The organism is Thermovibrio ammonificans HB-1 (assembly GCF_000185805.1).
Taxonomy (GTDB): domain Bacteria; phylum Aquificota; class Aquificia; order Desulfurobacteriales; family Desulfurobacteriaceae; genus Thermovibrio; species Thermovibrio ammonificans.
In genome coordinates this window covers 1,227,944-1,449,851 of sequence record NC_014926.1, presented here as the reverse complement: position 1 = coordinate 1,449,851, position 221,908 = coordinate 1,227,944, and the positions used below count along the sequence as shown (strand labels likewise).

Below are 221,908 nucleotides of genomic sequence, written 5' to 3'. Positions count from 1 at the left end.
CACCGGGAAGCTCTCTGTAGATGTTGCAGCAGACGTTGTTAAAGGGATTGCAAAGGGGTGTGAGATTGCCGGCTGTGCCCTTATAGGCGGGGAAACGGCCGAAATGCCCGACTTTTACCCCGAAGGGGAGTACGACCTTGCCGGCTTTGTGGTGGGAGTTGTTGAGAGGGAGGATTACGTTACCGGAGAGAGTATATCTCCCGGCGATGTGGTTTTGGGCCTTGCCTCTTCGGGAATCCACAGTAACGGCTACTCTCTGGTGAGGAAGCTCTTTTTTGAGGTTCTCGGTTTGAAGGTTGATGACTACGTTGAGGAGCTTCACTCCAAAGTTTACGAAGCCCTTTTAGAGCCTACCAGGATTTACGTTAAGTCCGTTTTGAAGCTCCTTGAAGAGGTTCCCGTTAAGGGGATGGCCCACATAACCGGAGGGGGTATTCCGGGTAACCTTGTCAGGGTTCTCCCTGAGGGGGTAGATGCCGTAATCGAGAAGGGGAGTTGGCCCTTTCTACCTATCTTTAAGTTTATCCAAGAAAAAGGTAACGTTCCGGAAGAGGAAATGTTTAAAACCTTCAACATGGGGATAGGTTACGTTGTTATCGTCTCTCCCCAGCACGCCGACAGGGCACGGCAGCTACTTTCGGAAATGGGCGAGAAGGTCTTCAGGATAGGAGAGATTGTAGAGGGAAGGGGGCGAGTGGTTTTGAAATGAGGGTTGCCGTTTTAGCCTCCGGAAGGGGCTCAAACTTTGAGGCCATTGCCCGGGCCATTCTTGAAGGGAAGATTAACGCCGAGTTTGCCCTTCTCATTGTGAACAGGCGAACTGCCGAGGCGGTTCAAAGAGCCGAGAAGCTCGGCGTTAACTGGATTTACGTTGACCCCTTCTCCTTCCCCAGCCGGGAAGACTACGACAGACGCCTTGTGGAAATTCTAAAGAGAGTAGGGGCAGACCTTATCTGCCTTGCAGGTTACAACCTACTTGTTTCGGGCCTTTTCGTAGACGCCTTCCCCGACAGAGTTCTCAACATTCACCCTTCCCTCCTCCCCTCCTTCCCGGGGCTGAAGCCCCACTGGCAGGCGGTAACTTACGGGGTGAAAATTTCGGGGGTTACCGTTCACCTTGTCGATAAGGGGGTAGATACCGGCCCCGTAGTGGCTCAGTGTGCCGTTCCCGTGTCGCCCGAGGATACGCCTGAATCGCTGGCGGATAAGGTGTTGCCTTGGGAGCACAGGCTTTACCCTCAGGTTGTTAAGTGGTTTGCCGACGGCAGGGTGAAGAGAGAGGGGAGGAAGGTGGTTGTTGAGGGGGCAGACTACAACTCCCTTCCGGCCGTTCCGGCACTGGAGGATTTCTGATGGAGCTTCTGCAGGCCGGCAGACTCAAGCTTCTCTTCCACGAAGACCCAACGGTAGAGCTACTTGCAGCTGCCCTCTTTACACCTGCCGGAGCTTCTGTTGAGCCGGTAGAGGGAATCACCCTGCTTGCCCTTCGCTCGGCCTTTAAAAGGAGCTCGAAGCGCTCTCTCGTTGAGTTTGCTACCTTACAGGACCCTATGGGGAGTGCCTTCGTTCCCGAAGTCTCCTTAGACTACTCTGCACTTCGGTTTCAGCTGGTTTCAGAGTACACCCTGCCCTACTTCGAGCTCTTCGTTGAGACTGCTTTGAACCCTTGTTTTGAGCAAGAGAGCTTCGCCGTTGAGAAGGAAGCCCTAATCGCCTCAATACGCTCAAAAAGCGAGAGCTCCTTTACGCTTGCGTACGAGGAGCTTATGAGGCTCACCTACAGGGAGACCCCTTACGGCCGTATGCCCTACGGAACGGTAGAGAGTGTATCCTCGGTAACGGCCGACGGAGCCCGCGACTACTACTTCTCTACCTTCTTCCCCGAGGGTAGCGTCCTTGCCCTTTCGGGTAAGGCTAAAGAGCTCGACAGGGTCGCCGCCCTGCTTGAGCAGCTCCCCTCGGCGTCGGTTTCCAGGCCGGTTTTTGAGGCTCCCATAAAAGAGCCCGTTGTAGAAGTTGTTAACCGGGCCGGTTCCGCTCAAACCTTTGTCATGATTGCGTTTGAAGCTCCGCCTGTTAACCATCCCCTCTACCCGGTTTACAAGCTCCTCAACACCGTAATAGGTGAGGGGATAGGCTCCCTGCTCTTTCAGGAACTCAGGGAGAAGAGGGGCTATGCCTACTCTACGGGCTCCCTCTACCCGAGCAGGCTCTCAACTGCCCGGCTTCTCCTCTACGTGGGAACTTCCCCCGAGAAGGAGGGGAAGCTTGAAAGGGACCTGGGTAACCTGCTGAGGAGCCTGCCCGACCTCATAACCGAAGAGCACCTTGAGAGGGCCGTGCGCTACTTTGAGGGAACCTACCTCCTCGACCACGAGAGCCGCTCCCGCAGGGCTTGGTATTTGGGTTTTTGGGAGGCTCTCGGACTCGGCGCCGACTACGATGAAAAGTTCCTTGACCTTGTTAAATCTGTTACCCTTCAACAGCTCCGGGAGGCTGCTTATACCCTTTCAACCTCCCCATACCACCAGGTAACGGTGAGGGAAAGGTGAAGAGGTTGATTGTTAGTGCGTGCCTCGTGGGCTTCGACTGCAAGTACAACGGGGGGAACAACAGGCTCGAAGCTGTTGTTGAGGCCTTTAAAAGGGGCCTTGTTGTCCCGGTGTGCCCGGAACAGCTCGGAGGACTTCCCACTCCCCGCCCTCCTGCAAAGATATGGGGAGGTTGCGGCTCCGACGTTCTGGCCGGCAAGGCCAGAGTCATCACGGTTGACGGCCGTTTCAAAGACGTGACCGACAACTTCCTGAGGGGAGCCTACCAGACCCTTTACGCCGCAGAGCTGCTGGGCTCCGGGGTTGCGGCTTGTATTCTGAAGGAGAAGAGCCCCTCCTGCGGAGTGAGGAAAATTTACAACTTTGATGACGATACTCTCAGAGAGGGAATGGGGGTAACGGCGGCCCTCCTTTCCTCAAAAGGATTTAAAATTCTATCCTCAGAAGAGACCGAAGAGATAGAAAAACTGATAAAGGAGCTTCAATGAGCAGACTGCCGAAACTGAGAATTAAAAACCTTGAGCCCAAGTACCCCATAATTCAGGGAGGTATGGGAGCAAAGGTCTCCCTCCACAAACTCGCCGCTGCCGTTGCCAACGCCGGCGGTATCGGCGTTATCTCTGCCGTTCTGCTCCACGAGAAAGACCGCTCGAAGCCCATGAAAACCACCTGTAAGGGTATAGACGTTGAGAGCGTTGGCCTGAAGCCCTACCACTACGCTCACGAACTTGCCCGCGAAATCAAGAAGGCCAAGGAGCTTGCTCCCAACGGTATAATAGGCGTTAACATCATGTACGCCCTTACCCACTTCTACGAACTGCTGATGACGGCTATAGACGCAGGCGCCGACCTCATCATTCAGGGGGCGGGTTTCGGTAAGGACGTGTTTAAAATCTGTAACACCTTCGACGTTCCCCTTGTAGAAATAGTCGCCACACCGAAGGGGGCCAAGCTCTCTCAGAGGCTCGGTGCTGCTGCCGTTATCGTAGAGAGCGGAGAGGCCGGTGGGCATCTGGGCACCCTCGATAGCCTGTGGGATATCCTCCCCTCGATAGTTGAGGCGGTTGACATTCCCGTTATAGCCGCAGGAGGCATCTTCGACGGTAAGGACATGGCAAGGGCCTTTAAGATGGGGGCCAAAGGGGTTCAGATAGCCACCCGCTTCATAGCCACCTACGAGTGCGATGCCCACCAGAACTTTAAAGACTACATAATACAGGCAAAGCCCGAGGATTCCATATACATAAAGAGCCCGGTGGGTATGCCGGCTCACGCCGTGAGAAACCCGTTTACAGAGCGGCTCGAGAGGGAGGGGAAGATTCCCCACAAGTGTCCCTTTAACTGTCTGAAAACCTGTTCCGGAGAGGATTCTATATACTGTATAGCCGATGTTCTCCTGAAATCGGTCTCCGGGAACGTTGAAGAAGGACTGGTTTTCTCCGGCAGTAACGTAGGTAGGGTAAACAGAATGTACTCGGTTGAGGAGCTCATAGAGGAGCTCGTTACCGAGTGTGAGAGAGAGCTTGAAAGGCGGAACCTAAACTTCGGGGAGGAATAATGAAAAAGGCCGTTTTTGCTGCCCTTTTTACAGCTGCAGTGTTAGCCGGGTGTGCTCCTCAGCAGGGAGCAAAGACCGACTTCAACCAGCTTGAGGCTCAGATACAGGCCCTTAAGGCTCAGGTTGAAGGAAACCAGAGGAGGCTCTCCTCTGTAGAGGAGAGGGTTTCGAAGCTCGAGGATAAAACCGCTTCGAACGAACAGCAGATATTCGACCTCAAGAAGGAGTGTGAGAACGTAAAGCAGACCTTGTCTCAGATATCTGTCTCCTCGGCCCCCTCTGCTCCGGTGGGAGGCTCCTCTTCCAAACAGACTGTTGTTCAGTTCGGCGCCAAAGACCTTTACAGACAGGCCTTCGACGCAATGGAGGCCGGTAACTTCGATAAGGCCCAGCAGCTCTTTGAGCAGCTCGTTCAGCAGTACCCCGACAGCGACCTTGCCGATAACGCTCTCTACTGGATTGGGGAAATCTACTACTCCCACAACGACTACCAGACCGCTGCCAACTACTTCCAGCAGGTTATAGACAAGTACCCCAACGGCAACAAGGTGCCGGCTGCCATGCTGAAGCTCGCCCTCTGTTACAGGGGAATGGGTAATACCCAGAAGGCTAAGGAGATTCTGAAGGAGGTTATAGATAAGTATCCCGGAACTCCCGAGGCGAGCATAGCTAAAGTAAAATTAATGGAACTGGAGCAGTAGATGGAGATAGATGAGAAGGCGATTAAAGGATTGGCCTGCAGGGCTCTTGAGCTCTGGATAAACCTTGAGGCGACCAAGTGCAGGCCCGACAGCAACTACCAAACCGTTATCGAAGTTTTGAAACAGCGGTTCCATACGGAGAATCTGAACCCGCTTCTACTCATTCTCGGGCTTCTTGAGATGGCCATTATAGAGGATGCCCTCCGGAACAAGAGGTACCTCTCCGAAGAGGAGAGGGAGAGGATTATCTCCGATGTAGTAGAATCACTTGCGTCGAAGTTTCCCGAAGTGGTTAAAGAGCTTGAAAAGCTGGTAGACGACCTGGAAAATAAGTTAAAAGAGTTTAAAGCTTATGCGAGCAAGTACGGTAAGACCCCAGATACAGAAGCGGGAGGAGAGTAGATGTCAAGGAAAGTGAAACTTGCAATAGTCGGTGTCGGGAACTGCGCCAGCTCCTTGGTTCAGGGTATCTACTACTACCAGGGTAAGAGCCAGGAGGAGATAGACGGCCTTATGCACTTTGATATAGGCGGCTACAAGCCCTGGGATATAGAGGTGGTTGCCGCTTTCGACATCGACGCAAGGAAGGTGGGAAAGGACGTCAGTAAGGCCATTTTTGAGAAGCCCAACTGTACCACCGTTTTCTGCCCCGACGTTCCCGAGATGGGCGTTGAAGTTCAGATGGGGCCGGTGATGGACGGCTTTGCCGAGCATATGCTCGACTACCCGGAAGACCAGCGTTTCGTTCCCGCCGATAAGGAACCCGTAGACGTTGTTAAGGTTTTAAAGGAGAGCGGAGCGGAGGTTGTCGTTAACTACCTTCCGGTAGGCTCTGAGGAGGCTACCCGCTTTTACGCCCAGTGTGCCCTTGAGGCGGGCTGCGCTTTTGTGAACTGCATCCCCGTGTTTATAGCTTCCGACTCCGAGTGGGCGGAGAAGTTTAAAAGCGCAGGCCTTCCCATAGTAGGAGACGACATAAAGTCTCAGGTGGGGGCAACAATAACCCACAGGGTTCTTGCAACGCTGATGGCCGATAGGGGTGTGCCCATAGACAGGACCTATCAGCTCAACTTCGGGGGTAATACCGACTTCCTCAATATGCTTGAGAGGAAGAGGCTTAAAACCAAGAAGGTTTCCAAAACCGAGGCCGTTCGCTCACTAATTCCCCACCCCATCCCCGACGATAACATCCACATCGGGCCCAGCGACTACGTTCCGTGGCTGAAGGATAACAAGATTGCCTACATAAGGCTTGAGGGTAGGCTTTTCGGCGATGTTCCCATGTACATAGAGCTGAAGCTCTCGGTTGAAGACTCCCCCAACAGTGCGGGTTCGGCCATAGACGCCATAAGGTGTGCCAAACTGGCCATGGACAGGGGTATAGCCGGACCTCTCTACTCCATTTCCGCTTACACCATGAAGCACCCGCCGGTTCAGTACCCCGACTGGAAGGCCAAGGAGCTTGTTGAGAAGTTTATCGCCGGTGAGGTTGAAAGGTAGATAAACGGGGAGACCCTCTCCCCGTTTCACTTAAACTAAGATTCCGCCGGAGCTTCTTGTAACTTTAACCGGCCTGTTCTCTTCGTCTACGAGAACCACGGTGGGTTGGAACTTCCTCGCCTCTTCGTCTGAGAGCTCACAGTAGCTCACTATTATTACTATGTCTCCCTTTTGAACTTTCCTCGCCGCGGCTCCGTTCAGGCACACTTCGCCGCTTCCGGGCTCTCCGGGAATTACGTACGTGGAAAAGCGCTCACCGTTTGTAACGTTGTAGATGTCCACCTTCTCGTAGGGGAGTATGTCTGCCAGCTTGAGGAGTTCGGAGTCTATGGTTATGGAGCCTTCGTAGTTAAGGTCGGCGCCGGTTACGGTTGCCCTGTGGATTTTGGATTTAAACATTATCCTCTTCATCTTCTGACCCCGCTGGATTTTTCCACGGTTAAATATAGTTTTCATTTGAGAGCTAACAAACAGTGAAACGGAGGGAGAGATGGTTAGATACCCGGCAGTTGCAGGACAGTTCTACCCGGGGACGGCTCAGGAATTGAAGCTCTACCTGAGCTCTTTCTGTAGGCGCGACGTTCCCAAAATCAAGGCGAAGGCCGTTATAGTTCCCCACGCAGGCTATATCTACTCCGGTGCCGTTGCGGGAGCAACCTACAGCAGGGTTGTTATCCCCGAGGTTAACGTGATTATGGGTCCGAACCACACAGGTTTGGGAAGGCCTGCTTCCGTTTACCCGGAAGGTGTTTGGGTAACCCCCCTCGGAGAGGTTCCCGTAAACGGAGAAATAGCCTCCGAGCTTACTTCTCGCTACCCTTACGAGGCGGACCCTTCCGCCCATATATACGAACACTCCCTTGAGGTTCAGGTGCCGTTTCTCCAGTTCTGTTCGGGGTTTAACGAGGAACTTTCCATAGTTCCCGTTGTGTTCCAGCACCTCCCCTACAGAGACTGTGTTGCGGCCGGAGAGGCCCTCGCCCAGGTATTGGCAGACAGAGAAGACGCCCTTATGGTTATAAGCACCGACTTCTCCCACTACGTCTCTCAAGAGGAGGCCAAGAGGCTCGACTCCCTTGCCATAGATGCTATCCTCGACCTCAACCCCGAGGAGCTCTACAGGAGGGTTCACGCTTACAACATAACCATGTGCGGCGTTATTCCGGCTACTGTTGGGCTCGTTGCTGCAAAGCTCCTCGGCGCTCAAGGGGCGGAGCTTGTAGACTACAGAACTTCCGGTGACGTTACCGGCGACTACGACCAGGTGGTAGGCTACGCCGGAATAATCATATATTGACTATGATAGAATTAGCTGAAAATTCTCAGCCAGGGGTCTTTAAGTGAGGGAGGAGCGTTTAGCGGAGATTTTTAAGGCCTTGGGCCACCCTACACGGGTGAAGATTGTTGAGTACCTTGCAGACGGAGAGAAGTGCGTTAAGGATATATGGCAGGAGATTGGAGTTCCGCAACCTACGGTGTCTCAGCATATAAACATACTGAAGAATGCCGGGATTATATCCTTCAGGAAGGACGGCGTGAAAACCTGTTACCGGGTAGAGATGCCCGTAGTTATAGAAATACTTAAACTACTGGAGAAGGAGGTAGGTAATGGCGCAGGAGATTAAAACCGTTGAGGAGTTTGAAAGGGAAGTTCTTCAGTCCGATATTCCGGTTCTCGTAGACTTCTGGGCTCCGTGGTGCGGTCCGTGTAGGATGCTTGCTCCTACAATCGATGAACTTGCCCAGGAGTACGCCGGCAAGGTTAAAGTTGTTAAGGTGAACACCGACGAGCTCCCCATGGTTGCAATGCAGTACGGCATTAGGGGTATTCCCACTGTTATCCTCTTTGTAAACGGAGAGGTTGCCGACGTTAAGGTGGGCCTTCAGCCTAAGGCAGTTTTCGAGAACATGATTGAAAGGGTTCTCGGGGAGTAAGTATGGAAATCTACGACGTTCTTATAGCCGGAGCCGGGCCTGCTGGCCTTGCTGCCGGCATTTACGCCGGCCGTTCCCAGCTGAATACCCTCATTCTCGACCAGATGATGCCGGGCGGCCAGCTGCTCATAACGGAACAGATAGAGAACTATCCCGGTTTCTACGAAGGGATTACAGGTTTTGAGCTTTCCGAGAAGATGAGACAGCATGCAGAGAAGTTCGGGGCGAAAATTCAAAGCGGCGCTCCGGTTACTTCTGTCGATTTCGACGGGGAGCTCTTTACCGTTAAGAGCGATGCAGGTGAGTTTAAGGGGAAAACCCTTATCTGGGCAGCTGGCTCTACTCCCCGTAAGCTGGGTGTTCCGGGAGAGGTTGAGTTCCTCGGAAGGGGCGTTTCCTACTGTGCCGTTTGTGACGGAGCTTTTTTTAAAGACAGAACCGTAGCCGTTGTAGGCGGCGGCGACTCTGCCCTTGAGGAGGCCCTTTACCTTACGAAGTTTGCCAACAAGGTTTACCTTATCCACCGTAGGGATAAGTTCAGGGCCGTTAAGATTATCCAGGACAGGGTTGCAAAGAACGATAAGATTGAGCCTATTATGAATAAGGTTGTTGTTTCGATTAACGGGAAGGACTTCGTTGAATCCCTGACCCTGAGGGATACCGTTACTGGTCAGGAGAGCGAGCTTCCCGTCGACGGCGTGTTCATCTTTATCGGCAACGAACCCAACGTTGCTCCCGTTGCCCACCTTGTTGAAACCACCGAGCAGGGTTTTATAATCACCGATGAGGAGATGAAGACTAAAACCCCCGGCCTTTTTGCCGCGGGAGATGTTAGGCACAAACCTTTGAAGCAGGTGGTCACGGCTACAGCAGACGGAGCCGTTGCCGCCATGTCTGCAACAAAATACCTTGAGGAGAAGGAAGGATAATGATGAGAAAGCTTCTAACCGCCGCAGTTCTCACTTCCCTCTTCCTTGCAGGGTGCCAAAAGGAGGCTCCCAGCAGTCACTCTACGGTAAAGGAGGAGACAAAGCCCACCCAAAGCTCTGCTGCCGAGTACCCGAAAGCCTACAACTTCACCTTTACCGACGTGAACGGCCACAAGCATCACCTTTCCGACTTTAAGGGGAAGGTTGTCATAGTTCAGTTCTTCGGGACTTACTGCCCTCCCTGCAGGATGGAGATGCCCGTTCTTAACAAGATTTACAAAGAATACAACGGAAAGGTTGTGGTTATAGGCCTGTCTGTTGACTACTCCGGAAGGCCCCCTCAGGAACTTAAGCCTTTTGTTGAGAAGATGAAGCTCTCTTACCTTGTGGGACCGGCGCCCGAGAAGGCTTGGGTTAATTACGCCGGAAAGATTACGGGCCTTGATTCTATCCCCCAAACCTACTTCATAAACAAGAAGGGAGAGATAGTTTACTACGAAGTCGGCTTCGCTCCCTCTTACGAGGAGCTCTTCCAGAAGGCGGTTGAGAAACTGCTGAAAGAGGACGACGGCAACCAGTCGGGCCATGAAGGTTAAAAAGGTTCAGCTTTACAAAACGGTTTACACCCCAGACGAGCTTCCCCAAACTCCCTACAACGAAGTGGCCTTTGTGGGCCGCTCGAACGTGGGGAAGTCCTCCCTGCTGAACGCGGTGGCCAACAACTTCAAGCTGGCCAAGGTGAGCTCTCAGCCGGGGAAGACCCGTTCCATCAACTTCTACCTTGTTAACGATAGGTTCTTCCTCGTTGACCTGCCCGGCTACGGCTTTGCAAAGGTTCCCCTGAAGGAGCAGCAGCGCTGGAGGGAGCTCATAGAGAGTTACCTTAAAGGGCGCGATAGGCTCAAGGGGGTTTTCCTCCTGGTGGATTCCAAAGTCGGGCCCACCGAGAAGGACCTTCAGATGAAGGAGTGGCTCGACTTTTTCGGCATACCCTATACGGTTGTTGCCACGAAAGTGGACAGGCTCAAGGCCTCCCAGAGGAGGAACCTTGAAGAGCGGATAAAGAAGGCCCTCGGAGGCGGTGATTTCAAGGTCATTCCCTTCTCTGCAAAAACCAGAGAGGGAAGGGAGGTCCTCCTCAGAGAGATTTTCAACTACATAGAGTCTTAAGATGCTTGCAGAGCTTCGCCTCTCAGAGTTCGGCTCTATAACCGGTGAGCTCGACTTTCACCCCGGTTTTAACGTTCTTGTAGGCGAAACGGGAACGGGAAAGTCCCTCCTCCTCAGCTCTATACTCTTCTTGAAGGGCGAGAAGGTAGGGGTTGTTTCGGAGGGGAGCTTCGTAGAAGCCGTGTTTACCGACTCTGAGGAAGAGACCACCCTCCGAAGGGAGGTAAAGAGGGGCCGTTCCCGCTACTTCTTCAACGGAATGCGGGTTCCGGCCTCTAAAGTTAAGGAGTTCCTTGAGCCTAAGGTCGTTTTTCAGTCTCAGCGGCTCGCGGTTGAGCTCTTGAAACCCTCCTACCAGCTTAAAGTCCTCGATACGGTTTCGGATTCCCTCGCCCTCCTCGAGGAGTACCAGAGGCTCTACAGGGATTACCGGGAGAAGCTCTCCCGACTCGAGGCGGCCCAAAAGGAGCTTCAGGCCAGGGAGAGGGAGCTCGACCTCCTCAAGTTCCAAGTTCAGGAGCTCGAAGAGGCCCTGCCCCTCCTTGAGCAGGAGGAGGAGCTCCTTAACCTTAAAATCTCCGTCTCAAAGGCCCAGGAGCTCAAGGAGCTCAGAGAAGAGGCCCTATACCGCCTCTATACGGCCGAGAACTCGGCCTTTGAACAGATAGGCTCCGTTCTCTCAAAGTTCGAATCTATAGGTCTCTTCCCCGAGATTGCAGAGAGGCTCTCTAATATCTACTACGAGCTTGAGTCTGTTATCTCCCAGATAGAGAGGGAGCTTGAACCCCCCGACACAGACTTCACCCTCGATGAAATAGAGGAGCGGCTCTACCAGATAGAGCGGCTGAAGAGGAAGTACGGCAACACCTTGCAGGATATAAAGAGCTTTTTGGAAACTGCCAAAGAGAGACTTGCCCGCCTTGAGAACCTCGACTTCGAAATCGAGGAGCTCCAGAGCAGCCTCGAGGCGGTTAAGGGGGAGCTTAAGGAGGCTGCCTTAAAGCTCTCCGAGGCGAGGAAGAAGGGGGCCCGGGAGCTTGAGAGAAAAGTTCTAAAGGCCTTCAAGGAGCTCGGCCTTGAGGAGGCAACCTTCTCGGTGGAGCTTACTCCGGAGGAAGAGTTCCAACCCTACGGGAGGGAAAAGGTTACCTTCCTCTTCTCCGGTAACCCGAAGCTTCCGCCCGCCCCCCTTTCGGTCTCCATTTCCGGCGGGGAGCTCTCCCGACTCCTGCTTATACTCCTCTCCATCACTTCTCTGCCGGGTGCCACCGTTGTCTTCGACGAGATAGATGCCGGTATGTCGGGTAAAATCCTGAGGAAAGTTGCCGAAAAGTTAAAAGAGATAGCCTCGAAACAGCAGGTTGTTGCCGTCAGTCACTCGCCGCAGGTTGTGGCCGCGGCCGACAGAGTTTTCAAGCTGGAAAAGCTCAAGGGCGGCCGGGTTTCGGTTCGTGAGCTGACGGGTCGGGAAATAGAGGAAGAGCTTGCCGTTATGATATCCGGTAAGCTGACTTCCGGAGCACTTCAGGCGGCAAGAGACCTTATAAAACACTGGGAGGAGAGATGGGACACGGTGGACACTCCGCAGAGTCAACCGTAGGCGGCCTCATAGAGGCGTTTCACCTGCACCTTTCAAAGGCCGAGCTTGCAGAGCTCTCGGTTCTGCTCTTTATCCTCACCTACGCGATGATTCTCCTTGAAAAGTTCTTTCACAGGACCATAGCGGCCCTAATCGGAGCCTCCCTCGTTTTAGTAATCGGCGTTATTACGCCGGAGAAGGCCTGGGAGGCGATAGACCAGAACACCATACTCCTGCTCTTTGGAATGATGAACATAGTTACCGTTATGGGTAAAAGTGGCTTCTTCAACTTGGTTGCCGCAAAGGCAGTTCAGATAACAAAAGGCTCACCTACGAGGGTGCTCTGGGTCTTCTCGCTGCTTACCGCCCTCTTTTCCGCTTTCCTCGATAACGTTACAACGGTTCTCTTCATGGCTCCGGTTATGATTAACATAGCCGAGAAGCTGAAGCTCAACCCTATACCCTACCTGATAGCCATAGTCCTTGCCTCCAACACCGGAGGAACCGCAACCCTTATCGGTGACCCACCCAACATCATCATCGGCAGTATAGCCGGCAAAACCTTCAACGACTTCCTGAAAGAGGTTGCACCTTACGCGATACTCGCCTTTATCCTCGGCCTTATAGTTATGCACCTTATGATGGCGAAGGGAGGGTTCCTCAAGGCTCAGGCAACGGCTGAAGAGCTTGAGGAGATACTCTCGGGTAAGGTGGATGAGTCCCTCCTCGACAGGAAGCTCATGAAAAAGTCCGTAGGGGTCTTCCTCGTTACCATACTCCTCTTCATAGTCGGTCACCAGATAGGGCTTGAGCCCGGAGTTGTTGCCCTTTTCATGGCAACGGTGCTTGCCCTCATCAGCGGCCTCTCTCCGGCCTGGATACTGGAGAAGGTGGAGTGGACAACCCTCATCTTCTTCATGGGACTCTTCATGGTTGTGGGAGCCCTTGAGGTTAACGGCGTTTTCGAAGTTGCCGCCAAGTGGCTCATAGAGGCCATCGGTAACAACATCCACGAGGGTATAATCCTTGTAGGCTTTGTATCTGCAGTTATCTCCGGTTTCGTGGATAACATTCCCTTTACGATGTCTATGGCCTACGTCCTTAAAGGTATGGAGATGCAGATGGGCTCCGTTATGGACCCCCTCTGGTGGGCTCTCTCCTTGGGGGCCTGTTTGGGCGGAAACCTCACCCTTATAGGGGCGTCGGCCAACATAGTTACCGCCGACATAGCCGAGCGTAACGGCTACAAGATTAACTTCTTTACGTTTATGAAGTACGGAACCCCCGTTGCTGCCGTAACGGTTATAACTGCTATACTTCTCTTCTACGTAGAACACGCGGTGTTCGGGGGGCTGTAAGTGAAGTGGCTTGAGAGGGTGTTCGAAGGGTTCCTTTGGCGAACCCGTTGGATGGTGATTCTGGCGGTTATATTCTCGCTCTTTGCCGCCTTCGGGCTTTTTATTGTTGCCTCTTACGAGATTGTTCTTCCGGTTTACCACCTCTTCCACAGCGGGTTCCACCTGGGTGCCCACGAGCACGAGGAGCTTGTGGGCGCCATAGTGGGCGCCATAGACCTCTACCTCATTGCCACTGTTCTCATCATCTTCTCCTTGGGTCTTTACGAGCTCTTCATCAGTAAAATCGACGAGGCCGAGAGCGACGAGCACTCCAAGCTTCTTGCAATTCACAACCTCGACGACCTGAAGGAGAAGCTTGCAAAAGTAGTTTTAATGGTTCTAATCGTAACGTTTTTCAAGTACGCGATTCACATCAAGTACGAAACGCCCCTGCAGACCCTCTACCTTGCTGCGGGAGTGTTGATGCTTGCTCTTGCCCTCTACTTCAGCCATAAAAAACACTAAGGCGGCTTGAATGGCAAAGGAAGAGAAGCACCACAAAACCGAGCGGATAACGGGGGCTCAGAAGGCTGCGATACTCATCCTCACCCTGCCGGAAGACGTTGCGGTTGAGGTTATAAAACGGTTAAAAGAGCACGAGCTCAACAAGATAGCCAAAACGATTCTCACCCTCGGGGCCATAAAGAAGGATATGGTGAAGCTGGTTTTGAAGGAGGCCTACGAGGAGCTGGCCGAGATTGCTCCCTTAAGGACGGCGCCCGAGGAGCTTCGCCGCCTGCTTGAAAAGGCTCTACCCCCCGATAAGCTCCAGGAGCTTCTTGAAGAGACGATGATGAGCGAGGCCGGCAAGGTCGTTTTTGAGGAGCTCCAGAAGATGGACCCCAAGTTCATAGCGAAGCTCATAGAGAAGGAGCACCCCCAGATAATAGCCATAATCCTCTCCCAGCTCCCTCCGATGAAGGCAGCCGAAGTTATCCAGTACCTCCCGAAGCGTTTGGGCGTTACCAACGTTCAGGAAGAGGTTATAAAGAGGCTCGCCCAGCTTGAGAAGATTTCGATGAAGACCCTCAAAATCGTTACCGAGGCTCTGGAAGACGAGCTTGCCAGCATAGGTGCCGGTAAGGAGAAGACCCTAAGCGGTATAGATATAGCTGCCGAAATTGTTAACAACTTGCCGAAAGAGGTTGCAAACGAGCTCCTCGAGGAGATTCGCAAGGAGAACCCCTCCCTTGCGGATGCCATTGAAGAGCGGATGTTCAAGTTTGAAGACATCATCAAGCTCGACAATAGGGCGATTATTGAAATCCTCAAGGCCGTTGACAAGAACGACCTCCTCCTTGCCCTCAAAGGGGCTCCTCAGGAGATACTGGACAAGTTCCTCTCCAACATGTCTAAGAGGGCCGCTCAGATGTTCCTTGAAGACCTTGAGGCCCTTGGTCCCGTTAAGAAATCCGAGGTTGAAAAGGCCCGCAAGAAGGTCATTGCTATAATTAAAAAGCTTGCAGAAGAAGGGAAAATAGAGCTTGGTGGGGCGGAAGAGCTCGTCTAACCGGTAAAAGGGAGGCTTAGTGTCTGAGGAGTTCCTCTCTCAGGAAGAGATAGACGCCCTCCTCGGAGGAGGGGAGGAGAAGGAGGAGAGTAAGCCCGAAGTAGTCCCCTTTGACTTCTCCCAGGTAGAGCACATAAAGAAGGGCGGTGTTCCCGGCCTTGAGCTCCTGATTGAACGGTGGGTCAAGATTTACCGAGAGGACGTGAGGCGGCTCGTTCCGCAGGTCGGGATGGTCTCTAAGGAGTCGGTTTACATAACCCGGTTCAACAACTTCCTTGCGAAGATTCCCATGCCCGCCAGCTACACCATAGTCTCCATGAAGCCCTTTAAGGAGAACTTCCTGTTTGTTTTGGACTCCAGGCTGGTTTTCGTTGTTATAAGCGTTATGTTCGGCGGGCCGGCAAAGCCCTTCAAAATTGAGGGGCGGGAGTTTACGAAGCTCGAGATGAGGATTATTCAGGATATCGTCAAGATAGCCCTTGAGGACTTTGAGCAGGTTTGGAAGGAGGTTTACCCCATAACCGTTGAAATGAAGAGTATCGAGCTGAACCCGGCCCTTGCCCGCATAGTTTCCGGTAACGAGAAGGTTATAGTTGTTGAGTGTTCTATGGATATAGAAGGGTATGAAGCTCCCTTCTTTTTCTGCTTCCCCTACGGCATGTTTATGCCGATAAAGGACCTTATCTTCTCCGAATCCCTCTTTGCCGAGAAGGACCCGGTGTGGATTAGGCACCTGGGTGAGAAGTTGCTGAAGACAAACCTCAGGGTTTGGCTCGAGCTTACGAGGAAGAAGTTCTCGGTAAAGGAGGTTTTAAGCTGGAAGGAGGGGGATAAGCTGCAGCTTGACGTCTCTAAGGGGGACTTACTTAAATTATACGTAGAGGAGAGCCCGAAGTTTTATGCTAAACTTGGAAAAGTTAAGGACAGATACGCCGCTTTAGTTTACGACTTTATCAACGGAGAAGGGGATGGCGGAAGAGGAGAAGAATCAGGAGGAGCTGGCCAAGGAGTGGGAGGAGGCTCTCAAAGCTCAGCAGGAGGAAGCAGCAGAGAGCGCTCCTGAGGACGAAGAGGGAGCTTCCGACTCTTCGGGAGAGTCTCAGGAGGACCTTGCCGCTGCTTGGGCCGCTGCCCTTGAAGCTCAGCAGGGGGGCTCCGAGCCCCAGCCGGAAGGCGAGTCAACCTCCGGTGTGAATAGTGAGTCAGAAGTTGAAAAGTGTGACCAGAAGTTTGAGCTGCTGAAAGATATCCCCTTGGAAATCAGCGTTGAGGTGGGCTCTACGAAGCTCCCCTTAGAGGAGATTATAAAGCTCCACGCAAACAGCGTTGTTGAGCTCGACAGGTTTATAGATGAGCCCGTTGATATAAAGATAAACGGGAAGCTCGTTGCGAAGGGGAAGCTCTACACCGTTAAGGACTCTTACGGAGTAGAGATTATCCAGATAATAACCCCCGAAGAGCGCTTTAAACTCCTTGAGGAGTAGGTTATGGCTGTAGATACCCAAACCATCTACCTGCTCGCTGCGGGAGGTGAGAGGGCCCTCGAACAGCTTGACACAACCACGAACAACCTTGCCAACGTGAACACTCCCGGCTTTAAGCGGATAATAGAAGAGGAGATGTCTCAGCACGTTCCCCCCAACGGCTCAGACGCCTACAACATGCTCATATTCCCCCGGTTTAAGTCTACCCAGGTTGTTCTCTCTGAAGGCCCCCTGAGGAAGACTGATTCACCGTTTGACCTTGCCCTGAAGGGAAGGGGCTTCTTTGCGGTCAAAACTCCCAACGGTGAGCTCTACACGAGAAACGGCCACTTTACCCTTAACGCAAACGGGGTTCTTGTAGATGCGAACGGCAACCCGGTTCTTGATATCTCCGGTAAGGAGATAGCGCTCTCGGGTAACGGTAAAGTCACTGTTACCCCCGACGGTCTGGTTTTCGAAGGTGATAGGCAGGTGGGCGTTTTGAAAATCGTGGATTTTGCGAAAGTGAAGCCCGTAGGTAACTCCTACTACCAAGGAGTGGGCGCCCCCACCGCCACAGATGCCGAGGTCCTTCAGGGGTTTCTTGAAGGCTCAAACGTTAACCCCGTTAAGGAGATGGTGAACCTTATCGAGGCTCAGCGCCGGTTTGAGATTTACGGTAACCTGACCAGGGCTTTGGCCCAGGTGGACCTGAGGACCAACGAGATAGGAAAAGTTTAAAGGAGGTGGCCATGTTAAGGGCCCTTTGGACTTCCGCTTCCGGAATGGAGGCGCAACAGACCAACCTCGATGTGATTTCCAACAACATAGCTAACGTTAACACCGTTGGCTTTAAGCGTTCCCGTGCCAACTTTGAGGACCTGATGTACCAGGATATCAGGGACCCGGGCGTGATGAGTTCCGAGGAGAACAGGGTTCCCACCGGCATCCAGATAGGCTTGGGGGTGAAGCTTTCAGACGTCAGTAAGATATTCACCCAGGGCTCTCTGATAAAGACCGATAAGCCCCTCGACGTGGCCATTCAGGGGCCGGGCTTTTTCAAGATTGAGCTTCCCGGCGGCGGTGAGGCCTACACCAGGGCCGGAGACTTCCAGCTGGATAACGAGGGCTACATCGTTACGCCGGAAGGGTACAGGCTCTCTCCCAACATTCAGATAAGCGCCCCCGAGACCGTTGTTAACATCTCCATCTCTCCAAACGGAAAGGTTTACGTTGTTAGGAACACCGGCGGTCAGCAGGTTACCGAAGAGGCCGGCACCATTAAGCTCTACCGTTTCATTAACCCTGCAGGTTTAAAGGCCATAGGCGGGAACCTCTTCGTTCAGACCGAGGCCTCCGGCGAGCCGATAGAGGGAGACCCGAACACCGACGGCTTTGGAAAGCTGACTCAAGGTTTTCTCGAGGCCTCCAACGTGAACATTGTGGAGGAGATGGTAAACCTCATAGTAGCCCAGAGGGCCTACGAGATTAACTCTAAAGGAATAATAGCCGCCGATGAGATGCTCCGGACTGTGGCAAGCCTTAAAACTTAGCCTGCTCCTGCTGGTTTTTCTTCTGATACCCGCTCTTTCACGGGGAGCCGAAGTTATTCTTAAGGGGGAGGTAACCGCCGGAGGGGCTCCCCTTTACCTTTCTCAGCTTGCAACGGTTGTGGGCTCGCCAGAGGAGGTGAAGCTCCTTAAACAGATACCGATTCTAAACCACCTTCCCCTCTGCTCCGAGAGGACCATCTCAAAGAGAGAGATAGCCTCTAAGATAGCCCTTTACCTTGAGAGGAACGGGCTTACAGTGGGCGATATCGAGGTAAAGGGCCCCAATCGGGTTGTTGTAAAAACTCCCTGCTCTAAGGTGGGGGGAGATAGCCTCTCCGAGCTCATAAGGAGCTACATAAAGGAGAACTACCCCGACTTTACGGTTCTTTACGTTCCCAGAATAACCGTTCAGGTTCCCTACTCCCACTACGACCAAGAGCTTCGCCTCGTTTCCATAGGCAACGGCTACGCCCGCTTTATATACCAAGTTCTCGTTAACGGTAAGGTTGTAAAGAAGGTCTGGATACCGGTCAGGATAGACAGGCTGGAAAAGGTTGTTGTTGCGGCGGTTCTCATACCCAAGGGAACGAAAATAACTCCCACAATGGTGAAGCTCGCCAGCGTTCCGTCGAGGAAGGCTTACAACGCCTTCCACTCGGTTAAGGAGGTTGTGGGCTCCATAGCCAGAACGGATATCCTCAGCGGCAAGATTATAAGGCCAACGATGCTTAAGCCCAACTTCCTCGTTAAGAGGAACATGCCGGTTAAAGTGGTTTACAACAGCGGGCCCATTCACATAGAGCTCCTGGGCGTGGCTTTAGACAACGGCGTTAAGGGGCATATAATAAGAGTTAAAAACATCTCAACTGGAAAGGTTCTAAGATGCAGGGTCGTTGGGGAAGGCTTGGTGGAGTTCTTGTCGGAATAGTGATTCTAAGTTTAGTAGGCTCCTGCGGCTCAGACCGTAACAAGGGGAGTCTTGTTGCCTTTCCCGCCGCTCCGCCTCCGGAGATTCCCCAGCCCAAGCCTTCTCCCGGTTCTCTCTTCACCGGCTATAGTAACCTCTTTTCCGACCCTAAGGCCCACAAGGTCGGAGACGTTGTTACCATCACCGTTTACGAAAACCTTTCGGGGAGCGGCTCGGTTCAAAACGACACTTCCAAGAAGAGCTCTTACAACTTGAGCGTCTCGAAGCCGATTCTCTTCGGAAGGCCCTTCCCGGGAAGGAGTAAAGACCCCCTTGTAGGGTTCTCTACTGCCCCATCCAAGAGTTTTGCAGGTAAGGGCTCAACCTCAAGGAGCGCCAAGCTGATAGCAACAATCAGTGCCCGTGTGGTTAAGGTTTACCCCAACGGCGACCTCTACATAGTGGGCAAGAAGGTGGTTAAGATAAACGACGACGAGGAGGTTTTGAGGATTTCGGGGATAGTCCGTCCGGAGGATATAGGGCCCGATAACACTGTTCCCTCCTCGAAAATCGCCGACATGTACGTTGAGTACAACGGAAAGGGCTACTTCAACCAGGAGAGCAGGCCCGGCTGGCTTGCGAGATTCCTTGCGAAAATCTGGCCGTTTTAAGAGGGTGCTGTGTTGATTAGACTCCTTACGGTTCTCTTTTTTCTGCTCCTTTCTGCGGGCGCTCAAGGCGCCCTTGTGAAGATATCTACACTTGTAAACGTGGAGGGTGTGCGCCCCAACTACCTTACAGGTTACGGTATCGTTGTGGGCTTAAACGGCAGCGGAGACGGAACGACCAGCGTTTTTACCCTTCAGAGCATTGCCAACATGCTCAGGAAGATGGGGATATACGTAGACCCGAAGGCCGTTAAAACCAAGAACGCCGCTGCGGTTATAGTTACGGCCAAGCTCCCTCCCTTTGCCAAGCCGGGTATGACTTTCGACGTTGAGGTGGCCTCCCTCGGTGACGCAAAGAGTATCGCAAACGGCGTGCTCATCAGGACGCCGCTGCTCGGCCCCGACGGCAAAGTTTACGCCTTTGCGCAGGGGCCCGTTTCAACCGGTGGAGGTTTTAGTGAGTCAAATAAAGGCGGTAAGGTTCAGAAGAACTTCCCGACCGCCGGTATTATCCCTAACGGCGGAATAGTGGAAAGGCCGCTTCCCTTTGAGCTCTCCCAGATGAAGCAGCTGGTTCTGACTTTGAACCAGCCCAACTTTACCCTGGCCTCGGAGATTGCCCAGGTGATAAACGAGCATTTCGGGAAACCCCTTGCAAGGGCTGTAGATTCTGCAACCGTTAAGGTTGACTACCCTGCAGGTGTGAACAAGGTGAAGTTTATTTCGGAAGTTTTAAACCTTGAGGTGAACACGGTTCCCGAGCCCACCATAGTCATCTACGAGAAAACCGGCACGGTTATAATGAGCGGCGACATAAAGATAGACCCTCCGGTCTACGTTTCCCACGGCAACATCTACGTTTCCGTTACAAAGACTCCGGTTATCTCTCAGCCACCGCCCCTTTCCGGCGGGAAAACCGTTGTAACGCAACAGGTGAAAACTACGGTTAAAGAGGAAAACGGCAGGATATTCGGTATAAACTCCCCCTCCTTGAGGGACCTTGTAAAGGCGTTGAACCAGTTGGGGGTTTCCCCGAGAGACCTTATTGCGATTCTTCAGGCGATGAAGGCGGCGGGGAAGCTTCACGCAAAGATTGTGATTATGTAGGAGGGACGGTGGTAGGGAAGGCGGAGCTTGCCAAGGTTTACTGGGACCTCTCCCAGCTTGAGGAAGAGAGGAAGCTGAAGAACGTGGTGAAGGAGTTTGAGGTTTACTTTATAAGGGAGTTTTTAAAGGAAGCCCAGCGCTCCATGCCGAAGGGGCTCTTTAACACCTCTTTCACCTACGGCATCTACTCCGACCTTTTCGTTTCGGAGATAGCCGAGGTTTTAAGCCAGCGAGATATAGGGCTTGAGCGCTACTTCTCCGAAGCCGTAAAGGCCTACACAAAACAGGGTGGGGAGTAGATGAGGGAAGGGGTAGCGCTCTACTACGAGAAGGTCTATAAGTACTCCGACGCCGTTTTCGTTGCCCTCATACTGGCGATTCTCGCCAGTATGATACTTCCCATTCCCTCTTTTCTGCTTGACATACTCCTCACCTTCAGCATCGCCTTCTCGCTGGTTATTCTCATGACAACCGTTTACGTGAAGAAACCCCTTGAGCTCTCTTCTTTCCCGTCCCTTCTGCTCCTTGCAACCCTTTTCAGGCTCTCTCTGAACGTTGCAACTACAAGGCGGATTCTCCTCCACGGCAACGAAGGCCCCGACGCCGCAGGTGAGGTTATTAAGGCTTTCGGCCAGTTTGTTGTCGGCGGTAACTACATAGTGGGCATCATAGTTTTTGCCATTCTCGTTGTTATCAACTACATCGTTATAACCAAGGGAACCGAGAGGATTTCGGAAGTTGCGGCCCGCTTCGTTCTGGACGCCATGCCCGGTAAGCAGATGAGTATAGACGCCGACCTTAACGCCGGCCTTATAGATGAGGAGGAGGCCAAGAGGCGTCGTCAGGAGATAGCGAGGGAGGCGGACTTCTACGGGGCTATGGACGGTGCCTCAAAGTTTATAAGGGGCGACGCCGTTGCCGGGATAATAATCACGCTGATTAACATTATCGGCGGCTTCCTGATAGGCGTTTTCCAGCACCACATGAGCTTTTCCGATGCCGCAAAGACTTTTACGATTCTGACCGTTGGCGACGGACTCGTTTCCCAGATACCCTCCCTCATAACCTCTACCGCTGCTGGCCTTATGGTTACTCGTGCGGCCGCCGAAACCGACCTGGGCCACGAGATATTCAAACAGCTCACCAAATACCATAAACCCCTTTTTATGGCTGCACTTGCCCTTGCGGTTATCGGGATAGTGCCCGGAATGCCCACGCTGCCCTTCGGGCTGTTGGCGGCCCTTGTGGCTTCGGTTGCCTACATGGTTTATAAGTACGAGCAGGCCAAGGAGCTTGAGGAAGCTCAGGAGAGGGCCAAGGAGCTCCTCAAGGAGAGCAAGGAGGAGGAGTCTCCCGATGAAATCGTTGTTCAGCCCGAGCCTATAACTCTCGAGATAGGTTACTCCCTCATCCCTTACGTTGACGAGAGTCAGGGAGGGGAGGTTGTTAAGAAGATTAAGAACCTGAGGAAGCAGCTTGCCAAGGAGCTCGGGATTATCATACCGCTGGTTCACCTGCGGGATAACCTTGAGCTTAAGCCGAACGAGTACAGGATTCTCCTGCGGGATGTGGAGGTTGCAAGGGGAGAGGTTGAGCCCGGTAAGTTCCTGGCTATAGACACCGGAGGGGTTAAGGGACCCCTTAAGGGTAAGCCTACCAAGGAGCCGGCTTTCGGCCTTCCTGCCTTCTGGATAGATGAGAGCGAGAAGGATAGGGCAAGACTGCTGGGCTACACGGTTGTTGACGTTCCTACTGTAATTGTGACTCACCTGTCGGAGGTTATTAAGAAGCACGCCCACGAGGTTGTCAGCCGGGCAGACGTTAAGAAGCTCGTTGATAACCTCGCCAAGCTCTACCCGATTGTTAAGGAGATTGTGCCCGACCAGGTCTCCTACGGCCTTCTTACAAAGGTTATTCAGAACCTCCTCAGGGAGGGAATCCCGGTTAAAGACCTGCTTACGATAATAGAGAGCCTTTCTGAGAACGTTGAGAGGACCAAGGACCCCGACGTCCTCACCGAGTTTGTTCGTCAGGCTCTCTCGAGGCTCATAACGAACCTCTACGCCAGGGGCGGGGTGCTGACTGCCATATCCCTCTCGCCGAAGGCGGAGGAGTTTATACTGAGTAAGGTTAAGGAGAACGGCGGGGTTCTGCCGCCCCTTGACCCGGTTTTCGTTCAGAACTTGATTAAGAAAATCGGCTCTCAGCTGGGGCACTTTGTATCTCAGCAGCTTACGCCGGTTCTACTTACTTCCCCTGCCGTAAGGCCCTACGTGAGGAGGTTGGTTGAGCCTTACCTTCCCAGCCTTGCGGTTCTCTCTTACGCCGAGGTGGAGCCGGGCGTTCAAGTTAACCTAATCGGAGTGGTGGACGGAGAATGAGTGTAAAGGTTTACGAAGGTGAAGACCTTGAAAGCCTTATAGAGAAGGCTAAGGAGGAGCTCGGGGAGATAGATATCCTCTACTACGAGGTTGAGAAGAGGGGAGGGCTATTGCCCTTCTTCAGGAAGAGGCGTTACAGGCTCTTTGTTACTCCGAAGGAGGAGGAGTGTCGGCAGCCTTCGGTTCAGCAGGAGCAGGTAACCAAAGAGCTTGAAGAGCTCAGGAGACTGGTTGAGAGTTTGAAGGAGAGTGTTTCTAAGGCAGCTTCCAGTGCTCCTCCTCCACCGCCGCCTCCCCGTGGGGATGGGGGGAGTTCGGTTGTTTTTGAGGAGCTTCTCGTTGAGTTTACGGGCGATGCCCTTGAGCTCGTTAAGAAGCTCCTGGAGAAGGGGGTTGAGCCGGAGGTTGCCAAGGCGATAGTGGAGAAGTCGTGCGGGCTCGATATAGAGACCGAGAAGATGGATTTGAATACGGCCACCTTTCGGGAGGCTGTGTTTTCCGGGGTAAAGGAGCTTATCTCCTTTACCGGAGGGTTCAAAGTTGAGCCCCAGAGCGGTGAGCCGAAGCTCATCGCCTTTTTGGGGCCTACCGGCGTCGGGAAGACCACCAACCTCTTTAAGGTTGCCAGTAAGTTCGTGATAGAGCAGGACCTTAAAGTGGGTGTTATTACAACCGATACTTTTAAAGTAGGGGCGGTTCAACAGGCGAGGGTTTACGCTTCTATTCTCAACGTTCCCTTTTTCGTGGCAACCGACCAGAAGAAGTTTAAGGAGATTCTCGCAAGCGTAGAGAACCTTGACGTGGTTCTTATAGATACTGTGGGGCGGAGCCACTACGACTACTGGCGGCTCGGCGAGATTAAGGCCATTCTCTCGGGGGCCTCTCTGCCGATAGAGTACACGCTCTTAATTTCGTGTAACTACGATACTAAAGAGGCCCTTGAGGTTGTTAAGCGTTACAGGGGGTTTTTCCCGGTTTCGTCCCTATTCTTTACCAAGGTGGACGAGAGTTCAAGGCCGGGAGTGATGGTTAACGTTCCTTACTACACCGAGCTCCCCTTGGCCTACTTGAGTACCGGACAGCGGGTTCCGGAGGATATAAAGCTCCTTACTCCCGAGGTTGTTACAGACTATCTGGTGGGTTCGTAGAATGGAAGGTCAGGCTGAAAGCCTTGTAAAGCTCGTTAAACAGAGGGAGAAAGAGTCGGCCTGCAAGGTTCTGTCCTTTGTGAGCGGTAAGGGGGGAGTGGGTAAGACCGCCGTTGCAACCTCCCTTGCCTATATACTCGCCACCGACTTTAAGAAGCGGGTTCTCCTGCTCGATGCCGATGTGGGCCTGGGTAACGTTCACCTGCTTTTGGGGCTCTCTCTTGAGAAGAACCTTAAAGCGGTTCTTAAGGGGGCACCGATAGAGCAGGTGATTCAGAAGGCTAAGGGTTTCGATGTGGTTTTGGGTTTTTCGGGGATAGACTCTGTTGAGGAACTCGACTCCTACGAGGCGTCGAACCTTCTGATACAGCTTGAGAGGCTGCTTGGCCGTTACGATTACGTTCTTATAGACAACTCTGCCGGGATAAACAGGTATACGGTAGGTTTCTCCAGGTGGGCTTCTGCAACCTACGTTGTGACAACTCCGGAGCCCACGGCCCTTACCGATGCCTACGCTTTCATAAAGAGCGTTTATAAGCTCTACGGCTACGCCAGCTTTAAGGTTGTTGTGAACATGGTTAGGAGTAAGAGGGAAGGCTTTGATACCTTTGAGAGGCTCAACGCTTCGGCCGTTAAGTTTTTGGGCATACCTTTGAAGTTTGCAGGTGTGGTTCCCTACTCTGAGCGGTTTTCAAGGAGCCTTGCCAGGGGGAAGCTCTTGGTTGAGGAGTTCCCTTCGGACCCGTTCTCTCAGGAGCTCCGGAAAGTTGCCCAGCTTGAGGTGGGGGAGTTAATCCCCACTGAAAGGAGAGAGGGACTGCTGCGCAGGCTCCTTAACTTCATATTTGAAGGGGTGTAGATGTACACAAAGACGCGGAAAGAGCTCGTTCTTGAGCACCTTCCCCTCGTTAAGAAGGTTGCGAACCGTATCTACAGGCGCATTCCGGAGGGAGCGGTTGAGTTTGAAGAGCTTGTAAATACCGGCGTTATAGGCCTGATAAAGGCGATAGAGCGTTACGACGAGAACAGGGCCAAGTTCTCAACCTACGCCTACATAAAGATAAGGGGAGAGATACTGGACTACCTGCGGAAGCTCGACTTTCTGCCCCGTAGCGTTAGGGAAAAGGTAAAAAACGGCGACCTCGACGACCTTAAGGAGGGAGTGGCTTCATTTATCTCTATAGAGGAAAAGCTCTTTGCCGACTCCGACAGGTTCACCGTTAAAGACACCCTTGCCTCCCCCGATGATGGTCCCGAGGAGCGTATGCTCCTTGAGGATGCCAAGGAAAAACTTACAGAGGCCATAAAGAAGCTGAGCGAAAAGGAGCAGCTCGTTCTGCAGCTTATCTTCGTAGAGGAGCTCGACCTTAAGTCTATAGGCGAGATACTGGGAATTTCTGTCTCCCGGGTCTCCCAGATAAAGAGCAGTGCCCTTAAGAAGTTGAGGAAATTCCTTGAGGATTCACTATAATAATTGAATAGTGAATCAATCGTGGAGAAGGGATGGACCTGTTGGCCCTCCTCTTTGGGATAGGGGTAAAAGGCGTTCAGCGTAGCTTGCGGCCGAGCGGCGGCTCGGAATCTGCCCCACTCGGCAGCTCTAAGGTGGAGTTTGAACTGCTCCTTAAGGAGTTTGAGAGTGCTCCCTTTCCCCTTTTCCTTAAAGGAGAGCCTGCCGGGTTGTTCGATGGAGAGCTTCCCACCCCTTTAATTTCCTCTAAACCGGAACTTGAGAGAAGGCCCGATGTTGCCAAAGTTCCCGTTAAAAAGGCGCCTGGCCTAAGGCAGCCTGCTATCCCTTTAGGCGCTTTTGTTAGAGAGGAGGGGCTTTTAAAAACTGCGTTTCTATCCTCCTTTAAGGCGACTGAACCTGAAGCCTTAAAACCAAGCAAAGGGCCTGTTGAGAGGCCCCTTTACGGCAACTCAGGTTTACCTTCCGCTTCTGGGGTTATTAGAGGTAACTCTGCCGAACAGCCCTTTATTGCCGCTAAGTCGGGAAGCAAAACCGGTGAGCTTGCCCGCCGAGGTGTTGTAGAGGATGGAGTTAAAAACGCTAAAGAAACAGAGCTCGGTAAGAAGGCCGTTTCTAACCGTTTTGTAAATAAAAGCCTTCTTCCCGCTCCGGCTGCTGCTTTTGCCCCGGAGGTTTTGGCGGCCGGAGTTAACGTTAAGGAGCTTCTAAAAGGAAACGCTTGCGCCCCCCACGGAGAAGGAGAGCTTCCCGCCCCCCGCGGGAACTTCCTTCCCCACAACTCTTACGGGCCTGCAAAGGCTCCCGGCCACGGAGCTGCCCCCTTTCTGCAAGGGGGAGGCGAGGGCCAGGTGGCTCTTAAGCGTAATTCGGGGGAAAGCCTTAAAGAACGAGATTCTGGCCGGGAGCTTCCGATAGAGCCTCCCCAGCTTCAGGTGAGAAAGCCAGAAGAGGTGAGAGCTTCCCATCCTCGCCCTGTCCCCGTCAAGAATAATGATTCAGTAGTAAGAGCGGAGGTTAGGCCGAGGAAGCCCCAAACTACCCGTGAGCTCTCTGGCCGTTATCCTTCTGTGGCAGAGGCCTCTTTAAAAGAGGAGAAGCTGAAACCCTCTGACCGGCAGAACCCTTTTCCCTCTCAGAGATGGGAAAACTTAGAGAGTTTATATAGAATCGGAGTTTTGAAGCGGGAACACCTCCGGCCTCCTTCCGGCCGAGTAGATTCCCCCTCTCTTCCGGCCTTAAAGGCCGGGCAGGAGAGTTTAAAGCTTGAGCACTACAACGCCGGTTACGCTGCACCGGAGCAGCCCTTAGAGCCGCAAACGGAGCGGCCCGTTTGGGCCTTTCACCGGCAGAAGTTTTCTGCCCCTTTTCCTCATGCTGATAGAGCCAACTTGACCGACCATTCGCCCCCTCAGGCCTTTCGGTTTAGCGGGCCTTTACGGCCTACCTCCTTCGGAGAAGGGAGGAAGTCGCTCCCGGCGGTGGTTTCTAAGAAGTCCGGACGGCCCCCCTTCTCCACCTTTTTCCACCGGCCTACCGAGGTTCAGCCCCTTGGCCAGGTTAACTTGGCTCAAGCCGATGTTGCCGACCAAACGGTTCAGCTGCCGGTTAAACCGCTACACGAAAACCACTTAGGCCCTTCGGGGGCCTTTTTCAGTGCGCCCCTTTACTCGGGAACCCTTTTAACCGCCGCTACCTTTTCCGGAGGTGACTCCGGCTCTCAGGCTTTTGGCTCCCCGTCGCACCAGGGGGAGCAGCGGTTCGGAGAGCCTCAGGCCCACGGTGCGCCCTTTCAGCTCTCTTTCAGCTTTGCCGATACGGGCCTTAAAATGGCGGTTTCGGTTGTTAGGAAGGTTTTCAACCTTAACCTGCAGCTCGGAGACCACTTCACAGTTACGCCCGCAATACTTGACGAGGTTCGGGAGGTTATAGAGAGCTCCGGTTTCGTTCCGGGGAGAATAGTTCTGAGGGGTAAGGGGAAGGTTTACGGAACATCGCCTAAGAAAACCCAAAGGGAGACGGTGGAGTTAAAGGTTTGAGGAAGCTCTTTGCCGCTTTGCTGGTTGTTCTCTTTTTAGCAGTAAACTCGTATGCCACCGTAAAAGTTGACGTTGAGGCTAAGCTGTTTCAGAAGGGCCTTCAGCAGTTTAAGATAGGCTCTTACTCTACGGCCCTTGAGTACTTTATAAGGGCTTTAAAGCCCGGGAGCAAGTACTACAAGAAGGCCCTCTTTATGCTTGCGAAAACCTACTACGCCATAGGGAAGAAACTCGGGAACAAGCAGTACCTTTGGCAGGCCCTTAACTACCTTGAGCTCTACTTTATAGCCGTTGGTAACCACAAGCTCCCCTGGGACTACTACTACCTTCGGGCCCAAATCTACGAGTCCCTCTCCTTTTACGAGCAGGCCCTTGCCCTCTATAGGGTGGCCTTCCTTGCGGCGAAAACCGAGCAGCAGAGGATAGAGACCACTATAGGCATAGTGAGAACCGCCGTTTGGGTTCGGAGGCCCGATATCGTAGATGAGTACTACATACTCATAAGCACCGCCAAGCTCACCCCCCAGCAGGAGCGGGAAGTTGAGTTCGTTAGGGGGCTTGTTCTCTTCTCCCAGGGTAAGTACAGAGAGGCGCTTCCCTACTTCTTCAGGCTCTACAAGCTCTACGAGTCCTATCTGATAGACAACCCGGAATACTACTTCCTTGTTGCCGAGGATATCTACAGGCTCGGCAACTTGAACCTTGCAGAGCAGCTCTTTCAGCGGATAGTTAGCCTAACCCGGGACCCGGAAGTCATAAGGAAGGCCTACCTGAGGCTCGGCGATATAGAGCTTCGCCGCAAAAATCTGAAGCTCGCCTTTGTTTACTACTACACCGTTATAAGCGACTACCCTAACTCTCAGGAGGCGATAGTTGCAAGGCTGAAGATAATTCCGCTTTTGAAGAATCCGGTTGTTAAGTACAGGGCCATGCTCTCCAAGGACCCCGCCTTTAAAGACCCTGTTAAGTACGTTGCCCAAGTTCTCGTTAACTACAGGACAACTTACGTGGGGATTTACGCACTTGCAGACCTGGGTTACCTCGTTTTTAACCTCGGCTCACCGGAAACCGTTTTTAAGCGGCTAACCTGGGAGGTGTCGCTCGTTTTCCCCGAGGAGGTGAAGTACGAACAGAGGGAGTTCCTAAGGTATCTCTGGACCCCTTACCTGCTGAAGCTCCCCTACAAGAAGGGGTGTCAGCTCTACCGCTCCAACCCGCGGTTTTTCCAGGAGCTCTTCGGTAAAAGGGTGCTTTTAAAGTTTGCCAGCGACCTTAAAGCCTGTAACATGCGCCGGTTGAGGGTGGAGCTTTTTAAGTACATGGTTTCCCGCTGGCACGACGACGCAAGCCTCCTTATGATGGCCGAGGCCCTCTTTGAGGATAGGGACTTCCGGGGTGCCCTGAAAGTTTTAAAGAAAGTTAAAAATAAAAACTCCTGCGACTACAGGCGCCTCCTTTTAAAGCTGGCCCTGTTTATTCCGGTGAAGGGTATAGAGCCCAGTAAGTTCGTGCAGGAGTGTCCCATAAAGGGTTTAGAATCTACTTCACTTGCCATTTACTACCTCTCTAAAAGTGGTAATATTGAATCAGCGTTTCAGAAGTTCCGGGAAGCTCAGAAAGAGCTCGTAAGAAAATACAAGAAGGAGCTGGTTGTGAGGGCGGCTGTCGATAGACTTATGGAAAGTGCCCTTGAAAGGGAAGATTACGCCGTCCTCTATAAGGTGGCTTCCGCCCTTTTAAAGGCGGGGGTGAACGACTGCGTTGTCGGGAGCTACTACACAATTGCAGCCGTAAGGCTCGGTCTGCTTAACGAGGCTTCTAAAGAGGTGAAGGCCATAAAGGGGTGTGTAGATTCCCTCTCTACCCTTGCAAAGGCGGTTTATGACGACTCTCTGCTTGAGGAGGAGTTGAGAGATGGAGCTGTTCTCTCAGGCGTTAAAAAGCCTTGAGGAGGGAGCGAACTACTTCTACCAGCGGGCCGTTGTTATTCAGGGCAACATAGCCAATGCCGATACGCCGTTTTACAGGCCGCGGGACTTGGTTTTTGAACAGGAGCTTCAAAACCAGCTCCACTTAAAGAGAACCTCTCCCAAGCACATGGACCCTACCGAGCCCTCTCGGCCCTTCAAAGAGGTGGTTCTCAACGACGTTACCGGCTACGACGGCAACAAGGTTAACGTTACCAAGGAGCTTGCCAAGCTTGCCGAAACGGCCCTTATGACGAAGCTCTTAGACGAAGCCATAAAGAAAGAGATAGGTAAGCTGAAGCTCGCCATTACAGGGAGGTAGCCGTGATATTCAAGGGGCTTGAGGTTTCGGTCACCGGAATGCTTGCCCAGCGGGTTCGTATGGACGTTGCCGCAAGCAACCTTGCAAACGCCAACTCGGTAGACGACAACGGCCAACCCTACCGGAGGAGGGTTCCGATATTCGAGGCCGTTTTAGATGAAGTCAACGGCGTGAAAACTTACCGGGTAAAGGTGAAGAAGATAGTGGAGGACCCTTCGCCCTTTAGAAAAATCTACGACCCCTCGAACCCCCTTGCAGGCCCCGACGGCTACGTTACCCTGCCCAACGTGGACCCTCTGAGGGAGATGGTGGATATGATATCGGCCATGAGAAGCTACGAGGCCAACCTTACGGCCTTTAACACAAGGAAGAACATGATAGTGAACACCATAGATATCCTTAAAGCCTAAAAGGGGGTGTCATGAAGGTAGAGTTCAACAGCTCCTTTAACCTCCTTCCCCTTTCAAGGGAGAAAAAACAAGAAAGCTCCGGTTTTGAAGAGCTTCTCACCAACTTCATAGCCTCTGTAAACGCCGACCAACTGAAGGCCAGGGAGGTGGAGAAGGCCCTCTCCCGGGGCGAGGTGAAAAACCTTGAAGAGGCGGTCCTGACAATAGAGAAAGCCGACCTATCCTTAAGGCTCCTTGTGGAGCTCAGGAACAAGGCCCTTGAGAGCTACCAAGAAATAATGAGAATGCAGGTCTAAAGGGGTAGTTAATTGGAGCTTAGGGAGCTTTCGGATAAACTGACGGCCTTTTTAAGGGAGAAGGCAAACCCCCGGAACATTGTCCTCGTTCTCGGGGCCCTCACCCTTGTCGTTTTCCTCTCCTTGGTTCTCGTAAGGAGCTACTCCAACCAGGAGTACGCCGTTCTCTACACCCACTTGAGCCCCGACGACGCAGGCGAAATCCTCACCGTTTTACAGCAGGAGAAGATTCCCTACAAAGTAGAAGGGGACGGCTCCATAATCCTCGTTCCGAAGGATAAAGTTTACGAGGTCAGGCTTCAGCTTGCAGCCAAGGGGCTTCCCCACGGAAAAGTTGTGGGCTTTGAGATTTTCGACAAGCCCAAACTGGGAATCACCCAGTTTCAGCAGAACGTTGAGTACCTGAGGGCCCTTGAAGGGGAGCTGGAGCGGACCATAGAGCAGCTCGACGCGGTGAGGAGCGCAAAGGTAAATATAGCCCTCCCCAAAGACTCCATATTCGTAAGGCCCGAGCAGGAGCCTAAGGCCTCCGTTCTCGTTGACCTCTGGCCCGGTAGAGACCTTACCCCCGAACAGGTTAAGGCGATAATCTTCCTCGTTTCCCACGCAGTTCCGGGTTTAAAGCCCGAAAACGTTACGGTTGTTGATACCCGGGGCAGGGTCCTTTCGGACCTTGTGGAGAGCGACAACTCAACCTATGCCGTAAGCTCCAAGGAGCTGAAGATTAAGCGTCAGCTTGAGCGGGACATAGAGCGGAAAGTGGAGAGTATGCTCTCTCAGGTGCTCGGGGGCGGAAAAGTTGTGGTTAGGGCCTCTGTTGAGGTAGAGACCGGCAAAGTTGAGACCCAGAAAGAGATATACGACCCCGACATGACCGCCGTTGTTAGCCAGAGAAAAGTGCAGGAGAAGGAGGTTGCCACCCAGAAGCAGCCCCAAGGGGCTCCCGGTACCACCACAAACGTTCCGCCCGTTGTTAACTTCGGCCCGAACGCCAAGGTGGTTCAGAAAGAGAAGAAAGACGTTACCACCAACTACGACGTTTCTAAAACGATTGAGCGCTCCGTTACGCCCGTTTTCAGGATAAAGAGGATTACGGTAGGAGTTTTAGTAGACGGCAGGTACGAGAAAGTTAAAGGCCCCAAAGGGACCGTTGAGTACAAGTTCGTTCCCCGCTCCCCTCAGGAGATTAAAACCTACGAGGAGATTGTTAAGAGCGTAATCGGCTACGACCCCAAGAGGGGCGATAGGGTTACCGTTGCGAGCGTGCCTTTTGAGACCCAGCTCCTTGCCGGAAACAAGCCCAAAGAGGAGAAGGGCTTTCCGTGGCAGTATGCTGCCGGCGTAGGGGCGCTGGTTGCCGTTCTACTGGGATTGCTTCTTATGAAGCTGTTGAAGAAGCCCAAGGCCGAGGCTCCTCCCGCCGGCCTTCAGCCCGGAGAGACCCTTGCCCAGTCGCTTGAAGAGGGGCTTGCCGCACGGAAGGAGGAGATTGAGGAGATTAACCTTGAGAGCGACCCCATATATTTAAAAATAGTTGAAGTGGCCAAGGACTACCCCGACTTAATCAGTAACGTTATAACCAAGTGGATGAGAGAAGAGGGGCTGAGATGATAGACCTTGAGGACTTTACACCCCTCGTTGAGTGCATTCAGGCCTCTAAAGAGGAGGAGGATAAGGAGGCCTTTTACCAGAAGCAGCTTCTTGCCCTAAGGGAGCAGTTCCAGAAGGAGCTGGAGAGGGTGCGTCGGGAGGCTTACCGCAAGGGGTTTGAAGAGGGGGTGAAGAAGGCCTCTGCAGAGCTTGAGAAGCGGTTTTCAAAGGAGCTTAACCAGGTAAAACGCTCTTACGAGGAGAGGCTCTCTTCCCTCTCTGTGAATATTGATTCGTTAGTTGAGGAGCTCAACGGCTCCCTCTCTCAGGTTCAGAATAACTTCCTCGAGGCCGTTTCGGAGGCCCTTGTTGAGCTTTTAAGTTTCCTCTACATCGACCCTTCAAACGCTCCCTTCGTTAAAGAGAAACTTCAGGAGCTACTTGAGGAATTTAAAGATGAGCCCCTCCTTACCGTTGAAGTAGGTAAGGGGCTTGCCGAGCACGTTACCGGCGAGTTCGTTAAAGTGAACCCCGAGCTCGGCGATAACGACTTTAGAGTGAAGTTTAAAGAGTTCACCGTTGAGTCCTCCCTCCGGGAAAAGATTAACTTGGTGAGAGATGAGCTTAAAAGAGAGGCTAAGAAGGCTGCCCAGGTATAAGGTTGTGGGGCAGGTTACCGGCGTTAAGGGGGAGGTTATAGAGGCGAAGCTCCCCGGCGTCTGTATAGGGGACTTCTGCACGGTTGACGGAAAGCTTCCTGCGGAAGTTGTTGGGTTTAAAGAGGGTAAGGCCCTGCTTATGGCCTACAGCGATACAGACGGTATAACCACGGGTAACCCCGTTGAGGTGAAGCTCTCGGGGCTGAAACTGGGGGTGTCGGACGAGCTGCTTGGTGCGGTTATAGACCCCTTCGGTAAGGTTTTAAACGGGAAAGAATTCACCCCGACCGACTTCGTTCCCCTGAAACCCGACCCGGTTAACCCTATGGAGCGGGAGAGGATAAGGGAGCCCCTTGATTTGGGCATCAGAGTGATAAACGGCCTGCTCACCGTAGGCAGGGGGCAAAGACTCGGGGTGTTTGCGGGTGCCGGGGTTGGCAAGAGTACCCTGCTGGGAATGGTTGCCCGCTACACCGAGGCAGACGTTACCGTAGTTGCCCTCATCGGTGAGCGGGGAAGGGAGGTAAGGGAGTTCTTGGAGGATGCCCTCGGTGACGGCATAAACCGCTCGGTTGTGGTTGTTGCGACTTCCGATATGCCTCCCCTTGCAAAGGTGAGGGCCGCTTATGCCGCTTTTGCAGTTGCCGAGTACTTCTCCGCCCGGGGTAAGAAAGTTCTGCTTTTGCTCGACTCCCTTACCCGCTTTGCAATGGCCCAGAGGGAAATCGGGCTTTCTGTTGGGGAGCCGCCCACTTCAAAGGGCTACACCCCTTCGGTTTTCTCTGCCATGGCAAGGCTCGTTGAGAGGGCCGGGAACTTCGGCTCGGGCGGCAGTATTACCGGGATATTTACGGTTTTGGTGGAGGGAGACGACATCTCCCTCGACCCCGTTGCAGATGCCGCCGTCGGTCTTTTAGACGGTCATATAGTTCTGTCGAGGGAGATGGCAAACAGGCGCCTCTTCCCTGCGGTAGATGTTTTAAAGAGCATCAGCAGGCTTACCCCCCAGATAGTTCCCGAAGAGATACTTACTGCACAGTCGGTTATTTTTGAACTTGAATCTATTTACAGGGAAAATAGCGACCTCATTCAGCTCGGCCTCTATAAAAAGGGCACCTCTCCCCTGATTGACCTTGCCATCTGGGCCCACTCAAGGCTTGAAGGTTACATAAGGCAGGGTATAAACCAACGGGTTAACCTAAAGGAGAGTTTTGAGCAGCTACTCAGTTTGGTAAACTCAATTCTTGAGGAGGGAAGTCGCCATGGCGTTAGATGGAATAACGGCCAGTTTGAATACTGATTCAAACGTTAAAGTTGTGGGGCCCGACTACGACAACTCAAAAATGAGTAAAGAGGACTTTTTGAAGATCCTCCTTGCCAACCTCCAGTGGCAGGACCCCCTCCAGGCAGAGGATATAAGCCAGTTCATAGACGACAGCGTAAAGCTGAGGGAGATGGAGGCCCTCAACGACTTTGAAAACTCTGTCGATAAGATGGTTTCCACTTTAAACTCCCTGTCGCTCTTTTACGCCTCCGGCTTTATAGGTAAGCTGATTCTCTACAAGGGGAACCAGACTTACGTAGAGAACGGGAAGGGGTATGTTTCGTTTACCCTTCCTTCCGATGCCGCTTCTGTTACCGTTGAGGTTCTTGACCAAAACGGCAACGTTGTTGAAGAGAAGGAGCTAACGAACCTCTCTGCCGGAACTTATCCCTTTGAGATAGACAACCCCGACCTACCCGACGGCTACTACACGGTTTACGTTACGGCGAAGGACGCAAACGGAAACTCTATAGATATGACTGTTGAATCACGAGCTTTAGTTCAGTCCGTTGTTAAGGGAGACGACGGCAAGGTTTACATAAAAACCGCCGTTTCCGAAATACCTCTTGATGAAATCATCGGGATAGGAGGGTAGCCATGTTACAGTCTTTCTACACGGCTTTTACAGGGTTAACGGCAGATAAGCGTTGGCTCTCCATTATATCCGACAACATTGCCAACGTTAACACCGTGGGCTTCAAGGCCGAAAGGGCCGTTTTCGAGGACCTGCTTGCAAGGAGCCTCACCACTTTTAAGAACGGTGCGCCTGTGAACACCGAAATCGGGGGAGGAGTTTTCGTAAGCGCCACCGTTAAGGACTTCAGCCAGGGAACCTTTATGAACACCAACAATCCCCTCGACCTTGCCCTCGACGGCGAAGGTTTCTTCATGGTGAGGGACAACCAAGGGCTGACCTACTACACCAGGAACGGTGAGTTCAGGCTCGACGCCAACGGCGACCTTATAAACATGCTAGGGATGAAGGTTCAGGGCTGGATGCTCGATGATAACGGCAACATGGCGGGAGCCATAAGTAACATTACGGTTCCCATGAGTATGGACCCGAAAGTTACGAAGAATATCTCTTTTGAGGAGCCTTCGAACCTTGATTCGAGGGCCGATGTTATCACCGCCCAGTTCGACCCGGCGAACTCCACAACCTACAACTACGTGAACTCTCAGACTGTTTACGACTCCCTCGGAAATCCCCATACTCTCACCTACTACTTCCAGAAGATAGATACCGGAACCTGGAGGGTTTACACCCTTATAGACGGCACGCTTACTCCGGTAACCGACGGTAACGGTAACTACTACGAGTACGTAACTCTGAAGTTTGACAGCAACGGTAATGTTGTTTCTGCCGGTTCCGACACTCAGGTCTCCCTTGCCCAGAACGAGCAGGATACGGGAACCAACGGCGCCTTTACCCTTGCCAACCCGCCGGTTATAGGCAGCGTTCACATAAAGGCGATAGACGGCGTTACCGTTAACATCCACGACGAGGGAGACGGCGACGGCGACGGCATAGGGAACCTTGTTGATGAGAACGGTAACGTTGTGGGAACCATTAACTACGCAACCGGCGAGATTCAGCTTGAGGGGGATTACGCCAACTCCTCTTCTATAACCGTTGACTACCTTTACAACCCGACTGCGGCCACGGCTACCCTCGACTACAAGGATATCACCATAACCGGTTACGACCCCAATACCGGGGCTCAAACTCCTTTCACTTTTGCCGTTAATTACGAGAAGCTTAGGCAGCTGGCTTCCGACTTTATCTTCTACGCTCAGCAGGATGGAAACAGCAAGGGAGACCTTATGGCTGTTGCCGTAAGTGAGGACGGCGTTATTAAGGCTACCTACTCTAACGGGAAGGTAAAGGATATCGCCCGCCTTGCCATAGCTACGTTTAAGGACAAGGAGATGCTCGTTCGTAAGGGTAGCTGGCTTTACGTTCCCAACGTTCAGACCTTTACGCCGGTGATAATGCCGGGAGGTGTTATCTCTAAGGTGAGAAGCGGTATGCTGGAGATGTCCAACGTTGATATAGCCAACGAGTTTATAAACCTCATAACGGCGCAGCGCTCTTACCAGGCGAACGCAAGGGTGATTACCACCGACGACCAGATTCTTCAAGAGACCATGAATATCAAGAGGTAACGGGGTTGTAGATGGCTGAAGAGGAAAAGGAGAAGCAGGGTCAGGAGGAGAAGAAGGGAGGAGGTAAGAAGAAGCTCATCATTCTCCTTGTTCTTCTCCTCCTTTTGGCCGGTGGCGGCGGTGCCGCCTATAAGTTTCTCGTTTTAGATAAGAAGGCCCAGAGTAAGGAGAAGCAGGCCCAGAAGATAATAGAGGAGATTAAGGCCACCGAGAACGTTGGGGTGATGTTTGACCTGGGGACTTTCGTTGTTAACCTTGCAGACCCCGATATTGAGCGTTACCTGAAGGTCTCTATCGTTCTTGAGCTTAAGGACCAGAAGGTTCAGCAGGAGGCTCAAAAGCGTTTGCCGGAGATTAAAGACGCCATAACTACTCTCCTCCTGACTAAGAAGTCTTCGGAGATAAGGACTCCCGAGGGTATAGAGTTCTTGAAGGAGGAGATTGCAAAGAGGGTGAACGCCATATTGCCTCTGGGCGGCGTTAAGAACGTTTACTTCACCGAGTTTATCATCCAGACAGGGTAGGTGATGGAGGTTGAGAAGGAGTTAACCGAGAAGCTGGAGCGTTTTAGCGATATAGAGCTGAAGATATCGCTCGTTGTTGGCAGGAAGGTTATGCCCTTTTCTAAGGTTTTGAAGTTGAAGGAGGGTGACATTATCACCCTTGATAAGAAGCTCGACGACTACCTTGAGGTGACTCTGAACGACCAGGAGTTTGGGATAGGCGAGCTTATAGTGATTAACGATAAGGTCAGTTTGAGGTTGGTTGACCTTGTATAGTGAGGAGCTTCGTTTCCTTATAACAAGCGGGGCTTTTATTGCCCTGCTTTTTGCCGTTTATCTGCTGGTTCAGCGGTTCGGCAGGGGAGCTCTTCCCTTTTCCGGCAGGCGGTACGTAACGGTTGTGGAGAGGGTTCCTTTAACGAAGGACTCGGGAATCCTCCTTTTGAGGTGCAGGGGACGGCTTTTACTTTTGCACTACGGCCCTTCCGGGGCGACTCTACTTAAAGAGTGGGGCGATGAGGAAGGTGGTGTTCCTTACTGCGACTCTCTTTCCCCTTCAGGCGCAGGGAGCAACCCTCAACGAGCTGACGGCGAAGCTGGGTAACTTAGATATAACTTTAAAGCTCGTTTTCCTCGTTACGCTTCTTGCAGTTGTTCCTTCGCTCCTTATTGCGCTGACCAGCTTCACCCGCATCGTTATCATTCTGTCGCTTTTAAGGCACGCCCTTGGAACGCCGCAGACTCCTCCAAACCAAGTAGTTATAGCCCTTTCGCTCTTTCTCACCTTCTTTACGATGGCCCCCACCTTCGAGAAGATAGACAAAGAGGCCTTAAAGCCTTACCTGAACGGCCAGATAACTGCCGTTGAGGCGGTGGAAAGGGCCTCTCGCCCCTTAAAGGAGTTTATGCTTCACAACACGAGGAAGGAGGATTTGAAGCTCTTCCTTGATATACGGAACGAAAGGCCCAAAGGCCCCGAGGAGGTCTCCTTTGTAACGCTGGTTCCCGCCTTTATGGTGAGCGAGATAAAAACGGCCTTTGAGTTTGTGTTCGTCATATTCCTGCCCTTTATGGTTATAGACCTGCTTGTTGCCAGCATTCTGATGTCTATGGGTATGATGATGATTCCGCCTATGATGCTCTCGTTGCCCTTTAAGCTCATTCTGTTTGTGGTTTCCGGCGGCTGGGAGCTTCTAATAAAGTCGATTATAGTGAGCTACCGATGACGGTTGAGCAGATAATTTTTCTCGGCAGGCAGATGCTCGAGGTGGCGTTGTTGGTTGGGGCACCCGTTCTCCTGATAACTTTTTTTGTAGGTATAGCCATAAGCGTTCTGCAGGCCGCCACCCAGATTCACGAGATGACGTTAACCTTTATTCCCAAAATTCTCGCCGCCTTTGTTGCTATTTTTATCTTCGGCGGTTGGATGTTTATGAAACTGGTTGAGTACACCAAGGAGAACTTCCAGCTTCTGCTTCAGATGGTAAGATGAGTGAGCTTCTCACCTACTTCTCCTCCCACTTTTGGAGCTTTCTGTTTGTTTTCCTGCGGCTCTCCTCCCTTTTCATCGCCTTCCCCTTTATTTCGGGCCTTAACGTCCCCCTTACGGTTAGGGTTGTCCTGGTTCTTGCCTTCTCGTTTTTCGTCTCTTCATTCGTTACGGTTGAGCCCGGGAGCCTGACGCTCTTTGAGTTTGCCCTTGCGGTTTTAAAAGAGTTGCTTTTGGGCCTTTCCCTTGCTCTCGTTGTTTACATCTTCTACGCCGTTTTTCTGTTTGCCGCCGACCAGATTAGTTACCTGATGGGCCTGACCGTTGTTAACATGTTCGACCCCACCTTCGGGATGGTTTCGGTTCTGGGTAGGTTTTTCGTTTACGTTTTCTACGCCCTCTTCTTCGCCACGGGAGCCTACAGGCTCTTTATAGGAGCCTTGGTTGAGAGCTTCAAGCTCATTCCCCCGGGAGGCGCAAGTTTTAAAGGCCCCCTTTTCAAGTTCCTCTTTCAGGAGGCTGGCCTAATCTTCTCCTTCGGCTTCCAGATGGCCTTCCCTTTTCTGCTGGTTCTCTTCATAACCAACCTTGCCCTTGCCCTCGTTAACAGGCTCATTCCCCAGATTAACGTTTTTATTGTGGGACTGCCCCTGCAGCTTTTCGTTGGGCTCGTTGCCCTCTCTGTGGGCTTTTCGGTTGTTGTCCTATTTGGCGAGAACCTCATTCAGCGCCTTGTGGAAGACCTTATAACCCTTTTGAGGTTAACCGGCGGTGGCTAAGGACCCTTCAAAAACCGAAAAGGCGACGCCGCGGCGGCGTCAGAAGGCCCGTGAAGAGGGACAGGTCTTAAGGAGCCAGGACCTCTCTATCGCCTTTTCGCTGGTTCTTGTTGCGGTCACCCTCTTTTTCTACCTGCCCTTTGCCTTTAGGGAGCTTTTGAAGCTCTTTAACTACACTTTTGAAGAGCTACCCTTCCTTGAGCTGAACCAGTTCGTTTTTGTCTCGCTTGAGATTTTGGCCCTTTTAACCTTCCCCGTTTTCTTGGTTCTACTCGTCGGGGGGGTTTTGAGTAACGTTGTCCAGTTCGGCTTTCTCTTTACCCTTAAGCCCCTCGTTCCGAAGCTCGACCCCATAAACCCCGTTAAGGGGTTCCAGCGGCTTTTTTCGCTGAAGACCCTGTTTGAGCTTGTTAAAAGCCTGGTGAAGCTGGGTTTTGCCTCGGCCGTGGGCTACTTTGCGGTAAAGTACCTTACCCGATACTTCACCTCTTACGCCTCCTTCCCACTGGAGGTTCAGCTCTACTACCTTGCCAAGAGTCTGGTTGTTCTCGTTGTGGCCTTTGCCCTTTTAGCCGTTCCCGTAGCCGGCCTCGACTTCCTCTACCGCCGCTGGGAGTACGAGGAGAACCTTAAGATGAGCAAGCAGGAGGTAAAGGAGGAGCGGAAGCAGTACGAGGGCCACCCGCTTATAAAGTCTGAAATCAGGAAGAGACAGCGGCAGCTTGCCATGCGCCGTATGATGGCCGAAGTCCCTAAAGCGGACGTTGTTATAACGAACCCGGAGCACTACGCCGTTGCCCTTAAGTACGAGAGGGGTAAGATGTACGCCCCCAAGGTTGTGGCAAAGGGGGTCGATTCGGTTGCCCTGAAGATTAAGGAGATTGCCCTTGAACACGGCGTTCCCGTAGAGGAGAACCCTCCCCTTGCAAGGGCCCTCTACGAGAGCTGCGAGGTGGGGGACTTCATTCCTGAGGAGTTTTACCGAGCTGTTGCCCGGATTCTTGCAAAGATTTACAGACGGCGGCGGCGCTTTTAAAGGTTGTGAGGTACTTTACAATCTGGCTCACCACTTTCGGGTCTACGTAGTCGAGTATGGCCCCCGCCTTTCTGGCCTTCATGTTGTAGAGAATCAGGGCGGCCTCTTTGGGGTCTTGAAGGGCCGATATCTTCTGGCCGGCAAGCTCCGGGTCCATTTTGGAAAACATCTGGGCCAGCTTTTTGTACCTCTCGCTCTGGGCCTGTTTGAGCTCTTTTTCGAGCTCTCTGCGGGCCTCCTCCAGGGCTTTGCGCTCTGCCTCTATTTTCTGCAGGAGCTTCCGGTTCTCCTGAATGAGCACCTTTACCTGCTTTCTCATCTGTTCGAGCCGCTTCAGCTCTTTCTCTATCTCTACTTTCTGGGCCTTCTGGGCGAGTGCGGCGGTAGAGGTTGCCAGGTTAACCGCCACCGCTGCCGCTAAGAGCTTGGTAAACGAGCCTCTCAAGGAGTATCTCCTCCTTCTTGGTTTCCTGAAGCTCTCTTTTCTTTCTGAAGCTCTTCAGTAGTTTCACCTGGGCGTTCAGCAGGCCCATCTGCTCCTTTAGGGCCTCTATCTCGCTCTCGAGCTTTGCCTCTTTTGCCCTGAGCGCCTCTATCTCTTTAAGGGTTTCATGGCCGAACTGAGCGGTGAGCCATAGTTCCACAGCGGGGGAGGTGCCGGCCTTGAACAGGCCTTCGAGCCTGCTCTCCCTTTCGGAGATGGCCCTCCTGGTTTCGCTAAGCTCCTTAAGAAGCTGCTGGAGTTTCCGCTTGAGCTCTGTTAACTCCCTTTCCTTGAGCTTCTCTACAAGCTTTACCTTTTTCATCCTCTGTTCTTAAGGGCCAGCTGGGCGAGCTTCTGCTGCTCCTTTTTCACAAAGTCGTGAATGCTCTTTTGCTCATCCGGCTTTATCTTCTCGAACTTCACGCCGTAGCAGGTTGTATGGCGGCGCGGGTAAACGTTTACAACCGAGCTCTTCAGGGTGTAGTTCCTGCCGTTGAGGGAGAACTTCAGAATCAGCTCCGTTGTGGGCAGGAGCTCCTCCTGTAAGTCCTCTAAGGAGATGCACACCTTGGCGCCTCCGGCAGAGATGTCAACGATTTCTGCTGGAATCCAGCGAACCTGCTCCTTCTCCTTGTCGTAGAGGCCTACCTGGGCTGGGAGCTCAACTTCAACCCTTGCGTACTCCCTGCGCTGGTAGCGGGTCATTTCGAAGGTGTGGGGCATCTGGATAACCAGCTTCCCGTTCTCTGTGAACACCCGCTCTACGGTGTTTTCAAACTTGTAGATGCCGTCTCCCTTCCGTATGAAGGAGACGGTAACTTTCTGGCCCGGCTCAAGGTGGGGCCTTCCCTCTATAACGGCCCAGTACATGTAGCGCTCGTCTTTGTCGAAGAGGGCTATGTCTATCCGGGTGTTGTCGGGCAGGTAGAGCTTTGCCGGCTGGAAGAGCTCTATGTCTTTCGTGCTCACAAGGGGAACGAAGTAGGGAACGTAGTCGAACCCCAGCTTTGAGCGCATGTCTTGGATGAGCTTCTCGTCGGGATTGGGGTCGGTTTTTAAGTAGAGGTCTACAACTTTCTCGAAGGGAGCCTTAAACTCGAGGGTGAGGAATGGGTCTCTCCCGAGCTTCTGAGAGTAGGTCCAGAGGATTTCCGCCTCCCTCTCCGTTAGGCCCCTCTCAAGGGCCTCCTTGAAGAACGACTCCCTGAGCCTTTTGGTTCGCAGGTACTCCCTTATAAGCCCCGCCAGTATGAAAAAGAGGATTATGCTGACAAGCAGCAGGATGAATATCAGAATCGTCTCTATTTTCGCCGCAGGAAACCGGAGAAAGCTGAGGTCTCTCACTCCCTCGTCCTCATTATGGGTTGTGTTGATTGTAGCATAGCTCCCTTAATGGACATTCTCGGCAGTTCGGCCGCGTTTTACAGTATCTCTTGCAGAGCTCCACTATTAGGGCGTGAAGCTCTTTATACTCCTTTAGGTGCTCCTCTGTAGGCGGAATCTCCCCCTCAACGAGGGTCTTCACCCGGTTGTAGCTAACCGACTCGCCCTCCAGAACCCCAAGCCTGTAAAGGAGCCTCTTTGTGTACTTATCTACAACGAAGGAGGGCTTATCGAGGGCGTAAAGCAGTATGGAATCGGCCGTTTCCGGCCCTATCCCTTTTACGTTTAAGAGCTTCGGCCTTAAAACTTTAAGGGGTTGTGCCTTTAACCCCTCTATTCCCCCTTCCCTTACCACAAACCGGGAGAGCTCCTTTAGATACCGGGCCTTCTGCCTGAAAAAGCCCGCCGGCTTTATGAGGTTTTGAAGCTCTCCTTCATCGGTTGAACTCAGGGCCTCGGGGGTTAACAGGTTCGCCTTCTTAAGGTTTCCTACGGCCCTTGAGGCGTTCTCCCAAGTTGTATTTTGAGTGAGCACTGCCCCTACGCACACCTCAAACGGCGTCTCTGCCGGCCACCAGTTCTGGGGGCCGAAGTGCTCAAGGAGAACTTGAAGCAGTTGGGCTATACTTAAACCTGCCATACCGAAAATTTAAACCCGGAGAGCAGCCCATGATAGACCTTCACACTCACACAATCTTCAGCGACGGAGAGCTTATCCCCAGCGAGCTTGTGAGAAGGGCAGAGGCCAAAGGCTACAGGGCCATAGCTCTGACCGACCATGTAGACCACTCAAACTACGACTTCGTGATAGAGAGGGTTTCAAGGGCCTGCGAGCTCTTGAACAGAGAAACATCCCTGGTTGTTATTCCCGGCGTAGAGATAACCCACGTTCCGCCTGCCGCAATTCCCGAGCTCATACACAGGTGCAGGAACGCCGGGGCCCTTATAGTGGTTGTTCACGGGGAGACCGTTGTTGAACCCGTTGCGCCGGGAACCAACCTTGCCGCCATAGAGGGGGGTGCCGACATCCTTGCCCACCCCGGCCTCTTAACCGAGAGGGAGGCCGAATTTGCCGCAGAAAAGGGCGTTTACCTTGAGATAACCGCCAGGCGGGGCCACAACATCACCAACGGCCACGTTGTGAGGCTTGCGAGGGAAGCGGGGGCAAAGCTGGTTATAAACACCGACGCCCATTCCCCCTCGGACCTCATAACAAGGGCCTTTGCCGTTACCGTAGGAGTGGGGGCCGGGCTTACGGTTAGCGAAGTGGACGCCTGCTTTGTAAACAGTGAAACGCTCGTTAAACGCTTGACTGGCCGTAGCTTAGGGTAGAAATTTTCTCCTGGAGGCGGACGGGGGCTGGTGTCCCCCCCGGACTTCAAATCCGGTGGCCCCGCTTGGAGCGGGGTGGTGGGTTCGATTCCCATCCGCCTCCGCCATATTTTGCTTTAGTTGAGATAAAAAACTAAGGGGAGAGGAATTACCTCTCCCCTTGAGATAATAATTAAGCCGTTTGTAGCTTAGTATTTATTTGAACCTATCATGTAGTCAGTTATGTAACCATTTGAATCTACCCCAACTCCTGTAAAGTATCCGTCCTCGGGGTCAAGGAATATATATCCTTTGTTGCCCTGAGGATCTGTTAGAGTTAAAGTTCCATTAACAGGGGAATTAGGAGTTAAAGTGCCATTTTCTTCGTATCCTATATCTGCTGGGTCGTCGCACCAAATGGTTTTTGCTAAGTATTTATATGTATTAGTTGAATTGTCATACCAAACTTTGACAGTTCCAAAGCAGTCTTCATCGTATTGAACGTCGTAGGAGTAATAACTGTATGTTCCGGTTATCTCGTTTTGAGTAAGTGCTTTTTGCTCTAAACCGATACCAAAGCCATTTGGTAGGTCAACTATAAAACCTGCTCTACTAATGCCTGGTTTAATTATTACATGGTAGGTATTTCCGTAGCTGTCGGTGGCGTTAACATAATTTTCACTTGTCATCTGCCAAGAACCGGAGTCCTCAAGATTTCCAGAGAAATCGTACATTGTCCAAGTGTGGTCGGAGTTTAGTCTGATAGTGTATCCGCCTACCTCACCAGTATTTAAAACTTCTACATAAACAAAATCTTTCCCTGCTATTTCAGAATCTGTCAAGTTACCTATATTGCTAAGTCCTACGAGAAGAGTGTCTGTTCCGTTTATTATGACGTCTGCGAAACCTATGTTTCCGGATAACATCATATATACTTGCGTTCCATTAACTTCACCCTTGTAGAAGGGTTTTTGTTGGTTTACTTGAATAGTCATGTTCCCTTTGACATCTCCAAATACGGGACCTTGGACTTCATAGGTTAAGCTGTTCCCGTTGAGTGAAAATTTAGCTAGATCACCTTGAGATGCGGCGCCTAAGTATGTAACGGAGGTTGCAGTAGTATTTTCACTAGATAGATTAGTGCTTCCTCCACCTCCGCCTCCGCAGCTGCTTAAAGCGACTAACAATGTTAGTAGAGTTAGACTTTTTTTCATCTTTCTCCCTCCTGGTTTTTTCTTTTGCTGCTGTGTTTATAATGAATTTCATTGGTCAAGATAAAATATTTACAGGGTTATGTTAAATAAGTTTTGTTAAATCTTTTAATGTCTTGATGCTTTTAAAGGTTTTGAGGTTATTTTTCTTGGCTTCCTTTTCGCGCACCTCTTCCAGCTTTACCCTTCTTACCTCCCCTGTAAGTCCAATCTCACCAAACAGTGCAACGTCTTCCCTAACCGGCCTCTCAAAGTAACTTGAGACTATTGCCGCCGCAACCGGGAGGTCTACGGCCGGCTCGTCCACCTTTACCCCTCCCACAACGTTTACGAAAACGTCGAAGTTCCTGAGCGGAATTCCCAGCTCCTTCTCCAGGACTGCAACGATTATCGAGAGCCTGTTGGGGCTTATCCCCTTGGCCTTCCTCTGGGGGGTTGTGAATATTGCCCTCGTTACAAGGGCTTGGACCTCTAAGAGTATCGGCCTACTCCCCTCTATTCCCGCAAAGATGACAGAGCCCGCCTTCCCTTTAGGCCTTTCTGCCAGGAAGAACTGTGAAGGATTGGGAACCTCTTTTAGGCCCGACTCTGTCATCTCGAAAACGGCGAGCTCCCCCGAGCTTCCGAACCTGTTTTTTAAGCTCTTTAGAATCCTGAAGTTGTAGCCCCTGTCCCCTTCAAACTGGAAAACGGCATCTACTATGTGTTCCAAAACCTTGGGGCCTGCAATGCTCCCTTCCTTTGTCACGTGGCCTACTATGAAGGAGGTGAGCCTCCTTCTCTTTGAGAGGTTTGTTATGAAGGCCGCCGACTCCCTAACCTGAGATACAGAACCGGCTGCAGACTCTATTTCGGGAAGGTAGAGGGTCTGGATGGAGTCGAAAACCGCGAACAGGGGGTTCAGCTTCTCTACGGCCTGTGCAATTGCCTCCAGGTTGTTCTCGGCGAGTAGGTAGAGGTTCTTGCTCTCTACGCCGAGTCTTCTTGCTCTCAGCGCCACCTGCTCCGGAGATTCCTCAGCTGTTACGTATAGAACCCTGCCCTTTTCGGCCAGTAGCCCCGCCACCTGGAGTAGCAGGGTGGATTTCCCTACGCCCGGCTCTCCGGAGAAAAGTGAGACCGAGCCCTTTACGATTCCCCCTCCGAGAACCCTATCGAGCTCCTCTATGCCGGTTCTGAGCCTCTCCTGCGGTTTCCCCGTTACTTCTCCTATGGGAACGGGCTCGGAGATTTCGCTCTCTACCCAACGCCTTTGTCTCTTTGGCTTGGGGCTCTCTACTTCCTCTACGAAGCTGCCCCAGCTGCCGCACTCGGGGCACCTGCCGGCCCACTTGGGAGTCCTGTAGCCGCACTCCTGACAGACAAAAACGGTTCTCTTTTTGGCCAACCCGCCTCCGAAAGGGGTTCTCGCTTAAAAGATAGCCCGTGCGGCGTTGTATGTGAGGAAGGCGGCGCTCCAAGCAACGGCAAGCTCAACTGCTACAACCCCTGCTGGGAACTTCCAGCTTCCGCTCTCCTGCTTTATTGCGGCAATTGTTGCAACGCAGGGGATGTAAAGGAGGGTGAACACTAAGAAGGCGAATGCGCTTTCGGGGGTGAAGGTGCTCTGGATTACCTTTATCAGGCCGCTTTCTCCGGTTCCGTAAAGGGTTCCCATTGTTCCTACCACAACTTCCTTCGCCAGTGCCCCGAATATCAGCGCCACTATCGGCTTCCAGTCTTGGATGCCTATAGGCTCAAATACCGGCAGCAGGGCCTTCCCCACTCTGCCTACGAGGCTGTTCTCTCCTGCGTACCCGCTTCCCGGTGGAAGGGAGGCAAGGGCCCATATAACGAGGGAGGCTGCGAATATAACGGTTCCCGCTTTGGTTATAAACTCTCTTACCTCAATTAGGGTCTGGTTCACTACAACGCTCCAGGCCGGCAGTTTGTAGGGGGGAAGCTCTATGAAGAAGTCGTCTTCTTCGCTCTTTAAGAACTTGGACATAACGGTGGCCAGCCCGAGCGCAAGGAGAACGCCAAAACCGTATAGGCCGAGCATAACCGATGCCTGGTGCTCTCGGAAGAAGGCCGCTACGAATACTGTGTACACTGTAAGCCGTGCGCTGCAGGACATCCAGGGGATTATTGCCATTGTTATGAGCTTCTGGTAGTGCGACCTCATTGCCCTGGTTGCGTAAACGGCCGGAACGTTGCACCCGAACCCCAGTATCATGGGAATCACCGAGGCTCCGCTGAGGCCGAATTTCCTCATGAAGTTGTCCCAAAGGGCCGCTGCCCTTGCCATGTATCCGGTGTCTTCAAGTACGGCCATCAACAGGTAGAGGATGGCAAGAACCGGAAGGAAGACCATAACGGCGCCGATGCCTGCAAGAATACCGTCGTTTACCAGGGAGAGTAGTGTTGGGTTTTGAATCACCTTTCCCACAACCTCAGGCAGTAGGCCGCTGAAGAGCCAGTCTATCGCCTCGCTCAGCGGCTGCGAAAGGGTAAAGGTGAGCTTGAAAACTGCCCACATTACTGCAAAGAATATGGGAATCCCGGTTAGGGGGTTTGTTACGATTTTGTCCACTTTATCGCTTAATCTTTCTACTTCGGGCTCTTTCTCCCCGCTTTTTACAACTTTTCTCGCTATTTTTGAGGCTAGCAGGAACCGCTCCCTGGCGATGAGGGAGGGGAGGTCGCAGTTGTAGAGGGGGTGAAGCTCTTTCTCGATTCTCTCAATCTCTTTCAGGATTTCGTCTGAGTTCTTAAAGTGGTTCTTTAGGTACTGGGTGACTTCCTCGTCCTTTTCCAGGAGCTTCACCGCAAACCACCTTAAGTTGAAGGGGAAGTTGGGGGGAAGCTCGCCTTTCAGCTTTAGCTTTAAAAGCTCAATAGCGTTTTCCACTTTTTCCGAGTATGTGGGCGTGAATCCTTCAGGTTTAAGGTCCCCGGTTGCCACCATTAGAAACGTTTCTGATAACTCCTCCAGCCCTTTCCTTTTAAGGGCGGAAACCTCTACAACCGGAAGGCGTAAAAGCTTGGCAAGCTCTTTTGAGTTCACCGAAAAGCCGAACTCTTTCAGCTCATCTACCTTGTTGAGTGCTACCACGGGCCTGATGCCCATCTCTAAAAGCTCTAAGGTAAGGTAGAGGTTTCTTCCCAGGAGCGTTGCGTCTATAACGTTTGCAACTACGTTGTAGTCGCCGCTTAAGAGGAAGTTCCTCGTTACCCGCTCCTCGAGGGTAAAAGATGTAAGGCTGTATATACCGGGGAGGTCTATAAGTTCAATCTCAAAGCCTTTAAAGTGGTATTTCCCTACCTTCTTCTGAACAGTTACCCCCGGCCAGTTTCCAACCTTCTCACTTGTGCCGGCAAGGGCGTTCATAATGGCCGTTTTACCTACGTTTGGGTTACCTACAAGAGCCACCTTTACCCTTTTCATTCAACCTCCCTAACCTCTACCTTGGCTGCCATTCCCTTTCCTATTGCCACCCTACTTCCGGCAACCTCTACTATAAACGGGCCGGGAGGGGATTTAATCACCCTTACCCGTGCTCCCGGGTATATCCCTATTGCTGCGAGCCTGTTCCTTACCCCGAGTCCGCCTTCTATATTTAGAATCTCAACCGTGCTTCCTTCCCTTGCTTCAAGTAACTTCATACTTAGCTCCTCCTAAGTTAGATAGTATTAACTTTGTTAAATAGTGTCAACGGCGGTCCAGTTTATATAATCTGACAACCTATAAAACAACCGGAAGGAGGGCTCTATGGACGTAAAGAAAATACCCCCGGGCAAGAACCCGCCAGAGGACATCTACGCTGTTATAGAAATTCCTCAGGGCTCAAACGTTAAGTACGAAGTTGACAAAGAGAGCGGAGCGATTTTCGTTGACCGCTTCCTCTTTACCCCCATGTTCTACCCTGCAAACTACGGCTTCGTTCCAAACACCCTTGCAGACGACGGCGACCCCATAGACGTTCTGGTAATCTCCCGCCAACCCGTAGTTCCCGGAAGCGTAATAAGGTGCAGGCCTATCGGGGTTTTAGTTATGGAAGATGAGAGCGGTCAGGACGAGAAAATCCTTGCCGTTCCCGTTGACAAACTCGACCTTACGTTCAAGAACGTTAAGGAGATTACCGACCTTCCCGAGGCCACCCTCAACGAAATCAAACACTTCTTTGAACACTACAAGGACCTTGAGCCCGGCAAGTGGGTGAAGGTTAAAGAATACAAGGGTAGCGCCGAAGCCAAGGAGATGATTAAGAGGGCAATTGAGAACTGTAAGTAGAATTTTGGGGAGCGGGAGCTCCCCTTTGCTTTTGAAACCAATTTCATAAGGTAGAATAATGAACCAGCTTAATGATTTGACCTTTTTTACGAATGAACCAGGAAGGAAACTCATAGATAGATTTAAAACTCTTTTTAAAGATACAAAAGAGCTTGACGTGATAGTAGGTTATTTTTATCTTTCTGGCCTCTATCAACTTCATGAAGAGCTTAAAAAGGTTGATAGAATAAGAATAATAGTAGGAATCCAAGTTGGAAAGAATGTATGGAATCTGGTTCAGTTAGCTAAGAATATAAAGAAGCAGAAAGAAGAGTATCTTAATATGGTTGTTGAAGAGCTTTCTTCGGCCTCTTTTGAAGAGAGTTTTAAGAAAGAAGAGGCAATTAGAGACTTTATCAACTGGATAGAGGAAGGTAAGCTTCAGATAAAGTATTACCCGTACTCTCCCCTTCATGCGAAACTCTACATCTTTAAGAGCAGGAGCGGGATAGATTTTGGTAGGGTTATCACGGGCTCCTCAAACTTTACCATTTCAGGTTTAAAGGATAACCTTGAGTTTAACGTTGAACTGAAAAATGCAACTGACGTTCAATTTGCAATTGAGCGGTTTGAAGAACTCTGGGAAAAGTGTATAGATATTTCAGCAGATATCGTTGCCACCATAAAAGGGAAAACCTGGCTTAACGATGAAATTACCCCTTATGAACTTTACCTGAAGTTTCTCTATGAGTTTTTTGGAGAGCAGATTGATGTCGAGAATGAAGAGGATATACCATTTCCAGAGGGCTTTAAGAAGCTCCAATATCAGGTTGAAGCTGTTATAGATGCAGAGAAAAAGCTGAGAACTCACGGTGGAGTTTTCCTTTCAGATGTTGTTGGCCTCGGGAAAACCTTCATTGCAGCAATGCTTGCCTCAAAGCTTAGAAAAAGAACTCTTGTCTTTGCACCTCCACACTTAAAAGATTATTGGGAGGAGACTTTAAGGAAATTCCTTGTTCCCGGTTTTCTGGTAGAGTCAGCTGGAAAGCTTCCCTCCCTTGACCCTAAGGATTTTGATGACTATAAACTTGTAATAGTTGATGAAGCTCACCGGTTTAGGAATGAAGATACAAAGAGTTATAAGGTTCTTCACGAAATCTGTCGAAAGAAGAATGTAATTTTGGTTACGGCGACTCCTTATAACAATAGGCCTTCAGATGTAAGGGCTCAGCTTCTTCTCTTTCAGGATAAAAAAAGGCCTACAATTCCAGGGATTTACAGCATAGACGCTTTCTTTAAAAGACTTGAGGATAAAATAAAGAAAGTAGATAGAAAGAAGAACCCGGAGTTCTATAGAAAAGTCTTAAAGGAAGTTGGAGAAGAAATCAGGAAAAAGGTATTTACCTATGTAATGGTAAGGAGGACGAGAAAAGAGGTAATGGAGTTTTATAGGGAAGACCTTGAGAAGCAAGGAGTAACCTTCCCTAAAGTTAATAAACCGGTAAAGGTTTACTATCAGCTTGATGAGGAACTTGATAGCCTTTTTAACGAGACTATAGCCACTATTAAAAGCTTGACCTATGCAAGGTACACTCCTGCTCTTTACCTGAGAAAGAGGTCAACTGAAAACATAGAACGCCTTTCCCAGAGAAACCTTGCAGGCCTTATGAAGGTTCTTCTCCTAAAGCGCCTTGAGAGTAGTTTTCACTCTTTCGTCAGTTCCCTTGAGAGGTTCCTAAAGTCCCATAAGCAGGTTCTTGAGGAGTTTGAGAGGAGCGGTAAAGTCTACATGAGCAAGAAGATAAACGTCTACGAGCGGATAGAGGAGCTCCTTGCTGAAGTGGAAGAGTCAGACAGTTTTGACCTGGAAAAAATTTTAAAAGATGGAGAGGTTACGGTTTACGATAAAAACCAGCTCACGGGAGAGTTCTATGAAAATTTGGAAAGAGACGTTAAAGCGATAGAGGTGCTCTATAGTAAGTGGAGTAAAGTTAAGTCTGACCCTAAAGTAGAGGAGCTCCTTAGACTTCTGGAGAAAGATGAAAGGCTCACTAAGGCGCGGAAAATCTTAATTTTCACTGAATTTGCAGAAACTGCCGAGTATCTCAAGAAAAAGTTAGCAGAGGAGTTTGGAAACAGTGTAATCTCCTATACCTCTACTTCTGGAAGGAGCGAAAGGGATAAAATCCTTGAAAACTTTGACCCAAATCTTCCTAAAGAGAAACAGAAGGACGATATAAGAATTTTGATAACTACAGATGTTCTGGCCGAGGGAATAAACCTTCACCGTGCTAATGTTATAATAAACTACGACATTCCTTGGAACCCGACGAGGGTTCTACAAAGGGTTGGAAGAATTAACAGGGTAGGAACAACCTTTAGCGAAATCCATATATTTAATTTCTTCCCAGTTGAGAAAACAGAAAGCGAGATAGGCCTTGAGGCTGCAGCTGTAGCTAAACTACAGGCTTTTCACGAAGCCCTTGGGGAGGATGCTAAATACTTAACCGAAGAAGAGGAAACTTCTCCCCGCGGTCTGTTTGAGAAGATAAACGCTTCCGTTGAGGAAGAAGACGATAACTCTCTCCTTTATTACTTAAAGAAACTTCAAAAAGTTAAAGAAGAGAATCCGGAACTATACAAGCAAATAAAGGAATTCCCCAAAAAGGCCCGCTCCTGCCGCTTTTGGAATAAGAACTTCCTTATAACCCTTCTAAAGAAGGGTAATGTAAAGAAAATATTCCTCTGCTACGAGGATAAGCCGGCCAGAGAGATTGACTTCCTTGAGGCGGTGGAACTTCTTGAGGCAGACGAAGACGAAAGAAGAGCACCTTTAAATCGTGAGCTTTTCCATAAACTTCTATCTGAAAACGTCAGAGCCTTTGAATCTGAGCTTAATCAGCTTAAACATGAATCAGCCACTGGTGCAAAAAGTTACGAGAAAAGCCTTATTAGGGAACTCAAGGCCTTAAGGGGGAGGGTTTCTAAAGAGGGCAAACAAGTAATTAGGGAAGCTCTGGATATTATAAATAAGAGCGGACTTCCGAAATCTGTGGCTAGAGAAATTTACAAGGTTGTTACGTCTAAGAGTGATATTCCTAAAAAGGTAAAGATTCTCAAGGAGTTTGTTGAGAGATATTCAAGCCCTACTGAAGAGTCTGGATTTTTTGATAACCAAGAACTGGAAGTGATTCTCTCTCAGCTGTTTCTAAAGGAGAGGAACTTGGAGCTATGAATTGTTATCATTTGATAGAAGGCTAAATAAAGATTCCTCAGAAAGTAAAGGAGGATGGTTTGAAAGTGAAGGTTAGTAAAACTTTAAGAAAGTTGATAGAAAACGCGTTTAATAGAGAGAATTTTGTTCAATTCCTCTATACAGTGTTTCCGGATGCAGATATTAGGTTCGAAGGTGAGCTCCTTCCGATAGAAGAGAAGTTTTCAGGAAAAATACTTGAGGCGGAGCACCTTGGCCAGTATGAAGACTCGGAGGGTTACAATATAGATTTCCTAATAGTGAAAGTTCCTTCTCCAGATAAACTTCGGAAATACCACAGAGACTTTGTCGTTCATCATCTTGAAAGAGAGGGCAAAGATGGAGCTCTGGTAGCCTTCTACTCTGACGACTTCCCTATCTGGCGCCTTTCCTACGTTCAGATGGATTATGAAAGGAGCGAAAAGGACGGCAGGATTGATAAAAAACTGACCAACTTCAGGCGTTTCTCATTTATAGTAGGAAAAGGGAAAGTCTCGAAAACGACTTATCTTCAACTGTCAGAGCTATTCAACCTTAAAAATCCTACCACAGGTCAGCTCCTTAAGGTTTTTAGTGTAGATTCTCTAAATAAGAGGTTTTTTAGGGAATATATAAAAAGATTTGTGAACCTCTGGCGAATAATCTATAATCAGGTAAAAGGGAAAGAGCTCCCTGAGAGTGCAAAAACTCCAGAGCGTTTTTCAAAAGAAGCTGCTCATCAGCTTTTAAACAGGTTAATTTTCATCTACTTCATTCAGGAAAAGGAAGGGTGGTTTGAGGAGCTTAATGGCCAAAAGCTAATAGATTTTCTCGTTTCAGAGTACAAAAAGTTTGTAGCTGAAAAAGGGGGAACCTTTTACTCAGAGTGGTTAAAGCCTCTCTGCCTCTCAGCCTTCAGTCAGGACATGGGAAAGAAAAGAGCAGAAATTCCTGCTAAATACTCCTATTTGCCTGAAAAGGTAAAAGAGCTCTTCATTAGGGCTCCTTACTTAAATGGCGGTCTCTTTTCAGAGAACGACTATGACAGAGTTGACTTTCAAATTCCTGATGAATTCTTCTTAAAGAGTGACCAACTTGGTAAAGAAGAGGAAGGAATAATCCCGTTTCTCAACGGCTACAACTTCACGATGGTTGAAGACCTTGAAGATGATAGGGACCTGGCGGTTAACCCCGAATTTATCGGGACAATCTATGAAAAGCTCGTTCACCTTGATTCTAAAGAGGTTTTGAAAAACCCTGAGGCCAAAATTGATATAGAGGGAGTTACAAAGGGAATTGTCTATACTAAAGAGCCAGAAATCAAGTTTATAATAACTCAGAGCTTAATCTACTATCTGCGTAAAAACACCTCTTTATCTGAAGAGACCATTTATGACTTCATATTCGATGATGATTTCCTTCCTGAAAACCGTCAGACCTTTGAAGAACTAAAGAGAGCTCTTGACGAGCTTAAAGTTGTTGATCCTGCCTGCGGTAGTGGTGCATTTCTTGTCGGACTTGTTGATACCCTCTATCACCTCTACTCAAAGCTTCACAGGTTTGACCCAAATGTTGTAGAAAGCGGCTACGCCATAAGGAAAAAGATAATAGAGAATAACGTCTACGGCGTTGATGTAATGGAGTGGGCCGCCAGGATTGCGGAGCTCCGCCTATGGCTTTTCCTTATGGTTGAGGCCGACCTTAGCAGAGAAAAACTCTGGCTCAATCCCCTTCTTCCAAACCTTTCTTTTAAAATCAGAGTAGGAGACAGCCTTATTGAGGAATTTGGAAACTTAGACTTCTCAATTCTAAGGAGTCAAAGACCTGAGTTTAAGTCAGCTCTACCTCTTTCTCCCTCAATAAAGAGGAAAATAACAGAGCTTAAGAGGAAAAAACTTCTATATATTGAAAACAAACCTGGAGCACCCAAGAAGGAAGAGATAGAGCATGAAGAACTTCAACTCTTTATGGAAATAATAGAGGATAAACTTTACCATATAGAACAACAAATGGCAAATTTAAAATCTTCCCCGTCGTATGAAAAAGACCTTTTTGGTAAAGAAAGAAAGATGGAAGAACTGTTTAAGAAAAAACTTAAACGATTTGAAAAAGAAAAAGAATTCTGGGAAAAAGTCAAAAGTACTCTTGAAAAAGGTAAGCGTCCATTCATCTGGGATATAGATTTTGTTGAAGTATTTCAAGGCGAAAAAAAAGGTTTTGACCTGGTAGTAGGCAACCCACCCTATGTAAGACAGGAACTCATAGCCCCACCAAGCGAAAGTGAGGAGGGTTACTCTCAGAGTGAATGGAAGAAACTTAAAAGAGAGTATAAAGAGAAATTGAGGAACATGGTTGAAACCTTATACGGCAGAGAATTCAAACCAGATGGCAAGGCTGATTTATATGTTTACTTCTACTTTAAAGGTTTCAGTCTTCTTAATGAGAGAGGAACTCTTGGTTTCATAACCTCAAACTCCTGGCTTGACGTTGGATTTGGTAAAACCCTTCAGGAATTCCTTCTGAAAAGAACGAAAATCTACTCTATTAACGATAATCAAAGTAAAAGGAGCTTTAAAGAGGCTGATGTTAACACGGTGATAACCTTCATTTCTGCTCCAACTGATAAGAGGAGAGAGAAGGAAAATCTTGAGAATGTAGTCAAGTTCGTAATGTGGAAAATTCCCTTTGAGGAGGTAGTAAAAAGCCCGAAGTTTAAGGAATATCTGAATTTCATAGAGAAAGCCCAGCCCAGGGTAGAGGAGGCGGAGCTCCCGGAGCTTTCAGAGAACGTTATAAAGACCGAGGCTTTCAGACTATTCCCCATTAAGCATAAAGACCTCCTGAAGGACGGAACGAGAGACGGAAAATATGAAGGGAACAAGTGGGGAGGGAAATTCCTGAGAGCTCCCGACATCTTCTTTACAATACTTAGAAAAGGAAAAGGGAAATTTGTAAGGCTTGGAGACATCGCAGAAGTAAAATTTGGAATAAAAACAGGAGCAAACGAATTTTTCTACGTTGAGGATTTAACTGATAAAGTTGAGGATGGCGAACTTGAAAGAGTTGAAAACCTGAGGGATTTCACTTCAGTTGAAGAGATAAGAAAAGCAGGACTCAGAATCATAAAACCGAGCAAGTGGGGAAAGAACGCAAAAAACTACAAACTTTTCCTCGTTGAAAGGGAGTTTCTCAGGCCAGTTATAAAAAGCCCCAGAGAGCTTAAAACAATTATAGTTAGAGAAGAAGACCCTAAATACAGGATTTTCCTATGCAATAAAACTAAAAAGGAATTGAAAAGAACCTTTGCTCTTGACTACATAAAGTGGGGAGAGGAGCAAGGTTTTAATAGGAGACCTACCTGTAGGGGTAGGAACTTTTGGTATCAAATATCAGTGAAAGAAGATATGAAATTTCTTTGGTGGAAAAGTATAGGAGAGCGTTATGCTTTTTTCTGGAATATTAATAACTATCCTACCGACCAAAGGAACTATTATGTTAAACTGAAGGATAAAAATATTTCTGATTTAGATTTTGTAGTATCTTTAAATGCTACTTTAGATAGACTGTTTATTGAGACAATGGCAAGGGAAATGACGGGAGCTATAACAATAATAGAGCTTCCAGTAGATGATGTTAGGAATAAGTTTACGTTTTTTGTACAAGGTGTAAAAGAAATACCTGCGATGTTTAAACGGGAAATTTTTTCCATTTTCAAGGAACTTGGCTTTGACCCAAACAGACCAATAAGAGAACAGGAACCCAATCCACTCCCCGACCGCAAAGCTCTTGACGACATAGTTTTTGACGCCCTTGGCCTAACCGAAGAAGAACGCAAAGAAGTCTACTACGCTGTCGCCGAGCTTGTCCAAAACCGCCTCAAAAAAGCGAGGAGTGTTTAAATGGAGTTTACTGAGTTTGAATATGGAATAGCGAGACTATACAGGAAAGTAAAAATGAGCTTTGTAGCTTGGACCCAGATATCTATAGGGAAGACCTTTTAAATTTTGAACTTTCCTTTTTCTCTAAAATAAAACAAGTAGCAAGTAGCATAGAAAAAGGTGAACTTCTTAAATTTATAGATGAAAATGCTTACTTCTTATACCCTCATTCTTTCAAGCTGGACGATGACTTTAATAAGCAGGCAATAGTGTTAATTACAAATAGTAAGCAACATCTTATGCAGAAAGCTAGCAAAGGAACTTTGATTTTAAGAAAATTTTTTATGCACCTATAGAGATTCACATATTTAGTGCTTTATGGATAGAAAAAATAGGAAGTCTCCTGGACGAAAGTTTTCCAGATTATATTTATGGTGGTAGATTAAAAAGAAATCTTATACTGGATTCTTGTCAAGAAACAAAATCAGGAAGCTATGATGAAGCATATCCTGGGATATTTATTCCTTACTACTATAAGTATTCCCAATGGAGAGAAGATGCTATTGACATGATAAATAAGCTACACAAAGATTATGACATTTTAGTCTTAACTCTGGATATATCCGATTTCTATCCAAGCATTAACCTAAACTATTGTAAAAAGCTAGTTGAGAACATAATAGAAGAAAAAGGTGGAGCAGATAAAGAGAATCTTAAAAATTTAAATGAAAGGTTATTCAAAATAATAGAAACATGGAATGAAAAAGTAAATTCCCGAGGACTCCCTATAGGCTTTTTACCATCACCGATACTGGCTAACCTTTACCTTAGAGAATTTGATGAATTCATTAATGATGAAAGCAGTGCTCTATTTTACGGGAGATACATAGACGATATTATCATAATATTAAAAGGGGATAAAATTGATTTTAATAAAGACCCTTTACAAGCGCTTTTCTCCAGAAAACTTAAAGGCAGCTTAAAGAAATACGAAGATGAATATATTTTTCCTCTTGCTCAACCAAATGAAAGTGAGCAAAGTCCAAAAATAACGATAAAAATTAACTCAAAAAAACAGAAAAATTTTTTCCTATCCAAAGGTGTTACTCCTTCTGTAATCAATGCTATTCAAAGAGAAATCAATGAAATTTCCAGTCTTCGTAAACTTATGCCAGATTTTATAGATGAAAGTTCTGTCCTTCTAGAAAAGGTATTTCAAATATATTCTGAAGGCGAGTTTGGCGATAATCTGAGAAAAGTAGACAAGGTTAGAATTCGTAGGCTAGGAATGTCAATCCTAATCTCTAAATTAAGGGAGCAAAGTAAGTATTTGCCCAGTAATGAGTGGAGAAATGAAAGGCAAGAACTATACAAAGAAATTAAAACACTACTATTAGACCCCGTAAATTTCTTTGAGAATATCAAAAATGTTCTGCAGCTAATACAACTTATGGCATGGAATAGTGATAAAGAAGAAATTCTTTGTTTAAAAGATGAGATATTTCAACTCATTAACGCGGTTAACAAAGTAGAGATAAAGGGACTTATGTGCTTTAAAGATGAAGAAGCAAAACCTATAAAAACCAAACTTAAATCACACTTAAGGCGGATTGTAGAACATAATATATCTATTGCCATTCCAAGCGATAAACTATTAGACTTCATTCAAGCAAAGGATAGATATCTTAAGATAAAAAAGGATTTTATTGAAAATTTAAAAATGCACAACTTGGAGTTAAGAGAGAAAATTTTTGAATTCCTAATTAACTTTGAACATAGATGGGAATTCTTAGAGGAATATTTTAGTGATATCAATATTACCCAACCTATGCCCAAGCAGGAACCTAAAAACGAGCTATTTAAAATAGTATTCAGAGAATTACTTGATAAACTTAAAGTATTAGAGGAAGACATAGCTAAAGAAAATGATAAGATAAAAGATTTAAACAAACTTTTTAGATTCCTTTTGTTTCCTTCAATACGGATACCTTATATATACCTGTTTTCTATAGTAGATTACAAAAACCTATATAATCAAAATGGCAAAAGCGAGAACTCAAGAATCATAACCTCAGAAAATTTGCAAGATTTAATAAAGTTAATTTTACTACTAGGAAAAGGTGTGCTCCTTTATAGTTCTCCTATCAATATCCAAGAAGAAGGAGATGTTTTATTGAAAATAGCTATACGCAAGGAAGATACAAAAGATACTATTAATGTTGGTATGACAAATTTTATTGTAGAAGAGAAAGAAGTAGAGCTTAAGCTAAAGAGAAAAGAAACAAGAACAAAAGAAAAATTTAAACAACTGATACGTATAATAAATGGTGTGATCAACTGCAGACATAATATTGATTATATTTTATTTCCCGAATTTGCCCTACCGAAGGATTGGGTAATCTATGTTTCACAACCTCTTTTTTCCAGAAAGACATCTTTAATAAGTGGGGGTGAATATAGATTTAGGAATAAAAGAGTAATAAATCCAGTCTATAGTTTATTATACTCCGAAACGCCCTATATGCACTTTTATATTTTAATTGAAGAAGAAAAAGTGCACTATTCTCCGAGGGAATCTCTTCTTATTAAAGGTCATAAATATATACACAAAGAGGCAGATGATACTCCAAAAGTCGTCTATGAACACCAAGACTTCTTTTTCTCTAATCTTATCTGCTACGACATTGCAGATATAAACTTAAGAAGCAAGCTTAGAGGAAAGATAGATGCATTGTTTATAGTAGCTCTAAATAAGGATTTGGATTATTTTAATGCAATTATTGAGTCTGCCGCGCGCGACCTTCATTGTTTTGTAGTTTTAGTGAATTCTGGCAAGTATGGAGATTCTAGAATAAGAGCTCCTTACAGAAAAGACTATAAAAGAGATATTATTAGAATAAAAGGTGGCAAAAACGCATTTTTCATAGTAGATACAATCGATGTAAAATCTTTGCGTGAATTCCACTCTCAACTTTATTTTAACGAAAGTTCTGAGTTTAAGCCTATCCCTCCCGGATTTCATACATCTATAAGTCAAGATAGAAAAACTTGGAATTATGGTAGTTAAGGTGTTCAGCTATTTTTTATGCTTAATAAAGAGAAGCCACTGAATATCTACAAAGCGGAGTTCCTATATGAATTGCGCTATACATTAGTTAAGTATAGTAAAACTTTTGAGGAATTTGAGAGAGAGTTGAAATCATCTCCTGAAAATTTTGAAGCCTGGGATGACTATTACAGGACGTTATGGAATGGAAAGCTTGCATGAAAACTCTGAGCACTCTTAGAAAAGAACTTCTTCAAGAGATAAAAGATGGAAATATTAAACTGTCTTAATCAGTTCTCAATAGTAAAAATTTTGAGGTTTTAGACTTTCGAACTTTTAAAATGAATTCCATATAAAAGTTAAGTTATTTTGGGAGATAATTCAGGACTTTATATACAAGGATATGTAGATGAAGAGGAAAGAAATTACTCTTATCATTGGCGAAGTAGAGACGGTAAACTGATTATTAGGTGGGATAACGCTCCTCACCATAAGAATATTAGAACATATCCACATCATAAGCACATAAACGACAAGGTTGAGGAGAGTTTTGAGACGACCTGTGAAAGGATTCTAACTGTAATTTCAGAGTTTTTACAGAAAAGGAATTAAGAAGCATCTTAGATGCAAGAAATAGTTCTTCATCTCTCTGAAGATACTACTCTATCTCGTTTTAGATATAGACGTCCATATAATAGCCTTGAAAAGTTTATTGTTACTATCAACTTGGAGAAAGACAGGAGTTTGAAATATATTCTATCGGCAGAAAACGAATCTCTGATAGAGGAGAGCTCTCCATGAACCAGGAGTTAATCAGGAACTTCTGCATAATTGCCCACATAGACCACGGCAAATCCACGCTGGCAGATAGGCTCCTTGAGTACACCGGGACGGTCTCTAAGAGGGAGCTCAAGGAGCAGATGCTCGACACTTTAGAGCTTGAGAGAGAAAGGGGAATCACGATTAAGCTCAACGCTGTTAGGATGAACTACAAGGCCGAAGACGGTAAGACCTACACTATGCACCTTATAGACACCCCCGGCCACGTTGACTTTACCTACGAGGTTTCAAGGAGTTTGGCCGCCTGTGAGGGAGCTCTACTTGTAATAGACGCAACTCAGGGGATTGAGGCCCAGACCATTGCAAACTTCTTCCTTGCCCTTGACGCAGGCCTTGAGATTATCCCGGTAATAAACAAGATAGACCTGCCAAGCGCAAACCCCGAGTGGGTTAAGGAGCAGATTGCAGAGGTTCTCGGCCTTGACCCTGAAGAGGCTATTCTGGCCTCTGCAAAGGAGGGAATCGGAATTAAGGAGATTTTGGAGGCAATAGTTAAGAGGGTTCCCCCTCCAAGCGGCGACCCGAATAAGCCCTTGAAGGCCCTTATCTTTGACTCCTTCTACGACAACTACAAGGGAGTTATCCCCTTCATAAGGGTCTTCGACGGTGAGATAAAGCCAGGAATGAGAATTAAGCTGATGTCTAACGATAAGGAGTTTGAGGTAGTAGAGGTAGGAACCCAGTCTCCGAATATGGTTAAGGTTGATAAGCTATCTGCCGGGGAGGTCGGCTGGATAGCGGCAAACATCAAGAATATTGAGGATACTCAGGTAGGTGACACCATCACCGATGCTGAGAATCCGACTCCAGAGCCCTGTCCGGGCTTTAGGCCTGCTAAACCTATGGTGTTTGCAGGTTTATACCCGGTTGACTCTGACGATTACGAGAATTTAAAAGAGGCTTTAGAGAAACTAAAGCTAAACGATGCCGCCCTCTTCTTTGAACCCGAAACTTCGGCGGCACTCGGCTTTGGATTTAGGTGTGGCTTCCTCGGGCTTCTCCACATGGAGGTTATTAAAGAGAGGTTAGAGAGGGAGTTCGGCCTTAACCTTATAGCTACCGCTCCCAGCGTTATCTACAAGGTTTACCTCAAAGACGGCACTGTAGTTGACGTTCAGAACCCTGCCGAGATGCCTCCGCCTGAGAAGATTGACAGGATTGAGGAGCCCTACATCTCCGCTTCGATAATTACCCCGGCAGAGTACGTTGGCCCGATTATGCAGCTGTGTCAGGATAGGCGGGGAATTCAGACGGGCTTTACCTACCTTGACCAGTCGAGGGTGGAGCTCCGCTACGACATGCCCCTATCGGAAATCCTCTTTGATTTCTTTGATAAGCTAAAGTCTGTCTCAAGGGGCTACGCCTCATTTGACTACGAGTTTGCAGGCTACAAACCTTCAGACCTTGTGAAACTCGATATCCTCATTAACGGAAAGCCCGTTGATGCCCTCTCGGTAATCGTCCACAGGGATAAAGCCTACCAGCGGGGAAGGCAGCTTGTAGATAAGCTTAAAGAAATTATCCCGAGGCAGCTCTTTGAGGTTGCGATACAGGCAGCAATCGGGAACAAGATTATTGCCCGCTCTACCGTTAAGGCCCTGAGGAAGGACGTTCTTGCAAAGTGCTACGGCGGTGACGTTACGAGGAAGAAGAAGTTATTAGAGAAGCAGAAAGAGGGTAAGAAGAGGATGAAGATGCTCGGTAAAGTTGAGGTCCCTCAGGAAGCCTTTTTGGCAGTCCTGAAGGTGGATTAAGTTAAATAGTGAACCTTTTAAAGAGGTTAGAGTGGAAAGGGCGGAGCTCCCCCGCTACACAGTTGAGGACTATAAACTGTGGGAGGGAGACTGGGAGTTGATAGAGGGAATACCCTACGCAATGGCTCCCTCTCCTTACGGAAAGCACCAGAGAATTTCTGGCTTACTTTTCGGGCAAATTGAGGAGCAGTTAGAGAAGTGCCCGAAGGAGTGTTTTGTCTATCAGGAAGTTGACTGGATTGTTGACGAGCACACGGTAGTAAGACCTGACCTATTTGTAATCTGTAAGAGGGTTGACGAGTACCTTAAAGAGCCTCCGGAAGTTGTTTTTGAGATTGTCTCAAAGAGCACGGCCTTTAAGGATGAGAAAGTGAAGTTTTCGCTTTACGAGAGGGAAGGGGTTAAGTACTATGCCCTCGTTTACCCGGAGCTGGGTAAGGCAAGGGTTTTTAGGCTTGAAGGTAGCCGCTACCGGAAGGTTTTTGACGGTGAAGAGGGGGAAGTAGAGTTTGAAACCGAGTGCCCCTTTAAAATTAACCTCACAAAGGTGTGGAGGAGGGCTTAAAAGGGGGCGGAAAGCCCCCGAAATTACCTGCAGGAAGGCATCTGGATAAGGCCGATGTTTCCGTCTTTTCTCTTGTAGACCACTGCGGCGTTTCCGGTTTCAACGTTACAGAAGACTACAAACTCCCTGTTTGAGCCCAGGAGCTTCATCACCGCATCTTCCACAGAGATGGGCTTGTAAAGCTCGGGCTCAACCTCTATAATTTCAATCGGCTTTTCAACAACCTCTTCTTCTACTAAGGTTATCTGCTTCTTGTGTTTCTGGGCCTCTTTCTTGGAGGCCGACTTTACTTTGTCCTTTAACCTTCTCAGCTGTTTTTCTGCTGCGTCAACAACGTAGTCAACGGCGGTGTAGAGGTCGTCGGTCTCCTTTTTTATCCTCAAGGTGTGGTCGAAAACGTTGTAGATAACCACTTCTACCGAGGAGCGGTACTTCTCCTTTCTTACGATAACGTCTGCGAACACCTCCCTCCTTTCGTCGTCTCCCAGATACTTTTCCAGTTTGGAGAGCTTCTCCTCGAGGGTGTTCTTAATTGCCCCCGTGAGGTCGATGCCGTCGCCGATGAGGTTGAGCTTTAGCTGTGCCATCCCTTCCTCCTTCTCTTTTATCTCTTACCTTTAAATTAAACCTTTAAGCGGAGGCCTGTCTATGGAGAAAAAGGAAGCCTACCTCCTCTTCTCCGGAGGGCTCGACAGCGTAATAGCTGCCAAACTACTTCAGGATATGGGCTTTAAAGTAGTCGGGGTTCACATCTACTCGCCCCTTTTCGGTAAAGACCGGAAGGAGCTTCAAAAACTTGCAGACATTCTCGGCATAGAGCTGAAGCTGGTAGAAGCCGGCGACGACTACCTTCAGATACTCTCCTCTCCCAGGTACGGTTACGGGAAGAATTTGAACCCCTGTATAGACTGTAAAGCCTATATGCTCAGGAAGCTCAAAGAGGTTGCCCCCGAAGGGGCGGTTCTTGCAACCGGGGAAGTTTTGGGGCAGAGGCCCATGTCTCAGCATCTACAGGCCTTTAACGCGATTGAGAAGCTCTCGGGGCTTAAAAAGAGAGTTCTCAGGCCCCTTTCGGGAAGGCTTCTACCCCCCACCGTTTACGAAGAAGAGGGCCTTGTAGAGAGGGAGAAACTCTTAGACCTTAAAGGCCGTTCCCGGAAGCGGTACCCCGATATTTTGAAAAACTTAGGGATACCACAGGAAGAGCTTCCCACCCCCGCAGGAGGCTGCCTTTTAACGGAGCCCTCCTTTGCGAAAAAAGTAAAAGACCTTATGGTTCACAAAGAGCTCAGCTGGGAGAACATAGAGCTTCTGAAGCTCGGCCGCCACTTCCGTGTAGGCTCCTGTAAACTGATAGTAGGGAGGAACAGAGAAGAAAACGCCCGCATTGCCTCCCGGGCGAAGGAAACCGACTACCTGCTAACCGTTCCCAACGTTCCCTCCCCTACGGCCCTTCTCAGGTGTCCCTCAACTCCATCCGACTCCGAACTTCAAACCGCCGCCGCTATAGTTGCCCGCTACTCCGATGCAAAGAACCAACCTCTTGTGACTGTGGCCCTCTACAAAGGTGATAAACTAATAAAAGAGCTGCAAGTTGAGCCCCTACACAACACCCAACCCTACTCTGTTACAGCTTAAAGGAGGGAGAGATGCCGCTCTTTAAAAAGACCCTTTACTCAACCGACTTCTCACCCCTTGCAGAAGTTGCCCTGAACTACGTAAAGAAACTGAAGGAAGCTGGAGAAGAGGAGGTCGTTGTAGTCCACGTTGTAGATGACCTATCTGCCGAGCTCCCCGAGGGAACCGACCTCCTGAAGGAGAAAGAGCTCTACAAACTCCTCCCGGAAGACGACCAGGAGTACCTGCTCGACCTTATACAGAGACTTGAAGCCGTAGAAAAAGAGCTTCAAGAGGCCGGGCTGAAGGTAAAAAAAGTCCTCCGCTACGGTAACGTGGCTAAACAGATCGTCTCCGTTGCCGATGAAGAGAATGTAAACATAGTGGTGATGGGTGCTCACGGAAAGGGGCTTCTTGCCGAGCTTATACTCGGTAGCGTCTCTACCGACGTTATAAGGCTTGCCAAGTGCCCCGTACTAATCGTAAAACAGAGGGAGGAGTGATGCTGTTTCAAAAAGTGCTCTACCCGTTCGATATGAGAAAATCCAGCCTCAGCGTAAAGCCCTACATATTGAAACTGAAAGAGGCCGGCTGCAAAGAAGTCCACATGCTCTACGTTCTGATTCCCTCCGACTGGGGCCTCCTTCCGAGGGACGAGTACGACTGTGAAGAGAAACTGGAGGTCCTCAAAGGTGCCCTCGACGAAGGCTACGGAGACGCCGTAGTGAGAATCTACAGGCGTATGAAAGAGGTGGCAAAGGAGTTTGAAGAGGCGGGAATCTCCGTAAGGGTCGTGCTCGTTCCCGGTGAGCTGGACGAGACAATAGCCGAATACGCCAAAAAACACAACATCAGTTTGGTAACCCTGGGAATTACCTCAGAATCCCTCTCCTTCTTCAGGGTCGGTAGACTCCTCGACATAATAAAAGAGGTTCAGCAGCCCGTTCTCATAGTTAAAGCTCCGGAAGAAGACGGCAAGGAGGAGCTCTAAGCTCCTCCCTACCCTCCCAGAACCTCTACTATAGCCTCCTTGTAGGCCTTAACCATAAAGTCTATCTCTTCCTCGCTGATGGCAAGCGGGGGCATCACCACGAGAACCGGTCCCAGGGGCCTTGTAAACACCCCCTTCTCGATGATTCTCCTTGAAACCCTCCTGCCCACGTCGTCTCTCCAGGAGAACCCCTCCTTCGTCCTCTTATCCTTAACAAGCTCTATGCCTACCATAAAGCCTCTGCCCCTGATATCCCCCACGTGTTTCAAATCGGCAAGCTCCTCCCTCAACCGCCTCCACAGGTACTCGATTTTCGGCCCTAACCTTTCGGGCCACCCCTTCTCCTTGAAAAGCTCTATGTTCCTTAAAGCGACCGCACAGCCCAGCTGGTTCCCGGTGAAGGTGTGACCGTGGAAGAAGGTCTTCCCGCTTCCGTAGTCTCCTCCCCAGAAAGCCCCGTAAACCTCGTCCGTTGCAAGGGTTATAGCCAAGGGCATGTATCCGGCCGTTAACCCCTTAGAGATTGCCATAATGTCGGGAACCACCCCCTCGTGCTGGCAGGCAAACCACTTTCCGGTTTTGCCAAAGCCTGTGGCAACCTCGTCAAGAATCAAAAGGGTTCCGTACTTGTCGCACAGCTCCCTTACGCCCTTTAGGAAGCCTTCGGGGTGGGCTATTATCCCTGCTGCCGCCTGAACCAGCGGCTCCATAACTACGGCGGCAACCTCTTCTCCCCTTTCTTTTAGAATCTCTTCAAGTTTTGAGAGGGAGTAGTCCCTGCACTCTTCGGCCGTTCCGTTGAACCGGTAGGGGTGGGGAGCCGGGATTTTGAAAGTCTCAAACATCAGCTCCTTGAACATTGAGTGGAAGAGCTCTATTCCGCCGATGCTTACAGAGCCGATTGTGTCCCCGTGGTAGGCCTCTTCAAGCTTTATAAACTTGGTTCTCCTCTTCTCCCCCTTCAGCTGCCAGTACTGGTAGGCCATCTTGAGGGCGGCCTCCATTGCCGTTGAGCCGTCGTCGGTGTAGAAAACGTGATTTAGACCCTCAGGGGCAAGCTCTACAACTGCCTTCGCAAGCAGAATGGAGGGGACGTTCGCAAGGCCCAAAAGGGTTGAGTGGGCAATTTTGTTAACCTGCTCGATTAAAGCCTCGTTGAGCTCTTTAACGTTGTGGCCGTGGACGTTACACCAGATTGAGCCTACGGCGTCAAGGTAGCGCTTGCCGTCTGTATCTATCAGCCAACACCCCTCTCCCCGCTCTATCACTATCGGCTCGTGTTTTACGTACTCTGCCATCTGGGTGAATGGGTGCCATACGAAGGTTTTATCCCACTCTTTAAGGAGCCTGCTCTCCATCTTTAGCCTCCGGGGCTTTTCTTGGGGAAACTATATTACCACTCCCCTTTGGCCCCTCTCTGAGGAGGCTACACAGCTCTCTCAGTTCAAATGTGGACCTGTAGATGCCTTTAATTCCCCTTTTACTTTTCCGTATGTTAAACCGGTAGAGTGTAAGTTTTGTAGGCTCTTTAAGGTTCAGCCGAAGCTCCTCTGCTTCTAAGTTGAAGCCGCACACCCTACCCGAAACGGCTTTCAGCTTTAACCTGTTGCCCTCTAACTCTCCCCGTTTTCCTATGCAACTCAGCTCTTCCCCTTCCCCTTCCCACTTTACGGTAACTTCGGTAGGGCTACCGCTTAACCTTGAGGGTAAGGCCCTCTTAGGGTTGAAGAGGACCACCTTTATCAGGGCCTTTTCCGTCTGCTGTACGATAACCTCTCTTTTCTCTTTCGGAGGGAAGTTCTCGGCGGGGGGCGTTGTTTGGCTTTTTCGCTCTTTGAGTGCCAGCGGAAGGGTAATGAGGAAGATAAGGAGGAGCCCAAAGGCCCCTCCCTTTAACCTCTTCGAGGTTCTCATCTTACTGGTTCTGTGTGGGGAATACTATGTAGTAGGTCCCGTAGTCGGTGTCGAAGTAGATGCCGTCTAATGAGTAGAACTCTGTTCCGTTGTAGTTAACGATTGCGAACTGTGCGTTCGGGTCCATAGAGGTTAAGAACTTGTAGAGGTTGGAGTCTTTGTTAAACCAGATGTCTCTCTCGAAGCGGAGACACTGTTCCACTTCGGTTCCGTTGTCGTAGTAGTAGTAGTAATCGGTGCAGACTTTAACCTCGAGCATGTTGCCGTTATCTACGTCTTGGGTAATCTGGTCGCCGGTTATGGGTTGTGTAAACGGTGTTCCCAGGTAGATGGTAGCCTGCTTGAATGTGGCGTTGTCGCTGCAGAGGTTTCCGGAGTACAGGACATCTACCTGCTTGTCTACGGCGTCGGGGAGACCCCCGAGGCTCTCTACTAACGTGTCGATGTTGTCGTAGCTAACTGTGCAGTTGTCGTTTCTTACGTTTACGGTCTGGTTTGCGCTGTCGGGTATCAGGATGTTAAAGGTGAGGTCCTGGGAGGAGTAGTTACCGCTGTGGATGGCGCTTCCGAAATCTTGGCCGGCCTGAGCCGCAAGCTTAAGGGCCTCTTTAAGGTCGTTCTTTGCACTGTCGATAAGTGCGGTGTTTTCGATTTGGAGCTTCTCCATCTCTTTCAGAACCGAGTAGGAGTTGAAGTCAACGTTCTCCCAGTTGTAGGCGAGTGAGTACTCAACGTTAGCCCTTGCAAGGTAGAGGGCGGCCTTGATGGTTGTTAAAGTCTCTTTATCGAGGTGAGTTCCCGGCGTTAGGGAGTAGAAAGAGATGATAGAGTCGGGTAGGGTAATTGTTGCAGGGTTTTGAATGCTCTCAACGTAGCCTATGGCGGTGTTGAGCTTCTCCAGTAAGTCTTTCAGGTGGTCTTTGTACTCTTTGGGGCTTAGCTCAAACTCCGGACCGGTTTTCTCCACCCTGAAGAAGGGGGAGTAGGAAGGTGTTACTATGGAGTATCCCATCGGTGTGAGGAATCCGTCCTTTGCAGACTTACCTATCACCGCCAGGGCAAGGAGCAGCTTCTCTGTATCGTTTAGGTTGCTGAGGGAGTGGAGTGCTGAATAGACGGTATCAAACTCCCCTTGGGCAAGGGCCGTTTCAAGCTCCTCGTCGTTTACGTTGGGAGGTGTAATGGTTGCGCTTCCTGTGAGCCAAAGTTTGCCGTAGAGGCCGTTTCTGTCTGTGTAGGATACGCTGAACTCCTTAAGGTTTACGTCCTCTACCCAGTAGGTGTCCGATGTGCCGGCAACCTCAATCTGAACGCCGTCTTCGGAGAGTTTAACTGTGTTCCAGTTGAGGCTGTTGTACGTAGAGTTTGAACACTGGGTAAGTTTGAACTGATAGGGGTTGTCGGGGTTAACGTTGAGTGTGCACTGAACAACTTCGTTACTTTTGTTAGTTGCCAAGCTTACGCTCTGGCCGTCGACTGCAGTCAGGAAGGTCCCCATTTTCCAATAGAGCTCTTTCAGCTCGTCGGCCACCTCTACTTTTTCGCCGTCGCAGTAAACCTCAACGGTTGTTCCGTTGTCGGACTCTACCGGCTTAATCTCTATGGAGTGCTCTTGGTCATCCTTCTTAACCTTGAGGGATACGGTTTTACCCTGCTTAACGAGCTCCTCTATCGGGTCGGCCGGCGGGTTCTCCACCGTAACGTTTGATAGGTCTATCGTTTGGGCCGTTCCGGTTGTGTCGCCGGCCATTGCGTGGATTGCTGCGGCTATGGCTGCAGCGATTGTTGCGTTACCCTCTGCAACTGTTGTGGGGCTTAAAACTGCGCTGTCGGTACCCACTTTAACTTCACCTAAGGAAACGCCACCTGCTACAACCTCAAGGGTTACGGGTAGGGAGTCAACCGTGAGCTGGGCCTTTCCGGTGCTGTCTGTTTGGGCGCAGATGTCGGTTCCCTTTACGCACACTTGGGCACCTTTAACAATACTTGACGTGACGTAGGTGGTGAGGGTTACCCCGTTTGAGCTTGTGCTGAGCTGTGAAGAGCCTCCTCCCCCGCCTCCGCATCCTGCTGCTATTAGGGCAAGGGAGAGTAGTGGTATTAGTTTTCTCATCCTCCCCTCCGTTTAGGTTTTGGTCTTCTTAAGTGGTCTTAATATTTTATACCAACTTTTAAAGAATGCCCTAATATTAAAGATTCCCTATTTCAATATACAAATGTGGAGCTCATTTAACTCTTTTTGAAGGTTAATCTTCTTGTTTTCTTAAAGAACAATAAAAATTTTTAACCGTACTTAGAAATATACTTATTCCAGCCGCCTGCAACCGACTAAAGAGGGGGGACGTGTTTAGGTTTACACTTTTCTTCCTTCTTTTCCTTTTACTCTTCTCCTGCGCTCCTGCCAAAAAGAGGGTGGAACCCGTTTCCTACTTACCCTTTTTGGGGAGTGTAGATTTACTGGACCCGCTTAACCCGTCTGCCCCCTTGAAGCTTTTCAGCGGGAGTGTAGAAGGGGCGTTTGCCACCTATAGGGCGGGGCAGGGTTCGGCTCCTCACTGGGCGCGGCTTGTCTTTGTTTACAGGGGCGACGTTTACGTTTTAAACCTTTTGAAGGGAACGGCAGAGGGGATGAAGTTCAACTGCCTCAATGCCACAATTGCCGATAAGTTGGTAGACCCTCTGGCAAGTGGAGCCTACATAACAGACCTTAATGGAAGCTACCTCCTTAACGTTGATAGAGGCCAGCTTGCTGTTCTGCCCGCCTCTTTCCGTTTTGTCTCTTTCCTCTATCCGGTAAAGGAAGGGGAGCTGCTCTTTTTGGCCCTTTCCCAGAGGGAGCTGAAGCTCTGTTCCCTAAAGGAAAAACTGGAGTGTTTCGGAATTGCCTCCAACGTGCTTTCTGCTTCACTAACTGCCCGTGCCCGGGGAGCCGGAGGTGCTCAGGCTTACGCCCTTAAGCTAAACGGTGGAACTTTTCTGCTTACTCGAAGTAACGGCAAGTGGAGGCTTTTTAGGAGCTCTGAGCCTATTTCTTCTCTTGCCTTTTCCGGTGGAAGGCTTTACGCTGCTTCCGGTGGGACGGTATTTGAACTATCAGGCAGCCGTTTGGTTCCGGTGTACTCTTTAGAAGAGAGGGGGCAGGTTAAGGAGCTTCTCCCTTTAAGGAGCGGAGTTGTTGTAGCCTTTGAGAGAGAAGGGTTTCTCTTTTTAAAGTTTCTCCACGGTGGAGAGGTTTCCGTTTTCGATAGGCGGCCTGTGGTTCTTTTCTGCAAATCTTTGGGTGGTAAGCTTTTCTACAACGCCTATAACGCAAAGTGTAACCTCTCGGCGTGTCTGTTTGAGCCGGGTTCCGGAGTTAAGTGCTACAGCAGCTCGTACTGGGCCGGCTACTCCGTTACAGAAAAGGGTTACAACCTTTTCCTGGTTGAGAATGAAGACCCGGAAACCTGCGGAGGCGGAGAGCTCTTTACCGTTTCTCAAGGTGGCGAAAAGATTGTAGACCTTGGGGCCCTTCCGGACTACTCCACTTTCTACGTTTTCGGTGTGGGTAGGTGGCTGCTGGGAACGGTTACCGCCTTTAGCGGAGGGAGGTTCGGGAAGAGGGTTGTGTTTCTCGATTCCCAGACTCCAAACTCTCTGACCTTCGTTCCCGGAGGGGAGGGACCTCCTGTTTATTGAAAAGATTTTAATAAACCGGTCGCTCACGCCTATTAGATTCAAAACTGAGGTTAACCGTTTTGAGGGAGGGGGAGATGTTTCGTAAATCCCTTTTAGGCGTTCTTGCTCTCTTTTTGATTTCCGGCTGCGGGGGAGGAGGTTCCTCTTCTGTAACGGGGGGAAGAACAACCGGAAACGTAACAGCCACTTATCTTCCCTACCTTTCGAGTATCGATTTTGTCGACTGCAGTGTTCCCAGTTCTCCCATTAAGGTGGTTTCGGGGGAGGTAGAAGGGGTGAAGCTCTTTGTTAGGAACGCCTCCGTTAACATGGCCGACGAGAGTTATACCGACCGACACTTCAACTACCTTGCCTTTCTACAAAGCGGTAAGGTCTATAGACTTTCTCTCCTGAAGAAAGGGAAACTTCCGGCTCCCGAGCCGGTTAGCGGAGTTTCCGGAGTCTGTTCTTTCGTTGCCACTGCTGCAGATATAGATACAGATAGAGGTTACGTTGTTGCCGAAACTGCAGGTTCAGACGGTAACTGCTCAACGGCGTCGGATAACGAACAGTGGCTTTTGGACATGGCCGATTTAAAAGGAATTAACCTAAACGGTAAAGAGTTTATTGCCTTTTTACCCGATTCCCGCTTTAGAGTGGAGCACGCCCTGTTTTACCGGGCTACCGCTGCTTCTGCTGAAATCTGTTCGTTGCCGGGCGTTGATAACTGCACTTCTATAGTCTCTTCTCTGTCTCGGCCGACGCTTCTTTCGGCTCTTTCCGTTTATAAACATTCGAAGCAGGGGTTTGAACACTACTACTGTATAGATTTCGGCTCGGGAGCCAAACTTTACAGCTGGAACGGCTCCACTTTAGGTGAGCTTCCCAACGGAAACTGCACCGGCTGGTTCACAATGGCCGCCACCGAGGATACCCTTTACGGAACCGACGGAAGCTCCCTTTTCGTTTACAGAAACGGTTCCCAGTTTCAAGTTCCATCGCCCGTTTCGGGTGCAACCATCTCCGGTATTGAAGTCCTCGGCCATTACGTTGTTATTCAGCTTTACGGAGGTGTAACCCCGTCCCTTTACTACTACGACCCTCAAACGAACTCAACTTACCAAATCGCCTCCCAGGTTGAACCGATGCCTCTGCCCCTTCAGTACAAGCTCTACTACGTAAAGCTGCTTACCAACGGCACAGAGGAGGCCTGTATCTGGAACTCAGCTGAGCCAAAGGCTTCCCCCATCTGTGTTCAGGACGCCTATTGGGCCGGCTACTCTGTTAAACCTTCCGGAAAAGGAGACGACTACGTAAATGCCCTTCTGCTTGTTGAAAACGGAAAACTTTACTCAACAGACCTAAACGGTCGCAGGCTGAAAGAGCTGGGGAGTGTGGATTCAACGGCTAGGGTCTTCTTCTACGGAATAGGGAACTGCCTCCTCGGGGAGGAGCTGTACCAGAGCGGCAATGCAGACGTTCTCTTTGTTGACCTCGGCAGGGAAAACTCCCTTCTGAAAGTAACCGATACGCCAAACAGCTCAGAGTTCGTTATTTACTAAAGGGGGCGTATCGCGCCCCCTTTAACTTAAGCCTTTTGAAGGGTGGCTTTACCTATTTTCACGCCCTCCATAAAGGCGTTTTTGTTAAGCTCTATGAACCTTGAAGGAACGCTCTTTTCTATGGCTTTCAGGAAAGACTCCTCAGATATGAGGGGTTTCCCGTCAAACTGCAAAGTTGTAGCCACCTGGAAGACGCCGAGTGCCACTATGTTCATAACCTGCCTTCTGCCGAGCACTTCGGCTGCAGTTCTTGCAATAGGAGCGGAAACCACCCTGTACATATTGCAGTCCAGGTCGCACTGAACGAGGTCCTCATCCACGATAACAAGGGCCCCCGGCTTAACCCCTACGAGGACATCTGCGTCTGCCTCGCTGCACTCGGGGTCGAGCCTTATGGGCTTGCCCTTTATCATATCGTCGTAGGCTTCCTGGGACTGGATTACAACTGCGTCAAGCTCGGTGGTTTTCGGGAAGTCTATCGGCTGGTCGGAGATTACAACGTCTCCGAGGGAAACCCCGCTACGCATTGCGGCACCGTAGGTAGCTGTTTGAGTAGCCCAGAGCCCCTCCTCTGCTGCCGCCGTGGCGAGGACAACTGCGGCCAGAATGGAGCCCTGACCGGCGGAACCTATTACCCTAACCTCGTACCTCATTTCTCACCTCCGGAAAGCTGCTTAACCTTGCTCCAGTAGACCTCTGTGTACTCGGGACGGGAGTCGTCGTGGTAGAGAACTCCCCTGGGTATCTTTCCTGCACGTTTCTCCTCGGGAAGCTTCTCCCAAGCCTTTATGGGGAGGGTGTTTTCCTTGAACCAGAAGTACATCTCCTCAAAGCTCATCCTGTTCTTCCTACCGTAGATGATGGTACACGGAGAGAGAACCTCAATGAGGGAGAACCCTTTATGTTTAATACCGTCCATTATGAGCTTCTTCAGCTCCATTGCGTGGTAAGCGGTTCCCCTTGCCACGTAGGTGGCTCCGGCGGCTATTGCCATCTTTGCGATGTCAAATTGAGGCTCGTAGTTGCCGTAGGGGGTGGTTGTTGCGTAAGCTCCGGTAGGTGTTGTGGGGGAAACCTGACCGCCGGTCATACCGTAAATCCAGTTGTTTATGAGAATTACGGTTATGTCTATGTTCCTACGGGCTGCGTGGATAAAGTGGTTACCGCCGATTGCAAGGGCGTCTCCGTCTCCTGTGAAAACGATGGTCGTAAGCTCGGGTTTAAAGAGCTTCAACCCCGTTGCAAAAGTCGGAGCTCTTCCGTGGGTGGTGTGGAGCGTAAAACCGTCGAAGTATCCGGGGGTTCTGGAAGAGCACCCGATACCGGAAACCATTGCGACCTTATCGTTGGGAATTCCGAGCTCGTCAAGGGCCATACAGGTTGCCCTGAAGGCCTGCCCGATACCGCAGCCCGGACACCAAATCGTGGGCATCTTATCGAGGCGCAGGTACTTAAAGTAGGGCTTCTTCTCTATGATTTTCTCCATAGGTATGTTAGGAGTGCTCATTACTTACCTCCTTTGGCAATTTCCTCGATTTTTGCAAGGATTTCGCCCGGGTAGATAATCTTTCCGTTCGCTCTGTTGAGCCTGTAAACGGGACACTCACCCTTGGCGCACCTCTCAACCTCGAGGACGTACTGTCCCATGTTGAGCTCGGGAACGAGTATAGCCTTAACGCTCTTTGCCAGCTTGTTGAGGGTCTCCTCGGGAGAGGGCCAGATGGTAACAACTCTTAAGAGGCCCACCTTTATGCCCTTGTCCCTGGCCATATCTACAGCAGTTTTTGCGGCCCTTGCGGTTGTTCCGAAGGTAACAATTGCGAACTCCGCGTCGTCCAACTTGTAGAACTCGTTCTTCTCCAGCTCGGGCTGAACCCTTTTAACCTTGTTAATCAGCCTCTCTATAAGCTCCTGACACATCTGCGGGTCGGTTGTGGGGAAGCCGGTGTAGTCGTGGTGGAGACCGGTGGCGTGACCCCTGTAGCCGGGTGTTCCGTAATCGGCTATTGCGGGAACCAGGTCCTCTCCGGGCTTGTAGGGCAGGTACTCCTCCGGAGGAACCGTAGGTTGCTTTCTGTTCCAAATTTCAACCTTGTCGGGGGTGAACTGCTCCATATCTACCGTTTCCCTCATGTGGCCAAGGACTTCGTCCAGGAGCAGGACAACGGGAGTCCTGAGCCTTTCGGCCCAGTTGAACGCCCTTATGGTCTCCTCCATTATCTCCTGAACGTTTCCAGGGTAGAAGACCGGAATGAGCTTGTCTCCGTGGGTTCCCCAGAGGGACTGCATAATCTCCTGCTGACCCGGCTGAGTGGGAAGACCGGTAGACGGGCCACCCCTCTGAACGTTTACCACAACGCACGGAGCTTCAACCATAAACGCGTATCCCAGGTTCTCCTGCTTAAGGGAGAAACCGGGGCCTGAAGTTGCCGTCATCGCCTTGGCACCTGCCATAGAGGCGCCGACAGTTGCACCCATTGCTGCGATTTCATCCTCCATCTGGATGAAGGCTCCCCCTACCTTGGGCAGGAGCTCGGCCATCTTCTCTGCAATCTCGGAAGAGGGTGTAATCGGGTAACCGGCGTAGAACCTACACCCTGCAAGGATTGCAGCTTCGGCACATGCGTGGTTACCGTACTTTAACTCTAATCTTGCCATTCCTTCCTCCCTTAGGCGCTTGCGATTTCTTCGTACTCTTCAGGAGTGAAAACGTAAATGCAGAAGTCCGGGCATATCATTTCGCACTGCTTACACCCGATACACTTCTCGGGCGCAACCACCTTCATAACCGCCTTAACTTTGTCCAGCTCCAGAACCTTGGTGGGACAAACGGCGGCACAGATGTTGCAACCCTTGCACCACTCCTCTTTAACAACAACTATCCCTTTTGCGGCCATGCCTTCCTCCTTATTAGAGTAAACCTCTCTCTTTAAGCGCTTTCTCTACCATCTCGCCGATTTCGGCGGGGGTGTTGCACACGTAGGCGCCGGCTTCCCTGAGGGCCTCCATTTTGCTCTTTGCGTCTCCCTTGCCGCCGGAGATAATCGCTCCCGCGTGGCCCATCCTCCTTCCCGGAGGTGCCGTAACGCCGGCAATGTACGCAACTACCGGCTTTTTAACGTGCTCCTTGATGTACTCGGCGGCCTCCTCTTCCATCGTTCCGCCGATTTCACCGATGAGAACGATTGCGTCTGTTTCGGGGTCGTTGTTGAACATCTCAACCGCTTCCCTGTGGGTTGTTCCGGGAACCGGGTCGCCTCCTATTCCGATAACGGTAGACTGGCCTATTCCGCGGCTTGTGAGCTGGTAGGCCGCTTCGTAGGTGAGGGTTCCGGAGCGGGAGACTATTCCCACCCTTCCCTTCTTGAAGATGTGGCCGGGCATGATGCCCATCTTACACTCTTCGGGGGTAATCACTCCCGGACAGTTGGGGCCTACATAGCGGACACCTGTTCCTTCAAGGGCCCTTTTAACCTTGACCATGTCGTTTACAGGGATTCCCTCGGTTATGCAGACTATCAGCTTGATACCTGCGTCTGCCGCCTCCATTATGGCGTCGGCTGCGAAGGCCGGCGGAACGAAGATGAGGGAGGCGTTTGCCCCCGTTTCTTTAACGGCCTCCTCAACTGTGTTGAAAACGGGAACTTTGTACTTGCCTTCGTCGTCGGTCCAGGTCATTCCGCCTTTACCGGGAGTAACTCCTGCAACTATTTGAGTTCCGTAGTCGAGGCACTGCTTTGCGTGGAAGGAGCCCTCCTTACCGGTAAGACCCTGAACTACAACTTTGGTGTTTTTATCTATGAGAACGCTCATCTTTCCCCTCCTTACAGTTCACCTTTTGCTGCTTTTACCGCCTTCTGGGCGCCGTCGGCCATGTCTTTGGCGGGAATTATGTTGAGGCCGCTCTCCTCGAGCATCTTCCTTCCAAGCTCAACGTTTGTTCCCTCGAGCCTCACAATTAGGGGTCTGTCGAGCTCTACTTGCTTTGCGGCCTCTATGATTCCTCCTGCAATCCTGTCGCACCTGACGATTCCGCCGAAGATGTTTACGAAGATTGCCTTCACTTTGGGGTCGGAGAGCAGGAGCTTGAACGCGGCTGCAACCCTTTCAACTGTGGCCGTTCCGCCAACGTCAAGGAAGTTTGCGGGCTCTCCGCCGAAGAACTTGATTGTGTCCATGGTTGCCATTGCAAGGCCGGCACCGTTAACCATGCAACCGATGTTGCCGTCGAGCCTTACGTAGTTGAGGTCCCACTTTTTGGCCTCGAGCTCCAGCGGGTCAATCTGGGTGGTGTCTTCAAGCTCCTGAATATCGGGGTGGCGGTAGAGGGCGTTGTCGTCGAAGTCTATTTTTGCGTCGAGGCAGATGAAGTTGTCCTCTTTGGTCTTTACAAGGGGGTTGATTTCAATCAGGGAGGCGTCGAGGTCGAAGTACATTTTGGAGAGGGTCATGAGGATTTTTACGAACTGACTTACGAGCTTCCTGTCGGTTAAACCGATTTTAAAGGCGATTTTCCTGGCCTGGTAGGGCAGCAGCCCTATCGCCGGGTCTACGTGCTCCTTGATGATGAGCTCGGGGTTCGTTTTTGCAATCTCTTCAATCTCCATTCCCCCCGCTGCAGACACCATGAAAACCGGCCTTGAGGTCTCCCTGTCGAGGGTCAGGCCTACGTAGAACTCCTTGTCTATGTTTACCCCTTCCTCAATGAGGACACAGTTGATTGACAGTCCCTCGGGGTTTTGATAGGTTTTCAGCCGGCTTCCTATCATTTCCGCTGCAATTTTTGCAGCCTCTTCGGGGGACTTTGCGAGCTTAACGCCGCCGGCTTTACCCCTTCCCCCTGCGTGGACTTGGGCCTTTACAACTACTACCGGCGTTCCCAGTTCCTTTGCGGCCTGTTCAGCTTCGTGGGCGTTGTGGGCAACAATGCCTCTCGGAACGGGAAGGCCGTACTTTTTGAAGATTTCTTTGGCTTGATACTCGTGTATCTTCATATTAATCCTCCCGCCGTTGAGTTGGTAATCATTTTACAAAATTTTTACATCTGGGCTGCGGGGCGGGAGGAGAACTCCAGCTCTGTGAGGATAACTTTCAGCTCTTCAACGTCTTTGAAGTTGTTGAGTTCCTCCAGCTTCAGCTTCACGTTAAGCTCACGCTCGATTTTCTCTACCTGTTTTTTGAGCTTCTCCCTGAAGGAGCCCGGCAGGAATACGACGAAGTTGTCTCCCGAGTAGCGAACGGTTATGGCCTCGGGGAAGCTCCGCTTTATGTGATTTACAATCTCTTTGAGTATTCTGTCTCCCTCTCGCCACCCCTTCTCTATGTTTATCTCCCTCAGCTTTTCAACGTCTAAGACGAAGGCCGAGAACTTCTTGAACCTCTCCTTAGCCTGGTTGAACGCAAGCTCTAAGGCGTTGCGGTTGAATACTCCCGTTAGGTGGTCTCTCAGGTAGTAGTCGAGCCTGCGCTCCTCTATCTCCTTTATGAGGTCGTCGCTGAGGTAGTCGTCGTCCGGGGGCGGGGGAGTTTTGTGAAGGAGTATGTGGACGGCGTTGTCTACAACTTCCGGGTCGTATAGCTTCCCTTTGCCCTTTATCAGCTCTTCTACGGCGGCACGTTTGTTCATTCCCTTTCTGTATATTCTGGCGCTGGTCATGGCGTCGAAGGAGTCTGCCACCGCTATTATCCGTGCCGACAGGGGTATCTGCTCTCTCTGGAGGTTGTCCGGGTAGCCGCTGCCGTCCCACCTTTCGTGGTGGTACTTTATGCCGTCGAGGGACTCCTTTATGAAGTCAAGGTTCTTAACCAGCTCGTAGCTCAGTATCGGGTGGAGCTTGATTATCTCGTACTCTTCGGGTGTGAGCTTCTCGGGCTTCAGCAGTATGCTGTCGGGTATTCCTATCTTTCCTATGTCGTGGAGGAGGCCGGCAATGTATATCGATTCGGCCTCCTCTCTTAGCCCCATCGCCCTTGCTATCTCCCTGGAGTAGAAGGCCACCCTCTCTGAGTGTCCTCTGGTGTAGGAGTCCCTTATCTCGATGCCCCTGACGAAGCTCTTCAGGATTTTCTCTTTGAGCTCCTTCTCCTTTCGCAGCTTCTCCTCGAGCTCCTCTATCAGCCACTTGATTGTGACCGCCGCCGCTATAGACTTTGCGATGCTCTTTATGAAGCGTCTGTTCTCTTCGCTTATGGGCTCCTCTTTCGTTTTATAAACAATCACGTAGCCTGCGGTGTTGTCGGACATTGCTTTTAAGGGCATGCCGAAGATGTACTTCATCCCGAGGGCCTTCTCCCCTTTGGAGAGTATCTTGCTCTTTGTGGTCTCTATCTCCCTCCCTAAGGCCAGTATGTAGGGCTCTATACCGTCCAGCTCGGAGCTGTTTTTCTCAAAAACCCTTTCGCCGTATCGGGTTATAACCCGTATCTCTATGGCGTCGCTGTTTCTCTTCTGAACGCCGATTACTATCCCGTCGGCCTCTGTGAGCTTCAAAACTTTCTGCATAAGCTCAACGAACTCCCCGTTGAATCCCTTACCGACCGTTAGGAGCTGGATGAAGCTGGAGATTATCTCCGCCCGCTCGTCCCTCTCCCTTATGCTGTCTATCATCTTGTTTATGCTCTCCCTTATGCGGCCGAACTCGTCTTCGCCCTCTTCGGGGAGCTTTTTGAGGTCTCCCATCTGAATCTTGCCCACCTCTTTCCTTATCCGGTTCAGCGGAACCAGGTAGAGCCTGTGGATTGCAAAGAGGAAGAGGGCAAGGAGGCCGGAGGTAACAACCGCCATAAACGCTCCGACCTTTACCGCAGTTTTCGAGGCCTTAGACTCTATCTCCCGTCTGTTGAGCTTCACGGTTACCGTAAGGGGGCCGTCGGGAAAGAGGAGCCGTTTCGTCAGGGTAAACTCATCTTTTTCGGCCGGAGGGCCCTCTTTAACCGACTCGATGTAGGGAGCGCGCCTTAAAACGTTGAAGAGCTCTTTTGAGTTCTTCTTTGAGCCTGCGGCCGCGGCGGTCACCTCTATGTAGTTGATGGCGTCTATTACGCTCTCGTGCAGAAGGAGCTCCTTTGTGAAGCGGTAGGCCGTGAAGAAGCTCGCAGCCGTAACAAGCAGCGATACGAGCACGGCTATACCTGTAAGCAGGTGGTACTTATCCAGCTTCACCTTTTACCTTTTAATTGCAGTTTTAGGGCGTGCAGCTGTAGAACCTGTAGCCCCGAACCGCCTCTTCCCCCGTAAGTGCGTAAACCACAGCCGGGTCTTTCAGGGCATCAACCCCCGAGTTCCAGCCCTTTACGAGCACTACCGTCTCTTCGGGTTCCCGAAGGAGCTCCTTCCTGATGAGCAGGAAGAACTGTTTTCCCTTTATCGGCTTTCCCCCTTTCGTTTTTACCGCAACCTTACAGAGCTTCACCCACTCCTTAGAGAACTCCTCTATCTTCCTTGCAGTTGTGCCGTCTACAACGGCCGCCTTGTACTTAGAGAAGTTGAGGAGGCTGATGAGCTCTGTGCCGTTTGCCCAGTCGAGGCTTACCTCGAGCCCGTTCTTCTGGAAGTACCCGAGGAACTTGCTCGCCTCAAACGGGAGGAGAAGGGTGTGCTCTTCGCCTATAACGCCGACTCTTGGTTCACCGAAGCACCCCGTAACAAGGGCAAGTAGCGCCAAAACAACGAGAACAACTCTACCCTTAGCCATGTCGTCTCTAAATTTATTTCCCGTAAAACGGAGGTAAGGGCGGGCCTTTTGCAACTTTGCAGACTACTTAACGGCTTTAGCCAGGAGGTCCGCTATGTGGAGGGCTGAGGCCTTAGAGCCTATTCTCTCGAGGCCTTCGGCTATGTTCATAACGCAGCCCGGGCACTCCGTTAAAACGACCTCTGCCTCTGTTGAGTCTGCGTTCTTTGCCTTTTTAAGCTGAATCTCCCTTGAGATTTCCGGGTGGGAGAGCTTAAATGAGCCTCCCATTCCACAGCAGTTGTCCGCCTCGGGCATCGGGGTGTAGGAGAGGTTCTGTAGGACTTTCAGAACGTCTTCCGGGTAGTGGCGCGGTATCTTCTGCCCCCTGACTATGTGGCACGGGTGGTGCCAGGTTACTCTAACCTTTCTCGGGAGCTTCCAGCTCCCAACGGTTTCTATGTTCTCAAACAGGAGCTCAATGAGCTCTTTCACGGGGAGCCGAAGCTCGCTGTACTCCCCCTTTAAAACGTGGCCGCAGGTGGCGCACGCCGTTACGATAAAGTCGAACCCTTCCCTGTTGAGCGAGCCCAGGTTTTTCTGCTTCATCTGGTTAAAGGTCTTCAGGTCTCCTGCAAAGAAGGCGGGAGCTCCGCAGCAGCTCTGCTCTTTCGGAACGAAAACCGAGTACCCGAGGGCGTTTAAAACCTTTACCACGTTCTGGGCAGTTTCGGTGTAGAAGTTGTTGAACATACACCCTGTAAAGAACAGAGCTCTGCCCTTCTCTTTACCTTTTGGCCTGAACCACCTGTCTGTGCTGTTGAAGGGCTTTGCTTTCGGCTCCGGGAGCAGAACCTTGCCGAGCTTGGGAACGTTAAAGGGTAGAAGCCTGTTCTGGGGGCTTTTAGAGGCTTTTGTGAAGAGCTTTGTTAGCGGAGCGGCCACCTTCCCTGCCAGGTTGAGCAGTTTGGGGTTCGAAAAGAGCTTCACCGCCGCCGCCTTCTCCGGCGGGAGGCCGAACTTCTCTACCGCCTTTGCCCGTGCAGAGATGATTATCTTCTCGTAGTCAACCATAACGGGGCAGATTTCCGCGCACCGGAGGCAGGTTGTACAGAGGTTGAAAAAGTGGGCCGCCTCCTTGTCGAGCTCGGCCTTTCCCTTGTTTATCATGTCTGCGAGAAATATCTTGCCGCGGGCAACGGAGGGCTCCTCGTGGGTAACGTTGAACACCGGACACACCTGCCGGCAGGAGCCGCACCTTACGCACCTTTCAACCAGCTCGTCGCTTATGCCTAATATCTTCTCCTGTTCCATCTCTTCCGCTCTTTCGGTGATGACTACTCAATATAGGGGGGAGGGGAAGAAACTGCAACTTTCTTGCAGTTGCTATAGAATAACCTCTTCTGCCCTGAAGACCGGCCCTTCAACGCAGCACCGCTTGTAGCCGTTAACGGTCTCGACTGTGCAGCCCAAACACGCGCCTACACCGCAGGCCATTCTCCTGTCCAGCGACAGGTAGCACTCAACTTTCAGCCTGGCCGCTTCCTCTTTAACCGCCTTCATCATAGGCGTTGGACCGCAGGCCACCCAGGTAAAGCCGGTGTAGGAGTGAAGGTCCTGGGTTACAAAGCCCTTCTTGCCAAACGAGCCGTCTTCGGTATAGACAACGTGCTCTATGCCGAACTCCTCAAGGAACGGCAGGCCCGACAGGTTCTCCCTGCTCCTTTCACCGTAGAGGACAACAACCTCTTTACCGGCCTCTTTGAACCGCCTTGCCGCAAGGAACAGCCCTCCTATGCCTATGCCTCCGGCGATGAAGAGGAACTTCTCTCCCCTCTGGGGAATGCTGTTCCCCAGCGGCATCAGCACCTCTATTTCGCTTCCGGCCTCAACTTCCGTTAACAGCTTTGTTCCCCTGCCGTAAACCCTGTAGAGGAACGAAACCCTGTTCCCCTCAAGGTTGAAGATTCCCAAAGGCCTTCTGAGGAGCGGGTCCAGCTGGAGCCTGCTTCTTACCTGAACCATTGCGAACTGGCCGGGCTCTACTCTCTCTGCCTCCTGCTCCGGTGCCTCAACTGTGAGCAGGTAGTCTCTGCCGGTAACGTGTCTGTTCTCAACTACGGTGTAGCCCATGTTTAACCTTCTCTTTTGGGACACACTTTTCCTTCTAAGATTTCTAAAAGGGCGATTACGGTTTTTTTGTGCTCCCTTCCTTCAGAGTCCTTGCCGAAGGTGTAAGGGTCTACGGTGTAGAGGTGTCTTGCCCTCTTTGCCGCAACGTGGACGGTCTCGTAGAAGTTCCCCACCTTCTTTACTATCGGTTCAAGGGGTAGCCTCTTGCTCATTCTCTCCTCCTTTAAAGGTTGCAGGTGGTAAATATAGCCGTTACTTTCCGGGTTTGAGAAGCTCCTCTCTGCACCCCTTACCCTCTTCAACCAGCTCAACCACCTTGGGGTCTTTCACCAGCCTGTTCAGCTGGCCTTCGAGCCTTTCGCTCTTGAGCTTCTCTGCCGTTATTATCCCTTTGAGCTGGTCGAAGGCCTTCTCCAGCTCGTCGTTCACAACCAGGTAGTCGTAGCAGAGGGCCTTTTTAAGCTCCTCCCGTGCGGTTTTGAGCCTGCGCTCTATCACCTCTTCCGGGTCGGTTCCCCTCTTTCTCAGCCGCCTTTCGAGCTCTTCCAGCGACGGGGGAAGGATAAAGATGAGAACGGCTTCGGGGAAGTTCTTCTTCACCTGGAGGGCCCCCTGGGTGTCTATGTCGAGCAGTATGTCCCTTCCCTCCTCGAGGGCTTTTAGAACCTGGCTTTTGGAGGTTCCGTAGAGGTTTCCGTAAACGTTTGCCCACTCCAGGAAGTCGCCCTCCTCTATCATCCTCTCGAACTGCTCTTTCGTTACGAAGTGGTAGTCTCTGCCGTCTACCTCCCCTTCCCGGGGCGGCCTTGTTGTGTAGGAAACGGAGAACTCAAGGGTGGGTATCTCCTTTAAGAGCATGTGGCACAAGGTTGTTTTGCCGGTGCCGGACGGAGCCGATACAACTATGAGGAGCCCTTTGAGCTTGTTACTCCACATTTTGAACCTGCTCCTTTATCCGTGCTATTTCGCTCTTTATGGCTATAACCTCGTCGGTGGCGTCTACCTCTTTGAGTTTGCTCCCCAACGTGTTGGCCTCCCTGTGCATCTCCTGGCACAGGAAGTCTAAGGTTTTACCGACGGGCTCTTCAAACTCAAGAAGCTCCCTGAACCTCCTGCAGTGGAGCTTCAGCCGGGAGATTTCCTCTGTAACGTCCTGCTTCTCTGCGATAAGGGCGACCTCAAGCTCCACCCTCTTTGTGAACTCTTCGGGAAGCTCTTCTCCCTCTAAGAGCTTCTTCACCTTCTCCTTAAGCCTCTCAAAGAGGAGCTTATTTATGCCTTGGGCCTTCTCCTCTACCCTGCCTACAAGCTCCTCTATTGTCTCTATCTTACGAAGGAAGAACTCCTTGAGCTTCTCCCCTTCGGCCCTTCTGCTTGCATCGAGCTCCTGCAGGGCCTCTCCGACTGCTTCAAAGAGCTGGGGTTTTAAGGGTTCCGGGTCTTCTTCCTCTTTCTGGAACACTTCCGGAAAGGCCAAGAGGTCCCGCAGGCTTACCCCTATCTCGGTTCCGGTAACGGCTCCGGCCCTCTTTGCCGCCTCTATGACCTTTTCCGCTATCGAGTAGTTTACGGTTATGGGGGGAGTGAACTTCTCGGTGGGCGTGAACTTTACGAAGAGGTCAACGTCTCCCCTCTTTACAACCTCGGAAACGGCCTTCTGAACCTCTACCGAGAACCTGTTGAAGAGGCGCGGAAGGGAGGCCCTCACCTTAAGGGCCTTGCTGTTTACGCTCTTAACCTCTACGGTGATTGTGGCAAGCTCCGACTCTTTAACGGCCCTGCCGAAACCGGTCATACTTTTCATGGTTACTCTCCCGACTTAAACAGCTGGGGGTTTACCTTAACGGAGGCCTTCTGTTCAAGGAGTGTGAGCAGGTAGTTAAGGTCGCTCTGGGCCTTTGCGTTCAGAACGAGCAGTTTAACGGCGTTGAGCTTGTTCTCGTCTATCTTGCCGGCCGTGAGCGGACCTTCAGGCTCAAACACCCCGTAGCCCTTTTCGAGGGGCATAATTACTCTTCTGCCTGCAGGCGTTGATACGAACAGTCTGTCTACCTGCTGAACGTCTAAGGGTTTAAAGGTCTGGACGAAAGTTTGGGGGGTGAAGTTGCCGCTCTGGAGCGTGCCGTTGAAGCTCTTTGCCGCTTTGAGGGCCAGCTCAAGGGCCTTCTCCTCCTTGAGCTGCTCCTCTATTTGGGCTTTAACCTTTTCAAGGGGAACGGTTTCGCTCTTTTTGAGCTTGAAGGCGAGTATCAGCCTGCCATTTTCGCTTCTGAATATGAAGGGCCTTTTCTGAAGCTCCTTGGCCAGCTTTTCGGGTGCCGGCTTCGGGTTAAAGGCTTTCAGCTTTTCGAGCTCCCCCTTTTTGGCGAGCTCGTAGGCCTCTTTGGCCCTCTCCTTACCCTGGGGGGTGTTTTCGAAGCTCAGCAGGTAAACCTCTTCGCCGGCCTCCTTTGTGAACTGCTCTTTGTGTTTCTTGTAGAACTGCTCTACCTCCTCTTCCGACACCTTCGGGTTGAACTGGTCGGCTGTAAACACCTTGTAGCCTATTTTCCTCTGGCCGAAGCTCTTCTTGTAGAGCTCGGTGAGCTCTGCCTGCGTTACCGAGGGGGCGTGGTTTACAACCGTCAGGACCTTTTGGACGAGGAGGTCTTTTCTTACCGTCTCTTCAAAAGCCTGGGGCGTTAGCCCTTGGGCCCTGAGGAATGCTTTGTAGAGCTTTACCGAGAACTTGCCGTTCTCTTGGAATATCGGCATCTCCTCTATCGCCTTGGCAACCGCCCAGTCGCTTACCTTTAACCCCTCTTCCTTGGCGAGCTCAATCAGCAGGGCCCTCTGGACGAGCCTTTGAAGGGCGATTCTCTTTATGTCGTTGGGCTTTACGAGCTTATTGAAGTTGTCCCCCAGCTTTCTCCTGAGCTCGTCCTCAACGGTTTTATACTCCCTGTTGAACTCTGCGAGTGTTATTGGCTGGCCGTTGACCGTTGCAACCTGACTGCCGCTGGGGCCGGAGAAGCTTCCCCTTCCCCACACCAGGAAAATGGTCCCCACAAAGGAGGCCGCCACTATCCAGAGGGGAATACTGAAGGCCCGGAGGTTTTTCCTTATCTTGGAGAGCATCTATCCTCCAGTGTTGAAAATCGTTCCCCCAGATTTATACTTAAATTCGGTAGGTATCTCAACTAATCAAATGTCGGGAGCAGACCCTTTGAAGAAGAGCTTTAACACATCCCGCCCCTCTTTAGAGTCGGTCCTCGACAGGGCGCGTTCCTACATAAAGGCTAAGAACTTTAAACGTGCAGTTGAAGAGCTGGAGCGGCATAAATTCCACAGCGTAGACTACTACTTGCTCCTTGCCGAAGCCTACGAGGCCCTGGGCGACAGCGAGAAGGCCGAGTCCTACTTCGAGGAGGCCCGCTTCCTCGATACCGAGCTCCGCTCTAAGGAGCTGCTTGAGAAGGGCATCACCCTTGCCCTTATGAAAAACTACAGGGCCGCCGAGAAGGAGCTTTTGGAGTCTGCCAAACTCAACCCCTTTAACGGCGAGGTTTACAAGGAGCTCTACAGGCTCTACAGGGAGACCAGCAACCACAAGAAGATGGTTGAGGCCCTGAAGAACCTGATGACCGTGGAGCCCCACTCTCCTTTCCCCTACCTTGAGTTGGGCCGTTACTACTACGTGAGGCGGCGCTACTCAAAGGCGGTAGACGTTCTAAAACAGGGAGCCGAGATAACCGGAGACGCCGCCGTTTACTTTCAGCTGGGTAAGGTTTTCGCCGAGTGGGGCAAAACGGAGGAGGCCGTAGAGGCCCTTAAACAGGCCTGTATGCTCGACTACAAGAACCTTGAGTACAGGCACAAACTCGCCGAGGTGCTCGTTAACAGCGAAGACTACGACAGGGCCCTGGAGGTTATACTGAACACCCTTAACCTCTACCCCGACTCTCCTTATGTCCTTCAGAACGCCGCCGCCCTCTACGACCTTATCGGGAACGAGGAGCTTGCCGAGCACTACTACCGTAAGGCGATTGCCTGCTCCGAAGGTTTTGTGGCCGAGGAGTCTAAGAAGCTCCTTGCGGAGTTCTTCATAGAGAAGGGGCGCTACGACCAGGCCGAAGAGATTCTCAGGGAGATAGTTGAAACAACCGAGAACGTTTGGGTGCTCCTTGATGCCTTCACCGAGCTTGCCCTGATATTCGTCGACCAGGGCAGGCTTTCGGACCTCATAGAGGTGGGTATGAAAATTCTTGAGAGCGAAGAGCTCAGCGAAGAGGAGTTCTGCGAGCTTGCAGAAGTTGTGGCAGACGCCTTCTTCGAGGAGAAGCGCTACAAGGAGGCCCTCGAGCTTTACAGCACTATACTCTCCACAACTACCGAGCAGAAAGTTGCCGCCAGGGTAAAGGAGCGGATAGAGGAGATAAAGGAGATTACCTCTCTTGAGGAGATGATTTAAGGGCCTCCTCTATGGCCCTTTTGAGCTCTTCGAGCCCCCACCCTTTTACGGCAGAAATCAGAACCAGCTTTGGGTTCTCCTCGGGTATCTTTAAGAGGAGCTCTCCTTTTAGCTCTTCAAGCTCTTGAGGTGAGCTTACCAGCTTATCCGTTTTGTTTGCCACGAATATTTTGGGTTTATCCCAGCTTCTCAGCCTTTTCAGGACCTCTTTTACCGAGTTGAGCTCTTCTTCGGCGGTCTCTGAGGAGGCGTCGAACACAACCAGCAGTAGGTCTGCCTCCTTAACCTCGCTGAGGGTTGCCCTGAACGAGGCCACCAGCTCGTGGGGCAGGTTTTTTATGAAGCCGACCGTGTCCGATATTAAAACGGTCTCCCCGTTTAGGTAGAGGCTGCCGGTTCTCACGTCTAAGGTTGCAAAGGGCATGTCCTTTACGAAGACCTCTTTCCTGGTGAGTGCCCTGACGAGCGTAGACTTGCCCACGTTGGTGTAGCCTACAACGGCAACGGTTTTCTGGCCTCTGCGCTTTCGGTTGTAGCGTTGAAGCTCCTGTCTGCTCAGAACCTCCTCGAGCTCCTTCCTCAACTTGTGGATTCTTCGGCGGATTGCCCTTGCCTCAACCTCCGTTTTGGTCTCTCCGGGCCCCCTCGTTCCTACGCCGCCTCCGAGCCTTGAGAGCTGTTTTCCCATTCCCCTTATGTGGGAGAGCTGGTAGTAGCTCTTGGCAAGCTCAACCTGGAGCTTCGCCTCCTTTGTCCGTGCCCTCCGGGCAAATATCTCGAGGATTACCTCCGTTCTGTCGGACACCTTCAGCCCGGTTAACTCCTCTATGTTTCTCTTCTGGGAGTAGGTGAGCGGGTGGTAGGCCACTATCATTGTTGCTCTTTCGGTGTCTACCTCCTTCAGCTTCCCTTTACCTATGTATGTAGAGGGAGAGAAGGACCTCCTCTTTTGAACTACCTCCTGAACAACCTCTCCGCCCAGGGCCTCTACGAGCCCCTTTAACTCCTCTAAGTCCACCTCTTCTTTAGGCCTTTTAACCGCTATTAGGGCAACTCTCTCTTTCTCCAGCTCCACCTCACCCTCCGATTGTTTACCGTTTACAATTCGTTTACAATTAGATGTGATTCTACCTACCGGAGGTTACTTAAATGTTCAAGGGCGGTATGGGAAATATAAACCAACTGATGAAAATGGCTAAGCAGCTTCAGGCCCAGGCTGCAAAACTGAAAGAAGAAGTTGAGCAGAGGGAGTTTGTGGGAACCGCCGGAGGCGGTGCCGTTAAGGTTGTTGCAAAGGGAACCGGAGACCTTGTCTCCGTTGAGATATCCCAGGAGCTCATAGACTCCGGCGACAGGGAGATGATTCAGGACCTCGTTCTTGCGGCGGCCAACCAGGCCCTCAGGGAGGCGAGGAACACCCTCGCCCGTGAGATGGAGAAAATCACCGGGGGCCTCGGAATAGACCTCGGAGGTCTCTTTTGATTTACCCCGAGAACCTTGAGCTTCTCATAGAGTACCTTGCGGAGGTTCCGGGCATCAGCGAGCGGGCCGCAGAGCGGGCCGTTTTGCTTCTCTCCCGCCTGCCCGAAGAGCGCAGGCGTCAGGTTATAAACGCCTTCAGGGAGCTCGAGCAGGTAACTCCCTGTAAGGAGTGCGGCCTTCCGGCCGCCGGAGAGCTGTGTAGGGTCTGTAGCGACCCGGAGAGGAGCAGAACTACCATCTGCGTTGTTGAACAGCCCAGGGACGCCATATCGATTGAGAAGCTCGGCGAGTACAAGGGCCTTTACCACGTTCTCGGCGGGGTTATCTCGCCCCTTGAAGGGATAGGCCCAGAAGACCTTAACGTGAAGTCGCTCTTTGAGAGGATAAAGAGGCTCGGCGTTAAAGAGGTGATAATCGCCCTTAACCCTACCGTTGAGGGGGAAGCAACCGCCAAGTTCCTCGTTGACAGGCTTCAGAAGCTCGGTGTTAAAGTGTTCAGAATCGGCTACGGCATACCCTACGGCGGAACCATAGACAACGCCGACGAACTGACCCTGAAGAGGGCCTTTGAGGATAAGAAACTAATAGCTGGAGGACGGTAATGATTGAAATCAGGTGGCACGCCCGAGGAGGACAGGGTGCCGTAACGGCCTCGAAGATTCTCGCCTCTGCCGTTATCAGGGAGGGCAAGTACGCCCAGAGCAACCCCGACTACGGTGCAGAGCGCTCCGGTGCTCCTCTGAGGGCTTACAACAGAGTTTCTGAAGAGCCTATCACCCTTCACTGTATGGTTCTCAACCCCGACATCGTTGTTGTAGTTGACCCTACGCTCCTTAAAACAGTTCCCTTCCTTGAGGGGACAAGCGAGGACGCCGTTCTCGTTATCAACACGAACAAAACTCCCCAAGAGGTAAGGGAGAAGTACAACATACAGGGGCGGAAAATCTACACCGTAGATGCAACGAAGATTGCCATGGAGGAGCTGAAAAGGCCCCTGATGAACGTTCCCATGCTCGGGGCCCTTGTTAAGGTTCTGGGCGGCCTTGTAGACATTAAGACCGTTGAGGAAGACATCAAGAAGACATTCGGGAAGAAAATTTCCGAAAATGCCCTTGCCGCAAACGTTAGGGCACTTTACAGAGCCTATGAGGAGGTAAAGGGAGAATGATTGGGAAGAGCTGGAGAGATTTACCGATTGGAGCGGTTATACCCGAGCCCGGTTCCAGTGAGAAGTACAACACCGGTGAGTGGAGGGCTTGGAGGCCCGTTTTTGAGCAGGATAAGTGCGTTAACTGTATGCTCTGCTGGGTTTTCTGTCCCGACTCCTGCATTCTGGTGAAAGAGGAGAAGATGGTCGGGATAGACTACGACCACTGCAAGGGCTGCGGTATCTGTGCCTTTGAGTGCCCGACGAAGGCCCTTGAGATGAAACCCGAATACCTGTTCCGTGAGGAGGACTAACTATGAGGCCCGAGCTTATAAAGGAGGTTACCTACGTTCCCTACTCCGGTAACATGGCGGCTGCCGAGGCTATGAGGCAGATTAACCCCGACGTTGTTGCCGCCTACCCGATTACTCCCCAGACCGAGCTTATGCAGTTCTTTGCAGACTTTGTTGCAAACGGCCTTGTAGACACCGAGTACATTCCCGTAGAGAGTGAGCACTCTGCCATGTCTGCGTGTGTGGGAGCCGCAGCTGCAGGCTCCAGGGCTATGACCGCAACTGCCGGTCCCGGCCTTGCCTACATGTGGGAGGTTCTCGGTATAGCCTCGGGCATGAGGCTGCCGATAGTTATGACCGTTGTTAACAGGGCCCTTTCTGCTCCCATCAACATTCACGGCGACCAGTCCGACGCCATGGGAGCCCGGGACCAGGGCTGGATAATGCTCTTTTCCGAGAACGCCGAAGAGCAGTACGACAACCTCATTCAGGCCCTCAGAATCGCCGAGGACGAAAGGACCCGCCTGCCCGTTATGGTCGGTATGGACGGCTTTGTCATCTCCCACGCTATAGAGAGGGTGAGACTTCTGCCCGACAAGGCCGTTGAGGAGTTTATCGGAGAGCTGAAGCCCTTTTACCCCCTTCTCGACGTTGACAACCCAGTAACCCACGGTCCCGTTGCCATGACCGACTCCTACATGGAGTTTAAGCGTCAGCAGCGGGAAGCCATGATGAACGCCTACAAGGTAATAAGGGAGGTTGGGGAGGCCTTTGAGGAGGCCTTTGGTAAGAAGTACGAGCACATAGAGACCTATAAGACCGACGACGCCGACTACATTCTGATTATCATCGGCTCTACCGCCGGAACTGCCAAGTTCGTGATAGACAAGCTTCGCAAGGAGAAGGGTATAAAGGTTGGACTTATTAAAATTAGGACCTACAGGCCCTTCCCCTACTACGACGTTATGGACGCAATAGAGGCCTCTAACTGTAAGGCTATCGGTGTTTTCGACAGAGCCGAGACTTTCGGTGCCGTTGGAGGTCCCCTCTACAGTGATATAGCCACTGCCATGTACTTAAGGGGCAAAACTTACCCGATGGTCAGCTTTATCTACGGCCTCGGCGGAAGGGACACCAACGTTCACCACATAGAGGAGGCCATAGATAAGGTTATGCAGAAGGCGGCCGGTAAGGAAGTTCCCCTTATCAACTACCTTAATCTAAACGAGTAATTGTTGGAGGAGAGTTATGGCACAGGTTAACGCTGCTGAGGTTAAGATACCTCCGCTTAAGAAGCTCACAAACTACCCTGAGAAGCTTGCTCCCGGCCACAGGCTCTGTGCCGGCTGTGGTGCCTCCATTATTGTGAGGCAGATGTACATGGCGGCCAACGCCCTCGGTTACGAGCTGATAATTGCAAACGCTACGGGCTGCGTTGAGGTTTGTACCTCGATATACCCTTACACCTCTTGGAGAAGCCCCTGGATTCACAACGCCTTTGAGAACGCAGCCGCCACAATAGCCGGTGTAGAGGCGGCCTACAAGGCGCTCAAGAGAAAGGGGAAGCTTCCCAGCGGCAAGAAGGTGAAGTTTGTTGCCCTCGGCGGAGACGGCGGAACTTACGATATCGGTTTCCAGTCTCTCTCCGGTGCCCTTGAGAGGGGACACGACTTCATCTATGTTTGCTACGACAACGAAGCTTACATGAACACCGGTATTCAGCGCTCCTCCGCCACTCCCAAGTACGCAAACACCACAACCCAGCCGGTGGGCTCTGAGAGCTTAGGTAAGCCCCAGCACAAGAAGTGGATGCCCGAGGTGGCTGCCGCCCACGGTATCCCCTACGTTGCTCAAGTGGCCCCCTCCCACTGGAAGGACTTCATGGAGAAGTTTAAGAAGGCACTTCTCACCGAAGGTCCTTCTTACATAAACGCCTTCTGCGTTTGCCCCAGGGGCTGGCGTTCAAAGGAGGAAGAAGGTATACTTATTACGAAGCTTGCCGTAGAGACCAATTACTGGCCCTTGTTTGAGGTTGAAAACGGCAAGTGGAGGATTACCTACAAGCCGAAGAACCCGAAGCCGGTTGTTGAGTTCCTCAAGAAGCAGGGGAGGTTTAAGCACCTCTTTAAGCCCGGAAACGAGGATAAGCTGGCCGAGCTTCAGGCCGAGGTCGACAGGCGCTGGGAGTGGCTCAACAAGATGGAGGAATTAACTAACAGGGAAGGGTGATGCTTAGTCTTAAGCCGGAAGAGGATAAGAAGTTAAGGGAGCTTCTAACCAGCTTAAATGAGGAGAGCAAGTCGAAAATAGTTCTCCTGATAGATAAGTCGGGTCAGCTTATAAGCCGGAGCGAGTCTCCGGCTTTTTCTTCTGACGATGTAACTTTTGCCTCGCTTACTGCCGGAAACGTGGCGGCATCGGAGGCCCTCTCCAAGCTCCTCGGTGACAAAGACCTTAACCACCTTTTCACCGAGACCGAGAAAGAGGGCATCTACATGATTCTCATAGACGGCAAGTACATCCTCGTTGCCATATTCGATAAGCAGGTTACCAACCTCGGCATTGTTAGGATAAAAATCAAGAAGTACTACCGTGAGCTTGTCTCCATTCTCAGGGAGATAGAGGAGAGGATAAAGAGGGAGAGCGCTGTTCCCGAAGACATTAACCTGGACGATATAGACTTGGATACTCTTTTTGAATAAGGAGCGTTAATGCCCTTTATAAACTTTGCGACTAAAGAGATTAACTGCAAGATAGTCTATTACGGTCCGGGGCTTTCGGGAAAGACTACCAACATTAAGTGGATATACGACCACATTAAGCCCGAGAACAAGGGCGAGATGATAACCCTGGCCACCGAGACCGAGAGGACCCTCTTTTTCGACTTTGTGCCCATAGAGGTCTCCAACGTTAGGGGGTTTAAGGTAAGGTTCCACCTTTACACCACTCCCGGTCAGATAATCTACAGGGCCAGCAGAAAGCTGATACTCAAGGGTGTCGACGGGGTTGTGTTCGTTGCAGACTCCCAAGAGGAGCGCCACGACGCCAACTTAGACACCTTAGACGACATGATAGAGAACCTGAAGGAGTACGAAATCGATATAGAGGACCTTCCCCTCGTTTTCCAGTATAATAAGCGGGACCTTCCCAACATACTCCCCGTAGAGGTTCTGAGGAGGGACCTGAACAGGTGGAACAGGCCCGACTTTGAGGCGGTTGCCTCAAAAGGTATAGGCGTTCTTGAGACCTTCAAAGAGATAACAAGGCAAGTTCTGCAGAAGTTGAAAAAGTGAGAGCGTTTATCGAGGAGCTCTTTAATTCCCCTGCAGATGTCTTCTTTACCTCCTTCCTGCCGAAGGCCACTTCCCTTCGCTTTAAAGCCTTCTCCGGTAGGGTTGAAACCTGCGCAATAGTTAACGCAAAGAGCGGTAGGTGTCCTTCCGACTGTAAGTTCTGTGCCCAGTCGGTTCACTTTAAAACACGGGTAACGGTTTACCCCTTAATGACCAAAGAGGAGCTTAAAGAGAGAGCGCTTGCCGCCTTTTCTAAGGGGATAGACCGGTTCAGCTTTGTGACAAGCGGCATTGCTCTGTCCGATAGGGAGCTCTCTGCGGTTGCCTCGGTTGTTGAGGAGCTTAAGTCTTTGAACCCGGAGGTGAAGCTCTGCGCCTCTTTGGGCCAGCTCGGGAAGGAGCAGCTGCTCCTTTTAAAGAGGAGCGGGCTCGACCGCTACCACCACAACCTTGAGACTTCAAAGGAGTTCTACCCGCTTATAGCAACCCGTCAGAGCTGGCACGACCGTTACAAAACGGTTGCGCTTGCAAAGGAGGTGGGCTTTTCCGTCTGCTCGGGGGGAATTTTTGGCATGGGGGAGTCTGCTGAAGATATCTGCTCTATTGCAGAATCCCTTGCCGAGCTTCAGGTGGACTCTGTACCCGTAAACTTCCTCCACCCCATAAGGGGAACTCCCCTTGAGGGAGCACGCTTCTTGACTCCTCTGAAGGCGCTGAAAGTGTTGGTTGCCTTAAGGTTTTTACTGCCCGAAACCAGCCTGAGGGTCTGCGGAGGCAGGGAGTTCAACCTGAGGGAGCTTCAACCCCTCTCCCTCCTGGTTTCAGACTCCCTTATGGTGGGTAACTACCTAACGACCAAGGGGCGTCAGCTGAAAGACGACGCTCAGATGATAAAAGACCTTGGTTTAAGCAGCAACCTCAAGCCCTAAGAGGAGGCGATGCTCTTTCTAATAAAAAAGCTTGTGGGCTCTTTCGTCATCTACCCGGGGCTCTCTGTAACTTTCGGGGTTCTGGCGCTTCTCCTGTGGTTCAAGCGCCGCAAACTTGCCTTCTTCTTTGCGGCCCTAAGTGTTGCCTTCCTTTACTTCTTCTCCACCGAGTTTGGCAAGGATTTAACTCTGAAACCCCTTGAGGATGCTTACCCCTATCCGAAGCTCTCCTCCCTTAACTGCACCTACATAGTGGTTCTCGGGGGGGGAATCGTTCCCCACTCGCCTGCCGCCGGCGGCAGGGCTACGGTTAGGCCCCAGGTTGCAAAGAGGCTCCTTGAGGCCTGGAAGCTCTGGAGAGTTTTAAAAAAGCCGATAGTTGCCACGGGAGGCGTTCTATACCCGAACGTAGAGAGTGAGGCAGCCGTTATGGCCCGCTTCCTCGAAGGGCTCGGCGTTCCGGCCTCCCAGATAAAAGTCGAGGGAAAGAGCAGGACCACCTTTGAAAATGCAGAGTTTACCTACAGGTTGATAGGCCCTCAATCTATATGTTTGGTAACTTCGGCCTACCACATGCCCAGAAGTGTGAGAATCTTTAAGAGCTTCGGCTTTAAAGTAACCCCCGTTCCAACCGATTATAGGGTAAACAGGGCAGGTTACAACTGGCTCTCGTTCATGCCCATTTACGGAGTGGACACCTACTTCGGCTTTAGGGAGTGGGTGGGGATTGCCTTCTTTGAGCTGCGTAACTTATGGCGGGCCCGGGAGGATTCGAACCTCCGACCTACGGATTAGAAGTCCGTTGCTCTATCCAGCTGAGCTACGGGCCCGAGTGGAGCTCCGCTTGTGGTGGTCGGGGCAGCCCGATTTGAACGGGCGACCTCGTGCTCCCAAGGCACGCGCTCTAACCAAGCTGAGCTATGCCCCGGACCTGCTTTCGAAAATATAGGAAAAAGGGGATTTCTTGGCAACGGTGAAACGTCGGTTAAAATTTTCCACTCCAAAGCCGAAAAAGGAGGTAACGTGTCGGTTTTAGATAGAGTGTTGAACTGGCTCAGGGAGCTAAAAGAGAAGGAAGCTCCGGTAGAGGTCATAAGCTTCTATAACGAACTTCCGGTTCGCTGCAAAGTTCGCGTTCTCGACCTCGATAGAGAGTTCGTTCAGTGGGAGTCCAATCCGAAACTGCTCCTGGCCGTGGAAGATTGCGGGCGCCTTTACGTAAAGTTTAACGACCCTGCTTACGGCCAGGAGCGCATTCTCGGTGCCGACGTAACCTACCGCGGCTCCTCTATGGTTGAGACAACAGTTCCCAAGCCCTACGAAGACCCTTCCTTCAGGAGAGAGACCTTAAGGGTTACCGTTTCACCGACCTTGCCGGTTAAAGTAACTTTTGAAGAGCCCGACCCTCCAAAGCAGGAGCTTCAGGTCAGAGACCTCTCCGAAGGCGGAATCGGCGTAATAGGCCCGAAAGAGCTCTTCAAGCTCGGCGACAGGCTCAAGTTCACCCTTGAACTGCCCTTCGGCTCTTTCTCGGGAGAGGCGGAAGTGGTTTCGGTTGAACCCTTCGGAGACAAGATGAAGTACGGGCTGAAGTTTACGCAACTTCCCCGTAACGCCCGCTCCCTGCTGAACCGTTACGTGATGGCCCGTCAGCGTGAGATACTTGATAAAATTAGAATGATTGCGGAGTAGGCAACTTGGAAGTGAGAAGAGAGCTTCAAACCTTGAAACAACTCCTCTTAAAGGAGAAGGAGCTGTTGAAGGGTTTGAAAGAGGTAGAGGAGCTGGAGAGGCTCGAAAACGAGAAGCTCGAAATCTTAAAAAAGCTCTCCCAACTTGACCCCTCCTCCTTTAAGGGAGAGGAGGAGCTCCTTAAGGAGATTCAGAGGCTCAACTCCGAAGTTGAGCTCCTCATCAGAAACGCCTTGTCCCTTTACGAAGAGGTGTTTGAGGCCCTCTTCCCTGAGCGGAGTGCTACCTACTCCTCTAAACCCGCTCCAACCCTCTTCAGAGGTAAGGCTTAAAGAGAGGGCTCCCCTTGCCGATAATGGGCCTTAACACCCACTACGGGGGATGGAAATGGCCCTTTTCGGTGCCCTCTCTTTGGCGAGCCAGGCGCTTCTGTCTCAGCAGATAGCGGTTAACACTACCAACAGAAACCTCTCCAACGTTAACACCGACGGCTACTCCCGGGAAGAGCCGGTTTTCGCCGATATTCCCGGCGGAGGCGTAACAGTTGCCACTCTACGTAGGGTTTTCAGTTCGGTGCTCTTCAAGAGGTTCATCTCGGAGAACCAGAATAACGCCTACCTGAAGGCGAAAAGCGAAGTGCTCTCACAAGTTGAGTCCCTCTTCAACGACCAAATGGGGAGCGGCCTCTCACAGGCGATAAACGACTTCTTCAGCGTTATGAACGACGTTGCCGTTAACCCTGCAGACCTTGCTGCACGTCAGGAGCTCCTCTCTAAAGCCCAGGTTCTCGTAGGCCGCATCAGAGACTCCTACTCTGCCCTTCAGGAGATAAAGAGCACCTACTCCAAACAGGTTGCAGAGAGCGTTTCCAACCTCAACCAGCTCCTTGAGAAACTTGCAGACATCAACAGGAACATTCCCCTCTTTGCCGACTCCCCCGACAGGCTCAACCAGTACCTGGACGAAAGGGACAGAACCATAAAAGAGATAAGCTCCATCATAGATGCCAAGGTTCAGTTCAACAGCGATGGCACGGTTAACCTTTACACTGCAAAGGGTTTTGCCCTTGTCCTTGGAGACAGAACCTTTAAAGTCACTGTTAAAAACACCGATTCCGGCGTTAAAGTCCTTGCCGACGGTAGGGATATCACCTCCGACCTCTCGGGAGGCTCCGTAGGCGGGCTTGTAAGTGCCCTGAACGTTGTTGAGTCTGCGATGGAGAGGCTCAACACCCTCACCTCTACCATTGCAAACGAAGTTAACGCCCAGCACGAACAGGGTTACAACCTTTACGGAGAGACCGGTATAGACCTATTCGCCTCCGATAACGGCCAGCCTATAGACGCTTCAAATATTGTTCTCGCCTTTAACGACCCGAAGAAGTTTGCTGCGGCCTCAGACCCCAACTACCTCGACTCCGATAACGGAAACGTTAAGGCCCTTATGGCTTTGGCGGATAAAACCTACACTCAGCTTAACGGCCTCAGCTTTGCCGAGTACTACGGCACCCAGATAACTTCGTGGATTGGCCAAGAAGTTGAGTCCAACGACAACCTGTTGAAAAACAGCGACTTTCAGCTCGACGCCATAAAACAGAAAGTTGAAGAGCTTTCGGGCGTGAATACGGATGAGGAGCTTGTAAACCTTACCCGTTATCAGAGGGCCTACCAGGCTGCGGCAAGGGTTGTAACGGTTACAGATGAGCTTCTCCAAACAATTCTGAACATGGCGGGGTAAGCTATGAGGATATCTACGGGCGAGCTGTTCGACCTGTTTATCCGTTACGACAGGCTCAAGAGCGCCGAGATAAAGCGTAAGGCGGAGGAGCTCTCCTCCGGGAAGTCTATCTTAAGGCCTTCCGATTCCCCGGTTGACTACGCAAGACTCTTAAGGCTCGACAGGTTCGTTGAGAACCTGGACAGGTTCAACCGCAACATAGACCTTGTTAAGGCCAACATGGACACTGCAGAGAGCGCTCTGGCCTCTACCGTTCAAACGCTTGAAGCTGCAAGGGTGAAGATTATCCAGATTCTAAACACCGGTGCCCTTAACGGCGAAGATGCGAAAACCCTCGCAGACTACTTTGAGAGCGTAAAAGACTACGTCATCCAGATGGGTAACGAGAAGGTGGGGGATGCATACCTCTTCGGCGGTGTTAAAACCCAGTCTCCGCCTTTCGACAGCGACGGCACCTACCAGGGAGAGACAAGGGAGACCACTGTTCCGGTGGCAAACGGCGTTGAAGTTAGCACCAACTATAACGGCGAGAACTACTTCGGTGTAAACAGGGTGAGCGGTAAGATTACGGTTGTTGAGGTTCTGGATAGAATCGTTCAGATAATTCAGTCTGGAGACCTCTCCCAGCTGGACAGCGCAACCGTAACGGTAGACTTGGGCGACGGGCCCCAGACTATGAAGCTCCTTGATGCTTTCGATGCGGGCCTTTCAAAGATAATGGAGTACCGCTCCATTTTGGGTACCCAGGTAGCCCTTGTAGACGACCTTAAAACCCAGAACGAGGCCGTGGCCCTTCACGCCAAGGAGCTGCGCTCAAAGATAGGGGACGCCGACTTTGCCTCTGTTATCTCCGACTACGATAAGGCGAAAACGGCTTATCAGGCCCTACTTTCAACCTATACCGACCTTAAGCAGCTTTCCCTGCTTAACTTCTTGAAGTGATTCTTGAAAACTCCTCGAGAGTCAGGGTTTTTAGTCCGCTGACTTTTGAGAACTCATCGGTGTTATCGGTTACCAGGTAGGCGTTTCTCGTTAGGGCCTGCACGGCAATGAAACAGCTGCAGGGGTCTATTTTTTCGTTATTTGACCAAATCTCTGCCATTTTGGCGGCGTAGTGTTCACTGTCTTTGGCTGTGTTTCTTAAAACGTTTATCCCAGAGAGGAACAGCTTTACTCCCCATTTAAGTTTGAAAAGCTCCATTATTGCTTGTTCCGATTTTGCCTCTTTGATTTTTTTTAGAACGCTGAAGAGAAGCTCGGCCTCTGTGATAAAGGAGACTGCTATTAGCCTTTTTTCTGCAAGCTTTTTGAGTTTTTCTCTGGCTTCAACTGCAATCGCTTTTTCAAGGGGATCCTCTAAAACGTTTGCTCTTATTATGGTTTTACACGCGGCAGTATCGAGTAGATACATCCCACTACCGTTTGATTTGAGGTGTTCTCTATAAGTCCTTTAGGAGCTCTCCAAGCTCGTCAAATATATTAAAGGCTTCTGTCAAATTCTGTTTACTTGCGAAGGTTTGGGTAGAGGCAGATTGTGGCCTGTTCCTGCCGCCTCTTCTTACTCTTGTAGTGGGTTTATGCGTTGCGTACCGTGTAGTTTTCCCATAGAGAGACAGTTTTACCTTCAGAGCCCTACTTCTGTCTTGTTCCTTTCGCTTTTTCTTTGCCTTCTTGGGAGCTCTGAAATTTGGCAATACTATATCGTTGTCTTTCATTGAGCCCACCGATAACTATTTTGATACTTTTAAGTTTATAGAACCGTTGAACGGGTTTGATTAATTGATATTAAACCTCTGCTGCTGTGTGTAAAATTGTCCTATGGCCCTGTTCAGCTGTTACGTAGATGTAGAGCGTTTTCTGGGTGAGCCGGTAAAGGAGCTTGTTCACTTCCTCGTCTGTTTGAGACGCAGGGAGCGGTTCCCGGTTATTGTCCAGATAGCCCGTTTTTTTCAAGAGGTTGAGCACGTTTCCCAGTTTTACAACTTCCGCCGGGAGAGAAAGGAGGAGTTCCTCTCCTCTCTTCCCGTTTCTACTGCTGAGAAGAGAATCCTGTGGCATCTGCTGGAGAACTTCTTTCTAAAACACTCAGAGAACTCGTCCGGTAAGGAGATTCCCCAAGACGACCTTATAGCCCTGAGGAAGGGGAGGCTTTTTGAGGAGTTGGTTTACCACCTCGGGCCCGTTAACAGGGAGAAGGTGGAGCTTACGTCGATGCACTGCCAGCCGATGGTTAACAGGAAGAAGCTCCAAATAAGGTGCCGCTCTAAGGTGCTTTCCGGCAAGAACCTCGATGTGGTTTTCTGGGGTAGGGGATACGTTGAAGGGTACGAGTGTAAGGGGAATGTTCAGTTCTTCCTTGAACTCGGCCTCGGTAGGGGGGAGAAGGCAAGGAAGGTCAGGGAGAAGGTACAGTACCTTAACCAGCTTGCTCTGGCCCTTAAGAACAGGTTCTCCGAGGTTCACATCTACCTTGCAAGTTTTGCCCCGGATATAGACATAGACAGGTGTAGGGAGCTCTCCCTCCGTTACGCTTCAGAGTGCGGGAAGGGAGAGCTCCACCTGGAGCTTATAACGATAGAGGACTTTATATCCTACTTGTAGAGGACTTTTGCACAGTTCCCGCAGGTGTTAAGGCCCACCGACTTTAGGGCTGCGAAGAGGCTTGTTACCTGACACAGCTCTATGCCGCTTAAGGTGTCGGCATCTATGTGGACTATCTGCACAACCTCAAGCCCCTCTCTGCTCACCTGGTTGCAGATGGACTTCTCGGCTCCCACCTGGAAGATGTGAATCTCTTTTGTTCTGGGGTTAATCATTACCTCGTAGCTCATCTCTCCCTCCTTGTAGTTTTGCTCCCTTTTAAACTATACCCTCTCCTCGAAGGTGGGTTTCCTTACCCTGTAGAACACCCCTATCGGTATTTTTGTGTTCTCGTCGTCGCTGTTGTAGTCCCACTCCCTTGCCCTCTCGATGGCGGCGTTGAAGTCTGTCGGGTCGTGGCCGGCCTCTTCGAGTTTGTAGCAGTGCTTTCTGTAGAAGGGGAATGTGTTGAAGAAGGTTACGCAGGGCTGTAAAACGTCTATGAAAGCAAAGCCTCTGTGCTTTACGGCCTCCTTTATGAGTTCCTTCAGGTGGGGAATGTCGCCTGCAAACCCCCTTGCAACAAAGGTCGCCCCTGCTGAGAGCATCAGGAGAATCGGGTTCATCGGGTCTTCGGGGGGCCCTTCCGGTGTTGACTTTCCCTTGAACCTTGAGGGACTTGTGGGTGTGAACTGTCCGGTTGTGAGGCTGTAGGCCCTGTTGTCGTGGACGATTACCGTGATGTCTGCGTTCCTTTTGGCCGCAAATATGAGGTGCGAGATGCCCTCGGCGTAGATGTCGCCGTCTCCTACGAAGGCCACGCACCTGAGGTTGTCGTTTATCAGCTTCATTCCTTCAAGGTTGTTCAGTGCCCTGCCGTGTATGGAGTAGAAGCTGTTAAGGTTTATGTAGTCAACGATTTTGCCGTGGCACCCTATGCCGGAGGATATTACGAAGTTCTCGGGAGCTATCTCTTCCGAGAGCTCAACTACGGCTTCTTCAAAGGCCTTGAGGATTGCGAAGTTGCCGCATCCCGGACACCAGGTGTTCTCGGCGTAGGTCTTTAGGTCTTTCAGCTGGATGCTCATCTCTCCCCCCTTAAAAAGCGGGTTAGCTCTTCTTTGAAGATTGGTCGGGTGTCGTACTTCCTGAAGCGGCGGGTTGCCTCTATACCGTTTAGCTTCAGGAGTTTTTCGAACTGCCCTGTAATCGATAGCTCAACAGCGATGATTTCCCGGGCTCCTTGAAGCTCCTGCTTTAGCCTCTCGGCGGGGAAGGGTTCGAGGTAGTTGGGTTTTACCGCTTTGTAGCCCAGCTCTTCGCCCACTTCACAGCACACTCCCCAGTTCTCGCCCCAGGTTACAAGGACCCGGTTGGAGTTTGTATCTCCGCCCACTGTGACCGTGTCGCTCCTGTCTTTGAAGTAGTTGTAAATGGTCTGCCTTTTTCTCTCCCTCTTCTCCTTCATGGCCCTTATCACTTCGGGGCGCTCGGTGGTTATTCCGACTTCGTCGTGCTCGTAGCTGTTTGATTTCACCACTGCCCCTTTTGTTCCCGGGAAGGCCAAGGGGGAGATTCCGTCTTCGGTTATCGTGTAGCGTTTGTAGGTTCCCTCTCCGTTCCAAAGTTTTGGCTCTTCAACTACCCGTTCTCTCTCTATGGGTTCTGTGAAGAAGCTCTCTGCCACGTTTTTACTCGTCAGGATAATCACGGGTACTTGAAATTTCCAGGCCAAGTTGAGGGCCTCTCTGGTTAACAGGTAGCACTCTCTTGCAGATGAGGGGGCCACCACTATCCGCTGGAAGTCTCCGTGGCCGGCAAACAGGGCAAACAGCAGGTCTGCCTGCTCCGTGTAGGTGGGAACGCCTGTAGAGGGAGCTCCCCTTTGGGCTTCGTAGATTACAACCGGCGTTTCGCTCATGCCGGCAAGGCTCAAGGTCTCTGTCATGAGGGCGAAGCCGCCTCCCGAAGTTCCCGTCATCGCCCTGCCTCCGGCGTAGGCGGCCCCGAGGACCATGTTTATCACTCCTATCTCGTTTTCCGGTTGGACCACCTTTATTCCGAACTCTCTTTTGTGGGCGGCAAGGTAGTGGAGCACCGGCGATGCGGGTGTCATAGGGTAGGCTATGTAAACGTTTAGACCCCCGTCTACCGCCCCGAGAGCCGTTGCTTCGCTGCCGGATATGTAGGTTCCCTTTATCCCCTCTACTTCTACTATCTCTTCAACTTCCGGGGCAAGGTCGTAGCTTTTGTTAAAGACCTGTTTGTTCTCTTCCGGTTGCGGGAGCTGCTCGATTACCGCCTCGCCTGCGCTCCTCTCTATTCTGAAGGCCTTCAGCAGCGCTCCCAGGATTGCAGAGCTTCTCATAACCCCCTTTGCCAGTTTTCTCAGGGGCAGTTTTATCCCCTCAACCGAGGAGACCGCTTCATCTACAATCCATACGGTTGACTCTTTGGCGTTTTTTAGGTGCTCTTTAACGCTCCTTTCGTCGAGGGCCACTATGTAGTCCGCCTTCTCTACGGGGGCGGCTACCGGTTCGTTTGAGAACCTGACCTGGGAGAAGTTGTGCCCTCCCCTGATGAGCGACGGGTAGTCGTGGTAGGTGAAGGCCGAGTAACCGAGGTTTACCAGAACTTTGGCCAGCAGGTTGGCGGCCTCTTTTATGCCTTCTCCTGCCTGGCCTCCGATGATGACAGACCGTTCCATACTCCCCTCCTTATAGACTTAACGGCCCTGTAGGGGTCCGGGTAGTTCGGGACTCGGTTGTTTTTCAGTATCTCTCTGCCCCCTTTTACCGAGTGGCCCCCCATGAGGCAGGCCACAACCGCTCTCCTGCTCCGCTCTTTGAACTTGACTATCTCGTAGGCTATTTCCGGGACGTCGGTCATAGACTGGGGCGTTACTATTACGAGGGCTGCGTCCCAGGTGTTCAGTTTTTCAACTGTTTTAAAGGCGAATCTGTAACGGTCTGAGGTTGCATCGCCTATTAGGTCTATCGGGTTTATGCGGCTCCAGTTCGGGGGCAGCCCCCTTGATAGCTCTTCAACTGCTGCCGAGATGTCTGCGAGCTTCAGCCCTTCTGCCTCTGCGTAGTCGGCTGCGAGGGTTCCGGGCCCCCCTGCGTTTGTTATTACGAGTAGCCTCCTGCCCCGGATTCCGCCGTAGGTGCTCAGGAGGTTTGCGGTGTCGAAGGCCTCTTCGAGGGAGTCTACGACTATTCCCCCTTTGGTCTCAACGGCGTCTTTGAAGAGCTTGTAGTTTCCCGCAAGTGAGCCCGTATGGGAGGCCGCCGCCCGCCTGCCGCTTTCGCTCCGTCCCGCTTTTATGAATATGCAGGGTTTTCGGTTCAGGAAGTTCAGGAGCTCTGCCCCCAGTTTGAGCCCCTCAACGTAGGAGAGGACAACTTTCGTTGAGGGGTCGCGGGTGGCAAGCTCTAAGGTTTCTGTTATCTCTATATCGGCCTGGTTCCCGAGGCTTATGATTTCCGAAAAGCCGAACCGCTCCTCTGCGGCCTTGTCTATTACTGCGGTTATGAGGGCTCCGCTCTGGGAGAGGAAGGAGGTTTCCCCCGGCGGCGGGGTGACGGTTGAGAAGGAGGCGTTGAGCTTCAACCCCGGCACTATAAAGCCGAGGGTGTTTGGCCCCAACACCCTTATCCCGGATTCGGCGGCCGCTCTTTTGAGCTCTTCCTGTAGTTTTCTGCCCTCCTCTCCGGTTTCACCAAAGCCCGCAGATATAACAACGGCGAGTTTTACCCCCTTCTTCCCGCACTCCCTTATAACTTCCGGCACGCCCTTTGCCGGTATCGCTACGAGGGCGCAGTCTACCGGTTCGGGTACTGCCAGTATTGAAGGGTAGCATTTAAAATCGAGGACTTTTTCGTGTTTCGGGTTAACGGGGAAAACCTTCCCTTGGAACTGTTCAAGGTTCCTGACTAAGGCGTAGCCCACTTTTTTTGGGTTTGTAGAGGCGCCTATTACCGCAACCGTTCTTGGCCTGAAGAGCTCCTTCGGGAGCGGCCGGAACTTCGGCCTTTCGGGTGGTGGTTCGGTAACGGCCCTGCCGTCTGCCGGCACTACGCGGTTTTCGGTGATGAACAGGGGGTTCAGGTCCATTTCGGCGATTTCGGGGTTCTCTTTGAGGAGTTTCTTCAGTTTCTCTATGAGCTCGAGGAGCAGGTCGAGGTTCCCTTTGAAGTTCCTGTACCCTTTAACGAGCCTGTAGAGCTTCGTTTCCGCTATCTTCTTTTCGGTTTCGCTCCTGCTTGCACTTAAGGGGATGAAAACCGGGTCTTTCAGGAGCTCAACCAGCACCCCTCCCAGTCCTACGGCTATCAGGTGGAGGAAGGAGGGGTCCCTTTTCACCCCCAGGAAGGCCTCTATTCCCGAGAGCTTCTCCTCCACTATAACCTGCTGGGCGTCGGGGAACTTCCGAAACAGCTCCTCTACGGCCCTTTGAAGCTCTTTCGGACCTTCAACGAATACCACTCCCCCTACCGAGCTCTTGTGGACGATTTTCGGCGATACAACTTTAACAACGGCCGGGAACAGGTGCCACTCAACCTCCTCCCCCCTTTTGAAGGTTCTGTGGCGGGGCGTTTCTATGCCGTAGCGCTCAAGGAGCTCGTAAACTTGCGGTTCGGTGAGGAACAACCTTTCTCTCTAATTGAGGTTAAATCCAGCGCTTCCTCTTGAAATAATATATCAAACCTATACTTATGATAGCCATAAATAGAGAAATTAAAACGATACCGAACCGCCACTGTGCAAAGGGGAGGTCTTCTACGTTCATGCCGTAGAAGGAGGAGATGAACATCAGGGGCTCTAAAACGGCGACGAAGATTGTGAGGGTTTTCATTATCTCGTTGAGTTTAAAGGAGACCAGCGATGAGAAAACGTCTAAGACGTTCTGGATAAACTCGTGGAGGGTTTCGGCCCTATCGTAGAGTATGCTGATTTCGTCCAGCAGGTCTCTGAAGTAGTGGATGTTCTCGGTGTGGATGAGTTTGGGGGCGTAGGAGAGCAGGTGTTTATAGGTATCCCTTATCTGCTTTAGGGTCCTCCGCAGGGTGAGTATTTCGTAGGAAAGGTCGGAGATATCTTCAAGGAGCTCCGGGTTCTGCTCCTTGAACACTTTGGCCTCAATTTCGTCTGCCTGCTCTTCCAGGATGTCTGTAACCCTTTTGAGCTTCTCAACTATTATGCTGGAGAAGAGCCAAACTATGTGCTCGATTCCCTCTCCGAAGGGCTTCTCCTCCAGGAGGAGCTCTTTCTTGGTCTCTTCAAAGAGGCGGCGGCTCCCTACCGTTATGAGGAAGTCTTTCCCCCAGAAAGCGCACAGCCTCTTGTGCCTGCTTATTCCGCCGTCGTAGTAAATGAGAAGCAGGAACAGGTAGGTGTCGAAGTTCTCCACTTTGGAGCGCCCTTCGGTTCTGCAGTCTTCAACCGAGAGCTCGTTTATGTCGAAGGTTTCGGTTAGAAGCTCCTCTGCCTTTTCGTCCAGCCTTCTGAGGTGAATCCAGAGGGGTTTTTTCTTCAGCAGTTGCCTGTTCTCTAAGAGGGTAGAGAGGGGTGTTGTTACGGTTGTAACCGTATCCCCCGACGGCGTTACTATCCAGGCAACGTTCTCCATTAACGCTTCCTGTCGAAGAATATGTTTTTGCCGCTTACCGATAGCGGAATCCCGTAGCCGAGCTTTACGCTTTCCGGAACGAACCCTCCCTCTATGGCGGCTTTGCCGAAGGAGAACATTATTCTGTTGTCTACGTTGTTGTCCGAGGCCACTTTAACTGCCGAGCCTATGGCTATTCCCAGGTCTCCTACTGCGTAGGCACAGTAGGCGCCGGCCGCTTGGGACTTTTCGCAGTTCTCAAACCCGCAGAACCCGCAAAACGGAACGCCCCGGGGTTTAACCTCGGTTCCTATGAAGACCACAAGGAGCGAGTCTCTGACGTTTGCGGCGTCCCTTACGAAGAAGGGTATCTCCTTTTCCCGGCCTATTTTCTCCATGAGGTCTGCCACTTGGTCTTTTTCGGTTCCCTCAAAGATTTTCGTGTATAGCAGGTTTACACCCTTGCCCTTGGGGGCAGTAATCGCACTGCAGCACATAAGCTCTGCAACGGTTTTAACTGCGCTATAGTAGGGGAACACCGCCTCCTCCTGAGTGTGTTGGCAGGGAAATTCTATCACCGGAACGGAGAGGGGAAACGCTTAACTACTCGGACTCTTTGAGGGCCTTTTTCAGCTCCTCTAAGGCCTTTTGGGGGTTAAGCCGGTGGGCTCTAAAGACCTCTTCGAGGGGTTCGTCTTGGAACCCTTCGCAGTAGATACACTCCTCTATGAGCTGGTAGAGCTTCTCCTCCAGTTGGGGGAAGCTCTTTAAACACTCCCTTAGGGTCATCTGAAGGCTGGGCTCTTTCAAGCTTCCTCCTTTGGATTAAGGGGCCTTGCGGCCCCCTTGCCTTACATTGTGAGGTCGAGAATCCTTCCGGCCCTTTCGATGTCTTCGGAGGAGGGCTTCCTTACGCCCGGGTCTACCTCCTTCATTATGCGGGCAAGGATGTAAAGGAGCGCTCCTACGATTTCGGGGAGCTTCTGCTCGAGCTCTGCCTCGAGGGGGTACTTGAGCGGAGGTTTTGTTGCCAGGAAGTTGAGGATGTCCTGGAGGGGAAGCTCCTCTTCAAGGTTCTTAAACTGCTGGATGGACTCGAGGAACCCCTTTGTGAGGGGGACGTCGCTTTCCCAGATAACCTCACGTCCGTTGTACTTTGCGTTCCTCTCGCCGATGAGGAGCAGGTCGTAGAGCTTCTTCTCTACGATGTCTGTAATCTCCTTGGCCTTGTTCTTGTCGATGTCGATGCTTGCAGCCTTCCTGAAGAGGGCCTCCAGCTTTGCAAAGCCTACAACTGCCATCTTCTCCCTCCTTTTGGGAATTTGACTAAGGAAATTTAGGGCTTTTGCCTTATTGTATCAACGGCGGCTATAATTCCCTTAACCCTAAACCCTCAAGGAGAGCGTAAATGGACAGGAGGCTGATAGAGCAGCACGTTACCTGGGAGGAGTACGAAAAGATAAAGAAGCTCCTGGGCAGGGAACCCAACCTTGTGGAGCTTGGAATATTCTCGGCAATGTGGAGTGAACACTGTTCTTATAAATCCTCCCGTCCCCACCTTAAGAAGTTCCCCACCGAGGCTCCCTGGGTGGTTCAGGGGCCGGGAGAGAACGCCGGAATCATAATGGTAGATGAGGAGAAGCAGATATGTGCCGCCTTTAAAGTTGAGTCCCACAACCACCCCTCCTACATAGAGCCCTTCCACGGCGCTGCAACCGGAGTGGGCGGTATCCTCAGGGACGTTTTCACCATGGGAGCGCGCCCGGTTGCCTGTATGGACTCCCTGCGGTTCGGAGAGCTCTCCGACCCCAAGATGCGCTACGTGGCAAAGGGGGTGGTTTCCGGTATCAGCCACTACGGTAACTGCGTTGGAGTGCCCACCGTAGGCGGAGAGGTTTACTTCGACCCCTGCTACCAGACGAACCCCCTTGTGAACGCCTTTGCCCTGGGGATAGTGAGAAAGGACAAGATTTTCTACGCCCGTGCCGCCGGCGTCGGAAACCCGGTGATTTACGTGGGTGCAAAGACCGGAAGGGACGGGATTCACGGGGCCACTATGGCCTCGGAGGAGTTCTCCTCCGAGGAAGAGGTTGAAAAGAAGGTGAACGTGCAGGTGGGTGACCCCTTTATGGAGAAGCTCCTCATAGAGGCCTGCCTGGAGGCGATGGAGAAGGAGGGAATCGTTGCCATTCAAGACATGGGAGCTGCCGGACTGACGTCGTCGTCTGTTGAGATGGCCTCCCGGGGAGGCGTGGGAGTAGAGCTCTGGCTCGATAGGGTTCCCACCAGGGAAGAGGGAATGACCCCTTACGAGATAATGCTTTCGGAGTCTCAGGAGCGGATGCTTGTGGTCTGCGAGCGGGGTAAAGAAGAGGAGATTATGGAGGTTTTCCGTAAGTGGGACCTCGACGCCGTTGTCATAGGTGAAGTTATAGAGGAGCCCGTTTTAAGGCTCTTCTGGCACGGCGAGAAAGTTGCTGAGCTGCCCATAAAAGCTCTTACGGACGAGGCTCCGGTTTACTACAGGCCCTTCAAGGTTCCCCACTACATACTCGAAAACGCCTCTTACGACCAGAACTCCATCCCCGAGCCTTCCGACTACGCGGAGGTTGTGAGGAAGCTCCTTGCCTCCCCCACTATAGCAAGCAAGCGCTGGATATGGGAGCAGTATGACCACATGGTTCAGATAAACACCGTTGTTTACCCCGGCGGAGATGCCGCCGTTCTCAGAGTGAAAGAGAGCGAAAAGGGTATAGCCATAAGCTCCGACTGTAACTCCCGCTACTGCTACTTGAACCCCTACGAGGGGGGCAAAATCGCCGTGGCCGAAGCCGCAAGGAACGTTGCCTGCACCGGTGCCGTTCCAAGAGCGATAACCGACTGCCTCAACTTTGCAAGCCCCGAAGACCCGGAGATTATGTGGCAGTTCGTAAAGGCCACCGACGGTATGGCCGATGCCTGTAAAGTTCTTGAGACTCCGGTGGTAAGCGGAAACGTCAGCTTCTACAATGAGACGAAAACAGAGGAGGGAAAGAGGGCCGTTTTCCCCACCCCCACGGTTGTGTGCGTAGGCGTTCTTGACAACGTTGAGAAGAGGATGACCTCCTTCTTTAAGGAGCCCGGAGACTACATCCTTCTCCTGGGTGAAAACGTGGGGAACGTTTCCGGTTCCGAGTACCAGAAGCTTGTAGAGGGAGAGTTTAAAGGGCGGGGCCAGACAATCGATTTAAGGTTCGAGAAGACCCTTCAGGATGCCCTCGTTGAGGCTATAGGCCGCGGGCTTTTAAAGCACGCCCACGACGTTAGTGAAGGCGGAATAGCCGTTAACCTTTTTGAGTCTGCCTTCGAGAGGGAGCTCGGCTTCGAGGTGGATTTAGACGACGACCTAAGGAGCGACTTCCTGCTCTTCGGTGAAGACCAGAGCAGAGTTGTGGTTTCTGTTTCTCCCGAGAAGCTCCAGGAGGCCCTTGCCTTCTTTACAGAGAAGACGGTTCCTGTTAAAGTTATCGGCAGGGTTACAGACTCGGGGGTTGGAGTAATTAAACACAAGGGGAAAAGGCTGGTAGAGATACCAGTAAAAGAGGCGAAGGAAATCTACGAAACGGCGTTGGAAAAGGCTCTCTCTGGTGAGGGTAACTAACTACAGCTTTACGGAAAGGTTCTACCTGCTTTATAAAGTCGGGAGGTTCGCCTTTTCGGCGGGCCTTCTGGTTTTGCTCTTCTCCCTCTCCTCCCTCGGGAGTTCCATAGTCGATTCTTTCTCACTGGCGGTTTTGGCGGTTTACTCCCTTGTGAGCCTGCTCCTCTTTGCGCTCTCTAAGAAGCCCCACTTTTACGAGTTTCTCCTTGACGAGCTCTTCCTCTTCCTGCTCGTTGTGAAGGGAGCTTTCTCCTACGCTTTCTTCTCCATATTCCTGCTCTTTCCCGTTTTCTTTTCGGTTATATTCTTAGGGGCCCCCTACAGCTACCTTACCCTCCTTTTCGCCTTTACGTTGCAGTTCTTTTACTTTATAGTCCTCTACGGCGGCCTCTCTTACGAGGGGGTTATACAGCTGTTTTTAAACGCCCTTGCCCTACTGTTTATGCTTCTTGCCGCCCAAAAGCTCAGGGTGAGGTTTGAAGCTCAGGAGCTGTACATTCGCTCCCTTGAGGTTGAAAGGGAGGAGGCCCAGCTCTACAAGCGCCTCTACGAAATCAGTGCAGACCTTGCCCACGAGCTTAAAAACCCCCTGGCCTCTATACGGGGAGCCGTTGAGCTCCTGAGGGAGGGGAAGAACAGCCCGAAGCTTGTGGATATTATCTACAGGGAGACAAAGCGGCTCGACTCAATAATTAAAGACTTCCTGAACCTTGCCAGGCCCTCTACGGGGGAAGTGGCACGGCTCTCCCTTAAGTCTACACTGGAGGGGCTCATCTCCAGTGTGGGCCATATGGGGAAGGAGGTTTCGGTGAAGGGGGAGGAGGTTTTTGTTGAGAGTGACCCGAAGCTCCTCTCCTCGGCCCTCGATAACCTGCTCAGGAACGCCCTCCAGTGGGCGAGGAGAAGGGTTGAAATAACGGTTCTGAAAGAGGACGGTTGGGCCGTTATCCACTTTGACGACGACGGCCCCGGCGTTCCCCCTTCCGAAAGGAACAGAGTTTTTGAGCCCTTTTACTCCCGCCGCTCCGAAGGCTCCGGACTCGGGCTCTCTATAGTTAAGAAATTTGCCATAGACTCGGGCGGTTACGTATCCGTCGGAGACAGCCCCTTGGGAGGGGCCCGGTTTACTCTCAAACTCCCTTTAAGGAGAAGCGGTGAAGGTTCTGATTCTCGAGGATGAGGTCTCTCTGAGGGAGATTCTGAAGATTGTCCTGGAGGAGTTCGGCTACCAGGTTGAAGAGGCCGGAACGCTGTCGGAGGCCGTTAAGAAGGTGGAGGAGTCTTACTTCGACCTGATACTCGTTGACCTACGCCTTCCCGACGGCTCGGGTATGGAGCTTGTAAGGAGGGTAAAGGGGGAGACCCCCGACACCGAAGTGATAATAATAACGGCCTTTGCCTCTACCCAGACTGTTAAAGAGGCCTTTGAGCTCGGCGTTTACGACTACGTTGAGAAGCCTTTCCAGATAGACGAGCTTCGAATCCTCATAAGGAACGTCACCGACAAGATAAAGCTGAAAAAAAACAAAGAGGAAGTTCCCGGCCTTCTCGGCCGCTCTGCGGCCGTAGAGAGACTTAAGGAGACCATAAAGAAAATCGCCCCTTACGACGTGAACGTTTTAATTCTCGGAGAGAGCGGAACGGGTAAGGAGGTTGTTGCGAGGGCGATTCACCAACTCAGCCCCCGTAAGGATAAGCCCTTCGTTGCAATCAACTGTGCGGCCCTGCCCCCCGAGCTCCTCGAGAGCGAGCTGTTCGGCTATAAAAAGGGGGCCTTTACCGGAGCGACTTCCGATAAGAAGGGGCTTATAGAGAAGGCAGACGGAGGGACGCTCTTTTTAGACGAAATAGGCGACATGCCGCTGCCCTTACAGGCCAAGCTCTTAAGGTTTCTTGAGACCAAGAAGTTCATCCCCCTCGGCTCTACAGAGGAAAAGAGCGTAGATGTGAGAATCGTCTCTGCAACTAACAAAGACCTGAAAGAGGAAATAAAGAGGGGAAACTTCCGGGAAGACCTCTACTACAGGCTTGCCACCATTGTTGTTGAGCTTCCCCCCTTGAGGGAGAGGCGGGAGGATATCCCGATTCTCGTGGAGCACTTTGCCAGGGAGTTTGCCTCCAAGTACGGTAAACAGGTAAAGAGAATCTCGAGCAGCTTTATAGAGTATTTAATGTCGCTTCCCCTTGAGGGTAACGTTAGGGAGCTTCGCAACATAGTAGAGAGAGAAGTTATCCTGATGGATGGAGGAGTTCTTGGGGCCGGCCACTCCAGCGGCTCTTTGGGGTCTGTGGCCTCCGTTAAGATTCCCGATGAGGGGGTTGACCTTAAAAAGCTCCTTCAAGAGATTGAGAGAAGCTACCTCCTTGCTGCCCTTGAGAAGGCGGGAGGCAAGAAGAAAAAGGCTGCCGAGCTTCTCGGCCTTACCTTTAGGGAGTTTCGCTACAGGTTTGGGAAACTGGTAGATAGGGAGGGGGAGGAGTAGCCTCCCCCTGAGAGATGGTTACTCTTTATCGCCTTCTTTCTCCTCTTTTTCGGGCTCCACTTCCTCTATCTTGGCCAGCTCAACGAGCCTGTCCAGAGCCTTCTGACGGAGGATATCCTTTTTAATCATCTCAATCAGTCCCCTCTCTTCCAGGGACTTGCGGGCGAGAACGTAGTCTCCGTTAAAGGCGGCGTCTGCCAGTTTCTTAATCTCCTCTTCAAGGTCCTCTTCAGTTACCTCTATCCCTTCAAGCTCTGCCACTTTCTCGAGCAGGAGCTTCACCTTAACGGTCTTCTCGGCCGTTGGCCTTACCATCTCTACAACAGTTTGCGGGTTCAGCTGGTTAACGTTGAACCCGGCCTGTGCAAGCCTTGTAAGCTGGTTCTGGGCCTGGGCCTGAATCTCAAGCTCAAGCATAGAGGGCGGAACGGGAACGTCTACCTTCTTCAGGAGGGCGTCAACGATTTGGTCCTCTATCTCCTCCTGCTCCCTGGTCTCCTCGGCTATCTCTATGTCCTCGAGGATTCGCTTTTTCATATCCTCTAAGCTCTCAAAGCCGAAACGCTTTGCGAACTCGTCGTTAACTTCGGGAAGCTCCTTCTCCTTAACCGCCTTTACCTTGAACTTAACCTTTACCTTCTTCCCGGCCACATCACCGTACTTCTCATCTTCGGGAGCTTCAAACTCAACTTCTCCTTCCTCTCCCGCTTTCTTACCCTTTACTGCCTCCTCAACCTCGGGCCACAGCTGGTTTGCTCCGAGCACAACGGCAACTTCACCCTTTTGGGGTTCCTCTATCCCCTCTACGGCCGTTTCGTACTCAAGCTCTACAAGGTCTCCCTCTTTTGCCTCCCTCTCTACCTCTTTCCACTGGGCCGCTTGGTTCCTGAGGCCTTCAATAACCCTCTCAACCTCCTTCTCCCCTACGGCCCTCTTCTGAACCTTAACTTCTATGCCTTTGTAGTCTTCGGGTTTAAGCTCTATCTGAGGTTTAACCTCAAGAATCACAACGGCTTTAGCCGTGTTGTTCTTCAGGTCAACGTCGAACTCGGCAAGTCGGGGCTCTCCAATCAGCTCGAGCCCTTCCTTCTCAATCACCTCGCCTATTTTCTGGGCCAGAAGCGTGTTGATGAGGGCGCTCTTTATTTCCTGAGCGTAGAACTTCTTAACCACGTGAACGGGGGCTTTCCCGGGCCTGAAGCCGGGTATCTTGGCCTGCTTACCGATTTCCTTCGCCGCTGCGTTTACTGCAGGTTGAACCTCATCCTGTTCGAGCTCTAAAGTGAGTTTGTAGATTACCGGACTCTCTTGGGTCAGCTGGTATTTCATCACTTCCCTCCTTTTTTCCTAACTCTTCCCATTACTTTCAACGGAAGGCTCCACACCCTTGTAAAGGCTGCACCGTCTTTATGGTCGAAGGCGTCTTTGGGGCTGTAAGTGGCAAGGTCTTCAACGTAGAGGGAGTTGGGGGACTTCCTTCCCACCACTTGAGCGTTCCCCTTGAAGAGCTTGAACCTTACGGTTCCGGTTACCAACTCCGCTATGCGGTTGTTAAAGGCGTCTAAAGACTCCCTCAGCGGTGTAAACCAGAGGGCCTCGTATACTGCCTCGGCGTACGGGTGTTTAACGTGGCTCTGCTTGTAGTGGTAGGTGAACCTGTCGAGCACTATGCTCTCCAGCTCGTCGTAGGCCCTTATCAGAAGCAGTCCGGCCGGAGACTCGTAAACCTCCCTCGACTTTATCCCTACGAGCCTGTTCTCAACCATGTCTATTCGGCCGTATCCGTGCCTTCCGGCCAGTTCGTTAAGGTCCCAGATGAGCTTCCACAGCTCATCGTACCTTTTACCGTTGAGGGCAACCGGTGTTCCCCTCTCAAACTCAATCTCAACGTACTCGGGAGTATCGGGTGCCTTCTCCGGCGCTACGGTTATAACGAAGGCGTCCTCCGGAGGTTCAACGTAAGGGTCCTCAAGGGGGCCTGCCTCTATGGCAACTCCCCACAGGTTCCTGTCGTAGGAGTAGGGCTTCTCCTTGGTGGCAACAACCGGAATTCCGTGCTTTTTAGCGTACTCTATCTCCTCTTCCCGGGACTTAAACTCCCACTCCCTCACGGGGGCGAGAACCTCTATATCGGGGTCGAGTGCCCAAACCGAGGCCTCGAACCTTACCTGGTCGTTCCCCTTTCCGGTTGAGCCGTGGGCCACGTAGTCTGCCCCTACCCTGTGGGCCACCTCAACGAGCTTCTTCGCTATGAGGGGCCTTGAGAGGGCCGATATGAGGGGGTACTTGCCCTCGTAAAGGGCTCCCGCCCTCATCAGGGGCATACAGTAGTCCCGTGCAAACTCCTCTTTTATATCGTCTACTATCGCCTCTACCGCCCCGGAGGCCTTTGCCTTATCTGGTATCTCGTCGAGCTCTTCACCTTGGCCTACGTCGGCGGTGTAGGTAATCACTTCGAATCCCCTGTCTGCCAGCCACCTGACTATTACCGAGGTGTCGAGTCCTCCCGAGTAAGCAAGAACTACTCTCTTACCCACTTTCTCCTCCTGCCTTTTCCTTCAGGCTTGGAATTTTACGGCAATTTCTACTTCAATCTCAAGGAGTGGCGATTATACAACTTGTTGACACGGTAGGGGATAAGGGCTATATTTTGCACTGCAAGTGGCGACGTGGCTCAGGTGGTTAGAGCGGGCGGCTCATACCCGCCAGGTCGGTGGTTCGACTCCACCCGTCGCCACCAATTTTTTATTTTTCCGGCCTGAATGTTTAAAGAGAAGGTTCTCTCCACCTGCCAAAAGTTCAACCTGATTCCTCCGGGTTCCAAGCTCCTCGTTGCCCTCTCCGGAGGCCCGGACTCGGTAGCCCTTCTAAACGTCCTCCTTGAACTCCGTGGAGAGCTTCAACTCAGCTCCCTTGCCGCCGTTCACGTGAACCACCAGCTCAGGGGAGCCGAGTCCGAAAGGGATGAGCGGTTTGTAAAGGAGCTGTGCGGGCAGCTGGGAGTTCCCCTTTTTACCGAAAGGGTTACGGTAAACCCCAAAGGGAAAGGGGTAGAGGCCGCCGCCCGACAGGAGCGCTACAGGGTTTTTGATAGAGTCCTCAGGCTCTGGAAGGGCGACTACGTTGCCCTTGGCCATACCGCCTCCGACCTTGCAGAAACGGTTCTCCTCAACCTTGCCAAGGGAACCGGCATCAGGGGGCTCAGGGGATTCCTCCCCAAAAGGGACCGCTACGTTAGGCCCCTCTTTGAGGTGACCCGCCGGGAAGTTGAGGAGTACTTAGAGCTAAAAGGGCTCCCCTATATAGTAGACAGCAGCAACCTCTCTACCGACTTTGAGAGGAACTTAATCAGAATCGAGGTTGTTCCCCGGCTGAGGCGGCTGAACCCCAGGTTTGAAGAGTCCGTTTTGAGGCTTACTTCAACCTTGAGGGGCATTGAGTTTTTCCTGAACTCTCAAGTTGAGGCCCTCCTTGAGAGGTTCACGGCGGGAGGACACTTCTGCGCCCCCTTAGAGGAGCTCCTTAAGCTCCCCGAAGTTCTGCAGGGAGAGCTTCTCATAGGGGCGGTAAAGCGCCTTACCGGGAAGGGGCTCTCCTTTAGGAAGGTCGAGAAGTGCTTGGAGCTTATAAAAAAGGGGAGCTTTGCCCGCTACTCGTTGGGAAACGGGCTCACCTTCGTTGTAGACGCCGGGAGGGCCTGTATCCTGCCCGAGCAGGAAGGCCTTAAACCTTTTGAATTTAGAGTTACAGACCTTCCGGCCGAAATTGAAACTCCTTCGGGGGTTTTAAGGTTCTCCCTTAATCGGGGATACCCCTTGATACCCCTAAAAAAGTTTAAGGGCCAAGGTATAATTGTCCGAAACAGAAAACCCGGAGACAGGGTAGACCTCGGCCGGCACACGAGGCCGCTTAAGAAGCTCCTTAACGAGGCGAAAGTCCCGGTTCTTGAGAGGGACGGGCTGCCGGTTGTAGAGTTCGGCGGTCGGGTTCTCTACGTGCCCTTTGTGAGCCTGCCCCGTAGGGAGCTTCCCCAACCTTTTGTAGGGGTCGAATTTGAAGAGCGTAAAAGTTCTGATTCCCCAGCAGGAGATTGAGAATCGGGTTAAAGAGCTCGCCCGGGAGATAGCCTCACAAGTAGAGGGAGAGCTTCTCGTAATCGCCCTCCTTAAAGGGGCTTTTGTCTTTACCGCTGACCTCGTCAGGCACCTGTCCCTTCCCCTTCAGGTGGACTTCATAAGGGCCAAGAGCTATCGGGGAGCAGAGAGGGGAGAGCTCTCCGTAGTTGCCGGACCGGAGCTTCCCGTTGAGGGGAAAACGGTCCTCCTTGTAGACGACATCTTCGATTCGGGAAAGACCCTTGAAACTGTAGCAGAGAAGCTGAAGGAGATGGGAGCCTCTAAGGTTCTCACCTGCGTTCTCCTCGAGAAGGAGCTCGGCAGGGATACCGACTTCCGGCCGGACTTCGTAGGTTTTAAGGTGCCCGACTACTTTGTTGTCGGTTACGGCTTAGATTTAAACGAGACCTACAGACAACTCCCCTACATAGCAACGGTAGAAGGAGAGGAAGATGGACAAATTTAAAGCGATAGGTAAGAGCTTGGCGCTGTGGCTCGCCATAGCCCTTATGATTATCCTTGCCTTTAACTTCTTTAACTCCAATAACTTCAAGACGCCTACAGAGCCCTTCTCCACCTTTGTTCAGCAAGTTCAAAAGGGAGAGGTGAAAAAGGTCGTTATTCAGGGACAAAAGGTTATAGGTCTCACCAAAGACGGTAAGCCCTTTGAAACCTACCTTCCCCCCGGCTACAACGAAATAGTGAAGGAGATGTCTAAGAAGGGCGTTGAGATTGAGGTGAAGCCCGAAGAGGGAAGCCCTTGGTACATCACCGTTTTGGTCTCTTGGCTGCCGATGATATTCCTAATACTCCTGTGGTTCAGCATGATGCGCCAGATGAGCGCCGGCAGCAGTAAGGCCCTCTCCTTCGCAAAGAGCAGGGCAAAGGTGTTCATAGACAACAAGCCTAAAGTTACCTTCAAGGACGTTGCCGGTATAGACGAAGTTAAAGAGGAGGTCTCCGAAATCGTTGACTTCCTCAAGAACCCCAAGAAGTACCAGCAGCTCGGCGGAAGGATTCCGAAAGGGGTTCTCCTTGCAGGCCCCCCGGGAACCGGTAAAACCCTCCTTGCCAAGGCGATAGCCGGTGAGGCCAACGTTCCCTTCCTGTCGGTTAGCGGTTCCGAGTTCGTCGAGATGTTCGTGGGCGTTGGTGCCTCAAGGGTCAGGGACCTATTCGACCAGGCCAAGAAACACGCCCCCTGTATAGTCTTCATAGACGAAATAGACGCTGTAGGCCGCAAAAGGGGGGCCGGTATAAGCGGCGGCCACGACGAGAGGGAGCAGACCCTCAACCAGCTCCTTGTAGAGATGGACGGTTTTGAAAGTAGCGACGGCATAATAGTTATAGCCGCAACCAACAGGCCCGATATCCTCGACCCCGCCCTTTTAAGGCCGGGCCGCTTCGACAGGCAGATATTCGTTCCCCTTCCCGACGTTAAGGGGAGGCTGGAGATACTCAAAATCCACACCAGGAACAAGCCCCTGGCAGACGACGTAGACCTTGAGGTTATTGCCCGCTCTACCCCGGGCTTTTCCGGTGCTGACCTTGCCAACATAGTGAACGAGGCGGCCCTCATAGCCGCCAGGAAGAACCACGGCAAGATAACCATGGAGGACTTTGAAGAGGCCAAAGACAAGGTAACTATGGGTATAGAGCGTAAGAGCATGGTTCTTTCCGAGCAGGAGAAGATAACCACCGCCTACCACGAGGCCGGGCACGCCCTTGTGGCGAAGCTCCTGCCGAACGCCGATAAGGTTCACAAGGTTACCATTATTCCCCGCGGTAAGGCTCTCGGCGTTACTCAGCAGCTTCCCGAGGAAGACCGCTACACCTACACCAAGGAGTACCTGCTCGATAGGCTCGCCGTTTTATTCGGCGGAAGGGTTGCCGAGGAGTTGGCGCTGGGAACAATCTCTACCGGTGCCGGTAACGATATAGAGAGGGCCACCGAGCTTGCCCGCAGAATGGTGGCAGAGTGGGGTATGAGCGAGAAAATCGGCCCCATTTCGGTTAAGATTAGGGAGCAGCTGGGAGAGCCGGTAGAGATAGTCAGCGAGGAGATGAGGCGGCTCATCGATAAAGAGGTTAAGAGGATAATCACCGAGACCTACAACAGGACGAAGGAGCTCCTCTCCCAGAATATGGACAAGCTGGAGAACCTTGCGAGGGCCCTCTTAGAGAGGGAGACCCTTACCGGAGAGGAGATAGACCTTGCGATAAAGGGGGAGCTCACCAAGAGCTCCGGCAACGGCCCCGACAAAGGCGGCTCGGAGGGGAAGAAGGAGGAGAAGGAGAGGAAGGGGGACGTTGACGATTTCGGCTTGAGTCCGCAGCTGGAGGCGTAAGTTGGCTTTCGACAGGGAGAGGATAGAGCGTGCCGTTAGGGAGATTCTCCTTGCCATCGGTGAGGACCCCGACAGGGAGGGTCTCAGGGATACCCCGAAGCGCGTTGCCAAAATGTACGAAGAGGTGCTCTCGGGCTACGGCGACTCCCCCGAGAACCACATGGTTCTGTTCACCGAGCGCTACGACGAGATGATAATAGTTCGGGATATTCCCATCTACTCCATGTGTGAGCACCACATGCTCCCCTTCTTCGGAAAGGCACACGTGGCTTACATTCCCGGTAACGATAAAGTTACCGGCCTCTCAAAACTTGCAAGGATTGTAGACGTTTACGCCAAAAGGCTCCAACTTCAGGAGAGGATGACCCAGCAGATTGCGGACGCAATTATGGAGAAGCTGGGGGCAAAGGGAGTTATGGTGGTGGTTGAGGCCCAGCACCTGTGTATGATTATGAGGGGAGTTAAGAAACCCGGCTCGTTTACCGTGACCAGCGCCGTGAAGGGTGTTATGAGGCATGAGCCTACCAGGATGGAAGCTCTCTTTCTGATAAAGGGCAGGTAAGATGAAAAGGTTTTTACCCCTTCTCCTCTCTGCAGCGCTTCTCGGCGGCTGTTTGCCTTTTGGAGGAAAGGAAAAGCCGAAAGTTCAGGTACCCGTTGCTCAGGCTCCTCCCAAACCCTCTCCGAAGGAGAAGGCTCAAGGGTACTACCAGATAGCCGTGGCCTACCTTAACCTCGGAGAGATTCCGCTTGCCCTTAACTACCTCTATAAAGCGAAGAAACTCGAGCCTAACGACCCTAAGATATACAACGCCTTGGGCCTTGCCTTCTTAAAGAGGGGAGACCTGAAGAGGGCAAGAGAGAACCTTCAGAAGGCTTTACGCCTTAAACCCAACTTCTCCGAAGCCTGGCTGAACCTTGGAATGCTCTACGAGGAGGAGGGAAACCTAAAAGAGGCGAGGCGCTGTTACGAGAAGGCCCTTTCCAACCCCTTGTACCTTACCCCGGAGGTTGCCTACTACCACCTTGCCCTCCTTGACGAGAAGGAGGGTAACCTGAAGGGGGCCAAGAGGAACCTCGCCCTTGCAATCAGGAACAACCCCGACTACGTTCCAGCCTACGTAGAGTTTGCAAAGATTTTTGAGAAAGAGGGGGATTACGGAAGGGCTCAAGACCTTTACTTTAGGCTTATAAACCTCTATCCCAACTTGCAGTATCCTTACTGTGCCCTTGGGAAGCTCTACCTGAAAGTCGGCGACAGGGATAACGGGGTAAAGTTCCTCAGAAAGTGTGTGAACGTGAACCCCACAACTCCCCTTGCCGCCGATGCAACAAGGCTCTTAGAGGAGATGAATGAGTAGACCTGTGGCTCTTATCTCTGCCGTTTTGGCGGCTTTAACGGCCCTCTTTCTGTTTGTTGCGTTCGTTCTTTACTCTCCGTCTTACGGTCCGTTTTCCAACGGAAAGAGCTTAAAGGCGGCGAGTATCCGCCCCAAGGAGAGCTTGAACCCTCCGGTTTCCGCTAACTCTACCGAGGCTCTTCAGAGCTCTAACGGCACCGGGCTCCCTCCGGAGGTGGAGCAGAGGGTAGAGCAGCTTTCACAGGTTATTCCGACCTACTTTGTTAACCTTAAGGGAAGGAGCAAGAGCTTCCCCGCCCTCGTCCTCAAAGTTAAGCCCCTGGGGGGAGGAAAGAGTGCGGTCTTCCTCCTCTCCATCTACCCTGTTAACTGGTCTTCTGTTACGCTCAGGCTAAACGGCTACAACTTCGGCCCTCCCGACAAGGTTTACCTGTGCCGGGGGCTGCTCGTTGCCGAGTACGACATCGGCGGCATTCCCCCTGCAGAGGTTCAAAGGGGAGAGGTGGAACAGTTTGGAGCCCTTGCCGCCGTTAAGAGTTACGGGGCCGTTTCCTACGAGCCCTTTACGGGCGAGTGCTCTCCCATGTTGAACGGTTTCGTCTTCGACTTTGCGGGGGAGCTTGCCGGAGTCTGTTTCGGAGGTAATTTTATAAGTGCCGATAAAATTTACAGTGCCGTTCCGAGAGGGTGCAGGCTTATCTACACGAAGGAGGGAGCAGGCAATGGCGATTTACAGGGCTAAAACCGATAGCTGGTACGTTGAGCGGATAACCTCTTTCCTGGCAGGCTTTTTCGTCTTCTTCAGCGTTCTTCTCGGCCTGATTACCGGTAACAAGTACTTCTTCTACTTTACCGCTTTTGTAGGATTTATGTTAATGTTCTACGCCGTGACAGGCATCTGTCCATCTTCTATACTTATCCATAAGATGGGCGTGCCGTCGCAGCTTGAGCGCTACTGTAACGAGAAGAAGTAGCGTGCTGGCGTAGCTCAGCTGGCAGAGCGGGGCACTCGTAATGCCCAGGTCGGGGGTTCAAGTCCCCCCGCCAGCACCACTTTTAACGGAGGGAAGGTGTCCCGCATCTCCTCGCTCCTCGATTACTCGTTCAACGCCACCTTCAAATGCTGGAAGCCCCTTGTGGTCTACGTTTCTGTTTTTACCGCTTCTGCTTTTTCCGGTTTCCTCCACCTACTCTCTCCTGTTCTATCGCTACTGATTTCCTACCTGGGGGTTCAGCTTGCCGTTTACTTCGGCAGACCCCTTGTTCAAAGTCCTCCACCGGAGGAGCTTTACCGGTTTATAGGCGAGAGTAACTCCCTTAAGGTGTTTACGGAAGGAGCTTCCACAACCTGGGGTATCATCCTCGGCTCCACCGTTATTTCCGTCCTTCTCTCTGCCCTTTCCGGAGCTGTTGTTTTGGCGTCGGGAATCGTCCCGATGGTTGAGGATGGTGTGAAGCCGGAGGAGCTTGTTCTCAGGGGCTTTTTCGTCTTCTTGGCCGTTTCGCTGCTGTGGTCTTTCTACTTTTACGGCTACTTCTTGGCCTTTGGTGCTGCGCTGAGCAGGGAAGGGTTTGGAGGCTCCTTTGCCGCCTTTGTGACCTCCTACCTGCCTTCAAACTACCTGAAGACTCTCTCCTTCGGCTACTTTAAGGTGGTAACGGTGGCAACCGTCATCCTTACGGTCACCACCTTTATGGCCCTTGTATTTGCCGTTTCCGTTGTCCTCTCACCGGCCTCTGCGGTGCTCTTTTACTTTTCGTCGGTTCTCTTCGGGGCTTTTGCGGCGGCTGCCTACAGCCTTACAACAAGGTCGGAGGTGACAAGCGCTTGAACCACGTCGTAGGCGTTTGAGGGGGTTCCCACTGCTACTTTCTCAAGGAGCTTGTAGTAGTCAAGGCAGGTGGCGCAGCAGATTACCTCTACCCCGGCCTCCTCGAGTTTTTTAAGTGCCTGAAGAATTTCCGGCTCTGCCCCTTCACACGCCATTTTCACGGCTGCGTTTATCAAAACGATTCTCGATGGCATAGGGTCTGCGTTGATGAATGTGTTTAAAAACCCCTTCATAAGTATTCTTCCCAGCTCCTCTTCTTCCCCCACGTAGGTGGAGGCTATGAGGACCGTTACCGACTTTTTCCCTCGGCTGTCGGGGCCCTTTTTGGTTTCGGAGGCGGAGGTAGAAGGGGCGGAAGCTCCCTGTTTGGTGATTTTCAGGTAGAAGAGGCCGTCCCTCTCCTCAACCTCTACCGAGCAGCCTTCCTTTAAGGCGAACCGCTTAACGTTCTCCCTTGATGCCTTGTTGTCCACTATTACGAGGAGCTCTGTGGCTCCCTTCTCAAGGGCCTCTTTGGTCTTGAGAACCGGTATAGGGCAGGCGAGCCCTCTACAGTCAACCTTAACCATCCTCTACCTCCCTACTCAGCAGGGTTTCAAAAGTTTCCAGCTCTTTAAGGGTCAGGCCGTCTTCGTAAGAGAGCTCTCCGGCCGCCACAACTTTGTCCGTCAGGTTCAAAAGTAGAGTGCAGGGCAAACAGCTGTTCTCCCCCTTTAGGTAGCTCTCCCACTCTCTCTCAAGGTTGAGCTCACTTTTGGCCTTTCCCAGGGATACGCTTCCCTGCTTTTTATCCTTCAGGTATATGAACCGCTCCCCTTTCCACTCTGCCTCTACCAGGAGGAACCTACCGTTTCTGAATTTCCTTAGCACTCTCAACGTAGAGCCTCTCCCCCACCTCGTTGAATATCTCCCTTGCTATTCTCTCCATACACTCCTTCCGCTTTGCCTCAACTTCCGAAGCCGTTCCGTAGGCGTCGTAGAAGTCGTATCGCTCTATGTGGAAGGTGAGGAAGGGGTGTCTGTAGCCGTACTTTATGAGCTTCACCGTAACGCCTATCGTCATTCTGTACTTCCTGGCAACGTCTCTTGAGTCAAATCCTACGGGGAAGGTGGAGATTGAGTCAACGGTGGTCTTCACTACTACGGTTCTGTCGGGAACCGGAATTAAGTCTACCTTGAACCTCGGGTCTGTGTAGAAGGCGTTATCGGCGGCCCGCGTGAATATTACGTCAAGCCCCTCTTCGGAGGTTCTGTTGGTTACCGGCTCTATGTAAACGTGCTCAACCTTTTTAGGTTTTTGAACCGAGGCGGCGGGGAGGGATGCACACCCCACCACCGGTAAAAGTGCCGCAATGAGAGCTACTCTCAAGGTTACCTCACCACAAGGTTGATAATCCTGCCGGGCCTGTAGATAAACTTCACCAGTTGTTTGCCCTCTATTGCCTTCACCACTTTCGGCTCTTTCATTACCGCCTCTCTTACCTCCTCCTCCGAGGCGTTGACCGGAACGCTTATAACGGCCCTCACCTTGCCGTTTACCTGAACGGGTATCTCAACCTCTTCCTCAACGAGTGCTGAAGGGTCGGGCTTTGGCCAGGTTGAGCGGGCAAGGAGCTCTTTGTGGCCCAGCATCTCCCACAGCTCTTCGCTCAGGTGCGGTGTGAACGGGTAGAGCATTGTAACTGTAAGCTCAACGGCCTCTTTAAGGGCCGCCCTGTCTGCTTCGGTTTCGGGTTTGAAGGAGGTTACCCGGTTGAAGAGCTCCATAACCGCCGCCACAGCCGTGTTGAACTTGAACCGGCCGGATAGCTCTTCGGTCACTTTCTTCAGTGTTTGGTGGGCCTTCTTCCTCAGGTTTTTCCCCTCTTTGCTCAGCTTTTCGGGGTTGAGGGCCTGAGCGGCCTTAAGTTCCTGAGCCCTTTCGGCAACGAACTGGAAGAGCCTCCGGAGAAACCTGTAGGCCCCTTCTATTCCCTCGCTCTTCCACTCAAACTCCGATTCGGGCGGGGCAGCAAATAGAACGTAGAGCCTTGTTGCGTCTGCTCCGTATTTGGCTATCATGTCGGAGGGGTTTACTATGTTGAGCTTGCTTTTGCTCATTTTTGAGACTTCACCGAACTTCTCCTCGTAGGGCTTGAGAACCTCTTCGGGGGTGCTTTCGAGGAACTTCGAAACCTCTTCGGTGCTTAAAAGGAGCACTGCGTTGTCTCCTACGGTTATGTGGTAGCGCTTCATTAGCGAGCCTACGGTTTCTGTCAGCTCCGCCCTTTGGCCCGTGAGCTTCTCAACGAGCTCTCCAACTGTAGATTCTTCAGAGAGCCCCAGGGCCTTCAGCAGGTTCTTAACGCTTATCCACCTTTTGTTGACCATACCCTGTGTGAGGAGCCTTTTAAAGGGTTCTCCCCTGCTTAGGAAGGCGGCGTCCTCCCCTTCGCCTTCTCCTTTCAGGAGCCCGAGGTCCCTCAGAACTTTCGTGAAGAACCTGGAGTAGAGGAGGTGGAGAACCGCGTGCTCTATGCCTCCTATGTACTGGTCTACGGCCATCCAGTAGGAGGCCTCTTCCGGCTTGAACGGCAGGTTTTCCTCCTTGGGGGAGCAGTACCTGAGGAAGTACCAGGAGGAGTCGAAGAAGGTGTCCATTGTATCGGGGTCCCTTTTTGCAGGGCCTTTACACTTGGGACAGGTTGTGTTTATGAACTCGGGCACCCTCTCAAGGGGAGAGCGGCCCTCTCCCAGCAGGGGCGCTTCTTCCGGGAGTTTCACCGGAAGCTCCTCTTGGGGAACGGGGACTATTCCGCACTTCGGGCAGTGGACAACCGGTATGGGCGTTCCCCAGTAGCGCTGACGGGAGATGTTCCAGTCCCTGAGCCTGTATTGAACGCTTCTTTTGCCCTTCCCGAGCTTTTCGAGCTCCTTCGTTATTTCCGATTTTGCCTTCTGGCTTTTAAGGCCGGAGAACTTACCGCTGTTTACGAGTATTCCCGGTTCGGTGTAAGCCTCTTGAAGCTCTTCCGGTTTGAGCTCCTCTCCTTCAGGGGTTATTACGAGCTTAACGGGCAGGCCGTACTTCTTGGCAAACTCAAAATCCCTCTGGTCGTGGGCGGGAACCGACATTACCGCTCCCGTTCCGTAGTCCATGAGGACGAAGTTTGCCGTGTAAACGGGGACTCTCTCTCCTGTAAGGGGGTGAACGGCATAGACTCCGAGGAACACCCCTTCCTTCTCGAGCTCTCCGGTGCTCCTCTTCCTCTTTTCGGTTCTCTTCATCTTCTCTACAAAGGCTTTAACGGCCTCCTCCTGGGAAGTTCCCTCTGCCAGCTTTAGAGTCAGCGGGTGCTCAGGGGCAAGAACTACGTAGGTTACGCCAAAGAGCGTATCCGGCCGGGTGGTGAACACCTCTATTGTTTCCCCTTTTTCGGGAACCTCAAACTTTACCCGGGCGCCTACGCTCTTTCCTATCCAGTTTCTCTGCATGGTTATAACCGGGTCGGGCCAGTGGCCTTTGAGGAGCTCCAGGTCCCTGAGAAGCTCCTCGGCGTAGTCGGTTATCTTCAGGAACCAGCTATCTATTTCTCTCTGCTCAACGGTGGTTCCGCATCTCCAACACCTGCCTTCTTCGTCGACCTGTTCGTTTGCAAGAACCGTTTGACACGAGGGGCACCAGTTAACAGAGGCCTTAGCCCTGTAGGCTATCCCTTTTTCGAGCATCTTCAGGAATATCCACTGGTTCCACCTGTAGTATTCGGGGGAGCAGGTTGTAACTTCCCTCTCCCAGTCGTAAGAGAAGCCCAGCCGTTTCAGCTCCTCCTTCATGTTCTCTATGTTTGAGAGGGTCCACTCCCTCGGGTGGACGCCGCTTTTAATCGCAGCGTTCTCGGCGGGGAGTCCGAATGCGTCCCACCCCATCGGGTGTAGCACGTTGAAGCCGGCGAGTCTCTTAAAACGCGCTATAACGTCGCCAATTGAGTAGTTTCTCACGTGGCCCATGTGGATTTTTCCCGAAGGATAGGGGAACATCTCGAGGCAGTAGAACTTCTTCTTATCGGAAACGGAGCTTCTGAAAACTCCCTCCTCTTCCCAGCGCTTCTGCCATTTAATCTCTATCTCCTGAGGGTTATACTTCATTCCGGAACCTCCCGAACGCTTGTGCAATAATAGTTGCCACAAATTTTAACGCCGAGGAGGAGCTATGTCTATTCCGGAGCCTCTTTTAAAGGTTGCGGCCATATTCTTTGACGTTATCCTGGTTCTCATCGTTTTCTCCCTACTTTTCGTCTTCGGTATAAGGGTCTACTGGAAGTGGAAGTCGTCGAGGATGAAGGGGCAGGAGATACCCCTTGAAGGGGAGTTTGCGAAGCTCAAGAAGGGTAAGGGGGTAATCTACTTCTCGGCCCCCAACTGCAGGCCCTGTATGATGGTTGACCCCGTTGTGAAAAAGCTGAGTAAGGAGTTGAAGAGGGTTCACTTTGTGAAGGTGAACGTTGCGGAAAAGCCCGAGCTTGCCAGGAAGTTCGGGATACTGGCCACTCCGACGCTCCTCATAGTTAAAGATGGTAGGATAGAAGATGGACTGGTTGGTCCTGTGACAGAAGGAGTCCTCAGGGAGAGGCTGAAGTGAGAATAACCTTTAACGGAGCGGCAAGGGTTGTAACGGGAAGTTGTCACCTCGTTGAAGCGGGGGGAGTTAGATTCCTCCTCGACTGCGGGCTCTTTCAGGGGAGTGAAGAGCTTGAAGACCTTAACCCGAAGTTCACATTCGACCCTTCCGAGGTGGACTTTGTAATCCTCTCCCACGGCCACCTGGACCACTGCGGCCGTTTACCCTACCTTGTGAAGAAGGGGTTTAACGGGAAGATTTATGCAACCTCCGGAACCGTTGATATCGCCCACCTCATCCTCCTTGACGCCGCCCAGGTTCAAGAGGAACACGTTAAAACAGCCAACAGGAAACGCCTGAGGGAGGGGAAGAAGCCCAAGGAGCTCCTCTACACCGTAGACGACGTTTTCGACACCTTCTCCCACTTTACAAGGTGCGAGTTTAACAGGTGGTACTCTGTAGGGCCGGTTAAATTCCGCTTCCACGACGCCGGCCACATACTCTGTTCGGAGTTCATTGAGCTGGAGGTGGAGGGAAAGCGCCTTCTGTTCAGCGGAGACGTAGGCAACAGGGGGAAGCCCCTTATAAGGGACCCGGAACCGCCCCCTAAGGCCGATGTTGTTCTTATAGAGACCACTTACGCCAGCAGACGCCACAAGAGTTTTGAAGAGTCTGTGAGGGAGTTTAAAGAGGCGGTCCTCTCTACTTTCGAGAGGGGAGGTTCGGTCCTTATCCCCACTTTTGCCCTCGAGAGGGCTCAGGATATCCTCTACATCCTGAAAAATATGTATGAGAAAGGGGAGCTTCCCCCCTGCAGAGTTTTCCTCGACTCTCCCCTTGCCATATCGGTTACAAAAACCTTCAGGAAACACCCCGAGTGTCTGGAGGATAAGGTTTTAAGGGAGCTAAAGGAGAGAGGGGACATCTTCTCCTTTCCCTACCTTGAGTTTACGAGGACCGTTGAGGAGTCTAAGAGAATTAACGACTACAGGGGGAGGGCCATCATAATCGCCGGAAACGGCATGTGTACGGGAGGCAGAATCCTCCACCACATCAAGCACAGAATCTGGGACCCGAGAAACTCAATCGTATTCGTTGGCTATCAGGCCGAAGGAACTCTGGGAAGGGCCATTGTGGAAGGTGCTAAGAAGGTTAAGGTCTTTAACGAGATAGTTGCCGTTAAGGCCTCTGTTTACACGATAAACGGCTTCTCCTCCCATGCCGACGGTCCCCAGCTTTTTGAGTGGCTCCGGCGGGCCTCTAAGGAGAACACGGAAGTTGTCCTTGTTCACGGAGAGGAGAGCAGTATGGAACCCTTTGCCCTTGAGGTGAAGGGAAAGCTTCAGCTCCCTGTTTACATGCCCGAACTTTACTCTACCCTGGAGTTTTAACCCTGTACAGAACCCCGAAGGGGAACCTGTCCCTTACGAGCTTAAAGTAGGGGTTCGGCTCTCGGAGAATAAAGAGCCTGTTAAACGCAGACTCGAAAGCCCGTTGGGGCATGAGGAAACAAACCGCAACCTGAGGTTTGAGTGGGTCGTAGATAACGTCTGCAGAGAGCTTGCTCGGGGTGGGGAAGCTCTTTTTCACCACCTCTCCGTAAGCGTTCCTTATGCCGAGGCTTCCCAGCTGTAACCTCCTGCCTTTCACGGCCACGATTCCCTTGTTAAGGTCTAAGAGCACGTTTCCTCGGCACTCCAGGAGTCCCGGCCTCACCTCCACACACAGATACCCTTTCAGCGGAAGGTTAATCCCTTTCTCCTTCTTAAAATCCCAGGTCCCGAGGTAGCTTATCCAGTAGAACTTACCCAGTAGGTCCTGGGTAAAAAGCCAGTAAACCGGGTGACCCACCGGGCCGTTGAACTTACCTTCCTCAAGCTCACGCTTCAACCTGTCGGGCTTTACTCCCTCTTTCAGGAGTTTTTTAATTCCCTTCTCCCCGAGCTTGCTTATTCCGAGGGTAACGTTGTATGCAGCCTTGAGGCTCGGCTCAACAAACGACAGCGCTATAAAGTAAGTTTTAGGGGAAAACTGGCTCTGGCCGTCGTGGTAAACGCCCCTTTCCCCGTAGTACTTAATGGCTGTTCCGAGGTCCCACCAGGTCCATATCCAGCTTCCCTGCGGAGTATCTTTTCTAAGGGCGTAGAGCTCTGCCACCACTTGCGGTGGAATTTTGGGCCTTGCTAAGTACTTAAAAGAGTCGGCGTTTGCGTAAGCTATGGCTGCTACCAGAACCGGGGCAACTGCAAAGGAGATTAACCTCCAGTTCTTAAAGCGCTGTAACCCCGCGTCAAAAAAGTACCCCAAACCCGCCCCGACAAAGGGTGCCAAGTACATGGCAAACCTGTTTCCGCTTATGAAGACCAGGCATCCGACCAGCAGGAACGGCAGAACTAAAATGAACCTCTTAAACTCCCTGATTGTAAGGAGGGCCGTGCCGGCAAGTCCCACTATAAAGAGCCACAAGTTCCCGGCCGTTATATTTGCAGTTACGTAGAGCTGAAAGTGCCTTGCTTCCGAGATGGTTTTAAGGACGTTGGGAAATGCCTCTTTTTTGGCCGTTTCCGCCCCGATGTAGCTCAGAATGTAGAAGTAAACCTTAGTCATAATACTTGAAACGCTTGAGGCGAGAACGAAGGGGTTGAAAGCGGCTACCGCCGCTACTGCCGCAACGGCCTTTTCCTTTAAGGAGAGTTCCTTCTTAAAAGGCAGAAGTAGAAGTAACGGAATCAGCGACGCCAAAACGAGGCCGGGGTGCTGGTACCACCAGTAGTATAGGTTTGCCGTTACTCCTGCTGCCGCTATCCAGAGGAGTGTTTCTCTAAATCCCTTACTCTCTACTGCCAGCAGGTTGAAGAGGGCTATAAGGAACGGGAAGAAGAGGTTTAGACTGTCTGTGTCGAACCTGACTATTGATGTCCTTGCAAGGTAGAGCAGGGAGAGTACGCCTAAAGTTGCCCCTGCCAGGCCTGTTAACCAGAGCCTCTGTCTGAAGAGGAAGAGGACAAAGGGAACCGTAAAGAGGACTCCGAATATCGGGCTCATCCAGAGAGCCACCTCTTCAAGGCTTGCTCCCGTTAACTTCGTTAGCTGGGCTCCTAACCAGCTCTCCATCGGTATCAGTTTCGGAAAGCGGGAGCCGTCGGGAACAAATGTTAAGGGGTCTTTCCCTCCCGGTTTGTACGTGCCGCTGCTGTAGCTTTTGGCGTAGTAGGCGAAGTAGTAGGCGTCGTAGCTTGTGAATAGAGGCCTGTTGTGGAAGAAAAAGAGCGCTTTGTGCTTCTCCCAAACGGGCACGTCGTTTAGCCTTACGAAGAGGCCGAGTCCGAGGGGAACGATTAGGGCCACTACAAGGAAGAGTGCCGAGATTTTGTTCTTCATCTTCTCCTCCGGAAGGCTCTGTTAATTATAAGGCACTGTCTTCAAAGAGTGACAATTGGTGTCACACTGAAGTGACAAATTTTGTCACTTTCCTGGTCGTCTCGGCCGGGAAGGCCGGTTTTTTTGGCTTTCCAAATTTGGCACGGATATTGCTAATTACTACTGGTGAACGTGACTGAAAAAACCGATTCGGGAGGTTACCATGAAAAAGGTGAGAAAAGCGTTCACCCTTATCGAGTTGATGGTTGTTGTTGCCATCATCGCAATCCTTGCGGCTATTGCAATCCCTCAGTACAAGAAGTTCCAGCTGAGGGCAAAAACCTCTGAGGCCAAGGAGAACCTCGGAGCCATCAGAACCGCAGAGGAGGCCTACTCCGCCGAGAACGATGTTTATTTAGCTGCTACCTATGACCCGGCAGATATTCCTGGGCCGACTCCTGCCTCTTGGAATGCTACTTCTGTTGGTTTCTCCAAGATTGGTTTTGAGCCTGCAGGAAAAGTCTATTACTCTTACACGGTGTTTGGAAACAACGCAGGAACCGGTGACAACACAGATGGTAAGGCGTTTACCGCAGATAACAATATAAATATTGTAATGCTTGCTGAAGGAGATCTTGACGGAGACGGAGCTGCTGGAAGTGCAGCTGGTTCTTCCGTTACAATCTCTGGTACAGGTCCGACTGCAACTGTTAGTGTAACGCTTACTAACACTAATGATGGTGGATTCTACACAACAGATGAAGATACAAAGATTGTTGATGCCAACCCCGGTAAGTTCTAATAGCTCTCTTTCCCCTGGCGGGTTCCAACCTGTCTGCTAAAATTCAGGCTGGGGACCAGTTCCCCAGCCTAACCTTTTTAGGGTAAGAGTTTGCGAAGAAGGGGTTTTACCTTCCTCGAGCTTATAGTTGTAGTTGCGTTAATAACAATAATATCCTCGGTTTCGGTAGCTATCTTTAAAAAATTTCTACTCGATGCAAAGAGGGTAGAGGCCCTTGAGAACTTGGGAAATATAAGGCAGATGGAGGAGACCTACAGGGCGGAGAACAACTACTATCTCTCGTGTCAGTGGTCTCCCCTTAATATCCCCCCTCCATCGGGTACTTACGATTGGAATAGCGATTCTTACTTTACACTCCTCGGTTTTAAGCCTAAGGGTAAGGTTCGCTACCGTTACGGTGTGGCAAGAAGCTTGGGCAACTACACTACCGAGGAGTGCCTTGCGGATGTTGTTAAGTGTTACAACGACTCCGTTGTGGAGAACGGCAAGGTGTTGCCCAGGGGAGGGATAATAGATATTCTCGTGAAGGCAGAGGGTGACCTCGACGGAGACGGTCGAGTCGGCAAGCTCTTTGTCCCCGATGAGCCTCCTAAGAGGATAGTTTACGTAGATAAAGGGGTGTATTAGTGGCCGTTCTCGAGGTTGAGAACCTTAGGAAGAGCTTCCGAAAGGGCTTTTTCCGTCAGGTTAAGGTTGAAGCTCTCAAAGGGGTCTCTTTTTCTGTAGAGCGCGAGGTTTTCGGTTTTATAGGCCCCAACGGTGCAGGCAAAACAACAACTATAAAAGCGATTATGGCCTTTATAAGGCCCGATGGCGGTAGGATTTCGATTTTTGGCTCTCCGCCGGAAGAGCCTTCCGTTCGCTTTAAGGTCGGTTTCCTTCCGGAGCGCCCCTACGTTTACGGCTCTATTACGGGGAAGGAGTTCCTCGACTTTAACGCAGACTTTTTTGGGATTCCCGCCTTTGAAAGGAGACGGCTCTACTTGAAGCTCCTTGAGCTTGTTGGGCTTGTAGGGGTTGAGAACAGGCCTATCTCCTCTTACTCCAAAGGGATGGTTCAGCGGCTGCTCTTTGCTGCTACGCTTATAAACGACCCCGAGCTTCTCATTCTCGACGAGCCTATGAGTGGCTTAGACCCGGTTGGCAGGAGTATAATCGCTTCGGTTATAAGGGAGCTCTCTGCAAGGGGGAAGGCCGTTTTCTTCAGCTCCCACATAATCCAGGATGTAGAGCGGCTTTCAGACAGGGTTGCGATTATCGTAGGCGGAGAGGTGAAGCTTGTCGATTCGGTCGCTAACCTTGTTCACACCTTTATAGCCGGGTACACGGTTACCTACAGGAAGCCCGGAGGCGACTCACTTCTCACGGAGAGGGTGAGTAAGGAGCGGCTTTGGTCGCTGCTTGAGCGGCTTTGGAAGGAGGGCTGGGAGATTGTTGCCGTAGAGCCCGACAGGCGCTCTCTGGAGGATATACTGGTTTCCTACATTAAGGAGGAGGACTCTTGAGGGTTTGGCCTGTTGCGAAGCTGACGCTCCTTCAGGGAGTTAAGGAGCGCTTTTTTATAGGGATGCTCGTTGCCGAGCTTCTGCTCCTTGCGGCGAGCTACTATCTGTCGCAGCTGGCCCCCGGTGACTCTGTAAAGGTTGCGATGGACTTTGCCCTTTCGTTTGTTACTCTGCTCGTTGCTTTTTTTGCGGCTGCGTTTACCACCGCAACGCTCTTTAAAGATTTAAACGAGAAGTTTGTCTACCTCGTTCTCTCAAGGCCCGTTAGCAGGAGCGACTACCTGGGAGGGAAGCTCTTGGGTATCTTTCTCACCCTGCTTCTCTTCCTTGTTATCTCCTACGCCCTTACCGGTATTGCCTTTATTGTTTACAGCTGGCTGATACCGCTCTACACGCCCCACCCTGTTCTCCTGGGAAGGCTCTTGCTTTTTTTCCTGGAGCTCTTTTTTATGTCTGTTCTGCTTGCATCGTTTACGGTTTTCATCTCCCTTCTCTTTACAAGTCAAACCCTCGCCCTTGCAGTTGCCGTTTTGGGCTTTTTTGCGGGGCTTGAGCTATCTGCCGTAAAGGAGATTGTTAACGGCTCCCCCTTTGTTTCTGCCTTTAACAGGGCCGTTGTAAATGCGGTTTACTACTTCTACCCCAACTTCTCCCTGTTCGACTTTAAAAGCGCGGTTGTTCACCTCGGGGTAGAGGTTCACTCTCCCTTCTTCCTTCTCACGGCCCTTTATTCTCTGCTCTACTCGGGAGCCCTTTTCCTTGCCTCTACTTTCCTGTTTTCAAGGAGAGAGCTGTAGTGTTTAGGCTCGTTGCAGCCGTTCTGTTGGTTGTGCTCTCTTACTTTGTGATGGAGAGGGCCGAAAGGTTTAAGCCCGTGCCTCCTGCAGAGCTTACGGTTCCCCTGTTCTCCTACGAGAAGCTCCTTTTATCCTTTCCAACCTTTAAAGGTGCCGCAGCCGATGCCGTTTACATCTACACCAGTTACCTTTTAGGGGCCGAGGCTGTCGGGAAGTTTTCCCTCTCCTGTAAGGAGTGGATGAGGGTAGTTAAAAACCTTGAAGTTGCAACCCGCCTCGACCCCCGCTTTTTCGACCCCTACTATATGCTCGGTGCCTACCTTCCCTGGAAAGTAAAGGGGTGCAAGGGAGCCCTTGAAGAGATAAACGGAGCCCTTTTGAGGGGAGAGAAGTTTATAGACGACTGGCGTATCCCCTTTTTCATAGGCTTTAACTACTTCTACTTCCAGAAGGAGAGGGCTAAGGGGGCGGCCGTTCTGAAGAGGGCTGCCTCTATGAAGGGAGCACCGAGCTACCTGAAACTTTTGGTTCCCAGGCTATACGCGAAGTCGGGCCGTTTGGAACTTGCAGTTGCCGCAACCGAGGAGGAGCTGAAGAGGGTAAAAGACGAAAAGTTAAGGAAGGAGCTCCGCCGCCGGCTCCGGGCCCTTGAGCGTATGCTCCTGCTTCAGCGGGCGGTCGACTTCTACGTAAGCAGGTTTAAGACCTGTCCCTCTTCCCTTGAGGAGCTGGTAAGGAAGGGGATTCTCTCCTCTATCCCCAAGGACCCTTACGGGGGGCGTTTCGTAATCCGTGAAGGGTGTAGGGTGTGGACAACCAGCAACCTTCGCCCGGTTAAGGATTCCTCTCGCCGCTGAGTTTGTATCCGTAGCTTCCCAGCTTCACCAGGTTTATTCTCAGCATTATCTGGTACTTAATCGTGTTGTCGTAGGTTTTCAGCCACCTGTAGGAGAGAACGCCGCTCCAGCAACCCCTGTTCACGGTTAGGGCGTACTCCTTTTCTCTATCTTGGGAGAGTTTAAGGTCGTAACGCTGGGAGTAGCTGAACGTTAGGTACCTGCCCAGCGGAACGGAAGTTCCCCACCTTAAGTACCTGAGCCCCTCCGGAATCGACTGATAGTAGTAGTTGCTCCACAGGTTAACTCCGAAAAGGCTTACAGAGGTGTAGGTGTTGCTAAACTCTACTCTTCCCTCCTGGGGGCTGAACTGAACGGTTTCCCGGAGGCTGAGCCACTTCAGCGGAGAGAGTTCAAGGTCTCCCTTAACGCTCTGCCAGCTCTGGCTGTACATGTTGAAGGTGGTAGACAGTGAACCTCTGGCTACCCTCCCTTTGGGGCCGTACAGGTAGTTGGTTACGGAAACGGAGAGGCTCTTTTCACCCGGAATTCGGTCTGTTGTGTCAAACAGGGGGAGGTTGCTTTGGTCTTTGCTCTCTACGTAGGTGAACAGAAGCTCCGGGTTAACCGAGAGGGCGTAGTTTCCCAGCGGGTAGAAGCGGTTTGTCCGGAGGCTGTTTGTAAACTTCCACAGGTGTCTGCTTCCGCCGTGCTGATAGCTTGTAAATAGGTATGAGAGGAGGGCCGACTCTTTGACAACTCCGAAGTTCCTTGAGTACCTGACCGCCGGCGTTGCGTTCAGCCTGTAGCTGCTGCCGCCGGCTTTTCTGTAGAAGTAGGTTACCTCTGAGTCGAGGTTGAAGGTGAAGGGGGTTTTGGGTATAGGGGTGTCCATAAGGTAAAAGTTTACGTTTGGGAGCTTCTGGTATATGGTGTCTGCCGCGCCGTTCAGGTAGCGCAGGTAAACGGCGTTAACGTTTAAGATTGCGTGCTCCCAGAGCTTCGAGCCCGTAACGTCCGACTTTGAGTAGAGCTGGGTCTCCTCTTCCACGTTGAAGGAGGTGCTGCTCGTGTAGTAGTTCCTGCTGCTCACCACCGATGCCTTTGCGCTGCCGTAGAGGTAGTCGGATGGGAAGTAGTAGTGGCTGAAGTTGAGCTTCCAGTCCTTCCGCTCCTTCTTTACTATCTGGTAGTAGTCGAGCTCTCCTCTGTTCTCCTTGCCGAGAACGTAGCGGAAGTTGGCCTCTAAGCCTTTGCCGTTTCTGGTGCGCTTTTCGAGGGTAACCGTGAGGTCTGCGCTCCTTCCCAAAACTATGTAAAGGGGCTGCTTGTAGATAAACCCGTCTTTGTTTACGTAGCCGAAGCGGGGAAAGAGCAGTCCCGAGCTCCGTTTCCTCTTTAACGGTCCCGACAGGTAGGGAGAAACGAGAATGGGAACCTCTTTAACCCTGAATGCAACCCACTTCCCCTGAAACGACTCCCCCAGCAGAACCTTAAACTCCTTGGCCGTTACCGACCAGTCGGGGCAGGAGTGGCTGCAAGGGGTGTACTCGCCGTCGTAGGCTATCCACTCTTTCTCGTTGAGCCTCTCTACCCTCTGGGCTTTAATCCTATCGGTGCTCGAGAGCCACCCTTCAACCTTCTCAAGAACGGCCTTCTTGGTTTTCAGGTTATAGACGATGTTTGAGCACTTCAGCCTTGCCGGAGGTTCCGTTACGGTTACGTTTCCCCAAACCCTCAGTATCCCTTTTTCCCTGTCGTATAGGGCGTTGTTGCCCGTTATGGTTACGTCTTTGAACTTTACCGTTACCTTCCCGGTTGCCCTGACCTGCGTGTTTGCGTTTCCCCAAACCTTCTGGGCCGTGATTTCTACCGGCTGAGACGCCGCCGCAAGGCACACAGAAGGAGCAAGGACGAGCGTAACGGTAGGAAGCCCAATCCTCAAGTCAGGTCCCCTTTCGCTTTGATAACCTTAATTTTAATCTGAAAACTAAATCGATTAGGAGGTGGCCATGTTAAAGCCTTCCGAGTTTGTTAAGAAGGTTGCACTGCTCCAGATTGGAGCCATAGCCCTCGTTTCGGAAAAGGTCGAGAAGCTCATAGAGGAGCTTGAGGAGAAGGGAAAACTTACGGAGGAAGAGGGGAAGAAGCTCTTGGAGCAGTTTAAGGAGAGCCTCGAAAAGCAGAAGGAGTTAATTGCCAAAGAGGTTGCCAAGGCTTTAAAGGAGCTGAACGTTGTTACGAGGGAGGAGTTTGAGGAGCTGAAGCTCAGGCTTGAGAAGCTTGAGAGCGAGCTGAAAGAGCTGAAGGAGAAGCTCTCTAAGGGAACCGACTGATGGGGAGCTTCAAGCGCCTCTGGCAGGTTATCGCTTTCACCTACCTTTGCGCCTTCGAGCACGTCTCCTCCCTGGTGGGAGAGCCCCTCGCAAAGGCCGTTGCCCTCCTGCTCTTCTACCCTTACAGGGAGCTTTTGAACCTCCCTCAGCCCGTAAGGGTAAGGGTCGCCTTTGAGCGTTTAGGTGGGGCCTTCGTTAAGGTGGGGCAACTCCTGTCCACCAGGGTAGACATACTGCCTCCCGAGTTCATAAAGGAGCTTGAGAAGCTCCAGGACAGAGTTCCGCCCCAGCCCCTCGAGGAGCTCCTCTCTGCCTATCCCGAGCTTAAAGGGGTTTTTCGCCGAATAGACCCTGAGCCGATAGGTTCGGGCTCGGTTGCCCAGGTTCACAGGGCCGTTCTTAAAAACGGCAAGGAAGTGGCGGTTAAGATTATCCGGCCCCAGGCAGAGAAGCTGATAAAACAAGACGTTGCAATTCTCAGGCGGAGCGTCTCGTTCCTTACCCTCTTTGTCCCGTTCTTCAAGGAGTTCAGGCTGCCGCAGATAGTCTCCGAGATAGAGAGGATGCTCCTTTCGGAGCTCGACCTCTCTGCAGAGGCCGCCTATATGGAGCTTTTCAGGAAATTCTCGGCCGAAGAACCCTCCCTGTTTGTCCCCGGGGTTATCTGGGAGCTCTCTGGTAGGAGGATTCTCGTTACCGAGTTTGTTAAGGGGAAGAAGCTGACAGAGTTCACCGGGGCGGGCCTCACCGGTAAAGAGAGGGAGGAGCTTGCAAGGCGTTTTGTTAACATCGTTCACAGGACGATTTTCGAGCTCGGGGTTTTCCATGGAGACCTCCACCCGGGCAACGTCTTCCTCCTCGACGACGGCCGGATAGCCCTCGTCGACTTCGGCATAGTCGGCAGGCTCTCCCCCGACACCTTGAACCAGTTCTTCCTCTTTTCCGTGGGAGTTATGAACCGCGACCCCGATCTCATAGTTGCTGCCCTGAGGAGAATAGGGGCCCTTCCCGACAAAGTGAACGAGCGGCTCTTGAAGCGTGAAATTCTGGTGTTTCTGGATAAGTACTACAACAAGCCCCTCTCCCAGATAGACGCCGAGAAGCTCTTCTACGAGGAGCTTGCAACCGCCAGGCGGTTCAAAATAGTTCTGCCGGAAGAGCTTGTAGTCCTTATGAAAACCATCGCCCATACCGAATCGATAGCCCGCCTAATCTATCCCGACTTCAGGCTGCCTCCCCTTCTCAAGCCCTACCTTATGAAGGTGGCTCCCTGCTTTGCCGTCTCTATGGTGAAGCGGGAGGGGATGAACCTGCTCTTCTCCTACGGGGAGCTTGTAAGGGAGCTACCCTCCCTCTTAAAAGAGGTGGAGAAGGAGCCCGAGCAGACCACCTTCTCGATTTTTTGGGGTTTTGCCCTTTTGGGCTTCTCCCTGGTTCTCGTTTTTACTCCGAAGCTGGTTGCCGTTTACCTGCCGGCCCTTTTCCTCTCTTACAAAATGGCCAAGAGGGCCGTCCCCGTTACGAGAAAGTAACTCTATAATAGAGTCCAAAACTTGCAGAGGAGCTTAAAATGGCCCTTTACGCTGCCCTTCTCCACTACCCGGTCTACAACAAGTCGGGGAAAGTTGTTGCAACTTCCCTGACCACCCTCGATATCCACGACATAGCGAGAGCGGCGAGAACTTACGGGGTAAAGCGCTACTTTATCGTTCAGCCGATAGAGAACCACCTGTGGCTTGCCAGGAAGCTCCTCTCCTTCTGGCAGGGAGGCCACGGCAGAGAGTACAACCCCAAACGGTGGGAGGCCTTAAAGCTTGTAGAGGCCGTTCCCTACTTTGAAGATGCCCTGAAGAGAATAGAAGAGCTCGACGGCGTAAAACCCAAAGTTGTTGTTACCTCTGCCAAGCGTTACCCCGGGGCTGTCTCTTACGACTTCCTGCGGGACAGGCTGAAAACCGAAGACCTGATAATCTGTTTTGGAACCGGTTGGGGACTAACCGAAGAGTTTATAAAACAGGCTGACTACATCCTTGAACCGATAGAGGGGCCTACCGACTACAACCACCTGTCGGTTCGCTCTGCCGCCTCGATAATCTTCGACAGGTTGCTGGGAAGGTAAGGGGGAGAGCCCCCGAAGGCTACTCCCCTTTGTACTCCCACTTGCCGGTTGTCAGGTACTTGTGGATAGACTGGGCCGCAATTTTGGCGTGTTTTATGGCCGTTACAACCAAGTCTCCGCCGTTTACCACGTCGCCGCCGGCCCAAACACCCTCTACGTTGGTTCTGAACTCCTCATCTACCGTAGAGAGGTTGTTCCACTTATCTATCTTGAGTCCCTCGAGGTCTTTGTAGGCGGTGGGGTTATCGCCTTGTCCTACGGCGAAGATTACAACGTCGCACGGTATCTCAAACTCGGAGCCCGGAATGGGTTCAACTTTTGGCCTTCTGCCCTCCTGAGGTATGAGCTTCATCTTAACGCACTTGAGGGCTTTAACTTTGCCCTCTTCGTCGCCTATCACCTCTACCGGCTGGGTGAGCCAGTTTATCTTTACGCCCTCCTCTTCCAGCATCTCCCACTCGTCCTCCCGGGCCGAAGAGGAGTCCTTTGTACGCCTGTAAACCACCTCAACGTCGTTCCCCAGTCTTACCGCAACTATTGCGCAGTCAACGGCTGTAAAGCCTCCGCCGACAACTATCACTTTCTTATCCTGGGGAAGCTCAACCTCCTTCTCCGGTGCAAGTAACGGGTGGGTTTCACCTGTGTTCACCTTCATTAGGAATCCAATTGCAGAGTAACACCCTTTAAGGTCGGCTCCGGGAATATTCATCTTCTTACCCCTTCCGGAGCCTACCGCTATAAAGACCGCGTCGAACTCTTTCCTTATCTGGTCGAGGGTGATGTCCTCGCCTACAACGCAGTTGGTTTTAACCTCAACGCCGAGGTTGATTATGTGGTTTATGTCCCAGTCGAGAGCCTCCCTCGGGAGGCGGGGCTCGGGGATTCCGTAGCGCATCACGCCGCCCAGGTAGGGGAGAGCTTCAAATATGGTAACGCTGTGGCCCTTCTTCCTCAGGAAGTAGGCAGCCGCAAGTCCTGCCGGCCCGCCGCCGATTACCGCAACCTTCTTACCGGTGTCGGGCTCAACTTCATCCTTCCACTCAACGCCCGACATCCTTACGTTATCGGCGATGAACCTTTCGAGCCCGCCTATTGCAACGGCCTCTCCGTTCTTCCTCCTTAGCAGTATACAGGTGCTCTCACACAGCCTCTCCTGGGGACACACCCTTCCGCACACGGAGCTGAACGGGTTTCTGTCCCTCAGGATTTTGTAACCTTCTAACACGTTCTCCTTCTGGATTGTCTCTATCCACTCGGGGATTCTGCTGTTTACGGGGCAAGAGTCCATGCAGGTAGGAGTTTTGCACAGTAGGCACCTTATGGCTTCGTCTTTTGCCGCCGTGTGTCCGTAGCCGAGAACGTACTCGTTAAATACTCTCTTCCTCACATCCGGAGGGAGAACGGGCATGGGCATCCTGTCCATCCACCTGTCAAGGCGCTTTTTCATCTCTTTCATCCTCCTCCTCGTGTAGGTAGTTCCTTTCTCGAGACAATTTTATCTGAACTGTTTCAGTTTTGTAAAAACACCTTCTGTATAATTCTGGCCACATTCGAGCCGGAGGTTGAGGATGCCCAGGATAATACTCGTTCGCCACGGAAAAACCGTATGGAACGCCGAGGGGCGTTACCAGGGAAAGATGGATATCCCCCTGAACGAGGAGGGTAAAGAGCAGGCGAGAAGAGTGGGCGAGGCCCTGAAAGGATTCCCCGTAAAGGCCGTTTACTCGAGTCCCCTTTCCCGCTGCCGCGATACCGCTGCAGAGATTGCCAAACACCACAACCTTGAAGTTCAGGTAAAGGAAGGGTTTAAGGAGATAGACCACGGCGAGTGGGAAGGTCTGCTTGCCTCCGAGGTAGAGAAGAAGTACCCGGAACTTCTTAAACTTTGGCGCACAAGGCCGGCAGAGGTTAAAATGCCCGGAGGGGAGAGCCTTCGGGACGTTTACGACAGGGCCGTTAAGGCTTTTAACGAGGTTGTCTCTTCCCACTCCGACGAAGACCTGATTGTAATAGTGGGGCACGACGCCACAAATAAGGTTCTCATGTGCCACCTCCTCGGGGTAGACCTTAATAAGTTCTGGGCCTTTAAACAGGCAAACTGCGGAATTACGGTTCTTGAGTACAGCCCCGAAACCGGAAACGTTGTGGTTCACGTTGCGAACGCAACCGGCCATTTGGGGAAGGACATAGACTTTGAGGTTCAGAAGTCCCTTTAAAGTTTTAGACCTAAAAGAGGAGTTTGGACAGCTCACCTTTGGAACTTTTGTTGAGAGGCTCAACCGGTTTGTCGTTCTCCTGCTTGTAAACGGCGAGCTGAAAAAGGCCCACCTTTCCGATACGGGAAGGCTCAGGGAGCTCCTGGTTGAGGGGGCTCCCCTTTTACTTGCACCCAACCCCCGCGGGAAGCTCGATTACAAAGTGGTTGCCGTTAAGAGTGGAGGTGAGTGGGTCCTGATAAATACCCAGGTTCATCCTAAAATCGCCCAAGGTCTAATAGAGGCCGGCTGCCTTGGGTTTAAGCCTAAGGAGATTCTGCGTGAGGTTAAAAGGGGAAGGAGCCGAATAGACTTTCTAATTGACGGGGACTTCTATCTCGAGGTTAAAGGGTGCAACTTGGTAAAAGAGGGGGTATGCCTTTTCCCCGATGCTCCTACCGAGAGGGGCAGGAAGCACCTTGAGGAGCTGATTAGGCTTAAAAGAGAAGGTTTCAGGGCGGGAGTTCTCTTCCTGGCTTTTAGGAGCTGTTTTTCTCTCCGTCCCAATGCCGAGACCGACTCGGCTTTTGCCGAAGTTTTTAGTGAGGCTAAACTCTCAGGAGTGGACTTTTTCGCCTTCCGCCTTGTCCTTAAGCCGTTGAGCGGAGAGGTTTGGGCTGTCGAGGAAATCCCTGTATGACATACTGATTCCTTCTTTTTTCACTTTCCTGAGAATTTTAATCATGTTTGGCTACGAAGAAATCGCTTCCAGTTTGTAGGTTTTTTTCCGTTTCTCTTCTGAGAGTTTTGAAGCGTCTATTTTTAAGTTGTGAAGCTTCTCCAGCTCCAAATACTCTATCCAGGCTTCAAGGATTTTCCGGTACTCTGTCATATCCCCTCGCTTTGTCTGTTTGTGTCGGTTGATACCCTTAATTTTAAGGAAGTTATGTCTTAACCTTCACCGACTTTATCAGGAGCCACTCTTGATTTTTTCACAAAGGCCGCCTATTATTTCTTTCCCAGATGCTCCATCTCTCCCTCCTCACTGTTTGGGCTGCCCCCAAAGCGGTTGGGGGCCCTTTTTTTTAACCTCCGAGTCTCCTCTTGTAGTAGTTGCTGTATATGGCTCCCGCCGGGTTGTGGGCAAGGACCCTGTCTTTAACTATCAGCGTTGTTGTGGGTGCCTTGGAGTGGTTCTGGAAGATGATGTCGTGACCTATGCAGAGCCCGACTATCACGTTCAGCTCCGTTCCTGCTCTGTTTAGAGCCTGGGCCTGAAGCACCGGGTTGCACGTGGCTTCTAAGGAGTCGGGTCTCATCTTCTCGATTTTTAGGAGGGATTTATCTACGGCTCCAACTTTGCAGGCTGCAGAAAAAACGCTGAACCCGGCCTTTTCCAGGTATTCTACCAGCACTCTGGTCTCTTCAAAGAGCCCTATGCAGAAGGCCACGCCGATTTTTTTAAACCCCATTCGCCGTGAGAACTCTATGAGCTCTTCAACACGTGTAAGTTTGCAGTAGAATTCCCGCTCAACGTCTGATGCCACTTTGAGCATCTGCTCCTCGGCGGGAGTTAAGCTCCTGAGGAGCTCTTCGCCTCCGGGGGCACACACTTTGCCTCCCCTGTAACAGTCGGGGGAGTTGCAGTTGTGGCACTTCATCTGTGCTCCTCCTCGTTGGGCTCGGTGAGCTCCGGAAGCTCTCCTTTCTTAAATAGCTCTAATGCTTCGTCTAAGAACTTAACCTCTTCCGGTACGAGGTAGACCTTTATACCCAAGCCGTTTCTTATTTTGTCGAATGCTCCCGGACCCATCTCCTTTACAAGGACGGCTTCTACTCCCTTTTCCTTGAACATTTGGGCTATGTAGATTCCCCTTCCCCTCTGAACGTGAAGGCCGGGGTTTTCAACGATTTCAACGGCGTTGGAGTCGGTATCGACAACGGCAAACAGGCTCGATTTGCCGAAGTGAGCGTTAATAAGCCTTTTTCCCTTTACCTCTGTTTCCAGTACGGGAGCTGCCACTTTCATAGTTATCCTCCTTCAGAGAAAGATTTAATTGTGTAACTCAAATATAAGGCGTGTGATACAGCTTAACTACTGATAATCTGCACAAGTTTATAGAACTCTAATCATCGTTGACGAATGTCAAACCTTTTTCAACTTGCCGAGGGTAACATTAAAGTTGAAAACAAAATTAAGGAGGTTTCAATGTTTGGGTTCTTTAAGAAAGGGAACGGGGGTAAGAAGGAGGAGAACTTCTGCGTTGAGTCCGACCTTGCCAAAGGGGTAGGAATCAAGATGCCCTCTTTCCACGAGAGCGTTAACTACATGTACAAGCAGGTAAAGGAGGCGGGCCTCTCGAACGTTGCAGACCGTTTTGAGGCAATGGAGAAGGTCAGGTGTAAGTTCTGTAAGGAAGGGGTTTCGTGTCAGCTCTGTTCAATGGGACCGTGCCGTATAACTCCGCAGACCCCCAGGGGAGTTTGCGGTATAGACGCTCACGGTATTGTTATGAGGAACCTCCTCATCAAGGCGAATATGGGCCTTGCCGCCTACACTTACCACTGTAGGGAAGCTGCTCTTACGCTACTTGAAACTGCAAGGGGCAACACCGTTTACGAGATTAAAGACCCGGCCAAAATCGATGCCCTTGCGCAGGTTTTGGGCGTAGACCCCAACTTGCCTCTTGACAAGAAGGCCGAGGCTGTGGCCGAGGGTGTTTTGAAGAGCCTCTCTCAGAACGACACTTCTGTTTTCGTTGAGAAGTTGGCACCCGAGAGCAGGAAGGAGGTGTTCAGGAAGCTGGGCATTATGCCAAAAGGGCCGATGAACGAGCTCGTTGACTCTGTTACCCGCTCTATGACCAACATAGACGGCGACTACGTAACTCTTGCCCTTGCAGCCCTCAGGAACGGTGTGGCTTCTGCTTTTGGTGCTCTCGTTCCCCTGGAGATGATTCAGGACGCTCTCTACGGTACGCCTTCTCCCCACCAGTGTACCGTTGATTTCGGCGTTCTCGACCCTGACTACGTTAACATTCTGCCCAACGGTCACGAGCCTTTTGTCGGAATGGCCCTTGTGAAGCTCGCTCAGGATGAGAAGTTCCAGCAGATGGCGAGGGAGGCCGGCGCTAAGGGGATAAGGATTGTCGGCTCTATTGAGACCGGTCAGGAGATGATGGCCCGCCTTGAGTGTGGCGATGTTTTCCCGGGTTTAACTTCCAACTGGATTTCAATCGAGTACTTCCTCTCTACCGGTGCAGTTGACGCCTTTGTTATGGATATGAACTGCTCCCTTGCAAACCTTAAGGAGTACGCCGATAAGTACCGCTTCAAGCTTATTGCAGTGTCTAACATTATAGGGGTTCCGGGCTCTATAAGGCTTGAGTATAAGCCCGGTAACGAGGCTAAGGTTGCTGAAGAGATTATTAAGCTGGCCATAGAGAACTTTAAGGAGCGTAAGGAGGTTCAAAAGGCCGATGTTTCCCGCTTTAAGCAGAATGCAATAGTGGGCTTTTCTGCCGAAGCGATAGTTGAAGCCCTTGGCGGTACCCTCGACCCGCTGCTTGAGGTTATTAAGAGCGGAGACATTAAGGGGGTTGTCGCTCTGGTTAACTGTACTTCCCTCGGTAACGGTCCTCAGGACAGCATGACCGTTCAGATTGCCAAGGAGCTTATCAAGAGGGATATCCTCGTTATAGGTGCAGGTTGCGGTAACGCGGGCCTTCAGAAGGCCGGCCTTGAAACTTTGGAAGCTGTAGATAAATACGCCGGTCCAAGGCTTGCAAGCGTGTGCAAGGCCCTCGGTATTCCTCCCGTTCTGTCTTTCGGAACCTGTACCGACACGGGGAGGATTATTATGACCGTTGTTGCGATTGCAAACGCCTTGAGGGTTGACCCCTCTCAGCTTCCGGTTGCGGTTACCGCTCCTGAGTATATGGAGCAGAAGGCCGTTATCGACGGTTTCTCTGCGGTTGCAATGGGGCTTTACACCCACGTTTCTCCCGTTCCTCCGGTTACGGGTTCCGATAAGGTTGTTAAGCTTCTTACCGAGGAGGTTGAGGCTCTTACCGGCGGTAAGATTGCAGTTGGAGACGACCCGGTTCAGGCTGCAGACGGCATAGAGGAGCACATTATGAAGAAGAGGGAGCTTCTTGGCATATAAGCAGGCTCTCGGCCCGTTTTTTTCATCTCCTCCCTCCGTCGCGCCGCTTGCCCTCCTTCGGGAGGGCCCTTTTATTTTTACCTTTAGGGGTAGAGCATGTCGGTTATTGAGCGTGAGAAGGAGACTATTCGCCGTATGGTTGAGATTTACTGTTGGAGGCGCCACGGCAGCAGGCGGGGAGAGCTGTGTCCCGAGTGTGAGAAGCTACTGAACTACGCCTTTAAGAGGCTCGACTTGTGCCCTTTCGGTGAGGAAAAGCCCACCTGTAAGAAGTGTCCGGTTCACTGTTACTCTCCGAATATGCGGCGCAAGGTTAAGGAGGTTATGCGCTTTAGCGGTCCCAGGCTGCTTATTTACGACCCCTTTGGCTGGCTCCGTCATGAGATTAAGGAGCGCTTTAGGAGGCCAGGTCTTTTAAAGCGTTAGGTTTTTTAACTGTTACGGTGCTTCCGTTTTTCTCCACAACCCCGAGGGATTTCAGTTTCCCGAGCATCCGGGAAACGGTCTCTTTTGTAAGGCCCAGCTCGAGGGAGGCGGTTGTTGTGCTGAATTTGAAGCTCTCTCCCTCTTCCTCCATTCTCCTGTAGAGGTAGCTTGCGACTTTCGATAGGGCGCTTTTGAGCGAGAGGCTCTCTATAACGTTTGTAAGGTGAATCAACCTCTGGGCCATAACCGCCAGTAGTTTCATTCCCACTTCCGGGTCTTTCTTCAGGAGGTTGAGCATCTGGTTTCGGGGAATTGTTAGTACTTCCGACTCCTCAACGGCTTCTGCCCAGGCGGGGAAGTAGCCTCCGGTGAAGCTTGCCGCTTCGCCAAAGATTATGGGAGGTTCGAATATCCTTAAAATCTGCTCTTTTCCCTTGGAGGTTTTGAATATTTTTACTCTGCCCGATTTAAGTATGAAGAAGGCGTCGGCCTTTTGGGAGGGATGGAATATCACCTCTCCCTTGTTGAACTTTCTGCTTACCGCAATTCGGGAGAGCTCCTCCAGTTGCCTCTCTGTGAGCTTTGAAAAGAGCGGCAGCTGTCTGAGAAACTCCTTCACCATGGTTACACCAGGTAGAACTCCTTTAGAAAGAGCTCTACGATTTTGAGGTCTTCCGGGGTTGTTACCTTTATATTTCTATAATCGCCGGGAATTGCCACTGTTTGATACCCGTAACGCTCTATGAGGGCGGAGTCGTCGGTCGCTATGAACTCCTCCTCGAGGGCCTTTCTGTGGCACTCCAGGAGAACGTCGAAGCGGAAGAGCTGGGGTGTTTGGGCAAGCAGCAGCTTGTCTCTGTTCAGCGTTCTGTTTACCATGAAGTCGCCGGGCTCAAGGGGGGCTCCCGCCTCTTTAACGGTCTCTTTCGGCTTCACCGCCGGTATAACCCCTTCTACCTGATAGTCCGACAGTGCCACCACAAGGTCGTTTAGGAGGGCCGGCGTTATTAGGGGCCTTACGCCGTCGTGGACGAACACCTCTTGGGGGCTCAGCTCCTTTGCGGCGAGTAACCCTCTGTAAACAGAGTGTTGTCTCTCTTTACCCCCCTCTACAATTTTTACCACTTTTCTGAAGCGGGATTGGAGCTCTCTGCCCGTTTCTAAGTCTTGGGCCGGGAGGACGAGGATTACGCCGTCTACAAGTTCAGACTTCTCCATAACGAGCAGGGGGTACTCCAGTAACTTTTTTCCCATAACCGTGAAAAACTGCTTTTTGCCTCCGAAGCGTTTCCCGAGCCCAGCTGCGGGTACAACGGCAACCCTCACTTCACCACCTCTTTCAGCCTGCCGAAGATTATCTTGCCGGCGGAAGTTTGGAGTATGTTGTTGACCAAAACTTTTACTTTGTGTCCTATCAGGTGTTTGGCGTTGTCTACTACAACCATTGTGCCGTCGTCGAGGTATCCAACTCCCTGGTTTTTCTCTTTACCCTCTTTAACGAGGAATACCACGAGTTCTTCTCCAACGGCAACAACTGGCTTCAGGGCGTTTGCGAGGTCGTTTATGTTGAGAATTTCTATTCCCTTTATGGAGGCAACTTTGTTTAGGTTGTAGTCAGTTGTTATGAGCTTTGCCCCGAGCCTTTTGGAGAGCTCAACCAGTTTTGCGTCAACGTCCCTTATCCACGGGAAATCCCTTTCGTAAATCTCCACGGGGGGCTTTTCGAGGGTTCTCAGCTTGGAGACTATCTCGAGCCCCTTCTTCCCCTTTGTTCTTACCATCGGGTCTGTGGAGTCGGCGAGGGTTTGAAGCTCCTCTAAAACGAACCTCGGAATAACTATCTTGCCCTCTATAAACCCTATCTTCGCAATTTCGTAAACCCTGCCGTCTATCAGGGCGCTTGTATCTACAACCTTTACAGAGCAGTAAAGGGGAGCTTCATCTTTAAAAATCTCCGAAAGCGGCCGCTTCCTCCCGACCTCTACCGCCAGAAATCCAAACAGGTAGGGGAGTGTTAGAAAGATAATCTCCTGCAGGTAGGGAAAAGCGCTGAAAAGCGAGTAGAGCGATAGAGTTATCCCCTTGGCCAGGTATAGACCCAGGAAGAAACCTGCCGAGAAGAGGACAACTATCTTGACCGTTATCCGCCTTTTCAAAACGAACTGGTAGAAGAGGAAAGAGGCGGCGGTTATAAAAATGCTCAGAATGAGAGACTGGGTTAGGGTAAACCCGTAGTTCTTAAAAACTATCAGAACCACAAGGAGAAGGACCAGGAAGAATGCCCCGATAATCTTGGACATCACGACTTCTGAGCCTCTTTGAGGATTTTGCGAATCCTCTGCTTAACTTTTCTCACCGGCTCCCCAAGCGATAGAGCTATCTCCTCTGCCAGCTTGCTGAAAGCCTCTTCGAACATCCTCTTCTCTGAGTAAGATAGCTCCTTGTCCTTGGACCTGTAAGAGAGGTTCCTTACTACAGTTGCCAACTCCCTGATGTTGCCGGTTTTCAGCCTGTCTACGTTTAACCTGTGGCGTATAGTCCACTTCTCGCTTATGTTGGTCGGCTTCTCGGCCAAGTAGCTGAAAACCTCCTCTATCTCCTCCTCCGATAGAACTGGTCGAACGCCGGAGCTTTCGAGCCCTACCTCGGGAATCAATATAGACATGTTCTTCCCCAGGAGGGTGATTCTGTAGTAGGTGACCTCTTTTCCCCCTACGACCCTTACCTCTGTGCTCTCAATAACGCCCACGCCGTGAGGGGGATAGGCCACTTTGTCTCCCACTTTAAACACAGCAGTCTCCTAATGCGGTTTTCTGACGGGCACTTCCCCCTTCTTCGGCTCCCCATAGGGAACTGGAATGAACTGGACGGAGGCCTGACCTGAAGGTTGGTAGTAGAGCTCCATAAGGTCGTAAACCTCTTTCGGAACTTCTGTTGAGACCTTCAGGCCCAGTTCTTTAAGTACCTCCACGGTCAGAGGGTAGTCGTGAGTCCAGTAACCGCTGGTAAGAAGGTCGGCAATCTCCCTGGCCTTCTCCGGACTGTGACCCTTAGATGCCAGAATTCTCTCTATTGTCTGCTTCATCTGAAAGAGTGCCTTCTCTGCAACGTCTGCAAGAATCAGGCTCTCCTCTTTAACGCTTCCCTTCTCCTGTTGTAGCTTCTCCCTTACGGCCTTCACTATTGAGGGTGCCGGAAACTGCCCTATTTGCGGGTCGAGGGGGCCCAACACCGCGTTTGGGTCCATTACTATTTCATCTGCCGCAAGTGCTATAAGCGTTCCCCCCGACATTGCGTAGTGGGGCACTATGACCCTTACGGGAGCTTTATGTTTAACGAGGGCGGATGCGATTTGGGTTGCCGCAAGGGCAAGGCCTCCCGGCGTATGGATTATGAAGTCTATAGGCATATCGTCGGGGGTCATCCTTATGGCCCTCAGAACGCGCTCGGAGTCCTCTATTGTTATGAACCTGACTATGGGGAAGCCCATAAACGCCAGCCGCTCCTGACGGTGAATCATTGTTATTACGCGGGACTTCCTCTTTTTCTCTATCTCGCGGATTAAACGAAGCCTTGCCCACTCGAGGTTTTTCTGCTGAAAAAGGGGCCAGAGAGAGAAGAAGATGATAATAATCCAGAAGATATCAAACGGGCTAACTCCCTGTTGGGCCATAGGCTCTCCAACCTAAGATTTAAACACTATTTTACCATTGTAAACAGTGAACTTTACCCTTCCTCTAAGGGTTTTGTTAAGGAACGGAGTGTTCACGCTTTTGGAGCGAATCTCCTCCCTTGTTAGGGTGAACGTCTCGTCGGGGTCGAATATGGCTACATTTGCCCGTGCTCCGGGCTTTAAGGTTCCTATATCGTTTCTGTTTATTATCTTTGCCGGGTTTAAAGAGAGCTTCCTCACCATCTCCTCAAGGCTCAAGTAACCTTTCCTTACAAGCTCCAAAGAGAGAGGAAGCATAGTTTGGAAGCCTATTATCCCGAACGGAGCCTTACAGAACTCCACCAGTTTCTCGTCTTCGGAGTGGGGAGCGTGGTCTGTTGCTATAACGTCGGCTACACCGTTTTTGAGTGCTTCCCTGCAGGCTTCAACGTCCCTTTTGCTCCTTAGGGGCGGGCACATCTTTGCGTTTGTGTCAAACTCCCTAACGGCCTCTTCCGTCAGCGTAAAGTGGTGGGGCGTGATTTCGCAGCTCACCCTTACACCTTCGCGTTTTGCCGCCTCTATGGCCTTCAGGGCCCCTTCCGTTGATACGTGGCACACGTGGATGTGTACTCCCGTTAACTTTGCCACTATCAGGTCCCGAACGGTCCCTATCTCTTCTGCCTCGGGCGGCATTCCCGGTATGCCCAGCAGGCTCGAGAGCTCTCCCTCGTTCATGTGACCGCCTTCAGAGAGGGTTTTATCTTCGGAGTGGGTGAACACCGGTATGCCCAAACTCCTTGCGTAGTCCATTGCGTTTCTCAGCACCTTGCTGTCCTTAGGGGTCTCTCCGTCGTCGGATATGGCAACGATTCCGGCCTTAACCATTAGACCTATCTCGGCAAGCTCCTCTCCCTTGAGCCCCTTAGTTATGGCTCCCACCGGGAAAACGTCACACAGTCCCACTTCCTCTGCTCGCTCTACGATGTAGCGGGTTACAACCGGGTTGTCGTTAACAGGGTCGGTGTTGGCCATACAGCAGACCGAGGTAATTCCCCCTGCAACGGCTGCGTGGGAGCCGCTCTCGATGTCTTCCTTCCACTCCTGACCGGGCTCCCTCAGGTGGGAGTGGAGGTCTATAAAGCCGGGGGCCACAATAAGGCCCCCAACGTCTAAAACCTCTTCAGCTTCCGCTTTGGGAATCTCCTTCTCTACCTTTACTACCGTGCTACCCTCTATGAGGATATCTGCCCGGCCGTTGAGCCCCAGTGAAGGGTCAACAACCGTTCCTCCCCTTATGAGAAGCCTCTTAGCCATTGCCTCCCTCTGCAGCTTTCTGTTTGTGGCACCTTGAACAGTTCCTCGGGTCCCTTGCACTGAAGGCGGTTTTGCCGTTGTGGCAAGCACCGCAGTACTTACCCTGCCAGATATCCCTCATTGTGAAGTGGTCTGCTCCGAAGCGTTTCTTAAACAGCCTCGGGTGGCAGTAGGAGCAGTGCATCTTCTTTACCTTTACGTGGTAGACGTGGCTGAAGACCACATCTCCGTTTTTTGTTTTAAACACCAAATCCCTGTTTAACACCCCTCCCTTGAAGCAGCCTGCAACGAGGGTAGCGGCCGATAGGACTGCCGCAGCTGCTACTGCTACTTTCTTTTTCATTGCACTTCCTCCTTGAGTTGGTCTATGCGATTACACACCATCGACAGCACCACCATCCTTACTGCAAGGCCCGTTTCCACCTGGTTGAATATGAGGGAGCGGGGTGACTCTACAACTGCGTTGTTCAGCTCAACTCCCCTGTTGAAGGGGCCGGGGTGGAGTATGAGGGTGTGGGGAAGGAGTTTTGCCAGCTTTTGGCCGTTCAGCCCAAACAGGGTTGCGTACTCCCTTATGGAGGGGAAGGTTTTCTTGGCGTTCTGCCTCTCCAGCTGAATCCTCAGCAGGATTACTGCGTCTGAGAAGGCCGCCACCTCTTCAAAGGAGTTGAGTTTTTTAACTCCCAGCGCTTCGGGATACCGGGGCATCATGGTAGAGGGACCGAAAACCGCCACTTCCGCTCCGAGGCTCTTTAGCAGTGCCGCGTCGGAACGGGCCACCCTGCTGTTTGCTATGTCGCCGATTATGGTTATCCGCTTTCCCTTTAGCTCTTTAAGGTGCTCTTTGAGTGTAACGGCGTCGAGCAGGGCTTGGGTGGGGTGCTGGTGGCGTCCGTCTCCGGCGTTAATGATGGAGGCCCTTGTAAACTTTTTGACTGTTTGGGGTGCCCCTTCACACGGGTGGCGGAGGACTATTACGTCCGGGTGCATTGAGTCGAGGGTTCTCACTGTATCTATGAGGCTTTCGCCCTTTTTAACGGAGCTTGCCGAGGCGCTCACGTTTATAACGTCGGCCGAGAGGAACTTTCCGGCCTTCTCAAAGGAGGTTCTGGTTCTGGTTGAGGGTTCAAAAAAGAGGTTAACTACGCACTTTCCCCTTAGGGTTGAGAACTTCTTCCTGCCCCTTCTTAGGGCCTCTTTTACCTTTAGGGCGGTTTCGTATATCTCTGAAAAGAGCTCCGGTGTTATCTGCTGGGCACAGATGAGGTCTCTCATCTCTTTTCCTCTGCTAACGACTTGGCAATTATCTTGAAGGCTTCGCGAACTTCAACTGCAAGCCTGTGGGCTTCAAGCCCCTCGCACTCTGCAAGCTCCCTTGCGGCCCAGCCCACCTGCTTGAACCCTTCGGGAGTTACGTAGATTACCGAGGAGCGCTTTATGAAGTCGTAAACGCCCAGGGGTGAGAAGAACCTTGCGCTTCCTCCGGTCGGGAGGACGTGGTTCGGCCCCAATACGTAGTCGCCCAGGCTCTCGCAGGTGTAGTGTCCTAAGAATATGGCACCTGCGTGTTTAATCCGGTCCAGCAGGCCGAAAGGCTCCTTCGTTGCAACCTCCAGGTGTTCCGGGGCAATCTCGTTTGCCACGTCGCAGGAGTGGTTTACGTCTTCTGTAAGGAATACCGTTCCGAAGTTCTCTATGGCTTTTCGGGCTATCTCCTTACGGGAGAGCTTCTTCAGCTTTTCCTCAACCGCCTTAACAACCTCCTGGGCTACCCGGTCGCTGTGGGTTACGAGGAACGCCCCTGCAAGCTCGTCGTGCTCGGCTTGAGAGAGGAGGTCGGTTGCAACCCAGTCGGGGTTTGCAGACTCATCGGCTATTACCAGGATTTCGCTGGGTCCGGCAACCATGTCTATATCTACGGTGCCGAAGAGGAACTTCTTGGCCAGTGCCACGTATATGTTCCCCGGCCCAACTATTTTGTCTACCTTGGGAATGGACTCTGTTCCGAAGGCTACCGCCGCAACCCCGTGGGCGCCTCCTACTCTGTATATCTCGTTTACTCCCGAGAGCTTCGCGGCAACCAGCGTGTAGGGGTTGACCTCGAGGGAGCCTATTGCCGGGGTTATCATTACAACCTTTTCAACGCCTGCAACCTTTGCGGGTACGGCGTTCATAACCACCGAAGAGGGGTAAGAGGCCTTTCCTCCCGGAACGTAGATGCCGGCAGAGTCCAGCGGTGTAACTTTCTGACCCAGCACTATTCCGGGCTCTGTTACAAAGTAGGAGTTCTCCTTTTGGTGCTCGTGGAACCGCCTGACCCGCTCTACGGCGAACTCTATCGCCTTTACCACCTCTTTTGGAACTCTGTTGAAGGCCTCCTCTATCTCCCTTTCGGAGACCTTTACGTTCTCGGGGGTGAGCTCTACTCGGTCGAACTTCTTTGCGTAGCCGAATACGGCTGTGTCCCTGAACTGCCTAACGTTTTCGATTATCTCCAGAACGGCAGGTGCGTATCTGCTCTCTAAGCCCTGCCCTCTGGTTTTTATTCTCAGGAGGTCGGGGTCTTTCTGCCAGTTCTCTTTGCGAAGGTTAACAACTTTCATGGCCGCTCCCGCTTGCTAAGAGTTGGCAACAATTATAAGGGATTGGGCGGGAAGGGTAGGCGGGGAGTTCCGGGAGAGGGAGGGTATGGCGGAGAGGGCGGGATTCGAACCCGCGGTACGGGCTTTAAACCCGTACACCCGCTTAGCAGGCGGGCGCCTTCAGCCAGGCTCGGCCACCTCTCCACTTAAGAAAGTGGTGAGCCGGGGAGGATTCGAACCTCCGACCTACGGATTAAAAGTCCGTTGCTCTACCAGCTGAGCTACCGGCCCACTGGCTGGCGGAGGGGGAGGGATTTGAACCCCCGGAGGGCCGTTTAGACCCTCAGGTGATTTCAAGTCACCCGCCTTCAGCCAGACTCGGCCACCCCTCCGCGTTGCGGTAAAGAAAAATAGTCCTTATGTTTTATCGTGTCAAGAGAGCTTTCCCGGAGGTGTAGATGTTGCCCGAAGAGCTGCTGAAGCTCCTGGCCTGCCCCAAGTGTAAGGGGGACCTTGAGTACAGGGAGAAGGAGCAGAAGTTGGTGTGCCACAAGTGTAAGCTTGCCTATCCGGTAATAGACGATATCCCCGTGATGCTGCCCGACGAAGCCGAGCCTCTGGAGGAGTAGTGGGCTGGCTGAGCTTCTTACTGGCACTCTTTATAACCGTTGCCTTTCTGGGCTCAACGGCCTACGGTATTTACAGAACCTTTAAGGTGAGGAGAGATGGTAAAGGTAAAGGACCTGACCCTTCCTGAGCTTAAGGAATTCGTTACCTCTTTGGGGTTTGAGCCTTACAGGGCCAAGCAGATAGCCCAGTGGCTCTACAAGAAGAGGGTCTCCTCTTTTGACCAGATGACCAACCTCTCTAAGGAGGCGCGGAAGCTCCTTTCCGAGAAGGCGCAGATAGACCTTTTGAAGCTTGTAAAGGTTGAGGAGTCTAAAGACGGCACCAGGAAGTACCTTTTTGAGCTTGAAGACGGCAGCCGCATAGAGTCGGTTTTCATACCCGAGAAGGACTGGAACACCTTGTGCGTTTCCACTCAGGTGGGTTGCCCGGCCGGGTGTAGGTTCTGCCTTACTGCCAAAGACGGTTTCACCAGGAACCTGACTGCCGGCGAGATAGTGGACCAGTACATCCAGGTTCAGAGGGATGTAGGTGAGAACAGGCGCATCTCCAACGTTGTTTTCATGGGTATGGGAGAGCCTCTGCTGAACTTCGACAACGTGAAAAAGGCCGTTGAGATTATGACCCACAGGGATATGCTCGACCTCTCAACGAGGAAGGTGACCGTTTCCACCGTGGGGATAGTTCCGGGCATAGACCGAATGGCCAAGGAGATGAACAAGGTTAAGTTGGCCGTTTCCCTTCACGCAACTACCGATGAAGTGAGAAACATGCTCGTTCCCCTGAACAGAAAGTACCCCATAGGGGAGATTATGGCCGCCCTGAGGCGCTATCCGGCCGACAACAACAGGCGGATAATGATTGAGTACGTAATGCTAAAAGGGGTTAACGACTCCCTTGAGGATGCCCGAAGGCTGGTGAAGCTCGTAAAGGGCATCCCCGTTAAGGTGAACCTCATTCCCTTTAACCCCTACCCGGGTGCCGAGTTTGAGCCCACTCCGAGGGAGCAGATAGAGGCCTTCCAGAAAGTTCTGTGGGACCATAACATTGCGGCCTTCATAAGGGACTCCAGGGGGCAGGATATCTCTGCCGCCTGTGGTATGCTCAGAACAAAGGAGAAGGCGTGTAGCGCTTAAATAACACTGAAACGGGAGGGACGGATGGCGGTTACACTCACCTCTTACCTTTTCCAGCAGAAAGGGGAGCTTCCCCACGTTACAGACGAGCTGGTTCTGTTGCTTAACGAGATTGCGGCGGCCACCAAGGAGATTGCCGGAAAGGTTAGAAAGGCCGGCCTTTTGGGAGTTCTGGGCAGTGCCGGTAAGGTTAACGTTCAGGGTGAGGAGGTTCAGAAGCTCGACGAGCTTGCAAACGAAATCCTGCTCGAGAGCTTAAAGAGCTGCGGTAAGGCGTGCCAGATAACCTCCGAGGAGGTTGAAGACTGTCTGGTTGTCTCTGAAAGCGGCTACGCTGTTGCCTTCGACCCCTTAGACGGCTCTTCCAACATAGACGTTAACGTGAGCATCGGCACCATCTTCTCGGTTCACAAAGACAGCGTTATGAAACCCGGCAGGGAGCAGCTTGCCGCCGGTTACGTTATCTACGGCCCGTCAACCATGATGGTTTTAACGCTCGGGAATGGCGTTGTGGCCTTTACCCTCGACCCCGAGAGCGGTAACTACCTCCTTTCCCACCCCGAGGTTAAGCTGCCCGAGAAGGGGAAGATTTACTCGATTAACGAGGCCAACAGGGACAAGTGGACGAGCGACGGCCTGAGGAGGTTCATAGACTTCCTGAAAGGGGAGAAGTACACCCTCAGGTACGTGGGCTCCATGGTTGCAGACGTCCACAGAACCCTCTTCAAGGGGGGAGTCTTCATCTATCCGGCCGATAGGAAGAACACCAGCGGTAAGCTAAGGCTCCTCTACGAGGCGAGCCCCATGGCGTTCCTCGTTGAGCAGGCCGGAGGTTTGGCCTCTACCGGTGAGAAGCCGATTCTCGACGTTGTTCCCGAGAAGCTCCACCAAAGGGTTCCCGTTATTCTGGGGAGCAGGTGGGAGGTTGAGAAGTGCCTTGAGTTTATGAGGGAGGGGTAGAGGCCCCTCCCTTAAGTTTACTTCTTCCTTTCGGTCCTTGCCTTCTGCCCGAGGGAGTGGATTTCCCCTTCGATTTTCTTCAGCAGTGAGCCGGACTCCTTGCCGCTCTTGAGCTCTTTTTCCACTTTTTCGAGCTCTTTCTCGAGCTCTTCGTAGGCCTTCTGGTAGTCGTAGGCGTAGCCGAGAACCCTTGCCAGCTGAAGCTCTTTACGTGCCGCCTCTACGAACTCAATCGCCTTCTTCTTGTCCTTTTTGGCAACGGAGATTGCGTCTTTGATGAACTCCTGGGCTTTAATGAAGGGTATCGGTATGGCAACTTCATCTATTATGAGGCTACCCCTTACAAGGGCCAGCGTTTGGATTGCTTCCTGGATTTTCCCTTCTTGAACGTACTGTTTCGCCAGGGCGAGTATGTGGTTGTACATGGCAACGGGCAGGTAGGTGGTGACTACGTCTATCTCATCTACGAGCTGGGCAAGCAGCAGCCTTGCGTCTTGAACTCTGCCCTTTTGGAGGAGCTCTTTAACCTTTTTGAGAGCCTCTTGGGCCGTTTTAACGTCTCCGTTGTAGCCCAGAACGATTATCTGCTGGTCGAGGGGAAGGAGCTGGAGGTTGGGGTGGAGCTTCAGAAACTCGTTAAGGGACTTTTGAGCTTCATTGAGGAGCTTCAGGGCCTCTTCTTTCTTCCCGTGCTCGAGCAGGAAGATGACCTTGTCTGTGTAGGCTACGGCCCTTAGTGCCTGCTCAAAGGAGAGGGCCTCCTTTTTCATCTGGAGCTGGTGGACCTTCTCTTTAACGCTCTCCTTACCCTTCTCGGCGGGGGTTGCGGCCAGTGCCGTTCCGGAGATTAAGGAGAGTGCGAGTGCTGCGGTTAGAAGCTGTCTCATCTTCCGCCTCCTTCTATTTGTTATTAAACATTAAATAATTATATCACAACAGTGGTTTATTCTCCAAGATGTATACTTAATTTGAATAGTCTTTATTGGAGGGAGCGATGGAGCACTTCGACGTTATCGTTGTAGGGGGCGGCCCTGCCGGGTTCAACGCCGTTAAGGCGGTAAGGAGTCTCTACCCCGAAAAGAGGGTTCTGGTTTTAAACGACAGGGAAGACCTTCAGATTCCCTGTTCCATTCCCTACGTTGTTGCCGGCCTGCTGAAGCCTGAAGATAACCGCTACCCGGTTAAAAAGCTTGCCGAGCTGGGTGCAACTTTACTGTTTGAGCGGGTAGTTTCGGTTAACCCTCAGGAGTCTCGGATTTTCACAGAGTCGGGGAAGCTCTACTCCTACGACAGGCTCGTTCTTGCGACGGGGTGGCTTCCCAGGCGTCTGCCCGTTGAAGGGACCGACCTTGAGGGGGTTTACTACATAGACAACTCTACCGAGGCGGTAATCAACCTCGTTAAAGAGGTAGCCTCGGCAAAGCGTATAGCCATAGTGGGCGGCGGTTTTATCAGCATAGGTTTCGCAGACCTCATCTCCAGGTTCCTGAAGAAAGAGATAACCGTAATAGAGGCGTCCCACAGGATAGGATCGGGCGTTTTCTCCGGGGATTTTGAGTCGGAAATGACCTCGCTCCTTGAGTCTGCCGGCGTTAGGGTTTTAAAAGGTGCGAAAGTTACAACCCTTGAAGGGAGCGGCAGGGTAGAGGCGGTCCTCCTTGAGGGGGGCGAGCGTATAGAGGCCGACCTTGTCCTTATTTTCATCGGCTTCCTGCCCAACTCTAAGCTCGCCGTTGACGCCTCTTTGAAGGTCGATAGGGGTTTTGTTGTTGTAGATAGGTTCCTGAGGAGCTCGGTTGACAATATCCTTGCCGCCGGTAACGTTGCCCTCCACTACAGTGCCGTAGACGGCGCCCCCTGGCCCGGTATGGTGGCCTCCGTTTCTGCTCGAGACGGAAGGATAGCGGGTGCCAACACTGCGGGCCCCGTTGTTGAAGACAGGGGTATTGTTCCTGCAGGGGTTACAGAGGTCGGCGGCAGGTTCTTCGGCTTTGCAGGCTACACTCAGGAGCTCCTTTCCGGGAAGGGCTTTGACTTTAAGAAGTGCGGAGTAACCTCCGCCGACGCCTACCCGAAGGCCATAGGGGCAAAGCCTTTGAAGCTCGACCTCTACTTTTTAAAGGGAAGCGGCAGGCTGGTGGGAGCCGAAGTGGAGGCCTCGAGCCGCTACGTTGCCCCCCTTGTTGACCTTGTTGCCGGACTCGTAGAGAGGGGGATTACCGCCTACGAACTCCTCTCTAAGGTGAGCGTTGCCTTCCCGCCGGTTACTCCTCCGCCCCTGCTTCAGCCCTTGCAGGAGGCAGCTTTAGCCTTCCTACGCTCTTAACGGACGGCCCTCTGGGGTAGAATTCCCTATTCCCTATCCCGGAGGGTCCCTTGGCCGGTAAAAAGGTCGCGGTTGTAGATATCGGTTCGAACACCGTTAAGCTCTTCGTTTACAGGGTAGAGGGGAAGAAGATAAAGAAGCTCTTCTCGGAGTCCTTCTACCTGAGGCTCCTCAACTTTGTTGAGGATGGCCGTTTAACGGAAGAGGGGATTCAGAGGCTCATCTTTGCCCTTGAGGCTTTTAAGGAGAGGCTTCAGGAGCTCCGTCCCGACTGCACTTTTGCCGTTGCCACTTACGTTTTAAGGGTTATTGAGAACCGTGATGAGGTTGTCAGACGGATAAGCCGCCTCTTTGAGGTTACGGTTCTCTCGGGGGAAGAAGAGGCCTACTACTCGGCCCTGGGGGCGCTTCTTGATGTGAAGCTCTCGGAGTGTCTGCTCTTTGACATAGGCGGCGGCAGCTTGGAGGTTTGCGAGATAAGGGAGGGAGAGCCCCGTTTCTGTAAGAGCTACCCTTTGGGAACTCTTGCCTTTAAGGGAAGCGTAAAGAACGGCGTTGTTACCGACCTGCGCAAGGTCAGGTGGACGGTTCGCCACCACGTTAACCCCTACGATTTTGAGATGAGCGAGAGCGACGTTCTGGTTGCCGTAGGGGGAAGCGTAAGGGCCCTTAAGAAGGTGGCCGGCAAGAGGCGGATAAAGCGGAAGCAGCTTAAGGATATTGTTGAGAAGCTCCTCAAGATGACTCCCGAAGAGATAAGCAGGGAGTTCGATATTCAGCTCAGCAGGGCTCTGACCGTTGCCGTTGCCGCCGTAGTGGCCCTTGAGCTGATGGATATATTTAAGTGCAAGGAGCTTCTCATCTCCAAGTACGGCATAAGAGAGGGTCTCGTTTATAAGAGGGTGGTTTTAGATGGGGAGTGCTAAGGTCAACCTGAACGACCCGAAGCTCTACATAAACAGGGAGCTCTCCTGGCTGGAGTTTAACAGGAGAGTGCTCGAGGAGGCGGAAGACCCTTCGAACCCGCTCCTTGAGAGGCTGAAGTTCCTTGCCATTTTCTTTACCAACCTCGATGAGTTCTTCATGATAAGGGTTGCCGGCCTGAAAAAGATGGTAGAGGCCGGCGTAAACAGGCCCTCTTTCGACGGCCTGACCCCCGTTGAGCAGCTGAGGAAGATTTCAAAGAAGACCAGGGAGCTTCTGAAAGTTGCGGAACGGGACTACAGGGAGCTTCTGAAGGAGCTCAGGGGGGAGAAGCTCTACATCTACTCCTACGGCGAGCTTCCCGCCCGCCTCAAAAGGAAGGCCGACAAGTACTTTAAAGAGATAGTCTTCCCCGTTTTAACCCCTCTGGCCGTAGACCTTACCCACCCCTTCCCCCACCTGCCCTCCCTCTCTTTCAACATCATCGTTGAGATGCGCTCCCACGAGCTTAAGTTCGGCCTCATCCCCGTTCCGAAGGTGCTTCCCAGGTTTGTGAAGCTGGATGAGTCCCACTACCTCTACCTTGAAGACCTCATTCTGAACCACGTTGAAGAGCTGTTTCCGAATCAGGAGATAACTGAGACTGCAACATTTAGAGTTACCCGCGATGCCGACATAGTGATTCAGGAAGACGAGGCCGACGACCTCCTTGAAGAGGTAGAAAAGGGGCTGAGAAAGAGGAAGTTCGGCAAGCCCGTCCGTTTAGAGATAAACGGAGGTTCGGAGTTTATACTGGCCCTCTTAAAGGACGAGCTTGAACTTACCGACCAAGACATCTTCCAGATGAAAATCCCCCTTAACCTCTCCGACCTCTGGAGCCTATACAAGGGGGTAGACAGGCCCGACCTCAAGTTCCCCCCTTACGTTCCCTACTACCCTCCCCAGTTTGAAGTGGACCTTTTCCTCGCCCTCAGGAGGGAGAGTGCCCTGCTCTTTCACCCTTATGAGTCGTTCGACCCGGTAGTTGAACTGCTTCAGGAGGCCGCAGAAGACCCTAAAGTTCTTGCCATAAAGCAGACCCTCTACAGGGTGGGGAAGAACTCTCCGGTTGTTGAGGCCCTCAGCCGGGCGGCTCAGAACGGCAAAGAGGTTACTGCCGTTGTAGAACTTAAGGCCCGCTTCGATGAGGAGAGCAACATAGTGTGGGCCAAGAAACTCGAAGAAGACGGCGTTCACGTTGTTTACGGCGTTCCCGGTCTGAAAACCCACGCAAAGCTCCTGATGATTGTCAGGGAGGAGGAAGGGAGAATAAGGCGCTACGTCCACTTCGGAACCGGAAACTACAACGTTGAAACCGCAAGGGTTTACTCCGACGTCAGTTACCTTACCTGCGACGACGAGCTGGGAGAGGACGTATCCCGGCTGTTTAACGTTATAACGGGTTACTTCCACCCTCCGAAGCTAAACAGGCTCTACATTTCCCCCGTTGACCTTAAGGAGAAAATCCTCAGTCTCATAGAGGAGGAGGCTTCTCTGGGCGGCAAGGGCAGGATAGTGGCCAAGATGAACTCCCTGGTTGACCCGGAGGTTATCCGGGCCCTTTACAGAGCTTCCCGTGCAGGGGTTAAAATCGACCTTATAGTAAGGGGAATCTGCTGTTTAAGGCCCGGGCTTAAGGGGATAAGCGAGAACATCAGGGTTGTAAGCATTGTGGGTAAGTACCTTGAGCACGCCCGTATCTTCTACTTCGGTAAGGGCGATAGGGTTTTTATAAGCAGTGCCGACTGGATGCCCAGGAACTTCCACAGGCGGGTAGAGACCCTGGTTCCGGTTGAAGAGCCGAAGCTGAAGGAGAAACTTAAGGAGATTTTAAAGATTCAGCTCAGGGACACGGCAAAGGCCCGGATACTCCAGCCCGACGGCACCTACGTAAGGCCCGAGAAGAGAGACTTTAACTCCCAGGAGTACTTTGAGCGATGGGTAAGAGAGTATTCCTTGTAAGGCACGCAAAGGCCGTAGACAGGCGGGAATGGGATAGAGACGACTGCTCGAGGCCCCTTACACCGGAAGGAGTTGAGGAGTTTAAGAGCTTCCTTAACTGGCTTCTGCCCGTTTTCCCGAGCTCCCTAAAGGTGGTCTCTTCCCCTTGCGACAGGGCCCTTGAGACCGCCCGCATACTCGCAGAGCTCCTTAACGCCCCCCTAAAGGTAGACGGCAGGCTCGCTCCCGATGCCGAGCCGGAGGAGTACATGGAGGTGGTTAAGGCCTACCGGGGCAATTTGGCCCTTGTTGGCCACGAGCCGGACCTTTCGCTCTTTTTAAACTACCTTACCTGCCTCAGCCCCGCCAAGGTGGCCTTTAAAAAGGGGGCCGTTGCAGAGCTGAGGAAAAAGGGCGGGGAGTGGAAGCTCTACGCCCTGTTTAACCCTAAGTCCATCACTCGTAGCGGGCGAAAGAGCTGATTATCCTTTCGGAGAGGTTCTTAAACGACAGCCTCTTTATGGCCTCTTTGTACTCCTGGTAAATCGGGTTGCCCTCCTCGAGCATCGAGAGGAACACGATGTTGTCGTAGTAGACCTCGATTGAGTCCAGGTATGCGATTGTCCTTATAGGGTCGAGGGTTATGAGGAAGGCGTACTTTAAAACCTTGATGTTTCCGTACTTCCCGTAGGTTGCCGTGTCCCCTTCGTTGACCCCGACAACCTTGTCGCCGTTTACCAAGGAAACCAGAACCACTTTGGTTTTGGACTGCTCCTTGGTTTCCAGGCTCATTCCTACCCCTAAAGAGGTTCGGTTGAACTGCGGTTCATTAACCTGATTTTAAAAAATCCCTGTACTTGGCGGCAACTTCCTCTGTGTACTCCCTGACTTTTGCGTCCTTGTAAACAACGAGCGGCGGCTCAACAACCACGCCCTTTCCGCCCCCCTTAACCGACTCCAACAGGAATAGGTTTGCCTGGGCCGAGGGCTCCGGGTAGATGAACCTGAGCCTTTTTGGCTCGAGCTTGTTGGCCCTGAGGAGTTCCACCGCGTCTGTGAACCTTACCGTAGGCAGGAGGAGGAAGAAACGCCCCCTGTCTTTGAGCAGGTAGCTTGCCGCCTTTATGAAGTCCTCCAGTTTTGCCTTGAGCTCCTGGCGTGCAACCGCCCGGTGCATACTCCTCGTTGAGGTTGAGCCCCGTCCCACTTCGATAAAGGGAGGGTTGGAGACCACAACGTCGAAGGAGGAGGGCCTGAAGTGCTCTTTTACCTGAGTAACGTTTAGGGTTACCGCTTGGAACCTTTCTGCTACTTTGTTCAGCTCTGCGTTTTTCAGGGCGAGTTTAACGTTCTCTTCGAGAACGTCTATACCTACCGCCTCAACTTTTGGGTGTTTAAGCAGCAGCAGTATCGGGATAACGCCGCAGCCGGTTCCCAAATCTGCTAAGCGCTCTTTGCCTTTGAGTTTTACGAAGTCTGTAAGGAGGAAGGTGTCGGTTCCGAACCGAAAGCCGTCGGTTCTCTGGTAGAACCGACACCTGTTATCGAGGAAGGTCGATAGGTCGTACTTAGCCTCCACAGAGCTGCCTCTTTACCGTTTCTACGTAGCGTTTAATCTGCTCTATCCAGCGCAGGAAAGCGTTTGTGTCGTCGAAGTAGTAGTTGGCAACGTCGCTTATGGTGTGCTCAAACTGGGCGGGGTTGTTGGAGAGGAACTCCTCTATTTCGGCAAGGAGCTTCCGGGCGCTTTCGCAGTCTGTAACTTCCTCCCTTACTATGTCCCAGTCGGACTTACCCTCCTCTACGCCGTAGGCGAAGGCTCCAAGGAGCGAGAAGAAGAAGGGAAACTTCTCTTCGAACAGTTTCTCCTTCTCGTAGTCCACAACCTCCTCCGGTTAAATTGGGTATGCGGTAAGAACTATGTAACCAAACCTTCCGTCTTTTTTCAAGATTACCCTGGCGTCTGTGCAGGTGGACTCTTCGAATACCCCCTTTTGAACCCTGGTCACTTTGAAGCCTATGGGTTTGCTTCCCCTGTAGGTTATTACCAGCTTGTTGGGGGCGTTGGGGTTCTTCAGCCACCTCAGTATCTTCTCCCTGTTCTGGCTTATTGCGGCCTCTACCACTCTTTCGGCGGTTTTAAGGTCGTAGAAGGTGCTTGCGGACTTCAGCCTCTCTTCCCTCTTGAGCCGCTCTTTGAGCCAGCTTCCGGTTTTGCCCACGTGTTTGCGTATCGTGTGACCTCCGTGGCGTTCGTAGAAGGCAAGCCCCCTGTACCCGAGCTCTTTAAGGGCCGCGTGGTTTACTTTGGGCTCCTGGGGTTTCTCTTGCAGGCAACCCGTAAGGCTCAGCAGCGGCAGCAGTAGAACCAGCAGGAAGGTAAGCAGTTTCTTCATTTTCCCCTCCAGATTGAAATTTTCCTTTTGGAAATCTACATTACTTCTGCAACCTTATAAGGAGGAAATTATGGCCCAGTTCATAGATAGAGCTAAAATTTTTGTCCAAGGCGGTCACGGTGGCAACGGGTGTGTTGCCTTTAGGAGGGAGAAGTTCGTCCCCAAAGGCGGCCCTTCGGGTGGAAGCGGCGGTAAGGGGGGCGACGTTGTTCTGGTTGCCGACAGGAACGTTCACACCCTGCTGGACTTTAAGTACAAGCGCCACTACAGAGCCGAGAGGGGACGCCACGGAGAGGGTAATAAGCGGAGCGGTAAGAGCGGAGAGGACCTGATTATCAAGGTTCCCGTTGGCACCGTTGTTAGGGATGCCGAGACCGGAGAGGTGCTCGGTGATTTGACCGAGCACGGCCAGAGGCTCGTAGTTGCAAGGGGAGGCCGCGGCGGTAGGGGTAACGCCGAGTTCGCCACCCCTACAAGGAGGGCCCCCGACTTTGCCGAGCCGGGAGAGCCCGGGGAGGAGCGGTGGATTGAGCTGGAGCTGAAGCTCCTTGCAGATGTGGGTCTTGTGGGTTTTCCCAATGCCGGTAAGTCCACCTTCCTCTCGAGGGTTTCTGCCGCAAGGCCCGAGATTGCCGACTACCCCTTTACCACCCTCAGGCCGATTCTGGGCGTTGCAAAGGTGGGCGACCACTCCTTCGTTGTTGCCGATATTCCCGGCCTAATAGAAGGAGCTCACCAGGGGAAGGGCCTGGGACACGAGTTTCTCAGGCACGTTGAGAGGACTAAGCTTCTGCTGCACCTGATAGACCTTACAGACCCAACCCGGACTCCCGAGGAGGCCTTTGAGGCGATAAACAGGGAGCTGAGCCTTTACTCTCCGGAGCTAGCCCGGAAACCTCAGATAGTTGTAGGGACGAAGCTTGACGCTCTGCACGACAGGAGCGTTCTGGATAGGCTCCGGCGGTTTTTCGCCGAAAAAGGGTATCCTTTCTTTGCCGTTTCCGCCGTTACCGGCGAAGGTATGGACAGGCTCATGGGATTTGTGTCGGAGAAGCTGAAGGAGCTGGAAAGGAGCGATGCTGAAGAGGGCAAAGAGGATAGTGGTTAAGGTTGGCTCCCAGCTCCTTTCTGGAGCGGAGGGGCTCAACCTTGAGTTTATAGACGAGCTCTCCCGCCAGGTTGCCAAACTGAGGGAGGCCGGGCGGGAGGTTATACTCGTCAGCTCCGGAGCCGTGCTTGCCGGTATTAAGGCCCTCGGCCTTAACAGGAAGCCCTTCTCCCTTGCCGAGAAGCAGGCCCTCTCTGCCGTGGGTCAGCCCTACTTAATGGCCGAGTACAGGAGGGCCTTTAACCGATTCGGCCTTGAGGTTGCTCAGGTTCTCCTTACCGCCGAGGACCTGCGCTCTAAGGAGCGTTTCCTCAACGCCAAGAATACCTTTGAAGCCCTTTTAAAGTTCGGCGTTGTTCCCGTTGTAAACGAGAACGACACCGTTTCGGTTGAGGAGATAAAGATAGGGGATAACGACAACCTGTCGGCCCACGTTGCCGTTCTTACAGATGCCGACCTTCTGGTTATGCTTACCGTGAGTAACGGTATTTACGATAAGGACCCCCGCTCGAACCCGGATGCGAAGCTCGTTCCGGTTGTAGAAAGGCCCGAGGAGCTCTTCAGCAGTTGCGATTTCTCCTGTAAGACCTCCTTCGGCACGGGAGGTATGGGAACAAAGGTAGAGGCAGCCTCTAAGGCGGCGAAGAAGGGGATTCCGGTTATCGTTGCGGGGGGTAAGGAGCCCGACGTCCTCCTCAGAATAGTTTCGGGAGAGCGGGTCGGGACGCTCTTTCTGCCCTCTAAGAAGCTCAGGGCGAAAACTTACCGGATTCTCTACCTTATGAAGCCAAAGGGGCGCCTTTACGTTGATGAGGGTGCGAAGAGGGCGGTTGTTGAGCAAGGTATGAGCCTCCTCTCCAAGGGGGTGAAGCGTTTCGAGGGGCAGTTTGAGAAGGGGGATGCCGTTGAAGTGTGCACCCTCGACGGCTCGGTTATAGGTAAGGGAATAGTTAAGTGCAGCAGTGAGAGCCTTTACGACTCAAAGGTTTGTATCCACAGGGACGATTTTGTTTTAACCGGAGATTGAGGAGGTTGGCTTGAAGGTCTCCCAGTTTCTCAAGGAGAATGGCTTAACCCACTTTGTTGACGGTGAGCCCCAGGGGTTTACGGCCCTGCCCGAGGTTAAGGGCGGAGCCCACAGGCTCCGGTTTTTTGTAAAGGAGAGTGAGGGTAGAGTCTCCCGGTGCCTCTTTAATGCTTCCAAGAGGTGTAAGAAGCTTCTTGCCCTTGCAGAGGTTACCTGCCGCAGGGCGGAGGAGCTCGGCAGGCTCCCGGAGCCCGAGGAGCTAAACTCTATTTTGGAGCTCTTTTCCGGTGAGCGAGATGTGAAGAAGATGAGGGAGCGGCTGGAGCTTGTAAAGAGGGCCCTTGAGAGATGATATGCCGAAAGCTGCTGAAAAAGCCCTCCTTTACGCGTTTTGTGGCCTTTGCCCTCTGTGATACTTTCGAGAGGGATTACCAGTTCTTTGCAGCTTCTGTTGCCTACTATACGCTTATGTCTATAGTTCCGCTCTTCATATTCCTCTTTTTCCTGGGTATGGAGGTGTTTCACGTAGATTTCAAGCAGTTCATCCCTCAGCAGTTTTTGAACTCCCCCCTCAGGCCCATATTTGAGCAGATTGAGGACGTTGTGAGCAACTCGGGGATAATAAGCGGAACGGCTGCCGCTGTAATGCTCTGGTTCTCGCGAGGGATATTCCTCTCCCTTGAGAAGTCTTTTTCCGAGATTCTCGGCAGGGAAAACCCGGCCGGATTTCTGTACAGACACATAGTTATCATTCTGGTCATTTTTCTACTGTGGATATTGATGTTCTTCTTCTACGTAGCCCAGTACCTACTTGCCATTTTGTTGCCGCAGGTGCCGGAGCTTTCGTTTCTCTCCTCTCTGCTCGTTCCTGTTCTGCTCTTTTTGGTCCTCTTCGGAGTTTACTACTTCCTCCTGCCGGTAAAGGTTCCGATGGGGTTTGTTTTTAAGGTTTCAACTTTCGTCTTCCTGCTTTTGGCCCTCTTTGAGCGGTTTTTCGTTTGGTTTATAGTTCACGTTTCTAAGGTGAGTATCCTCTACGGCTCTTTTGCCGCTGTTATTATCTTTCTCCTGTGGATATACTACTCGGCCACTGTTATCCTTATAGGTGTGGGCATTTTTAAGGCCAAGTTGATTGTTGAAGGGGAGCTTCAATGAGAGTTGTGACCTCTCTGAAGGAGATGGCGGCCCTCGGGTTGAGCTTCTGCAGGCTCGGCAAAAGCGTCGGCTTTGTTCCCACGATGGGCTACCTACATGAAGGCCATTTGAGCCTTGTCAGGAGGGCGAAGGAAGAGAACGACGTTGTTGTTGTAAGTATATTCGTTAACCCTACTCAGTTCGGCCCCGGAGAGGATTTTGAGCGTTATCCGAGGGATTTGGAAAGGGACAGGAAGCTCCTTGAGGCAGAAGGGGTAAACTACCTTTTCCTCCCCGATGCCCGCCAGATGTACCCGAGAGGTTTTTCCACCTGGGTTGAGGTTGAGGGGCTTACAGAGGGGCTCTGCGGAGCGAGCCGCCCCGGCCACTTTAGGGGCGTTGCCACCGTTGTTACAAAGCTTTTAAACCTCGTTCGCCCTACAAGGGCCTACTTCGGAGAGAAGGACTACCAGCAGCTTCAGGTTATAAGGCGCCTTGTGGCAGACCTTAACATACCCGTTGAAGTTGTGGGCTGCCCCATAGTGAGGGAGCCCGACGGCCTCGCAATGAGCTCCAGGAACACTTACCTCTCTCCGGAAGAGAGGAGCTCTGCCCTCTCTCTTTACAGGGGGTTGAAGCTCGCAGAGGAGCTCTTTCGGCAGGGTGAGCGTAACGCCTCCGCTATAAAGTCTGCTGTTCGGGAGTTTATCCTCTCTCACCCGAGAACTAAAGTCGATTACGTTGAAATAGTGGACCCCGAGTCCCTTAAGCCGGTTGAGCGGGTAAAGGAGGGTGACGTTATAGCCCTTGCGGTTTTCGTAGGCAACACCCGTCTGATAGACAACCACAGGTTCGGAGAGCCTCTATAATTAGAAGTGAGGGGGCTTTTAACTATCGAGCGGCCGGAGGGAAGAATGGTATACGAAATTACCCTAAAAACAACCGGGAGAAACCAGTTTATAGACATCACCCGTCAGGTTGAGTCTGTGGTTCTCCAGTCGGGGGTGAAAAACGGCATCTGCGTTGTTTACGTTCCCCATACAACCGCTGCCGTTACCATAAACGAGAACGCAGACCCTACTGTAAGGAAGGACATAATCTCTATGCTGGATAAACTCGTTCCTTGGCGGGAGCCCTTTTACGAGCATGCAGAGGGGAACTCTGCCGCCCATATAAAGTCGAGCCTTGTAGGGTGCAACCAGACCGTAATCGTTCAGAACGGTAAGCTGCTTTTAGGAACTTGGCAGGGAATCTACTTTTGTGAGTTCGACGGGCCGAGAACCAGGAGGGTCTTCGTTAAGGTTATTGAAGGGTAACGCGGAGCAGGCCGTAAGCCGGGTTCTGTTCTGAGGGGGTCATTTATCTGTGCGGCTTACCCGCTGGCATCGGGCGGGCCACCCTCAAGCGCCAGCCTATTTAGCCTTGCTCCGGGAGGGGGTTGCCGTGCCTCCTTCCCTTGCGGGTTGGAGCGGTGGTCTCTTACACCACCGTTTCACCCTTACCACCTTGTAGGTGGCGGTCTGTTCTCTGTGGCCCTTCCGCAGGGTTGCCCCTGCCCGGCTCAACGCCGGCTCCCTGCCCTGTGGAGCCCGGACTTTCCTCCGGGGTTTAAACCCCGGCGACCCCTCGTCCTGCTCCGCACCGATTAAATATAGGCCTTTAGAGCTTACTTGCTTACCTCCTTGCCGAGCTTCTTCTCTACCGACTCTATCTTCTGCTTAAGGCGGTTGCTCTTGCCTTTTCGTATGTCGAACTTAACCACCGAGTAGACCCTGTTACAGTCGGGCTCCAGCTGTTGGTAGGCCTTTTTCAGTATCTCAAGGGCCTCGTCCATCGTTTCGGTTTCGAACACAGTTCCCATAGGCGTCAGTTTGTAGGGGACTCCGCTTTCGTCTATCATCTTTATTATCCTTGCCACGTAAGGGCTTACACTTTCTCCCTTGTCTGTGGGGAACATGGCGAACTCTACCAGGAAAGACATATTTTCCTCCTTAAACCGTTGTGGTTTGGTTTTTCCTTATAATTTAAGCCTGTTACGGAGGGGCCGTGGAAAGTTTGGCAGTCTGTATAGGTGAGCCTTCAACGCGCGAGGTTGAGTTCATTAGCTCCAGAAAAGTTCAGCTCGGTGATTACGTTGAGCTTGAGTACGAAGGTTACAGGGTTTTGGGCTTTGTGAGGGAGGTAAGGCGCATCAGCAGAGTTTTGAGTGAAGACCTTGCCCCTGAAGATCTTCAGAGGATAAAGCGGTTTGCGGGAAGCTCCTCCTTTTTCAGGGGGAGGATATCGATACTGGGAGCCCCCGACAGGAACATGTTTGTTCCGAGGGTTCCTCCCGAGCCCGGGACTCTCATCTACCCGGCCTCCAGCGATACGCTGAGAAAGGTCTTCGGCGAAGGTGGAGGAACGAGGATACATCTTGGCCACCTTCTCACTCGTCCCGAAGTTCCGGTTTACGTTGACGTTAACAGTATAGTGAACCGCCACCTTGCGGTTCTTGCAATTACCGGTGGAGGAAAGTCAAACACCGTTTCGGTTATCCTTGAGGGAATACTGGAGAAGGGCGGTGCCGTTTTGGTCTTTGACATGCACGGCGAGTACGTGGATTTTGACCTTGAAGTTAACGGCAGGCCCGCTGTAAAGAACATATCCCTTACCTTGAACCCCTTAAGGCTCAGTTACCAGGAGTTCCGCCTCTTTGCCAACGTTGACGACAGCGCCTACATCCAGGACCGTTACCTGAGGCGTGCCTTTAAGGAGACAAACGAGGCGGTGAAGAACGGGGACATCCCCCCCTCCGACTTCTGGGGCTACCTGCTCGGGCTCCTTAACGGCTGGGCCGGCGACGACGCCTACAAGGAGGACAGGAAGTCCATCACCGGTGTTATAGGGAAAGTGGAGGATATGATTGACTTCTACAGCGACCTCTTTGCCCTCGACCAGTCTACAATCGTTGAGCAGATAGAGCTCGGAAGGCTTAACGTTGTAGACCTCTCCCACGTAGACGAGAAGATTGCCGATATAGTTGTCAGCCACGTTCTCAGGAACGCCCTTGAGGCGAGGAAGGCCAGCGTAAGGGGAGAGAGCTCTCCCCTCGATTTTCCCCTGCTTACCGTTATAGAGGAGGCCCACGTTCTTGCTTCGGCTTCCGTTCCCACCCGTTCCCGCTACTGGATTTCCCGAATTGCGAGGGAGGGGCGTAAGTTCGGCCTGGGGCTCTGCCTTGTTACCCAGCGGCCGAAGGCCCTCGACTCAAACGCCCTCTCTCAGGCAAACAACATGGTTATTCTGAGGCTCGTTGAGCCGGGAGACCAGAGGCACGTTCAGCAGGCGTCTGAGTCTCTGAGTGCAGACCTGGTTGAGCAGCTTCCCTCCCTTAACGTAGGTGAGGCCCTTGTGATGGGTAAGATGATACCGGTGCCGGCCCTTGTGAAGATTAAGAAGGCCTCTGCCAAGAGGGGAGGCGGTGATATAGACGTTGTTGACGCTTGGAAGAAGCTCTCTGTGAAGCGCGAAGAGATAGACAGACAGATTAAGGACATGTGGGAGTTTTAAATGGAGCTGGTTTCGGAGAAGAAGCGAATAGCCCTCTACTCGGTTCTCGTTAACCTGTTTCTCTCGGTTCTTAAAATCGTTGCCGGTATCGTTTCCGGTTCGGCGGCCCTTGTTGCAGACGGTATCCACTCTCTTGCCGACCTTGCCGCTGCCGTTTCGGTTCTTGCCGGCATCGTGATTGCCAATATGAAGGTTGAGGGTTTCCCCTACGGCCTCTATAAAGTGGAGAATATGATATCGCTGGTTAGTGCGTTTGCCATTTTCTTTGCCGGCTACGAGATAGCTCGGGACGTCCTCTTTAGCTCCCATCCTCCCCAGATGAAGAACCTCCCGGTTGCCCTGGGAGCCGTTGTTGTGACTATTGTGGTTACCTACCTCTTTTCAAGGTACGAGCGTAAAAAGGGAGAGGAGCTTAACTCCCCGAGCCTTATTGCCGATTCCGAGCACGTTAAGACCGATATGCTCTCTTCGATAGTTGTCCTCGTTGGAGTTCTTGCCAACTACTTCGGTCTGTGGTGGCTCGAGAAGCTCGCCGTTTTAGTTATAGTCGTTCTTATATTCCACGCCGGCTACGAGATTATGGTGGAAGCTCTGAAGGTTTTACTTGACGCCTCTATAGACCGGGAGACCCTCGATAAGGTAAAGGCCCTTTTGATGTCTCACCCGCTTGTAAAGAAGGTTAAGTACGTTACGGGTAGGAGTTCCGGAAGTTACAGGTTTATAGAGGCTGAGGTTGTTGTTGCGACCAACGACCTTGAGAAGGCCCACAGGATAGTCCACGAGGTAGAGGCCCGAGTTAAGAACGAAGTGCCCTTTATCGAGAAGATAATCATCCACTTTGAGCCCCAAGAGCGGCAGTTCAGCAGGTTTGCCGTTCCCGTAGACGGCGATAAGGTGTGCAGCAGGTTTGCAGACTGTCCGGAGATTCTGATTCTCAGGAGGGAAGGGGAGAGCTTCTCCGTAGAGAAGAGGATTCCCAACCCGGCTAAGGATTTTAAGTTCGGTAAGTGTATAGAGCTTGTGGAGTTCCTCGCCCGTGAGGGGGTTGACTGTATAGCGGTGAATAACCTTCCCCTGGGAAAGGGGGTTATATACGCCCTCTCTTCTTACGATTTGGGGATGAAGCTCGTTCCCGTGGAGAGCGTAGGTGAGCTCGTTGAGGCTTTGAAGAGAGACCCTGTCTGCGACCCTCCCCTTGTTGTCTGGACCAATCACGCCTGCGACTTCTCTCCCTCTGGAGGTTCCGGTGAGAATAGGTGAACTCCTTGAGCGTGACAGCTCTCTTTCCCACTTGAGCGTCGGCGTTTTTGTCGACATGCAGAACATCTACTACGGAGCGAAGAACACTCTGAAGCGGAAGGTGGACTTTAAGAACTTGCTGAAGATAGCCGTTAGGGGGAGGCAGCTCTACAGGGCTATTGCCTACCTTGTGGATTTGGAGCGGGTGAATCAGGACGGTTTTATCTACGTTCTGAGGAGTATCGGTTATGAGGTGAAGCTCAAGGAGCCGAAGAAGTTCTACAACTGGGATAAGGTTGAGTATAAGGCCGACTGGGACATGGGAATAGCGATAGACGCCATAGCGATGGCGGAGAACGGCAAAGTTGACGTTGTTGTGCTCATGAGCGGAGACGGGGATTTTGTAGACTTGATAAACTTTTTAAAGGCTAAAGGCATAAAAGTAGAGGTTATCTCCTTCAGGAGTATAACTGCGAAGGAGCTTATCTACTCTGCAAGCGAGTACATAGACCTTGAGGAGTTTGCCGATTTTATAGTTCTTTCCGAGGAGTAGGTATGAAAGTGACGATTATCCCTTCGGGGCCGTTTATAGTTAACACTTTGCTCCTTTGGGATGAAGGTAGCAAGAAGGCGGCACTTGTTGACCCTGCCGACAGGAAGGCCGTTGAGGAGGCCCAAGATGTTGCAGACAGAAAGGGGCTCGATGTGGTTTACATTCTCAACACCCACGAGCACCCCGACCATACTGCTGCCAACTCCTGGGCGAAGCTTACCTTCCCCAACGCGGAGCTTCTAATCCACGAAGATGGTGCAAAACACCTAAATTTCTGGACTCAGAGCGAGATAGGCCAATTGGCCGGAGCCGAGTTTTCACCTCCTCCCGACAGGAGACTTAGGGGGGGAGAGGTTCTGAAGCTCGGCAGCTTAGAGTTTAAGGTGATACACACGCCCGGACACTCGCCCGGTAGCGTCTGTTTCTTCTTCCCCTCCGAGAAGCTCGCCGTTGTCGGAGACCTCATCTTTAAAGGCAGCATAGGCCGTTACGACCTGCCCATGAGCGACTACTTCCAGCTTAAAAGCTCTATACTGCGCTTCCTACAGTCCGTTCCCAGAGATACCCTAATAGTGCCGGGCCACGGAGAGACCACCACAGTAGAGGAAGAGCTTCAAACCAACCCCTTCATTAAAGAGCTGGTGGGATGACCCTCGGAACCCATATGCTCGCTGCTGTAGTTGCCTCGCTCGCCCTCAACCTGCCCCTCATTCCGGCCCTTTTGGGAGCCCTTCTCCCCGACCTCGACCTTAAAAAGGGCCTTCCCTTCCCTCCCAAAAGGACCCTCTTCAACGCCCACAGGGGAATCACCCACCACCTTCTCTGGCTCCCGGTGCTCTTTATGGCCTCTCTGTGGGTTAAAGACTTCATTAACCACACCTTAGGGGTGTGGCTCCTCTCCTTTACCGTGGGCTTTGCCACCCACCTTCTCTTAGATGCCTTAACTCCCCTCGGCATTCCCTACAAGCACACCTACTACCCGAGGTTATCCCTAAAACTCTTTAAAACAGGGAAGCTCGGAGAGCTTTTTGTTATACTTATCCTGCTCTTTGTTATCCTTTACCAGGTTCAACACGAAAATCTGAACTACTTAGAAATTCTCGGCTTGGGAGGTTTAAATGAAGTTCTTCATTGATACGGCCGATATTAACGAGATAAAGCAGGCCATGGAGATGGGCCTCATAGACGGCGTAACCACCAACCCCACCCTCGTTTCAAAAACCGGCAGGCCGTTCCTGGAGGTTGCAAAAGAGATACTTGAAACGGTTCCGGGCCCTGTGAGCCTTGAAGTTGTGAGCCTCGATACCCAAGGTATGGTAGACGAGGCCCGTCAGCTTGCGAAGCTCGGCGACAACGTTGTTATCAAGATACCCATGACAACAGAGGGGCTCAGGGCCGTTAAAATCCTCTCTGCCGAAGGTATAAAGACCAACGTTACCCTCGTATTCTCTCCCCTTCAGGCCCTTCTTGCTGCAAAGGCTGGAGCAACCTACGTCTCTCCCTTTGTCGGCAGGCTCGACGACATCGGCCACGAGGGGATGGAGCTTATAGCGCAGATAGTTCAGATATACGACAACTACGGCTTTGAAACGGAGATAATAGTTGCCAGCATAAGGCACCCGCAGCACGTTCTCCAGGCTGCGCTGCTCGGAGCCGACATAGCTACCATTCCCTTTAAAGTTATCAAGCAGCTGGCGAAGCATCCACTTACGGACATAGGTATAGAGAGGTTCCTTGAGGACTGGGCAAAAGTTCCCGATAAGGACCAAATTTTTAAGAAGTAGGGGCCCTGCGGCCAAGGAGGGGGGTTGTGGAGTTTAACGGTGAAAACCTGAAAATTGAGAAGGTGAAACAGGCGCTCCACCTCGTAAAGGAGAGCCTTAAAGAGCTTGAAGAGGTGGAGTACGTTGTGGAGCTCTTGGGCAAGGAGCTCGAGGAGTATAAAAGCCTTGTTGACAAAGAGTCCTTTATACCGAAGGCCAAGTTTGTGAAGCAGAGGATTGGAAGGCTCATAGAGCGTATGAAGTACGTTAGCGACGAGAGCCTGGCCTGTGTGGTTATCAGGCTCTCCCTTTTCGGAGACATCCCGCCGACCGAGAAGAAGTCGATTATAGACTACATAGCAACCTACATAGACGGCCACATAAGGCCGAGCGATATGCTCTTTAAGGTAGACGACTCTACAATCGGGATAATCTTCCCCCTGAAGAACAGGGCAGACCTCCAGGTGATTCTCAAGCGGCTTGATACAATGCTCTTGAACTTAAAGGCCAAAACCTACAGTAACAGGAATATCCTCCTCAACTACAAAATAGAGAGCTTCTTTATCGAGAAGGACTGCACTGCCAACAGCGTTATTGAGAGGTGTAAAGGGGGGAAAGAGTAGCGGAGCGGCCGCTACTCTATAATCTCGAGAACTGCCCTCTTGCCCATCTTGGTTGCAGCTGCAGAGAGGAGGGTTCTGAGGGCTTTGGCGGTTCTTCCCTGCCTGCCGATAACCTTACCGAGGTCTTTGGGGTCAACCTTGAGCTCTATAACTATTGTCCTCTCCCCTTCGGTTTCGGTTACCTGAACTGCGTCGGGGTTGTCTACAAGCCTCTTTGCTACACACTCAACCATCTCTTTCAGGTTGGACATGGTCTACCTCCCGTTACTGCATCGCCTTTTTGATGAGTGAAGCCACCCTTGGGGTAGGCTCTGCTCCCTTTGCGAGCCACTCCTTGGTTTTCTCTACGTCCAGCTGGAGCTCCTTAGACTTGGGGTTGTAGGTGCCGAGGATATCTACCGCCCTTCCGTCCCTCTTAGACATAGCCTCTGCTACTACAATCTTGTAAACGGGGAGCTTCTTCCTACCCATCTTCTTTAACCTTATCTTAACCAACGGCCTCCTCCTATCATAGAGATTTTGAGGTCTAATTTTAGCCTAAACCGCCCCGAGTTCAACCCTTACATAAAGGGGAACGGGAACCTTCCTCCCTTCTTCGCCAGCTTTTTCTGCATCTTCCTCATCTGCTTCATTGCCATTTTCATCTGGACGAACTGCTTCAGCAGGGCGTCTACCTCCTTTACCGATGTTCCGCTTCCCCTGGCTATTCTCCTCTTCCTGCTGGCGTTTATGATTGCGTGGTTTCTCCTCTCTTCGGGCGTCATGGAGTTTATTATCGCTTCTATGCGTTTGAGCTTCTTGTCGTCTATTACCTCCTCCAGCTGTTTCAGGATTTTCTGGCTTCCCAGTCCGGGAATCATCCTGATTACCTGCTGGAGCGGCCCGAGCCGCTGAATCATCTGTAGCTGTTTCCTGAAGTCCTCGAGGGTGAACTCACCCGACAGCAGCTTCTCCTGCATAGAGAGGGCCTCTTTCTCGTCTATGACCTCTTGGGCCTTCTCTACGAGGGAGACGATATCTCCCATACCCAAGATTCTGGAGGCCACCCTGTCGGGGTAGAAGGGCTGGAAGTCCTCTATCTTCTCGCCTACGCCTGCGAACTTTATAGGCTTTCCCGTTACCCCTTTAACCGAAAGGGCAACCCCGCCCCTTGCGTCTGAGTCCATCTTTGTGAGGACTATTCCGGTCATTCCTACGGCCTCGTTGAAGGCCTTGGCGATGTTCACCGACTCCTGGCCGGTCATTGCGTCTATTACGAAGAGCACTTCGTCGGGGTTAGTCTCTTCCTTTATGCGTTTTGCCTCTTCAAGGAGCTCTTCGTCTATGTGGAGCCTTCCGGCCGTGTCTATAATGAGAACGTCGTAGTTCTCCTCTTTGGCCTTTTTAAGGGCGTCTTTGGCTATTTTTACGGCGTCCTTTTCATCCTCTTCGAGGAAGACGGGAACGCCTATCTTGTCGCCCAGCTTTTTCAGCTGGAGCATCGCGGCCGGCCTGTAAACGTCGGCCGAGGTGAGGAGCACTTTTTTCCCCTGTTTTTTCAGGTAGTTCGCCAGTTTGGCGGCCGTTGTTGTCTTTCCCGAACCTTGAAGGCCTATCAGGAGTATAACTGCCGGTTTGCTTTTGAGCTCCAGCTTGGCACCCTCTCCGCCGAGGGCCTCTACGAGCTCATCGTAGACGATTTTTACCAGCTGTTGCGCCGGGTTTACCCCCTTTACAACTTCGGCGCCGAGTGCCTTCTCTTTTATGTCGTTTATGAACTTGGAGACAACCTTGTAGTTAACGTCGGCTTCAAGGAGCGCCAGCTTTATCTCCCTTAAGCCCTTGTTGAGGGTCTCCTGGTCTATTCTGCCCTTTCTGCCGATTTTCTCTATGGCAGACTGGACTCTTTCGGCCAGAGCGTCGAACATCTACTCCTCCTCTAAGGGGATTTCTACTCCTGCCATCGCCTCTACGAACCTGTCGCCCCAGAGCTTCCTGAACACCTCTATCGCCTTCTCCCCGGTGCAGTGGCAGGGGGCAACGAACTGGGTGAAGCGCTGAAGCTCTTTTGCCGTTTCCTCTACTTCGGCGTCTGTTGCCCTGAACAGGTGAAATCCGCCTACCGTTAGGAACAGAGTTTCACCGGTTATGGAAACGGCCTTTTTTGCAATCTCAACTATTGAAGGGTGGGAACACCCGGTTATCAGCACCGGTCCCAGCTGGGTGGTTACTATTAAGGCCTGTTCGTAGGCGGGAGCTTCAAGCCCCGTCTCCATAATCCCCGTGGATATCGCTCTGCTGCTTATGTAGGTCGGCCCGGTAACCGGAACGCACACGGCGGTTTCGGGCAGTTTCTCTTCAACCTCTATGCAGTCGGGCTCGGGAACGAAGATTTCTACGTCGGGTCTTTCTTTGACTATGAGCTCCAGTCCTCCCACATGGTCCCAGTGGTTGTGGGAGATGAAGAGTTTGTCGGCGTCTTCGGGGTCTACGCCGGCCCTTGCCATGTTCTCTTTGAGGATTTCCGGTTTTGCCCCGGTGTCAAAGAGTATGTTCTCCTCTTCGAGCTCTACAAGGGCGGAAAAGCCCCAGTCTGCCTTAAAGCCCTCTACGGCCCTGTTGTCGTAAAGTATTGTTAGCCTTTCCACATCTCCTCCCTTTTGGGTTGAGTTTAAATTTACGCTTTTTTATGGTGTGTGCACGGTAGCTTTTCGGCCGGAATTTTCCTATATTATTTACCTGTCAAATGCCCGGGTGGCGGAATTGGCAGACGCGCAGGACTCAGGATCCTGTGGCCGCAAGGCCGTGCGGGTTCAAATCCCGCCCCGGGCACCACTTCTCAACCCTTCCCTCTCTTTCATTCCGGTTTGCGAATATTAGGCGGGCGTTTTTATTCTTAAAACGGAATTAATTCTGAATCGGTGTTCATCTATGGAAAGAGAGGGCCACCACGGTGCCCCCTTCCCTCTTTTCCCGCTTTACCTCTTTGAAACCGAGCCTTTTTAAGAGGTTTACCAGGTGGCTGTCGGCGGGAAGCTCTATGTAGAGCTTTTTGTAGAACTCCTTACACAGCTTCACCAGACTCTCGGTTATCCTGCCTTCCCCTTCTTCAACAAATATGTGGGATATCTTGTGGGTCCCTCCGCTGTTTTTGCCGTTTTTCATTACCGCAGCAAACCCTATCAGCCTCCCCTCCTTTACAACCCCCCAAATGTGGTGAAACGGCACGATTACCTCCGAGAGGTACTTCCTTACCTCCGTCTCCCTTTCGACGCTTGGTTTCCTGCACGGAGGGAAGTTCCCGGCAAACCGGCAGAACTCCCTCAGGAAGAGCTTCCTGAACTGGTTCATTAGGGTAACGTCTTCGTTGATAACGATGATGTTGACTGTCGGCTCTTTCGGCGACTCTTCAAAGTTTGCCGTGAGCCACCTGAGGAAACTTTCCCACAGCTTAAACATAATCTACTCCCCCCACTAACAGATTTCTTCTCTGTTGATGATTACCGGAACCGAAACGCCTCCGGCCTCCTCGCAGCAGTAGCGGCCGCAGTGGGCCGGCGGGCAGATTCCCGCAGACTGGGTGAGGAAGTGCTTCAGCTCAAGGTGGAACTCCTGTAGGTAGGGCGTTTCCTTTACCGTGAACCTCAGAGGGATTTTGGCTTGTAGGAGCTGCTTTATGCAGGGGTTGTCCAGGCGTTGCAGGAGGTTGAGAAGCTCATCTTTCAAACTCTTCCTGCACTTCCCGATGAGGATACAGTTCGTAAGGGCTTTGATTTTAATTCCGTTTAATACGTTCTCCGAGGTTCTTACAATCTCTTCTCTTTTGAGCCTCGGCCAGAGGGCGCTGTTTCTCAAAACCCCCAGCCAGTAAGTTTTAGAGGAGGACTTTACGAGGCTGAAAACGTGCTCTTCGGGTAAGAAGATTTTAAATATCCCGGGTTGGTCGTCGAGAAAAGTTAGAACGTTTTGAAGGGTAAGAGGTATAGCTCTACGCCAAACCAACTCGTCTCCCCCTCGTGGTTATTGAATAATTTCTTTGACTGAAATCTAAACTCTTAAATTCACCGTTTTCCAGAAAATAATTTAACTTTGGGAGGTATCGGCCGTGGAAAGGTTGGTTGAGTTGGCTAAAAACCCTGATAGAGTTGTTGTTCTAACCGGTGCCGGTATAAGCGCCGAGAGCGGAATTCCCACCTTCAGGGGGAAAGACGGCCTGTGGAACAGGTATAACCCCACAGAGCTTGCAACCTTTGAAGCCTTTGAGAGAGACCCACTTCTCGTTTGGCAGTGGTACCTGTGGCGGATGCACCTGATTGCAAACGCCTCCCCCAACCCCGGCCACTACGCGTTGGCCCGTATGGAGAGGCTTTACCCCAGCTTCCTCCTTGTAACTCAGAACGTAGACGGCCTCCACAGGGAAGCCGGCTCTAAGAATATAGTAGAGCTTCACGGCAACATCTTCGAGGGGAAGTGCCGCTACTGCGGTAAGCACTATTCAGAGAGGGAGTTTGCCGAGCTCTTCCCCTTTGCCGATAAGTCCTTTCTGCGCTCTGTAACCGAGCAAGAGCTTAAAGAGAGGGTTTTCCCCGAGCTTCGCCGAAACCTTCCGGTCTGTAAAAGGTGCGGAGAGCTTGTAGGGCCCGGCGTTGTCTGGTTCGGTGAGGAGCTTCCCCCCGCAGCCTTAGAGTCTGCCCTTAGGGCCTCCTCTGCCGCTGAGCTCTTCTTCTCGGTTGGAACCTCGGCTGTTGTTCAGCCGGCCGCCTCTTTACCCCTGGTGGCCAAGCGTTCGGGGGCAATCCTCGTAGAGGTTAACCCCGAAGAGACTCCCCTTTCTGCCCGCTGCGACTTCGTTTTTCGGGAGTCTGCTGCCTCTTTCCTTCCCCGCTTTGTTGAGGCTTTAAGCTCCCGATAGAGTAGGAGCAGAGGAAGAACCTGTGTCTCCCAAGCCTGTACTCCCTTAACACGTGCCCTTCTGGCCTTTGGGAGAGGAAGAGGCTCTCTTTTGGGGGGTGCTCTGTAAACCTTAGGAGCTCGTTCCTGCCCCTCTCAACGTAGAAACAGAGCTGGAGGTATGTGGTTTTTGTGAAAAGCGGGTATCCGGCAGAGTCCTTTACTATTTGGGCCGCAACCTCCCTAACAGGAGGGTACTTAAACTGGGCTATCGGGTAGTAGTAGGAGCTGTAGAACCCTCGCAGAATGAGCATGAGCGAGGCAACGAGGATAACCGTGTAGGTGAAGTTGAAACGCGGTATAAACAGGAAGTAAAGTGCGTATAGGAATATGAGGAAGGTTACCGTACACTGCAGGGTTAGGGAGGGGTTCTTCGTTGCGACAACCCCTGCCACGATGCCCACCAGAACAATCACCTGGGCCGTGAACTTTAAAATCTCCTTTGCCCTCTTGTGGAGCACTTTGCTTTCAGAGAGGAGCCACCCGCCGTACAGGGCCAGAACCGGCAGCGCCGGCATCAGGTAGCGAAGCCTTGTTCCCGGGAAGAGCCAGTAGATAACCCCGTTAACTGCAAACCAGGTTAGGAAGAGCTTCGGGTAGAATTCTTCCCCCTTTAACCCCCTTTTTCGCCACGCCCAGAGCAGCATCGCCGACCAGGGGAGCGTTGCCGCTAAAAGCCTGAACGGATAGCTCAGGTAGCGCTTTAAAGCCTTCAGAGCCGAGAAGTGCTCAGGGGCCCTTGCCGTTACCTCTGCAAGGAGGGTCTCTATCGCCTTCTCCCGATTGACGCTTGCCACCCACAGCAGGAACGGCGTTAGCCCCACTGCCGCCCCTACAAGGTGCTCCTTAGAGAGGAAGACTCTCGGCTCTTTTCTTAAAAGGGCGTAAGTTGCGGGCATGAGTAGGAAGAAGGCCAGTGCCGGTAACCCCTTTGTAAGCAGGGCAAGGGAGGTGAAAAAGTAACCCGCCGTCCAGGCGGCGTATCTCCTTCCCGCTTCAAAGAGGTAGAGCCAGCTCAGGACTGCTGCCGCGTTAAAGAGGGTAAACAGGGTGTCGGGTTCGCACTTTGTCCCGTAGCCTACAAGGACCATAAAGAAAGTAGGGTAGATTAGGGCCCCGAAGAGCGCCCCCCTTTTGCCTACAAACTTCTTACCCAGCAGGTAGATTAAGGCAGCCGTTGCTATTACCGCTACCGCCGACGGGAGCCTCAGGGAAACCTCGCAAACGCTTCCCGCAATGACCGAAAAGAGGGAAGTTATCCACTCGTGTAGGGGGGGTTTTTTAAAGTAGGGAACTCCCAAAACCGTAGGCTGCAGGAAGTTGTGGGTTTTAAGCATCTCGAAGGTGATTATTCCCCTCCTGGGCTCCTCGTGGATGAGGACAAGGGTTCCGATGTTTATGAGGAAGGCTACAAAGAGGAAGCCGAGGAACCACTTTAGGAGTTTACTCTCCCAGTTTCTTTCCATCTTTACCAACCTCTACGAAGAACTCCTTCGGAACGTCGGGCTTTTCGCCTACAGGGTGGAACTCAACCTCTACCGCTCCGCAGCTGGGGCAGCGGAAGTAGCTTATCCACATCTCTTTTTCCCCGATAATCTCTTTTATGTCCCCTTCCCGGTTTACGTTCCGTGAGCCTATGTAGGTGAACTCCCCTGCGTTCCCGCAGGTTGAACACTTCATGAGTCGGGTATACTTCCCCATGTTGAAGCTCCTTATATTTAGCTTGGGTAATTTTATTGGAGTTTTCGAATGCTGAAAGATAAGCGGTTTTGGTTTGTTGTCCTGCTTGCCTTCGTCCTGCTTGTTCTCCCCGGAGGCCTCTACACCGCCTTCGATAAAGACGAGCCCAAGTACCTTGAGGCCGCCTGGGAGATGGTAAAGAGGGGAGATTACATAACCCCTTACTACAACTACCAGTATAGGTTCGACAAGCCGGTGCTTATCTACTGGCTGATTGTTGCAGGCTACAAACTCTTCGGCGTAGGAGAGTTCGGCGGGCGGTTCTTCGTTTCCCTCTTTGGGGTCTTTACGGTTGCCCTCCTCTACTGGTGGCTGAATAGGTGGAAGGGGAGGGAGTTTGCCTTCTGGGGTTCACTTGTCCTCCTTTCCCTTCTGGATTTCATAGTTATGTCCTCGGTTGCAATGCCCGATATAGTGCTCACCTTCTTTATATCTGCGGCCCTTATCTTCTTTTTTGAGGGGTATAAGAGGCGAAGTAACCTCTTTTACAACCTGGCCTTTGTGGCGGCCGGTTTCGCAACCCTCACAAAGGGCCCCGTAGGGCTCGTTCTTCCCGGTTTGGTGGCCGTTATCTTCCTGGCGCTCCGGAGGGAGCTCATCTCTACTTTAAAGGGTATTCCGTGGCTTTCGGGCTTTTTGCTCTACTTTGCCGTAGTTCTTCCCTGGTATGCGGCGATATTTGTTAAACACGGTCGTCAGTTCTTTATGGACTTCATAGTCTTCCATAACATCCACAGGTTTACCGGTAAGATTCCGGGCCACCCTACCCAGTGGTGGTACTACTTTGCAAACTACTTCTGGCTCTACCTGCCCTGGTCCCTCTTCTTCCCCTTTGCCCTTTACAAGCTCTACAGGCAGAGGGAACACTTGGGAGACGACGTTCTCGAGTACAGCCTTGTTTGGTTCTTTACCGTTTTTGCCTTTTTCCAGATTGCTCACACGAAGCTCGCCCACTACCTGCTCCCCTCCTTTCCCGCCTTTGCCGTTATAGTGACCTGGTACCTTTTGAGGTTCAGGGACAGGCTCCCTGTTTACCTTACAGCCGCCCTCTTCCTGCTGCTCGCCGTGGTGGGTGTGGCCTTCTGGCTTTACAAGGGGTGGCCGGTTGTGGGGCTGCTCTTTGTTGCTCCTCCGCTGATTGGAGCCCTTTGGGCCCTGTGGAGCAAGGAGGCGTTAAGGCCGATAACTTACGGCTTTCTTGCCGGTATGCTCCTGTTTAAGTGGATAACCCTTCCTTCTCTTCAGCCCCTCAGGGCAAAGCCCGCTGTTGGCGATGAGCTCCGCTCTATAGTTGAGAAGTGCAGGGAGTGCCGGGTGGTTTTCCTCAGCTACACCAGCCCCGAGATTGTTTACAGGTTCAGGGAAGGGCCTATTCCCGATTTGGGCGTCGGTAAGGTGAAAAAGCTGCTCTCTTTAAGGAAGCCCGTTGTTGTTGTTACCAGGGAGAACAGGCTTAAAAGGCTTGAAGGGGTAAAATATCACGTCCTCTTCAGACGGAAGGAGCTTCTTACCAACCACACCCTTGTAGTCATCTCCAACTACTCTAAGGAGCGGTTAGATGGAGGAGATTAGGAAGATTTCGGTTGTTATTCCCGTCTTCAACGAGGAGGAGAACGTCCCCCTCCTTTACGAGAAGCTGAAAGGTGTTCTGGAGAAGCTCCCCTACGACTACGAGATAATATTTGTAGACGACGGGAGCACAGACAGAACCCCTCGGGTTCTTGAGGAGATAGCCGCTAAGGACCCGAAGGTTAAGGTTATCGAGTTTGCGAGGAACTTCGGCCAAACGGCGGCTATGGCTGCGGGTATGGACCACGCCACAGGCGACGTGATAATCACCATGGACGGCGACCTTCAGAACGACCCTGAGGACATTCCGAGGCTACTGGAGGAGATAAAGAAGGGTTACGACGTTGTAAGCGGCTGGAGGAAGAACCGGCAGGACGCGGCCATCTCCAGGAAGCTGCCCTCGAAGATTGCCAACTGGCTCATAGGTAAGCTGACAGGAGTGAGGATTCACGACTACGGCTGCACCCTGAAGGCCTACAGGAGCGACGTTATCAAGAGGGTTCGCCTCTACGGAGAGCTTCACCGCTTCATTCCCGCCCTTGCGGCAACAGTTACGTCGGTTGACAGAATAGTGGAGATTCCCGTTAAGCACCACCCCAGGCGTTTCGGGAAATCTAAGTACGGCATATCACGAACCTTTAAGGTTATCTCCGACCTCTTTTTCATCTGGTTCCTCCAGAAGTTTATGCAGAAGCCCATTCACTTTTTCGGGATTCTCGGGCTTATTCTCTTCCTGATTGGGGTTGTTCCGTTCCTCTACTTGGTTTTCCTGAAGCTGACCGGCCACTCAATCGGGGGTAGGCCCCTCCTGATAGTGTCGGTTCTTTTTATCCTTGCCGGTATCCAGATGTTCACAACCGGGATAATTTCCGAGATTCTGATGCGAATCTACTACGAGTCCCAGAACAAAGTCCCCTACGTTATAAGGAGAGCGATTAACTTTGAGCAGGAAGGGTAGTTTAGCGGTATCGTTTGTAATACTTGCGGTTTTTGCCTACTTCCTCTACGAGTACGACGTTATCCCTCGGCTTGCCCAGATGGTTCGCAGGCTCCACCCGGTTTACCTTTTCCTCTCGCTCCTCGTTTACTGTAGCGTTTACTTTTTCAGGGCAAAGCGGTTTGCCCTCCTCTTTCCCCAGATAAAGACCTTAGACCTCTCGGCGGTTATTGCCGTTCACACCTTCTTCAACAACGTGATGCCCTTCCGCTCAGGGGAGGCCTCTTTTCCGATAATTCTGAAGAAGCTCTTCGGGGTAGACGCCTCTGTCTCCTCTACCGCTTTAACGGTTGCCAGGCTCTTAGACCTTTTCTCCCTGGCCCTTCTCTTTCTGGTTTCTGCTCTCTTTGTTGCCGCCGGCAGGTGGGAGCTTATGGTCATTCCGGCCGTTGCCCTTGTTGCCATTCTCCTTTTTGCCTTCCTCGCCTTTAAGCTCGTTAAGCTGCTCAAGGGGCGGTTTGCCGTTTTCGCCACCGTTTTCGCCTTTCTGACCGAGTTTGTCTCCCTTAGGAAGGTGTTTTACATGCTGGGCCTGTCGGTTGCAATCTGGGTCTTCAAGTTCCTGTCGTTCTACTTTATTTTGAGGGCAGCCGGGGTTAACCTGAACTACTTCCAAACGGTTTTTGCCTCTACTTTTGCGGAGCTCACCACCGTTCTGCCGGTTCACAGTGTAGGAGGGTTCGGGACTTTTGAGGCGGGTTTGGTGGGCGGTTTCGCCCTTTTGGGCTTTAAGGGGAGCTACGCTTTAACCGTTGCCTTTTACTTTCACCTTCTGCTCCTTCTCATGTCGGGGCTTTTGGCTTTTGGAGGGTGGCTTTACCTCTCTCGCCGTTTAAGGTAGTTTTTAATCTCCTCTGCAACCTCTTCGGCGGTTTTGCCTTCCGTGTTTACCGTTAAGTGGGCTTTTGTATAGAAGGGGAGTCTGTTCTCGTAGAGCTCTTTCAGCTTCTCCTTCCCCAGTTTCGTTAGGGGCCGGTTTGTGTCTCCCTTTATTCGCTCCCAGAGGGTCTCAAAAGGCGCGTACAGGAAGACCGATACGGCTTTTCTGTTTATCTCCTCTGCGTTGTTCTTGTGGCACGGAGTTCCGCCGCCGGTTGAGATTATGAAGCTCCCTTTACTGCTCAGCAGCTCCCTGAGGAGCTGACTTTCGATTTCCCTGAACCTCTCCTGGCCCTCCTCTCGGAATATTTGCGGGATGGTTTTTCCCGTTCTCTCCTCTATGAGGGAGTCCAGGTCTATAAGGGGAATGCGGAGCTCCCTTTCGAGGAGCTTCCCCACCGTTGATTTGCCGCTTCCCATGAAGCCTACCAGCACCACTTTCACCTTACTTCTCCGGTATTGCGTAAACGGGTTTGTAGCCCCTGTTGGGGAGGCGGGCTACCGTGTCGTCTCCCGTTCCCGGTATCTGGTCGAGCCCGGGGTTTATTACCCTGTTCCCCTGAAGGTAGAAGTGGGTTCTGAAGCAGCCTTTGACCGGAAGCTCTACCTCGCCGGCGGGGTTTGTGAGGATGATTTTGTAGGTGAGGGCCCAGTTAATCGCCTTGTTCAGCTTTAGAACGTTGCCGCTGGTGTAGTTGAAGGGTGCAACGTAGTAGAGGAGGGTTACCGCCGCAACGGCAACCATGAGGAGTCGGAGTTTGGTGGGGAAGCTCTCAACCGCCGAGTAGGGCTTTATCGTGAGGGCGCCATCGTTAATCAGCTTGAGTATGTCGAAGAGCGTGACCCCGTGGTTGTAGACTTCCCAGCTGTTAACCGGCCTTTTGGCGGTCCAGTGGGCCACCAGGAAGGAGGGGGCCCTTTGGACGTTTATGGTTACAATTTCGAAGTGGTCGGGTATCTCGTCTATCTCTTTGAAGAGAGGGTCTCCCACTATTTTTATGAGCTCTTCTTTGTCTATCTCCTTCCCCTCCTCGCACAGCTCGCCGTCGTACAGCTCGAAGTTTGCCGGTATCTCCCCTCTGAGCCACTCCTCTATGAAGGAGATGACTTCGAACTTTGGGTCTCCGGTTGCCCCTTCAACTATAAAGGAGTCTCCCCTGTAGCACAGCGACAGCTCCCGCTGTTTGTAGGGGAGGTAGAGGATTAGCCTTCCGTTCCTATCGGTTGCCATGTCCAGAAGTATCAGAAGGTCTTGGAGTTTGAATATTCTTCCCTTTACTACCTGCATATCACCTGACCCAAGATGACGTTTATGAGGAGCAGGATGAACCCTACCAGTATGAATACCCTTATTCGGGAGTTAACGTAGTGAATCATTCCCGGAACGCTTAGGACGCTCGTTTCTATCTTTTCAAACTTGGGCCCGAACCGCCTTTCAAGCAGGAAACCCAGGCCGATGCCTGTAAAGAGGGCCACAAACGGCTTAAGGGGGACTTCGGCCCTGAAGGGGTCGGGGGGGACGTGGATGAGTAGGGGAACCGTTGAGGCTTTTAGGGTCTCGAAAACGGCCTCTTTAACGAGCTTTTTCTTTATCTCTTCGGCTTTCTGAAGCTCTAATAGGCCGGTGTAGGTAAGGTAGAGGTTGAACAGGACCGTAGGCGAGTGGAGGAAATTTTCTGCCCTCTTGAAGTGTTCAAGGGCCTTCTTGTAGTCTCCCTTTACAAAGGAAACGAAGCCCAAGTCGTTCTCTGCTATGGCCCTGAGCGTTGGGTCTTTGAACTTCATTTTTTTGAGCTCTTCGGCCCTTTGAAGCTCCCCAAGGGCGATGTCGTTTGTTATGAGCTCGAGTTTGCGCCTCTTCTCCTCTCTGATTGCCCTCTCTATGAGGAACGGAGGTGCGTAGCCGTCCCGTTCAACTTTTACTTTGTAGAGGAACTTGGAGCACCTTTCGTAGTCGAGGATGGTTTCGTTTACTGCGTTCAGGGCTATCAGCAGCACTCCCGACAGGGCGAGGAATAGGGTTGTTCTGCGCTTGTTTATGCCGAGGGCCTGTGATACAGCAAGGCCAGTGAGGAAGAAGAAGAGCAGTTTTACCCTGGCAATGGCCGCAAAGGTCAGGGTTACCGTAGAGGCGAGCGTGAGGAGCTGCTTTATTCTGGGGGGTACGCTTGCGTGCTGGAAGTAGAAGATGAACGTGTAGAAGACTATTAGGAATACCAAGGCCTCGAGGGCCCTTTCAACCGGCTGGACGGTAAAGTAGATTCTGTCTATGGTTGTAAGGGAGGTTTCCGGTAGGAGCTCTACTTTGCGGCCTGTAAGGTAGTTGAGCTCGGGGACGAAGGAGATGGGAAGCTCTTCCTTTGCCTTGAGTATCTGTTCAACGTCGCTATTTACCGTTTTTTCGTCTTTTTGGGCTTTTATGTCGTTCTCCAGCTTCTGTAGCAACTGCTTAACCGAGGGAGGGGTGTTCGCAGAGATTGCGGCTACAGGGCTAAATAGCGTTAGAAAGAGCGTTAAGAAAATCGTCAAGGCTTTCATAGTTTTCAATTCCTTTAACACCCCAGGTTTTGTAGCCCAACACTCTTTTGCCCATTTTGAGGGCGTGTCCTATCTCGCTGAGGGTCCCGTATCCCCCGCCGATAGCCACTACGGTCCTTGACGTTGAGACTACTATAACATTTCTGGCGTGGCCCAGCCCAGTGGGAATTTTAATGTCTATAAAGGGATTGGAGAGCTCCTCGTAGTGGGGAAGTATGCCCACTACGAGGCCGCTGGCCTCTTTCGCTCCTTTAGAGGCTCCTTCCATTACGCCGAAGAGCCCCCCGGTAACGAGGGCGTACCCTTTTTCGGCTATCAGGCGGCCGACTTTAACGGCCACCCTGTAGAGTTCGCTCTCTGGAGGGGCCGTGCCGTCTCCTATTACGGAAACTGTTTCCATTACTTCCTTCCCTTAAGGTACTCCACAAGCGGTTCTTTTATCTCTACAAGGCCCAGCTCGTTTATCTCCATCAGGTGAAGTCTCGTGTCGTGGCCGCACAGCCTACATCCGTCTATTCTGAACAGCCGCAGAATGTCTCCCAGCTCCTTTTTAAAGGCCCGTGCTCTGCTCGGCGAGAGCAGGATTTCCTTGGATAGGACCATCGAGCAGTCTACTATGTGCCCTACGGCGTAGCCTCCGGCCGCCTCTGCCGAGAGCTCGTCGTGGCCGCTACGCTTTTGGGAAACAAAGATGGCCGTTTGGTACCACTTCTTCATAAAGTTGAAGAAGGCCCTTACTATGGAGCGGGCGAGCATCTCTTTGGCTTCGTAGAGCCCCGTTATGGAGTCTATGACGGTTCTGTGGCACTTGTAGGTTCTGTATACGTAGGCCAAGGTGTCGAGCATTGTTGGGATGTCGTCTCTGAGTCGGGAGTTGCTTGCGGCATCTATGAGTATGATGTTGTCCTCTATCTCTTCGAAGTTTACCCCCATTGCCGCTGCTCTCTCTTTTAGGCCGGCGGCAACGAAGTTTGCCGGGCTTTCAACCGTTACAAAGCAGACCTTCTGCCCCATTGATGCCTGTTTTATTGTGAACTGCTCTGCCATGAGGCTTTTGCCGGTGTCGGGCATGCCGGTGAGGTTTACCACCGCGTACTCGGGGATGCCTCCTAAGGGTTTTCTTACGGGCTTGCCTTCTTCAATCTCCACTTTGAAAAAGAGGTCGTCGAGCCCTTTTACGCCAGTGGGGACACCTTTGAGTTTGGGGGCCTTTTTGACGGCCTCCCCGAGCACGTATATGTAGTCTTTCATAACTTTCGGTTCTCTCTCTGAGAAGTGCTCTGCCATCTCTTCCTCTCTAACGCTGTTTAACCAAGGTTACTCCCCAGCTGAGGAGCTTCTCGGTCCTTTTCGGCTCCGGAGTTTCGGCGTAGACTCTAAATACCGGCTCCGTTCCAGACGGCCTGAAGAGTATCCAGGAGTCGTCCTCGAAGATAATCTTAACTCCATCTATCGTTAAAATTTTTGAAACTTTTAGCCCTTCCCACTCTTTCGGCGGGTTCTCCTTTATCCTCTCGAGGGCTTTCCTCTCTTCCTCTGTTACCGGAAGGTCCATGCGTTTGTAGTAGGCGGCGCCGAACTCTTTGAAGAGCTCCTCTACCATTTGGGATACGCTCTTTTCCTCTGCAAGCATTTTCTCTACCATTAAGAGGCCCATCAGCAGCCCGTCCCTTTCGGGCAGGTAGTCTACAAGGGCGTAGCCGCCGCTCTCCTCGCCTCCGAACAGGACTTTCTGCCGGAGGATTACCTCTGTGATGTTTTTGAAGCCTACGGGAACCTCTATAAGCTCTATTCCCAGTTTGCGGCAGATTCTATCTACCAGGTAGCCGGTACTTACGGTTTTTACAACCACTCCTTCCCTTCTGCCCTTGTTCCTTATGATGTGGAGCAGTAGCAGGGCGTAAACTATCTGAGAGTTTACGAATTCCCCCTTTTCGTTTACTATTCCGACCCTGTCGCCGTCTCCGTCGTTTGCTATGCCTATGTCGGCCTTCAGGGCCCTTACTTTCTCCATAAGGGCCGTGATGTTCTCCTCTACTATCGGCTCGGGGTGTTTACCTCCGAAGAGGGGGTCTCTGTAGGCGTGGATTTCGGTAACTTCCGCCTTTGTCCCCACCAGCGCTTTGACGAAACAGCCCTGCTGGGCTCCGTACATGGGGTCGTGGACTATTTTCACGCTTTTTTCTTTAAAGAGTGAGAGCTCTATCTGGCTTCTGGCCCCTTCAACGTAGGGGGTTACGAGGTCTTCGAGTTTGGGCTCTCCCTTCGGAGCTTCAAGGCTTTCAACTTCGGGTATGCGTTTCTCTATCTCTTTTGTGAATTCGGTTCGTGCGGCCCCTCCGAAGCTCTCTTTAACTTTGTAGCCGTTGTACTTTCCGTAGTTGTGGGATGCCGTTATTACAACGCCGTTGTCGAAGTTTCCGTATTTTGTGTTGTAGGATACTGCAGGCGTGGGGCAGAACCCGTCTGAGAGAACCGTTTCGAACCCCATTCCGGCGAATATCTCTGCAACGAACCTTCCGTACTCTTCCGAGAGGAACCGAAGGTCGTACCCTACAACAACCCTTTTGGCCCCCTGCTCTTTGAGTAGTTTTCCGTGGGCAAGGGCAACTTTCCTCAGGTTATCGAATGTGAACTCCCTTGAGATTACGCCCCTCCAGCCGTCGGTCCCGAACTTTATCATCTTCCCTCCTTACCTTAGATTATTATCTGAACGGCCCCTATTATGGCGCCGAGGACTCCCCCTAATAGTGTAATGTATTTGAGCTCGTCTGCTATCAGCCTGAGGACTATCTGCTCCACTTCCTCTATCGGTAGAGAGTTTATCCTCTCCTTCACTAAGTTTTCAACGTCGAGGGATTCCATTATTACAGGGAGCTCCGCCTCTATCACCTGCAGGAGCTTCTCCGCTGCCATCTCCGATATCTCCCTGCCGTGTTTCTCGAGGAGGTTGCCTATGAGCTTCGCGAGCTCCCCGCGGATGAAGTTCTCAACTGCCGGGAGCTCCTTTAAGGGTTTTGAGGAGAGCTCCTCTACCCGCTCTGTGAGGGCCTCTTCCAGGAGCTTCTCGAGTCTCTTCCTGGTTTTCCCTTCGATTTTCACTTTTCTGCTGAGGAGTTCCTGGGTTTTCTTCCAGAGCCACTTGGAGACTTTGGCCTTGAACTCCGGGTTCGATGCGTTCTTCTCAACCGCCCCCACAACGAGCCCGGTTATTCTCTCCGTTACCGTTTCGTAAACGGCCGGAGGCAGGAAAGGCACAACCGCCTGGAGTCTCTCTACGTTTTCCCTCACTACGGTGTAGATGAGCTCCTGGAACTCGGGCTTTTTCACCTGTTGGGCCAGATACTCTGCCGCCTCTTCGAGTTTTTCGTCTATCAGGGCCTCTAATTCCCTCTGGAGGCTTTCGGGGAGAAGCTCTCTAACCTCTTTCCCGTTGAGTTTATTTAAGAGAGTATTGAGGAGCTCCTCTCCCTTCTCCTTTACCAGCGAGGGCTCTACGAACTCCTTTAATGGTTTGTCTTCTACTTTCCTGAGGAACTCTGTAACGTACCCTTCAACGTTTCTTGATAGCTCCTTCAGGAAGGAGTCGACAAGCTGAGTTAAACTCTCCCTTACCCTCTCCTCGTTTAGCCTTTTCCTTAAGGTCTCTTCGGTTAACAGGTTCTCTTTGACCACTTTTCCTATGGCCTCTGCAAGCTTCTCCCTCTTTGAGGGGATGAGCCCCGGGGTCAGCGGCAGCTTTATGCCGAACAGGTAGTAAGGCCTCCTCGGCCAGAAGAGCATCTTTATGGCCAGGTAGTTGGTGAAGTACCCTATGAATGCGCCAATGGCCGGAGGCAGTATTTTCTCAACCAAGTTTGAACTCCTCCACTACCGAGTAGATGGGACCTTGGGGGGTGAGTTTGCTCTCTATGAGGGCTACGCTTACTTCTGTTCTCTCGAGGAAAACGTGGTTCTTCATCTTCATTACGAGCTCGTCCAGCTTCCCCCTCCTTCGGAGCTTCTTAATCCTGAGCAGGGTAACGTGGGGTTTAAACTCCCTCTCGGGGGGCAGGCCGAAGGGCATCAGGGCTTGGTCTACCCTCTCTTTAACCGTATAAACGCCTTGGGATTCAACTCCTATCCACAGAACTCTTGGCAGGCCGTTACTCGTAAACGTTCCGAGGCCGGTAAACTTTACCGGGAAGCTCTCGACGCCTTTGAGCCTTCCCCTTAACATCTGGACTATTTGGGGGACTTTTTCCTCCTCTACTTCGCCGATGAACCTGTAGGTGAAGTGGAGGTTGTGGAGCTCAACCCACTTGCCCTCTACTTTCAGGCTCTCAATGGTGCTCCTTACCTTCTTAACTTCCTCCTGGGGAATCTGGACGAAACTGCCCACAAAGAGTCTCTTTCTCACGCCTCCTCCCGTTGGGGGATAAAATATTCTATACCAAGCAACTAAACGGAGAAGAGAAGTGAAAAAGAGAACGAAAATCGTTGCCACCTTGGGGCCGGCCTCGAGCGATAAAAAAACCCTGAGGAGGATGGTTGAGGCCGGCCTTAACGTTGTAAGGCTCAACATGTCCCACGGAACCCACGAAGAGCACCGCCGGCGGGTTGAGCTTGTAAGGAGCGTAGAGTCGGAGCTTAAAACGCCCCTGCCCATCCTTGTAGACCTGTGCGGTCCCAAGATAAGAATCGGCAAGTTGCAGAAGGAGCCCCTTTTCCTCCACAGGGGCGATACCGTTATCCTTACCACCGGGAAGCCGCAGAAGGGAAAGATTACCGTTAACTACCCCAACCTCCACAAAGAGGTGAAAAAGGGGGAGGCCATTTTGCTTGCCGACGGCGCCTTCAGGCTCAGGGTAAAGGAGGTTAGGGGGAGGGATATCGTCTGTGAAGTCCTCGTTGGAGGCCCCCTTACCTCCCACAAGGGGGTGAATTTGCCCCACTCTAAGCTTTCGGTTCCCGCCCTTACCGAGAAAGACAGGGAAGATGTGAAGTTTGCAGTTGAAGTGGGGGCAGACTTTATAGCCCTCTCTTTTGTGAGAACCGCTTCAGACGTTCTTGAGCTAAAGGAGCTTCTAAAGAGCCTTAACAGCACCGTTCCGGTTATAGCCAAAATAGAGAAGCCGGAAGCGGTAAAGAACGTAGACGAGATACTCAAGGTTGCCGACGGCCTTATGGTTGCCCGGGGAGACCTGGGTGTGGAGCTGCCCATAGAGAAGGTGCCCGTTATCCAGAAACAGCTCATACGGAAGGCCAACGAGGCCGGTAAACCCGTTATTACCGCCACTCAGATGCTCAAGTCTATGGTAGACCTTCCCGTTCCCACAAGGGCCGAAGTTACAGACGTTGCCAACGCCGTTTTAGACGGTACCGATGCCCTTATGCTCTCTGAGGAGACCGCCGTAGGGAAGTACCCGGTTAAGGTGGTTAAAACGATGGCAAAAGTGGCGAGGGAAGCGGAGAAAATTTACCCTTACAAGCGCTATATGGAGCTTCCCGCCCAAACCCTTCAAGACTCCCTTGCGAAGTCGGCCTGCAACCTCTCCCGGGAAGTAAAAGTTAAAGCCATTATCCCCTTTACCCGGAGCGGGGCAACTGCAATTGCAGTCGCCAAGTACAGGCCGCCCGTTCCCATCTACGCAGTTACACACGACAGGGAGACGTTCCGCAGGCTCAACCTTGTGTGGGGGGTAGAGCCCCTTCTCACCGTTCCGCCCGACACCACCGACAAGGTTATAGCCCAGTCTGTAGGCCTTGCCGCCTCGAGGGGAATCGTTAAGAAGGGCGACAAGGTTATAGTGCTTGCAGGTGCGCCTACGGGCGTTCCCGGAACGACCAATCTCCTCAAGGTGGTAACCGTAAATTGAAGAGGTGAACGTTGAAGAGAGCCGCCGGAGTGACCCTTTTCATCCTTTTGGCCCTTTTGATACTCTCCCTCAACACTTCGATTGATGTGAAAAAAGGCCTTATACTCCTTGCATTTGCAGCCTCCTTCTGGATATTTGAGGTCCTGCCGCTGCCGGTTACTGCCCTTTCCATTCCTGTTCTGGGGGTTCTGCTGGGCTGCGGCTCGGTTAAAGAGGCCTTTGCCTCCTTTGCCCACCCCATAATCTTCCTGTTCCTGGGCGGTTTTGCCCTTGCTGCGGCCCTTTCAAAGTTCAAGCTCGACACCTTTATAGCCTACAAGGTGGTCTCCCTCTCTAAGGGGAGCGGCGTTGCCGCCACCGTTTTGCTCTTTGCGGCTACCGCCTTTATCTCTATGTGGATAAGCAATACCTCTACCACTGCGATGATGCTCCCCCTTGCCCTGGGGATTGTAGGGGCGGCGTCCGATGAACGCCTTAAGAGCTTCGTCCTCCTGGGCGTTGCCTACTCGGCCAGCGTAGGGGGAATAGGAACCTTAGTAGGGAGTCCGCCAAACGGCATAACCGCCGCAGACCTCGGCATGGGGTTTGTAGACTGGCTCAAGTTCGGCCTGCCGACCGTTTTGGTTCTGTTCCCGCTCCTTTACCTTGTCCTCATTCTCTACTTCCGGCCACGGCTCTCCGGAGGGTTCAACGTAGAGCCGGTTGACTTCTCCTTCCGCAGGGAGCACTACTTGGTGTTTGTTGTCTTCCTTTTTGCGGTTTTGGGTTGGCTCTTCAGTAAGCCCCTTTCCCACCTGCTCGGCATCTCCAAGGGGTTCGACGCCCTTGTTGCCGTATCTGCCGTTATCCTGCTTTTCGCCTTCGGCCTTCTGAACTGGAGGGAGCTTGAAGAGGGAACCGACTGGGGTACCCTCTACCTGTTCGGAGGGGGAATAGCCCTTTCCCACTTCCTTAAAACTACCGGTGCGAGCTCCTTTATAGCCAGGGAGTTTGTGTCTCTTGTAGGCGGCTTTCCCCTCTTTTTGCTCATTCTGTCTGTTAGCCTGTTTATGATTTTCATGACGGAGCTTATGAGCAACACCGCAACTGCCGCAATTTTCGTGCCGATTCTGATATCGGCCTCGAAGGGGCTGGGAGTGTCTCCCCTCGACCTTGCTATGCCTGCCGGTATTGCCGCCTCTTGCGCCTTTATGCTGCCTGTTGCAACGCCCCCCAACGCGATAGTTTACGGCACCGGCTTTATCAGGCAGAGGGACATGCTCAGGGTGGGGCTCGCTCTGAACCTGCTCTTTGCCTTTGTTATAGCGGTTCTCGTGAGCTTCCTCGTGAGGGTTTATGGTTAGGCCACCACCGGGTTACGGTAGGTGGCCCTTACCTTAATTACCTCTTTGAGCTCTTTTATCTCTTCCGGGCTGAAGAGCTCAACTCCTTTTTCTCTCTGGAACTTTAAAACTGTGTTCAGGGCCTTCAGTGCCTCCTCGGGCGAAACTCCGGTTCCCCTCAGGAAGGAGCGAAGCTCTACAAGCTCTGCCTTAACGGCCGGAGGGAGCTTCCCGTTTTTGAGAAGCTCCTCAACCTTTTTACCGAGTTCGTTGCTGTATGCCAGTGCGTCGAGCTTAACCGAGGCGTAGTTTTCGGCTTTCGGTCCCTGAGCCTCTTCTTTGCCGCATCCGGCTAAGGCTAAGGCCGCCAGGGCCAGCAAAGCAGCTCTCCTCATGGGTCTCTCCTACTGAACGAGTTCGTCGTACCTCTTGGGCAGCAGTCCTGCGGCGTAGTAAACCTGGGCCACGGCCATTCTGTAGTTTGAGAGGGCCGCTACGTAGTTGCTCCTGGCCTGGTTCAGGGCCGTTTGGGTGTCGAGAAGCTCGGTGATGGTTGCAAGTCCGTTCTTGTAGCGGGTCTCAACGATTCTCAGCGACTCCTGAGCCGACTCTATTGCCGCCTTTGCCAGCTCAACCCTCTTTTGGGCCGAGAGGAAGTCGTAGTAGGCTTTCGACACCTCAAACGCTATTCCCTTCTTGGCCTGCTCTTGGTACTCCTTTACCTTCAGGCTGGCCAGTTTGCTCTTGCGGAGCTTGTAGAACTTTGCTCCGCCGTTAAACAGGTTTATGGTTGCCTGAAAGCCCACCATCCAGCTGGAGTTCTCCTTGTCCCAGGGAACTTTGCTGTCTGCGGCGAACACCTCTCCGAAGGCTCCTATGTGGGGGAGGAACTCTGCCTTCGCCAGTTTCTCAAGGTCCTTGGTCTGCTGGTAGCGGACTTGGAGCTCTTTAAGCTCGGGCCTGTTTTTCAGAGCCTCTTCTATAAGGCTGTTGAGGTTGAAGCTGTAGGGTCTGTAGGTGAGGTCACCCTCTACCGTTATCTCGCTGTTGGGGTAAAGGCCCATCGCAACGTTGAGGGCCCTGAGGGCAACCTGGTAGGCGCTCTGGGCCTTAACGAGGTTCTCCCTCATCTGCTCAAGGTAGACTTTAGCTCTCAGAACGTCCGACTTTAAACCTACGCCCGCCTTGTAAACCGTTTCTGCGTCTTTCAGGTGGCGCTCTGCGTCTCTGACGGCAAGTTGAGCGGTCTCGACAAAGGCCTTGGCCGTGAGAACGCCGTAGTAGGCCTTCACCACGTCGAGTATGACCCTGTTTTCGTCCCTCTTGAGCCGCTCTTTCGCCGCCTTTACCTCTTTTTTTGTAAGGTCAACGGCGGTTCTTATCTTGCCGCCCATCCATATGGGAACTTCAACCTTCAGGCCCGTTTTGAAGAGCTGCGACTTCCCGGGGTCGTTAAAGTCGGTGTTGTACATGTCGAGCTTTTTGACTTCCATTCGGTTCATTATTGCGTAGGGCGGATCGGTTGTTTTGTTGTAGTTGGTGAACAGCTCAACTTTGGGGAGCAGGTGGGCCTTTGCGGCCTTGTAGTCGTACTGCTTCTCTTTAACCTCTATCTTCTGGGCCTTGAGCTGGTTGTTCCGCTCAAGGGCCGTTTTTACGGCCTCGTCTAAGGTTATGCCGTAGGCGTTTCCTGCCACCAGCAGGGAGAGGAGCGCTATTTTCAGTCTCATCAGGGGTTCCCCACTTAATCGGAGTATTGCGATTAATTTATACTTTTAAGGGGATTGAGATGTCAAGGAGGGGAAGCTCCCCGGAGGGAGCCTCTAACCGACCTTAACGGGCACTATGTTCCTGTGGAGTCCCAGCTTCTTGGGCTCTATGCCCAGGGCAAGGCCCACAAGCTGCGGGAGGTGTAAAACGGGGATTTGGAAGCTCTCTCCTATCGTCTTCAGTGCCCTCGACTGGTTGGCATCGAGGTTCATGTGGCACAGCGGACACGGCGTAACAACGCAGTCTGCACCGTTCTCCTTTGCGTCTTTGAGGTTGAGGCCGGTGAGAACCATTGAGCCGGTTGGGTTCGGCCAGAAGGCGTGGAAGCCGCAGCACTTTAGCCGCCTTTCGCCTACCGCCGGCTCGGCGCCTATGGCCCTTATTATCCGCTCGAGCGACTGGGGGTTCTCGGAGGGTTCAAACCCCAGAATTTCGTAGGGCCTTACCGTGTGGCAGCCGTAGTAGGGGTAAACCTTCAGGCCCGTTAGGGGCTTTTTCACCCTCTCCTTAAGGCCCTCTTCGCCAAGCTCTTCAAGGAGAACCCAGTGGAAGTGTTTGACCTCTACGTTCCCTTTGTATTCAAGGCCCGCTTCGGCCAGAATCTCATTAACTTTGCTTTTAAGCTCTTCGTCGTTGTCGAGGAGGTACTTGGTCCTCCTCAGAACAAGCAGGCAGGTGCTGCACACGGTTACTACAGTGTTAAACCCTTCCCGCTCTGCGTATGCAAGGTTCCTTGCGTTAACTGCAAGGTCAAGGGCCTCTTTTATCTCCTCGAGCACTCCGGCGCCGCAGCAGCTGAACTGGGGAAGCTCGGTGAGCTTGAGCTCAAGCTCTTCCGCAACGGCAACCGTAGACTCGTAGAGCTCTTTGGAAGCTCCCTTTGCCGCACATCCGGGGTAAAAAGCAAACTCAGCCATTACTCAACCTCCATAGCTGCTTTCATCACCTTAACCAGCGTTTCGTGCTCCGCAATCGGCCTCATAATGGGGGAGTGGGCTTTACCCTTGAGAATCATCCTTATACCTATGGGCAGGTTCTCAAGGATGCCCTTAATGCCCTTAGACCTGAGGGGTAGGAGCACCTCGTTGAGCATTCCCGACTCGAGCAGCGACTTGTAGAAGGCCATAACGTGACGGGCTCCCGGGTTGTCCTTCATGCCGGCCTCTATGGAGAGCCCTCTCAGCTTCATGATTCCGTCTACCGGGCCCACGTGCTTCGGACACACGTCGGCACACATCTGGCACCTTACGCAGTTCCACATATCGTAGGCAAAGCCTATCTTCGCCCTCTCCTTCTTCAGGGCGTCTCTGGGGTCTACGGCAAACCTGTAAACCCGGGCAAGGGGGAACGGCCCTCCGTAGTTGTCGTCGAGCTCTACCATCGGGCACGCCGAGTAGCAGGAGGTACACAGGATACAGTCTGTGAACTTGTCGAATTTTTTAAGCTCTTCCGGGTACACCTTGCTCTCTTCGTCGGGGGTCGGCGGAACTACCTCGGGGTCAGGGATGAGGTAGGGCTTCATAGCCTTCATCTTCTCTATTGAGGGAGTCCAGTCCACTATGAGGTCCCTTATTACCTCCATGTTGCCAATCGGCTCTATGGTGAGTGTGTCAGTCTGGAACTTGTCCAGCTCGTTGAACACCTGGGTTTTACAGGCCAGCTTGGGAAATCCGTTTACCCTAACGGCACATGAGCCGCATATAGCACTGCGGCAGAATGCCCTGAAGGCCAGGGTCGGGTCTAAGGTGTCTTTTATCGTCTGGAGAACCTCTAATACGGTCATTCCCTTGTAAACGGTGACTTTGAACTCCTGGTAGTAGGGCTCTTTGTCTTTTTTGGGGTTGAACCGTTTTATCCTGAATGTGACTTCTCTCTTTTCCATGGCTCCTCCTTAGTACTTACGCTCCTCCGGTTGCCACTTGGTAATCGTTACCGGCTTCCAGGAGAGCTTCAGCTCCCCGTCTTCGCCTCTTACGATAACCGAGTGTTTCAGGAACTTCTCGTCGTCCCTCTTCGGATAGTCGAGCCTGTAGTGGGCACCGCGGCTCTCCTTCCTCTCTAATGCTCCCAGAACTATCGTTTCTGCCACTTCAACCATGTTCAGGAACTCCAGGGTTTGCTGCAGGTTCGTGTTGAAGGTGGACTCTCCGTCCTCTACCTTCAGCTTCTTTGCCCTCTCCTTTATCTGACGAACCTTTTCGAGGGCTTCTCTGAGCCCCTTTTCCTCCCGGAATATCCCTGCGCCTGCGCTCATTGCGTCGCTCAGCTCGTTCCTCAGCTTGTAGAGCTTCTCGCTCCCGTCGCCGTTGAACAGCGCTTTTATCCGCTCTTCTTCTCTCTTTACCGCCCCCTCGGGGAACGGAACCTGGCTAACCTCGGGGACGAACTCTGCGGCGTCTTCGCCGGCGATTTTCCCGAAAACGACTATGTCCAGCAGGGAGTTCCCCCCGAGCCTGTTTGCGCCGTGAACCGATACGCAGCCGCACTCCCCTATGGCGTAGAGACCCTTTATGAGAGTTCTGCCGTAGATGTCGGTGTCTATGCCGCCCATGGAGTAGTGGGCCGTAGGCCTTATGGGTATAGGCTCCTCTATCGGGTCTACGCCTTCAAAGTCGATTGCGAGCTCCCTTATCTGGGGAAGCCTTTCGAGGATTTTCTTCCTGCCCAGGTGTCTTAGGTCGAGGTAGACGAACTTGTTCCCTTCCTCATCCTCAAAGCCGCGCCCTTCCATTATTTCCGTCTCTATCGCCCTGGAGACCAGGTCCCTTGGTGCGAGCTCCATCTTTTCTGGGGCGTAACGCTTCATGAAGCGTTCACCTTTGTTGTTTATCAGGTATCCCCCTTCTCCGCGGGCCCCTTCCGTTACGAGGATTCCGGTTCTCCTGAGTCCGGTCGGGTGAAACTGGACGAACTCCATGTCCTTCAGGGGAACGCCCGCCCTTAGGGCCATTGCCGGGCCGTCGCCGGTGTTGCCGAGGGCGTTAGAGGTTCTCTTCCAGTAGATTCTTGCGTGCCCGCCTGTTGCGAGGATTACCGCCTTTGCCTGGATGCCCTCTACCTTGCCGGTTTTAAGGTCCATTGCCACAAGTCCGGCAATCCTCTCTCCGTTGTGAACCAGCGAAAGTGCGAACCACTCATCGAGGAAGGTGACGCCGTTCCTTATGCACTGCTCGTATAGGGTTTGGAGCATAACGTGGCCGGTTTTGTCTGCCGCGTAGCAGGTTCTGGGGAAGGAAGCTCCTCCGAAGGGCCTCTGGGCTATCCTGCCGTCTGGGAGCCTTGAGAAGGGAAGTCCCATATGCTCCATTTCCCGGATTATCCTCGGTGCCGTTTGGCACATCAGCTCTACTGCGTCTTGGTCGGCCAGGTAGTCGCTCCCTTTAACGGTGTCGTAAGCGTGTTTCTCTGGGCTGTCGGGGGCTACGTTCCCCAAGGCGGCGTTGATTCCGCCCTGTGCTGCGCCTGTGTGGGAGCGTGTAGGGAAGACTTTACTGATTACCGCTACTTTGAGTCCTTTGCTTTTACTTGTTTCAAGGGCGGCGTAGAGCCCTCCACCCCCTGCACCTACGATTACTATGTCGTATTGAAGCATTGCGCCTCCGGTGGGTAGAGTTTTGTTGTTAGTTACGATTTTATGTTACTTTGTAAGACGAAGGGTTAAAAGGGTTTTGTGACCGTTTCTTTTTTAAGTTGTAAAAATTTTGTAAAATTTTAAATCCCTTGACCTATTTATATGATTCAGATAATCCTATGTTAGGAGGATTTAATGCTTGAATACGACATCGTAATAGTCGGTGGTGGCGGTGCCGGCCTTTACGCGGCCCTTTGGGCTGCCGAGAACACCATTTTAAAAGTTGCGGTTATGACCAAAGTCTACCCCACCCGTTCCCACACGGGGGCTGCCGAGGGGGGAATAAACGCCGTTCTCACCCACTCTGTAGGGGATAGCCCGGAAGCTCACGCCTACGATACCGTTAAGGGGAGTGACTTCCTTGCCGACCAGGATGCAGTTGACATAATGTGCAAAATGGGGGCTGCCGTAATCTACGACATAGCCCACAGGGGAGTTCCCTTCTCCCGCAGGCCCGACGGTAGAATTGCCCAGAGACCTTTTGGGGGTGCGTCTTTCCCCAGAACCTGTTACGCCGCCGATAAAACGGGCTTCTACATACTTCAAACCCTCTACGAGCAGTGCCTTAAAAACAACGTTACTTTTCTGAACGAGTGGTTTCTCCTCTCCATAATCCACAACGGCGAAAAGGTTGAGGGGCTTACCGCCTGGGATATAAGGAACGGCGGCGTTCACCTCATAAAAACCAAGGCCGTTATCCTTGCAACCGGCGGACACGCAAGGGTTTACTGGAATAGGACCTCTAACGCCCTCGGTAACACCGGCGACGGAACCGCCGCAGTTTTAAGGGCGGGGCTGCCTCTGAAGGATATGGAGTTTATCCAGTTTCACCCTACGGGCCTTGCAAAAACGGGAATTCTCGTAACGGAGGGTGCCCGGGGCGAGGGCGGCTACCTGCGAAACAGGGACGGCGAGCGCTTTATGAAGCGCTACGCTCCCGAGAAAATGGAGCTTGCCCCCAGGGACATAGTTGCACGGGCCATTCAGACGGAAATAGACGAAGGCAGGGGTTGTGGCCCCAACGGAGACTACATCTGCCTCGACCTTACCCACCTGGGGGAGGAGAAGATTAACGAGCGGCTGCCCCAAACGAGGGAGCACGCAATTTTATACGAGGGTGTAGACCCGGTTAAGGAGCCGATTCCCATTGCTCCTACCGCCCACTACTCTATGGGCGGCATAGATACCGATAAGCTCGGCAGAACCCCTATAAAGGGGCTCTTTGCCGCCGGAGAGTGTGCCTGTGTATCGGTTCACGGTGCAAACAGGCTCGGAGGGAACTCCCTGCTTGACGTTCTCGTTTACGGCAGGCTCACCGCCCTTGAGGCAGTTAAGTACGCCGACGAAGCCCCCGAGACTAACCCCTCTATGGCGAAGCAGAAGGACGACGAGAGGAGAATCCTTGAGCTTATGGAGGCCGACGGTAAGGAGAGTATGCCTCAGCTCCGCAGGGAGCTCGGAAACGTTATGATGCGCCACTTCGGCGTTTTCAGGGAAGAGACTTCTATGAAGGAAGGCCTTGAGAAGCTCAGGGAGATTAAGGAGAGGGCCAAGCACGTTAAGGTTTACGATACCGGAAAGCGCTTCAACACCGACCTTGTATCGGTCCTTGAGTTTTTAAACCTCGTTGAGCTGGCTCCTACAATTGCAGTTCCCGCAATTGAGCGCCGTGAGAGCAGGGGCTCCCACGCGAGGAAGGACTACCCCAAGAGGGACGATAAGAACTTCCTTAAGCACTCGGTTGTAAGGCTGAAAGATGACGGAGAGCTTGAGCTTTCCTGGAAGCCTGTTGTGATTACCAAGTTCCCGCCGGAGGAGCGTAAGTATTAAGGAGGAATGTGCCATGGAGACCGTAACTCTTCAGGTTTTCAGATACGACCCCGATAAGGACCAAACGCCCTACTACAAGGAGTACGAGGTTCCCGTTGAGGGAACGCTTCTCAATGCACTCCTCTACATTAAGGATAACTTGGACCCGACCCTCGCCTTCAGGGCTTTCTGCAGGAGTGAGGTTTGCGGTTCCTGTTCTGTGAGGGTTAACGGTAAAACGAAGCTCGCCTGCAAAACCCCTATGAGGGAGCTGGTAGATACTTGGAAAGGAAGGCCTTTAAGGATAGACCCTCTGAACCATATGGCCGTTATAAAGGACCTGGTTGTTGATATCGACAGGCCGATAGAGAAGATGAAGACCTTGATTCCCTGGCTGGTTCCCGACCCCCGCGTTGTCCCCACCGACCCGATGCACGAGAGCATTATCTACCCGGAGGAGATGGAGGCCTACAAAGACCAGATTCACTGTATGCTCTGCTTCTCCTGCTATTCGGCGTGTGAGGCGGTTGAGGATAACGAGCGTTACAGGGGGCCTTTTGCCTTCTCCAGGGCCTACAGGTTCCAGGTGGACAGGCGAGACATAGAGACCGCTAAGGAGAAGCGTATCCGCTATGCGGTTTCCGGCGGGCTGTGGAGCTGTGTTCAGTGCCAGAAGTGTCTTTACGTTTGTCCTAAGGGAGTTAAGCCGGCAGAGGATATCCAGAACCTCAGGGGGCAGGCGGTTAAGAGAGGCTTTACCGATAAGCCCGGAGCCAAGAAGCTTAAGCACTTTGTCGACTGGATTTACGCAACCGGTCAGATTAACAGGCTCTACTTACCCGAGGAGGTTTACGGCAACAAGGAGGCAAGGGAGAAGCTTACAAAGGCCTACGAGGAGATGGGCGTTGAGGTTTGGGAGGTTCCAAAACCTGTTAAGAGCCTTATGAAGTTCAGGGATATTTACCTCGAAATCCTCTCTAAGGAGGATAAGGCCCTTGAGCTCGACTACTCCCACGTTAGGAAGATAGACCGGATGGTGAGTGAGATTTTCAAGGCGGACATCTGCACCATCATAGACAAGGCGCACCAGGAGGGTAAGAGCAGCAGGGGGCTTATAGCTAAACTGAAAGGGTTGTTCGGAGGTAACGATGGTTAAGGTAGGCTTCTACCAGGGCTGCTGTTTTCAGGGGCAGGACGCCCACATGTTCGAGACTATGAAGGAGACTTTTAAGAGGCTCGATGTTGAGCTTGAGCTCCTTGAGGAGACCACCTGCTGTGGCGGGAACACGATAGATGAGGAGAACCGGAAGCTCTCTTATGCCATAAACGCCAGGAACATAGCCCTTGCCGAGGCTAAGGGGTTGGACCTGTTGGTCTCCTGTAACACCTGCTACATGGTTATAGCTAAGGCCAAAAGGGCCATGGATACGAACAAGAAGCTGAGGGAGGAGATAAACGCCCTGTTGAAAGAGGAGGGACTTGAGTATAGGGGGACCGCTCGGGTTTACCACCTCTTGGACTTCTTCAGGGACGTTGTAGGTTACGACAGGATAAGGAAGGCGGTTAAAAGGCCCTTGAAAGGTTGGAAGGTGGCGGCTTACTACGGTTGTCACGTTTTATACCCAAAGGATATAGCCGTCGACAACAGCGATAACCCTTCTTCCCTTCAGGAAATCCTTAAAGCCCTCGGGGCCGAAGTTGTAGACGACTACGAGCACAGGGATGCCTGTTGCGGCTACCACTCCTTCTTTACCGATAAGAGTATGACCTTGAAGAAGCTCAACAGGATTCTGGGGAGCGTTAAAAAGACCGGGGCCGATGTTGTTGCAACTCCGTGTCCGCTCTGCTTTAAGTCCTTTGATATCTACCAGCTGAATATGGAAAAGCCTCCCATGGTTCCTTCCTCTTTTCTTCCGGAGTTGATGGCTTACGCTTTCGGTATAGATAAGGAGGAATCGGGGCTTGCCCACCACCTTGTGAAGGTTGATAAGGCGAAGTAGGTGGATTTAGCCGTTGCTTTCTTCTATAAAAAGAGCAATAGGTACGGGTTTAACGCTTTAGCCGGTGCGTTGGAGTCACGGCGGGAGCAAGAGCTTCACGAGCTCCCGCTTTTCTTTTTTAGAACCGAAGAGGAGCTTCTTTCCGGCGTAAAGGAGCTATCTGAAAAGCACTCTAAGGTTGTTGTTGCGCTCTCTTTTTTCACCACCCAGGTGTGGGACGTAGAGCCCCTTGTTGCCTCCTTGAGGGCCACTGCGAGGGCCACTGCTTCCAACTTGTTCTTGGTTGCCGGCGGGCCTCACCCTATCGGAATGCCGAAAAAAACCCTCTCTATGGGGTTTGACGCGGTCTGCTACGGTGAGGGAGAGGAGACCTTCCCCGAGCTTCTCCTGGCCCTTCTACGGGAGAAAGAGCTTTTGAGCGTAAAGGGGCTGTGGCTCTCAACTCCTAACGGTCCGGTATTTACCGGGAGAAGGAGGCCGGTGGAGCTCGGCCGCTACCTGCCTGTATCCTTTAAGTACAGGAAGTTTGGCCCGATAGAGATATCCCGGGGCTGCCCTTACGTGTGCTACTACTGCCAAACACCCTTTATGTTCGGGGCCCGCCAGAGGCACAGGCCCCTTGAACAGGTTGTTGAGGTTATCTCCCGTATGAGGGAGTTCGGCCTTAAGGACTTCCGCTTTATTACGCCTAATGCCTTTAGCTACGGCTCCGAAGACGGCAAGTCGGTTAACCTTGAGGCCCTGAGGGAGTTCCTGGCCGAGACCAAGCGGGCGGCCGGCCCCGGCGGGCGCATTTTCCTCGGCTCCTTCCCCTCGGAGGTGCGCCCCGAGCACGTTACCGAAGAGACGGTTTCCCTCGTTAAGGAGTTTGCAAGTAACGACAACTTGGTGATAGGCGCCCAGTCGGGCAGCGACAGGGTTTTAAAGCTGTGCCACAGGGGGCACACGGTTGAAGACGTTGTAAGGGCCGTAAAGATAACGGTTAAGGCGGGCCTTAAGGCAAACGTAGATTTTATCTTCGGCCTTCCCGGAGAGACCGAAGAGGACGTTCTTGAAACGGTTAAGGTGATGAGGGAGCTGGTGAAGCTCGGGGCGCGGGTTCACGCCCACACTTTCATGCCGCTGCCCCAGACCCCTTTTGCCGGTAAGCCCGCCGGTAAGGTTCACAGGAAGATGGAGAAGCTCATCAGGGAGCTTCTGCCCAGCGGCGTTATCTTCGGTAACTGGAGGGAGCAGGAGCTCCTTGCACAGAAGATAGAGCGCTACCTGCGCCGGTAACTGCACAGGTTACGCAGCGGGCAGCGCTCACACTCGGGCTTTCGGGCCTTGCACACCCTTCTTCCCAGCCGTATAAGGTTGTAGTGGAGCTCCCTGTTGAACCGGGCCGAGAAGTGTTTCTCGAAGAAGCGGGAGATTTCCTCGGTGCTCCACCCTTTCGGGAAAATTCCCAGCCTGCTCAAAACCTTCTTACAGTGGGTATCTATGGGAAAGGTGTTCTTTCCGAAGCCGAAGGTGAGTATCACCCTTGCGGTTTTTGGGCCTATGTAGGGAAGTTCCGTTAAGAGCTTTATCCCTTCCTCGGGGGGAAGCTCCCTTAGCTTCTCCTCCAGCCGAGGCCACCGCGAAACGAGCTCCCTCAGGGCCCTCTCCTTCTGTTTGAACATGCCGCACGGCCTTATGGCCTCTACGAGCTCGTCTGTTGTAAGCTGCGGAATCTCAAGGAGCTTCCCTCCCGTTGCCCTCTTCAGCCTTTCAAGGCAGCGGGAGGCGTTGAGGTCTGTGGTGTTCTGGCTTAAAACTGTGAAAACGGCCTGCTCAAGGGGAGTTCTGTTTGGCCTGTGGGGCTCGGGGAACAGCTCTTTTAACCTTTTGTGTATCTCTTTGGCCTTTTCAATAAGCTCTTTCACTTTAAGAACCCCGCAAGCCTCAGGGCCAGCTCGAGGTCTTTCTGAAACTCCGGCTCCCCCCTTCTGTTCCTCAGCAGGTAGGCAGGGTGGAAGGTGGGGATAACGGTCACCTCTACGCCGCCTATTGTCGTTTTGTGCTCCTTGCCCCTTATCCGCGAAATCGGAGTTCTTTCCGGCAGGTTGAGGATTGTCCGGGCCGCAAATGCTCCCAGGCAGAGTATCACCTTGGGCGAAATGAGCTCTATCTGTTTTTCAAGGAACGGGTAGCACGCCTCAATCTCGTCGGGTGCCGGGTCTCGGTTGTTCGGAGGCCGGCACTTCAAAACGTTTGTAATGTATATCTGGTCGCGGGTTACACCGTAGAGGTTCAAGAACTTGGAGAGCAGCTGGCCGGCCCTTCCTACGAACGGCCTTCCCTGGAGGTCTTCCTGCTCTCCGGGAGCTTCCCCTACGAACATCAGGTTTGTTTGAGGGTCCCCTTCGCCGAAAACAACGTTGTGCCTTGTTTTGCACAGGCGGCACTTACAGCACTTCTGAGCCTCCTCTTTCACCTTCTCAAGCTCTTCTATCGGGTCGAACGCTCTTTCCACAACACCCTCCGGCAGCCTTACCTCTTTAAAACCCATAAGCTCAAGGAACTTTATCGCCCTTTTCAGCTCCTCTACTGGAGAACTTCCCTCCTCAGGAGTCCGTCGTAAATCCACTTCGTTCCCCCTTCAAGGTAGACCCTGCTGAGCTTCGGGTCGAAGTGAACCTTCAGCCTCTCTCCGCTTCTCACCTCCACCTCAACCGGAGAGGAGAGCTTGAACACCTTTGCCGCAATCAGCGCCGAGGCCACAGAGCCCGTTCCGCAGGCAAGGGTTTCGTCTTCAACGCCCCTTTCGTAAGTTCTCACCACGATTCTATCAAGGCGGACTTCCACAAAGTTAACGTTGGTTCCGGCAGGTGCAAACAGGGGGTGGAACCTCACCTTTCTCCCTATCTCTTTAACGTTTACCGCGTCTGCCCTCTCTACGAAGATAACTGCGTGGGGAACTCCGGTGTTTATGAAGTGAACGGTTAGTCCGTCTACCTTCAGGTTCAGGGCCAGCTCCCGGGGCTTTGTAAGTCCCACCTTCACTATGGGACCGTATACGAAGGCCTCCACTACTCCCGCAAGGGTTTCAACCCTCATCTCGTTGGGGGCAAGCCCCTCTTCGTATACAAACCGGGCAAAGCAGCGCATTCCGTTGCCGCACATCTCGGCCGTTGAGCCGTCGGCGTTGTAGAACCGCCAGCTCAGGTCGGCAACGGTTGAGTCCTCTACTAGGATGAGGCCGTCGGCTCCTACGCCGGTTCTCCGGGAGCAGATTCTCTTTACGGCCTCTTTAACCGGCAGGGTTCCCCTGAACCTGTCGAACTCCCCTGCAAGGTTGTTGATGATTACAAAGTCGTTCCCGGTTCCCTGGAGCTTGGCGAACTTGAGCTTCATTTCTTCCCGTGCACCTCCTCCCACACTTTGGGTAGCAGGAACCTGCGGAGCTTTCCTATGCGGGTGCGGGGAAGCTCCTCGTCTACTATGGCAAACTCTTTAACCTTCTTGTAGGGCTGAAGGTGTCGGGTGCAGCGGTTAATCTCCCGCTTTATGAACTCCTTTATCTCCTTAATCCCCTCTTCCATCAGGAGCTCAAAGTCGGGCCTTACTATCGCCTTGAGCTTGCCCTCGTGGTAGAAAACCCCCACTTCCAGTATATAGGGGCTTTTGAGAATCTCTATCTCGATATCCTCGGGGTACACGTTCTTGCCGTTGTCGAGGACTATTACCTCTTTGGCCCTTCCCGTTATGTGGATGAAGCCCTCTTCGTCTATGTAGCCCAGGTCTCCCGTGTGGAACCACCCTTCCTTTATCACCTTCGCCGTTTCCTCGGGCTTGTTGTAGTAGCCCTTCATAACGTTGGGGCCCCTTACAACTATCTCGCCCTTCTCGCTGATTTTCACCTCTACCTGGTCTACCGGCAGTCCTGCGGAGCCGATTTTCTTCCTGTTGGGCCTGTTAACCGATATGAGGGGAGAGGTTTCGGTTAGCCCGTAGCCTTCAAGAACGTTAAATCCCATGGCCTCAAAGTCTCTCCACACCTCCTCACTCAGCTTGGCTCCGCCGCTTATCATGAACCTCAGGTGTTTGCCTACCTTTTCGTGGACCTGTTTGAAGAACTGCTTTTTCACCTTCCGGGGAGCTCCCTTCCTGAAGAGCTTCAGGGCCCCTTCAACCATCCTTCTCTTTAAGGGCGGGAGTTTCTTTATTTCTGCCATTATGTTGTGGTGGATAACGTGGTAGAGCTTCGGAACCCCCACCATTATCGTTATCTGCTGCTCGTTCATTGTGGAGAGTATATCGGCCGGTGTGAGCTTCTCTATGAAAACGAGCGGCAGCCCCAAGGCCATCGGCAGCAGGGCCGTTGCCATTAGGGGGTAGGTATGGTGGAATGGCAGGATTGCTATGAAGCGGTCGCTTTCGTTTAAAAAGCCCAGCTTCTCTACGGCCTTAACGTTGTGGTCCAGGTTAGACAGCGAGAGCATAACCCCTTTGGGGTTGCCCGTTGTTCCCGAGGTGTAGAGGATAACCGCCACGTCTTCGGGGTTTCTCTCTTTAAACTCTAACTGGCCGTTTTCCCTCAGTAGGTTTAGTGAGTCAACGTTTATTATTCTCGCCGAGTAGCCGAGCTTCTCTATTGCCTTCTTGGCCTTTTCGTAGTTCTGGTTACTCGTTACAACCACCCTCGGCTGGGAGTCTTTCAGTATGTTGAAGAGCTCCCGCTCCGAAAGCAGGTAGTCTACCGGAACCGCTATTCCGCCGCCGAACAAAACGGCGTAGAGTGCCCCTATCCACTCCGGGCGGTTCTCCATGAAAATCACCACCCTGTCTTGGGGGGAGAGCTGAAGCTCCCTCTGGAGGTTTGCAACCATGCTTCCCAGCTGGGAGAAGTTGAGGGAGTAGTACTTGCCTCCCTTCTTCCCCACCAGAATCTCTTTGTCTTCCCGCTCCCTGATGTTCTCAAACACCCTGTCCAGGAAGTTCCCCATGGCTACCCCTAAATGAGGTCTATTATGTCGTCTACGCTCTTACGCCTCTCCTCGATAACCCTGTAGAGCTCCCTCGCCTCCTTCTTGGAGACGTTCTTGCCGGAGGGGACCTTTAAAACCTCCACCTTCAGGTAGCGGGTTACTGTGTCTATCTCTATAAGGTCGCCCTCTTTTACTTCCCGCGAAGGTTTTGCAGGCTGGCCGTTAATCCTTACCACCCTGTTGTCGCACAGCTCCTTGGCCAGACTCCTCCTCTTTACTATCCGTGCCAGCTTCAGAAACTGGTCCAGCCTCACCCTTTCTCCTCTTTCGCTTTATGGTTGTGGGCAGTGCAAAGAGCTTCATTATCAGCGACAGGAAACCGGCCGTTAAAAAGCCCGCAAGGAACGAGAAGACTATAACCACGAAGAGCTTTGTGTGGAAAACACCTACGAAGGGAATCGTTACGTTAACGTCTTGAAAGTTCTGGAGGGCAAACAGCGTCACCCCGCCGACTATCAGGGTAACGATGATGGCGTATACGTTCTGTTTCAGCGTCATCTTACCGCTCTAAAAGGTTAAGTAGAGGGCGGTTATGCCTATTACCATAAGGCCTAAAACGAGCGTAACGGCGTTTAGCACCATGGAGACTGTGTGGAGTTTCAGGAACTTATCGTAGTAGCTTTTGTCGTTCGTTCTGTAGAAGGAGGCCTTTAAAAGGCCCGCTTTCGGCACTATAAAGAGGCCGTTTGCAAAGTTCAGCAGGTTCATTAAGAGCAAAAGGGCAAGGTTCAGCCACGAAACTGCGTTTAAGTTGCCCTTTGTAAGCAGGTAAAACGATACCAAAGCGGCGGCTCCGAACAGGTATCCCAGTCCGAAGTACTTGGGGAACACGCTGCCGGTGTACTTTCCCGCCTCCTCTTTTTTTAGAACCTTGAAGGCCATGGGGGCACCTACAACCGTGAAGAAGAAGAGGGAGCCTACCCACAGCGATACTGAGTAGAGGTAGAGCGATTTTAACAGAAAGTACATACGGAAAACTCCCTAAGCTTTTGAGAAATCTCGGGGGAATTTTACCATAGGCGGTTTAAAGGTCTGTCCATTTAAGGGTTATAACGTCTACGGGGCAGTTTTCAACGCACAGTCCGCACCCGTTACAGGCTTCGGGTTTCATAACTACGGCCTTATTTCCGCTCATTTCAAAGACGCCTGTCGGGCACACATCTACGCATATTTCACACCCTATACACCTTTCCTGGTCTATGTAGGGGATAACTTTCACTTTATCCTCATTTTAAACGCCTTAACCGTGTTGAAAAGGAGCATTGTTATGGTCATGGGGCCTACCCCTCCGGGAACCGGAGTTATGGCAGCCGCTTTCTCTTTAACTTTTTCAAAATCTACATCTCCTACTATCTTACCATTAACCCGGCTTATGCCTATGTCGATTACAACGGCTCCCTCCTTGACCATATCCGCCTTTATAAGGTGGGGAACGCCGGTTGCCACGCAGAGTATATCGGCCTGTCGGGTATAGGCCGCAAGGTCTTTTGTGTATACGTGGCAGACCGAAACTGTGGCGTTTGCGTTAAGGAGCATATTTGCAAGGGGTTTGCCCACTATGTTGCTGTGGCCCACCATAACGGCGTTTTTGCCCTGAAGCTCTATGTTGTACTCCTCAAAGAACTTCATAACACCCGCCGGCGTGCAGGGCATTAGTCCTTCGTCGTAGAGGCCCAGCATACACTTTCCGGCGTTTACCGGGTGGAAGCCGTCAACGTCTTTCTCGGGCGAGATGTAGTTGAGAACTTCCCTGCACGAAAGGTGCTCCGGCAGCGGTAGCTGGACTATTATGCCGTCTACCGTCTCGTCTTCGTTGAGCTTAAAAACCCTCTCGTTGAGCTCTTCCTGTGTAACCGTTTCGGGGAGTTTAAGAACCACGGAGTTTATACCCACCTTCTGGCACGCCTTCTCCTTGTTCCTCACGTATATCTCGCTTGCCGGGTTGTTGCCCACCAGGACAACCGCAAGGGTGGGAGCCCTGCCGAACCGCTCCTTTAGGGCTTCAACTTCCTCCTTTATCTGGGCCCTTATCTTCTCGGAAAGCGCCTTACCGTCCAGTATAACTGCCATCTTCTCTCCTCTCGTAGAGCTTGTAGATTCTCTCAAAGGAGGTTATCTGCTTGAGCTGAGGGTCGTATTCAAACACAACGCCGCACAGCTGAATGAGCTTCGGCTTTTCGGGGACCTTAAAGCGGACCGGCAGCTGCTTAACGAACCTTTCGACCCCCTCTGCCGGCTCCATCCCTATTACCGAGTCTGTTGCGCCGCACATCCCTAAGTCGGTTATGTAGAGTGTTCCTTTAGGCAGCAGCCTCAGGTCGGCCGTCTGAACGTGGGTGTGGGTTCCGTAAACGGCCGTTGCCCTGCCGTCTGCGTAGAACCCGAAGGCCTGCTTCTCGGAGGAAGCTTCCCCGTGGAAGTCAACTATTACAAGGTCTGCCTCGTTCTCCTCTACCACTTTGTCGAACACTTTGAAGGGGTTGTCCAGGCACTCCATAAACACCCGGCCCATCAGGTTAACAACCAGAACTTTCAGCCCTTTAACCTCTACGGTTATGAACCCTTTGCCGGGCGTGCCCTCGGGGTAGTTGGCCGGCCTTAAAATGGGGTAGTTGTCTATGAACTGGAAAATCTCCTTCTTGTCGAAGGTGTGGTTACCTCCCGTTATAACGTCTACGCCGTAGGAGAGGAGGGCTTTGGTTATCTTCTCGGTGAGCCCGAAGCCTCCGGCGGCGTTCTCGCCGTTCGCTATGCAGAGGTCTATCTCCTTTCCGTGCTCCTGAAGCCACAGGTGGAGGGCCCTCCTTCCGGGCCTGCCTACAACGTCCCCTATAAGGGCTACTCTCACAGGACCTCCAGCTCCTTTGCCAGTTTTTCCGCCTGCTCTTTTAGGTGTAGCGGTGAGTCTGTGTTGCATATGAGGTAATGGGCGTATTTTAACTTTTCCCCGTAGGGAAGCTGAAGGGAATCTCTCCTTAGGGCCTCTGCTATCCCGAACTTCCGGGCTGCCCTCAGGATTCTCTGACCCCTGTAGGCGAACACAACGGCCACCTTGTCGAAGTGCTCCTGCCAGCCGTACTCCACCATTACTGCCGCTTCAACCACCGCCAAGGGGTGTTTTGAGCCTATCTGGGCTATCCTTTCCAGTATTAGGGGGTGGGTTATGGAGGTGAGGAGCTTCAGCTTCTCGGGCTCTCTGAATACCAGGTCGGCAAGCTTTTTGGTGGATATCTCGCCGTCGGGCCTGAGTATCTGCTTGCCGAAGGCTTCAACTACGGGCCCGTGGGCCGGGGCGTTTTTCTTCAGGAGCTCTTTGCCTATGTCGTCTGCGCTGTAAACGGGAAGGCCGAAGCTCTTTAAGAAGGCACAGAAAGTGGACTTTCCCGCCCCTATGTTACCCGTTACCCCCAGTAGCAATGCTTCCCTCCTTTTTCTCCAGGAAGCTCTCGAATATTGGAACTGCCATTACCGCAACTGGAACCGCTATCACGATGCCGAGGAAGCCTCCGGCGTAGCCTCCTACGAAGGTTGCAAGGAGAATCAGTATCGGGTTTATTCCGGTTGTTCTGCTCATAACCAGCGGGTAAATCAGGTTCTCGAGCCCCACTTCAGTGAGGAAAACGATTAAAACCCCTATAACGGCGCTCCAGGTTCCGTTGTCGAAGGCCGCAAGCAGGAGCGACGGTATGAGGCCCGAGAAGAAGCCGACGTAGGGAATCATGTTTAAAACGCCTGCAATGAACCCTATGAGGAGCGCGTACTTTATCTTTACAAGCCACAGCCCTACGCTTAGGTAGACCCCTACGAAAACCGCAACGGCCACCTGCCCCAGCAGGTAGCTCGACAGGGAGGAGTGGACCTTGTCTATCAGGGCCTTAAGCTCGGCCTGTATCCTCTTGGGGGCCGTTTTTATGTAGAGCTCTAAAACCTTGTCTCCGGTTGTTAAGAAGTAGTAGGTGAGGAAGGGGATTACGAACAGGTTGATGAGTATCGAGAGTATGGAGAAGACCCCCGAGAAGAGCTTCGATAGCAGGTTCCCTATGGGCAGGTTCCCGAGTTTGCTGTAGAGCTCCTTGATTATCTCGTGGAAGCCTTCTGCGTTGAAGTGGAACCTTTTTAGCAGGTGCTCTCCGAAGGTTTTGTAGATTACGGCGTCGAGCTTCTGCATAAGCGTGGGCAGGTAGGTGATGAAGCTCTGAACCTGTTCGAAGATTGTTGGGAGTATGATGAAAAGGGTGATGAAGATTACGAGCCCTATTGCGGCCAGCGTTGAGGCGGCCGCCAGCTTAACGTTCCCCTTGAAGCTCTTTTTGAAAAAGCCAAATAGTGGGTGGAACAGGTAGGCCACCGTTGATGCTATGAAGAAGGGCATTACGGCGGGCTTCAGCAGGAAGAGCAGGGCAATCAGGACAACGATGGTTGTAAACAGGTAGATTTCCGCAAGGTATCTACTCACTACTGAGCTCCCCTATCCCCTTCACCGTGTACTCAACGGCAGAGGCAACGGTGAAGGCCGCCGTTGTTAAGTAGAGCCCCTTTAAACAGATAGTGTTACACAGCTGGAAGTTCAAGTGGAGCAGCGTTATCAGTATGGTTGTGAACTGCAAAAACGCAGTGGCCTTCCCCAGGGGCGTGGGGCGGAGCTTCTTGAGCTTGCCGAATGCAGACAGCAGCCACCCTCCTGAGAGTATGAGGAGGTCCCGGGAAATCACTATCACCGTTAGCCACGGCGGTATCTTGCCGTCTGCGTAGGAGAGGAAGAGGAAACCCGAGTCTATGAGGGCTTTGTCTGCCAGCGGGTCCATGATTACGCCCAGCTGGGAAACCTGGTTCAGGCGCCTTGCCAGGAAGCCGTCGAGGGCGTCGCTCACTGCGGCGGCAAGGAAAACCAAGAGTGCCAGCTTGAACTCCCTGTAAAAAGAGGCCATAATGAATGCTGGTACCATAAAGACCCTGAAGAGCGTTATCAGGTTGGGAACGGTTACCACCTTTCCTCCGGAGGTTTCGGTGAACCCTCTTCTGGTTGAGCAGTTAATTGTAAACTTTCTCAACGAAGACCTGGGCGTTGTTGGGGATATTACCAGTAGCGCCCTGCCCTCCAAAAGGGTAGAGGCCGTTTTTATAGCCAAGGAGGAGTGCCTCCTGTGCGGCCTTCCCTTTGCTCGCAAGGTCTTCTCCCTTTACGACCCTTCAGTGGAGTTTACTCCCCTTTTGGGTGAGGGGGAGCTTTTAAAGCCCGGGACGGTTTTCGCGAGAGTTGAGGGTCCGGTTTCCTCGATTCTCACCTGTGAGAGAACCGCTCTGAACCTCCTTCAGCGTTTAAGCGGTATAGCCACCAACACCAGACGGTTCGTAGAGGCGCTGAAGGGCTCTCGGGTGAAGCTCCTTGACACCAGAAAAACGACTCCCGGCCTCAGGCTCTTTGAGAAGTACGCCACCAGGGTGGGAGGTGCCCTTAACCACCGGTTCGGCCTTTACGATGCCGTTATGGTTAAAGATAACCACATAGCAGCCTGCGGCGGTGTAGAGGAGGCCGTCAGGCGGGTTTGTGCCGTTAAGCCGGCAACCGCAAAGGTCGAGGTGGAGGTTCAGAACTGGAACGAGCTCCGCCAACTCCTTCCCGTTTTAGACCTTGTAGACATAGTTATGCTCGACAACTGGCCCCTTGAGGAAGTTCCCGAGGCGGTAGAGCTCTTAAGAAAGCGCTCCTCGGTTAAAATTGAGCTGTCGGGAGGTATAACCCTTGATACCCTGAAGAGGGTGGCCGCCCTTCCCGTTGACTACGTTTCCACGAGTAAGCTTATAACTGCCGCTACCTGGGTCGATTTAAGCGTAGAGGTGTGTGGGGATGGGACTGCCTACGATGAACGTTCTTGACGGCCTGATAATCATCATTCTCGGTTGGAACCTGATAAGGGGCTTTAACAAGGGGCTCGTAGAGGAGCTTCTCTCCCTTTCCGGAATGGTGGTCAGCCTCTACGGTGCCTATAAGCTCACCCCCTTTGTTGCCAAGAAGCTGGTAGGTTACGCCGACCCTACAACCCTCCTCTTTACCGGGGCCGTTGTCTATACGGTTCTCTACCTTGTTGCCAAGTACTTCGCCTCTTTAATAGACAGGAAGGTCAGGAAAACCGCCCTCAACTTCATCAACAACGTTCTCGGCTTCTTCTTCGGCATCTTCAGGGGCTACTTCATAGCCGCCGTTATCGTTTTCATCGTTGCGGTTATCTCCCCCGACGGCTACCTGATAAAGCGCTCCAGCTTGGGCGGGATGACCGTTCCCCTTATAAATAAGGCCCTTGAGTACCTGCCCGATATGAATAAAAAGGTTTTGAGGAACTGGCGCATTGCCGAAGGATACCTTGTGAGGAACTGGTACAGGCTTATAGGGAAGGCCCGGGAGGAAGCTCCCAGGCTCAAGTCCCGGCTGAAGGAAGAGGAGAAGAAGCTCTAAACGCCTACGGAAGCCATGTAGGCTATGAGGTCTACCAGCCTGTTTGAGTAGCCCCACTCGTTGTCGTACCAGGCGAGAACCTTAACCAGCTTGCCGTTGATTACATCGGTTGAGAGGCCGTCAACTATCGAGGAGTGGGGGTCGCCGAGGTAGTCTATGGAAACCAGAGGCTCTTCGCTGTATCCGAGTATCCCTTTGAGCTCTCCCTCTGCGGCCTCTTTAAGGGCGGCGTTTACCTCCTCTACGGTAACTTCCCTCTCAACCTCGCAGACGAAGTCGATAAGTGAAACGTCTGCAGTGGGAACCCTTATGGCGATTCCGTTGAACTTCCCTTTGAGCTCGGGGATTACAAGGCCTACGGCCTTTGCGGCTCCGGTGGTTGTCGGAATCATCGAGAGGGCTGCAGCCCTTGCACGCCTTAAGTCTTTGTGGGGAGCATCAAGGAGCCTCTGGTCCATTGTGTAGGAGTGTACCGTTGTGAGGAAACCCGAAACTATGCCGAACTTCTCAAGGAGCACCTTTGCAACGGGGGCGAGGCAGTTCGTTGTGCAGGAGGCGTTGGATACGATTCTGTGCTTTTCGGGGTCGTACTCTTTGTTGTTTACGCCCATAACGATTGTTATGTCGGGCTCCTTTGCCGGTGCGGAGATTACAACCCTCTTTGCCCCGGCCTTAAGGTGCTTGCTTGCACCTTCCCTGTCGCGGAACCTTCCGGTTGCCTCCAGAACTACGTCTACTCCCAGCTCACCCCAGGGAAGCTCCTCGGGGTTGGGGTCGGCGTAAACCTTGATGGACTTGCCGTCTATTACTATGGAGTCTCCTTCGGCGTAAACTTCTGCGTTGAACCTGCCGTGGACCGAGTCGTACTTGAGCAGGTGGGCGAGGGTTTTTGCGTCTGTAAGGTCGTTGATTGCAACCACCTCTATTTCGGGGTGGCTGTGGGCGATTCGGTAGAAGCTCCTTCCGATTCTGCCGAATCCATTTATGGCTACTTTAACAGCCATAGCTCCTCCCTATGGATAGTTGGTTTTCTACAATAATAACCTTTAAACGGTGAAATCTCAAAAGGGGTTAGGGCTTGGAAGGTGTTCTGACCGCCCTGGTCATATTTCTCGTGCTGCTTTTCTCCGTTGCCACTCTTGCTTTTCTCTACGAGAGGCGTAAGAGGAGGGAGCTTCTGAACCAGATGCGCCGGCTGAGGCGGGAGCTCCGACGCCGGGAGCCCCCCGTAGACCGCTCTAAGCTCCTTGCCCGTGCCCTCTCGCTCATTCGCGAGGGAATAGTGATAATGGACCCTTACGGCAGGATTGTTTTCACCAACCGGTTTGCGAGGGAGCTCCTTGATATAAAGCCCGAGGATACCGGTAAGTTCTTCTACCAGGCGATAAAGAACTTCGACATAGTCTCCCTCATAAACGAGGCTTTTAACGAGAAGTACAAGGTGTGGCAGGAGAAAAAGGTTAAAGACCGTTACGTTCAGATAATTTTCGGCTCCGATATGGACGAGAAGGTTCTGCTCCTCATAGACTTAACGCCCATAAAGCAGTATGAGAACCTGAAAAAGGACTTTATAGCCAACGCCTCCCACGAGCTCAAAACGCCCCTTGCGGCCCTGAAGCTCTCCCTTGAAGCCCTTGAGGAGGAGTGTGGTAACAACCCTAAGGCCTCCCACTTCGTTAAGAGGGCCCTTGAGAGGATTACTTTCATGGAGCAGCTCATAGAGGACTTCCTGACCCTCTCGAGGCTCGACAGTACAAACCTTACGGTGAAGCTCCAGGAAGTTGAGCTTCTCCCCCTTGTAAGAGAGATACTGAAGGGGCTCTCCGACTTTATAGTGAGGAAGCAGCTGAAGGTGAAGCTCTCGGTTCCCCAGGAGGCGGCCGTTTACGCCGACGAGAAGATGCTCTATGCAGTTTTGAAGAACCTCATAGATAACGCCATAAAGTACAACAGGGACGGTGGAGAGATTGAAATCTCCTTCAGGGAGCACGCCAAGGAGGTTGAGATATCGGTTTGCGATACCGGTTACGGTATTCCTAAGTCCCACCTGCCTTTCATCTTTGAGCGGTTTTACCGGGTTGAGCGCTCGAGGTCGAGGAAGCTGGGAGGAACGGGGCTCGGCCTCTCGATAGTGAAGCTGGCCGTTGACAAGATGGGAGGTAAGGTTGAGGTTGAGACCCGCGAGGGGGAGGGAACCTGTTTCCGCGTTTACCTTCCGAAAAGGGGCGTGTGATAATATTTACCCACCACGCACTGTGGGGGCAGAATGAAGAAGCTGTTTTTATGCCTTTTCCTTCTCTGTGCGCTCTTTGTCCCTTCCCTTGCTAAAGAGCAGTTCGTCGGCGAGAAGGTTGAGAAAGTAGAGGTTATAGGCAACGAGCTCGTTCCGAAGAGCACGATTCTCTACTACATATCCGAAAAGCCCGGAACAACTTTTTCACCCGAGAAGGTTGCCAAGGATATAAGAACCCTCTTTAAGCTCGGCTACTTCGAGAACATATCGGTTGACGTAAAGCAGGGTAAAAAGGGCGTTATCCTGAGGTACTTTGTTAAGGAGAAGCCCATAATTACCGACATCGTTTTTAAGGGGAACAAGCACGTCTCCTCCCGGAAGCTTAAGAAGGCCCTCGGGCTTGTTACCGAGGAGGGAGAAGAAACAAAACTTCAGACTCCTCTGAGCTACAAGTACCTCGATAAACTCGTTCAGAAGATAAAGGCCTACTACGCCAAGCACGGCTTCTCCGGAACGGAGGTCTACTACACGATAGAGAGGGTTTCCCCCACGAAGGCGGTTGCAACCTTCGTGATAAACGAGGGTAAGCAGGCCACCGTTTGCGACACAGAGATAAAGGGCAACAAGGCCATATCTGCCAGCGACATAAAGGATGTGCTTGTTACCAAGGAGAAGTCTATACTCCACCTGCGGTTTACAGCTCCCCTTTCCAAGGAGAACCTTAAAAAGGACGTGGAGAGGATAAAGAAGCTCTACTACAGCCGCGGCTACCTCGATGTGGAGGTGGGTAAGCCGGTTGTTGTTCACGAGAAGGGCAACTGCTACAAAGTTGTTTACGTTATAAAACACGAGGGTAAGCCCTACAGGTTCGGCAAGATACTCTTTGAGGGCAACAGGCTCTTCAGTGCCCGTGATTTCCTGAAGCTTGATAAGAAGGTTAGGCCCGGTAAGCGGTTTAACCAGAAGGCTATAGAGGAGCTCAAAAGGCGCATAATCAGAAAGTACGGAGAGCTGGGCTACATCTTTGCCGTTGTAAACCCCGAGGTGAGGCTTCACCCGGATAAGCACACGGCCGACGTTATCTTCCACATTTACGAAGGTGAGCGGGCCTATATCAGGTGGATAAGGATTCACGGCAACGTGGCTACGAGGGATAGGACTATAAGGAGGGAGCTCGACCTTTACGAGACCGGCGTTTTCAACACGGTTCGCCTTGAGCGCTCCGTCAGGAGGCTCTTTAACACCGGCTACTTTGAGAACGTTGAGGTTAAGCCTAAAGTTATTGAGGGAACTAACAAGGTTGATGTAGACGTTGACGTTAAGGAGCGCCTGACTGGCGTTTTCTCTATAGGTGCGGGCTACAGCTCTGTTTCAAAGCTGGTTGCGATGGCGAGCATCTCTAAGGGGAACCTGTTCGGGACCGGAGACTCCGGCTCCATCAGCCTGCAGGCCGGTTCAAGGGTCTTCGACTTCTCCCTTTCCTATAACCATATGTGGTGGCTCGACAGGCCCCAGACCCTCTCTCTGGGCCTCTACCACAACAGGTACGAGTACTTCACCTACACGACCAAGAAGACCGGCTTTTCCGCCCTTGTAAGCCGCCGCTGGAGGGAAGACTGGAACGTAGGTCTGGGTTACCTCATAGAGAGGGATAAGATTACCGACATAAGCGATACGGCCCCCGACATTGTAAAGAGCGAAGAGGGGACCCACCGTATAGGAATGGTTACCACCTTTGTTTCCCGGGACCTCAGGGATAACAGGTTCCTCCCCCACAGGGGAACCTACTTCCGCACTACCCTGCAGGTGGCCAGTAACGTTTTCGGCGGAGACAGGGACTTTTACAAGCTGGTTGGCGACTACGCTTACTACTTCAACTTAAACGACCTGCCCGTTGACTGGGAACTTCCCTTCGTCGCCTCGGTTCACGCCCGCATCGGCTACGCGAGCGCCTTCGGCGGAACGAGCCGGCTGCCGATAGACTACAGGTTCTACGTAGGCGGCGATACCACTATAAGGGGATTCAAGTGGGGTGAGGCCGGCCCGAAGGACTCCAACGGTGACCCCGAGGGAGCCAACAGGGAGCTCATTTTCAACTTCCAGCTGGGTTACGACGTTACCAAGATGCTCAGGCTTATAGCCTTTGTAGATGTTGGAGGAGGCTGGTGGGATAAGTACGACTTGGGCAGGCTCAGGAAGTCGGCCGGTGTTGGCCTCAGGGTACTGACGCCGATGGGGCCCATAAGGCTCGACCTGGGCTGGAAGCTCGACAGGAAGCCCGGAGAGAGTGCCTCCGAGTGGCACTTCGGCATGGGAAGCTACTTCTAACGAGATTGGAGGATAGAGTATGAGAAAAGCGCTTTTGGCACTTGCCGTTACGGTTTTGGCAGGAACGTTTGCGCCCTACTCGACCGTTTGTGCTGCCGAGGCCGTTAAGTACGAAGTCTACTTTGTTAACCTTCAGAGGGCCCTTAACGAGTCTAACAAGGGTAAGCAGGCAAGGGCCCTGATAGATGCGAAGATAGCCAAGGCGAAGCAGAAGCTCAAGCAGATGGAGGCCGAGGTAAGGAAGCTCCAGAAGGAGCTTCAGAGCCCCGTTCTCAGCCAAACCGAGAAAGACAAGAAAGAGCTTGAGCTTCAGAAGAAACTCAGCCAGATAAGGCAGTTCAAGCAGGAGACCCAGCTCGAAATAGCCCAGCTCGAGCAGAAGTACACCAACCAGATACTCAAGGAACTTGTGGAGCTTATCCGCAAGTACCGCAAGGAAAAAAACATCCCCGTTATACTGGACCCGAGGGAGGCCGGCGTTATAGCCGCCGACCCGAAGTTGGACCTTACCGATACCATAATTAAACTCTACAATCAGCAGGCGGGAAGATGAGGTTAGGGGAGATAGCCCAGGTTCTCGGCTGCAGGGTTATAGGCGACGACTCCGTTACCATAAAAGGCGTTGCCGAAATCCACTCTGCCGGGCCTGGGCAGATAACTTTCCTGACAAATCCTAAGTACAGAAAATTCCTTAAAAGCACAAAGGCTTCGGCCGTTCTCGTCGGCGAGCCTATAGAAGGTCTTGAGCTTCCTCAGCTCGTCTGTAAAGAGCCTTACGTGGCCTTCGCCAAGCTCTTAGACCTTTTCAACCCGGAAACTCTGCCCGCCCCGGGCGTGTCCGACAGCGCCCACATCTGCGAAGGTGTAGAAATCGGGAAAGACTGTTACATAGGCCCCAACGTTTACATCGGCGAGGGAACCGTTATAGGCAGAGAGGTTTACCTCTTCCCCGGGGTCTACGTGGGGCGTAACTGCCGTATAGGCGACGGAACCGTTCTGTTCCCCGGGGTAAAAATTTACGACCGGGTGAAGATAGGCAGGGCCGTAAGGATTCACGCCGGCGCGGTTGTAGGTTCCGACGGTTTCGGCTACGCCTTCAGCAAGGAGGAGAAGAAGATATACAAAATCCCCCAAACCGGCGGCGTTGTTATAGAGGACCTCGTCGAGATAGGGGCCAACACCACCATAGACAGGGGAACGATTGGTGATACGGTAATCGGCGAGGGCACCAAAATAGACAACCTCGTTCAGATAGGCCACAACGTTAAGATAGGTAGGTACTGTTTTATCGTTTCCCAGGTTGGAATCTCGGGGAGCACGAAAATAGGCGACTTTGTTACTCTTGCCGGTAAGGTGGGGGTTGCCGGCCATATAGAGATAGCCAGCAACGTAACCGTTGCCGCAAAGGCCGGTATCACAAAGAGCATTAAGGAGCCGGGCACCTATGCAGGCTTTCCGGCAAGGCCTTACAAGGAGTGGCGCAGAATCCAGGCCCTTGTAGACAGGCTTCCCGAGCTTTACCAGAAAATCAAAGAGCTTGCCAGAGTCATAAAGAGATAGGGAGGGAATATGGAGTACCACGTAAAGGACCTTTCTCTTGCGGAGCAGGGGAAGAACAGGATTGAGTGGGCAGAGATGGACATGCCCGTTCTCAGGAAGAAGATAAGGGAGCGTTTCATCAAGGAAAAACCCCTGAAGGGGATTACCATAGGGGCTTGCCTTCACGTTACAACCGAAACGGCGAACCTGATGAGGACTCTAAAGGAGGGGGGAGCCGACGTCTACCTGTGTGCCTCCAACCCCCTCTCCACTCAAGACGACGTTGCAGCCGCACTCGTTAAGTACTACGACATTCCCGTATTTGCAATTAAAGGGGAAGACGAGCAGACCTACTACATGCACATAGAGGAGGTTCTGAGCCGTAAGCCCCAAATTACAATGGACGACGGTGCAGACCTCATCTCCACCCTCCACATGAAGCACCAGGAGCTTATTCCCAACGTAATCGGCGGAACCGAGGAGACCACAACCGGGGTTATCCGCCTCAGGGCCATGGCAAAGAGTGGAGCCCTTAAGTTCCCAGTTATTGCCGTTAATGAAGCCCTTACAAAGCACCTGTTCGACAACAGGTACGGAACCGGCCAATCCACAATAGACGGCATTTTAAGGGCCACCAACAGGCTCATTGCCGGCTCCGTTTTTGTGGTTGCAGGTTACGGCTGGTGCGGTAAGGGCGTGGCCATGAGGGCCAAAGGTATGGGGGCCGAGGTTATAGTGACGGAGGTAGACCCCATAAAGGCGATAGAGGCGAGGATGGACGGCTTCAGGGTTATGCCCATGGCTGAGGCCGCAAAGCTTGGGGATATCTTCTGTACCGTTACGGGCAACATCCACGTTATAAGGAGGGAGCACTTTGAGCTTATGAAAGACGGTGCGATAGTGTGCAACTCCGGCCACTTCAACGTTGAGATAGACATACCCGCCCTCGAGGAGATGGCCGTTGAAAAGAGGCGCGTAAGGCCCTTTGTAGACGAGTATAAACTACCCGACGGCAGGAGAATCTACCTGCTTGCAGAGGGCCGGCTCGTTAACCTTGCCGCTGCCGAGGGACACCCCGCCTCCGTTATGGATATGAGCTTTGCCAACCAAGCCCTCTCTGCCGAGTACCTGGTTAAAAACGGTAAGGGCTTAAAGCCCGATGTTTACGTTGTTCCCGAACAGATAGACAGAGAGGTGGCCAGGCTGAAACTGGACGCTATGGGTATAGAGATAGATGAACTTACACCCGAACAGGTTGAGTACCTCAACTCTTGGGAGATGGGCACTTAGCCTTCTTCTCCTCTTCCTTTCCTCCCTTTTCACCTCCGCAGCCGGAGGGGAGGCTCACTCCCCTCCGGTTTTAACTCTGGCAGACACCTTCTACTACCAGCTTACCGGGAAGCTCCGCTCGGATATTCCCGCAACCGTTTACGACGTTGACCTTTTCGACACCCCTGCAGCTGAGATAGAGCGTTTAAAGGAGGAGGGAAAAAAAGTTATCTGTTACTTCAGTGCCGGAACTTTGGAAGTTTGGCGTCCCGATGCGAAGCTCTTCCCAAAGGATGCAGTGGGCAAGCCGGTTGAAGGCTGGCCCGGTGAGCGGTGGCTTAACGTAAACTCTCCAGTAGTCAGGGAACTTATGCTCAAAAGGCTTGAGCTTGCGGTCTTAAAAGGGTGCGATGGAGTTGAGCCCGACAACGTAGACCTTTTCACACAGAATACCGGTTTCTCGATTACCTTCGCCCAGCAGGCAGACTACAACCTCTTCCTTGCAGAGTCGGCCCACAGGCTCGGTCTGCTCGTTGCCCTGAAGAACGACCCCCTTCAGGCAGAGCTTCTCTCTCCCTACTTCGATTTTGCGATTGTTGAGCAGTGTTACGCTTTCGGCGAGTGTTTCTACTACCTGCCCTTTGTGAGGCGGGGAAAGCCCGTGTTCGACGTTGAGTACGATAAGAGTCTCCTTGTCGGGAAGAACTTTGAGAGGATGTGCAACTACTCCGAGTTGTTGAAAATAGAGATGGCCGTTTACCCAAAGAACCTCAACGGCTCTTTCGTTTTCGACTGCAGGTACGGGATTTTTAAGTAGTCGGCGGGGATGGCCCCGCCGCAAATTTAACCTTTTTTTGTTTTTGCCAGCTTAACTTCTCCCGTTTCGGGGTTGAACTCTATGCGCGGGAAGAGGATTCCTCCCTTCTCAACTTCCCTTCCTGGCTCTATTCCGCCCCAGCTCTCAAACTGCTCCGCCCGGAGTTCTTGGGCCTTTGTATCCAGTTTGAGGAGCTGAACCATCTTCTCGGCTGAAGCTGGCATGTACGGGTAGAGGAAGGCGGTGATGAACCTCAGGGCCTCAACCATGTTGTAGAGAACCGTGTCAAGCTCTGCGTCTTTCCCCTCCTTCTTCAGACTCCAGGGTGCCCTTCTGTCTATGTAGTAGTTAACAAAGCCCACAAACTGCCATATCTCGTCCAGGGCTTTTGAGAGCTCGGCCCTGGGGATAAGCTCTTTGAGGGCCTTCAGCGTTGCAAGGGCTTTATTCGCTATTTTCTTATCGAGCTCGTCAAACTCCCCTTTCGGCTCGGGGACAACGCTCTTCCTGTACTTCTTCAGCATAGAGAGGGTTCTGTTGAACAGGTTGCCCAGGTCGTTTGCAAGTTCGCC

At 52.0% G+C, this 221,908-nt stretch carries 241 protein-coding genes, 9 tRNA genes and 1 other RNA gene (2 of these 251 cut by a window edge); 144 read left to right on the top strand and 107 right to left on the bottom strand.

Features of this window, described 5'->3' with window-relative positions:
* The 8 genes in view from purM to THEAM_RS07465 are tightly spaced (each overlapping or abutting the next) and all read left to right on the top strand, a layout consistent with a single transcriptional unit that may run on beyond the window.
* Positions 1-709, top strand: the 3' portion of a protein-coding gene (gene purM / locus THEAM_RS07500) for a phosphoribosylformylglycinamidine cyclo-ligase (RefSeq protein ID WP_157629679.1). It extends 311 nt beyond the left edge of the window; only the last 709 of its 1,020 coding nucleotides appear in the window; the start codon falls outside the window, past its left edge; its stop codon occupies positions 707-709.
* On the top strand, positions 706-1,353 hold the full coding sequence (purN, locus tag THEAM_RS07495) for a phosphoribosylglycinamide formyltransferase (RefSeq protein ID WP_013538232.1): 648 nt from the start codon (positions 706-708) through the stop codon (positions 1,351-1,353). The genes purM and purN overlap by 4 nt, the downstream gene beginning before the upstream one ends.
* Entirely contained in the window at positions 1,353-2,552 is a 1,200-nt protein-coding gene (locus tag THEAM_RS07490; RefSeq protein ID WP_013538231.1) for a M16 family metallopeptidase, read from the top strand. The genes purN and THEAM_RS07490 overlap by 1 nt, the downstream gene beginning before the upstream one ends.
* Complete coding sequence (locus tag THEAM_RS07485) at positions 2,549-3,040, top strand: 2-thiouracil desulfurase family protein (RefSeq protein WP_013538230.1); 492 nt, start codon at positions 2,549-2,551, stop codon at positions 3,038-3,040. Before THEAM_RS07490 ends, THEAM_RS07485 begins: the two co-directional genes overlap by 4 nt.
* Entirely contained in the window at positions 3,037-4,110 is a 1,074-nt protein-coding gene (locus THEAM_RS07480) for an NAD(P)H-dependent flavin oxidoreductase (protein ID WP_013538229.1), read from the top strand. The genes THEAM_RS07485 and THEAM_RS07480 overlap by 4 nt, the downstream gene beginning before the upstream one ends.
* On the top strand, positions 4,110-4,811 hold the full coding sequence (ybgF, locus tag THEAM_RS07475) for a tol-pal system protein YbgF (RefSeq protein ID WP_013538228.1): 702 nt from the start codon (positions 4,110-4,112) through the stop codon (positions 4,809-4,811). The genes THEAM_RS07480 and ybgF overlap by 1 nt, the downstream gene beginning before the upstream one ends.
* Entirely contained in the window at positions 4,812-5,213 is a 402-nt protein-coding gene (locus tag THEAM_RS07470) for a hypothetical protein (RefSeq protein WP_013538227.1), read from the top strand.
* The gene (locus tag THEAM_RS07465; protein ID WP_013538226.1) at positions 5,214-6,311 is read left to right on the top strand and encodes an inositol-3-phosphate synthase; all 1,098 of its coding nucleotides are present in this window, start codon (positions 5,214-5,216) and stop codon (positions 6,309-6,311) included.
* 30 nt (positions 6,312-6,341) lie between these two features.
* On the opposite strand, the gene panD is transcribed toward THEAM_RS07465, so the two are convergent.
* Positions 6,342-6,722 carry an aspartate 1-decarboxylase gene (panD, locus tag THEAM_RS07460; protein ID WP_041439545.1) on the bottom strand — a complete coding sequence of 127 codons (381 nt, stop codon included), beginning with the start codon at positions 6,720-6,722 and terminating at the stop codon, positions 6,342-6,344.
* Between the two features lie 79 nt (positions 6,723-6,801).
* Between panD and amrB the strand changes: the two genes are divergently transcribed.
* The 39 genes from amrB (at position 6,802) to flhB (ending at position 40,109) form a co-directional block, all read left to right on the top strand.
* Positions 6,802-7,608: an AmmeMemoRadiSam system protein B gene (gene amrB, locus THEAM_RS07455; RefSeq protein ID WP_013538224.1), complete on the top strand. Its 807-nt coding sequence runs from the start codon at positions 6,802-6,804 to the stop codon at positions 7,606-7,608.
* 43 nt (positions 7,609-7,651) lie between these two features.
* Positions 7,652-7,936, top strand: a complete 285-nt coding sequence (locus tag THEAM_RS07450; protein WP_013538223.1) for an ArsR/SmtB family transcription factor — start codon at positions 7,652-7,654, stop codon at positions 7,934-7,936.
* Positions 7,920-8,246: a thioredoxin gene (trxA, locus tag THEAM_RS07445; RefSeq protein WP_013538222.1), complete on the top strand. Its 327-nt coding sequence runs from the start codon at positions 7,920-7,922 to the stop codon at positions 8,244-8,246. The genes THEAM_RS07450 and trxA overlap by 17 nt, the downstream gene beginning before the upstream one ends.
* 2 nt (positions 8,247-8,248) lie before the next feature.
* Positions 8,249-9,175, top strand: coding sequence for a thioredoxin-disulfide reductase (gene trxB / locus THEAM_RS07440; protein ID WP_013538221.1), 927 nt, complete (start codon positions 8,249-8,251; stop codon positions 9,173-9,175).
* The gene (locus THEAM_RS07435) at positions 9,175-9,771 is read left to right on the top strand and encodes a TlpA family protein disulfide reductase (RefSeq protein ID WP_013538220.1); all 597 of its coding nucleotides are present in this window, start codon (positions 9,175-9,177) and stop codon (positions 9,769-9,771) included. The genes trxB and THEAM_RS07435 overlap by 1 nt, the downstream gene beginning before the upstream one ends.
* Positions 9,761-10,345 carry a ribosome biogenesis GTP-binding protein YihA/YsxC gene (gene yihA / locus THEAM_RS07430; RefSeq protein WP_013538219.1) on the top strand — a complete coding sequence of 195 codons (585 nt, stop codon included), beginning with the start codon at positions 9,761-9,763 and terminating at the stop codon, positions 10,343-10,345. Before THEAM_RS07435 ends, yihA begins: the two co-directional genes overlap by 11 nt.
* A 1-nt stretch (position 10,346) precedes the next feature.
* Entirely contained in the window at positions 10,347-11,945 is a 1,599-nt protein-coding gene (locus THEAM_RS07425) for an AAA family ATPase (RefSeq protein WP_013538218.1), read from the top strand.
* Entirely contained in the window at positions 11,909-13,282 is a 1,374-nt protein-coding gene (locus THEAM_RS07420; RefSeq protein WP_013538217.1) for an ArsB/NhaD family transporter, read from the top strand. Before THEAM_RS07425 ends, THEAM_RS07420 begins: the two co-directional genes overlap by 37 nt.
* Positions 13,283-13,786: a YqhA family protein gene (locus THEAM_RS07415; RefSeq protein WP_013538216.1), complete on the top strand. Its 504-nt coding sequence runs from the start codon at positions 13,283-13,285 to the stop codon at positions 13,784-13,786. It abuts the gene before it with no gap.
* 10 nt (positions 13,787-13,796) lie between these two features.
* A complete protein-coding gene (gene fliG, locus THEAM_RS07410) occupies positions 13,797-14,831 on the top strand; it encodes a flagellar motor switch protein FliG (protein WP_013538215.1) in 1,035 nt (344 codons plus the stop codon).
* 19 nt (positions 14,832-14,850) lie between these two features.
* Entirely contained in the window at positions 14,851-15,894 is a 1,044-nt protein-coding gene (gene fliM, locus THEAM_RS07405) for a flagellar motor switch protein FliM (protein ID WP_013538214.1), read from the top strand.
* Entirely contained in the window at positions 15,800-16,315 is a 516-nt protein-coding gene (fliN, locus tag THEAM_RS07400; protein WP_041439540.1) for a flagellar motor switch protein FliN, read from the top strand. The genes fliM and fliN overlap by 95 nt, the downstream gene beginning before the upstream one ends.
* Before the next feature lie 3 nt (positions 16,316-16,318).
* Positions 16,319-17,035: a flagellar basal-body rod protein FlgF gene (gene flgF, locus THEAM_RS07395; protein WP_013538213.1), complete on the top strand. Its 717-nt coding sequence runs from the start codon at positions 16,319-16,321 to the stop codon at positions 17,033-17,035.
* 11 nt (positions 17,036-17,046) lie between these two features.
* Complete coding sequence (gene flgG, locus THEAM_RS07390; RefSeq protein ID WP_013538212.1) at positions 17,047-17,847, top strand: flagellar basal-body rod protein FlgG; 801 nt, start codon at positions 17,047-17,049, stop codon at positions 17,845-17,847.
* Positions 17,810-18,775: a flagellar basal body P-ring formation chaperone FlgA gene (gene flgA / locus THEAM_RS09475; RefSeq protein WP_013538211.1), complete on the top strand. Its 966-nt coding sequence runs from the start codon at positions 17,810-17,812 to the stop codon at positions 18,773-18,775. The genes flgG and flgA overlap by 38 nt, the downstream gene beginning before the upstream one ends.
* Positions 18,730-19,425, top strand: coding sequence for a flagellar basal body L-ring protein FlgH (locus THEAM_RS07380; RefSeq protein ID WP_013538210.1), 696 nt, complete (start codon positions 18,730-18,732; stop codon positions 19,423-19,425). Before flgA ends, THEAM_RS07380 begins: the two co-directional genes overlap by 46 nt.
* Before the next feature lie 12 nt (positions 19,426-19,437).
* Positions 19,438-20,529, top strand: coding sequence for a flagellar basal body P-ring protein FlgI (locus THEAM_RS07375; protein WP_013538209.1), 1,092 nt, complete (start codon positions 19,438-19,440; stop codon positions 20,527-20,529).
* Positions 20,530-20,537: 8 nt separating this feature from the next.
* Positions 20,538-20,828: a hypothetical protein gene (locus THEAM_RS07370; protein WP_013538208.1), complete on the top strand. Its 291-nt coding sequence runs from the start codon at positions 20,538-20,540 to the stop codon at positions 20,826-20,828.
* The gene (gene flhA / locus THEAM_RS07365; RefSeq protein WP_013538207.1) at positions 20,829-22,910 is read left to right on the top strand and encodes a flagellar biosynthesis protein FlhA; all 2,082 of its coding nucleotides are present in this window, start codon (positions 20,829-20,831) and stop codon (positions 22,908-22,910) included. It abuts the gene before it with no gap.
* Positions 22,907-24,058: a flagellar biosynthesis protein FlhF gene (locus THEAM_RS07360; protein WP_013538206.1), complete on the top strand. Its 1,152-nt coding sequence runs from the start codon at positions 22,907-22,909 to the stop codon at positions 24,056-24,058. Before flhA ends, THEAM_RS07360 begins: the two co-directional genes overlap by 4 nt.
* Position 24,059: 1 nt before the next feature.
* Complete coding sequence (locus THEAM_RS07355; protein ID WP_013538205.1) at positions 24,060-24,917, top strand: nucleotide-binding protein; 858 nt, start codon at positions 24,060-24,062, stop codon at positions 24,915-24,917.
* Positions 24,918-25,529: a sigma-70 family RNA polymerase sigma factor gene (locus THEAM_RS07350; protein WP_013538204.1), complete on the top strand. Its 612-nt coding sequence runs from the start codon at positions 24,918-24,920 to the stop codon at positions 25,527-25,529.
* Between the two features lie 32 nt (positions 25,530-25,561).
* Positions 25,562-27,568, top strand: a complete 2,007-nt coding sequence (locus THEAM_RS07345) for a hypothetical protein (RefSeq protein WP_013538203.1) — start codon at positions 25,562-25,564, stop codon at positions 27,566-27,568.
* Entirely contained in the window at positions 27,565-29,517 is a 1,953-nt protein-coding gene (locus THEAM_RS07340) for a tetratricopeptide repeat protein (protein ID WP_013538202.1), read from the top strand. Before THEAM_RS07345 ends, THEAM_RS07340 begins: the two co-directional genes overlap by 4 nt.
* On the top strand, positions 29,483-29,857 hold the full coding sequence (gene flgB, locus THEAM_RS07335; protein WP_013538201.1) for a flagellar basal body rod protein FlgB: 375 nt from the start codon (positions 29,483-29,485) through the stop codon (positions 29,855-29,857). The genes THEAM_RS07340 and flgB overlap by 35 nt, the downstream gene beginning before the upstream one ends.
* Before the next feature lie 2 nt (positions 29,858-29,859).
* Positions 29,860-30,267, top strand: coding sequence for a flagellar basal body rod protein FlgC (gene flgC / locus THEAM_RS07330; RefSeq protein WP_013538200.1), 408 nt, complete (start codon positions 29,860-29,862; stop codon positions 30,265-30,267).
* An 11-nt stretch (positions 30,268-30,278) separates the two neighbouring features.
* The gene (gene fliE, locus THEAM_RS07325) at positions 30,279-30,563 is read left to right on the top strand and encodes a flagellar hook-basal body complex protein FliE (RefSeq protein ID WP_013538199.1); all 285 of its coding nucleotides are present in this window, start codon (positions 30,279-30,281) and stop codon (positions 30,561-30,563) included.
* 12 nt (positions 30,564-30,575) lie between these two features.
* Complete coding sequence (gene fliF / locus THEAM_RS07320) at positions 30,576-32,174, top strand: flagellar basal-body MS-ring/collar protein FliF (protein WP_013538198.1); 1,599 nt, start codon at positions 30,576-30,578, stop codon at positions 32,172-32,174.
* Positions 32,171-32,812: a FliH/SctL family protein gene (locus tag THEAM_RS07315; RefSeq protein ID WP_013538197.1), complete on the top strand. Its 642-nt coding sequence runs from the start codon at positions 32,171-32,173 to the stop codon at positions 32,810-32,812. The genes fliF and THEAM_RS07315 overlap by 4 nt, the downstream gene beginning before the upstream one ends.
* Positions 32,772-34,112 carry a FliI/YscN family ATPase gene (locus THEAM_RS07310; protein WP_013538196.1) on the top strand — a complete coding sequence of 447 codons (1,341 nt, stop codon included), beginning with the start codon at positions 32,772-32,774 and terminating at the stop codon, positions 34,110-34,112. The genes THEAM_RS07315 and THEAM_RS07310 overlap by 41 nt, the downstream gene beginning before the upstream one ends.
* On the top strand, positions 34,075-34,731 hold the full coding sequence (locus THEAM_RS07305; protein ID WP_013538195.1) for a flagellar hook assembly protein FlgD: 657 nt from the start codon (positions 34,075-34,077) through the stop codon (positions 34,729-34,731). The genes THEAM_RS07310 and THEAM_RS07305 overlap by 38 nt, the downstream gene beginning before the upstream one ends.
* 2 nt (positions 34,732-34,733) lie before the next feature.
* Positions 34,734-36,302: a flagellar hook protein FlgE gene (locus THEAM_RS07300; RefSeq protein WP_013538194.1), complete on the top strand. Its 1,569-nt coding sequence runs from the start codon at positions 34,734-34,736 to the stop codon at positions 36,300-36,302.
* Positions 36,303-36,313: 11 nt separating this feature from the next.
* Positions 36,314-36,826 carry a flagellar basal body-associated FliL family protein gene (locus THEAM_RS07295; RefSeq protein WP_013538193.1) on the top strand — a complete coding sequence of 171 codons (513 nt, stop codon included), beginning with the start codon at positions 36,314-36,316 and terminating at the stop codon, positions 36,824-36,826.
* A 3-nt stretch (positions 36,827-36,829) separates the two neighbouring features.
* The gene (locus THEAM_RS07290) at positions 36,830-37,081 is read left to right on the top strand and encodes a FliM/FliN family flagellar motor switch protein (protein WP_013538192.1); all 252 of its coding nucleotides are present in this window, start codon (positions 36,830-36,832) and stop codon (positions 37,079-37,081) included.
* 124 nt (positions 37,082-37,205) lie between these two features.
* Complete coding sequence (locus tag THEAM_RS09865) at positions 37,206-37,409, top strand: hypothetical protein (protein WP_425478109.1); 204 nt, start codon at positions 37,206-37,208, stop codon at positions 37,407-37,409.
* The gene (fliP, locus tag THEAM_RS07285; RefSeq protein ID WP_041439535.1) at positions 37,321-38,031 is read left to right on the top strand and encodes a flagellar type III secretion system pore protein FliP; all 711 of its coding nucleotides are present in this window, start codon (positions 37,321-37,323) and stop codon (positions 38,029-38,031) included. Before THEAM_RS09865 ends, fliP begins: the two co-directional genes overlap by 89 nt.
* Entirely contained in the window at positions 38,028-38,297 is a 270-nt protein-coding gene (gene fliQ, locus THEAM_RS07280; RefSeq protein WP_013538190.1) for a flagellar biosynthesis protein FliQ, read from the top strand. Before fliP ends, fliQ begins: the two co-directional genes overlap by 4 nt.
* A complete protein-coding gene (locus THEAM_RS07275) occupies positions 38,294-39,073 on the top strand; it encodes a flagellar biosynthetic protein FliR (RefSeq protein ID WP_013538189.1) in 780 nt (259 codons plus the stop codon). Before fliQ ends, THEAM_RS07275 begins: the two co-directional genes overlap by 4 nt.
* Complete coding sequence (gene flhB / locus THEAM_RS07270; RefSeq protein WP_013538188.1) at positions 39,066-40,109, top strand: flagellar biosynthesis protein FlhB; 1,044 nt, start codon at positions 39,066-39,068, stop codon at positions 40,107-40,109. Before THEAM_RS07275 ends, flhB begins: the two co-directional genes overlap by 8 nt.
* On the opposite strand, the gene THEAM_RS07265 is transcribed toward flhB, so the two are convergent.
* From THEAM_RS07265 to THEAM_RS07250, 4 genes are read right to left on the bottom strand one after another with little or no spacing between them, the layout of a single operon-like run.
* Positions 40,036-40,554: a MotE family protein gene (locus THEAM_RS07265; protein WP_013538187.1), complete on the bottom strand. Its 519-nt coding sequence runs from the start codon at positions 40,552-40,554 to the stop codon at positions 40,036-40,038. The genes flhB and THEAM_RS07265 overlap by 74 nt on opposite strands.
* Positions 40,508-40,915 carry a hypothetical protein gene (locus THEAM_RS07260; RefSeq protein ID WP_013538186.1) on the bottom strand — a complete coding sequence of 136 codons (408 nt, stop codon included), beginning with the start codon at positions 40,913-40,915 and terminating at the stop codon, positions 40,508-40,510. The genes THEAM_RS07265 and THEAM_RS07260 overlap by 47 nt, the downstream gene beginning before the upstream one ends.
* The gene (locus THEAM_RS07255; protein WP_013538185.1) at positions 40,912-41,937 is read right to left on the bottom strand and encodes a flagellar brake protein; all 1,026 of its coding nucleotides are present in this window, start codon (positions 41,935-41,937) and stop codon (positions 40,912-40,914) included. Before THEAM_RS07255 ends, THEAM_RS07260 begins: the two co-directional genes overlap by 4 nt.
* A 13-nt stretch (positions 41,938-41,950) precedes the next feature.
* The gene (locus tag THEAM_RS07250) at positions 41,951-42,616 is read right to left on the bottom strand and encodes an endonuclease III domain-containing protein (protein ID WP_013538184.1); all 666 of its coding nucleotides are present in this window, start codon (positions 42,614-42,616) and stop codon (positions 41,951-41,953) included.
* 29 nt (positions 42,617-42,645) lie between these two features.
* Here THEAM_RS07250 and THEAM_RS07245 point away from each other — a divergent pair, with 29 nt between their 5' ends.
* Both THEAM_RS07245 and THEAM_RS07240 read left to right on the top strand, forming a co-directional pair.
* On the top strand, positions 42,646-43,308 hold the full coding sequence (locus tag THEAM_RS07245) for a histidinol phosphate phosphatase domain-containing protein (protein WP_013538183.1): 663 nt from the start codon (positions 42,646-42,648) through the stop codon (positions 43,306-43,308).
* 12 nt (positions 43,309-43,320) lie between these two features.
* Positions 43,321-43,415, top strand: a tRNA-Sec gene (locus THEAM_RS07240).
* 81 nt (positions 43,416-43,496) lie between these two features.
* Here THEAM_RS07240 and THEAM_RS07235 read toward each other — a convergent pair.
* From THEAM_RS07235 to THEAM_RS07220, 4 genes are all read right to left on the bottom strand, one after another.
* On the bottom strand, positions 43,497-44,501 hold the full coding sequence (locus THEAM_RS07235) for a hypothetical protein (protein ID WP_013538182.1): 1,005 nt from the start codon (positions 44,499-44,501) through the stop codon (positions 43,497-43,499).
* An 82-nt stretch (positions 44,502-44,583) separates the two neighbouring features.
* Positions 44,584-45,885 (bottom strand): DNA repair protein RadA, encoded by a 1,302-nt coding sequence (gene radA, locus THEAM_RS07230; protein ID WP_013538181.1) that lies wholly within the window; start codon positions 45,883-45,885, stop codon positions 44,584-44,586.
* Positions 45,886-45,909: 24 nt separating this feature from the next.
* On the bottom strand, positions 45,910-47,925 hold the full coding sequence (feoB, locus tag THEAM_RS07225; protein WP_013538180.1) for a ferrous iron transport protein B: 2,016 nt from the start codon (positions 47,923-47,925) through the stop codon (positions 45,910-45,912).
* On the bottom strand, positions 47,922-48,143 hold the full coding sequence (locus tag THEAM_RS07220; RefSeq protein WP_013538179.1) for a FeoA family protein: 222 nt from the start codon (positions 48,141-48,143) through the stop codon (positions 47,922-47,924). The genes feoB and THEAM_RS07220 overlap by 4 nt, the downstream gene beginning before the upstream one ends.
* A 106-nt stretch (positions 48,144-48,249) precedes the next feature.
* On the opposite strand from THEAM_RS07220, the gene ppa reads away from it, so the two are divergent.
* The 7 genes from ppa (at position 48,250) to THEAM_RS07185 (ending at position 62,065) form a co-directional block, all read left to right on the top strand.
* Positions 48,250-48,771 (top strand): inorganic diphosphatase, encoded by a 522-nt coding sequence (gene ppa, locus THEAM_RS07215; RefSeq protein ID WP_013538178.1) that lies wholly within the window; start codon positions 48,250-48,252, stop codon positions 48,769-48,771.
* 58 nt (positions 48,772-48,829) lie between these two features.
* The gene (locus THEAM_RS07210; protein WP_013538177.1) at positions 48,830-51,985 is read left to right on the top strand and encodes a helicase-related protein; all 3,156 of its coding nucleotides are present in this window, start codon (positions 48,830-48,832) and stop codon (positions 51,983-51,985) included.
* Positions 51,986-52,050: 65 nt separating this feature from the next.
* Positions 52,051-55,881 carry an Eco57I restriction-modification methylase domain-containing protein gene (locus THEAM_RS07205; RefSeq protein ID WP_232203440.1) on the top strand — a complete coding sequence of 1,277 codons (3,831 nt, stop codon included), beginning with the start codon at positions 52,051-52,053 and terminating at the stop codon, positions 55,879-55,881.
* A gap of 547 nt (positions 55,882-56,428) precedes the next feature.
* Positions 56,429-58,927: an RNA-directed DNA polymerase gene (locus THEAM_RS07195; RefSeq protein WP_013538174.1), complete on the top strand. Its 2,499-nt coding sequence runs from the start codon at positions 56,429-56,431 to the stop codon at positions 58,925-58,927.
* A gap of 348 nt (positions 58,928-59,275) precedes the next feature.
* Positions 59,276-59,518 (top strand): toxin-antitoxin system TumE family protein, encoded by a 243-nt coding sequence (locus tag THEAM_RS09850; RefSeq protein ID WP_343122261.1) that lies wholly within the window; start codon positions 59,276-59,278, stop codon positions 59,516-59,518.
* Positions 59,519-59,703: 185 nt separating this feature from the next.
* A complete protein-coding gene (gene lepA / locus THEAM_RS07190) occupies positions 59,704-61,500 on the top strand; it encodes a translation elongation factor 4 (RefSeq protein WP_013538173.1) in 1,797 nt (598 codons plus the stop codon).
* Between the two features lie 31 nt (positions 61,501-61,531).
* Positions 61,532-62,065 (top strand): Uma2 family endonuclease, encoded by a 534-nt coding sequence (locus tag THEAM_RS07185; RefSeq protein ID WP_013538172.1) that lies wholly within the window; start codon positions 61,532-61,534, stop codon positions 62,063-62,065.
* A gap of 23 nt (positions 62,066-62,088) precedes the next feature.
* Here THEAM_RS07185 and hpf read toward each other — a convergent pair whose 3' ends face one another.
* The gene (hpf, locus tag THEAM_RS07180; RefSeq protein ID WP_013538171.1) at positions 62,089-62,652 is read right to left on the bottom strand and encodes a ribosome hibernation-promoting factor, HPF/YfiA family; all 564 of its coding nucleotides are present in this window, start codon (positions 62,650-62,652) and stop codon (positions 62,089-62,091) included.
* Positions 62,653-62,713: 61 nt separating this feature from the next.
* Between hpf and THEAM_RS07175 the strand changes: the two genes are divergently transcribed.
* The 3 genes from THEAM_RS07175 to THEAM_RS07165 are packed head-to-tail and all read left to right on the top strand — an operon-like array spanning position 62,714 to position 64,673.
* The gene (locus THEAM_RS07175; protein WP_013538170.1) at positions 62,714-63,703 is read left to right on the top strand and encodes a DUF814 domain-containing protein; all 990 of its coding nucleotides are present in this window, start codon (positions 62,714-62,716) and stop codon (positions 63,701-63,703) included.
* 11 nt (positions 63,704-63,714) lie between these two features.
* The gene (locus THEAM_RS07170; protein ID WP_013538169.1) at positions 63,715-64,185 is read left to right on the top strand and encodes a universal stress protein; all 471 of its coding nucleotides are present in this window, start codon (positions 63,715-63,717) and stop codon (positions 64,183-64,185) included.
* Positions 64,185-64,673 (top strand): universal stress protein, encoded by a 489-nt coding sequence (locus THEAM_RS07165; RefSeq protein ID WP_013538168.1) that lies wholly within the window; start codon positions 64,185-64,187, stop codon positions 64,671-64,673. Before THEAM_RS07170 ends, THEAM_RS07165 begins: the two co-directional genes overlap by 1 nt.
* A gap of 8 nt (positions 64,674-64,681) precedes the next feature.
* On the opposite strand, the gene bioA is transcribed toward THEAM_RS07165, so the two are convergent.
* The 3 genes from bioA to THEAM_RS07150 are packed head-to-tail and all read right to left on the bottom strand — an operon-like array spanning position 64,682 to position 68,700.
* On the bottom strand, positions 64,682-66,031 hold the full coding sequence (bioA, locus tag THEAM_RS07160; RefSeq protein WP_013538167.1) for an adenosylmethionine--8-amino-7-oxononanoate transaminase: 1,350 nt from the start codon (positions 66,029-66,031) through the stop codon (positions 64,682-64,684).
* Positions 66,012-66,587, bottom strand: coding sequence for a hypothetical protein (locus tag THEAM_RS07155; RefSeq protein WP_013538166.1), 576 nt, complete (start codon positions 66,585-66,587; stop codon positions 66,012-66,014). The genes bioA and THEAM_RS07155 overlap by 20 nt, the downstream gene beginning before the upstream one ends.
* 1 nt (position 66,588) lies before the next feature.
* Positions 66,589-68,700: a hypothetical protein gene (locus tag THEAM_RS07150; protein WP_013538165.1), complete on the bottom strand. Its 2,112-nt coding sequence runs from the start codon at positions 68,698-68,700 to the stop codon at positions 66,589-66,591.
* A gap of 230 nt (positions 68,701-68,930) precedes the next feature.
* Between THEAM_RS07150 and THEAM_RS07145 the strand changes: the two genes are divergently transcribed.
* Together THEAM_RS07145 and THEAM_RS07140 are read left to right on the top strand one after the other, a co-directional pair.
* Positions 68,931-70,265, top strand: a complete 1,335-nt coding sequence (locus THEAM_RS07145; RefSeq protein WP_013538164.1) for a hypothetical protein — start codon at positions 68,931-68,933, stop codon at positions 70,263-70,265.
* A 74-nt stretch (positions 70,266-70,339) separates the two neighbouring features.
* Positions 70,340-71,806: a hypothetical protein gene (locus THEAM_RS07140; RefSeq protein ID WP_013538163.1), complete on the top strand. Its 1,467-nt coding sequence runs from the start codon at positions 70,340-70,342 to the stop codon at positions 71,804-71,806.
* Between the two features lie 26 nt (positions 71,807-71,832).
* Here THEAM_RS07140 and THEAM_RS07135 read toward each other — a convergent pair whose 3' ends face one another.
* From THEAM_RS07135 to THEAM_RS07070, 14 genes are all read right to left on the bottom strand, one after another.
* Positions 71,833-72,459 (bottom strand): 2-oxoacid:acceptor oxidoreductase family protein, encoded by a 627-nt coding sequence (locus THEAM_RS07135; protein WP_013538162.1) that lies wholly within the window; start codon positions 72,457-72,459, stop codon positions 71,833-71,835.
* Positions 72,456-73,313 carry a 2-oxoacid:ferredoxin oxidoreductase subunit beta gene (locus THEAM_RS07130; protein WP_013538161.1) on the bottom strand — a complete coding sequence of 286 codons (858 nt, stop codon included), beginning with the start codon at positions 73,311-73,313 and terminating at the stop codon, positions 72,456-72,458. Before THEAM_RS07130 ends, THEAM_RS07135 begins: the two co-directional genes overlap by 4 nt.
* Positions 73,313-74,464: a 2-oxoacid:acceptor oxidoreductase subunit alpha gene (locus tag THEAM_RS07125; protein ID WP_013538160.1), complete on the bottom strand. Its 1,152-nt coding sequence runs from the start codon at positions 74,462-74,464 to the stop codon at positions 73,313-73,315. Before THEAM_RS07125 ends, THEAM_RS07130 begins: the two co-directional genes overlap by 1 nt.
* A gap of 11 nt (positions 74,465-74,475) precedes the next feature.
* The gene (locus tag THEAM_RS07120; RefSeq protein ID WP_013538159.1) at positions 74,476-74,703 is read right to left on the bottom strand and encodes a 4Fe-4S binding protein; all 228 of its coding nucleotides are present in this window, start codon (positions 74,701-74,703) and stop codon (positions 74,476-74,478) included.
* 13 nt (positions 74,704-74,716) lie between these two features.
* Complete coding sequence (gene sucD, locus THEAM_RS07115; RefSeq protein WP_013538158.1) at positions 74,717-75,619, bottom strand: succinate--CoA ligase subunit alpha; 903 nt, start codon at positions 75,617-75,619, stop codon at positions 74,717-74,719.
* 11 nt (positions 75,620-75,630) lie between these two features.
* Positions 75,631-76,800: an ADP-forming succinate--CoA ligase subunit beta gene (gene sucC / locus THEAM_RS07110; RefSeq protein WP_013538157.1), complete on the bottom strand. Its 1,170-nt coding sequence runs from the start codon at positions 76,798-76,800 to the stop codon at positions 75,631-75,633.
* A 44-nt stretch (positions 76,801-76,844) separates the two neighbouring features.
* A complete protein-coding gene (locus THEAM_RS07105; RefSeq protein WP_013538156.1) occupies positions 76,845-78,968 on the bottom strand; it encodes an HD domain-containing phosphohydrolase in 2,124 nt (707 codons plus the stop codon).
* 22 nt (positions 78,969-78,990) lie between these two features.
* On the bottom strand, positions 78,991-79,500 hold the full coding sequence (locus THEAM_RS07100) for a hypothetical protein (RefSeq protein ID WP_013538155.1): 510 nt from the start codon (positions 79,498-79,500) through the stop codon (positions 78,991-78,993).
* 63 nt (positions 79,501-79,563) lie between these two features.
* Positions 79,564-80,793: a (Fe-S)-binding protein gene (locus tag THEAM_RS07095; RefSeq protein ID WP_013538154.1), complete on the bottom strand. Its 1,230-nt coding sequence runs from the start codon at positions 80,791-80,793 to the stop codon at positions 79,564-79,566.
* A 72-nt stretch (positions 80,794-80,865) separates the two neighbouring features.
* Positions 80,866-81,636, bottom strand: coding sequence for a dihydroorotate dehydrogenase electron transfer subunit (locus tag THEAM_RS07090; RefSeq protein WP_232203425.1), 771 nt, complete (start codon positions 81,634-81,636; stop codon positions 80,866-80,868).
* On the bottom strand, positions 81,615-81,824 hold the full coding sequence (gene rpoZ / locus THEAM_RS07085) for a DNA-directed RNA polymerase subunit omega (protein ID WP_013538152.1): 210 nt from the start codon (positions 81,822-81,824) through the stop codon (positions 81,615-81,617). The genes THEAM_RS07090 and rpoZ overlap by 22 nt, the downstream gene beginning before the upstream one ends.
* Before the next feature lie 40 nt (positions 81,825-81,864).
* Positions 81,865-82,548 (bottom strand): guanylate kinase, encoded by a 684-nt coding sequence (gmk, locus tag THEAM_RS07080; protein WP_013538151.1) that lies wholly within the window; start codon positions 82,546-82,548, stop codon positions 81,865-81,867.
* Positions 82,538-83,416 carry a YicC/YloC family endoribonuclease gene (locus THEAM_RS07075; protein WP_013538150.1) on the bottom strand — a complete coding sequence of 293 codons (879 nt, stop codon included), beginning with the start codon at positions 83,414-83,416 and terminating at the stop codon, positions 82,538-82,540. The genes gmk and THEAM_RS07075 overlap by 11 nt, the downstream gene beginning before the upstream one ends.
* A gap of 2 nt (positions 83,417-83,418) precedes the next feature.
* Positions 83,419-84,729 carry a peptidylprolyl isomerase gene (locus THEAM_RS07070; RefSeq protein ID WP_013538149.1) on the bottom strand — a complete coding sequence of 437 codons (1,311 nt, stop codon included), beginning with the start codon at positions 84,727-84,729 and terminating at the stop codon, positions 83,419-83,421.
* An 88-nt stretch (positions 84,730-84,817) separates the two neighbouring features.
* Between THEAM_RS07070 and THEAM_RS07065 the strand changes: the two genes are divergently transcribed.
* On the top strand, positions 84,818-86,062 hold the full coding sequence (locus THEAM_RS07065) for a tetratricopeptide repeat protein (RefSeq protein ID WP_013538148.1): 1,245 nt from the start codon (positions 84,818-84,820) through the stop codon (positions 86,060-86,062).
* Here THEAM_RS07065 and hflX read toward each other — a convergent pair.
* Positions 86,037-87,137, bottom strand: a complete 1,101-nt coding sequence (gene hflX / locus THEAM_RS07060) for a GTPase HflX (protein ID WP_013538147.1) — start codon at positions 87,135-87,137, stop codon at positions 86,037-86,039. The two genes, THEAM_RS07065 and hflX, sit on opposite strands and share 26 nt — an antisense overlap.
* Before the next feature lie 74 nt (positions 87,138-87,211).
* Between hflX and THEAM_RS07055 the strand changes: the two genes are divergently transcribed.
* The 10 genes from THEAM_RS07055 to THEAM_RS09860 are packed head-to-tail and all read left to right on the top strand — an operon-like array spanning position 87,212 to position 94,001.
* Positions 87,212-87,544 (top strand): YbaB/EbfC family nucleoid-associated protein, encoded by a 333-nt coding sequence (locus THEAM_RS07055; RefSeq protein ID WP_013538146.1) that lies wholly within the window; start codon positions 87,212-87,214, stop codon positions 87,542-87,544.
* The gene (gene recR, locus THEAM_RS07050; RefSeq protein WP_013538145.1) at positions 87,541-88,146 is read left to right on the top strand and encodes a recombination mediator RecR; all 606 of its coding nucleotides are present in this window, start codon (positions 87,541-87,543) and stop codon (positions 88,144-88,146) included. Before THEAM_RS07055 ends, recR begins: the two co-directional genes overlap by 4 nt.
* The gene (locus THEAM_RS07045) at positions 88,146-88,712 is read left to right on the top strand and encodes a 2-oxoacid:acceptor oxidoreductase subunit gamma family protein (RefSeq protein ID WP_013538144.1); all 567 of its coding nucleotides are present in this window, start codon (positions 88,146-88,148) and stop codon (positions 88,710-88,712) included. The genes recR and THEAM_RS07045 overlap by 1 nt, the downstream gene beginning before the upstream one ends.
* The gene (porD, locus tag THEAM_RS07040) at positions 88,709-89,005 is read left to right on the top strand and encodes a pyruvate synthase subunit PorD (protein ID WP_013538143.1); all 297 of its coding nucleotides are present in this window, start codon (positions 88,709-88,711) and stop codon (positions 89,003-89,005) included. The genes THEAM_RS07045 and porD overlap by 4 nt, the downstream gene beginning before the upstream one ends.
* A gap of 2 nt (positions 89,006-89,007) precedes the next feature.
* Complete coding sequence (gene porA, locus THEAM_RS07035; protein WP_013538142.1) at positions 89,008-90,216, top strand: 2-ketoisovalerate ferredoxin oxidoreductase subunit alpha; 1,209 nt, start codon at positions 89,008-89,010, stop codon at positions 90,214-90,216.
* 16 nt (positions 90,217-90,232) lie between these two features.
* Positions 90,233-91,213, top strand: coding sequence for a thiamine pyrophosphate-dependent enzyme (locus THEAM_RS07030; protein ID WP_013538141.1), 981 nt, complete (start codon positions 90,233-90,235; stop codon positions 91,211-91,213).
* Positions 91,213-91,686 carry a roadblock/LC7 domain-containing protein gene (locus THEAM_RS07025; protein WP_013538140.1) on the top strand — a complete coding sequence of 158 codons (474 nt, stop codon included), beginning with the start codon at positions 91,213-91,215 and terminating at the stop codon, positions 91,684-91,686. The genes THEAM_RS07030 and THEAM_RS07025 overlap by 1 nt, the downstream gene beginning before the upstream one ends.
* A gap of 9 nt (positions 91,687-91,695) precedes the next feature.
* Positions 91,696-92,277, top strand: a complete 582-nt coding sequence (locus tag THEAM_RS07020; protein ID WP_013538139.1) for a GTP-binding protein — start codon at positions 91,696-91,698, stop codon at positions 92,275-92,277.
* A complete protein-coding gene (gene bioB, locus THEAM_RS07015; RefSeq protein WP_013538138.1) occupies positions 92,274-93,206 on the top strand; it encodes a biotin synthase BioB in 933 nt (310 codons plus the stop codon). The genes THEAM_RS07020 and bioB overlap by 4 nt, the downstream gene beginning before the upstream one ends.
* A gap of 9 nt (positions 93,207-93,215) precedes the next feature.
* Entirely contained in the window at positions 93,216-94,001 is a 786-nt protein-coding gene (locus tag THEAM_RS09860; protein ID WP_013538137.1) for a YdcF family protein, read from the top strand.
* On the opposite strand, the gene THEAM_RS07005 is transcribed toward THEAM_RS09860, so the two are convergent.
* Positions 93,960-94,036, bottom strand: a tRNA-Arg gene (locus THEAM_RS07005). The two genes, THEAM_RS09860 and THEAM_RS07005, sit on opposite strands and share 42 nt — an antisense overlap.
* Before the next feature lie 20 nt (positions 94,037-94,056).
* Positions 94,057-94,134 (bottom strand) — tRNA-Pro (locus THEAM_RS07000).
* A gap of 95 nt (positions 94,135-94,229) precedes the next feature.
* Between THEAM_RS07000 and THEAM_RS06995 the strand changes: the two genes are divergently transcribed.
* From THEAM_RS06995 to flgL, 4 genes are read left to right on the top strand one after another with little or no spacing between them, the layout of a single operon-like run.
* Positions 94,230-94,898, top strand: a complete 669-nt coding sequence (locus tag THEAM_RS06995) for a flagellar brake protein (RefSeq protein WP_013538136.1) — start codon at positions 94,230-94,232, stop codon at positions 94,896-94,898.
* A gap of 5 nt (positions 94,899-94,903) precedes the next feature.
* On the top strand, positions 94,904-95,230 hold the full coding sequence (locus tag THEAM_RS06990; RefSeq protein WP_013538135.1) for a hypothetical protein: 327 nt from the start codon (positions 94,904-94,906) through the stop codon (positions 95,228-95,230).
* A gap of 55 nt (positions 95,231-95,285) precedes the next feature.
* Positions 95,286-96,635: a flagellar hook-associated protein FlgK gene (gene flgK, locus THEAM_RS06985; protein ID WP_013538134.1), complete on the top strand. Its 1,350-nt coding sequence runs from the start codon at positions 95,286-95,288 to the stop codon at positions 96,633-96,635.
* Positions 96,636-96,638: 3 nt separating this feature from the next.
* The gene (gene flgL / locus THEAM_RS06980) at positions 96,639-97,577 is read left to right on the top strand and encodes a flagellar hook-associated protein FlgL (protein ID WP_013538133.1); all 939 of its coding nucleotides are present in this window, start codon (positions 96,639-96,641) and stop codon (positions 97,575-97,577) included.
* Here flgL and THEAM_RS06975 read toward each other — a convergent pair.
* Entirely contained in the window at positions 97,561-98,046 is a 486-nt protein-coding gene (locus tag THEAM_RS06975) for a type II toxin-antitoxin system VapC family toxin (protein WP_013538132.1), read from the bottom strand. The genes flgL and THEAM_RS06975 overlap by 17 nt on opposite strands.
* A gap of 28 nt (positions 98,047-98,074) precedes the next feature.
* A complete protein-coding gene (locus THEAM_RS06970) occupies positions 98,075-98,350 on the bottom strand; it encodes a hypothetical protein (protein WP_013538131.1) in 276 nt (91 codons plus the stop codon).
* A 103-nt stretch (positions 98,351-98,453) separates the two neighbouring features.
* Here THEAM_RS06970 and THEAM_RS06965 point away from each other — a divergent pair, with 103 nt between their 5' ends.
* Positions 98,454-99,236 carry a hypothetical protein gene (locus THEAM_RS06965; protein ID WP_013538130.1) on the top strand — a complete coding sequence of 261 codons (783 nt, stop codon included), beginning with the start codon at positions 98,454-98,456 and terminating at the stop codon, positions 99,234-99,236.
* Here THEAM_RS06965 and THEAM_RS06960 read toward each other — a convergent pair.
* The 8 genes from THEAM_RS06960 to THEAM_RS06925 all read right to left on the bottom strand — a co-directional run bounded on the left by THEAM_RS06960 (position 99,227) and on the right by THEAM_RS06925 (position 106,127).
* A complete protein-coding gene (locus THEAM_RS06960) occupies positions 99,227-99,466 on the bottom strand; it encodes a hypothetical protein (protein ID WP_013538129.1) in 240 nt (79 codons plus the stop codon). The genes THEAM_RS06965 and THEAM_RS06960 overlap by 10 nt on opposite strands.
* A 33-nt stretch (positions 99,467-99,499) precedes the next feature.
* A complete protein-coding gene (locus THEAM_RS06955; protein ID WP_013538128.1) occupies positions 99,500-100,303 on the bottom strand; it encodes a thiamine pyrophosphate-dependent enzyme in 804 nt (267 codons plus the stop codon).
* The gene (locus THEAM_RS06950; protein WP_013538127.1) at positions 100,300-101,922 is read right to left on the bottom strand and encodes a 2-oxoacid:acceptor oxidoreductase subunit alpha; all 1,623 of its coding nucleotides are present in this window, start codon (positions 101,920-101,922) and stop codon (positions 100,300-100,302) included. Before THEAM_RS06950 ends, THEAM_RS06955 begins: the two co-directional genes overlap by 4 nt.
* Positions 101,877-103,868 carry an acetate--CoA ligase family protein gene (locus THEAM_RS06945; RefSeq protein WP_013538126.1) on the bottom strand — a complete coding sequence of 664 codons (1,992 nt, stop codon included), beginning with the start codon at positions 103,866-103,868 and terminating at the stop codon, positions 101,877-101,879. Before THEAM_RS06945 ends, THEAM_RS06950 begins: the two co-directional genes overlap by 46 nt.
* 19 nt (positions 103,869-103,887) lie before the next feature.
* Positions 103,888-104,847, bottom strand: a complete 960-nt coding sequence (locus THEAM_RS06940) for a magnesium transporter CorA family protein (protein WP_013538125.1) — start codon at positions 104,845-104,847, stop codon at positions 103,888-103,890.
* Positions 104,847-105,365, bottom strand: a complete 519-nt coding sequence (locus THEAM_RS06935) for a ferredoxin domain-containing protein (protein WP_013538124.1) — start codon at positions 105,363-105,365, stop codon at positions 104,847-104,849. Before THEAM_RS06935 ends, THEAM_RS06940 begins: the two co-directional genes overlap by 1 nt.
* A gap of 64 nt (positions 105,366-105,429) precedes the next feature.
* Entirely contained in the window at positions 105,430-105,636 is a 207-nt protein-coding gene (locus THEAM_RS06930) for a hypothetical protein (RefSeq protein WP_013538123.1), read from the bottom strand.
* A 41-nt stretch (positions 105,637-105,677) separates the two neighbouring features.
* Entirely contained in the window at positions 105,678-106,127 is a 450-nt protein-coding gene (locus THEAM_RS06925; protein WP_013538122.1) for a DUF1931 family protein, read from the bottom strand.
* 107 nt (positions 106,128-106,234) lie between these two features.
* Here THEAM_RS06925 and purL point away from each other — a divergent pair, with 107 nt between their 5' ends.
* Genes purL through THEAM_RS06910 form a run of 3 tightly spaced genes read left to right on the top strand, consistent with a single transcriptional unit; the run spans position 106,235 to position 110,949 of the window.
* A complete protein-coding gene (purL, locus tag THEAM_RS06920; protein WP_013538121.1) occupies positions 106,235-108,466 on the top strand; it encodes a phosphoribosylformylglycinamidine synthase subunit PurL in 2,232 nt (743 codons plus the stop codon).
* Positions 108,453-109,646, top strand: coding sequence for a sensor histidine kinase (locus THEAM_RS06915; RefSeq protein WP_013538120.1), 1,194 nt, complete (start codon positions 108,453-108,455; stop codon positions 109,644-109,646). Before purL ends, THEAM_RS06915 begins: the two co-directional genes overlap by 14 nt.
* Positions 109,621-110,949: a sigma-54-dependent transcriptional regulator gene (locus tag THEAM_RS06910; protein WP_013538119.1), complete on the top strand. Its 1,329-nt coding sequence runs from the start codon at positions 109,621-109,623 to the stop codon at positions 110,947-110,949. Before THEAM_RS06915 ends, THEAM_RS06910 begins: the two co-directional genes overlap by 26 nt.
* A gap of 18 nt (positions 110,950-110,967) precedes the next feature.
* Here the strand turns inward: THEAM_RS06910 and tig are convergent, their stop codons facing one another.
* Both tig and THEAM_RS06900 read right to left on the bottom strand, forming a co-directional pair.
* On the bottom strand, positions 110,968-112,278 hold the full coding sequence (gene tig, locus THEAM_RS06905; RefSeq protein ID WP_013538118.1) for a trigger factor: 1,311 nt from the start codon (positions 112,276-112,278) through the stop codon (positions 110,968-110,970).
* Positions 112,278-113,486, bottom strand: a complete 1,209-nt coding sequence (locus THEAM_RS06900) for an argininosuccinate synthase (protein ID WP_013538117.1) — start codon at positions 113,484-113,486, stop codon at positions 112,278-112,280. The genes tig and THEAM_RS06900 overlap by 1 nt, the downstream gene beginning before the upstream one ends.
* Before the next feature lie 126 nt (positions 113,487-113,612).
* On the opposite strand from THEAM_RS06900, the gene THEAM_RS06895 reads away from it, so the two are divergent.
* The 10 genes from THEAM_RS06895 (at position 113,613) to THEAM_RS06850 (ending at position 120,605) form a co-directional block, all read left to right on the top strand.
* A tRNA-Met gene (locus THEAM_RS06895) sits at positions 113,613-113,689 on the top strand.
* 22 nt (positions 113,690-113,711) lie between these two features.
* A complete protein-coding gene (gene tilS / locus THEAM_RS06890; protein ID WP_013538116.1) occupies positions 113,712-115,043 on the top strand; it encodes a tRNA lysidine(34) synthetase TilS in 1,332 nt (443 codons plus the stop codon).
* Complete coding sequence (gene hpt, locus THEAM_RS06885; protein WP_013538115.1) at positions 115,003-115,530, top strand: hypoxanthine phosphoribosyltransferase; 528 nt, start codon at positions 115,003-115,005, stop codon at positions 115,528-115,530. Before tilS ends, hpt begins: the two co-directional genes overlap by 41 nt.
* Complete coding sequence (gene ftsH, locus THEAM_RS06880; protein ID WP_013538114.1) at positions 115,517-117,412, top strand: ATP-dependent zinc metalloprotease FtsH; 1,896 nt, start codon at positions 115,517-115,519, stop codon at positions 117,410-117,412. The genes hpt and ftsH overlap by 14 nt, the downstream gene beginning before the upstream one ends.
* A gap of 1 nt (position 117,413) precedes the next feature.
* Entirely contained in the window at positions 117,414-117,974 is a 561-nt protein-coding gene (gene folE / locus THEAM_RS06875) for a GTP cyclohydrolase I FolE (RefSeq protein ID WP_013538113.1), read from the top strand.
* 1 nt (position 117,975) lies between these two features.
* A complete protein-coding gene (locus THEAM_RS06870) occupies positions 117,976-118,773 on the top strand; it encodes a tetratricopeptide repeat protein (RefSeq protein WP_013538112.1) in 798 nt (265 codons plus the stop codon).
* Positions 118,766-119,515 carry a hypothetical protein gene (locus THEAM_RS06865; RefSeq protein WP_013538111.1) on the top strand — a complete coding sequence of 250 codons (750 nt, stop codon included), beginning with the start codon at positions 118,766-118,768 and terminating at the stop codon, positions 119,513-119,515. Before THEAM_RS06870 ends, THEAM_RS06865 begins: the two co-directional genes overlap by 8 nt.
* Positions 119,496-119,747 carry a YgaP family membrane protein gene (locus tag THEAM_RS06860; RefSeq protein ID WP_013538110.1) on the top strand — a complete coding sequence of 84 codons (252 nt, stop codon included), beginning with the start codon at positions 119,496-119,498 and terminating at the stop codon, positions 119,745-119,747. The genes THEAM_RS06865 and THEAM_RS06860 overlap by 20 nt, the downstream gene beginning before the upstream one ends.
* 3 nt (positions 119,748-119,750) lie before the next feature.
* Positions 119,751-119,826, top strand: a tRNA-Thr gene (locus THEAM_RS06855).
* A gap of 17 nt (positions 119,827-119,843) precedes the next feature.
* Positions 119,844-120,605, top strand: coding sequence for a hypothetical protein (locus THEAM_RS06850; protein WP_013538109.1), 762 nt, complete (start codon positions 119,844-119,846; stop codon positions 120,603-120,605).
* Here THEAM_RS06850 and yedF read toward each other — a convergent pair.
* Genes yedF through leuS form a run of 4 tightly spaced genes read right to left on the bottom strand, consistent with a single transcriptional unit; the run spans position 120,566 to position 124,730 of the window.
* Positions 120,566-121,174, bottom strand: a complete 609-nt coding sequence (yedF, locus tag THEAM_RS06845) for a sulfurtransferase-like selenium metabolism protein YedF (RefSeq protein WP_013538108.1) — start codon at positions 121,172-121,174, stop codon at positions 120,566-120,568. The genes THEAM_RS06850 and yedF overlap by 40 nt on opposite strands.
* Positions 121,167-121,481, bottom strand: coding sequence for a hypothetical protein (locus THEAM_RS06840; protein ID WP_013538107.1), 315 nt, complete (start codon positions 121,479-121,481; stop codon positions 121,167-121,169). The genes yedF and THEAM_RS06840 overlap by 8 nt, the downstream gene beginning before the upstream one ends.
* The gene (gene lptE, locus THEAM_RS06835) at positions 121,450-121,974 is read right to left on the bottom strand and encodes an LPS assembly lipoprotein LptE (protein WP_013538106.1); all 525 of its coding nucleotides are present in this window, start codon (positions 121,972-121,974) and stop codon (positions 121,450-121,452) included. The genes THEAM_RS06840 and lptE overlap by 32 nt, the downstream gene beginning before the upstream one ends.
* A gap of 2 nt (positions 121,975-121,976) precedes the next feature.
* The gene (gene leuS, locus THEAM_RS06830) at positions 121,977-124,730 is read right to left on the bottom strand and encodes a leucine--tRNA ligase (RefSeq protein ID WP_013538105.1); all 2,754 of its coding nucleotides are present in this window, start codon (positions 124,728-124,730) and stop codon (positions 121,977-121,979) included.
* Between the two features lie 64 nt (positions 124,731-124,794).
* Between leuS and THEAM_RS06825 the strand changes: the two genes are divergently transcribed.
* Together THEAM_RS06825 and THEAM_RS06820 are read left to right on the top strand one after the other, a co-directional pair.
* Complete coding sequence (locus THEAM_RS06825; RefSeq protein ID WP_013538104.1) at positions 124,795-125,223, top strand: thioredoxin family protein; 429 nt, start codon at positions 124,795-124,797, stop codon at positions 125,221-125,223.
* The gene (locus tag THEAM_RS06820) at positions 125,220-126,593 is read left to right on the top strand and encodes an MBL fold metallo-hydrolase RNA specificity domain-containing protein (protein WP_013538103.1); all 1,374 of its coding nucleotides are present in this window, start codon (positions 125,220-125,222) and stop codon (positions 126,591-126,593) included. Before THEAM_RS06825 ends, THEAM_RS06820 begins: the two co-directional genes overlap by 4 nt.
* Here the strand turns inward: THEAM_RS06820 and THEAM_RS06815 are convergent.
* Complete coding sequence (locus THEAM_RS06815) at positions 126,577-128,583, bottom strand: STT3 domain-containing protein (RefSeq protein ID WP_013538102.1); 2,007 nt, start codon at positions 128,581-128,583, stop codon at positions 126,577-126,579. The two genes, THEAM_RS06820 and THEAM_RS06815, sit on opposite strands and share 17 nt — an antisense overlap.
* Before the next feature lie 202 nt (positions 128,584-128,785).
* Here THEAM_RS06815 and THEAM_RS09820 point away from each other — a divergent pair, with 202 nt between their 5' ends.
* From THEAM_RS09820 to THEAM_RS06790, 5 genes are all read left to right on the top strand, one after another.
* On the top strand, positions 128,786-129,364 hold the full coding sequence (locus THEAM_RS09820) for a type IV pilin protein (protein ID WP_013538101.1): 579 nt from the start codon (positions 128,786-128,788) through the stop codon (positions 129,362-129,364).
* Between the two features lie 90 nt (positions 129,365-129,454).
* On the top strand, positions 129,455-129,991 hold the full coding sequence (locus tag THEAM_RS06805) for a type IV pilin protein (RefSeq protein WP_013538100.1): 537 nt from the start codon (positions 129,455-129,457) through the stop codon (positions 129,989-129,991).
* Positions 129,991-130,869, top strand: a complete 879-nt coding sequence (locus THEAM_RS06800) for an ABC transporter ATP-binding protein (RefSeq protein WP_013538099.1) — start codon at positions 129,991-129,993, stop codon at positions 130,867-130,869. Before THEAM_RS06805 ends, THEAM_RS06800 begins: the two co-directional genes overlap by 1 nt.
* Positions 130,866-131,666 carry an ABC transporter permease subunit gene (locus THEAM_RS06795; protein WP_013538098.1) on the top strand — a complete coding sequence of 267 codons (801 nt, stop codon included), beginning with the start codon at positions 130,866-130,868 and terminating at the stop codon, positions 131,664-131,666. The genes THEAM_RS06800 and THEAM_RS06795 overlap by 4 nt, the downstream gene beginning before the upstream one ends.
* Complete coding sequence (locus THEAM_RS06790; RefSeq protein ID WP_013538097.1) at positions 131,666-132,523, top strand: hypothetical protein; 858 nt, start codon at positions 131,666-131,668, stop codon at positions 132,521-132,523. The genes THEAM_RS06795 and THEAM_RS06790 overlap by 1 nt, the downstream gene beginning before the upstream one ends.
* On the opposite strand, the gene THEAM_RS06785 is transcribed toward THEAM_RS06790, so the two are convergent.
* Positions 132,501-134,447 carry an LPS-assembly protein LptD gene (locus tag THEAM_RS06785; protein ID WP_013538096.1) on the bottom strand — a complete coding sequence of 649 codons (1,947 nt, stop codon included), beginning with the start codon at positions 134,445-134,447 and terminating at the stop codon, positions 132,501-132,503. The two genes, THEAM_RS06790 and THEAM_RS06785, sit on opposite strands and share 23 nt — an antisense overlap.
* A 67-nt stretch (positions 134,448-134,514) precedes the next feature.
* Between THEAM_RS06785 and THEAM_RS06780 the strand changes: the two genes are divergently transcribed.
* Genes THEAM_RS06780 through THEAM_RS06770 form a run of 3 tightly spaced genes read left to right on the top strand, consistent with a single transcriptional unit; the run spans position 134,515 to position 136,957 of the window.
* Positions 134,515-134,838, top strand: coding sequence for a phasin family protein (locus THEAM_RS06780; protein ID WP_013538095.1), 324 nt, complete (start codon positions 134,515-134,517; stop codon positions 134,836-134,838).
* Complete coding sequence (locus THEAM_RS06775; protein WP_013538094.1) at positions 134,838-136,370, top strand: ABC1 kinase family protein; 1,533 nt, start codon at positions 134,838-134,840, stop codon at positions 136,368-136,370. The genes THEAM_RS06780 and THEAM_RS06775 overlap by 1 nt, the downstream gene beginning before the upstream one ends.
* A 38-nt stretch (positions 136,371-136,408) precedes the next feature.
* Positions 136,409-136,957: an RNA methyltransferase gene (locus THEAM_RS06770; protein ID WP_013538093.1), complete on the top strand. Its 549-nt coding sequence runs from the start codon at positions 136,409-136,411 to the stop codon at positions 136,955-136,957.
* Between the two features lie 19 nt (positions 136,958-136,976).
* Here THEAM_RS06770 and gltA read toward each other — a convergent pair whose 3' ends face one another.
* Positions 136,977-138,404 (bottom strand): NADPH-dependent glutamate synthase, encoded by a 1,428-nt coding sequence (gltA, locus tag THEAM_RS06765; protein WP_013538092.1) that lies wholly within the window; start codon positions 138,402-138,404, stop codon positions 136,977-136,979.
* 121 nt (positions 138,405-138,525) lie between these two features.
* On the opposite strand from gltA, the gene cobC reads away from it, so the two are divergent.
* Together cobC and sfsA are read left to right on the top strand one after the other, a co-directional pair.
* Positions 138,526-139,173 carry an alpha-ribazole phosphatase gene (gene cobC, locus THEAM_RS06760; protein ID WP_013538091.1) on the top strand — a complete coding sequence of 216 codons (648 nt, stop codon included), beginning with the start codon at positions 138,526-138,528 and terminating at the stop codon, positions 139,171-139,173.
* Positions 139,151-139,852, top strand: coding sequence for a DNA/RNA nuclease SfsA (gene sfsA / locus THEAM_RS06755; RefSeq protein ID WP_013538090.1), 702 nt, complete (start codon positions 139,151-139,153; stop codon positions 139,850-139,852). Before cobC ends, sfsA begins: the two co-directional genes overlap by 23 nt.
* A 51-nt stretch (positions 139,853-139,903) precedes the next feature.
* Here sfsA and THEAM_RS09670 read toward each other — a convergent pair whose 3' ends face one another.
* The 3 genes from THEAM_RS09670 to THEAM_RS06745 all read right to left on the bottom strand — a co-directional run bounded on the left by THEAM_RS09670 (position 139,904) and on the right by THEAM_RS06745 (position 141,181).
* The gene (locus THEAM_RS09670) at positions 139,904-140,044 is read right to left on the bottom strand and encodes a hypothetical protein (RefSeq protein WP_013538089.1); all 141 of its coding nucleotides are present in this window, start codon (positions 140,042-140,044) and stop codon (positions 139,904-139,906) included.
* 193 nt (positions 140,045-140,237) lie between these two features.
* Positions 140,238-140,813: a DUF1847 domain-containing protein gene (locus tag THEAM_RS06750; RefSeq protein WP_013538088.1), complete on the bottom strand. Its 576-nt coding sequence runs from the start codon at positions 140,811-140,813 to the stop codon at positions 140,238-140,240.
* On the bottom strand, positions 140,810-141,181 hold the full coding sequence (locus tag THEAM_RS06745) for a NifB/NifX family molybdenum-iron cluster-binding protein (protein ID WP_013538087.1): 372 nt from the start codon (positions 141,179-141,181) through the stop codon (positions 140,810-140,812). The genes THEAM_RS06750 and THEAM_RS06745 overlap by 4 nt, the downstream gene beginning before the upstream one ends.
* 180 nt (positions 141,182-141,361) lie before the next feature.
* On the opposite strand from THEAM_RS06745, the gene cooS reads away from it, so the two are divergent.
* Both cooS and THEAM_RS06735 read left to right on the top strand, forming a co-directional pair.
* Positions 141,362-143,317, top strand: coding sequence for an anaerobic carbon-monoxide dehydrogenase catalytic subunit (gene cooS, locus THEAM_RS06740; RefSeq protein WP_013538086.1), 1,956 nt, complete (start codon positions 141,362-141,364; stop codon positions 143,315-143,317).
* Positions 143,318-143,413: 96 nt separating this feature from the next.
* Positions 143,414-143,743, top strand: coding sequence for a nitrous oxide-stimulated promoter family protein (locus THEAM_RS06735; RefSeq protein WP_013538085.1), 330 nt, complete (start codon positions 143,414-143,416; stop codon positions 143,741-143,743).
* Here the strand turns inward: THEAM_RS06735 and THEAM_RS06730 are convergent.
* The 12 genes from THEAM_RS06730 to THEAM_RS06675 form a co-directional block, all read right to left on the bottom strand.
* Positions 143,715-144,365, bottom strand: a complete 651-nt coding sequence (locus tag THEAM_RS06730; protein WP_013538084.1) for a Crp/Fnr family transcriptional regulator — start codon at positions 144,363-144,365, stop codon at positions 143,715-143,717. The two genes, THEAM_RS06735 and THEAM_RS06730, sit on opposite strands and share 29 nt — an antisense overlap.
* A gap of 2 nt (positions 144,366-144,367) precedes the next feature.
* Complete coding sequence (ispD, locus tag THEAM_RS06725; protein ID WP_013538083.1) at positions 144,368-145,069, bottom strand: 2-C-methyl-D-erythritol 4-phosphate cytidylyltransferase; 702 nt, start codon at positions 145,067-145,069, stop codon at positions 144,368-144,370.
* Complete coding sequence (locus tag THEAM_RS06720) at positions 145,066-146,043, bottom strand: PIN/TRAM domain-containing protein (RefSeq protein WP_013538082.1); 978 nt, start codon at positions 146,041-146,043, stop codon at positions 145,066-145,068. The genes ispD and THEAM_RS06720 overlap by 4 nt, the downstream gene beginning before the upstream one ends.
* On the bottom strand, positions 146,043-146,534 hold the full coding sequence (locus THEAM_RS06715) for a CarD family transcriptional regulator (protein WP_013538081.1): 492 nt from the start codon (positions 146,532-146,534) through the stop codon (positions 146,043-146,045). Before THEAM_RS06715 ends, THEAM_RS06720 begins: the two co-directional genes overlap by 1 nt.
* A 9-nt stretch (positions 146,535-146,543) precedes the next feature.
* Positions 146,544-147,416, bottom strand: coding sequence for an SDH family Clp fold serine proteinase (locus THEAM_RS06710; RefSeq protein ID WP_013538080.1), 873 nt, complete (start codon positions 147,414-147,416; stop codon positions 146,544-146,546).
* 12 nt (positions 147,417-147,428) lie between these two features.
* Complete coding sequence (locus THEAM_RS06705) at positions 147,429-148,712, bottom strand: dihydroorotase (protein ID WP_013538079.1); 1,284 nt, start codon at positions 148,710-148,712, stop codon at positions 147,429-147,431.
* On the bottom strand, positions 148,705-149,055 hold the full coding sequence (locus THEAM_RS06700) for a cytochrome c3 family protein (RefSeq protein ID WP_013538078.1): 351 nt from the start codon (positions 149,053-149,055) through the stop codon (positions 148,705-148,707). The genes THEAM_RS06705 and THEAM_RS06700 overlap by 8 nt, the downstream gene beginning before the upstream one ends.
* Positions 149,052-149,987: an aspartate carbamoyltransferase catalytic subunit gene (locus tag THEAM_RS06695; RefSeq protein WP_013538077.1), complete on the bottom strand. Its 936-nt coding sequence runs from the start codon at positions 149,985-149,987 to the stop codon at positions 149,052-149,054. Before THEAM_RS06695 ends, THEAM_RS06700 begins: the two co-directional genes overlap by 4 nt.
* Positions 149,984-151,315, bottom strand: coding sequence for a histidinol dehydrogenase (gene hisD, locus THEAM_RS06690; protein WP_013538076.1), 1,332 nt, complete (start codon positions 151,313-151,315; stop codon positions 149,984-149,986). Before hisD ends, THEAM_RS06695 begins: the two co-directional genes overlap by 4 nt.
* Positions 151,316-151,401: 86 nt before the next feature.
* Positions 151,402-151,498: transfer RNA gene (locus tag THEAM_RS06685), tRNA-Ser, on the bottom strand.
* A gap of 11 nt (positions 151,499-151,509) precedes the next feature.
* Positions 151,510-151,585, bottom strand: a tRNA-Lys gene (locus THEAM_RS06680).
* A gap of 6 nt (positions 151,586-151,591) precedes the next feature.
* A tRNA-Ser gene (locus THEAM_RS06675) sits at positions 151,592-151,686 on the bottom strand.
* 66 nt (positions 151,687-151,752) lie between these two features.
* Between THEAM_RS06675 and THEAM_RS06670 the strand changes: the two genes are divergently transcribed.
* The 4 genes from THEAM_RS06670 to fbp are packed head-to-tail and all read left to right on the top strand — an operon-like array spanning position 151,753 to position 154,017.
* On the top strand, positions 151,753-151,923 hold the full coding sequence (locus THEAM_RS06670) for a Trm112 family protein (RefSeq protein ID WP_013538075.1): 171 nt from the start codon (positions 151,753-151,755) through the stop codon (positions 151,921-151,923).
* A complete protein-coding gene (locus THEAM_RS09815) occupies positions 151,923-152,051 on the top strand; it encodes a hypothetical protein (RefSeq protein WP_013538074.1) in 129 nt (42 codons plus the stop codon). Before THEAM_RS06670 ends, THEAM_RS09815 begins: the two co-directional genes overlap by 1 nt.
* Entirely contained in the window at positions 152,020-153,057 is a 1,038-nt protein-coding gene (gene rlmN / locus THEAM_RS06665; protein WP_013538073.1) for a dual-specificity RNA methyltransferase RlmN, read from the top strand. Before THEAM_RS09815 ends, rlmN begins: the two co-directional genes overlap by 32 nt.
* Positions 153,058-153,081: 24 nt before the next feature.
* A complete protein-coding gene (gene fbp / locus THEAM_RS06660) occupies positions 153,082-154,017 on the top strand; it encodes a class 1 fructose-bisphosphatase (RefSeq protein WP_013538072.1) in 936 nt (311 codons plus the stop codon).
* A 17-nt stretch (positions 154,018-154,034) separates the two neighbouring features.
* Here fbp and THEAM_RS06655 read toward each other — a convergent pair whose 3' ends face one another.
* Complete coding sequence (locus tag THEAM_RS06655) at positions 154,035-154,904, bottom strand: YfdX family protein (protein WP_013538071.1); 870 nt, start codon at positions 154,902-154,904, stop codon at positions 154,035-154,037.
* Between the two features lie 107 nt (positions 154,905-155,011).
* Here THEAM_RS06655 and THEAM_RS06650 point away from each other — a divergent pair, with 107 nt between their 5' ends.
* From THEAM_RS06650 to THEAM_RS06635, 4 genes are read left to right on the top strand one after another with little or no spacing between them, the layout of a single operon-like run.
* Positions 155,012-156,343, top strand: a complete 1,332-nt coding sequence (locus tag THEAM_RS06650; RefSeq protein ID WP_013538070.1) for an NAD(P)/FAD-dependent oxidoreductase — start codon at positions 155,012-155,014, stop codon at positions 156,341-156,343.
* Between the two features lie 50 nt (positions 156,344-156,393).
* A complete protein-coding gene (locus THEAM_RS06645; RefSeq protein WP_013538069.1) occupies positions 156,394-157,269 on the top strand; it encodes a Ppx/GppA phosphatase family protein in 876 nt (291 codons plus the stop codon).
* Positions 157,256-159,268, top strand: a complete 2,013-nt coding sequence (ppk1, locus tag THEAM_RS06640) for a polyphosphate kinase 1 (protein ID WP_013538068.1) — start codon at positions 157,256-157,258, stop codon at positions 159,266-159,268. The genes THEAM_RS06645 and ppk1 overlap by 14 nt, the downstream gene beginning before the upstream one ends.
* Positions 159,244-159,729, top strand: a complete 486-nt coding sequence (locus THEAM_RS06635) for a SixA phosphatase family protein (protein ID WP_013538067.1) — start codon at positions 159,244-159,246, stop codon at positions 159,727-159,729. Before ppk1 ends, THEAM_RS06635 begins: the two co-directional genes overlap by 25 nt.
* Here the strand turns inward: THEAM_RS06635 and THEAM_RS06630 are convergent.
* The 4 genes from THEAM_RS06630 to THEAM_RS06615 are packed head-to-tail and all read right to left on the bottom strand — an operon-like array spanning position 159,704 to position 161,643.
* Positions 159,704-160,039, bottom strand: coding sequence for a hypothetical protein (locus THEAM_RS06630; protein ID WP_013538066.1), 336 nt, complete (start codon positions 160,037-160,039; stop codon positions 159,704-159,706). The genes THEAM_RS06635 and THEAM_RS06630 overlap by 26 nt on opposite strands.
* A gap of 37 nt (positions 160,040-160,076) precedes the next feature.
* Positions 160,077-160,826 (bottom strand): tRNA1(Val) (adenine(37)-N6)-methyltransferase, encoded by a 750-nt coding sequence (locus tag THEAM_RS06625; RefSeq protein WP_013538065.1) that lies wholly within the window; start codon positions 160,824-160,826, stop codon positions 160,077-160,079.
* Positions 160,816-161,130 carry a hypothetical protein gene (locus THEAM_RS06620; protein ID WP_013538064.1) on the bottom strand — a complete coding sequence of 105 codons (315 nt, stop codon included), beginning with the start codon at positions 161,128-161,130 and terminating at the stop codon, positions 160,816-160,818. The genes THEAM_RS06625 and THEAM_RS06620 overlap by 11 nt, the downstream gene beginning before the upstream one ends.
* 12 nt (positions 161,131-161,142) lie before the next feature.
* On the bottom strand, positions 161,143-161,643 hold the full coding sequence (locus THEAM_RS06615; protein ID WP_013538063.1) for an RNase A-like domain-containing protein: 501 nt from the start codon (positions 161,641-161,643) through the stop codon (positions 161,143-161,145).
* A gap of 70 nt (positions 161,644-161,713) precedes the next feature.
* On the opposite strand from THEAM_RS06615, the gene obgE reads away from it, so the two are divergent.
* From obgE to THEAM_RS06585, 6 genes are read left to right on the top strand one after another with little or no spacing between them, the layout of a single operon-like run.
* Positions 161,714-162,751, top strand: coding sequence for a GTPase ObgE (gene obgE, locus THEAM_RS06610; RefSeq protein ID WP_013538062.1), 1,038 nt, complete (start codon positions 161,714-161,716; stop codon positions 162,749-162,751).
* Positions 162,720-163,778: a glutamate 5-kinase gene (gene proB, locus THEAM_RS06605; RefSeq protein ID WP_013538061.1), complete on the top strand. Its 1,059-nt coding sequence runs from the start codon at positions 162,720-162,722 to the stop codon at positions 163,776-163,778. Before obgE ends, proB begins: the two co-directional genes overlap by 32 nt.
* 10 nt (positions 163,779-163,788) lie before the next feature.
* A complete protein-coding gene (locus THEAM_RS06600; protein WP_013538060.1) occupies positions 163,789-164,130 on the top strand; it encodes a hypothetical protein in 342 nt (113 codons plus the stop codon).
* A complete protein-coding gene (locus tag THEAM_RS06595) occupies positions 164,127-164,933 on the top strand; it encodes a YihY/virulence factor BrkB family protein (protein WP_013538059.1) in 807 nt (268 codons plus the stop codon). Before THEAM_RS06600 ends, THEAM_RS06595 begins: the two co-directional genes overlap by 4 nt.
* A complete protein-coding gene (panC, locus tag THEAM_RS06590; RefSeq protein ID WP_013538058.1) occupies positions 164,930-165,781 on the top strand; it encodes a pantoate--beta-alanine ligase in 852 nt (283 codons plus the stop codon). The genes THEAM_RS06595 and panC overlap by 4 nt, the downstream gene beginning before the upstream one ends.
* 45 nt (positions 165,782-165,826) lie before the next feature.
* Positions 165,827-166,228 carry a secondary thiamine-phosphate synthase enzyme YjbQ gene (locus THEAM_RS06585; RefSeq protein WP_013538057.1) on the top strand — a complete coding sequence of 134 codons (402 nt, stop codon included), beginning with the start codon at positions 165,827-165,829 and terminating at the stop codon, positions 166,226-166,228.
* On the opposite strand, the gene rnpB is transcribed toward THEAM_RS06585, so the two are convergent.
* Together rnpB and THEAM_RS06580 are read right to left on the bottom strand one after the other, a co-directional pair.
* Positions 166,228-166,550, bottom strand: an RNA gene (rnpB, locus tag THEAM_RS09515) — RNase P RNA component class A. The genes THEAM_RS06585 and rnpB overlap by 1 nt on opposite strands.
* Before the next feature lie 28 nt (positions 166,551-166,578).
* Positions 166,579-166,893, bottom strand: coding sequence for an MTH1187 family thiamine-binding protein (locus THEAM_RS06580; protein ID WP_013538056.1), 315 nt, complete (start codon positions 166,891-166,893; stop codon positions 166,579-166,581).
* 65 nt (positions 166,894-166,958) lie between these two features.
* Between THEAM_RS06580 and THEAM_RS06575 the strand changes: the two genes are divergently transcribed.
* From THEAM_RS06575 to THEAM_RS06545, 7 genes are read left to right on the top strand one after another with little or no spacing between them, the layout of a single operon-like run.
* A complete protein-coding gene (locus THEAM_RS06575) occupies positions 166,959-168,464 on the top strand; it encodes a helicase HerA domain-containing protein (protein ID WP_013538055.1) in 1,506 nt (501 codons plus the stop codon).
* Positions 168,465-169,724 (top strand): cation diffusion facilitator family transporter, encoded by a 1,260-nt coding sequence (locus THEAM_RS06570; protein ID WP_013538054.1) that lies wholly within the window; start codon positions 168,465-168,467, stop codon positions 169,722-169,724.
* The gene (locus tag THEAM_RS06565; RefSeq protein ID WP_013538053.1) at positions 169,711-170,256 is read left to right on the top strand and encodes a LabA-like NYN domain-containing protein; all 546 of its coding nucleotides are present in this window, start codon (positions 169,711-169,713) and stop codon (positions 170,254-170,256) included. Before THEAM_RS06570 ends, THEAM_RS06565 begins: the two co-directional genes overlap by 14 nt.
* Positions 170,257-170,258: 2 nt before the next feature.
* Positions 170,259-170,906, top strand: a complete 648-nt coding sequence (locus tag THEAM_RS06560) for an MBL fold metallo-hydrolase (RefSeq protein ID WP_013538052.1) — start codon at positions 170,259-170,261, stop codon at positions 170,904-170,906.
* Positions 170,903-171,391, top strand: a complete 489-nt coding sequence (locus THEAM_RS06555) for a metal-dependent hydrolase (RefSeq protein ID WP_013538051.1) — start codon at positions 170,903-170,905, stop codon at positions 171,389-171,391. Before THEAM_RS06560 ends, THEAM_RS06555 begins: the two co-directional genes overlap by 4 nt.
* Positions 171,375-172,040: a fructose-6-phosphate aldolase gene (gene fsa / locus THEAM_RS06550; RefSeq protein ID WP_013538050.1), complete on the top strand. Its 666-nt coding sequence runs from the start codon at positions 171,375-171,377 to the stop codon at positions 172,038-172,040. Before THEAM_RS06555 ends, fsa begins: the two co-directional genes overlap by 17 nt.
* A gap of 26 nt (positions 172,041-172,066) precedes the next feature.
* Positions 172,067-172,642, top strand: coding sequence for a hypothetical protein (locus THEAM_RS06545; RefSeq protein ID WP_013538049.1), 576 nt, complete (start codon positions 172,067-172,069; stop codon positions 172,640-172,642).
* An 11-nt stretch (positions 172,643-172,653) separates the two neighbouring features.
* Here THEAM_RS06545 and THEAM_RS06540 read toward each other — a convergent pair whose 3' ends face one another.
* The 4 genes from THEAM_RS06540 to THEAM_RS06525 all read right to left on the bottom strand — a co-directional run bounded on the left by THEAM_RS06540 (position 172,654) and on the right by THEAM_RS06525 (position 175,269).
* On the bottom strand, positions 172,654-172,893 hold the full coding sequence (locus THEAM_RS06540) for a KH domain-containing protein (RefSeq protein WP_013538048.1): 240 nt from the start codon (positions 172,891-172,893) through the stop codon (positions 172,654-172,656).
* Between the two features lie 13 nt (positions 172,894-172,906).
* A complete protein-coding gene (rpsP, locus tag THEAM_RS06535; RefSeq protein ID WP_013538047.1) occupies positions 172,907-173,137 on the bottom strand; it encodes a 30S ribosomal protein S16 in 231 nt (76 codons plus the stop codon).
* 65 nt (positions 173,138-173,202) lie between these two features.
* Complete coding sequence (gene ffh, locus THEAM_RS06530; protein ID WP_013538046.1) at positions 173,203-174,549, bottom strand: signal recognition particle protein; 1,347 nt, start codon at positions 174,547-174,549, stop codon at positions 173,203-173,205.
* The gene (locus THEAM_RS06525) at positions 174,550-175,269 is read right to left on the bottom strand and encodes an MBL fold metallo-hydrolase (protein ID WP_013538045.1); all 720 of its coding nucleotides are present in this window, start codon (positions 175,267-175,269) and stop codon (positions 174,550-174,552) included.
* A gap of 100 nt (positions 175,270-175,369) precedes the next feature.
* Between THEAM_RS06525 and THEAM_RS06520 the strand changes: the two genes are divergently transcribed.
* Positions 175,370-175,456, top strand: a tRNA-Leu gene (locus THEAM_RS06520).
* 90 nt (positions 175,457-175,546) lie between these two features.
* Here the strand turns inward: THEAM_RS06520 and THEAM_RS06515 are convergent.
* Together THEAM_RS06515 and THEAM_RS06510 are read right to left on the bottom strand one after the other, a co-directional pair.
* The gene (locus tag THEAM_RS06515) at positions 175,547-176,080 is read right to left on the bottom strand and encodes a GNAT family N-acetyltransferase (RefSeq protein ID WP_013538044.1); all 534 of its coding nucleotides are present in this window, start codon (positions 176,078-176,080) and stop codon (positions 175,547-175,549) included.
* 15 nt (positions 176,081-176,095) lie between these two features.
* Entirely contained in the window at positions 176,096-176,623 is a 528-nt protein-coding gene (locus THEAM_RS06510) for a hypothetical protein (RefSeq protein ID WP_013538043.1), read from the bottom strand.
* A 103-nt stretch (positions 176,624-176,726) separates the two neighbouring features.
* Here THEAM_RS06510 and THEAM_RS06505 point away from each other — a divergent pair, with 103 nt between their 5' ends.
* A complete protein-coding gene (locus THEAM_RS06505) occupies positions 176,727-177,533 on the top strand; it encodes an SIR2 family NAD-dependent protein deacylase (RefSeq protein ID WP_013538042.1) in 807 nt (268 codons plus the stop codon).
* Here THEAM_RS06505 and THEAM_RS06500 read toward each other — a convergent pair.
* Together THEAM_RS06500 and THEAM_RS06495 are read right to left on the bottom strand one after the other, a co-directional pair.
* Positions 177,430-179,037 (bottom strand): ArnT family glycosyltransferase, encoded by a 1,608-nt coding sequence (locus THEAM_RS06500; protein ID WP_013538041.1) that lies wholly within the window; start codon positions 179,035-179,037, stop codon positions 177,430-177,432. The two genes, THEAM_RS06505 and THEAM_RS06500, sit on opposite strands and share 104 nt — an antisense overlap.
* Complete coding sequence (locus THEAM_RS06495; protein ID WP_013538040.1) at positions 179,015-179,272, bottom strand: hypothetical protein; 258 nt, start codon at positions 179,270-179,272, stop codon at positions 179,015-179,017. The genes THEAM_RS06500 and THEAM_RS06495 overlap by 23 nt, the downstream gene beginning before the upstream one ends.
* 48 nt (positions 179,273-179,320) lie before the next feature.
* Here THEAM_RS06495 and THEAM_RS06490 point away from each other — a divergent pair, with 48 nt between their 5' ends.
* The 3 genes from THEAM_RS06490 to THEAM_RS06480 are packed head-to-tail and all read left to right on the top strand — an operon-like array spanning position 179,321 to position 182,718.
* Positions 179,321-180,883 carry an ArnT family glycosyltransferase gene (locus tag THEAM_RS06490; RefSeq protein ID WP_013538039.1) on the top strand — a complete coding sequence of 521 codons (1,563 nt, stop codon included), beginning with the start codon at positions 179,321-179,323 and terminating at the stop codon, positions 180,881-180,883.
* Positions 180,870-181,838, top strand: coding sequence for a glycosyltransferase family 2 protein (locus THEAM_RS06485; RefSeq protein ID WP_013538038.1), 969 nt, complete (start codon positions 180,870-180,872; stop codon positions 181,836-181,838). The genes THEAM_RS06490 and THEAM_RS06485 overlap by 14 nt, the downstream gene beginning before the upstream one ends.
* The gene (locus tag THEAM_RS06480; protein ID WP_013538037.1) at positions 181,822-182,718 is read left to right on the top strand and encodes a lysylphosphatidylglycerol synthase transmembrane domain-containing protein; all 897 of its coding nucleotides are present in this window, start codon (positions 181,822-181,824) and stop codon (positions 182,716-182,718) included. Before THEAM_RS06485 ends, THEAM_RS06480 begins: the two co-directional genes overlap by 17 nt.
* Here the strand turns inward: THEAM_RS06480 and THEAM_RS06475 are convergent.
* The 8 genes from THEAM_RS06475 to thpR are packed head-to-tail and all read right to left on the bottom strand — an operon-like array spanning position 182,694 to position 189,693.
* On the bottom strand, positions 182,694-183,200 hold the full coding sequence (locus THEAM_RS06475) for a shikimate kinase (protein WP_013538036.1): 507 nt from the start codon (positions 183,198-183,200) through the stop codon (positions 182,694-182,696). The two genes, THEAM_RS06480 and THEAM_RS06475, sit on opposite strands and share 25 nt — an antisense overlap.
* Before the next feature lies 1 nt (position 183,201).
* Positions 183,202-184,044, bottom strand: coding sequence for a hypothetical protein (locus tag THEAM_RS06470; protein ID WP_013538035.1), 843 nt, complete (start codon positions 184,042-184,044; stop codon positions 183,202-183,204).
* Positions 184,035-185,294, bottom strand: coding sequence for a hypothetical protein (locus tag THEAM_RS06465; RefSeq protein ID WP_013538034.1), 1,260 nt, complete (start codon positions 185,292-185,294; stop codon positions 184,035-184,037). Before THEAM_RS06465 ends, THEAM_RS06470 begins: the two co-directional genes overlap by 10 nt.
* Entirely contained in the window at positions 185,248-185,694 is a 447-nt protein-coding gene (locus THEAM_RS06460) for a TIGR00725 family protein (protein ID WP_013538033.1), read from the bottom strand. Before THEAM_RS06460 ends, THEAM_RS06465 begins: the two co-directional genes overlap by 47 nt.
* The gene (locus tag THEAM_RS06455; RefSeq protein WP_013538032.1) at positions 185,694-186,581 is read right to left on the bottom strand and encodes a KaiC domain-containing protein; all 888 of its coding nucleotides are present in this window, start codon (positions 186,579-186,581) and stop codon (positions 185,694-185,696) included. Before THEAM_RS06455 ends, THEAM_RS06460 begins: the two co-directional genes overlap by 1 nt.
* 10 nt (positions 186,582-186,591) lie before the next feature.
* Positions 186,592-187,977, bottom strand: a complete 1,386-nt coding sequence (locus tag THEAM_RS06450) for a phosphoglucomutase/phosphomannomutase family protein (protein WP_013538031.1) — start codon at positions 187,975-187,977, stop codon at positions 186,592-186,594.
* Between the two features lie 14 nt (positions 187,978-187,991).
* Complete coding sequence (locus THEAM_RS06445; RefSeq protein WP_013538030.1) at positions 187,992-189,149, bottom strand: DUF445 family protein; 1,158 nt, start codon at positions 189,147-189,149, stop codon at positions 187,992-187,994.
* Positions 189,142-189,693, bottom strand: coding sequence for an RNA 2',3'-cyclic phosphodiesterase (thpR, locus tag THEAM_RS06440; RefSeq protein WP_013538029.1), 552 nt, complete (start codon positions 189,691-189,693; stop codon positions 189,142-189,144). Before thpR ends, THEAM_RS06445 begins: the two co-directional genes overlap by 8 nt.
* 58 nt (positions 189,694-189,751) lie before the next feature.
* Here thpR and pyk point away from each other — a divergent pair, with 58 nt between their 5' ends.
* Entirely contained in the window at positions 189,752-191,152 is a 1,401-nt protein-coding gene (pyk, locus tag THEAM_RS06435; RefSeq protein ID WP_013538028.1) for a pyruvate kinase, read from the top strand.
* Positions 191,153-191,163: 11 nt separating this feature from the next.
* Complete coding sequence (locus tag THEAM_RS06430) at positions 191,164-192,495, top strand: SLC13 family permease (protein ID WP_013538027.1); 1,332 nt, start codon at positions 191,164-191,166, stop codon at positions 192,493-192,495.
* Here THEAM_RS06430 and THEAM_RS06425 read toward each other — a convergent pair.
* From THEAM_RS06425 to sdhA, 5 genes are all read right to left on the bottom strand, one after another.
* Positions 192,492-192,869 carry an ATPase gene (locus tag THEAM_RS06425; protein WP_013538026.1) on the bottom strand — a complete coding sequence of 126 codons (378 nt, stop codon included), beginning with the start codon at positions 192,867-192,869 and terminating at the stop codon, positions 192,492-192,494. The genes THEAM_RS06430 and THEAM_RS06425 overlap by 4 nt on opposite strands.
* 9 nt (positions 192,870-192,878) lie before the next feature.
* Positions 192,879-194,204 carry a TolC family protein gene (locus THEAM_RS06420; RefSeq protein ID WP_013538025.1) on the bottom strand — a complete coding sequence of 442 codons (1,326 nt, stop codon included), beginning with the start codon at positions 194,202-194,204 and terminating at the stop codon, positions 192,879-192,881.
* Positions 194,205-194,297: 93 nt separating this feature from the next.
* Entirely contained in the window at positions 194,298-195,161 is an 864-nt protein-coding gene (locus THEAM_RS06415; RefSeq protein WP_013538024.1) for a CoB--CoM heterodisulfide reductase iron-sulfur subunit B family protein, read from the bottom strand.
* The gene (locus tag THEAM_RS06410) at positions 195,161-196,126 is read right to left on the bottom strand and encodes a succinate dehydrogenase/fumarate reductase iron-sulfur subunit (RefSeq protein WP_013538023.1); all 966 of its coding nucleotides are present in this window, start codon (positions 196,124-196,126) and stop codon (positions 195,161-195,163) included. Before THEAM_RS06410 ends, THEAM_RS06415 begins: the two co-directional genes overlap by 1 nt.
* 9 nt (positions 196,127-196,135) lie before the next feature.
* Positions 196,136-197,836: a succinate dehydrogenase flavoprotein subunit gene (sdhA, locus tag THEAM_RS06405; protein WP_013538022.1), complete on the bottom strand. Its 1,701-nt coding sequence runs from the start codon at positions 197,834-197,836 to the stop codon at positions 196,136-196,138.
* A 174-nt stretch (positions 197,837-198,010) separates the two neighbouring features.
* On the opposite strand from sdhA, the gene THEAM_RS06400 reads away from it, so the two are divergent.
* From THEAM_RS06400 to THEAM_RS06385, 4 genes are read left to right on the top strand one after another with little or no spacing between them, the layout of a single operon-like run.
* A complete protein-coding gene (locus tag THEAM_RS06400) occupies positions 198,011-199,705 on the top strand; it encodes an FAD-binding protein (RefSeq protein ID WP_013538021.1) in 1,695 nt (564 codons plus the stop codon).
* Between the two features lie 13 nt (positions 199,706-199,718).
* Positions 199,719-200,840 carry a succinate dehydrogenase/fumarate reductase iron-sulfur subunit gene (locus tag THEAM_RS06395; protein WP_013538020.1) on the top strand — a complete coding sequence of 374 codons (1,122 nt, stop codon included), beginning with the start codon at positions 199,719-199,721 and terminating at the stop codon, positions 200,838-200,840.
* A complete protein-coding gene (locus tag THEAM_RS06390) occupies positions 200,833-201,684 on the top strand; it encodes a CoB--CoM heterodisulfide reductase iron-sulfur subunit B family protein (protein WP_013538019.1) in 852 nt (283 codons plus the stop codon). The genes THEAM_RS06395 and THEAM_RS06390 overlap by 8 nt, the downstream gene beginning before the upstream one ends.
* Positions 201,685-202,962, top strand: coding sequence for a TIGR04013 family B12-binding domain/radical SAM domain-containing protein (locus THEAM_RS06385; RefSeq protein WP_013538018.1), 1,278 nt, complete (start codon positions 201,685-201,687; stop codon positions 202,960-202,962).
* Here the strand turns inward: THEAM_RS06385 and THEAM_RS06380 are convergent.
* From THEAM_RS06380 to pgsA, 13 genes are read right to left on the bottom strand one after another with little or no spacing between them, the layout of a single operon-like run.
* The gene (locus THEAM_RS06380; protein WP_013538017.1) at positions 202,947-203,591 is read right to left on the bottom strand and encodes an endonuclease III domain-containing protein; all 645 of its coding nucleotides are present in this window, start codon (positions 203,589-203,591) and stop codon (positions 202,947-202,949) included. The genes THEAM_RS06385 and THEAM_RS06380 overlap by 16 nt on opposite strands.
* Positions 203,588-204,295, bottom strand: a complete 708-nt coding sequence (locus THEAM_RS06375; protein ID WP_013538016.1) for a uracil-DNA glycosylase — start codon at positions 204,293-204,295, stop codon at positions 203,588-203,590. The genes THEAM_RS06380 and THEAM_RS06375 overlap by 4 nt, the downstream gene beginning before the upstream one ends.
* Positions 204,253-205,062: a diaminopimelate epimerase gene (gene dapF, locus THEAM_RS06370; protein WP_013538015.1), complete on the bottom strand. Its 810-nt coding sequence runs from the start codon at positions 205,060-205,062 to the stop codon at positions 204,253-204,255. The genes THEAM_RS06375 and dapF overlap by 43 nt, the downstream gene beginning before the upstream one ends.
* The gene (locus THEAM_RS06365; protein ID WP_013538014.1) at positions 205,059-206,654 is read right to left on the bottom strand and encodes an AMP-dependent synthetase/ligase; all 1,596 of its coding nucleotides are present in this window, start codon (positions 206,652-206,654) and stop codon (positions 205,059-205,061) included. Before THEAM_RS06365 ends, dapF begins: the two co-directional genes overlap by 4 nt.
* An 8-nt stretch (positions 206,655-206,662) precedes the next feature.
* Positions 206,663-206,950 carry an RNA-binding S4 domain-containing protein gene (locus tag THEAM_RS06360; protein WP_013538013.1) on the bottom strand — a complete coding sequence of 96 codons (288 nt, stop codon included), beginning with the start codon at positions 206,948-206,950 and terminating at the stop codon, positions 206,663-206,665.
* Entirely contained in the window at positions 206,859-207,194 is a 336-nt protein-coding gene (locus THEAM_RS09595; RefSeq protein ID WP_083797273.1) for a lipopolysaccharide assembly protein LapA domain-containing protein, read from the bottom strand. Before THEAM_RS09595 ends, THEAM_RS06360 begins: the two co-directional genes overlap by 92 nt.
* 9 nt (positions 207,195-207,203) lie before the next feature.
* Positions 207,204-207,665 (bottom strand): DUF4149 domain-containing protein, encoded by a 462-nt coding sequence (locus tag THEAM_RS06355; RefSeq protein ID WP_013538012.1) that lies wholly within the window; start codon positions 207,663-207,665, stop codon positions 207,204-207,206.
* A 55-nt stretch (positions 207,666-207,720) separates the two neighbouring features.
* Positions 207,721-207,915, bottom strand: a complete 195-nt coding sequence (locus THEAM_RS06350) for an ATP-binding protein (RefSeq protein WP_041439506.1) — start codon at positions 207,913-207,915, stop codon at positions 207,721-207,723.
* Positions 207,912-208,766, bottom strand: coding sequence for a bifunctional methylenetetrahydrofolate dehydrogenase/methenyltetrahydrofolate cyclohydrolase FolD (gene folD, locus THEAM_RS06345; RefSeq protein ID WP_013538011.1), 855 nt, complete (start codon positions 208,764-208,766; stop codon positions 207,912-207,914). Before folD ends, THEAM_RS06350 begins: the two co-directional genes overlap by 4 nt.
* Positions 208,744-209,544, bottom strand: coding sequence for a TIGR00282 family metallophosphoesterase (locus THEAM_RS06340; RefSeq protein WP_013538010.1), 801 nt, complete (start codon positions 209,542-209,544; stop codon positions 208,744-208,746). The genes folD and THEAM_RS06340 overlap by 23 nt, the downstream gene beginning before the upstream one ends.
* A complete protein-coding gene (gene coaE / locus THEAM_RS06335) occupies positions 209,541-210,113 on the bottom strand; it encodes a dephospho-CoA kinase (protein ID WP_013538009.1) in 573 nt (190 codons plus the stop codon). Before coaE ends, THEAM_RS06340 begins: the two co-directional genes overlap by 4 nt.
* The gene (locus THEAM_RS06330; protein ID WP_013538008.1) at positions 210,091-211,152 is read right to left on the bottom strand and encodes an AI-2E family transporter; all 1,062 of its coding nucleotides are present in this window, start codon (positions 211,150-211,152) and stop codon (positions 210,091-210,093) included. The genes coaE and THEAM_RS06330 overlap by 23 nt, the downstream gene beginning before the upstream one ends.
* Entirely contained in the window at positions 211,145-211,684 is a 540-nt protein-coding gene (gene pgsA, locus THEAM_RS06325) for a CDP-diacylglycerol--glycerol-3-phosphate 3-phosphatidyltransferase (protein ID WP_013538007.1), read from the bottom strand. Before pgsA ends, THEAM_RS06330 begins: the two co-directional genes overlap by 8 nt.
* Before the next feature lie 19 nt (positions 211,685-211,703).
* Here pgsA and nadC point away from each other — a divergent pair, with 19 nt between their 5' ends.
* Together nadC and THEAM_RS06315 are read left to right on the top strand one after the other, a co-directional pair.
* Positions 211,704-212,573: a carboxylating nicotinate-nucleotide diphosphorylase gene (nadC, locus tag THEAM_RS06320; RefSeq protein ID WP_013538006.1), complete on the top strand. Its 870-nt coding sequence runs from the start codon at positions 211,704-211,706 to the stop codon at positions 212,571-212,573.
* Positions 212,545-213,150, top strand: a complete 606-nt coding sequence (locus THEAM_RS06315) for a CvpA family protein (RefSeq protein WP_013538005.1) — start codon at positions 212,545-212,547, stop codon at positions 213,148-213,150. The genes nadC and THEAM_RS06315 overlap by 29 nt, the downstream gene beginning before the upstream one ends.
* Here THEAM_RS06315 and gap read toward each other — a convergent pair.
* Positions 213,147-214,154 carry a type I glyceraldehyde-3-phosphate dehydrogenase gene (gap, locus tag THEAM_RS06310; RefSeq protein ID WP_013538004.1) on the bottom strand — a complete coding sequence of 336 codons (1,008 nt, stop codon included), beginning with the start codon at positions 214,152-214,154 and terminating at the stop codon, positions 213,147-213,149. The genes THEAM_RS06315 and gap overlap by 4 nt on opposite strands.
* A 74-nt stretch (positions 214,155-214,228) precedes the next feature.
* Here gap and THEAM_RS06305 point away from each other — a divergent pair, with 74 nt between their 5' ends.
* Genes THEAM_RS06305 through THEAM_RS06280 form a run of 6 tightly spaced genes read left to right on the top strand, consistent with a single transcriptional unit; the run spans position 214,229 to position 221,336 of the window.
* Positions 214,229-215,383 carry a sensor histidine kinase gene (locus THEAM_RS06305; protein ID WP_013538003.1) on the top strand — a complete coding sequence of 385 codons (1,155 nt, stop codon included), beginning with the start codon at positions 214,229-214,231 and terminating at the stop codon, positions 215,381-215,383.
* Positions 215,384-215,416: 33 nt separating this feature from the next.
* Positions 215,417-217,711 carry an outer membrane protein assembly factor BamA gene (gene bamA / locus THEAM_RS06300; RefSeq protein WP_013538002.1) on the top strand — a complete coding sequence of 765 codons (2,295 nt, stop codon included), beginning with the start codon at positions 215,417-215,419 and terminating at the stop codon, positions 217,709-217,711.
* 19 nt (positions 217,712-217,730) lie between these two features.
* The gene (locus THEAM_RS06295; RefSeq protein WP_013538001.1) at positions 217,731-218,264 is read left to right on the top strand and encodes an OmpH/Skp family outer membrane protein; all 534 of its coding nucleotides are present in this window, start codon (positions 217,731-217,733) and stop codon (positions 218,262-218,264) included.
* Entirely contained in the window at positions 218,261-219,271 is a 1,011-nt protein-coding gene (lpxD, locus tag THEAM_RS06290) for a UDP-3-O-(3-hydroxymyristoyl)glucosamine N-acyltransferase (protein WP_013538000.1), read from the top strand. The genes THEAM_RS06295 and lpxD overlap by 4 nt, the downstream gene beginning before the upstream one ends.
* A gap of 9 nt (positions 219,272-219,280) precedes the next feature.
* On the top strand, positions 219,281-220,540 hold the full coding sequence (gene ahcY / locus THEAM_RS06285; protein WP_013537999.1) for an adenosylhomocysteinase: 1,260 nt from the start codon (positions 219,281-219,283) through the stop codon (positions 220,538-220,540).
* Positions 220,485-221,336 (top strand): endo alpha-1,4 polygalactosaminidase, encoded by an 852-nt coding sequence (locus tag THEAM_RS06280; protein WP_013537998.1) that lies wholly within the window; start codon positions 220,485-220,487, stop codon positions 221,334-221,336. Before ahcY ends, THEAM_RS06280 begins: the two co-directional genes overlap by 56 nt.
* Before the next feature lie 26 nt (positions 221,337-221,362).
* On the opposite strand, the gene metG is transcribed toward THEAM_RS06280, so the two are convergent.
* Positions 221,363-221,908: the 3' portion of a methionine--tRNA ligase gene (metG, locus tag THEAM_RS06275; protein WP_013537997.1), read on the bottom strand. Its footprint extends 1,035 nt past the window's final position; only the last 546 of its 1,581 coding nucleotides appear in the window; its start codon lies beyond the right edge, outside the window — the gene reads right to left on this strand; it ends in the stop codon at positions 221,363-221,365.

Bases quoted from the DNA above. Each gene is read 5' to 3' on its own strand.
- purN (WP_013538232.1), top strand. From the start codon at position 706: ATGAGGGTTGCCGTTTTAGCCTCCGGAAGGGGCTCAAACTTTGAGGCC.
- THEAM_RS07490 (WP_013538231.1), top strand. From the start codon at position 1,353: ATGGAGCTTCTGCAGGCCGGCAGACTCAAGCTTCTCTTCCACGAAGAC.
- THEAM_RS07480 (WP_013538229.1), top strand. From the start codon at position 3,037: ATGAGCAGACTGCCGAAACTGAGAATTAAAAACCTTGAGCCCAAGTAC.
- ybgF (WP_013538228.1), top strand. From the start codon at position 4,110: ATGAAAAAGGCCGTTTTTGCTGCCCTTTTTACAGCTGCAGTGTTAGCC.
- THEAM_RS07470 (WP_013538227.1), top strand. From the start codon at position 4,812: ATGGAGATAGATGAGAAGGCGATTAAAGGATTGGCCTGCAGGGCTCTT.
- THEAM_RS07465 (WP_013538226.1), top strand. From the start codon at position 5,214: ATGTCAAGGAAAGTGAAACTTGCAATAGTCGGTGTCGGGAACTGCGCC.
- panD (WP_041439545.1), bottom strand. From the start codon at position 6,722: ATGAAGAGGATAATGTTTAAATCCAAAATCCACAGGGCAACCGTAACC.
- amrB (WP_013538224.1), top strand. From the start codon at position 6,802: ATGGTTAGATACCCGGCAGTTGCAGGACAGTTCTACCCGGGGACGGCT.
- trxA (WP_013538222.1), top strand. From the start codon at position 7,920: ATGGCGCAGGAGATTAAAACCGTTGAGGAGTTTGAAAGGGAAGTTCTT.
- trxB (WP_013538221.1), top strand. From the start codon at position 8,249: ATGGAAATCTACGACGTTCTTATAGCCGGAGCCGGGCCTGCTGGCCTT.
- THEAM_RS07435 (WP_013538220.1), top strand. From the start codon at position 9,175: ATGATGAGAAAGCTTCTAACCGCCGCAGTTCTCACTTCCCTCTTCCTT.
- yihA (WP_013538219.1), top strand. From the start codon at position 9,761: ATGAAGGTTAAAAAGGTTCAGCTTTACAAAACGGTTTACACCCCAGAC.
- THEAM_RS07425 (WP_013538218.1), top strand. From the start codon at position 10,347: ATGCTTGCAGAGCTTCGCCTCTCAGAGTTCGGCTCTATAACCGGTGAG.
- THEAM_RS07420 (WP_013538217.1), top strand. From the start codon at position 11,909: ATGGGACACGGTGGACACTCCGCAGAGTCAACCGTAGGCGGCCTCATA.
- fliG (WP_013538215.1), top strand. From the start codon at position 13,797: ATGGCAAAGGAAGAGAAGCACCACAAAACCGAGCGGATAACGGGGGCT.
- fliN (WP_041439540.1), top strand. From the start codon at position 15,800: ATGGCGGAAGAGGAGAAGAATCAGGAGGAGCTGGCCAAGGAGTGGGAG.
- flgF (WP_013538213.1), top strand. From the start codon at position 16,319: ATGGCTGTAGATACCCAAACCATCTACCTGCTCGCTGCGGGAGGTGAG.
- flgG (WP_013538212.1), top strand. From the start codon at position 17,047: ATGTTAAGGGCCCTTTGGACTTCCGCTTCCGGAATGGAGGCGCAACAG.
- flgA (WP_013538211.1), top strand. From the start codon at position 17,810: ATGAGATGCTCCGGACTGTGGCAAGCCTTAAAACTTAGCCTGCTCCTG.
- THEAM_RS07380 (WP_013538210.1), top strand. From the start codon at position 18,730: ATGCAGGGTCGTTGGGGAAGGCTTGGTGGAGTTCTTGTCGGAATAGTG.
- flhA (WP_013538207.1), top strand. From the start codon at position 20,829: ATGAGGGAAGGGGTAGCGCTCTACTACGAGAAGGTCTATAAGTACTCC.
- THEAM_RS07360 (WP_013538206.1), top strand. From the start codon at position 22,907: ATGAGTGTAAAGGTTTACGAAGGTGAAGACCTTGAAAGCCTTATAGAG.
- THEAM_RS07355 (WP_013538205.1), top strand. From the start codon at position 24,060: ATGGAAGGTCAGGCTGAAAGCCTTGTAAAGCTCGTTAAACAGAGGGAG.
- THEAM_RS07350 (WP_013538204.1), top strand. From the start codon at position 24,918: ATGTACACAAAGACGCGGAAAGAGCTCGTTCTTGAGCACCTTCCCCTC.
- THEAM_RS07345 (WP_013538203.1), top strand. From the start codon at position 25,562: ATGGACCTGTTGGCCCTCCTCTTTGGGATAGGGGTAAAAGGCGTTCAG.
- flgB (WP_013538201.1), top strand. From the start codon at position 29,483: ATGGAGCTGTTCTCTCAGGCGTTAAAAAGCCTTGAGGAGGGAGCGAAC.
- fliE (WP_013538199.1), top strand. From the start codon at position 30,279: ATGAAGGTAGAGTTCAACAGCTCCTTTAACCTCCTTCCCCTTTCAAGG.
- THEAM_RS07315 (WP_013538197.1), top strand. From the start codon at position 32,171: ATGATAGACCTTGAGGACTTTACACCCCTCGTTGAGTGCATTCAGGCC.
- THEAM_RS07310 (WP_013538196.1), top strand. From the start codon at position 32,772: ATGAGCTTAAAAGAGAGGCTAAGAAGGCTGCCCAGGTATAAGGTTGTG.
- THEAM_RS07305 (WP_013538195.1), top strand. From the start codon at position 34,075: ATGGCGTTAGATGGAATAACGGCCAGTTTGAATACTGATTCAAACGTT.
- THEAM_RS07300 (WP_013538194.1), top strand. From the start codon at position 34,734: ATGTTACAGTCTTTCTACACGGCTTTTACAGGGTTAACGGCAGATAAG.
- THEAM_RS07295 (WP_013538193.1), top strand. From the start codon at position 36,314: ATGGCTGAAGAGGAAAAGGAGAAGCAGGGTCAGGAGGAGAAGAAGGGA.
- THEAM_RS07290 (WP_013538192.1), top strand. From the start codon at position 36,830: ATGGAGGTTGAGAAGGAGTTAACCGAGAAGCTGGAGCGTTTTAGCGAT.
- fliP (WP_041439535.1), top strand. From the start codon at position 37,321: ATGAGGAAGGTGGTGTTCCTTACTGCGACTCTCTTTCCCCTTCAGGCG.
- fliQ (WP_013538190.1), top strand. From the start codon at position 38,028: ATGACGGTTGAGCAGATAATTTTTCTCGGCAGGCAGATGCTCGAGGTG.
- THEAM_RS07275 (WP_013538189.1), top strand. From the start codon at position 38,294: ATGAGTGAGCTTCTCACCTACTTCTCCTCCCACTTTTGGAGCTTTCTG.
- THEAM_RS07260 (WP_013538186.1), bottom strand. From the start codon at position 40,915: ATGAAAAAGGTAAAGCTTGTAGAGAAGCTCAAGGAAAGGGAGTTAACA.
- THEAM_RS07250 (WP_013538184.1), bottom strand. From the start codon at position 42,616: ATGGCAGGTTTAAGTATAGCCCAACTGCTTCAAGTTCTCCTTGAGCAC.
- THEAM_RS07245 (WP_013538183.1), top strand. From the start codon at position 42,646: ATGATAGACCTTCACACTCACACAATCTTCAGCGACGGAGAGCTTATC.
- THEAM_RS07235 (WP_013538182.1), bottom strand. From the start codon at position 44,501: ATGAAAAAAAGTCTAACTCTACTAACATTGTTAGTCGCTTTAAGCAGC.
- feoB (WP_013538180.1), bottom strand. From the start codon at position 47,925: ATGAAAAGGGTAAAGGTGGCTCTTGTAGGTAACCCAAACGTAGGTAAA.
- THEAM_RS07220 (WP_013538179.1), bottom strand. From the start codon at position 48,143: ATGAAGTTACTTGAAGCAAGGGAAGGAAGCACGGTTGAGATTCTAAAT.
- ppa (WP_013538178.1), top strand. From the start codon at position 48,250: ATGGACGTAAAGAAAATACCCCCGGGCAAGAACCCGCCAGAGGACATC.
- THEAM_RS07210 (WP_013538177.1), top strand. From the start codon at position 48,830: ATGAACCAGCTTAATGATTTGACCTTTTTTACGAATGAACCAGGAAGG.
- THEAM_RS07195 (WP_013538174.1), top strand. From the start codon at position 56,429: ATGATAAATAAGCTACACAAAGATTATGACATTTTAGTCTTAACTCTG.
- lepA (WP_013538173.1), top strand. From the start codon at position 59,704: ATGAACCAGGAGTTAATCAGGAACTTCTGCATAATTGCCCACATAGAC.
- hpf (WP_013538171.1), bottom strand. From the start codon at position 62,652: ATGGCACAGCTAAAGCTCAACCTCATCGGCGACGGCATCGACCTCACG.
- THEAM_RS07175 (WP_013538170.1), top strand. From the start codon at position 62,714: ATGGAGAAAAAGGAAGCCTACCTCCTCTTCTCCGGAGGGCTCGACAGC.
- THEAM_RS07170 (WP_013538169.1), top strand. From the start codon at position 63,715: ATGCCGCTCTTTAAAAAGACCCTTTACTCAACCGACTTCTCACCCCTT.
- THEAM_RS07165 (WP_013538168.1), top strand. From the start codon at position 64,185: ATGCTGTTTCAAAAAGTGCTCTACCCGTTCGATATGAGAAAATCCAGC.
- bioA (WP_013538167.1), bottom strand. From the start codon at position 66,031: ATGGAGAGCAGGCTCCTTAAAGAGTGGGATAAAACCTTCGTATGGCAC.
- THEAM_RS07155 (WP_013538166.1), bottom strand. From the start codon at position 66,587: ATGAGAACCTCGAAGAGGTTAAAGGGAGGGGCCTTTGGGCTCCTCCTT.
- THEAM_RS07150 (WP_013538165.1), bottom strand. From the start codon at position 68,700: ATGAGAAAACTAATACCACTACTCTCCCTTGCCCTAATAGCAGCAGGA.
- THEAM_RS07140 (WP_013538163.1), top strand. From the start codon at position 70,340: ATGTTTCGTAAATCCCTTTTAGGCGTTCTTGCTCTCTTTTTGATTTCC.
- THEAM_RS07135 (WP_013538162.1), bottom strand. From the start codon at position 72,459: ATGAGGTACGAGGTTAGGGTAATAGGTTCCGCCGGTCAGGGCTCCATT.
- THEAM_RS07130 (WP_013538161.1), bottom strand. From the start codon at position 73,313: ATGAGCACTCCTAACATACCTATGGAGAAAATCATAGAGAAGAAGCCC.
- THEAM_RS07125 (WP_013538160.1), bottom strand. From the start codon at position 74,464: ATGGCAAGATTAGAGTTAAAGTACGGTAACCACGCATGTGCCGAAGCT.
- THEAM_RS07120 (WP_013538159.1), bottom strand. From the start codon at position 74,703: ATGGCCGCAAAAGGGATAGTTGTTGTTAAAGAGGAGTGGTGCAAGGGT.
- sucD (WP_013538158.1), bottom strand. From the start codon at position 75,619: ATGAGCGTTCTCATAGATAAAAACACCAAAGTTGTAGTTCAGGGTCTT.
- sucC (WP_013538157.1), bottom strand. From the start codon at position 76,800: ATGAAGATACACGAGTATCAAGCCAAAGAAATCTTCAAAAAGTACGGC.
- THEAM_RS07100 (WP_013538155.1), bottom strand. From the start codon at position 79,500: ATGGCTAAGGGTAGAGTTGTTCTCGTTGTTTTGGCGCTACTTGCCCTT.
- THEAM_RS07095 (WP_013538154.1), bottom strand. From the start codon at position 80,793: ATGGAACAGGAGAAGATATTAGGCATAAGCGACGAGCTGGTTGAAAGG.
- rpoZ (WP_013538152.1), bottom strand. From the start codon at position 81,824: ATGAGCAAGAGGCTACCCCTTGAACCGATAGTAAAGAAGGTGGGGAAC.
- gmk (WP_013538151.1), bottom strand. From the start codon at position 82,548: ATGTGGAGTAACAAGCTCAAAGGGCTCCTCATAGTTGTATCGGCTCCG.
- THEAM_RS07075 (WP_013538150.1), bottom strand. From the start codon at position 83,416: ATGAAAAGTATGACCGGTTTCGGCAGGGCCGTTAAAGAGTCGGAGCTT.
- THEAM_RS07070 (WP_013538149.1), bottom strand. From the start codon at position 84,729: ATGCTCTCCAAGATAAGGAAAAACCTCCGGGCCTTCAGTATTCCCCTC.
- THEAM_RS07055 (WP_013538146.1), top strand. From the start codon at position 87,212: ATGTTCAAGGGCGGTATGGGAAATATAAACCAACTGATGAAAATGGCT.
- THEAM_RS07045 (WP_013538144.1), top strand. From the start codon at position 88,146: ATGATTGAAATCAGGTGGCACGCCCGAGGAGGACAGGGTGCCGTAACG.
- porD (WP_013538143.1), top strand. From the start codon at position 88,709: ATGATTGGGAAGAGCTGGAGAGATTTACCGATTGGAGCGGTTATACCC.
- porA (WP_013538142.1), top strand. From the start codon at position 89,008: ATGAGGCCCGAGCTTATAAAGGAGGTTACCTACGTTCCCTACTCCGGT.
- THEAM_RS07030 (WP_013538141.1), top strand. From the start codon at position 90,233: ATGGCACAGGTTAACGCTGCTGAGGTTAAGATACCTCCGCTTAAGAAG.
- THEAM_RS07025 (WP_013538140.1), top strand. From the start codon at position 91,213: ATGCTTAGTCTTAAGCCGGAAGAGGATAAGAAGTTAAGGGAGCTTCTA.
- THEAM_RS07020 (WP_013538139.1), top strand. From the start codon at position 91,696: ATGCCCTTTATAAACTTTGCGACTAAAGAGATTAACTGCAAGATAGTC.
- THEAM_RS09860 (WP_013538137.1), top strand. From the start codon at position 93,216: ATGCTCTTTCTAATAAAAAAGCTTGTGGGCTCTTTCGTCATCTACCCG.
- flgK (WP_013538134.1), top strand. From the start codon at position 95,286: ATGGCCCTTTTCGGTGCCCTCTCTTTGGCGAGCCAGGCGCTTCTGTCT.
- flgL (WP_013538133.1), top strand. From the start codon at position 96,639: ATGAGGATATCTACGGGCGAGCTGTTCGACCTGTTTATCCGTTACGAC.
- THEAM_RS06975 (WP_013538132.1), bottom strand. From the start codon at position 98,046: ATGTATCTACTCGATACTGCCGCGTGTAAAACCATAATAAGAGCAAAC.
- THEAM_RS06970 (WP_013538131.1), bottom strand. From the start codon at position 98,350: ATGAAAGACAACGATATAGTATTGCCAAATTTCAGAGCTCCCAAGAAG.
- THEAM_RS06965 (WP_013538130.1), top strand. From the start codon at position 98,454: ATGGCCCTGTTCAGCTGTTACGTAGATGTAGAGCGTTTTCTGGGTGAG.
- THEAM_RS06960 (WP_013538129.1), bottom strand. From the start codon at position 99,466: ATGAGCTACGAGGTAATGATTAACCCCAGAACAAAAGAGATTCACATC.
- THEAM_RS06955 (WP_013538128.1), bottom strand. From the start codon at position 100,303: ATGAGCATCCAGCTGAAAGACCTAAAGACCTACGCCGAGAACACCTGG.
- THEAM_RS06950 (WP_013538127.1), bottom strand. From the start codon at position 101,922: ATGGAACGGTCTGTCATCATCGGAGGCCAGGCAGGAGAAGGCATAAAA.
- THEAM_RS06940 (WP_013538125.1), bottom strand. From the start codon at position 104,847: ATGGAGAACGTTGCCTGGATAGTAACGCCGTCGGGGGATACGGTTACA.
- THEAM_RS06925 (WP_013538122.1), bottom strand. From the start codon at position 106,127: ATGGCAGTTGTAGGCTTTGCAAAGCTGGAGGCCCTCTTCAGGAAGGCT.
- purL (WP_013538121.1), top strand. From the start codon at position 106,235: ATGGACAGGAGGCTGATAGAGCAGCACGTTACCTGGGAGGAGTACGAA.
- tig (WP_013538118.1), bottom strand. From the start codon at position 112,278: ATGAAATACCAGCTGACCCAAGAGAGTCCGGTAATCTACAAACTCACT.
- tilS (WP_013538116.1), top strand. From the start codon at position 113,712: ATGTTTAAAGAGAAGGTTCTCTCCACCTGCCAAAAGTTCAACCTGATT.
- ftsH (WP_013538114.1), top strand. From the start codon at position 115,517: ATGGACAAATTTAAAGCGATAGGTAAGAGCTTGGCGCTGTGGCTCGCC.
- THEAM_RS06870 (WP_013538112.1), top strand. From the start codon at position 117,976: ATGAAAAGGTTTTTACCCCTTCTCCTCTCTGCAGCGCTTCTCGGCGGC.
- THEAM_RS06865 (WP_013538111.1), top strand. From the start codon at position 118,766: ATGAGTAGACCTGTGGCTCTTATCTCTGCCGTTTTGGCGGCTTTAACG.
- THEAM_RS06860 (WP_013538110.1), top strand. From the start codon at position 119,496: ATGGCGATTTACAGGGCTAAAACCGATAGCTGGTACGTTGAGCGGATA.
- yedF (WP_013538108.1), bottom strand. From the start codon at position 121,174: ATGGTTAAGGTTGACTGTAGAGGGCTCGCCTGCCCTATACCGGTTCTC.
- leuS (WP_013538105.1), bottom strand. From the start codon at position 124,730: ATGAAGTATAACCCTCAGGAGATAGAGATTAAATGGCAGAAGCGCTGG.
- THEAM_RS06825 (WP_013538104.1), top strand. From the start codon at position 124,795: ATGTCTATTCCGGAGCCTCTTTTAAAGGTTGCGGCCATATTCTTTGAC.
- THEAM_RS06815 (WP_013538102.1), bottom strand. From the start codon at position 128,583: ATGAAGAACAAAATCTCGGCACTCTTCCTTGTAGTGGCCCTAATCGTT.
- THEAM_RS09820 (WP_013538101.1), top strand. From the start codon at position 128,786: ATGAAAAAGGTGAGAAAAGCGTTCACCCTTATCGAGTTGATGGTTGTT.
- THEAM_RS06780 (WP_013538095.1), top strand. From the start codon at position 134,515: ATGTTAAAGCCTTCCGAGTTTGTTAAGAAGGTTGCACTGCTCCAGATT.
- THEAM_RS06775 (WP_013538094.1), top strand. From the start codon at position 134,838: ATGGGGAGCTTCAAGCGCCTCTGGCAGGTTATCGCTTTCACCTACCTT.
- THEAM_RS06770 (WP_013538093.1), top strand. From the start codon at position 136,409: ATGGCCCTTTACGCTGCCCTTCTCCACTACCCGGTCTACAACAAGTCG.
- gltA (WP_013538092.1), bottom strand. From the start codon at position 138,404: ATGAAAAAGCGCCTTGACAGGTGGATGGACAGGATGCCCATGCCCGTT.
- cobC (WP_013538091.1), top strand. From the start codon at position 138,526: ATGCCCAGGATAATACTCGTTCGCCACGGAAAAACCGTATGGAACGCC.
- THEAM_RS09670 (WP_013538089.1), bottom strand. From the start codon at position 140,044: ATGACAGAGTACCGGAAAATCCTTGAAGCCTGGATAGAGTATTTGGAG.
- THEAM_RS06750 (WP_013538088.1), bottom strand. From the start codon at position 140,813: ATGAAGTGCCACAACTGCAACTCCCCCGACTGTTACAGGGGAGGCAAA.
- THEAM_RS06745 (WP_013538087.1), bottom strand. From the start codon at position 141,181: ATGAAAGTGGCAGCTCCCGTACTGGAAACAGAGGTAAAGGGAAAAAGG.
- cooS (WP_013538086.1), top strand. From the start codon at position 141,362: ATGTTTGGGTTCTTTAAGAAAGGGAACGGGGGTAAGAAGGAGGAGAAC.
- THEAM_RS06735 (WP_013538085.1), top strand. From the start codon at position 143,414: ATGTCGGTTATTGAGCGTGAGAAGGAGACTATTCGCCGTATGGTTGAG.
- THEAM_RS06730 (WP_013538084.1), bottom strand. From the start codon at position 144,365: ATGGTGAAGGAGTTTCTCAGACAGCTGCCGCTCTTTTCAAAGCTCACA.
- THEAM_RS06720 (WP_013538082.1), bottom strand. From the start codon at position 146,043: ATGTCCAAGATTATCGGGGCATTCTTCCTGGTCCTTCTCCTTGTGGTT.
- THEAM_RS06710 (WP_013538080.1), bottom strand. From the start codon at position 147,416: ATGGCCCAACAGGGAGTTAGCCCGTTTGATATCTTCTGGATTATTATC.
- THEAM_RS06705 (WP_013538079.1), bottom strand. From the start codon at position 148,712: ATGGCTAAGAGGCTTCTCATAAGGGGAGGAACGGTTGTTGACCCTTCA.
- THEAM_RS06700 (WP_013538078.1), bottom strand. From the start codon at position 149,055: ATGAAAAAGAAAGTAGCAGTAGCAGCTGCGGCAGTCCTATCGGCCGCT.
- THEAM_RS06695 (WP_013538077.1), bottom strand. From the start codon at position 149,987: ATGAGAGACCTCATCTGTGCCCAGCAGATAACACCGGAGCTCTTTTCA.
- hisD (WP_013538076.1), bottom strand. From the start codon at position 151,315: ATGAAAGTTGTTAACCTTCGCAAAGAGAACTGGCAGAAAGACCCCGAC.
- THEAM_RS06670 (WP_013538075.1), top strand. From the start codon at position 151,753: ATGTTGCCCGAAGAGCTGCTGAAGCTCCTGGCCTGCCCCAAGTGTAAG.
- rlmN (WP_013538073.1), top strand. From the start codon at position 152,020: ATGGTAAAGGTAAAGGACCTGACCCTTCCTGAGCTTAAGGAATTCGTT.
- fbp (WP_013538072.1), top strand. From the start codon at position 153,082: ATGGCGGTTACACTCACCTCTTACCTTTTCCAGCAGAAAGGGGAGCTT.
- THEAM_RS06655 (WP_013538071.1), bottom strand. From the start codon at position 154,904: ATGAGACAGCTTCTAACCGCAGCACTCGCACTCTCCTTAATCTCCGGA.
- THEAM_RS06650 (WP_013538070.1), top strand. From the start codon at position 155,012: ATGGAGCACTTCGACGTTATCGTTGTAGGGGGCGGCCCTGCCGGGTTC.
- ppk1 (WP_013538068.1), top strand. From the start codon at position 157,256: ATGGGGAGTGCTAAGGTCAACCTGAACGACCCGAAGCTCTACATAAAC.
- THEAM_RS06635 (WP_013538067.1), top strand. From the start codon at position 159,244: ATGGGTAAGAGAGTATTCCTTGTAAGGCACGCAAAGGCCGTAGACAGG.
- THEAM_RS06630 (WP_013538066.1), bottom strand. From the start codon at position 160,039: ATGAGCCTGGAAACCAAGGAGCAGTCCAAAACCAAAGTGGTTCTGGTT.
- THEAM_RS06615 (WP_013538063.1), bottom strand. From the start codon at position 161,643: ATGAAGAAACTGCTTACCTTCCTGCTGGTTCTACTGCTGCCGCTGCTG.
- obgE (WP_013538062.1), top strand. From the start codon at position 161,714: ATGGCCCAGTTCATAGATAGAGCTAAAATTTTTGTCCAAGGCGGTCAC.
- proB (WP_013538061.1), top strand. From the start codon at position 162,720: ATGCTGAAGAGGGCAAAGAGGATAGTGGTTAAGGTTGGCTCCCAGCTC.
- THEAM_RS06595 (WP_013538059.1), top strand. From the start codon at position 164,127: ATGATATGCCGAAAGCTGCTGAAAAAGCCCTCCTTTACGCGTTTTGTG.
- panC (WP_013538058.1), top strand. From the start codon at position 164,930: ATGAGAGTTGTGACCTCTCTGAAGGAGATGGCGGCCCTCGGGTTGAGC.
- THEAM_RS06585 (WP_013538057.1), top strand. From the start codon at position 165,827: ATGGTATACGAAATTACCCTAAAAACAACCGGGAGAAACCAGTTTATA.
- THEAM_RS06580 (WP_013538056.1), bottom strand. From the start codon at position 166,893: ATGTCTTTCCTGGTAGAGTTCGCCATGTTCCCCACAGACAAGGGAGAA.
- THEAM_RS06570 (WP_013538054.1), top strand. From the start codon at position 168,465: ATGGAGCTGGTTTCGGAGAAGAAGCGAATAGCCCTCTACTCGGTTCTC.
- THEAM_RS06560 (WP_013538052.1), top strand. From the start codon at position 170,259: ATGAAAGTGACGATTATCCCTTCGGGGCCGTTTATAGTTAACACTTTG.
- THEAM_RS06555 (WP_013538051.1), top strand. From the start codon at position 170,903: ATGACCCTCGGAACCCATATGCTCGCTGCTGTAGTTGCCTCGCTCGCC.
- fsa (WP_013538050.1), top strand. From the start codon at position 171,375: ATGAAGTTCTTCATTGATACGGCCGATATTAACGAGATAAAGCAGGCC.
- THEAM_RS06540 (WP_013538048.1), bottom strand. From the start codon at position 172,893: ATGTCCAACCTGAAAGAGATGGTTGAGTGTGTAGCAAAGAGGCTTGTA.
- ffh (WP_013538046.1), bottom strand. From the start codon at position 174,549: ATGTTCGACGCTCTGGCCGAAAGAGTCCAGTCTGCCATAGAGAAAATC.
- THEAM_RS06515 (WP_013538044.1), bottom strand. From the start codon at position 176,080: ATGTTTAAGCTGTGGGAAAGTTTCCTCAGGTGGCTCACGGCAAACTTT.
- THEAM_RS06500 (WP_013538041.1), bottom strand. From the start codon at position 179,037: ATGGAAAGAAACTGGGAGAGTAAACTCCTAAAGTGGTTCCTCGGCTTC.
- THEAM_RS06495 (WP_013538040.1), bottom strand. From the start codon at position 179,272: ATGGGGAAGTATACCCGACTCATGAAGTGTTCAACCTGCGGGAACGCA.
- THEAM_RS06490 (WP_013538039.1), top strand. From the start codon at position 179,321: ATGCTGAAAGATAAGCGGTTTTGGTTTGTTGTCCTGCTTGCCTTCGTC.
- THEAM_RS06485 (WP_013538038.1), top strand. From the start codon at position 180,870: ATGGAGGAGATTAGGAAGATTTCGGTTGTTATTCCCGTCTTCAACGAG.
- THEAM_RS06470 (WP_013538035.1), bottom strand. From the start codon at position 184,044: ATGCAGGTAGTAAAGGGAAGAATATTCAAACTCCAAGACCTTCTGATA.
- THEAM_RS06465 (WP_013538034.1), bottom strand. From the start codon at position 185,294: ATGAAAGCCTTGACGATTTTCTTAACGCTCTTTCTAACGCTATTTAGC.
- THEAM_RS06460 (WP_013538033.1), bottom strand. From the start codon at position 185,694: ATGGAAACAGTTTCCGTAATAGGAGACGGCACGGCCCCTCCAGAGAGC.
- THEAM_RS06455 (WP_013538032.1), bottom strand. From the start codon at position 186,581: ATGGCAGAGCACTTCTCAGAGAGAGAACCGAAAGTTATGAAAGACTAC.
- THEAM_RS06450 (WP_013538031.1), bottom strand. From the start codon at position 187,977: ATGATAAAGTTCGGGACCGACGGCTGGAGGGGCGTAATCTCAAGGGAG.
- THEAM_RS06425 (WP_013538026.1), bottom strand. From the start codon at position 192,869: ATGAGGAGAGCTGCTTTGCTGGCCCTGGCGGCCTTAGCCTTAGCCGGA.
- THEAM_RS06420 (WP_013538025.1), bottom strand. From the start codon at position 194,204: ATGAGACTGAAAATAGCGCTCCTCTCCCTGCTGGTGGCAGGAAACGCC.
- THEAM_RS06415 (WP_013538024.1), bottom strand. From the start codon at position 195,161: ATGGCTGAGTTTGCTTTTTACCCCGGATGTGCGGCAAAGGGAGCTTCC.
- THEAM_RS06410 (WP_013538023.1), bottom strand. From the start codon at position 196,126: ATGGAAAAGAGAGAAGTCACATTCAGGATAAAACGGTTCAACCCCAAA.
- sdhA (WP_013538022.1), bottom strand. From the start codon at position 197,836: ATGCTTCAATACGACATAGTAATCGTAGGTGCAGGGGGTGGAGGGCTC.
- THEAM_RS06400 (WP_013538021.1), top strand. From the start codon at position 198,011: ATGCTTGAATACGACATCGTAATAGTCGGTGGTGGCGGTGCCGGCCTT.
- THEAM_RS06395 (WP_013538020.1), top strand. From the start codon at position 199,719: ATGGAGACCGTAACTCTTCAGGTTTTCAGATACGACCCCGATAAGGAC.
- THEAM_RS06390 (WP_013538019.1), top strand. From the start codon at position 200,833: ATGGTTAAGGTAGGCTTCTACCAGGGCTGCTGTTTTCAGGGGCAGGAC.
- dapF (WP_013538015.1), bottom strand. From the start codon at position 205,062: ATGAAGCTCAAGTTCGCCAAGCTCCAGGGAACCGGGAACGACTTTGTA.
- THEAM_RS06365 (WP_013538014.1), bottom strand. From the start codon at position 206,654: ATGGGGAACTTCCTGGACAGGGTGTTTGAGAACATCAGGGAGCGGGAA.
- THEAM_RS09595 (WP_083797273.1), bottom strand. From the start codon at position 207,194: ATGACGCTGAAACAGAACGTATACGCCATCATCGTTACCCTGATAGTC.
- THEAM_RS06355 (WP_013538012.1), bottom strand. From the start codon at position 207,665: ATGTACTTTCTGTTAAAATCGCTCTACCTCTACTCAGTATCGCTGTGG.
- folD (WP_013538011.1), bottom strand. From the start codon at position 208,766: ATGGCAGTTATACTGGACGGTAAGGCGCTTTCCGAGAAGATAAGGGCC.
- THEAM_RS06315 (WP_013538005.1), top strand. From the start codon at position 212,545: ATGGGACTGCCTACGATGAACGTTCTTGACGGCCTGATAATCATCATT.
- gap (WP_013538004.1), bottom strand. From the start codon at position 214,154: ATGGCTGTTAAAGTAGCCATAAATGGATTCGGCAGAATCGGAAGGAGC.
- bamA (WP_013538002.1), top strand. From the start codon at position 215,417: ATGAAGAAGCTGTTTTTATGCCTTTTCCTTCTCTGTGCGCTCTTTGTC.
- THEAM_RS06295 (WP_013538001.1), top strand. From the start codon at position 217,731: ATGAGAAAAGCGCTTTTGGCACTTGCCGTTACGGTTTTGGCAGGAACG.
- lpxD (WP_013538000.1), top strand. From the start codon at position 218,261: ATGAGGTTAGGGGAGATAGCCCAGGTTCTCGGCTGCAGGGTTATAGGC.
- ahcY (WP_013537999.1), top strand. From the start codon at position 219,281: ATGGAGTACCACGTAAAGGACCTTTCTCTTGCGGAGCAGGGGAAGAAC.
- THEAM_RS06280 (WP_013537998.1), top strand. From the start codon at position 220,485: ATGAACTTACACCCGAACAGGTTGAGTACCTCAACTCTTGGGAGATGG.